Source organism: Mesorhizobium sp. M0659 (assembly GCF_040320605.1).
GTDB lineage: Bacteria > Pseudomonadota > Alphaproteobacteria > Rhizobiales > Rhizobiaceae > Mesorhizobium.
Genome location: NZ_JAMYPY010000001.1, coordinates 112080 through 335721, shown reverse-complemented (window position 1 = coordinate 335721; position 223642 = coordinate 112080). Strand labels below are relative to the sequence as shown.

Annotated in this window: 233 protein-coding genes, 3 tRNA genes and 5 pseudogenes (2 of these 241 only partly in view); 130 read left to right on the top strand and 111 right to left on the bottom strand. The window is 62.2% G+C overall.

Features of this window, described 5'->3' with window-relative positions; translation table 11 throughout:
• From NKI31_RS01755 to NKI31_RS01730, 6 genes are all read left to right on the top strand, one after another.
• Window positions 1-680, top strand: the 3' portion of a protein-coding gene (locus NKI31_RS01755) for an MFS transporter (RefSeq protein WP_023669356.1). Its footprint begins 538 nt before the window's first position; 680 of the gene's 1218 nt are visible here — the last part of the coding sequence; the start codon falls outside the window, past its left edge; the stop codon is at window positions 678-680.
• Between the two features lie 177 nt (window positions 681-857).
• Window positions 858-1769 carry a glycine betaine ABC transporter substrate-binding protein OsmF gene (gene osmF, locus NKI31_RS01750; RefSeq protein ID WP_023689505.1) on the top strand — a complete coding sequence of 304 codons (912 nt, stop codon included), beginning with the start codon at window positions 858-860 and terminating at the stop codon, window positions 1767-1769.
• 316 nt (window positions 1770-2085) lie between these two features.
• Window positions 2086-3249 carry an ABC transporter permease gene (locus NKI31_RS01745; protein ID WP_352597462.1) on the top strand — a complete coding sequence of 388 codons (1164 nt, stop codon included), beginning with the start codon at window positions 2086-2088 and terminating at the stop codon, window positions 3247-3249.
• Complete coding sequence (locus NKI31_RS01740; protein WP_023697448.1) at window positions 3246-4184, top strand: ABC transporter ATP-binding protein; 939 nt, start codon at window positions 3246-3248, stop codon at window positions 4182-4184. Before NKI31_RS01745 ends, NKI31_RS01740 begins: the two co-directional genes overlap by 4 nt.
• The gene (locus NKI31_RS01735) at window positions 4181-4948 is read left to right on the top strand and encodes an ABC transporter permease (protein ID WP_023693265.1); all 768 of its coding nucleotides are present in this window, start codon (window positions 4181-4183) and stop codon (window positions 4946-4948) included. The genes NKI31_RS01740 and NKI31_RS01735 overlap by 4 nt, the downstream gene beginning before the upstream one ends.
• Window positions 4949-5208: 260 nt before the next feature.
• The gene (locus NKI31_RS01730) at window positions 5209-7350 is read left to right on the top strand and encodes a sodium-translocating pyrophosphatase (RefSeq protein ID WP_023689501.1); all 2142 of its coding nucleotides are present in this window, start codon (window positions 5209-5211) and stop codon (window positions 7348-7350) included.
• A 77-nt stretch (window positions 7351-7427) separates the two neighbouring features.
• Here the strand turns inward: NKI31_RS01730 and NKI31_RS01725 are convergent, their stop codons facing one another.
• Together NKI31_RS01725 and NKI31_RS01720 are read right to left on the bottom strand one after the other, a co-directional pair.
• On the bottom strand, window positions 7428-8498 hold the full coding sequence (locus NKI31_RS01725) for a glycosyltransferase family 2 protein (protein WP_352650170.1): 1071 nt from the start codon (window positions 8496-8498) through the stop codon (window positions 7428-7430).
• Window positions 8428-8973: a dTDP-4-dehydrorhamnose 3,5-epimerase family protein gene (locus NKI31_RS01720; RefSeq protein ID WP_245263480.1), complete on the bottom strand. Its 546-nt coding sequence runs from the start codon at window positions 8971-8973 to the stop codon at window positions 8428-8430. The genes NKI31_RS01725 and NKI31_RS01720 overlap by 71 nt, the downstream gene beginning before the upstream one ends.
• Before the next feature lie 296 nt (window positions 8974-9269).
• On the opposite strand from NKI31_RS01720, the gene NKI31_RS01715 reads away from it, so the two are divergent.
• Both NKI31_RS01715 and NKI31_RS01710 read left to right on the top strand, forming a co-directional pair.
• Window positions 9270-9731, top strand: a complete 462-nt coding sequence (locus tag NKI31_RS01715) for an anthrone oxygenase family protein (protein ID WP_023727523.1) — start codon at window positions 9270-9272, stop codon at window positions 9729-9731.
• A 75-nt stretch (window positions 9732-9806) separates the two neighbouring features.
• The gene (locus tag NKI31_RS01710) at window positions 9807-10364 is read left to right on the top strand and encodes a hypothetical protein (protein ID WP_023705063.1); all 558 of its coding nucleotides are present in this window, start codon (window positions 9807-9809) and stop codon (window positions 10362-10364) included.
• A 58-nt stretch (window positions 10365-10422) separates the two neighbouring features.
• Here the strand turns inward: NKI31_RS01710 and NKI31_RS01705 are convergent, their stop codons facing one another.
• Window positions 10423-11337 (bottom strand): LysR substrate-binding domain-containing protein, encoded by a 915-nt coding sequence (locus NKI31_RS01705; RefSeq protein ID WP_023669366.1) that lies wholly within the window; start codon window positions 11335-11337, stop codon window positions 10423-10425.
• 318 nt (window positions 11338-11655) lie between these two features.
• Between NKI31_RS01705 and NKI31_RS01700 the strand changes: the two genes are divergently transcribed.
• Window positions 11656-12585 carry a helix-turn-helix domain-containing protein gene (locus NKI31_RS01700; protein ID WP_196813872.1) on the top strand — a complete coding sequence of 310 codons (930 nt, stop codon included), beginning with the start codon at window positions 11656-11658 and terminating at the stop codon, window positions 12583-12585.
• 100 nt (window positions 12586-12685) lie between these two features.
• Here the strand turns inward: NKI31_RS01700 and NKI31_RS01695 are convergent, their stop codons facing one another.
• Window positions 12686-13198, bottom strand: coding sequence for an outer membrane protein assembly factor BamE (locus tag NKI31_RS01695; protein WP_502896511.1), 513 nt, complete (start codon window positions 13196-13198; stop codon window positions 12686-12688).
• Between the two features lie 115 nt (window positions 13199-13313).
• Here NKI31_RS01695 and NKI31_RS01690 point away from each other — a divergent pair, with 115 nt between their 5' ends.
• From NKI31_RS01690 to NKI31_RS01660, 7 genes are all read left to right on the top strand, one after another.
• Window positions 13314-13856, top strand: a complete 543-nt coding sequence (locus NKI31_RS01690) for a ubiquinol-cytochrome C chaperone family protein (RefSeq protein WP_023669369.1) — start codon at window positions 13314-13316, stop codon at window positions 13854-13856.
• Between the two features lie 15 nt (window positions 13857-13871).
• Window positions 13872-14420 (top strand): YceD family protein, encoded by a 549-nt coding sequence (locus tag NKI31_RS01685; RefSeq protein ID WP_352650166.1) that lies wholly within the window; start codon window positions 13872-13874, stop codon window positions 14418-14420.
• Window positions 14421-14567: 147 nt separating this feature from the next.
• On the top strand, window positions 14568-15638 hold the full coding sequence (gene plsX, locus NKI31_RS01680) for a phosphate acyltransferase PlsX (RefSeq protein ID WP_023700539.1): 1071 nt from the start codon (window positions 14568-14570) through the stop codon (window positions 15636-15638).
• A gap of 9 nt (window positions 15639-15647) precedes the next feature.
• Window positions 15648-16619 carry a beta-ketoacyl-ACP synthase III gene (locus NKI31_RS01675; RefSeq protein ID WP_023689495.1) on the top strand — a complete coding sequence of 324 codons (972 nt, stop codon included), beginning with the start codon at window positions 15648-15650 and terminating at the stop codon, window positions 16617-16619.
• A gap of 104 nt (window positions 16620-16723) precedes the next feature.
• A complete protein-coding gene (locus tag NKI31_RS01670; protein WP_006201891.1) occupies window positions 16724-17047 on the top strand; it encodes an integration host factor subunit alpha in 324 nt (107 codons plus the stop codon).
• A gap of 134 nt (window positions 17048-17181) precedes the next feature.
• Complete coding sequence (locus tag NKI31_RS01665) at window positions 17182-17724, top strand: MerR family transcriptional regulator (RefSeq protein ID WP_023669374.1); 543 nt, start codon at window positions 17182-17184, stop codon at window positions 17722-17724.
• Window positions 17725-17808: 84 nt separating this feature from the next.
• Window positions 17809-18111, top strand: a complete 303-nt coding sequence (locus NKI31_RS01660) for a hypothetical protein (protein WP_023669375.1) — start codon at window positions 17809-17811, stop codon at window positions 18109-18111.
• 73 nt (window positions 18112-18184) lie between these two features.
• Here the strand turns inward: NKI31_RS01660 and NKI31_RS01655 are convergent, their stop codons facing one another.
• Entirely contained in the window at window positions 18185-18454 is a 270-nt protein-coding gene (locus tag NKI31_RS01655) for a hypothetical protein (protein ID WP_023700538.1), read from the bottom strand.
• A gap of 412 nt (window positions 18455-18866) precedes the next feature.
• Between NKI31_RS01655 and NKI31_RS01650 the strand changes: the two genes are divergently transcribed.
• Window positions 18867-19070: a hypothetical protein gene (locus NKI31_RS01650; protein WP_023697438.1), complete on the top strand. Its 204-nt coding sequence runs from the start codon at window positions 18867-18869 to the stop codon at window positions 19068-19070.
• Between the two features lie 233 nt (window positions 19071-19303).
• On the opposite strand, the gene NKI31_RS01645 is transcribed toward NKI31_RS01650, so the two are convergent.
• Both NKI31_RS01645 and NKI31_RS01640 read right to left on the bottom strand, forming a co-directional pair.
• Window positions 19304-19498 (bottom strand): hypothetical protein, encoded by a 195-nt coding sequence (locus tag NKI31_RS01645; RefSeq protein WP_032996888.1) that lies wholly within the window; start codon window positions 19496-19498, stop codon window positions 19304-19306.
• A 161-nt stretch (window positions 19499-19659) separates the two neighbouring features.
• Window positions 19660-20274 carry a hypothetical protein gene (locus tag NKI31_RS01640; RefSeq protein WP_023669379.1) on the bottom strand — a complete coding sequence of 205 codons (615 nt, stop codon included), beginning with the start codon at window positions 20272-20274 and terminating at the stop codon, window positions 19660-19662.
• 296 nt (window positions 20275-20570) lie between these two features.
• On the opposite strand from NKI31_RS01640, the gene NKI31_RS01635 reads away from it, so the two are divergent.
• Window positions 20571-20864, top strand: a complete 294-nt coding sequence (locus NKI31_RS01635) for a helix-turn-helix domain-containing protein (protein WP_352650163.1) — start codon at window positions 20571-20573, stop codon at window positions 20862-20864.
• 77 nt (window positions 20865-20941) lie between these two features.
• Here the strand turns inward: NKI31_RS01635 and NKI31_RS01630 are convergent, their stop codons facing one another.
• Window positions 20942-21394: a cupin domain-containing protein gene (locus NKI31_RS01630; RefSeq protein ID WP_023727528.1), complete on the bottom strand. Its 453-nt coding sequence runs from the start codon at window positions 21392-21394 to the stop codon at window positions 20942-20944.
• 246 nt (window positions 21395-21640) lie between these two features.
• Between NKI31_RS01630 and NKI31_RS01625 the strand changes: the two genes are divergently transcribed.
• The gene (locus NKI31_RS01625; RefSeq protein WP_352650364.1) at window positions 21641-22102 is read left to right on the top strand and encodes a YbaK/EbsC family protein; all 462 of its coding nucleotides are present in this window, start codon (window positions 21641-21643) and stop codon (window positions 22100-22102) included.
• Between the two features lie 51 nt (window positions 22103-22153).
• Here NKI31_RS01625 and NKI31_RS01620 read toward each other — a convergent pair.
• Window positions 22154-22230, bottom strand: a tRNA-Pro gene (locus NKI31_RS01620).
• A gap of 143 nt (window positions 22231-22373) precedes the next feature.
• Here NKI31_RS01620 and NKI31_RS01615 point away from each other — a divergent pair.
• Window positions 22374-23342 (top strand): glycosyltransferase family 8 protein, encoded by a 969-nt coding sequence (locus NKI31_RS01615; protein ID WP_352521823.1) that lies wholly within the window; start codon window positions 22374-22376, stop codon window positions 23340-23342.
• A gap of 23 nt (window positions 23343-23365) precedes the next feature.
• Entirely contained in the window at window positions 23366-24373 is a 1008-nt protein-coding gene (locus tag NKI31_RS01610; protein WP_352650160.1) for a glycosyltransferase family 8 protein, read from the top strand.
• A gap of 108 nt (window positions 24374-24481) precedes the next feature.
• Here the strand turns inward: NKI31_RS01610 and NKI31_RS01605 are convergent, their stop codons facing one another.
• From NKI31_RS01605 to NKI31_RS01585, 5 genes are all read right to left on the bottom strand, one after another.
• Complete coding sequence (locus tag NKI31_RS01605) at window positions 24482-25171, bottom strand: FkbM family methyltransferase (RefSeq protein ID WP_245260854.1); 690 nt, start codon at window positions 25169-25171, stop codon at window positions 24482-24484.
• A gap of 217 nt (window positions 25172-25388) precedes the next feature.
• Entirely contained in the window at window positions 25389-26633 is a 1245-nt protein-coding gene (locus NKI31_RS01600) for an O-antigen ligase family protein (RefSeq protein WP_352650158.1), read from the bottom strand.
• Complete coding sequence (locus NKI31_RS01595) at window positions 26630-28165, bottom strand: undecaprenyl-phosphate glucose phosphotransferase (RefSeq protein ID WP_023689486.1); 1536 nt, start codon at window positions 28163-28165, stop codon at window positions 26630-26632. The genes NKI31_RS01600 and NKI31_RS01595 overlap by 4 nt, the downstream gene beginning before the upstream one ends.
• Window positions 28166-28250: 85 nt before the next feature.
• Entirely contained in the window at window positions 28251-29381 is a 1131-nt protein-coding gene (locus NKI31_RS01590; protein WP_352650156.1) for a glycosyltransferase, read from the bottom strand.
• Window positions 29382-29388: 7 nt separating this feature from the next.
• The gene (locus NKI31_RS01585) at window positions 29389-29952 is read right to left on the bottom strand and encodes a polysaccharide biosynthesis/export family protein (protein ID WP_023669390.1); all 564 of its coding nucleotides are present in this window, start codon (window positions 29950-29952) and stop codon (window positions 29389-29391) included.
• Window positions 29953-30216: 264 nt separating this feature from the next.
• Between NKI31_RS01585 and NKI31_RS01580 the strand changes: the two genes are divergently transcribed.
• Entirely contained in the window at window positions 30217-32442 is a 2226-nt protein-coding gene (locus tag NKI31_RS01580) for a GumC family protein (protein ID WP_352650154.1), read from the top strand.
• Window positions 32443-32540: 98 nt separating this feature from the next.
• Here NKI31_RS01580 and NKI31_RS01575 read toward each other — a convergent pair whose 3' ends face one another.
• The 6 genes from NKI31_RS01575 to NKI31_RS01550 form a co-directional block, all read right to left on the bottom strand.
• On the bottom strand, window positions 32541-33377 hold the full coding sequence (locus NKI31_RS01575) for a GNAT family N-acetyltransferase (protein ID WP_023700527.1): 837 nt from the start codon (window positions 33375-33377) through the stop codon (window positions 32541-32543).
• A 5-nt stretch (window positions 33378-33382) separates the two neighbouring features.
• Window positions 33383-34129 carry an aspartate/glutamate racemase family protein gene (locus tag NKI31_RS01570; protein ID WP_023700526.1) on the bottom strand — a complete coding sequence of 249 codons (747 nt, stop codon included), beginning with the start codon at window positions 34127-34129 and terminating at the stop codon, window positions 33383-33385.
• A 2-nt stretch (window positions 34130-34131) separates the two neighbouring features.
• A complete protein-coding gene (locus NKI31_RS01565) occupies window positions 34132-34950 on the bottom strand; it encodes an ABC transporter permease (RefSeq protein WP_352460127.1) in 819 nt (272 codons plus the stop codon).
• A gap of 1 nt (window position 34951) precedes the next feature.
• A complete protein-coding gene (locus tag NKI31_RS01560; RefSeq protein ID WP_352515014.1) occupies window positions 34952-35863 on the bottom strand; it encodes an ABC transporter permease in 912 nt (303 codons plus the stop codon).
• A 246-nt stretch (window positions 35864-36109) separates the two neighbouring features.
• Entirely contained in the window at window positions 36110-37399 is a 1290-nt protein-coding gene (locus NKI31_RS01555) for an ABC transporter substrate-binding protein (RefSeq protein ID WP_352650152.1), read from the bottom strand.
• Window positions 37400-37433: 34 nt separating this feature from the next.
• Complete coding sequence (locus tag NKI31_RS01550) at window positions 37434-38534, bottom strand: ABC transporter ATP-binding protein (protein WP_023689478.1); 1101 nt, start codon at window positions 38532-38534, stop codon at window positions 37434-37436.
• A 264-nt stretch (window positions 38535-38798) separates the two neighbouring features.
• Here NKI31_RS01550 and NKI31_RS01545 point away from each other — a divergent pair, with 264 nt between their 5' ends.
• Window positions 38799-39509 carry a GntR family transcriptional regulator gene (locus tag NKI31_RS01545; protein ID WP_023669398.1) on the top strand — a complete coding sequence of 237 codons (711 nt, stop codon included), beginning with the start codon at window positions 38799-38801 and terminating at the stop codon, window positions 39507-39509.
• Window positions 39510-39512: 3 nt separating this feature from the next.
• Here the strand turns inward: NKI31_RS01545 and NKI31_RS01540 are convergent, their stop codons facing one another.
• Window positions 39513-40742 carry a GNAT family N-acetyltransferase gene (locus NKI31_RS01540; protein WP_023689477.1) on the bottom strand — a complete coding sequence of 410 codons (1230 nt, stop codon included), beginning with the start codon at window positions 40740-40742 and terminating at the stop codon, window positions 39513-39515.
• A 91-nt stretch (window positions 40743-40833) separates the two neighbouring features.
• Between NKI31_RS01540 and NKI31_RS01535 the strand changes: the two genes are divergently transcribed.
• The gene (locus NKI31_RS01535) at window positions 40834-41892 is read left to right on the top strand and encodes a polysaccharide deacetylase family protein (RefSeq protein WP_023834213.1); all 1059 of its coding nucleotides are present in this window, start codon (window positions 40834-40836) and stop codon (window positions 41890-41892) included.
• Window positions 41893-41907: 15 nt separating this feature from the next.
• Here NKI31_RS01535 and NKI31_RS01530 read toward each other — a convergent pair whose 3' ends face one another.
• Window positions 41908-42123 carry a DUF2842 domain-containing protein gene (locus NKI31_RS01530; protein ID WP_023669401.1) on the bottom strand — a complete coding sequence of 72 codons (216 nt, stop codon included), beginning with the start codon at window positions 42121-42123 and terminating at the stop codon, window positions 41908-41910.
• A gap of 150 nt (window positions 42124-42273) precedes the next feature.
• On the opposite strand from NKI31_RS01530, the gene NKI31_RS01525 reads away from it, so the two are divergent.
• Window positions 42274-43398: a COX15/CtaA family protein gene (locus NKI31_RS01525; RefSeq protein ID WP_023669402.1), complete on the top strand. Its 1125-nt coding sequence runs from the start codon at window positions 42274-42276 to the stop codon at window positions 43396-43398.
• A gap of 53 nt (window positions 43399-43451) precedes the next feature.
• On the opposite strand, the gene NKI31_RS01520 is transcribed toward NKI31_RS01525, so the two are convergent.
• The 3 genes from NKI31_RS01520 to speB form a co-directional block, all read right to left on the bottom strand.
• Window positions 43452-44291, bottom strand: a complete 840-nt coding sequence (locus NKI31_RS01520) for an aminoglycoside phosphotransferase family protein (protein ID WP_023669403.1) — start codon at window positions 44289-44291, stop codon at window positions 43452-43454.
• 61 nt (window positions 44292-44352) lie between these two features.
• Entirely contained in the window at window positions 44353-45279 is a 927-nt protein-coding gene (argC, locus tag NKI31_RS01515) for an N-acetyl-gamma-glutamyl-phosphate reductase (RefSeq protein WP_352650148.1), read from the bottom strand.
• A gap of 29 nt (window positions 45280-45308) precedes the next feature.
• Window positions 45309-46310: an agmatinase gene (speB, locus tag NKI31_RS01510; RefSeq protein WP_023669405.1), complete on the bottom strand. Its 1002-nt coding sequence runs from the start codon at window positions 46308-46310 to the stop codon at window positions 45309-45311.
• A gap of 98 nt (window positions 46311-46408) precedes the next feature.
• Here speB and NKI31_RS01505 point away from each other — a divergent pair.
• Window positions 46409-46628 (top strand): annotated as a pseudogene (locus NKI31_RS01505) (glycerophosphodiester phosphodiesterase family protein); the annotation flags it as partial.
• A gap of 200 nt (window positions 46629-46828) precedes the next feature.
• Here the strand turns inward: NKI31_RS01505 and NKI31_RS01500 are convergent.
• Window positions 46829-47701: an aldo/keto reductase family oxidoreductase gene (locus NKI31_RS01500; protein ID WP_023689475.1), complete on the bottom strand. Its 873-nt coding sequence runs from the start codon at window positions 47699-47701 to the stop codon at window positions 46829-46831.
• Between the two features lie 91 nt (window positions 47702-47792).
• Here NKI31_RS01500 and NKI31_RS01495 point away from each other — a divergent pair, with 91 nt between their 5' ends.
• The gene (locus NKI31_RS01495) at window positions 47793-48692 is read left to right on the top strand and encodes a LysR family transcriptional regulator (RefSeq protein WP_023693291.1); all 900 of its coding nucleotides are present in this window, start codon (window positions 47793-47795) and stop codon (window positions 48690-48692) included.
• 267 nt (window positions 48693-48959) lie between these two features.
• On the opposite strand, the gene rpsI is transcribed toward NKI31_RS01495, so the two are convergent.
• The 3 genes from rpsI to NKI31_RS01480 form a co-directional block, all read right to left on the bottom strand.
• A complete protein-coding gene (gene rpsI, locus NKI31_RS01490; RefSeq protein WP_023669408.1) occupies window positions 48960-49442 on the bottom strand; it encodes a 30S ribosomal protein S9 in 483 nt (160 codons plus the stop codon).
• A 1-nt stretch (window position 49443) separates the two neighbouring features.
• Entirely contained in the window at window positions 49444-49908 is a 465-nt protein-coding gene (rplM, locus tag NKI31_RS01485) for a 50S ribosomal protein L13 (RefSeq protein WP_023669409.1), read from the bottom strand.
• A gap of 216 nt (window positions 49909-50124) precedes the next feature.
• A complete protein-coding gene (locus NKI31_RS01480; protein ID WP_023693292.1) occupies window positions 50125-50589 on the bottom strand; it encodes a PaaI family thioesterase in 465 nt (154 codons plus the stop codon).
• Between the two features lie 146 nt (window positions 50590-50735).
• On the opposite strand from NKI31_RS01480, the gene NKI31_RS01475 reads away from it, so the two are divergent.
• The 6 genes from NKI31_RS01475 (at window position 50736) to NKI31_RS01450 (ending at window position 55271) form a co-directional block, all read left to right on the top strand.
• Window positions 50736-51557: an enoyl-CoA hydratase gene (locus NKI31_RS01475; protein ID WP_023689473.1), complete on the top strand. Its 822-nt coding sequence runs from the start codon at window positions 50736-50738 to the stop codon at window positions 51555-51557.
• 11 nt (window positions 51558-51568) lie between these two features.
• The gene (locus NKI31_RS01470) at window positions 51569-51991 is read left to right on the top strand and encodes a VOC family protein (protein ID WP_023689472.1); all 423 of its coding nucleotides are present in this window, start codon (window positions 51569-51571) and stop codon (window positions 51989-51991) included.
• 8 nt (window positions 51992-51999) lie between these two features.
• Window positions 52000-52776, top strand: a complete 777-nt coding sequence (locus tag NKI31_RS01465; RefSeq protein ID WP_023693294.1) for an AAA family ATPase — start codon at window positions 52000-52002, stop codon at window positions 52774-52776.
• Window positions 52773-53294 carry a CoA-binding protein gene (locus NKI31_RS01460; protein WP_352650145.1) on the top strand — a complete coding sequence of 174 codons (522 nt, stop codon included), beginning with the start codon at window positions 52773-52775 and terminating at the stop codon, window positions 53292-53294. Before NKI31_RS01465 ends, NKI31_RS01460 begins: the two co-directional genes overlap by 4 nt.
• A 167-nt stretch (window positions 53295-53461) precedes the next feature.
• The gene (locus tag NKI31_RS01455; protein ID WP_352650143.1) at window positions 53462-54742 is read left to right on the top strand and encodes an O-acetylhomoserine aminocarboxypropyltransferase; all 1281 of its coding nucleotides are present in this window, start codon (window positions 53462-53464) and stop codon (window positions 54740-54742) included.
• Window positions 54743-54923: 181 nt separating this feature from the next.
• On the top strand, window positions 54924-55271 hold the full coding sequence (locus NKI31_RS01450) for a cupin domain-containing protein (protein WP_023730883.1): 348 nt from the start codon (window positions 54924-54926) through the stop codon (window positions 55269-55271).
• On the opposite strand, the gene NKI31_RS01445 is transcribed toward NKI31_RS01450, so the two are convergent.
• The 3 genes from NKI31_RS01445 to NKI31_RS01435 form a co-directional block, all read right to left on the bottom strand.
• Window positions 55272-56000, bottom strand: a complete 729-nt coding sequence (locus tag NKI31_RS01445; RefSeq protein WP_352650142.1) for a transporter substrate-binding domain-containing protein — start codon at window positions 55998-56000, stop codon at window positions 55272-55274.
• 18 nt (window positions 56001-56018) lie between these two features.
• The gene (locus tag NKI31_RS01440) at window positions 56019-57266 is read right to left on the bottom strand and encodes a cytochrome P450 (protein ID WP_352650140.1); all 1248 of its coding nucleotides are present in this window, start codon (window positions 57264-57266) and stop codon (window positions 56019-56021) included.
• A gap of 107 nt (window positions 57267-57373) precedes the next feature.
• The gene (locus NKI31_RS01435) at window positions 57374-57964 is read right to left on the bottom strand and encodes a hypothetical protein (protein ID WP_352650138.1); all 591 of its coding nucleotides are present in this window, start codon (window positions 57962-57964) and stop codon (window positions 57374-57376) included.
• A 310-nt stretch (window positions 57965-58274) separates the two neighbouring features.
• Between NKI31_RS01435 and clpP the strand changes: the two genes are divergently transcribed.
• From clpP to NKI31_RS01415, 4 genes are all read left to right on the top strand, one after another.
• Entirely contained in the window at window positions 58275-58904 is a 630-nt protein-coding gene (gene clpP / locus NKI31_RS01430; protein ID WP_023682306.1) for an ATP-dependent Clp endopeptidase proteolytic subunit ClpP, read from the top strand.
• Between the two features lie 295 nt (window positions 58905-59199).
• Window positions 59200-60474: an ATP-dependent Clp protease ATP-binding subunit ClpX gene (gene clpX, locus NKI31_RS01425; protein ID WP_023682305.1), complete on the top strand. Its 1275-nt coding sequence runs from the start codon at window positions 59200-59202 to the stop codon at window positions 60472-60474.
• Window positions 60475-60748: 274 nt separating this feature from the next.
• A complete protein-coding gene (gene lon / locus NKI31_RS01420; protein ID WP_023682304.1) occupies window positions 60749-63160 on the top strand; it encodes an endopeptidase La in 2412 nt (803 codons plus the stop codon).
• 196 nt (window positions 63161-63356) lie between these two features.
• A complete protein-coding gene (locus NKI31_RS01415) occupies window positions 63357-63629 on the top strand; it encodes an HU family DNA-binding protein (RefSeq protein WP_023669423.1) in 273 nt (90 codons plus the stop codon).
• A 91-nt stretch (window positions 63630-63720) separates the two neighbouring features.
• Here NKI31_RS01415 and NKI31_RS01410 read toward each other — a convergent pair whose 3' ends face one another.
• Entirely contained in the window at window positions 63721-64743 is a 1023-nt protein-coding gene (locus NKI31_RS01410) for an aldo/keto reductase (RefSeq protein ID WP_023705034.1), read from the bottom strand.
• Between the two features lie 184 nt (window positions 64744-64927).
• Between NKI31_RS01410 and NKI31_RS01405 the strand changes: the two genes are divergently transcribed.
• Together NKI31_RS01405 and NKI31_RS01400 are read left to right on the top strand one after the other, a co-directional pair.
• Entirely contained in the window at window positions 64928-65494 is a 567-nt protein-coding gene (locus NKI31_RS01405; protein ID WP_023669425.1) for an SIS domain-containing protein, read from the top strand.
• Window positions 65495-65497: 3 nt separating this feature from the next.
• Window positions 65498-66241, top strand: coding sequence for a creatininase family protein (locus tag NKI31_RS01400; protein WP_023739335.1), 744 nt, complete (start codon window positions 65498-65500; stop codon window positions 66239-66241).
• A gap of 227 nt (window positions 66242-66468) precedes the next feature.
• Here NKI31_RS01400 and NKI31_RS01395 read toward each other — a convergent pair whose 3' ends face one another.
• The 3 genes from NKI31_RS01395 to NKI31_RS01385 all read right to left on the bottom strand — a co-directional run bounded on the left by NKI31_RS01395 (window position 66469) and on the right by NKI31_RS01385 (window position 70274).
• Entirely contained in the window at window positions 66469-67386 is a 918-nt protein-coding gene (locus tag NKI31_RS01395; protein ID WP_023669427.1) for a carbohydrate ABC transporter permease, read from the bottom strand.
• A gap of 9 nt (window positions 67387-67395) precedes the next feature.
• Complete coding sequence (locus tag NKI31_RS01390) at window positions 67396-68511, bottom strand: carbohydrate ABC transporter permease (protein WP_352650135.1); 1116 nt, start codon at window positions 68509-68511, stop codon at window positions 67396-67398.
• Window positions 68512-68609: 98 nt separating this feature from the next.
• A complete protein-coding gene (locus tag NKI31_RS01385) occupies window positions 68610-70274 on the bottom strand; it encodes an ABC transporter substrate-binding protein (RefSeq protein WP_352650133.1) in 1665 nt (554 codons plus the stop codon).
• A gap of 273 nt (window positions 70275-70547) precedes the next feature.
• Here NKI31_RS01385 and NKI31_RS01380 point away from each other — a divergent pair, with 273 nt between their 5' ends.
• The 6 genes and pseudogenes from NKI31_RS01380 to NKI31_RS01355 all read left to right on the top strand — a co-directional run bounded on the left by NKI31_RS01380 (window position 70548) and on the right by NKI31_RS01355 (window position 74872).
• Window positions 70548-71603 carry an ABC transporter ATP-binding protein gene (locus NKI31_RS01380; RefSeq protein ID WP_023689461.1) on the top strand — a complete coding sequence of 352 codons (1056 nt, stop codon included), beginning with the start codon at window positions 70548-70550 and terminating at the stop codon, window positions 71601-71603.
• Between the two features lie 41 nt (window positions 71604-71644).
• A complete protein-coding gene (locus tag NKI31_RS01375; RefSeq protein WP_023669431.1) occupies window positions 71645-72097 on the top strand; it encodes an RbsD/FucU family protein in 453 nt (150 codons plus the stop codon).
• A 4-nt stretch (window positions 72098-72101) separates the two neighbouring features.
• Window positions 72102-73031, top strand: a complete 930-nt coding sequence (rbsK, locus tag NKI31_RS01370) for a ribokinase (protein ID WP_352625283.1) — start codon at window positions 72102-72104, stop codon at window positions 73029-73031.
• A 230-nt stretch (window positions 73032-73261) separates the two neighbouring features.
• Window positions 73262-73672: pseudogene (locus tag NKI31_RS01365) on the top strand (alpha/beta fold hydrolase); the annotation flags it as partial.
• Between the two features lie 278 nt (window positions 73673-73950).
• Window positions 73951-74106: an alpha/beta fold hydrolase family protein gene (locus tag NKI31_RS01360; RefSeq protein WP_023742813.1), complete on the top strand. Its 156-nt coding sequence runs from the start codon at window positions 73951-73953 to the stop codon at window positions 74104-74106.
• Window position 74107: 1 nt separating this feature from the next.
• A complete protein-coding gene (locus NKI31_RS01355) occupies window positions 74108-74872 on the top strand; it encodes an SGNH/GDSL hydrolase family protein (protein ID WP_352650131.1) in 765 nt (254 codons plus the stop codon).
• A gap of 61 nt (window positions 74873-74933) precedes the next feature.
• Here the strand turns inward: NKI31_RS01355 and NKI31_RS01350 are convergent, their stop codons facing one another.
• Window positions 74934-75947 carry an NADP-dependent oxidoreductase gene (locus tag NKI31_RS01350; protein ID WP_023700514.1) on the bottom strand — a complete coding sequence of 338 codons (1014 nt, stop codon included), beginning with the start codon at window positions 75945-75947 and terminating at the stop codon, window positions 74934-74936.
• Between the two features lie 92 nt (window positions 75948-76039).
• Here NKI31_RS01350 and NKI31_RS01345 point away from each other — a divergent pair, with 92 nt between their 5' ends.
• The 5 genes from NKI31_RS01345 (at window position 76040) to NKI31_RS01325 (ending at window position 81045) form a co-directional block, all read left to right on the top strand.
• Window positions 76040-76972, top strand: a complete 933-nt coding sequence (locus tag NKI31_RS01345; protein ID WP_023742812.1) for a LysR family transcriptional regulator — start codon at window positions 76040-76042, stop codon at window positions 76970-76972.
• A 194-nt stretch (window positions 76973-77166) separates the two neighbouring features.
• Window positions 77167-77571, top strand: a complete 405-nt coding sequence (locus tag NKI31_RS01340) for an MAPEG family protein (RefSeq protein WP_023682292.1) — start codon at window positions 77167-77169, stop codon at window positions 77569-77571.
• A gap of 645 nt (window positions 77572-78216) precedes the next feature.
• Window positions 78217-79122, top strand: a complete 906-nt coding sequence (locus NKI31_RS01335) for an SMP-30/gluconolactonase/LRE family protein (protein WP_023693321.1) — start codon at window positions 78217-78219, stop codon at window positions 79120-79122.
• 68 nt (window positions 79123-79190) lie between these two features.
• Window positions 79191-80363 carry an alpha-hydroxy acid oxidase gene (locus NKI31_RS01330; protein WP_023724766.1) on the top strand — a complete coding sequence of 391 codons (1173 nt, stop codon included), beginning with the start codon at window positions 79191-79193 and terminating at the stop codon, window positions 80361-80363.
• Entirely contained in the window at window positions 80356-81045 is a 690-nt protein-coding gene (locus NKI31_RS01325) for an RraA family protein (RefSeq protein ID WP_023715423.1), read from the top strand. The genes NKI31_RS01330 and NKI31_RS01325 overlap by 8 nt, the downstream gene beginning before the upstream one ends.
• A gap of 13 nt (window positions 81046-81058) precedes the next feature.
• On the opposite strand, the gene NKI31_RS01320 is transcribed toward NKI31_RS01325, so the two are convergent.
• The 8 genes from NKI31_RS01320 to NKI31_RS01285 form a co-directional block, all read right to left on the bottom strand.
• Window positions 81059-82012: a response regulator gene (locus tag NKI31_RS01320; protein WP_023669440.1), complete on the bottom strand. Its 954-nt coding sequence runs from the start codon at window positions 82010-82012 to the stop codon at window positions 81059-81061.
• A 64-nt stretch (window positions 82013-82076) separates the two neighbouring features.
• Complete coding sequence (locus NKI31_RS01315) at window positions 82077-83096, bottom strand: chemotaxis response regulator protein-glutamate methylesterase (protein WP_023682287.1); 1020 nt, start codon at window positions 83094-83096, stop codon at window positions 82077-82079.
• A gap of 22 nt (window positions 83097-83118) precedes the next feature.
• Window positions 83119-85389, bottom strand: a complete 2271-nt coding sequence (locus tag NKI31_RS01310; RefSeq protein WP_352650129.1) for a hybrid sensor histidine kinase/response regulator — start codon at window positions 85387-85389, stop codon at window positions 83119-83121.
• On the bottom strand, window positions 85386-86090 hold the full coding sequence (locus NKI31_RS01305; RefSeq protein ID WP_023819373.1) for a chemotaxis protein CheW: 705 nt from the start codon (window positions 86088-86090) through the stop codon (window positions 85386-85388). Before NKI31_RS01305 ends, NKI31_RS01310 begins: the two co-directional genes overlap by 4 nt.
• A complete protein-coding gene (locus NKI31_RS01300) occupies window positions 86090-87331 on the bottom strand; it encodes a CheR family methyltransferase (protein WP_352650127.1) in 1242 nt (413 codons plus the stop codon). Before NKI31_RS01300 ends, NKI31_RS01305 begins: the two co-directional genes overlap by 1 nt.
• The gene (locus NKI31_RS01295; protein ID WP_023669446.1) at window positions 87328-87795 is read right to left on the bottom strand and encodes a chemotaxis protein CheW; all 468 of its coding nucleotides are present in this window, start codon (window positions 87793-87795) and stop codon (window positions 87328-87330) included. The genes NKI31_RS01300 and NKI31_RS01295 overlap by 4 nt, the downstream gene beginning before the upstream one ends.
• A gap of 23 nt (window positions 87796-87818) precedes the next feature.
• A complete protein-coding gene (locus tag NKI31_RS01290; protein ID WP_352650125.1) occupies window positions 87819-89456 on the bottom strand; it encodes a methyl-accepting chemotaxis protein in 1638 nt (545 codons plus the stop codon).
• A gap of 353 nt (window positions 89457-89809) precedes the next feature.
• Window positions 89810-89992, bottom strand: a complete 183-nt coding sequence (locus NKI31_RS01285) for a hypothetical protein (RefSeq protein WP_155923174.1) — start codon at window positions 89990-89992, stop codon at window positions 89810-89812.
• Between the two features lie 569 nt (window positions 89993-90561).
• Between NKI31_RS01285 and nanR the strand changes: the two genes are divergently transcribed.
• The 13 genes and pseudogenes from nanR (at window position 90562) to ligD (ending at window position 102638) form a co-directional block, all read left to right on the top strand.
• A complete protein-coding gene (gene nanR / locus NKI31_RS01280; RefSeq protein WP_023823228.1) occupies window positions 90562-91269 on the top strand; it encodes a transcriptional regulator NanR in 708 nt (235 codons plus the stop codon).
• On the top strand, window positions 91269-91574 hold the full coding sequence (locus NKI31_RS01275) for a putative quinol monooxygenase (RefSeq protein ID WP_023669450.1): 306 nt from the start codon (window positions 91269-91271) through the stop codon (window positions 91572-91574). Before nanR ends, NKI31_RS01275 begins: the two co-directional genes overlap by 1 nt.
• 47 nt (window positions 91575-91621) lie before the next feature.
• A complete protein-coding gene (locus NKI31_RS01270) occupies window positions 91622-92398 on the top strand; it encodes an HpcH/HpaI aldolase family protein (protein WP_023726880.1) in 777 nt (258 codons plus the stop codon).
• A 14-nt stretch (window positions 92399-92412) separates the two neighbouring features.
• Window positions 92413-93465: an NAD(P)-dependent oxidoreductase gene (locus NKI31_RS01265; RefSeq protein ID WP_352650123.1), complete on the top strand. Its 1053-nt coding sequence runs from the start codon at window positions 92413-92415 to the stop codon at window positions 93463-93465.
• A gap of 120 nt (window positions 93466-93585) precedes the next feature.
• A complete protein-coding gene (locus NKI31_RS01260; protein ID WP_352650121.1) occupies window positions 93586-95241 on the top strand; it encodes an extracellular solute-binding protein in 1656 nt (551 codons plus the stop codon).
• A 30-nt stretch (window positions 95242-95271) separates the two neighbouring features.
• Window positions 95272-96267: a carbohydrate ABC transporter permease gene (locus tag NKI31_RS01255; protein ID WP_245264565.1), complete on the top strand. Its 996-nt coding sequence runs from the start codon at window positions 95272-95274 to the stop codon at window positions 96265-96267.
• Window positions 96267-97115, top strand: a complete 849-nt coding sequence (locus NKI31_RS01250; protein ID WP_352650118.1) for a carbohydrate ABC transporter permease — start codon at window positions 96267-96269, stop codon at window positions 97113-97115. The genes NKI31_RS01255 and NKI31_RS01250 overlap by 1 nt, the downstream gene beginning before the upstream one ends.
• A 12-nt stretch (window positions 97116-97127) precedes the next feature.
• Window positions 97128-98222 (top strand): ABC transporter ATP-binding protein, encoded by a 1095-nt coding sequence (locus NKI31_RS01245; RefSeq protein WP_352650116.1) that lies wholly within the window; start codon window positions 97128-97130, stop codon window positions 98220-98222.
• Window positions 98219-100192: a D-apionate lactonase family protein gene (locus NKI31_RS01240; RefSeq protein WP_352650114.1), complete on the top strand. Its 1974-nt coding sequence runs from the start codon at window positions 98219-98221 to the stop codon at window positions 100190-100192. Before NKI31_RS01245 ends, NKI31_RS01240 begins: the two co-directional genes overlap by 4 nt.
• A 155-nt stretch (window positions 100193-100347) precedes the next feature.
• Window positions 100348-100569 (top strand): annotated as a pseudogene (locus tag NKI31_RS31810) (hypothetical protein); the annotation flags it as partial.
• A 62-nt stretch (window positions 100570-100631) separates the two neighbouring features.
• Window positions 100632-101126 (top strand): YidB family protein, encoded by a 495-nt coding sequence (locus NKI31_RS01235; RefSeq protein WP_023682271.1) that lies wholly within the window; start codon window positions 100632-100634, stop codon window positions 101124-101126.
• A 55-nt stretch (window positions 101127-101181) separates the two neighbouring features.
• Entirely contained in the window at window positions 101182-101541 is a 360-nt protein-coding gene (locus NKI31_RS01230) for a DUF4112 domain-containing protein (RefSeq protein WP_032998960.1), read from the top strand.
• Between the two features lie 107 nt (window positions 101542-101648).
• A complete protein-coding gene (gene ligD / locus NKI31_RS01225; protein WP_352650362.1) occupies window positions 101649-102638 on the top strand; it encodes a non-homologous end-joining DNA ligase in 990 nt (329 codons plus the stop codon).
• Here the strand turns inward: ligD and NKI31_RS01220 are convergent.
• From NKI31_RS01220 to NKI31_RS01200, 5 genes are all read right to left on the bottom strand, one after another.
• Window positions 102567-102761, bottom strand: a complete 195-nt coding sequence (locus NKI31_RS01220; RefSeq protein ID WP_352650360.1) for a DUF3606 domain-containing protein — start codon at window positions 102759-102761, stop codon at window positions 102567-102569. The genes ligD and NKI31_RS01220 overlap by 72 nt on opposite strands.
• Before the next feature lie 576 nt (window positions 102762-103337).
• Window positions 103338-104375 (bottom strand): sensor histidine kinase, encoded by a 1038-nt coding sequence (locus tag NKI31_RS01215; RefSeq protein WP_023746308.1) that lies wholly within the window; start codon window positions 104373-104375, stop codon window positions 103338-103340.
• Window positions 104375-105862, bottom strand: coding sequence for an ATPase domain-containing protein (locus tag NKI31_RS01210; RefSeq protein ID WP_352650112.1), 1488 nt, complete (start codon window positions 105860-105862; stop codon window positions 104375-104377). Before NKI31_RS01210 ends, NKI31_RS01215 begins: the two co-directional genes overlap by 1 nt.
• 170 nt (window positions 105863-106032) lie before the next feature.
• Window positions 106033-106236: a CsbD family protein gene (locus tag NKI31_RS01205; protein ID WP_023682266.1), complete on the bottom strand. Its 204-nt coding sequence runs from the start codon at window positions 106234-106236 to the stop codon at window positions 106033-106035.
• Between the two features lie 273 nt (window positions 106237-106509).
• Window positions 106510-107124: a CGNR zinc finger domain-containing protein gene (locus NKI31_RS01200; RefSeq protein WP_352650110.1), complete on the bottom strand. Its 615-nt coding sequence runs from the start codon at window positions 107122-107124 to the stop codon at window positions 106510-106512.
• A gap of 137 nt (window positions 107125-107261) precedes the next feature.
• Between NKI31_RS01200 and NKI31_RS01195 the strand changes: the two genes are divergently transcribed.
• Window positions 107262-108233, top strand: coding sequence for a DMT family transporter (locus tag NKI31_RS01195; protein WP_352650108.1), 972 nt, complete (start codon window positions 107262-107264; stop codon window positions 108231-108233).
• A 276-nt stretch (window positions 108234-108509) separates the two neighbouring features.
• Here the strand turns inward: NKI31_RS01195 and NKI31_RS01190 are convergent, their stop codons facing one another.
• The 3 genes from NKI31_RS01190 to NKI31_RS01180 all read right to left on the bottom strand — a co-directional run bounded on the left by NKI31_RS01190 (window position 108510) and on the right by NKI31_RS01180 (window position 112143).
• Window positions 108510-108770 (bottom strand): hypothetical protein, encoded by a 261-nt coding sequence (locus NKI31_RS01190; protein WP_023689435.1) that lies wholly within the window; start codon window positions 108768-108770, stop codon window positions 108510-108512.
• 1031 nt (window positions 108771-109801) lie between these two features.
• Window positions 109802-110692, bottom strand: coding sequence for an adenylate/guanylate cyclase domain-containing protein (locus NKI31_RS01185; protein WP_352650106.1), 891 nt, complete (start codon window positions 110690-110692; stop codon window positions 109802-109804).
• A 422-nt stretch (window positions 110693-111114) separates the two neighbouring features.
• A complete protein-coding gene (locus NKI31_RS01180) occupies window positions 111115-112143 on the bottom strand; it encodes a LacI family DNA-binding transcriptional regulator (protein ID WP_023669472.1) in 1029 nt (342 codons plus the stop codon).
• A 355-nt stretch (window positions 112144-112498) separates the two neighbouring features.
• Here NKI31_RS01180 and NKI31_RS01175 point away from each other — a divergent pair, with 355 nt between their 5' ends.
• From NKI31_RS01175 to NKI31_RS01110, 14 genes and pseudogenes are all read left to right on the top strand, one after another.
• Window positions 112499-114112 (top strand): extracellular solute-binding protein, encoded by a 1614-nt coding sequence (locus NKI31_RS01175; RefSeq protein ID WP_352650104.1) that lies wholly within the window; start codon window positions 112499-112501, stop codon window positions 114110-114112.
• Window positions 114113-114193: 81 nt separating this feature from the next.
• Window positions 114194-115054: a carbohydrate ABC transporter permease gene (locus NKI31_RS01170; protein ID WP_023669474.1), complete on the top strand. Its 861-nt coding sequence runs from the start codon at window positions 114194-114196 to the stop codon at window positions 115052-115054.
• Window positions 115051-116007: a carbohydrate ABC transporter permease gene (locus NKI31_RS01165; RefSeq protein ID WP_352650102.1), complete on the top strand. Its 957-nt coding sequence runs from the start codon at window positions 115051-115053 to the stop codon at window positions 116005-116007. The genes NKI31_RS01170 and NKI31_RS01165 overlap by 4 nt, the downstream gene beginning before the upstream one ends.
• Window positions 116004-117095: an ABC transporter ATP-binding protein gene (locus NKI31_RS01160; protein ID WP_352650100.1), complete on the top strand. Its 1092-nt coding sequence runs from the start codon at window positions 116004-116006 to the stop codon at window positions 117093-117095. The genes NKI31_RS01165 and NKI31_RS01160 overlap by 4 nt, the downstream gene beginning before the upstream one ends.
• Window position 117096: 1 nt before the next feature.
• Window positions 117097-118158: an ABC transporter ATP-binding protein gene (locus NKI31_RS01155; RefSeq protein ID WP_352650098.1), complete on the top strand. Its 1062-nt coding sequence runs from the start codon at window positions 117097-117099 to the stop codon at window positions 118156-118158.
• Window positions 118159-118193: 35 nt separating this feature from the next.
• Entirely contained in the window at window positions 118194-119291 is a 1098-nt protein-coding gene (locus NKI31_RS01150) for a Gfo/Idh/MocA family protein (protein WP_352650096.1), read from the top strand.
• Between the two features lie 26 nt (window positions 119292-119317).
• Window positions 119318-120232, top strand: a complete 915-nt coding sequence (locus NKI31_RS01145; protein ID WP_352650094.1) for a sugar phosphate isomerase/epimerase family protein — start codon at window positions 119318-119320, stop codon at window positions 120230-120232.
• Window positions 120233-120287: 55 nt separating this feature from the next.
• Window positions 120288-121229, top strand: coding sequence for a sugar ABC transporter substrate-binding protein (locus NKI31_RS01140; RefSeq protein WP_352650092.1), 942 nt, complete (start codon window positions 120288-120290; stop codon window positions 121227-121229).
• A gap of 61 nt (window positions 121230-121290) precedes the next feature.
• Window positions 121291-122295, top strand: a complete 1005-nt coding sequence (locus NKI31_RS01135) for an ABC transporter permease (RefSeq protein WP_050586906.1) — start codon at window positions 121291-121293, stop codon at window positions 122293-122295.
• Entirely contained in the window at window positions 122292-123074 is a 783-nt protein-coding gene (locus NKI31_RS01130; protein ID WP_196814833.1) for an ATP-binding cassette domain-containing protein, read from the top strand. The genes NKI31_RS01135 and NKI31_RS01130 overlap by 4 nt, the downstream gene beginning before the upstream one ends.
• Before the next feature lie 10 nt (window positions 123075-123084).
• Window positions 123085-124260: an aldose 1-epimerase family protein gene (locus tag NKI31_RS01125; RefSeq protein WP_352518862.1), complete on the top strand. Its 1176-nt coding sequence runs from the start codon at window positions 123085-123087 to the stop codon at window positions 124258-124260.
• A 124-nt stretch (window positions 124261-124384) separates the two neighbouring features.
• Window positions 124385-125473, top strand: coding sequence for a fatty acid desaturase family protein (locus tag NKI31_RS01120; RefSeq protein WP_502899089.1), 1089 nt, complete (start codon window positions 124385-124387; stop codon window positions 125471-125473).
• Between the two features lie 27 nt (window positions 125474-125500).
• Window positions 125501-125811 (top strand): annotated as a pseudogene (locus NKI31_RS01115) (Rieske 2Fe-2S domain-containing protein).
• 406 nt (window positions 125812-126217) lie between these two features.
• A complete protein-coding gene (locus NKI31_RS01110) occupies window positions 126218-126418 on the top strand; it encodes a hypothetical protein (protein ID WP_156929821.1) in 201 nt (66 codons plus the stop codon).
• A gap of 254 nt (window positions 126419-126672) precedes the next feature.
• Here NKI31_RS01110 and NKI31_RS01105 read toward each other — a convergent pair whose 3' ends face one another.
• From NKI31_RS01105 to NKI31_RS01085, 5 genes are all read right to left on the bottom strand, one after another.
• A complete protein-coding gene (locus NKI31_RS01105) occupies window positions 126673-126888 on the bottom strand; it encodes a DUF3606 domain-containing protein (protein WP_352518861.1) in 216 nt (71 codons plus the stop codon).
• 324 nt (window positions 126889-127212) lie between these two features.
• Window positions 127213-127419 (bottom strand): hypothetical protein, encoded by a 207-nt coding sequence (locus NKI31_RS01100; protein ID WP_352518860.1) that lies wholly within the window; start codon window positions 127417-127419, stop codon window positions 127213-127215.
• A 195-nt stretch (window positions 127420-127614) separates the two neighbouring features.
• Window positions 127615-128055 (bottom strand): hypothetical protein, encoded by a 441-nt coding sequence (locus NKI31_RS01095; protein ID WP_023749387.1) that lies wholly within the window; start codon window positions 128053-128055, stop codon window positions 127615-127617.
• 38 nt (window positions 128056-128093) lie between these two features.
• Window positions 128094-128450, bottom strand: a complete 357-nt coding sequence (locus NKI31_RS01090) for a hypothetical protein (RefSeq protein WP_023743177.1) — start codon at window positions 128448-128450, stop codon at window positions 128094-128096.
• A gap of 188 nt (window positions 128451-128638) precedes the next feature.
• Window positions 128639-129151, bottom strand: a complete 513-nt coding sequence (locus tag NKI31_RS01085; RefSeq protein ID WP_352518859.1) for a DUF4142 domain-containing protein — start codon at window positions 129149-129151, stop codon at window positions 128639-128641.
• Window positions 129152-129466: 315 nt separating this feature from the next.
• Here NKI31_RS01085 and NKI31_RS01080 point away from each other — a divergent pair, with 315 nt between their 5' ends.
• The 4 genes from NKI31_RS01080 to NKI31_RS01065 all read left to right on the top strand — a co-directional run bounded on the left by NKI31_RS01080 (window position 129467) and on the right by NKI31_RS01065 (window position 131014).
• Window positions 129467-129964, top strand: coding sequence for a hypothetical protein (locus NKI31_RS01080; RefSeq protein WP_352650088.1), 498 nt, complete (start codon window positions 129467-129469; stop codon window positions 129962-129964).
• A 36-nt stretch (window positions 129965-130000) separates the two neighbouring features.
• Window positions 130001-130393: a hypothetical protein gene (locus tag NKI31_RS01075; RefSeq protein WP_352518857.1), complete on the top strand. Its 393-nt coding sequence runs from the start codon at window positions 130001-130003 to the stop codon at window positions 130391-130393.
• Window positions 130394-130554: 161 nt separating this feature from the next.
• On the top strand, window positions 130555-130704 hold the full coding sequence (locus NKI31_RS01070) for a hypothetical protein (RefSeq protein ID WP_023834193.1): 150 nt from the start codon (window positions 130555-130557) through the stop codon (window positions 130702-130704).
• 100 nt (window positions 130705-130804) lie between these two features.
• The gene (locus NKI31_RS01065) at window positions 130805-131014 is read left to right on the top strand and encodes a hypothetical protein (RefSeq protein ID WP_023708908.1); all 210 of its coding nucleotides are present in this window, start codon (window positions 130805-130807) and stop codon (window positions 131012-131014) included.
• Here the strand turns inward: NKI31_RS01065 and NKI31_RS01060 are convergent.
• From NKI31_RS01060 to NKI31_RS01050, 3 genes are all read right to left on the bottom strand, one after another.
• A complete protein-coding gene (locus tag NKI31_RS01060) occupies window positions 131011-131361 on the bottom strand; it encodes a hypothetical protein (RefSeq protein WP_156934016.1) in 351 nt (116 codons plus the stop codon). The two genes, NKI31_RS01065 and NKI31_RS01060, sit on opposite strands and share 4 nt — an antisense overlap.
• Window positions 131362-131778: 417 nt before the next feature.
• Window positions 131779-132060: a hypothetical protein gene (locus NKI31_RS01055; RefSeq protein ID WP_352518856.1), complete on the bottom strand. Its 282-nt coding sequence runs from the start codon at window positions 132058-132060 to the stop codon at window positions 131779-131781.
• Between the two features lie 421 nt (window positions 132061-132481).
• Complete coding sequence (locus NKI31_RS01050; protein ID WP_352518855.1) at window positions 132482-132943, bottom strand: Ros/MucR family transcriptional regulator; 462 nt, start codon at window positions 132941-132943, stop codon at window positions 132482-132484.
• Between the two features lie 270 nt (window positions 132944-133213).
• Between NKI31_RS01050 and NKI31_RS01045 the strand changes: the two genes are divergently transcribed.
• Both NKI31_RS01045 and NKI31_RS01040 read left to right on the top strand, forming a co-directional pair.
• Entirely contained in the window at window positions 133214-133963 is a 750-nt protein-coding gene (locus NKI31_RS01045; protein ID WP_023708903.1) for a Crp/Fnr family transcriptional regulator, read from the top strand.
• Window positions 133964-134766: 803 nt separating this feature from the next.
• Entirely contained in the window at window positions 134767-135147 is a 381-nt protein-coding gene (locus NKI31_RS01040; protein WP_352518854.1) for an ATP-binding protein, read from the top strand.
• A 144-nt stretch (window positions 135148-135291) separates the two neighbouring features.
• Here NKI31_RS01040 and NKI31_RS01035 read toward each other — a convergent pair whose 3' ends face one another.
• From NKI31_RS01035 to NKI31_RS01020, 4 genes are all read right to left on the bottom strand, one after another.
• Window positions 135292-135585 (bottom strand): helix-turn-helix domain-containing protein, encoded by a 294-nt coding sequence (locus NKI31_RS01035; protein ID WP_084566257.1) that lies wholly within the window; start codon window positions 135583-135585, stop codon window positions 135292-135294.
• Between the two features lie 324 nt (window positions 135586-135909).
• Window positions 135910-136209 (bottom strand): DUF1236 domain-containing protein, encoded by a 300-nt coding sequence (locus NKI31_RS01030; RefSeq protein ID WP_023669226.1) that lies wholly within the window; start codon window positions 136207-136209, stop codon window positions 135910-135912.
• A gap of 1242 nt (window positions 136210-137451) precedes the next feature.
• On the bottom strand, window positions 137452-137736 hold the full coding sequence (locus NKI31_RS01025; RefSeq protein ID WP_352650083.1) for a hypothetical protein: 285 nt from the start codon (window positions 137734-137736) through the stop codon (window positions 137452-137454).
• 321 nt (window positions 137737-138057) lie between these two features.
• Window positions 138058-138318: a hypothetical protein gene (locus NKI31_RS01020; RefSeq protein ID WP_023745949.1), complete on the bottom strand. Its 261-nt coding sequence runs from the start codon at window positions 138316-138318 to the stop codon at window positions 138058-138060.
• Between the two features lie 1303 nt (window positions 138319-139621).
• Here NKI31_RS01020 and NKI31_RS01015 point away from each other — a divergent pair.
• Window positions 139622-140482, top strand: a complete 861-nt coding sequence (locus NKI31_RS01015) for a site-specific integrase (RefSeq protein ID WP_352650081.1) — start codon at window positions 139622-139624, stop codon at window positions 140480-140482.
• 62 nt (window positions 140483-140544) lie between these two features.
• Here NKI31_RS01015 and NKI31_RS01010 read toward each other — a convergent pair.
• Window positions 140545-140621: transfer RNA gene (locus tag NKI31_RS01010), tRNA-Asp, on the bottom strand.
• A 218-nt stretch (window positions 140622-140839) separates the two neighbouring features.
• Here NKI31_RS01010 and NKI31_RS01005 point away from each other — a divergent pair.
• Window positions 140840-140915, top strand: a tRNA-Val gene (locus NKI31_RS01005).
• A gap of 76 nt (window positions 140916-140991) precedes the next feature.
• On the opposite strand, the gene NKI31_RS01000 is transcribed toward NKI31_RS01005, so the two are convergent.
• Window positions 140992-141555, bottom strand: coding sequence for a hypothetical protein (locus NKI31_RS01000; RefSeq protein WP_031203220.1), 564 nt, complete (start codon window positions 141553-141555; stop codon window positions 140992-140994).
• An 87-nt stretch (window positions 141556-141642) separates the two neighbouring features.
• Between NKI31_RS01000 and NKI31_RS00995 the strand changes: the two genes are divergently transcribed.
• On the top strand, window positions 141643-142464 hold the full coding sequence (locus tag NKI31_RS00995) for a M15 family metallopeptidase (protein WP_352650079.1): 822 nt from the start codon (window positions 141643-141645) through the stop codon (window positions 142462-142464).
• Here NKI31_RS00995 and NKI31_RS00990 read toward each other — a convergent pair whose 3' ends face one another.
• The 5 genes from NKI31_RS00990 to NKI31_RS00970 form a co-directional block, all read right to left on the bottom strand.
• A complete protein-coding gene (locus NKI31_RS00990; RefSeq protein ID WP_023834189.1) occupies window positions 142465-143235 on the bottom strand; it encodes an SDR family oxidoreductase in 771 nt (256 codons plus the stop codon).
• A 12-nt stretch (window positions 143236-143247) separates the two neighbouring features.
• A complete protein-coding gene (locus NKI31_RS00985; RefSeq protein WP_352650077.1) occupies window positions 143248-144243 on the bottom strand; it encodes an ABC transporter permease in 996 nt (331 codons plus the stop codon).
• 160 nt (window positions 144244-144403) lie between these two features.
• Complete coding sequence (locus NKI31_RS00980) at window positions 144404-145444, bottom strand: sugar ABC transporter substrate-binding protein (RefSeq protein ID WP_023684845.1); 1041 nt, start codon at window positions 145442-145444, stop codon at window positions 144404-144406.
• Window positions 145445-145485: 41 nt separating this feature from the next.
• Window positions 145486-146250, bottom strand: a complete 765-nt coding sequence (locus NKI31_RS00975) for an ATP-binding cassette domain-containing protein (RefSeq protein ID WP_023669142.1) — start codon at window positions 146248-146250, stop codon at window positions 145486-145488.
• Window positions 146247-147413: an ROK family transcriptional regulator gene (locus tag NKI31_RS00970; RefSeq protein ID WP_352650074.1), complete on the bottom strand. Its 1167-nt coding sequence runs from the start codon at window positions 147411-147413 to the stop codon at window positions 146247-146249. The genes NKI31_RS00975 and NKI31_RS00970 overlap by 4 nt, the downstream gene beginning before the upstream one ends.
• Before the next feature lie 212 nt (window positions 147414-147625).
• On the opposite strand from NKI31_RS00970, the gene NKI31_RS00965 reads away from it, so the two are divergent.
• On the top strand, window positions 147626-148807 hold the full coding sequence (locus tag NKI31_RS00965; RefSeq protein WP_352650072.1) for a M24 family metallopeptidase: 1182 nt from the start codon (window positions 147626-147628) through the stop codon (window positions 148805-148807).
• A 47-nt stretch (window positions 148808-148854) separates the two neighbouring features.
• Here the strand turns inward: NKI31_RS00965 and NKI31_RS00960 are convergent.
• The 3 genes and pseudogenes from NKI31_RS00960 to NKI31_RS00950 form a co-directional block, all read right to left on the bottom strand.
• Window positions 148855-149112, bottom strand: a pseudogene (locus NKI31_RS00960) (ABC transporter permease); the annotation flags it as partial.
• Between the two features lie 93 nt (window positions 149113-149205).
• Entirely contained in the window at window positions 149206-150489 is a 1284-nt protein-coding gene (locus tag NKI31_RS00955; protein ID WP_023708648.1) for a M23 family metallopeptidase, read from the bottom strand.
• 164 nt (window positions 150490-150653) lie between these two features.
• Complete coding sequence (locus tag NKI31_RS00950; RefSeq protein WP_023819420.1) at window positions 150654-151121, bottom strand: peroxiredoxin; 468 nt, start codon at window positions 151119-151121, stop codon at window positions 150654-150656.
• A 184-nt stretch (window positions 151122-151305) separates the two neighbouring features.
• Between NKI31_RS00950 and NKI31_RS00945 the strand changes: the two genes are divergently transcribed.
• Window positions 151306-154692, top strand: a complete 3387-nt coding sequence (locus NKI31_RS00945; RefSeq protein ID WP_352650070.1) for a hypothetical protein — start codon at window positions 151306-151308, stop codon at window positions 154690-154692.
• 17 nt (window positions 154693-154709) lie between these two features.
• Here the strand turns inward: NKI31_RS00945 and tyrS are convergent, their stop codons facing one another.
• Entirely contained in the window at window positions 154710-155963 is a 1254-nt protein-coding gene (gene tyrS, locus NKI31_RS00940) for a tyrosine--tRNA ligase (RefSeq protein ID WP_023694103.1), read from the bottom strand.
• Between the two features lie 254 nt (window positions 155964-156217).
• Here tyrS and NKI31_RS00935 point away from each other — a divergent pair, with 254 nt between their 5' ends.
• Genes NKI31_RS00935 through NKI31_RS00920 form a run of 4 tightly spaced genes read left to right on the top strand, consistent with a single transcriptional unit; the run spans window position 156218 to window position 159889 of the window.
• The gene (locus tag NKI31_RS00935; protein WP_352650067.1) at window positions 156218-156952 is read left to right on the top strand and encodes a glycosyltransferase family 2 protein; all 735 of its coding nucleotides are present in this window, start codon (window positions 156218-156220) and stop codon (window positions 156950-156952) included.
• Window positions 156945-157277, top strand: a complete 333-nt coding sequence (locus tag NKI31_RS00930; RefSeq protein ID WP_023822407.1) for a lipid-A-disaccharide synthase N-terminal domain-containing protein — start codon at window positions 156945-156947, stop codon at window positions 157275-157277. The genes NKI31_RS00935 and NKI31_RS00930 overlap by 8 nt, the downstream gene beginning before the upstream one ends.
• A gap of 41 nt (window positions 157278-157318) precedes the next feature.
• Window positions 157319-158962, top strand: coding sequence for an ArnT family glycosyltransferase (locus NKI31_RS00925; RefSeq protein ID WP_352650065.1), 1644 nt, complete (start codon window positions 157319-157321; stop codon window positions 158960-158962).
• Window positions 158963-158992: 30 nt separating this feature from the next.
• Window positions 158993-159889: a phosphatase PAP2 family protein gene (locus NKI31_RS00920; protein WP_352650063.1), complete on the top strand. Its 897-nt coding sequence runs from the start codon at window positions 158993-158995 to the stop codon at window positions 159887-159889.
• 38 nt (window positions 159890-159927) lie between these two features.
• Here NKI31_RS00920 and NKI31_RS00915 read toward each other — a convergent pair whose 3' ends face one another.
• On the bottom strand, window positions 159928-160575 hold the full coding sequence (locus NKI31_RS00915) for an FMN-binding negative transcriptional regulator (protein ID WP_023697554.1): 648 nt from the start codon (window positions 160573-160575) through the stop codon (window positions 159928-159930).
• 212 nt (window positions 160576-160787) lie between these two features.
• Entirely contained in the window at window positions 160788-161462 is a 675-nt protein-coding gene (locus NKI31_RS00910; protein WP_023669128.1) for an alpha/beta hydrolase, read from the bottom strand.
• A gap of 256 nt (window positions 161463-161718) precedes the next feature.
• Between NKI31_RS00910 and NKI31_RS00905 the strand changes: the two genes are divergently transcribed.
• From NKI31_RS00905 to sufA, 7 genes are all read left to right on the top strand, one after another.
• Window positions 161719-162882, top strand: a complete 1164-nt coding sequence (locus tag NKI31_RS00905; protein WP_023711505.1) for a cysteine desulfurase family protein — start codon at window positions 161719-161721, stop codon at window positions 162880-162882.
• A gap of 187 nt (window positions 162883-163069) precedes the next feature.
• A complete protein-coding gene (sufB, locus tag NKI31_RS00900) occupies window positions 163070-164587 on the top strand; it encodes a Fe-S cluster assembly protein SufB (protein ID WP_352650060.1) in 1518 nt (505 codons plus the stop codon).
• Window positions 164588-164614: 27 nt separating this feature from the next.
• On the top strand, window positions 164615-165370 hold the full coding sequence (gene sufC / locus NKI31_RS00895) for a Fe-S cluster assembly ATPase SufC (RefSeq protein WP_023711504.1): 756 nt from the start codon (window positions 164615-164617) through the stop codon (window positions 165368-165370).
• Between the two features lie 43 nt (window positions 165371-165413).
• Window positions 165414-166682 carry a Fe-S cluster assembly protein SufD gene (gene sufD, locus NKI31_RS00890; RefSeq protein ID WP_023825123.1) on the top strand — a complete coding sequence of 423 codons (1269 nt, stop codon included), beginning with the start codon at window positions 165414-165416 and terminating at the stop codon, window positions 166680-166682.
• Between the two features lie 137 nt (window positions 166683-166819).
• Complete coding sequence (locus NKI31_RS00885; RefSeq protein WP_023697558.1) at window positions 166820-168061, top strand: cysteine desulfurase; 1242 nt, start codon at window positions 166820-166822, stop codon at window positions 168059-168061.
• 21 nt (window positions 168062-168082) lie between these two features.
• Complete coding sequence (locus tag NKI31_RS00880) at window positions 168083-168469, top strand: SUF system Fe-S cluster assembly protein (protein WP_023684865.1); 387 nt, start codon at window positions 168083-168085, stop codon at window positions 168467-168469.
• Window positions 168470-168574: 105 nt separating this feature from the next.
• Complete coding sequence (sufA, locus tag NKI31_RS00875; protein ID WP_013532156.1) at window positions 168575-168955, top strand: Fe-S cluster assembly scaffold SufA; 381 nt, start codon at window positions 168575-168577, stop codon at window positions 168953-168955.
• A 149-nt stretch (window positions 168956-169104) separates the two neighbouring features.
• Here sufA and NKI31_RS00870 read toward each other — a convergent pair whose 3' ends face one another.
• Window positions 169105-169602, bottom strand: a complete 498-nt coding sequence (locus NKI31_RS00870) for a GFA family protein (protein WP_023690208.1) — start codon at window positions 169600-169602, stop codon at window positions 169105-169107.
• A gap of 83 nt (window positions 169603-169685) precedes the next feature.
• On the opposite strand from NKI31_RS00870, the gene NKI31_RS00865 reads away from it, so the two are divergent.
• Window positions 169686-170009, top strand: coding sequence for a TfoX/Sxy family protein (locus NKI31_RS00865; RefSeq protein WP_023669120.1), 324 nt, complete (start codon window positions 169686-169688; stop codon window positions 170007-170009).
• A 201-nt stretch (window positions 170010-170210) separates the two neighbouring features.
• Here the strand turns inward: NKI31_RS00865 and NKI31_RS00860 are convergent, their stop codons facing one another.
• Window positions 170211-171128, bottom strand: a complete 918-nt coding sequence (locus tag NKI31_RS00860; RefSeq protein WP_023690206.1) for a pseudouridine-5'-phosphate glycosidase — start codon at window positions 171126-171128, stop codon at window positions 170211-170213.
• 70 nt (window positions 171129-171198) lie between these two features.
• A complete protein-coding gene (locus tag NKI31_RS00855) occupies window positions 171199-172143 on the bottom strand; it encodes a carbohydrate kinase family protein (RefSeq protein WP_023690205.1) in 945 nt (314 codons plus the stop codon).
• Between the two features lie 282 nt (window positions 172144-172425).
• Between NKI31_RS00855 and recA the strand changes: the two genes are divergently transcribed.
• The gene (gene recA / locus NKI31_RS00850) at window positions 172426-173529 is read left to right on the top strand and encodes a recombinase RecA (protein ID WP_023669117.1); all 1104 of its coding nucleotides are present in this window, start codon (window positions 172426-172428) and stop codon (window positions 173527-173529) included.
• 271 nt (window positions 173530-173800) lie between these two features.
• Window positions 173801-176467 carry an alanine--tRNA ligase gene (gene alaS, locus NKI31_RS00845; protein WP_352511283.1) on the top strand — a complete coding sequence of 889 codons (2667 nt, stop codon included), beginning with the start codon at window positions 173801-173803 and terminating at the stop codon, window positions 176465-176467.
• A 113-nt stretch (window positions 176468-176580) separates the two neighbouring features.
• Here the strand turns inward: alaS and NKI31_RS00840 are convergent, their stop codons facing one another.
• Genes NKI31_RS00840 through NKI31_RS00830 form a run of 3 tightly spaced genes read right to left on the bottom strand, consistent with a single transcriptional unit; the run spans window position 176581 to window position 179017 of the window.
• Window positions 176581-177123: a demethoxyubiquinone hydroxylase family protein gene (locus NKI31_RS00840; protein WP_502899088.1), complete on the bottom strand. Its 543-nt coding sequence runs from the start codon at window positions 177121-177123 to the stop codon at window positions 176581-176583.
• A gap of 57 nt (window positions 177124-177180) precedes the next feature.
• Entirely contained in the window at window positions 177181-177795 is a 615-nt protein-coding gene (locus NKI31_RS00835; protein WP_023690203.1) for a glutathione S-transferase family protein, read from the bottom strand.
• Window positions 177796-177805: 10 nt separating this feature from the next.
• Window positions 177806-179017 (bottom strand): NADP-dependent isocitrate dehydrogenase, encoded by a 1212-nt coding sequence (locus tag NKI31_RS00830; protein ID WP_023669114.1) that lies wholly within the window; start codon window positions 179015-179017, stop codon window positions 177806-177808.
• Window positions 179018-179227: 210 nt separating this feature from the next.
• Between NKI31_RS00830 and NKI31_RS00825 the strand changes: the two genes are divergently transcribed.
• The 3 genes from NKI31_RS00825 to murI all read left to right on the top strand — a co-directional run bounded on the left by NKI31_RS00825 (window position 179228) and on the right by murI (window position 181701).
• Window positions 179228-180076 carry an RNA methyltransferase gene (locus NKI31_RS00825; RefSeq protein ID WP_352650353.1) on the top strand — a complete coding sequence of 283 codons (849 nt, stop codon included), beginning with the start codon at window positions 179228-179230 and terminating at the stop codon, window positions 180074-180076.
• 81 nt (window positions 180077-180157) lie between these two features.
• On the top strand, window positions 180158-180766 hold the full coding sequence (locus tag NKI31_RS00820) for a hypothetical protein (protein ID WP_352650056.1): 609 nt from the start codon (window positions 180158-180160) through the stop codon (window positions 180764-180766).
• Window positions 180767-180912: 146 nt separating this feature from the next.
• Window positions 180913-181701, top strand: coding sequence for a glutamate racemase (gene murI, locus NKI31_RS00815; protein WP_352650054.1), 789 nt, complete (start codon window positions 180913-180915; stop codon window positions 181699-181701).
• 82 nt (window positions 181702-181783) lie between these two features.
• Here murI and NKI31_RS00810 read toward each other — a convergent pair whose 3' ends face one another.
• The gene (locus NKI31_RS00810; RefSeq protein ID WP_352650052.1) at window positions 181784-183166 is read right to left on the bottom strand and encodes an RNB domain-containing ribonuclease; all 1383 of its coding nucleotides are present in this window, start codon (window positions 183164-183166) and stop codon (window positions 181784-181786) included.
• A gap of 162 nt (window positions 183167-183328) precedes the next feature.
• On the opposite strand from NKI31_RS00810, the gene NKI31_RS00805 reads away from it, so the two are divergent.
• A complete protein-coding gene (locus NKI31_RS00805) occupies window positions 183329-183517 on the top strand; it encodes a DUF3008 family protein (protein ID WP_023684876.1) in 189 nt (62 codons plus the stop codon).
• A gap of 83 nt (window positions 183518-183600) precedes the next feature.
• Here NKI31_RS00805 and NKI31_RS00800 read toward each other — a convergent pair whose 3' ends face one another.
• Complete coding sequence (locus tag NKI31_RS00800) at window positions 183601-183801, bottom strand: hypothetical protein (protein WP_023684877.1); 201 nt, start codon at window positions 183799-183801, stop codon at window positions 183601-183603.
• A 387-nt stretch (window positions 183802-184188) separates the two neighbouring features.
• Here NKI31_RS00800 and rpsD point away from each other — a divergent pair, with 387 nt between their 5' ends.
• The 4 genes from rpsD to NKI31_RS00780 all read left to right on the top strand — a co-directional run bounded on the left by rpsD (window position 184189) and on the right by NKI31_RS00780 (window position 187111).
• Window positions 184189-184806 carry a 30S ribosomal protein S4 gene (rpsD, locus tag NKI31_RS00795; RefSeq protein WP_023669107.1) on the top strand — a complete coding sequence of 206 codons (618 nt, stop codon included), beginning with the start codon at window positions 184189-184191 and terminating at the stop codon, window positions 184804-184806.
• A gap of 107 nt (window positions 184807-184913) precedes the next feature.
• Entirely contained in the window at window positions 184914-185801 is an 888-nt protein-coding gene (gene ttcA / locus NKI31_RS00790; protein ID WP_023697566.1) for a tRNA 2-thiocytidine(32) synthetase TtcA, read from the top strand.
• Window positions 185791-186618, top strand: coding sequence for an inositol monophosphatase family protein (locus NKI31_RS00785; RefSeq protein WP_023684879.1), 828 nt, complete (start codon window positions 185791-185793; stop codon window positions 186616-186618). The genes ttcA and NKI31_RS00785 overlap by 11 nt, the downstream gene beginning before the upstream one ends.
• An 85-nt stretch (window positions 186619-186703) precedes the next feature.
• Entirely contained in the window at window positions 186704-187111 is a 408-nt protein-coding gene (locus NKI31_RS00780; protein WP_023706454.1) for a UCP034077 family protein, read from the top strand.
• Window positions 187112-187168: 57 nt separating this feature from the next.
• Here the strand turns inward: NKI31_RS00780 and NKI31_RS00775 are convergent, their stop codons facing one another.
• Together NKI31_RS00775 and grxD are read right to left on the bottom strand one after the other, a co-directional pair.
• Complete coding sequence (locus NKI31_RS00775; protein ID WP_023684881.1) at window positions 187169-188437, bottom strand: multidrug effflux MFS transporter; 1269 nt, start codon at window positions 188435-188437, stop codon at window positions 187169-187171.
• A 118-nt stretch (window positions 188438-188555) separates the two neighbouring features.
• Entirely contained in the window at window positions 188556-188891 is a 336-nt protein-coding gene (gene grxD / locus NKI31_RS00770) for a Grx4 family monothiol glutaredoxin (protein WP_023669102.1), read from the bottom strand.
• A gap of 160 nt (window positions 188892-189051) precedes the next feature.
• On the opposite strand from grxD, the gene NKI31_RS00765 reads away from it, so the two are divergent.
• The gene (locus NKI31_RS00765) at window positions 189052-189885 is read left to right on the top strand and encodes a phosphodiester glycosidase family protein (protein WP_352650049.1); all 834 of its coding nucleotides are present in this window, start codon (window positions 189052-189054) and stop codon (window positions 189883-189885) included.
• Window positions 189886-189897: 12 nt separating this feature from the next.
• Here the strand turns inward: NKI31_RS00765 and NKI31_RS00760 are convergent, their stop codons facing one another.
• From NKI31_RS00760 to purL, 3 genes are all read right to left on the bottom strand, one after another.
• Window positions 189898-190131: a BolA/IbaG family iron-sulfur metabolism protein gene (locus NKI31_RS00760; protein ID WP_010909092.1), complete on the bottom strand. Its 234-nt coding sequence runs from the start codon at window positions 190129-190131 to the stop codon at window positions 189898-189900.
• Between the two features lie 99 nt (window positions 190132-190230).
• On the bottom strand, window positions 190231-190755 hold the full coding sequence (locus NKI31_RS00755) for a hypothetical protein (protein WP_023706458.1): 525 nt from the start codon (window positions 190753-190755) through the stop codon (window positions 190231-190233).
• On the bottom strand, window positions 190752-192983 hold the full coding sequence (purL, locus tag NKI31_RS00750) for a phosphoribosylformylglycinamidine synthase subunit PurL (protein ID WP_023706459.1): 2232 nt from the start codon (window positions 192981-192983) through the stop codon (window positions 190752-190754). Before purL ends, NKI31_RS00755 begins: the two co-directional genes overlap by 4 nt.
• Before the next feature lie 186 nt (window positions 192984-193169).
• Here purL and NKI31_RS00745 point away from each other — a divergent pair, with 186 nt between their 5' ends.
• On the top strand, window positions 193170-193334 hold the full coding sequence (locus tag NKI31_RS00745) for a hypothetical protein (protein WP_023669098.1): 165 nt from the start codon (window positions 193170-193172) through the stop codon (window positions 193332-193334).
• Between the two features lie 30 nt (window positions 193335-193364).
• On the opposite strand, the gene NKI31_RS00740 is transcribed toward NKI31_RS00745, so the two are convergent.
• Entirely contained in the window at window positions 193365-194777 is a 1413-nt protein-coding gene (locus NKI31_RS00740) for an aminotransferase-like domain-containing protein (RefSeq protein WP_023684885.1), read from the bottom strand.
• 93 nt (window positions 194778-194870) lie between these two features.
• Between NKI31_RS00740 and NKI31_RS00735 the strand changes: the two genes are divergently transcribed.
• Window positions 194871-195110 carry a DUF1127 domain-containing protein gene (locus NKI31_RS00735; protein WP_023684886.1) on the top strand — a complete coding sequence of 80 codons (240 nt, stop codon included), beginning with the start codon at window positions 194871-194873 and terminating at the stop codon, window positions 195108-195110.
• 12 nt (window positions 195111-195122) lie between these two features.
• Here NKI31_RS00735 and NKI31_RS00730 read toward each other — a convergent pair whose 3' ends face one another.
• From NKI31_RS00730 to NKI31_RS00705, 6 genes are all read right to left on the bottom strand, one after another.
• Entirely contained in the window at window positions 195123-195767 is a 645-nt protein-coding gene (locus tag NKI31_RS00730) for a Pr6Pr family membrane protein (protein WP_023684887.1), read from the bottom strand.
• A 4-nt stretch (window positions 195768-195771) separates the two neighbouring features.
• Entirely contained in the window at window positions 195772-196182 is a 411-nt protein-coding gene (locus NKI31_RS00725) for a hypothetical protein (protein WP_023669094.1), read from the bottom strand.
• A 41-nt stretch (window positions 196183-196223) separates the two neighbouring features.
• Window positions 196224-196892 carry a phosphoribosylformylglycinamidine synthase subunit PurQ gene (gene purQ, locus NKI31_RS00720; protein ID WP_023684888.1) on the bottom strand — a complete coding sequence of 223 codons (669 nt, stop codon included), beginning with the start codon at window positions 196890-196892 and terminating at the stop codon, window positions 196224-196226.
• Window position 196893: 1 nt separating this feature from the next.
• The gene (purS, locus tag NKI31_RS00715; protein WP_023669092.1) at window positions 196894-197136 is read right to left on the bottom strand and encodes a phosphoribosylformylglycinamidine synthase subunit PurS; all 243 of its coding nucleotides are present in this window, start codon (window positions 197134-197136) and stop codon (window positions 196894-196896) included.
• 88 nt (window positions 197137-197224) lie between these two features.
• Window positions 197225-198019, bottom strand: a complete 795-nt coding sequence (gene purC / locus NKI31_RS00710; RefSeq protein WP_013532127.1) for a phosphoribosylaminoimidazolesuccinocarboxamide synthase — start codon at window positions 198017-198019, stop codon at window positions 197225-197227.
• A gap of 105 nt (window positions 198020-198124) precedes the next feature.
• The gene (locus NKI31_RS00705) at window positions 198125-198247 is read right to left on the bottom strand and encodes a hypothetical protein (protein WP_280790911.1); all 123 of its coding nucleotides are present in this window, start codon (window positions 198245-198247) and stop codon (window positions 198125-198127) included.
• A 47-nt stretch (window positions 198248-198294) separates the two neighbouring features.
• Between NKI31_RS00705 and NKI31_RS00700 the strand changes: the two genes are divergently transcribed.
• Together NKI31_RS00700 and NKI31_RS00695 are read left to right on the top strand one after the other, a co-directional pair.
• Window positions 198295-198615, top strand: a complete 321-nt coding sequence (locus NKI31_RS00700) for a DUF1476 domain-containing protein (RefSeq protein WP_023669091.1) — start codon at window positions 198295-198297, stop codon at window positions 198613-198615.
• Between the two features lie 185 nt (window positions 198616-198800).
• Window positions 198801-199574 carry an HpcH/HpaI aldolase family protein gene (locus NKI31_RS00695; RefSeq protein ID WP_352650044.1) on the top strand — a complete coding sequence of 258 codons (774 nt, stop codon included), beginning with the start codon at window positions 198801-198803 and terminating at the stop codon, window positions 199572-199574.
• 19 nt (window positions 199575-199593) lie between these two features.
• On the opposite strand, the gene NKI31_RS00690 is transcribed toward NKI31_RS00695, so the two are convergent.
• Complete coding sequence (locus tag NKI31_RS00690; protein WP_023684890.1) at window positions 199594-200148, bottom strand: RBBP9/YdeN family alpha/beta hydrolase; 555 nt, start codon at window positions 200146-200148, stop codon at window positions 199594-199596.
• Window positions 200149-200342: 194 nt separating this feature from the next.
• Between NKI31_RS00690 and NKI31_RS00685 the strand changes: the two genes are divergently transcribed.
• A complete protein-coding gene (locus tag NKI31_RS00685) occupies window positions 200343-201158 on the top strand; it encodes a VOC family protein (RefSeq protein WP_023684891.1) in 816 nt (271 codons plus the stop codon).
• Window positions 201159-201173: 15 nt separating this feature from the next.
• Here NKI31_RS00685 and NKI31_RS00680 read toward each other — a convergent pair whose 3' ends face one another.
• The 4 genes from NKI31_RS00680 to NKI31_RS00665 all read right to left on the bottom strand — a co-directional run bounded on the left by NKI31_RS00680 (window position 201174) and on the right by NKI31_RS00665 (window position 204518).
• Window positions 201174-201902 carry a metallophosphoesterase family protein gene (locus tag NKI31_RS00680; RefSeq protein ID WP_352650042.1) on the bottom strand — a complete coding sequence of 243 codons (729 nt, stop codon included), beginning with the start codon at window positions 201900-201902 and terminating at the stop codon, window positions 201174-201176.
• An 8-nt stretch (window positions 201903-201910) separates the two neighbouring features.
• Complete coding sequence (purB, locus tag NKI31_RS00675) at window positions 201911-203212, bottom strand: adenylosuccinate lyase (protein ID WP_023684893.1); 1302 nt, start codon at window positions 203210-203212, stop codon at window positions 201911-201913.
• 59 nt (window positions 203213-203271) lie between these two features.
• Complete coding sequence (locus NKI31_RS00670; RefSeq protein WP_245261990.1) at window positions 203272-203691, bottom strand: hypothetical protein; 420 nt, start codon at window positions 203689-203691, stop codon at window positions 203272-203274.
• Between the two features lie 101 nt (window positions 203692-203792).
• The gene (locus NKI31_RS00665) at window positions 203793-204518 is read right to left on the bottom strand and encodes a DUF2259 domain-containing protein (RefSeq protein WP_352650040.1); all 726 of its coding nucleotides are present in this window, start codon (window positions 204516-204518) and stop codon (window positions 203793-203795) included.
• A 137-nt stretch (window positions 204519-204655) separates the two neighbouring features.
• Between NKI31_RS00665 and NKI31_RS00660 the strand changes: the two genes are divergently transcribed.
• Window positions 204656-204910, top strand: a complete 255-nt coding sequence (locus NKI31_RS00660) for a DUF2171 domain-containing protein (RefSeq protein WP_023669083.1) — start codon at window positions 204656-204658, stop codon at window positions 204908-204910.
• 7 nt (window positions 204911-204917) lie between these two features.
• Here the strand turns inward: NKI31_RS00660 and NKI31_RS00655 are convergent, their stop codons facing one another.
• Both NKI31_RS00655 and NKI31_RS00650 read right to left on the bottom strand, forming a co-directional pair.
• The gene (locus NKI31_RS00655; protein ID WP_352650038.1) at window positions 204918-205937 is read right to left on the bottom strand and encodes a P1 family peptidase; all 1020 of its coding nucleotides are present in this window, start codon (window positions 205935-205937) and stop codon (window positions 204918-204920) included.
• Window positions 205937-207013 carry a branched-chain amino acid ABC transporter substrate-binding protein gene (locus NKI31_RS00650; RefSeq protein WP_352650036.1) on the bottom strand — a complete coding sequence of 359 codons (1077 nt, stop codon included), beginning with the start codon at window positions 207011-207013 and terminating at the stop codon, window positions 205937-205939. The genes NKI31_RS00655 and NKI31_RS00650 overlap by 1 nt, the downstream gene beginning before the upstream one ends.
• Before the next feature lie 180 nt (window positions 207014-207193).
• Between NKI31_RS00650 and NKI31_RS00645 the strand changes: the two genes are divergently transcribed.
• From NKI31_RS00645 to NKI31_RS00610, 8 genes are all read left to right on the top strand, one after another.
• Window positions 207194-207721 (top strand): flavin reductase, encoded by a 528-nt coding sequence (locus NKI31_RS00645; RefSeq protein WP_352650034.1) that lies wholly within the window; start codon window positions 207194-207196, stop codon window positions 207719-207721.
• Window positions 207718-208647 (top strand): AAA family ATPase, encoded by a 930-nt coding sequence (locus NKI31_RS00640; protein WP_023700847.1) that lies wholly within the window; start codon window positions 207718-207720, stop codon window positions 208645-208647. The genes NKI31_RS00645 and NKI31_RS00640 overlap by 4 nt, the downstream gene beginning before the upstream one ends.
• A gap of 4 nt (window positions 208648-208651) precedes the next feature.
• Entirely contained in the window at window positions 208652-209917 is a 1266-nt protein-coding gene (locus NKI31_RS00635; RefSeq protein WP_286441947.1) for a vWA domain-containing protein, read from the top strand.
• A gap of 59 nt (window positions 209918-209976) precedes the next feature.
• Window positions 209977-210315, top strand: coding sequence for an XdhC family protein (locus tag NKI31_RS00630; protein ID WP_023669077.1), 339 nt, complete (start codon window positions 209977-209979; stop codon window positions 210313-210315).
• 2 nt (window positions 210316-210317) lie between these two features.
• Window positions 210318-211022 (top strand): XdhC family protein, encoded by a 705-nt coding sequence (locus NKI31_RS00625; protein WP_352650031.1) that lies wholly within the window; start codon window positions 210318-210320, stop codon window positions 211020-211022.
• Window positions 211019-212629, top strand: a complete 1611-nt coding sequence (locus NKI31_RS00620; protein ID WP_352650029.1) for an NTP transferase domain-containing protein — start codon at window positions 211019-211021, stop codon at window positions 212627-212629. Before NKI31_RS00625 ends, NKI31_RS00620 begins: the two co-directional genes overlap by 4 nt.
• A gap of 185 nt (window positions 212630-212814) precedes the next feature.
• Window positions 212815-213726 carry an alpha/beta hydrolase family protein gene (locus NKI31_RS00615; protein ID WP_352462366.1) on the top strand — a complete coding sequence of 304 codons (912 nt, stop codon included), beginning with the start codon at window positions 212815-212817 and terminating at the stop codon, window positions 213724-213726.
• 74 nt (window positions 213727-213800) lie between these two features.
• The gene (locus tag NKI31_RS00610; RefSeq protein ID WP_352462365.1) at window positions 213801-215006 is read left to right on the top strand and encodes an epoxide hydrolase family protein; all 1206 of its coding nucleotides are present in this window, start codon (window positions 213801-213803) and stop codon (window positions 215004-215006) included.
• Between the two features lie 36 nt (window positions 215007-215042).
• Here NKI31_RS00610 and NKI31_RS00605 read toward each other — a convergent pair whose 3' ends face one another.
• Window positions 215043-216101, bottom strand: a complete 1059-nt coding sequence (locus NKI31_RS00605) for a DUF1176 domain-containing protein (protein ID WP_352650027.1) — start codon at window positions 216099-216101, stop codon at window positions 215043-215045.
• A gap of 124 nt (window positions 216102-216225) precedes the next feature.
• Between NKI31_RS00605 and NKI31_RS00600 the strand changes: the two genes are divergently transcribed.
• On the top strand, window positions 216226-216732 hold the full coding sequence (locus NKI31_RS00600) for a DUF1993 domain-containing protein (RefSeq protein ID WP_023690171.1): 507 nt from the start codon (window positions 216226-216228) through the stop codon (window positions 216730-216732).
• Window positions 216733-216807: 75 nt separating this feature from the next.
• Here NKI31_RS00600 and NKI31_RS00595 read toward each other — a convergent pair whose 3' ends face one another.
• Complete coding sequence (locus NKI31_RS00595) at window positions 216808-216972, bottom strand: hypothetical protein (RefSeq protein WP_023690170.1); 165 nt, start codon at window positions 216970-216972, stop codon at window positions 216808-216810.
• Between the two features lie 330 nt (window positions 216973-217302).
• On the opposite strand from NKI31_RS00595, the gene NKI31_RS00590 reads away from it, so the two are divergent.
• The 3 genes from NKI31_RS00590 (at window position 217303) to NKI31_RS00580 (ending at window position 220346) form a co-directional block, all read left to right on the top strand.
• Window positions 217303-217845, top strand: a complete 543-nt coding sequence (locus tag NKI31_RS00590; RefSeq protein WP_023706484.1) for a hypothetical protein — start codon at window positions 217303-217305, stop codon at window positions 217843-217845.
• A gap of 119 nt (window positions 217846-217964) precedes the next feature.
• The gene (locus tag NKI31_RS00585; protein ID WP_352650024.1) at window positions 217965-219032 is read left to right on the top strand and encodes an aldo/keto reductase; all 1068 of its coding nucleotides are present in this window, start codon (window positions 217965-217967) and stop codon (window positions 219030-219032) included.
• Window positions 219033-219083: 51 nt separating this feature from the next.
• The gene (locus NKI31_RS00580; RefSeq protein ID WP_352650022.1) at window positions 219084-220346 is read left to right on the top strand and encodes a cysteine desulfurase-like protein; all 1263 of its coding nucleotides are present in this window, start codon (window positions 219084-219086) and stop codon (window positions 220344-220346) included.
• A 4-nt stretch (window positions 220347-220350) separates the two neighbouring features.
• Here the strand turns inward: NKI31_RS00580 and NKI31_RS00575 are convergent, their stop codons facing one another.
• The 4 genes from NKI31_RS00575 to NKI31_RS00560 form a co-directional block, all read right to left on the bottom strand.
• Window positions 220351-221379: a histone deacetylase family protein gene (locus NKI31_RS00575; RefSeq protein ID WP_023743114.1), complete on the bottom strand. Its 1029-nt coding sequence runs from the start codon at window positions 221377-221379 to the stop codon at window positions 220351-220353.
• The gene (locus tag NKI31_RS00570; RefSeq protein ID WP_031193711.1) at window positions 221376-221879 is read right to left on the bottom strand and encodes a GNAT family N-acetyltransferase; all 504 of its coding nucleotides are present in this window, start codon (window positions 221877-221879) and stop codon (window positions 221376-221378) included. Before NKI31_RS00570 ends, NKI31_RS00575 begins: the two co-directional genes overlap by 4 nt.
• A gap of 209 nt (window positions 221880-222088) precedes the next feature.
• The gene (gene kce, locus NKI31_RS00565) at window positions 222089-223018 is read right to left on the bottom strand and encodes a 3,5-dioxohexanoate:acetyl-CoA acetone transferase (protein ID WP_023743112.1); all 930 of its coding nucleotides are present in this window, start codon (window positions 223016-223018) and stop codon (window positions 222089-222091) included.
• 10 nt (window positions 223019-223028) lie between these two features.
• Window positions 223029-223642 carry the 3' end of an aminotransferase family protein gene (locus tag NKI31_RS00560; protein WP_023743111.1) on the bottom strand. 760 nt of this gene lie beyond the right edge of the window, so 614 of the gene's 1374 nt are visible here — the last part of the coding sequence; its start codon lies off the right edge, out of view; its stop codon occupies window positions 223029-223031.

Below are 223642 nucleotides of genomic sequence, written 5' to 3'. Positions count from 1 at the left end.
TTCCGGTTCTGGCGGCGGCCGGCGCCATCATCCTGTCATTCCTGCGCATCCCGGCCAGGGCTCCCGGCCACGCGCAAGTCGCGTCAAGCGACGCCCGGCCGCTGTCCGAGATCGTCACCCGGCCGCGTTTCGTCGCGGCACTGTTTTGCGCCGTCGGCAGCTATGCGCTGATGAGTTTCGTCATGACCGGCGCGCCGCTGGCCATGGTCGGCTGCGGCCTGTCGACGGACGACGCCACGCTCGGCATTTCCTGGCATGTGATGGCGATGTTTGCGCCGAGCTTCTTCACCGGATCGCTGATCCATCGCTTCGGCGCCGAACGCATCGTCGCCACCGGCCTGGTCCTGCTCATCGGCTGCGCCGCGGTGGCATTGTCCGGCCTGCATTTGTGGCAGTTCTGGACGGCGCTGATCCTGCTTGGCCTCGGCTGGAATTTTGCCTTCATCGGCGCCACCTCCATGGTCGCCGACAGCTACCATCCGTCCGAAAAGAGCAAGGTGCAGGGCTTCCACGACTTCGTCCTGTTCGGCTCCGTCGCCTTCGCCTCGCTAATGTCGGGCGCCATCTACAATGCGTGGGGCTGGGAGATGCTGAACTGGCTGGTTTTCCCGGTCGTCGCCCTCTGCTTCGTCGCCCTTGGCGCGCTCAAACTGACCGGATCGCGCAAAGCGCGCGCCTGATCCGGTTCTATCTTTGGCTTGGCACGACGTGTCAGCATGGCGCCGACCGAATCGCGGCGACCGCACAAAATTATTGCGTCTGTACCCATTGTTATGAAACCGTGTGCCCCGACGGGGCGTTGAAGCCATGCTCATATGCGGCCACCGCATTTCGGTCCAAAGCAAGGGGTTTTCACAATGTTTTCAGTCAAGATTCTGGCCGGCGCGGCGTTGGCGCTCGGCATCACGGCCGCCTCCGCCAATGCCCAGGTGGTCGTCTCCTCGAAGATCGACACCGAGGGCGGCGTGCTCGGCAACATCATCCAGCTTGTGCTCAACGCCAACAACATCAAGACCACCGACCGCATCCAGCTCGGCGGCACGCCGGTGGTACGCAAGGCGATCACTGCCGGCGAGATCGACATCTATCCCGAGTACACCGGCAATGCCGCTTTCTTCTTCGAGAAGGCCGACGATCCGGTCTGGAAGGATGCCGCCAAGGCCTATGAGACCGCCAAGAAGCTCGACTATGATGCCAACAAGATCGTCTGGCTGTCGCCGTCACCGGCCAACAACACCTGGGCGATCGCGCTGCGCAAGGAGGTTGCCGAGACCAACAAGCTGGCGACCCTGACCGACTTCGGCAAATATGTCGCCGGTGGCGGCACGGTGGTTTTGGCGGCCTCAGCCGAGTTCGTCAATTCGGCGGCAGCCCTGCCGGCGTTCCAGACCACTTACGGCTTCACGCTGAAGCCCGAGCAGTTGATCACGCTTTCGGGCGGCGACACCGCCGCGACGATCGGTGCTGCCGCCAACCAGACCAACGGCGCCAACGCCGCCATGGTCTACGGCACCGACGGCGGCATCGCGCCGTCCGGCCTGGTCGTGCTCGCCGACGACAAGGGCGTGCAGCCGGTCTACCAGCCGGCGCCGATCATCCGCGAAGCGGTGCTGAAAGAGCATCCGGAGATCGAGACGCTGTTGAAGCCGGTGTTCGCCAAGCTCGACCTCGTCACGCTGCAGGAACTCAACGGCCGCGTCCAGGTCGGCGGCGAGCCGGTCAAGGGTGTCGCCGAGGACTTTTTGAAGAAGAACGGGTTTTTGAAGTAGTCAGCGCATAGCTGATCGTGACGCTGGTGCGAGACACCCCTCTCTGGAAGCTGCTGATCTCCCCCCTTGCGGGGGAGATGTCCGGCAGGACAGAGGGGGGTGCTGTCCCGCCGACCTCACAACCGGTAGCAGGTGCGTGCCTCGACAGGGTTGCTTCTGAACAAGCCGACGCTCGAAAGCTGGCGATCCTTCACACCCCCCTCTGGCCTGCCGGCCATCTCCCCCGCAAGGGGGGAGATCGGATTTCGCGTCGGCTTTCGCCGATCACCGGCGTAGTCTGCGCAACGTGGAAAATCGCTCCTCATGAGGGGCATCCATGACCCTGCGTTTCGACAAGCTCGGCATGGTTATCGCGGCGATCGTTGCCTATGCGGCGTTTCTGGCCCCGTTCGCCACCTTCCGCGCCAATCGTATCGTTCCCGGTCAGGCGCGCTCGATCCTCGAGGCGCTGCCGGCCACAGTCGGGCCGCTGCTGCTGGCGGTCGTCGTCGTGGCCGCAATTGTTGCGTTGCTGAAAACCCCGCTTGTCCTGCGCCTGGCTGCAAGCGTCGTGGCGCTCGCCGCCCTTGCCATCCTGATCGGTGTCGCCGGCACCTTCCTGACGCCGGCCGGCAACACCTTCGCCCGCATCTCGCCGGCTTCCGGCTTCTGGCTGTTGATCTTTGCCTTCACATTGTTGCTCGCCGACGTGCTGACCAGGCTCAACCTGTCGCCACCGGCCCGCATCGGCGTGCTCGTCCTCGCGGCGCTGGCCATCGGCTTGTTGCTGATATCGGGGCAGTGGGACAGCCTGTCGATCCTCAAGGAATATGCAAACCGCGCCGATAGTTTCTGGGCCGAAGGCTCCAAGCACATCACACTGGCGCTGGGGTCGCTGGCGGCGGCGGTGATCGTCGGCCTGCCGCTCGGCATCCTGTGCCACCGCGTCGAACGGTTGCGGGCCGGCGTGCTCAATGTGCTCAACATCGTCCAGACCATACCCTCGATCGCGCTGTTCGGCCTGCTGATCGCGCCGCTCGGCTGGGTTGCCGCGCATGTTCCGGGTGCCGCAGCGCTCGGTATCAGAGGCATCGGCACCGCGCCCGCCTTCGTTGCCTTGTTCCTCTATTCGCTGCTGCCGGTGGTGGCCAACACCGTGGTCGGGCTTGCCGGCGTACCCCGCGCGGCCAATGATGCAGCGCGCGGCATGGGCATGACCGATGGCCAGCGCCTGTTCGGCGTCGAGTTTCCGTTGGCCTTTCCGGTGATCCTCACCGGCATCCGCATCGTGCTGGTGCAGAACATCGGCCTGGCCACCATCGCAGCACTCATCGGCGGCGGCGGCTTCGGTGTGTTTGTGTTTCAGGGCGTTGGCCAGACGGCGATGGACCTGGTGCTGCTGGGCGCCGTGCCGACGGTGGCGCTGGCTTTTGCCGCGGCCATCATCCTCGACGCAGTAATCGAGATGACCGCCACCAGGCGCAGGGTTGAAACGGCATGATCGAGATCGAAGGCATTACCAAGCGCTATGACGCGACGACCGTGGTCAACGACGTGTCCATGGTCGTCGAGCCGCGCACGGTTTGCGTCATTGTCGGTACCTCCGGTTCCGGCAAGACGACGCTGCTGCGAATGATCAACCGGCTGGTCGAGCCGACCGCCGGCGTCATCAAGCTCGACGGCAACGACAACCGCTCGCTGCCCGGCTACGAACTGCGCCGCAGCATCGGCTACGCCATCCAGGGCCACGGCCTGTTCCCGCACCGCACCGTTGCGCAGAACATCGCCACCGTGCCGGTCCTGCTGGGCTGGGACAAGGACCGCATCAAGGCCCGCGTCGATGAGTTGATGACACTCTACCAGCTCGACCCCGAGGCTTATGGCCCGCGCTACCCGCACGAACTGTCCGGCGGGCAACAGCAGCGTGTCGGCGTCGCCCGCGCGCTCGCCGCCGAGCCCAATGTGCTTCTGATGGACGAGCCGTTCGGCGCACTCGACCCGATCATCCGCACCAAGGCGCAGGAGGACCTGCTGGCAATCCAGAAGCGCTTCGGTACCACCATCATCCTCGTCACCCACGACATGGAGGAGGCGGTCCACATGGGCGACAAGATCGCCGTCATGGATGCCGGAAAGCTGGTGCAATACGCCAAGCCGGAAGAGATCCTGGCGCGGCCGGCGAACGCCTTCGTCGAAACCCTGGTCGGCGCCAGCGAAAAGCCGTTCCGGCTCTTGTCGCTCGGCCGCGTGCGCGAGGCCGTGGAAAAGGGGTCTGCCGAAGGCGAGGCGATCCCAGGCGACGCCAGCCAGCGCGACGCGCTGGCCGAGCTTCTGTGGTCGGGCCGGCCCGCGCTGCCGGTCAAGGGCGAAGACGGCAAGCCGCTCGGCCGCGTCACCGTCGACGGGCTGGTGAAGCGCGCGGCGAGGCCGGCATGAAAGGGGCCGGTCTAAAAGCCTGGCTGCCTTCGCTGCTCAGGCTTGCACTGGTGGTGCTTCTCATAGCCTTCGTCACCAATCCCGGCTGGTTCGAGCCGCTGTTGAAGCCGCTGACCGAAAACAATGCGCCGGCGATCTACAATCAGGGCAGCCTGCTGACGCTGACCCTGCTGCATCTCAGGACCGTGCTGATCGCTACCGTCGCCGCAACCATCGTTGCCGTGGCGCTTGCCATCCTGGTGACCAGGCCGGCGGGCGCCGAATTCCTGCCGCTGTCGCGCAGTCTGGTGAACATCGGCCAGACCTTTCCGCCGGTGGCGGTGCTGGCGCTGGCGGTGCCCGCCGTCGGTTTCGGCGAGAAGCCGACGCTGATTGCGCTGTTTCTCTACGGCCTGCTGCCGATCTTCGAGAACGCGCTGACCGGCCTCACGACGCTGCCGGGCAACATCATGGAGGCCGCGCGCGGCGCCGGCATGACCGGCTGGCAAAGGCTGATCAAGGTCGAATTGCCGCTGAGCGCGCCGATCATTCTGGGCGGCATAAGGCTGTCGGTGGTGATCAGCCTGGCCACGGCGACGATCGGTTCGACGGTTGCCGCCAAGACGCTGGGCGAGGTGATCATCGCCGGCCTGCTGTCCAACAATCTCGCCTTCGTCCTGCAAGGCGGCCTGATCGTCGCGGCGCTGGCGGTGCTGATCTATGACGGACTGTCCGCCATCGAGCGCTACACCGCGCGCAAGATGGGGCAGGAGACTGGCGACTGACCGTCGCTGGACTGCGGGCAAAGCATTGACTGACGCGGCGTCATTTCAATCGATCTAATAGCAGGGCATCGGCAATGGGAATGTTGTGGCCTAAACCTTTTGGCTGAAAGCGGGGCAAAAACCGAACAATATCTTGACGTTCCGAGCCCTGTTTCGCATACACCGCTGCGAAGGACGGATTCCGCCTAGGCTTATCCGCTCCCCGCACCAACGGCCCAGGGAGGGGTTCTTTTGGGCCATCAATCGAGGAAAATTCGGCAATGACCATCATTTCTGCCGTCATCGCCTGCGGCTTGCTTTCAATCCTTTACGCCATCTGGGCGACACGATCGGTTCTTGCAGCCGATCAGGGCAATGCACGCATGCAGGAAATCTCCGCCGCCATCCGCGAAGGCGCGCAGGCCTATCTGGCGCGCCAGTACACCACCATCGCCATCGTCGGCGTGGTCGTGCTCGTGCTCGCCTGGTGGCTGCTCTCGATCACCGCCGCGGTCGGCTTCCTGATCGGCGCCGTGCTTTCGGGCGCCGCCGGTTTCATCGGCATGCACGTCTCGGTGCGCGCCAATGTGCGCACCGCGCAGGCGGCGTCCAACAGCCTCGCCGCCGGTCTCGACATCGCCTTCAAGTCGGGCGCCATCACCGGTATGCTGGTGGCTGGCCTGGCGCTGCTCGGCGTGTCGATTTACTACTATATTCTGACCGGCCCGATGGGCCTGCAGCCCAATGACCGCATCGTCATCGATGCGCTGGTTTCGCTCGGCTTCGGCGCTTCGCTGATCTCGATCTTCGCCCGTCTGGGCGGCGGCATCTTCACCAAGGGCGCCGACGTCGGCGGCGATCTCGTGGGCAAGGTCGAAGCCGGTATTCCCGAAGACGATCCGCGCAACCCGGCCACCATCGCCGACAATGTCGGCGATAATGTCGGTGATTGCGCCGGCATGGCCGCCGACCTCTTCGAGACCTATGCGGTGACCGTCGTTGCCACCATGGTGCTGGCTGCCATCTTCTTCGGCGGAACCGCCGCTCTGGGTGCGGCGATGCTCTATCCGCTCGCCATCTGCGGCGCCTGTATCCTGACCTCGATCGTCGGCACCTTCTTCGTCAAGCTCGGTTCCAACGGCTCGATCATGGGCGCCCTCTACAAAGGCCTGATCGTCACCGGCCTGCTGTCGATCGTCGGTCTCGGTGTCGCTACCTCGGCAACCGTCGGCTGGGGCGAGGTCGGCACCGTCGCCGGCATGACCATCATCGGCAAGAACCTGTTCATCTGCGGCCTGATCGGTCTCGTTGTGACCGGTCTTATCGTGGTGATCACCGAATACTATACCGGCACCAACAAGCGCCCGGTGAACTCCATCGCTCAGGCCTCGGTGACCGGTCACGGCACCAACGTCATCCAGGGACTTGCGGTGTCGCTCGAATCGACCGCACTGCCGGCAATCGTCATCGTCGGCGGCATCATCTCGACCTACCAGCTCGCCGGCCTGTTCGGCACGGCGATCGCGGTCACCACCATGCTCGGCCTTGCCGGCATGATCGTCGCCCTCGACGCCTTCGGCCCGGTCACCGACAATGCCGGCGGCATTGCCGAAATGGCCGGCCTGCCCAAGGAAGTGCGCCACTCCACCGACGCGCTCGACGCGGTCGGCAACACCACCAAGGCGGTGACCAAGGGCTATGCCATCGGTTCGGCCGGCCTCGGCGCGCTGGTGCTGTTTGCGGCCTATTCGAACGATTTGAAGTTCTTTGCCGCCAATGGCGACAAATATCCGTACTTCCAGGGCATGGGCGATGTCTCCTTCGACCTCTCCAATCCCTACGTCGTAGCCGGCCTGATCTTCGGCGGTCTGATCCCGTATCTGTTCGGCGGCATCGCCATGACGGCGGTCGGCCGTGCGGCCGGCGCCATCGTCGAGGAAGTGCGCAAGCAGTTCCGCGAGGATCCGGGCATCATGGCCGGCACCTCCAAGCCGAACTATGCCCGGGCCGTCGACCTTTTGACCAAGGCGGCGATCCGGGAAATGATCATCCCCTCGCTGCTGCCGGTGCTGGCGCCGCTCGTCGTCTATTTCGGCGTGCAGCTGATCTCGGGCTCCAAGGCGTCCGCCTTTGCGGCACTCGGCGCCTCGTTGCTCGGCGTCATCGTCAACGGCCTGTTCGTCGCCATCTCGATGACTTCGGGCGGCGGCGCCTGGGACAATGCCAAGAAGTCGTTCGAGGACGGTTTTGTCGACAAGGACGGCGTCAAGCACCTCAAGGGCTCCGAAGCGCACAAGGCTTCGGTCACCGGCGACACGGTTGGCGATCCCTACAAGGACACCGCCGGCCCGGCGGTCAACCCGGCAATCAAGATCACCAACATCGTGGCGCTTCTGCTGCTGGCCGTGCTCGCGCACGGCTAAGGCAACGCCACTGCTTCAGGAACAAACCCGCGGGAGCGATCCCGCGGGTTTTTGTTTGAGATTTACGCTGGTGGCAGTCAACCCTCATCCGGCTCGGTGCCGGCATCGCCGCGCTTGCTGTAGCGATCGAGCAATTCGCTCACGCCGGGCTCGCGCTCAGGCATCGGCGCCAGGCCACGCAGGCGCCGCAGCTTGGCAAGGAAGGCGCCTCGCTTATACTTGCGGCGGAAGGCGCGGGCGCGGGGATGGATGCCAAGAGCCGCCATCAGCCTGCGCCTGAGATAACTCGATGCCGCCAGGCGAATGGGTTCGCCCGCGCAGCCAAGGATTTTCACGCGCAAGGCGTCCGGCGTCTGCATGGCGTCCAGAAGATCCTTCTGTTCCTGCGCATTGTCGCCGAGATAGGAACCCTTGCGTATGCCGGAATGCAGCTTGATCACCGTGAGGTGCGGCATCGTCGCGATCACCGCGCCTTTTCGCCATGCCCGAAACAGCCAGTCCTGCGAGCTTTCGCAAAAGCACTGGCTGGCGGGTCGCCAAGGTCCGAGCAGGCTGAACGAAGCGCGGCGAAACATGTGTGCCGAGCCAAATCCTTCCGTCGTTACCGGATCGTAAAAACCGTCCTTGCCCGACCCGAAGATCGAATTGACGAGATCGCCTGCCGCCGATGGCGGCCCAATGACGGCGCCGCGCGCCAGCACCACGTCGGCGCCTGTGGCGTCGATCCAGCCGGTCGTCGCCGCCAAATGGTCGGGAAACCACAGATCGTCGTGGTTGAGCAAGGCGACGAAGCGGCCACGCGCCCTGGCAAAGCCGATATTGTTGGGACCGGACTGTTCGCCGAAATTGACGGGAAGATCGATGTAGACGATGCGGGCATCGTCAAATTCAGCGACAACGGCCGCCGTATCCGGCCTGCAATCGTCGCCGATGACCAAGGCTTCCCAGTCTTGCAACGTCTGGCGCATGACGCTGGTCAATGCCTGCCGCAGCGCTGCCGGCCGGTTGTGCGTCGCGATCACGATCGAGACCAGCGGTTCGCCGCCGGCCTGGTCGCGCTGCGCCGATGCTTCCACGCTACACCAGTCTGTAGGGAATGTGGTCGGTGTCTGGCGGCAGGCGCCAATGGTCGGGCTGATCGTAGGCATAGGCCTTGTCGACGAGATTGAGCAGCACCGCCGTCTCCGCTCCGAGCGAGACAACACCATGCCATATGCCGGGCGGAATGATGACGACCGCCGGGCGCAGCGGGCCGATAATCTTGTGCCAGACGGCGCCGAAGGTCGGCGAGGCCTTGCGTCCGTCAAACAGCGAAATGCGAACGCTGCCGACGCAGCAGAACAGCCGGTCGGTCGTCACCGCATGGGCATGCCAGCCCGTCACCGCGCCGGGATACAAGGTGCGTTGGAAGACCTGGCCGACCGGCTCCGAATCGAGCTCCCACTCCTCGCGAAAGATCTCGGTCAGATAGCCGGTGGAGGTTGCGACCGGCCTTATCTCCTTGACCCTCACGCCATCGATCGCCACCGGCTCGATGGGCATCCAGTCAGGCGTGACCACCTGGCCGTCAGCCGTTCCGGTCGCCATCCAGCCTGTCGGTTTTGTCCGGGTTTTTTCCGGCACGGATGCTCCTCCCAATTCAGCGTGATGCGCCATTGGCCAGCACGGTCTGATACGAATTTGACCGGTCGCTGGCAAGTACGCGTCAAGGTTTGCTGATGGGTTTCGATCTCACGGCACTTGATGTTTTGATGCAATCGGAGGGCCGCATTGCCCAAAACATCGTTCCGTTCTGCCCAAGCCCGGACCGTTCGCCTGCTTTAATACCCCGGCCATGGCCAGGACATTGCGATCGACGCGGTGTCTGCTCGCCCTCGCGGCGATTTCGGGCAGGGAAAGGCATTTCGGCAGGAAAAGACATGGACATGTTTTTGATGACGGCTTCGCTTGCGCTGGCTGGAATTATTGCCGGCATCTACGTCTCGGGCGTAATCCACGATTTTCGCATCGATGATCTTACCGCCGGCCAGTACATGGCCATGCATCAGATGCGCGACCGGACGTTTACCCGGGTGATGCCGGTCGTCAGGCTGACGACGCTGGTGCTGATCGCGGCGACGGCGATGTTTGCGGTCGATGCCGGCCTGCCGCGCATCCTGACGATCGTCGCCGCGGCGCTGGTGGTGATCGACATTGGCTTCACCGTCAGCCGTCAGGTGCCGCTCAACAAACAGGTGCAGAGCTGGACGCCGGTGACCATCCCCGATGATTGGGCGCAGACGCGCGACAGCTGGGCGGCCAACCACAATCTGCGCCTTGTGCTTGGACTGGCCGAATACGCCTGCCTGTTTGCCGCGGTCATCCTGACGCTCAGCCGGTGATTCAGTTTTCGCGGAACGCCGCGGCATGGGTCGGCACTTCTGCCGGCCGCCGCCGTTGAAAACAGGAGTATTGCCATGCTGCACCACGCTTCATTCAACGCCCGCGATCCGCAGGCCGTCGCCAGCGTCCTTGCCGAAATGCTTGTCGCCACCGCGGTTCGTGCGCCGTCGCCGCCATTTCCTGAGGGAGCATGGTTCGTCTGCCTCGGCGACGATTTCGGCTCGCTGATCGAAATCCTGCCGTGCGGCACGGTTCTGGACCAGCAAGCGCCGCTCGGCATCGGCTTCGACCCGAACATGCGCCTGCGCTCCGGCTCGCATGTGCTGCTCAGCACGCCCAATTCGACCGAAACCATCCAGGGCATTGCCGCCCGCATGGGCTGGCATAGCGAGCTGATCGATGCGCGCCTGTTCAAGGTGCTCAAGGTCTGGGTCGAGGACGAAACCCTCGTCGAATTCCTGACGCCCGAGATCGCACCGCTGTACCGCGCGACATTCGGCTGGGGCGGCATGGCGACACTCGACGCCAAGCTGCGCGAGCTGGAGAGCCAGATGGCGGCAGCGCTTGCCGCCAAGGCCGCGAACCAGTCGGGCCGCAAGGATGACCAACCGGCCGGTGCAATGAGTCCGTGAGCACCGGGGGGCGCCTTCTGCTGACCTCCCGAGGAGAGTTCCCAAACGGCCGCCGAGGTCAACCGGCGCCGGCGCTGTCGCCGGCTTCCGCCTTCAGCCAGTTGATGAACGATCTGGCAGGCTCCCAGGCGGAGATGGACGGGTGGACGACGACGTAGTGGTTCCAGTTCGTCGGTATGTCCGTTGTCAGGAGGCGGACGAGCCTGCCGGTGCGCAAATCGCTCTCGACCAGCGACTTCCTCGCGATGGCGACGCCCAGACCGCTCGCCGCCGCTTCGACCGCCAGCAAGGTGCCGTTCAGATTCATGCCGTCGCCAACCGTATCCAGCGGCAGATTGTTTCTCTCGAACCAGTGGCGCCAATTGGCGCCGCTCTCGTCATTTTCGGCCGTCGTGTCGAGGATGCGAAACAGTCGCAGCACATCGTGCTGGTCTCTGACCGGGCCGTTGGCGGCGAGATAGTCGGGACTGACGACAGGAAAGATCGCATCTGCCATCAGCCATTCGGTCTCGACGGCCGGATAGTGTCCGCCGCCGAAGCGCAATGCGATGTCGACTGTTCGCTGCGAAAGGTCGACGACTGCAAGATCCGCATTGATGTCGATCTCTGTTTCGGGATGCTTTTTGCGAAACCTGTGCAGGCGCGGGGCCAGCCAGCGTACGGCATGCGAAGGAATGGCGGTGACCCTCAGCCTCGTGCGCTCGTTGCGCGCGACACTCGCGATCGTGCTCTGGATTTCCAGCAATGCGCGTCGCACGCCTGCGGACAATCTTTCGCCTTCAAGCGTGAGTTCGACGCGGCGGACATGGCGGGTGAACAGAAGCACGCCGAGATCGGCTTCGAGATCGGCGATGCGGTGGCTGAGCGCGCTTGGCGTAACATTCAGCTCATCGCCGGCGCGCTTGAAGCTGCCCAGCCGGGCAATGACCTCGAAAGCCCGAATGGATTCCAGTTGTGGAAGCCGTCTTGTCATTTGCCGTTACCCTATCCTGCCCCTGGGTTCCTTAGCATGAATGAACTAAGCTCATCCATAGCTTCGTAAATAGTCTTTTGTCCAAGTGCGCAAATCATTGTAGCCATCCACTGCCCCCCGATTGCCGCCGTCGGAATGAGAGGCCGTTCATGGAACGAGCCTCGACTACGAACGACAGTGAAATGAAGACAATCGCTTGGGAGTACCCCATGACTATTCGACCCCCCGAGTTTGCGCATGCGCGCTTTTCGACCGCCATGTGGCCCCGAGCCGAATGGAGAAACGTCTATTGCGACCTTGCGCCGGATGGTGACCGACATGGATTTTAACGTCACGGAGGAAAAGCTCTCCGTCGACGCGACCATCCTGCGGCTGCCGGGCGTCGGCATTGCCGATTCGAGGACCACCGCCTTCCGCACCATCCGTTCCCGCGCCATGGCCAAGGGGACCGATGATTACATTTTCTTCATGTGTCTGGAGGGCGCTGCCACCTTCTCGCATCTCGGCCGCGAGGCCAGCATCGAGGCCGGCCAGGCAATCCTTCTGTCCTCCTCTGATCCGCATGTGATCGAGCGGGCGATGTCGCATCATCTCTTCATCACCATCCCCAAGGCAGCGCTCGGGCCCATGGCTGCGAATGCGGACGCCGCCCTGATGACGCCGATGTCATGCGTGGGCGAAAAGTTCTTGCTGCTGACCAGCTATGTCCGTCTGCTGATGCAGGAGCCGAACCTGGCCGCGTCCGAATTGCGCTGGCTTGCCGCCAAGCACATACAGGACCTTGTCGCGGTCGTGGTCGGGGCAACGCAGGACGCCACCGAGGTCGCCGCAGGCCGCGGCATACGCGCCGCGCGGCTGCGCGCCATCAAAGCCGATATCGAAAGCAATCTGGCTTCCGGCGATGTCGGGTCGGACGCCCTGGCCGGGCGCCACCGCGTCAGCGCGCGCTATATCAGAAAGCTGTTCGAGGGTGAGGGTACCTCGCTGTCGCAGTTCGTGCTTGGCCGGCGGCTGGCGCTGGTTTGCAGCAAGCTATCCGACCTGCGCCTGGCACACCGCACCATCGGCGCCATCGCCTTCGACGCCGGCTTCGGCGATCTCTCGACCTTCAACCACGCCTTCCGCCGGCATTTCGGCATGACGCCTTCGGAAGCGCGGCAGAGTGCGGCTGTGCACCGCGCCTCGCTGGAGCCCGGCGGCCGAACAGGCCACGCGCGGCAAAGCGCGACGGGTGTTGCGGCCGCATGACCTCAAAACAAAAGCCCGCAGGATCGCTCCCGCGGGCTTTTGGTCGCCTGAGATGGTGTCGCTTCGGGGGAAGCAAAAATCTAAGGAAGGCGGTCGCTTCTTAGGCGCCGCCGCCAGGAATGGGGGGCGCCAGCTTGCTGGCGCCTTTGATGATCTGGCTGAGGAAGTTCTGGTCCTTGCCGCCGGTCGGCGTGGTGCGCGAGATGAAGTCGAAAATCTTGCCGTCCTTCAGACCGTAATTGGCAATCTGGGTGACGCGCCCGTCCTCGCCAAAATAGACCGCGAGCACTTTCTGGTCGACCAGGCGCGGCTTGTCGAAAGCGACATAGCGCTTGCGCGTCTGCGAAATGTAATAGAACGCCTCATTGTCGAAGGTGGCTTTCGTCGACGGCGTGCCGAGCGCCAGAAGCACCTGTTCGCGGCTGGAGCCCACCGGCACTGAATCGACCGCCTGCTGGTCGATAACATAGCCCTGCGTCAGCGTCTCGCTAGGGTTAAGGTCGCCGAACATCTTGGACGAATTGCAGCCCGACAGCGCGGAAGCCACCAGCACCAGCGAAACCGCGGCGGTGGCCCCGGGCAGAAAAGTCGAATTGAATTTCAGCGCGCGCAACAACAACTCCATTAGCTGACCGCAACTTGCGCTGGGCGGCAAAACCGGTAAACCAGCTTGCTTGCCGATGCAACAAGGCCCATTCAAACAATCGGTCCCCAGGAGACCACCCTCAATGTTCCAGCGCCTTTTTGGCCGCGAACGCAACGCCAACCGCGCTATCACCGAGGCGCTTTACGCACAAATCGTGGCGGCGGCGCGGCAGACCGTGTTTTATTCCCACTGGAATGTGCCGGATACGCCGCTCGGCCGTTTCGAGATGCTGTCGCTGCACATGTTCCTGTTTCAGCACCGGCTCCGCGGCGAAGAGGGCGTCGCGCATGAGGTCGCGCAGGTGCTGATCGACGAGTTCTTTCTCGATGTGGAGCATTCGCTGCGGGAACTGGGCGTTGGCGATGTCGGCGTGCCCAAGCGCATGAAGAGGCTGGCCAAAATGTTCTACGGCCGTACCGCCGCCTATGACGACGCGCTGGAACGCAGCGATCGCGACGCGCTTGCTGCCGCCCTGGCGCGCAATGTCAGACCCGATGCCGGCGCCTGGCCGCAAGCCTTGCCGCTGGCGTCCTATGTAATCGATGCCGCAAGGCAGCTTGAAGCACAGCCGTCCGAATCGATCGTTTCCGGTGCCGTGGCGTTTCCCGTCGCGAAAGCGGAGTGAGGAGGGGAGACCAAGATGAAACATGTGGACACGCCTAGCCCGGTCTCATTCGCGGCCAATGTCGGCCGCCTGCCCCACAAAGGTTTGCAGGTGGTGATCGACGCCGACGCCGCGCAGCGCGCAATGCTTGCGCGCGAGCACGAGCTGCTTTCTGTCGAAAACTACCGTGCTGAGCTTTTGGTGGCGCCGTGGAAGCGCAATGGCGTCAAGGTCAGCGGCCGCGTCGAGGCTGATATCACCCAGGCCTGCATCGTCACCCTTGAGCCGGTCGCGGCCCATATCGACGAAGAGGTCGAGGCGCTGTTCCTGCCGGAGCAATCCAAGCTCGGACGGCAAGGGTTCGAAGGCGGCGGCGAGATCCTGCTCGACGCCGACGGGCCAGACGGCCCGGAAACATTCTCCGGCGACACGATCGACGTCGGCGCGCTCGCCGAACAGTTCTTCGGGCTGGCGATCGATCCTTATCCGCGCAAGGCAGGCGCCTCGCTCGATGCCGCCGGCCCGAACGAGCCCGTCGAGAATGAATTCCAGCAAAAGCTGCGATCCTTGCTTGGAAAATCCTAAAACACGAAGCGATCGGAGAAAAGCCGGTTGTGCGGCAGCCCAAAACCGCTATTTTCGCCGAACCTTCGCGAGCCCCCGAATTTCGCGAGTTTAGTATTTCTTTCGCGGGCCATGTGCCCTGGCCCAAGCTAGTGAGATAAAGACCGCGTGATCAGGATTTCCATCGATGCCATGGGTGGCGATCACGGGCCAAACGTGGTCATCCCGGCACTCATGACGGTCGCCGTCAGGCGTCCCGACATCCGCTTCGTCATATATGGGCGCGAGGAATTGGTGCGCCCCGAACTCGCCAAATTCCCCAAACTGGCCGAGGTCAGCGAGTTCCACCATTGCGAAGTCGCGGTCAGGATGGACGACAAGCCGAGCCAGGCGCTGCGCCACGGCCGCTGGAAGTCGTCGATGTGGAAGGCTGTCGAAGCAGTCAAGAGTGGCAGCGCGCAGGCCTGCATTTCGGCCGGCAATACCGGCGCGCTGATGGCGATGTCGAAATTCTGCCTGCGCACGATGGCGACCATCGACCGTCCGGCGATCGCGGCGATCTGGCCCACGATGCGCGGCGAGAGCGTGGTGCTGGATGTCGGCGCCACCATCGGCGCCGATGCGCACCAGCTGATCGACTTTGCCATTCTCGGCACCGGCATGGCGCGCTCGGTGTTCGGCATCGACCGGCCGAAAGTCGGCCTGCTCAATGTCGGCGTCGAGGAGATCAAGGGACAGGAAGAGGTCAAGGAAGCCGGGCGCATGCTGCGCGAGGCCAACATGGCCTCGATGAATTATCATGGCTTCGTCGAGGGTGACGACATCGGCAAGGGCACGGTCGACGTGGTCGTCACCGAAGGATTTGCCGGCAACATCGCGCTCAAGACGGCAGAAGGCACTGTGCGCCAGATCTCAGGCTATCTGCGCGCCGCGATGAACCGCACGCTGATGGCCAGGATCGGCTATGTCTTCGCCAAGGGCGCTTTTGACCGCCTGCGCGAAAAGCTCGATCCGGGCCGCTCCAATGGCGGCGTTTTCCTGGGTCTGAACGGCATCGTGGTAAAGAGCCATGGCGGCGCCGATTCGGACGGTTTCGCGGCAGCGATCGAGCTTGGCTACGATATGGTGCGCAACAATCTGATCGACCGCATCGAGGCCGATCTCGACCTGTTCCATGCGCGCAACCCGCATGCCCAGGCAAGCAGAAAATCCGACGCCACCGTCGACGAAAAGGAATAGGAAAGAGCTTTGATCAGATCAGTCGTGCGCGGCACCGGTGCTGCGCTGCCCCGCCGCATCATGAAGAATGCCGATTTCGAAGGCATGGTCGAGACCTCGGACGAGTGGATCGCCCAGCGCACCGGCATCCGCCAGCGCCATATCGCCGCCGATGACGAGACGACGGCATCCCTGGGCGAGGCGGCGGCGCGCGCAGCACTCGACAATGCTGGTCTTACGCCTGCCGACATCGACCTGATCGTGCTGGCGACCTCGACGCCCAACAACACCTTTCCGGCGACCGCCGTCGAGATCCAGAACCGGCTCGGCATGCATCACGGCTTTGCCTTCGACCTGCAGGCGGTGTGCTCGGGCTTCGTCTATGCGGTGACCACCGCCGACCTCTACATCAGAGGCGGCCTCGCCAAGCGCGTGCTGGTGATCGGCGCGGAGACCTTTTCGCGCATCCTCGACTGGAGCGACCGCTCGACCTGCGTGTTGTTCGGCGACGGCGCCGGCGCGCTGGTGCTGGAAGCGGATGAGGGCACCGGCGGCATTGCCGACCGTGGCGTGCTGGCGATGAGCCTGCGCTCCGACGGCGCCCACAAGGACAAGCTTTTCGTCGATGGCGGTCCCTCGACCACCGGCACGGTCGGCCATCTCAGGATGGAAGGCCGCGAGGTGTTCAAGCACGCCGTCGGCATGATCACCGACGTTATCGAGGCGACGTTTTCGCAGGCCGGCATAACCGCCGACGACCTCGACTGGTTCGTGCCGCATCAGGCCAATAAACGCATTATTGACGCTTCGGCCAAGAAGCTCGGGATTGCTGAGCAAAAGGTGGTGGTCACCGTCGATTTGCACGGTAACACCTCGGCTGCTTCCGTGCCGCTGGCGCTTTCGGTGGCTGTCGCCGACGGTCGCATCAAGAAGGGTGATCTCGTGCTCCTGGAAGCGATGGGCGGCGGCTTCACCTGGGGCGCGGTTCTCGTTCGCTGGTAAGTGCCGAACGGTCCGGTTTCGGTCCTTGACCTTGCCGGATCAATTACTTAGGCTCTGCCTTTACCTGTATCGATTTATGGTTTTTGAACTGATGGGACGGTCGCATGGGGGGAAAGACACTTACGCGCGCCGACCTTGCCGAAGCTGTTTACCGTAAGGTCGGCTTGTCACGCACTGAATCGGCAGAACTCGTCGAAGCGGTGCTGGACGAAATCTGTGAAGCCATCGTACGCGGCGAGACGGTGAAGCTGTCGTCCTTCGCCACCTTCCACGTCCGTTCCAAGAACGAACGCATCGGCCGCAATCCCAAGACCGGCGAGGAAGTGCCGATCCTGCCGCGCCGGGTGATGACCTTCAAGTCGTCGAACGTGCTGAAAAGCCGTATCCTGCGCTCGCACCAGAACAGCAAGGCCAAGGGCGGCAAATAGGTTCTGCCGCAGGCTTCGGTTGAAAACGCCGGGTCGTTTTGACGCCGGGCTTGAATATTGTTTCATAAACCGCTGAAATGATACCCGATTCGGCAGACTGGGCCGGATCGCCGTCCAGCGTGAGGATTTCGCCCATGGACAAGAGCCCCGACGCTTTCCGCACCATCAGCGAGGTCGCGGAGGATCTCGATCTGCCGCAGCACGTGCTGCGCTTCTGGGAAACCCGTTTCAACCAGATCAAGCCGATGAAGCGCGGCGGCGGCCGCCGCTACTACCGGCCGCAGGATGTCGAACTGATCAAGGGCATCCGCCACATGCTCTACGACCAGGGTTACACGATCAAGGGCGTGCAGAAACTGCTGCGCGAGAACGGCAACCATTTCCTGGTCGCCATCGGCAATGGCGACATGGCTGCCGTCGAAGCGATCTCGCAGCGCAGGCAGGCCGATCAGGTGCCGCTGACGCCAGCCGCCCAGCCGCGCGGCATGGATGACGAGATGCTGGTCGGTCAGCCCAAGGTAAAACCCAGCCGCCGCTTTTTCGGCCTGGGCAAGACCGAGGAGGAAGGTCCGGTCCAGCCCGGCGCATCGAAACTGTCGCGCGACAACCGGGCCTTGCTGCAGGAGGCGCTGTTTGACCTCCTGGAGTGCAAGCGCCTGCTCGACCAGGTGCGCTAACCTTTCCGCTGTCTCGGGCAAGCAGACCGGAACCGGTTCTGCGGCCATGCGTTTGGCCTTCTCTCAAAAAGAAGGAAAACAATCATGGTATCGCTTTCGACCCTCTCCGATCTCGATCTCGAAAAGCAGGTCGCGACCCTTTCCAAAGAGCTCGCCGCGTTGCGCAAAGTCGTGGCCAAACGCGGCGGTGCTTACTACGAGGACGGGCGCGATGCCGCTTCGGACTATTATGGGCAGCTTGCCGACCTTGTCAGCGATGCGTTGCCGGCGATCAGGAAGCAGGGCAGGGCGATCGAAAAGACGGCGCGCGATCGTCCGGCAACAGCCGCTGCTGTTGGGTTGGTCGTGGTCGGCCTTCTCGCCAGCCTGTTGCTCAGCCGGCGCTAAAACAATTCACGAAAACAAAAAGAAAATGGCGGCCGTCCCGCGGACGACCGCCATTTCCCTGATCTGCGGCCGATTACTTGGCGAGCTTGATCTTGGCCTGCGGCGAAACCTGCGCGGTCTGGCTGCACTTGCCATAGACAGTGCCATTCTTGTCCGTGGCGTCGGTATAGGTGCCTTTGCACTCGATCGAGAGCACCAGGCAATGACCGGAGCCCTTGCAAACCGCGCCGCCGTCGCCCGTGGGATGCGTGCCGTTGGCGAAAGCCGAGGTCGGAACGGAAGCCGAACCGAAGGCCGAGACCATGAGGGCCGCGGCGAGCGTGATGCGCTTGAAGTTGGTCATTTGAGCATTTCCTTCTCTGGATCGAGGATCGCCACCATGGCGTCCTTCTGTGTTGGGATCGCCTTCTCGGCGTCCATGCCGGTTAGTGCGGCCTCCAAAGCAAAGGTTCATGCGTGGTTCGAATTTTCTTCGCCTTTTTTTGCGACGTCGATTTTTAGCCTTCGCCAACGGACGGCGCCTGGCGGGGCGGGCATCGATCATGCATTTCGCGTGAAGGGCGCTGACGTAGCAGCGCGGCATCCCATGCGAAGGTCACACGGTGGCGTGCCCAAATGGCCAGCCAAGACCGAGTCCGCCCCCGGCTCTTGTCAGGTGGCGGCAGCAGTCATTGCCGCCACTTGGCACCGCGCTTTCTGCCACTCCCGGCTGCGACTATAACGCCAGTCCAAAGGTACCGGCGGAGGAGACGGGCGTGGTCGCAAATTACATCGACGAGTTCATCATGTTCTGCGCTGGGTTGTGGATGACAGGCGTTGGTTTTGGGCTGCTCCAAAGTCCTTTTCAGGCCCAGCAAGGTCAGCAGCCATGGTGGCTGCAGGTCGCGAAGCATTTCAAATGGATGGGGCCGCTTTTGATTTTGATCGCAATAGTGCTCGCGTTCGCGGCGCCGTCCTAGCGGGTTCCGACGGCATTGAGAGACCCGGGGTGTCCTGCAGCTGGCTACCGCTGTGTTGTCGGCCTTGCGCCTGATACGTTCGTTGGGTGCGCTGTGGTTGCTCGCATTCTGGCGCATGGGCGCCATCGAATCCTGCCTTCAGCTTTTCCACGTGTCGCCTGGCAAAAACCAACGGGAAGGCGGCCTTGACGAGGACTCCAGGGCCAGCCTTCCCGTTGGGCAAGTCGGCCGTGTCAGGCCTTCTTGGCCTCCACCTTGTGGTGGTGGCGGTGGTGATGGTGATGGCGGTGATGCTTGTTGTGATGATGATGATGGTGGTGATGCTTCTTGTGCAGCGGTGCTGCGTCGGCGCTGCTGGCGCCGATGAGGGGCAGAGAGACAGCCAGGGCAAAAGCCAGCCCTAGAGCCGACAGGAGGGACTTCTTCATGACTTCGTTTCCTTTTCTGCGCGGGCTGAATTTGGCCGTCACCGAGCAAGATCGGTGCCGGTGAACCCCGCAGTCATGACTATCGCCTCCGAACTTTTCGACAGTTTTTCCGGACTGTAGAATTTTGTTTCTGGATTGTGTCTGGCGGCTTCGTCGGCAACCTACATCGGCGGAATGACGCCGTTGGTGCCGACAACGACCCGGCCCGCGGTCAGCTTGCCGTCGCTGCCGCGCTCGGCGTTGACGAACACCACAGCGCCAGGCTTGAGGTCGGCGGGCGTCGCCGGCGCGAAGGTCACCACCGGCGTCGTCTGCGGGATCGCGATCTGCTTTTTCTGGCCATTGTCGTAGGTCAGCGTCACCGTGCGACCTGCAATCTCGGTGACATCGGCGACCGTGCCGTTGGTCATCCGGCTGTTGGGCTCGAGATCCCACGGGCGGTCGCCTTCGCCGGCGCCCTTCAGCGCGGCCGGGAAGATCACCACCTCAAGCGCGCCGCTGCCGCCATCGGCCTTCGAAACAGAGGCAATGCCGAGGAAATCGCCTTGCTTGATATCCCCGGCATCCGCCTTGGCGACGCCGGAAATCTTCCACCCTTCAGCCAGCGCGATGGCGTCGGTAGCGCCTTCGCGGGTCTTCACCGTCAGCGTCGCTCCGGCAAAGGCGGTCACCGTGCCGCGAATGCGCACGGCCTCGGCGGCTTGCGCCGCGACCATGCTCGCGCCAGCGAGGCCTGAAATCGTGGCGAGCACGATGGCCGATGTCTTGAATGTCATGGATCTGATCCTCTTGGGAAAATCTGGCCCGATGCGGCTGCCAGCAACATCAGGCTAACGCGCGAGCGGCGCAAAACCGCTGAACACTTCGGCGTGCGGCCCTTCAAAAGAACTTGATTGGGAGATCGGGGCGGAGATCCTATATGTGCCCTGGCGCCTGCGGTTTTGACGCCGGTTCACGATGCTGTGACGGTCGGTTTGGGCCTTGGCAAATCGCCGTCAAGCGGGCATTGTCCCGGCTCTCAGGCAACACCCTATCATTTGATCCAAAACTCTTTAGCCCCATGGAGTTGCCAATGCCCGAAACTGCAAAACACGAACCCTTCTCCAGGCTGGCGGCCGACGTTGCGGCCGACGTTGCGCTCGAGCACCCCGGCCTCAAAGCCATCCGGGAGACAAAGGGATACAGTATTGAAGAGCTTTCCCTGACCTGCGGTCTGTCGACCAGCGAGATTGCCGACATAGAGAGCGGCAAGGACACCGATCCGACGAAACTTCGCCGGATCGCCGCAGCATTGCAATTGCCGGAAACGGCCCTGATCGATGCCCCGGCGCCCACGGCGCCTGTGGAAAACCGGTCCGTTTCATAAACAACGGCCAAGCGTCGTTCAACAAGCCCGCCATGGTTTGCCCTGGCGGGCTTGTTGCATTCGCCCAACGGCGAATGTCACTTCTTGCTCGGATCGTCCGCCGGGTTGACGTAGGTGATCGCGAACGGCCCCTCGCCATGAACCTGGACGATCGTAGCGCTTGTCGTCCAGGCGTAATGGTTCATTCCCTGTGGGGCTACGCCGAAGCCGCCGGCGGTCAGTTCGATGCCCTTGGTCTCGTCGAGCTTGTCGCCCATGCCGATATGAAAATTGCCGGAAATCACCGTCACATATTCCGAGGTGGGATGGTTGTGCGCGGCAATCCTGTAGCCGGCCGGCAGCTTCAACCGCAGCACGTAGATGCCATCCTTCGAGGGGTCCCCGGCGATGACAGTCATGTCCGCGCCGGCGGGCAGGACAGCAGGAGCAGGGCCCCATTTGATGGCGTCCGCGTTTATCGGCATGTCGTCGGCAAGCAGCGGCGCCGTCCCGATAAGCAGCAGCGCCAGAGCCGAGGCGAGCTTGAGCATGATGATCTCTCCGGTTGGTCGTGGGAGCACAGCATCAGCGCCGGCCCTGGTCCATTGCGACCTACCAAGGCAGTAGCCCGAACACATCTCCCGCACGGGGGATGCGCCTTGCGTTGCTGACATGCGGCGCGACCCGGCTGGCTTGGCATCGCTGCGGCCGTCGAGGGGGCGGGGAGTTGCCGGCGATCGAGCGTGAAGCTATCCAGTGTGACCACTAACCGCATTTTCGAATGGGACTATGCCGAGATGAGCCTTGAATCCGTGCGCGCCTTCCTGGCTGCCCATGCGCCCGATGTCGAAGTGCTCGTCACCGAAGCGAGTTCCGCGACGGTGGCGTTGGCGGCTGAGGCGCATGGCGTGGAGCCGGCGCAGATCGCCAAGACCATCTGCCTGCGCGTCGGCGGTGAGACCATGCTGATCGTTGCCGGCGGCATGTCGAGGCTCGACAACCGCAAATTCAAGGACCGTTTCCGCGGCAAGCCGCGCATGCTTGACGCCGACGAGGTTGTCGCGATTACCAGCCATCCCGTCGGCGGCGTCTGCCCATTCGGCCTGCCGGCGCCGCTGCCGGTCTATTGCGACGTCTCGCTGCGCGCCTTCGATGAAGTCGTGCCCGCGGCCGGCGCCACCAACGCCGCTGTAAGGCTCAGCCCGCAGCGCATGGCCGACATCGTCGGCGCCGAATGGGTCGACGTCTGCCAAGGATGAATGTTGGTGATTTGAGAAGCAGGACCTTTGGGGGCAAGTCCTGTCTAAAAATGGTCGGAGTGGCCGGATTCGAACCGACGACCCCTTGACCCCCAGTCAAGTGCGCTACCGGGCTGCGCTACACTCCGGACCGCGCAAAGCCATATATTTTCAAGGGGTATGGTGCAAGCGCTAAAACGGCGCGCCGGGCCTGAAAGTCGCCAGCATTCGGCCTTGTCGCCGCAACGCCAAGGCGATATGGCTCGCGCAGTATCGATACGAAGGATTGCGCGTGGCAAATTCCTGTTTTTTTCTGGCGGCCGACGCCAATTATTTTCCGTATGCATGCTTGGCGGCGCGCAGAATTCTGGAGGTTTCGGGAGACGCAACGCCAGGCTTCATCCTGCATGTCGGCGCACGTGATGCCGATATGCGTGTTGCTGAACGCCTGCTGAAGAACCGTCTTCGCATAATGGACGTTTCGGGGCTGTTTGCGGAGGCTGGCCATACTTTCCGGCCAAGCAATGTCGGCACTTTTGTTCGGCTTTTCGCCGACCAACTGCCTCAGTTCGCGGACTATGACCGCATCGCCCATGTCGATTGCGATGTTCTGTTCAATCGAGATATCGCGGATCTCGTGGGCCAGACACTTCATGCTCCGTTGTTGGCCGCTCACGACGATTACATGTATTTCCGCCCGGGCTATCGGAACAAACTGTCGATGCAGCCGGGGGCGCCTTATTTCAACGCCGGCATCATCGTCTTCAACATGCCGCCGGTGCGTCAACAGGGACTTTTGCACCGCGCCAGAGATGTTGCCGTTGCCGGGCAAATGAACGATCAGAACGCGCTGAACATCGTCTTCGAGGGCAAGTGGCAGACGATGCACCCGAACTGGAATTTGATGTCCAACGATACGAAGGAGTTTCGGTTCGCCCAAGCCTATGCGCGGCATTTCGCCGGCGGCAAGCCATGGGGGAGCCAGGTCGATGTGGAGCCTGAGGCGCTTGCCGTCTGGCGCGATCTGGCAAGGGATACGCCGTGGCTTGAGCCCTTCCGGCAGCGTATTCCCTTCGAGCGGGGCGTCATGAGGCGGTTCGCCCGCAGGTTCGACGGTATCATGGGGATGTTGCCGAACAAGGACCGGTATCGGCGGCGCGCACGGTACGACGGCAGCAAGGTGCATAAGATATATGCCGAGCATGCTGACGCCGGGGCGATGGCTGTGCAGTTTCCGGAAGTACTCGGTGGTTTCGCCTGAGACCCGCAACGGAGCTCTCGCGAATGGGTCAGGCAACAGGTTGTAGCATGCCGCAAAAATCTTGTTTCTTTTTCGCCACCGACCAGAGGTATTTCCCGTATGCCTGCCTGGCGGCGCGCCGCGTGCTGGATGTGTCGGACCACCTCGACGGCTTTATTTTGCACACCGGTGTCATCTCCAACGAAGACCGAGCTATCGGAGAGCGTCTGCTCGGTGGGAAGATCCGCATCCTGGATGTCACGAAATTCATGGAAGCGACAAACTTCAACCGCGGAACGCACCCAACCCTTGCGACCTACATCAGGCTGTTTGCCGATCAATTGCCGGAGTTCGAACCATATGACCGCATCGCCTATTCCGACGCCGATGTGCTTTTCAACAGATCGATAGAAGACCTCTGCAACGTCCCGCTCAACGCTCCGCTGCTGGCCGCACACGATGAGCAGACCTATTTCGACGTAAAGTATCGACAGCATTTACCGATGCAGCCAGGCGCGCCGAAGTTCAATGCCGGCGTGCTGGTGTTCAACATGCCACTGGTCAGGCAGGAGGGGCTTCTGGAGCGTACCCGGCAGTTGGCCTCCGAGCAGGTTTACGGGATGGATCAAGGTGCATTGAACGTGGCTTTCGAGGGCAGGTGGCAGACGATGCACCCGTTCTGGAACGTGATGACCAACTACACCAGCCAGATTTCTTTCAGCCGCTGCCACGCCCGCCACTTCGCCTGGGGCAAGCCCTGGGACCGTCCGCCGATCGGTGTCGAGGTCGGCGCCATGGCGATCTATCGTGATCTGGCGAAAGGCACGCCCTGGGCCGGCCGTTTCAACAGCAACTGGCCGATCAAGAGAGGCATATTGAAAAACCTCGGCCGCAAGTTCGACGCCATCAGCGGGATTTTGCTGAACGACGAGAAGCGCAAGCGACGGGCGCGGTTCGACGCCGAAAAGGTCAGCGCCATCTTTGCCAGCCATGCGGACACTTCGATGTTGGCCGTGCAATACCCCGAACGGGTAGCTGGCATAGCCAGATAGAACTTGACGCTCCGCCGGACGCGGTTCCTCCCGCCAATCTTCCTCGATAAGTCTATTGCCTCGCTGGTTGATGCCCTCCGGCTAGCACGCTCAAGGCCGAGCCGATACTTAGCTCCAATCCAGATTGATGTTGCGGATGCCTTCCTGCGCGATCCGGCCCCGCAGCTTGCCGATCCGGTCGGCCAGGTCTGGCGAGAACCGTTCATGTGTCTCGACCAGGATTTGTCCAATCGAACGGTGAATGCTGGCGTCCAGCATGGCTTCGATGCATTCCGCTTCGGCCCCTTCTATGTCCATCTTGACGATGGCGATCGGCTCATGGAGACCTTGCAGGAACTGCACCAGGTCAACCACCTCAACTTCAAAGCTTTTCCCGTTCGTGTGTTCGTGTGTCTGGATCAGGGACGACGATTCGGTCCTGCGGAGATCGCTGACGTCCGGCCTCTGATGGAATGTGGCCGCTCGCGCTGATCCACCAACAGCCTTCGGAATGATCGTCACCCGGTCGTTGTTGCCAAACCTTTTCGTCAAAATCTGGCGAGCAACAGGGTCAGGCTCGAAAGCAATCACCCGCATCCCATAGGCTAGTACATGTCCCGTGACGTCGCCAATATTGGCGCCGAGATCGATGAACAGACTATCGGCGGGAAGCTTTTTCATAAGCTGATGGAAGTCGTATTCGGCCTGCCGCACACGCCGCGGGGGCCTGTGCCATCGGCGATACGCGTACCAGCGCAGCATGAATTCGAAATAGCTTTCCCTCAGCATAACCACGCCCGTCAGATTAGTGGCGCCCACCAACCCGGAATATTATCCAGCCCGGCAAGCACGCCAACTCAATTGGAATTTTGTCAGTCGCGTTTAGCGACGTTTTCCCACCATCACAACATAAATGCGCCGCCGGCAACCGTGCTCAATTCGACCAGGGTTGGAGCAAGCAGATCAAAGCCTGCGAGGGCCTGCACAACCCCGGTATTGGCGTGCGCGGCTGTTCCTGTCCTTTAGGATTACTCGGCTACCTCGGTTGCGCCACCGCCCGCAACCCGCTCTGATGCCTGTATTCCAGCGCGATCGCGCCCCAGATCAGGCCGAGCAGCAGGTAGACATGGCGCCAGTGGTCGATGTCGATGAAGGTGCCGAGCCCGATATTGCCAATGAAAGCGACGTAGGCGCAGAGCAGATAGGGCTGCCACGGCCGGTCGCGCAAAAGGATGCGGAAGCCGGCCGCGATCGTCCACAGCGTCAGCGACAGGAACGAGACGAAGCCGAGCCAGCCATAATCCATCAGCGTCTTCAGCCAGATGTCGTGCGTGTCTTCGCCGAAAATGGTGCCGAACACCAGCGGGCCGATGCCGAGCGGATGTTCGAGCGCCATCTCGAAGCCGATCGTGTAGCGGGCAAAGCGGCCAAGGCGCGCCGTGTCGTAGCTCTGTTCGAGCTGGGCGCGGCTGGAAAACATCTCGCCGACGCCGGGCAGCTGCAGGATGACGATCATGGCGACCACCAGCAGGGTGACGGCGGCAATGCTCATGATGATGACGCGCAGCCGGAACTTGCCGCTGTTGCTTTGCAGGAACAGGGCGCCGGTGAGCAGGATGGCCGAGACGGCGAACATGCCCCAGGCGCCGCGCGAGAAGGAGAAGAAAATGCCAGCGGTGATGATCAGCAGCGGCACCGCCAGAAGCGGCATGCGCGCGATCGAGCCGGTCAACAGGAGATAGAGCAGATAGATGCCGGGCAGCACCAGGAATGGTCCGAACACGTTCGGATCCTGGAAGGCGCCCTGGGCGCGGTCGTATCTGGTGAAGATTTCAGCGCCCGGGAAAGCGTGGAAATAGCCGGCAATGCCGAGCAGCGAGGTCACCACCGCGGAGACGACATAGGCGATGAAGATCAGCCGGTAGAGGCCGGGCTGCACCGCCGTCACCGACGAGAAGAACACCGCGGTGAACGCGAGAAACAGCGAGACGGCGAGATAGAGCGGTGTGTTGGCGAGAACGGCCATCTGCGTCATGGCAATCATGCCGCCGATGTTCATCGTGATCAGCAGCACGAGCAGCGGCACGGCCGCGCGCGATATGCGCAGGCCAAACAGCACCCACACCCCGATCAGCCCGAGCATGAAAAGATCGTAGGGCGCCGGTTCGTCGATGACGAAGCCCGACAGGAAGACGCCAAAAAACACCGCCCCCGACGATATCAGCGCGATCAGCTTGGCATTGACCGCAGCCTGCGGCAAATCATGGGAAATCGCGCTCAATAGGCGTTTTCCGTATTGAGCAGCCGCAGCGGCGTCATGAGCAGGATGCGCAGATCGAACAGCATCGACCAGTTCTCGATGTAATAGAGGTCATATTCCGTGCGCATGCGGATCTTCTCATTGGTGTCCATCTCGCCGCGCCAGCCATTGATCTGCGCCCAGCCGGTAACGCCGGGCTTGACCTTGTGGCGGGCGAAATAGCCGTCGACCACCTCATTGTAGAGAAGGTTGTGCGACTGCGCGGCAATCGCATGCGGGCGCGGGCCAACCAGTGACAGCGTGCCGAACAGCGAGTTGAAGAACTGCGGCAGCTCGTCGATCGAGCTCTTGCGGATGAAGCGGCCGACGCGGGTGACGCGCGGATCGTTCTTGGTCACCGTCTGCTTGGCGGTCGGGTCCGAGCGGTCGGTGTACATGGAGCGGAATTTGTAGACTTCGACGATCTCGTTGTTGAAGCCGTGCCGCTTCTGCTTGAATAGCACCGGCCCCTTGCTGTCGAGCTTGATGGCGATGGCAGTCGCCAGCATCACCGGTGAGAACAGGATGATGCCGATCAGCGAGAAGACGATGTCGAAGGCGCGCTTGGCGACCGAATCCCAGTCGTTGATCGGCCTGTCGAAGATATCGAGCATCGGCACCGAGCCGATGTAGGAATAGGCGCGCGGGCGAAACTGCAAAGCGTTCGAATGCGCCGAGAGCCGGATGTCGACCGGCAGCACCCAGAGCTTCTTCAGCAGCTGCAGCACGCGCGTTTCGGCAGTCAGCGGCAGCGACACGATCAGCATGTCGATGCGCGCGATGCGAGCGAATTCCATCAGCTCCGAAATGGTGCCGAGCTTGGGATAGCCGGCCACGATCGGCGGCGAGCGCTTGTCGCCGCGGTCATCGAAGATGCCGCAGATGCGGATGTCGTTGTCTGGCTGCTTCTCGACCGAGCGGATCAGCATCTCGGCCGCCTTGCCGCCGCCGACGATGACGGCGCGGCGTTCCATGCGGCCGTTGCGCGCCCAGCGCCGGATCAGCTTCGACATCACCAGCCTGAGGCCGAACAGCAGAAGCAGGCCGACGACAAACCAGGTGCCGAACAGCAGACGCGAATAATCCTCCGACATTTTCATGATGAAGGCCGTCAGCGCCATCAGCGCGAAGGTGCCGGCCCAGACCATCAGCACGCGGCCGAGATTGGAGATCGGTCGCATCAAGGCGGAGATCTGGTAGCAATCGCTGACGTCGAGCAGCACCACGGCCACGAATGACGCCGCGGCAATGGTCAGCGGATATTGCCAGGCGAGATAGTTGAAGAAGCCGACAAAGTGGAAGTAGAGCGCGAGCCCCGACAGGAACAGCAAGCCGAATTCGACGATGCGCAATACGCCGCTGACCATGACCGGCGACATCGTATCGCGCCGGTATTGCGAGGCGACCTGGCGGGCAACACTGTTCATGCCGCCGGGCGTGGGGCTCTCGGCAGGACTGTCGAATTTGCGCACCGCATCGGCCGAAAAGCGGCGCGTGGGGTCGGTCTCGTTCATCGGGTTTCCCACAAGCTTCCGCGATGACGATAGCAGAAAGAGAGCTAAAAAAACCTTGAGACAACTTGTGGTTTTGGAGGGTCGTCTATCTGTTGAGCGCGGCGAAATAGGCCTTTTCGATTTCGGCGGCCATCACATCGGCGCCGAATCGCGCCCTGAGGCTGGCCGTATCGGGCATGGCGCGCCGGTAGGCGTCGAGATCGCGCAGCGCCTCACCCATCTTGTCGCCGAGTTGGCGCGGATCGGGACGGATCAGGGCAGGGGATCCCTCCCCGAAGATTTCGGGAATGCCGCCGACGGCCGTGGCGATCATCGGCCTGCCGGCCGCCAGCGTCTCCAGCACGATATAGGGCATGGCTTCCGCGCGCGACGGCACAACCACGAGGTCGGCCAGTGCAAAGGCCTCCCTGGCTGGCATAGGCGGCAAGAAGCGGACCTGTTTTTCGAGGCCCAGCCGTTTCACCTGCGCATGGTAGCGCGGCAGGTCGTCGCCATCGCCGACCATGACCGCGGTCAAGCGGCGCTCAAGCTGGGACCCGGCCAGCACCAGCGCGTCGATGAAAATGTCAGGTCCTTTGAGGTCGCGCATCATGCCGATGTAGAGCAGGTCGGCTGCGTCGGGCTGTGCGACCACCGGTTCGAACTCGGCGGCGCGCAGGCCGTTATAGACCAGCGTGTTCGGGATAGGCGGTTCGCCGACCTTCCTGCGATAGGTGCGCCGCTCATAGTCGGAGACGAACAGCAGGCAGTCGGTGAAGCGCGCCATGAAGCGCTCGAGCGCGAAGAACAGCTTTCCGGTGGTCGTCGTTTCGTCGTAATGGAGGGAGCCGCCATGCGGCGAATAAAGGCGGGCTACGCGAGACCTTGATACCCGCAACAATGAGCCGAACAGACGGGCATAGGCGCCACCTTTGGCGCCGTGCCCGTGCAACACGTCCGGCCGCAATTCCTTGATGATTCGATAGGTACGCCAAGCGGAGGCGAGGTCGCCCGGTCCGACATGGCGCTGCATCGGCGTGCGATGGATACCGAGCGCCAGGCTGTCCTTCATCTGGTCGAACAGGCGTTCCTCGTATTGGCCGCCGGTGGTCGAATCGCAGACGATGCCGACAGCATGTCCGGCGGCGAGCTGGGCCTCGGTCAGGTCGCGCACATGCCGGAAGATCCCGCCGACGGGTGAGCGAAAGCAGTGGACGATCCTGAGCTGGTCCGCCACGTTGATGTCAGAACAGGCGTTCGCGAACGTAGACCGTGTCGCCCGGCAGCAGCGGATCGGAGGTAACCACCCGGCCTGTCATCACCTTGCCGTTGATGTCGCGGGTGATGTCGACGCTTTCCTGGTTGGCGCGCGGCGAGAAACCGCCAGCAATCGCGATGGCCTTCTGCACGGTGAGGCCCGGCACGTAGGAATACTGGCCGGCGGCGCCCACTTCGCCCATGACGAAGATCGGCCGGTAGCGATCGATCTCGACCGACACGTCGGGGTCGCGCAGATAGCCTTGGCGCAGTTTGTCGGCGAGCGCTTTTTCCAGCTGCTGGGCCGTGTGGCCGCGCGCCGGCACCGCGCCGACCAGCGGGAAGGACATGTAGCCGGACTGATCGACACTGTAGGTGTTGGTCAGACCGTCCTGTTCGAACACCGTGACGCGGACACGGTCGCCGGCGCCGAGCCGATACGGCTGGTCGAGTACCTCGTGGAAGGCCGCCGGCGTCGGCCGGTAGCTGGAGCAACCGGCGAGCATCGACACGGCCAGCAGAGCGCGAAACAGACCAGCAGCGCTTTTCATGATCGGACACACACCTTCGTCGCTATGGCCGCCAGGACACGGCGGCAAACCTTAAGGATCTGGGTTCGTTATCATCCTGTTAGGGTTAATGGCCGGTAAAGGGACGCGGCCGATTTGGCGGCAATCGACAAAAAGCCGTATAGTTTTGCTGGCTTTGTTTACCGGATGTCAGCAAACCCTAACAGCTGCTTACCGCGATCTTAACGGCTGAGTTACCATAGTTGTTTACGCTACCATCTAGCCTCATGTCCGGAGCAGGAATGCATGTCCGACCAGTCCGCGGCCGCAGATGTCGATGTCGACCTGAGACAGCTCTTCGCCAGCCTGGCGCGGAACTGGCTGCGCATTCTTGTGATCACGCTTCTCGTCACTGGTCTCGCCTTCGCGTTCGCGTGGCTTGCCACGCCGCATTATAAGGCCACGACGCAGCTGAAAATCCAGTTGAGCGAATCGGCCTATACGCGGCCTGCCGGCACCAATGAAGACGATAAACCTGTGCTCGATGCGGAAGGTGTAGCAACCGAGGTTCAGGTCATTTCCTCGTCCGACATTCTCAATAAGGTGGCTGGCAATCTGAACCTGGGCGACAAGCCCGAGTTCAACGATGCGCTCGGCATGTCGCCGGTAGCCCGACTTCTTGTCATTGCCGGACTGAAAAGTGATCCGGCAGAGATTCCGCTCGAAGAGCGCGTGCTGACTAAAATGCGCGACAAGCTAAACGTCTATGGAGTGGAGAAGACGCGTGCCATCGCCGTCGAATTTTCCTCGGAAGACCGCCAGCTTGCCGCCGATATTCCGAATGCCATCGCCAAGGCCTACATGGCCTATCAGGCGGATGCCAAGACCACGTCGAACGCGGCCGCGACAGCCTTCCTCGGGCCGGAGATCGACGAGCTGCAGAAGCAGGTCAGGGATGCAGAGGCCAAGGTCGCGGCCTTCCGTTCCGCCCAGTCGGACCTGTTGATGGGCGGCAACAATTCGGTGCTGGCGACACAGCAATTGTCCGAGCTATCGACCGAACTGTCGCGTGTGCGCGCCAGCCGCGCTTCGGCCGAGGCGACGGCCGAAAGGGTGCGCCAGGCTTTGCAGAATGGCGGCTCGCTGGACGCTGTACCCGAAGTGCTGTCTTCCGATCTGATCCAGCGGCTGCGTGAGCGTCAGATCGAGCTCAGAACCAACATCGCCGATCTTTCCACCACCTTGCTCGACAACCATCCCCGCCTGCGGGCGATGAGGTCGCAGCTTGCCGATCTCGACGGCCAGATCCGCAACGAAGCGCAAAAAATCATGCGCGCGTTGCTGACGCAGGCGCAGACCGCCCAGGCGCGCGAAAACCAGCTGATATCGGACGTCAACAAGCTGAAAGCGGCGTCGTCGCGCGCCGGCGAGGAGCAGGTCCAGCTGGATGCGCTGCAGCGTGAGGCGAACGTCCGGCGCCAGCAGCTCGAATCCTACATGGCGAGCTTTCGCGAAGTGTCCTCGCGCAAAAACTATCTGCCGGTCGATGCCAGCGTGTTTTCCGAGGCGCGCGTGCCATCGGAGCCCTATTTCCCCAAACTCGTCCCGATCGTCGGCGCTGCCTTCGTCGGCTCGCTGCTGCTGATGTCGGTCATCACGCTTCTGCAGGAGCTGTTTTCCGGCCGCGCCATGCGCCCGGCGCCCGGCGCCCGCTTGGACCGCATCGAACAGGTTGCGATGCCGGCAATGTCGGCGCCGGTCGTCGACCCGGAACCGGCCGCAGTCGTGGCCGAGGAGGTGGTCGATCAGCGGACGGCCATGGAGTCTGAACTGGCGCCCGAGCCGGAGCAGGAGCCGGCTCCTTCAGTGCTGGAAGGAGCAGCGGCTGCCGATCCAGAACCGCAATCCGAACCCGAGCGGGTACGCTCCAGCCTTGGCGAGATCGATGTCGAGAAGGCGGCGGAAAAGCTGATCGCCAGCGGTGCTGCGCGCGCCATCTTCGTGTCGCCCGAAGGCGATGAGGCGGCTGCATCGGCAGTGCTGGTAGCGCGCGAAGTCTCCGACGCTGGCCTGCGTGTGCTGCTGCTCGATCTCACGGCGTCAGGTGCCGCCTCGCGGCCGATGCTGGACAGCGGACTTTTCCCCGGCATCACCAATCTGCTGGCTTCGGAAGCGCAGTTCAGCGACGTCATTCACGCTGACCTCTATTCCGACTGCCATGTCGTTCCCGTCGGCACCGCCGATCCGGTTCGCGCCATGCGCGCCGCCGACCGGCTGCCGATCATCATGCAGTCGCTGACCACCGCCTATGATCTGGTCATTGTCGAATGCGGACCGGCCGATGCGCAAGGCATCAGCCGACTGGTCGGCGACAGCACTGAGGTCTTCATGTCCATGCTGCAGGCGGACGATGAGGTGGCGCAGGCCGCCGTCGAGCTGATCGAAAGCGGCTATCCCGACCTCACTCTGGTGACGCCGATCGGCCACGAGACGCCGGGTAACCCCGTGCCGGGACGACGTAGCGCCGCCTGAGACATCAGACAATTCGACTTAGGCGGCGCTACTACGGATCGGCTCGTCCATCGCCCGCCGGCTCCCGAAAAACCAAGCCTGTCAGTCGGCGCCGGGATCTACCCCAACTCCAGGGTCGTCACGCCAAATATTCGGCGCGAGTCGACCTTCGGAGGCGGGCCCTTGTACATGCGCGTGGTGGTGAAGGTCGGCCTGAAACCAATTGCTGAAAGCGCCGTGGTGAAATCGAAATTTTCGGCAGGAACGTCGATATGCAGGTCGCCACCTTCGCATGCGGCAGCCAGACTGCCCATGAGCTGCATCGCCGTCTCGGTGTCGTCGGCAAACAGCGGGCCGATCTTGTAACCCGAACGGCAGGGACGAGCCACGGCGTAGCCTATGGTGCCGAGTGAACTGATCGCGGCGAACCCGCAATGCGGCGGCTGCGCCCAGCGGTGCAGGAAGGCTCGTCGAGGCGCGGGGAAACAGCGGGCGTCATAGGCGATGATGTCGGGCACGAGTTGCGTGGTTATCATGCGCACCCCTTCGCTTCGGACGGGCGGGGTCGCGATACGGCCGCTGAAGCGGATGGTTTCGTACGCCGAGCTGAATCCCGTGCGGCGATAATTCGCCAGCTGCGCGGCGACCCCGTCGAGGCCGACCGTTCGGCCGGCCAGCCTGGCCATGCCCGCATTCCAGACTGCTTTGCCATGGCCTTTGCCGCGCATGTCTGGTCGGCAGATGTAGAGACCGATGAAACCGAAGTTGCCGCCATAGGCGACAGCCGAGATGGCGGCGGTCATCTCGTTGTCGACAAAAGCGCCGATGAACCCTTCAGGATCGGTTGGCCGGAACGCGGCGGCATCATCAAGGCCAGGGTTCCAGCCTTCAGCCGCCGCCCAGTCGATGAGAACGGTCAGTTCCGGCGGAGACAATGCGCGGACGGTAGGCTTCATAGCGTTCACTCCGCGGCGACCACCCCCGGCGAGAAGGATTTCAGCACGCCGCGATAGGGCTTGGCCAGCGGACTGGCATAGGAGCCGCGCTTCGAGGTCGACAGGCCCAATGCGATCAGCGCCTCGGCCTGTTTGAGGGCGGCGCCGACGCCGTCGATGACGGGCAGGTCGAACTCTTGCTGCAACCGGTGTGCCAGGTCGGCCATGCCGGCGCAGCCGAGCACGATGGCCTCGGCGCGGTCTTCCGCTATGGCGCGGGCGATCTCGGCGCGCAGTTTCTCGACAGCGCCGGAAGCAGCGTCTTCAAGCGAGAGTACGGGAATGTCGGCGGCGCGCACGCGGGCACGCCCGGCCATGCCATAGCGCTGCACCAGCCCCTCGACAGGGACACGCGAGCGTTCGGTGGTCGTCACCACTGTGAATCGCTGGGCAATGTAGGAGGCGACACCGAGTGCGGCCTCGCAGATGCCGATGACCGGAATGGAGGCCATGGCGCGTGCCGCATCTAGGCCGGTATCGTCGAAGCAGGCGATGATGGCGGCCTGAGCCCCGGCACGTTCGCCGGCGGCGATCTCCATCAAAAGGCCGGGCACGGCCAATGCCTCGTCATAATAGCCCTCGATCGAGGCCGGGCCCATCGAGGAGGTGACCGCGATCACCTCGGTCCCGGCGCCGGCAACGCCGCGCGCCGCCGCCGCGATCGTCTCGGTCATGCTCGCCGTCGTGTTGGGGTTCACCACCAGTATCTGCACAATCAAACCCTGGCCCGCCTGCGGCCGACATAGAGGATGGCGCCCAGTGTGGCCAGGATCACCAGGAAGGAGAACACGGTGGTCACCGTGCCCAGCGCGTAGAGCACCGGCGTCGTGACATTGGTGGTCATGCCGTAGATCTCGAGCGGCAGCGTGTTGAAGGTGCCCGACGTCATCAGCGTGCGGGCGAACTCGTCATAGGACAGCGTGAAGCCGAACAGGCCGACGCCGATCAGGCTCGGCGCGATCATCGGCAGCACGACATGGGCGAAGGTCTGCCAGGAGTTGGCGCCCAGGTCACGCGCGGCTTCCTCATAGGCGGGCGAGAAGCGGTTGAAGACGGCGAACATGATGAGCACGCCGAAGGGCAAGGTCCAGGTTAGGTGCGCGCCGAAGGCCGATGTGTACCAGGCCGGGCGGAAGCCGACCTGCTGGAAGACGACGCCGATGCCGAGCGAAATGATGATCGAGGGTACGACGAGGCTGGCGACCGCCAGGTAGAACAAAGCGGTGGCGCCGCGAAATTTTTGCCGGAAAGCGAGCCCTGCCAGCAGCGACACGACGACGGTGACGATCATCACCATGAGGCCGAGCACGAGCGAGCGCTTGAAGCTGCCGCCGAAATCGCCGACCGCCTGGCGCTCGAACAGATTGGCGAACCAGTGCAGCGACACGCCATTGAGCGGGAAGGTGAGGCCGCCGGTCTCGCCTTGGAAAGAAAGGATCAGGATCGCCGATAGCGGGCCGTAGAGGAACAGCACGAACAGAGTGAAGAAGGCCGCAAGCACATAGAATTCGAGGGTGCGTTTTTCGTGGCTCACCTCAAAGCTCCTTGCGGATGTCGACGATGCGCAGGATGCCGGCGACCATCAAGAGCACCAACACCAGCAACACCACGGCATTCGCGGCGGCTGCGGGATACTGCAGCAGCGACATCTGGTTCTTCATCATCAGTGCGACCGACGCGCTCTGGCCGCCCGACATCACCTGCACGGTGGAGAAATCGGCCATCACCAGCGTGACGACGAAGATGGTGCCGATCGCCATGCCGGGCTTGGCCAGCGGGATGACGACGTTCCACAAGACCTGCCAGCCGGACGCGCCGGCATCGCGCGCGGCCTCGACCAGCGAGCGGTCGATGCGCATCAGCGTGTTGAAGATCGGCGTTACCATGAACAGCGTGTAGAGATGCACCATGGCCAGCACCACGGCGAATTCCGAATAGAGAAGCCATTCGATGGGTTTTGGCACCAGCCCCAATTGCACCAGCGTCGAGTTGATCAACCCGTTGCGGCCAAGCACCGGGATCCACGAGATCATGCGGATGATGTTGGAGGTCAGGAACGGCACCGTGCAGACAAGGAACAGCACCATCTGCATGGCGCTGGTGCGGATATGGAAGGCGAGGAAATAGGCGACCCAGAAGCCGATGAACAAGGTCAGCGCCCAGACGATAGCAGCGAATTTGATGGTGTTGAGATAGGTCTTCCAGGTGACCCATGATCCCAGCACGTCGGAATAGTTCGTCGTCAGGAAATCCGGATACATGGCGGCGAAGTCATAATCCCAGAAGGAGACGACGACGATCATGATGATTGGCAAGAGCAGGAACGCACCGAGGATGAGCGCCAGCGGCGCCGATTGGAGGTAGGGCGTGACGGCACTGATGGAGAAGCGCCGGCGTCTCATCGGGCTGGCGGCGGTGATTGCGGGTCGTTCGAGAACCACGGTCATGCGGAACACCTTCGCACCGGGATGAGAAGATTTCCTTGGCTGTGATCCTTCGCGCCCCCCTCTGTCCTACCGGACATCTCCCCCTCAAGGGGGGAGATCGGCAGCTTCTGCCTCGACGCCTCTTTCCATGAAGTTGGAGATTGGCGAAAACCAAAGCGATATCCAATCTCCCCCCTTGAGGGGGAGATGTCCGGCAGGACAGAGGGGGGCGCGAAGGAATGAGGCATGTCCCGTTGACCCGCTAGCTTACGCCGCGATGAACTCGTTCCAGCGCTTCACCATGTAGCGGTCCTCGTCCATGACCGAGTTCCAGCAGGCGACTTTGCCCATACGCTCTTCGAACGAGCCGCCGTCGCGCACGGCGCCGGCCTTTTCCATGACGGTGCCGTCCGGCGCCTTGATCTCGCCCTTGGCCGGCTTGCCTTCGATCCAGTAGCCCCATTCGTCCTCGGACATGAACTTCTTGGCCGAGACCATATTGGCGGAATAGTAGCCCTGGCGGTTGAGATAGCCGCCGACCCAGCCCGACGTATACCAGTTGATGTATTCGTAGGCCGCGTCGAGCTCGGCGCCTTTGAGATGGGCGGCAAGTCCAAGGCCGCCGCCCCATGAGCGGTAACCTTCCTTGAGCGGCTGGAAGCGGCAGGCGATGCCTTTGGAGCGGACGGCGGCGACGGCCGGCGACCACATCGACTGGATGACCACTTCGCCCGATGCCATCAGGTTGACGCTCTCGTCGAACGACTTCCAGAAGGCGCGGAACTGGCCGGCCTGCTTGGCCTTGATGAGGAAGTCGATCGTCTTGTCGATCTCTTCCTTGGTCATGTTGCCCTTGTCGGCATATTTGATGCTGCCTGTGGCCTCCATGATCATGGCCGCATCCATGATACCGATGGACGGGATGTTAAGGATCGCGGTCTTGCCCTTGAAGGCCGGGTCCATGATGTCGGCCCAGGTGGTGATGTCGCGGCCGACGAGGTCGGGCCGGATGCCTAGCGTATCGGCGTTGTAGATCGTCGGCACCATGGTGAACCAGTTGGTCGGCGCCTTGGCGAAGGTCTTTGAGTCCTGCGCTTCGACATAGCCGACCGTGTGCGGCGCGGTGCCTTGGGCAATGACGCTGTCGGGGGTCAGCTTGCCGGTTTTGAACAATGGCACCAGCTCGTCGTAATATTTCAGCTTGCTGACATCCATCGGCTGCAGCACGCCGCTCGGGAACACCTTCTTGCAGATCCAGTATTCGATGTCGGCGATGTCATAGCTGTCGGGCTGGGTCACGGCGCGCTGGGCGGCCGCGTCGGAATCGGTCGCCGTCATTTCCAGCGTGATGCCGAGGTCGGCCTTGCACTTGTCGGCGATGGCGTTCAGGTTCGACACGCCGGTGCCGAACTGGCGCAGCGTGATGTTGGACTGCGCCCAGATGGTTGGGAAGCCGGTGATGACGCCCGAGCCGGCGGCGAGGCCGACGGCGGCGGCACCCGTCTTGAGCAACGAACGGCGCGATATGCCAGTCTTTGTTTTTATAGTGTTTGTCATGCCTATTCCCCTGTTTTGTTTTGCTTCGTTGAACTCATGAATGAAGGCGGCCGAGGACGATGGCGTCCTCGGAATCCCAGGCGAGCGGTACGGCGTCGCCAAGGGCGACGGGTTTGGCGAAGAAGTCGGAATCGTCGATGATAACGGTGAAATCGTCGATGCCGCCGCCGGTGACCGACAGCTTCACCGTGGCGCCGCGATATTCGATGTTGGAGACGATGCCGGTGAAGCCGAGGCCGGGAGAGGGTGCTTCGCCGATGCGCACATGGTCGGTGCGGATGGCGATGTCGATCGGCGTGCCCACCTCCTGGCCCGCCTCCCGGCCTTGCCCGCGGGCGGCGAGCGAGGCGCCACCATTGACGTCGAAGACGACCATGCCGTCGCGCGCGCCGGTGACCCGGCCGGAGATGACATTGTGGTCGCCCATGAAGCGCGCGACGAAGGCGGTGGCCGGCCTTTCGAACACATCTCGTGGCGGCGCAGCCTGTTCGATGCGGCCGTCATTCATCACCACGATCAGGTCCGCCAATGCCATGGCCTCCTCCTGACTGTGGGTGACGTGGACAAAGGTGATGCCGAGCGAGGTCTGCAATTTCTTCAGCTCGGCGCGCATGCGTATCTTCAGGAACGGGTCGAGTGCCGACAGCGGCTCGTCGAGCAGCAGCGCCTCGGGATCGGTGATCAGAGCGCGGGCGAGTGCAACACGCTGCTGCTGGCCGCCGGAAAGCTGCGCCGGCCGGCGCGTCGCATAGGCCTCCATCTGCATCAGCTTGAGCATGTCGAGCGCCTTGGCACGGCGCTGCTCCTTGTCGACGCCCTTCATCTTCAGGCTGAAGGCGACATTGTCGACAAGGTCGAGATGCGGAAACAGCGCATAGGACTGGAACATCATCGCCGTGCCACGCTTTGCCGGCGGCAGGTCGGTGACGACAATGTTGCCGAGGCGGACATCGCCCGACGAAATGCTTTCGTGGCCGGCGATCATGCGCAGCGTCGAGGTCTTGCCGCAGCCGGAGGGGCCAAGCAGGCAGCAATAGGTGCCTGCCGGTATTTTCAGGCTGATGGCCTCGACGGCAGTCGTCGTTCCGTACACTTTCGAAACGGAGACGATGTCGATCTCGGCGGCTTTGGACATTCAGGCTTCCCCGTTTGGTCGCATTAACCAATGCATTATGCGTGCCAATCGGCGGCAATCGGCCCAAGCGTTTGAATCGACAGAAAAATCGGGGTTCTTGCCCACTGCCTAGCCGGTAGGCTATCTTGTGCATTGCACAAATTATGGGCGATTGTGCGCGATCTGCACAAGAATCGTATGCAATCTTTTTTGGCTTCGTGTCCACTTTGCCTCTCGTGCGCAGGCGACGAGTTGCGCTAGAAGAGGCTGGGAACCATCATCGCCATGAACATTGCCGATCAGATCCATTCCGCCGACAGCGCCAACCAGGATCGCGCCCAGGCGATTCGCGACAATCTGCGGGACGCCATCGTCGACCGTCGGCTGACGCCCGGCACCAAGCTGTCGGAAGGCGAGGTCGGCACGCTGTTCGACGTCTCGCGCACCGTCGCGCGCGCGGCGCTGCAGATGCTGTCCTTCGAGGGGCTGGTGCGTACCGAGCGCAACCGTGGCGCCTTCGTCGCCAACCCTTCGCCCGAGGAAGCGCGCCAGGTGTTCGCATCGCGCCGGCTGATCGAGCCGGGCATCGCCATTGCCGCCTGTGGGCGGGTCACAGCCACCGATATCGCTGCGTTCCGCGCGCAGCTCGACGAGGAAGGCCGCTTCATCGCCGAGCGCGGCCCAACCGCGCGGCGCTCCGAAATCAAGGCGTCGGGCGATTTCCATCTGCTGCTCGCCTCCGTCGCCGGCAATGCCATCCTGCAGCGCTTCATGGAGGAGCTGGTGGCGCGTTCGTCGCTGGTGATCGCCCTTTACGGACGATCCGGCGTGTCGGCCTGCGGGCACAGTGAGCACACGGAAATGGTCGGCGCGCTGGAGAGCGGCGATTGCGGGTTGGTGAGCCGGCTGATGCTGCACCATATCGACCACATCGAGGCGGATCTCGACCTGCGGGTCAGGGCCGGCCCGGCGCTCCGCGAAGCGCTGAATTTCTGAACGCTAGTTTTCGTCGTCCGTGGGAGCGGGCGCTGCCTGTCCGGCGGCCTTGCGGCGCAGCATCTTGGTCAGTTTCCAGACCGTCGGGTTGTTCTTGATGAAGGCTTTCGCCCGTGCGCCCTGCCGCAGCGCCGACGCCAGGGCGCGTCCCTTCAGCGTCAGGGGCGCCAGCACCTCGAAATGCTGGGTCTCGATATCGCACCAGAGCCGCTTGTAGGGCTCGTCGCCGACCGAGAAATCATAGACATCGAAGCCTGTTTGGCAGGCTTCCTCGATGATGTCGAAGAAAAGGAAATCGCCGGGGCTGGTGTGGCCGAGATCGTCCTCGGCGATGGCGCCGAATTCGCAGATCAGGCGTTTGCCCGAGCGGCTCGAGCCGGTGATTGCGCGCAGCTTGCCGGCCACTTCGAGCCCATGCAGCACAAAGGCCGGTTTCTCCTCGGCCAGCGCGCCGGCGAAGAGGGCACGGAAGAAAGCCCGCACCTCCGGCTCGCCGAAGACATTGGCGATGCCCATCTTGGCGAAGCGGAACTCCTTCATCTCGAAGAAAGCGTCGAGCAGCCGGTTCACGTCTTCCGGTGTCTGCGCCTCGATGCGGCGATGAACGCCGACCGCCTCGAACTTGCGTGTCTGCGAACGGTGCTTCTTGCGCTTGCGCTTGCCGCCCACACGCGACAGCAGCACATCGAAACCACCGTCGAGATTGACGGCGAGCGACAGGTTTGGGCTCGGAAAGTTGGAGAACGCCGCCAGCGGATTGGCAACGCCATCGAGGTCGGGGAGCAGCCTTTCCAAGGCAACGAGATCGATGTCGGGGCGCGCCTTGCCGATCGCCGTCACCAGCCTGCGGATCCCCCCGGCATCGGCCTTTGCCAGCCATGCCGGATCGGCGGCGGCGAAATTGCCGTTGGCATGGCGCCCGCCCATGAAGCGGGCGACGCGGAATGGACCAGTTCGCGTGATTTGCAGTGCCAGTGCAAAGACCGGCCTATCCTCGATTGTCAGCGTGGCGACGACCGCATCGGGATTGGCCTGCGCCGTCCAGGCATGAACCCAGGCCGCGCTTTGCGCCGGCGCAAACAGCGCCGAACGGCAGAATTCGCCGTAAGAGGCGAGCGCGGCAGCATCTGCGATCGACACCGACAGACTGGTCTGGTCGGCAGCCGGCGCACGCGCAGACGCCTTGCTTGCGGCGAGCCGATTGCCGTCAAATGACGCGGTGGCGTCAACCATACCTCAATCCTTAAGGCGTATTCGTCGCGATCAGGAGTTCGCGTCGGCGCGTTCCGTGCTTGGATCGAGCCTAGGCGCAAAAGGTGAATGAATGATCGACGGTGGTGAGGCAGTTCGGAAACTGGCGCTTAATATCGCCCGCTTTACCGGCCTTGCACCGCTGGCCAAGCCGTTCGTCGGCGGCATTGGCGCAATCCTCATGTTGCATCGGGTCACCGCCACGCCGGAGAAGCCGGACGGCGTCAACCGCCACCTCAACATCGCCCCGCGATTCCTCGACGCTCTCGTCGCCGACATGAAGGCGAGGGGCTATGCCTTCGTCACCCTCGACGAGGCGATCGAGCGCATCAAGGCCGGCGGCAAGGACGGCCAGTTCGCCACCATCACCGCCGACGACGCCTATCGCGACAACATGACCGAAGCGCTGCCAGTGCTGGAAAAGCACGACGCGCCGATCACCATCTATGTCGCGCCGGGTCTGATCGACGGCAGCGCCGATTTATGGTGGGACGTGGTCGAGGATATCGTCAACGCGCGGGAGCGTTTGACGCTGGCGACGCCGAAGGGGCCGGTGACCATCGACTGCTCGACCCACGGCAAGAAACTCCACGCCAATGCGCGTCTGCATGCCTATCTGACGCTCGAGGTGCGCGAGGAGGATCAGCGCGCTGTGCTGCGCGATCTGGCGCGCTCGAACGGCATCGACCTCGATGGCTTGCGCCCAAGCACGCTGATGACTTGGGACGATATCCGCGCCGTGGCCGGGCACAGGCTGGTGACGATCGGCGCGCATACGGTCAACCACCGCAATCTGAAGCGGCTCGACGAAGGCGATGCGCGCCATGAGATCGTCGACGTCAGGCGCCAACTGCAGGCGCAGCTCGGCGAAGACCCCCGTCATCTCGCTTACCCCTATGGTTACGCCAGCGCTGTCGGCTGCCGCGAAGTGGGCTTTGCCCGCGACGCCGGCTTCGCCTCGGCGGTGACCACTCGCCACGGCGTGCTGCACGCCGAGCACGCCGGCTTCCTGCACGCGCTGCCGCGCATTTCGATCAACGGCCGCTACCAGAGCGTCGCCCATATCCGCACCATGTTGTCGGGCTTAACGACGCCGCTGGCCAATGCCGGCAAAATGGTGGTCACCATCTAACCTGGGGCGGGCTCTTCAGCCTTTCGGCGGCGGCTCCAGGATCAGCCATTTGATGATGCCCATCGCAGGCAGCACCCAGAACAGGCCGCTGAACAGGAAGAACAGGAAGTGCACCAGCGGGCTGGATTGCGACAGCTGCGCGACCGCTATGATCGACGCGACCAGCGCATAGATGATGACCAGCGCCACCAGCAGGAAAGTTCCGATCAGCTTTTTCAGGCGGATGGGCATGAGCGTTCTCGTTGATCGCCTCCGCTTAGGCCCAACCGCGCGCCTGTGCAACCCGGGAGATGCGGCGCGACGGCGTGCCGCGCCGTCCGGTCTTGTCAGCCGGGTTGCGATGGTTCACCAATCCGCCACGTCAACCTGCCGGGACCAACCATGGCCGCCATATCAGCCGCCGCGCCTTACATTGACCGCGATCGCGACTTGAAAAATCGGGCGCTGGTGCGCGGCTGGCTGTATGTCGTGCTTCTGGTGCTGTTTGCGCTGGTGCTGGTCGGCGGCGCCACCAGGCTCACCAATTCCGGCCTGTCGATCACCGAGTGGAAGCCGATCCACGGTGTGATACCGCCGCTCAATGACGCGGAGTGGCAGGAGGAATTCCAGCTTTATCAAAAGATTCCGCAATATGCCGAGCTCAACAAGGGCATGAGCCTGGACGCCTTCAAATCGATCTTCTGGTGGGAATGGGCGCACCGCATCCTGGCGCGCAGTGTCGGCCTGGTCTTCGGCCTGCCGTTGCTGGTCTTGTGGGCGACGCGCCGCATCGAGCGCGGCCTTGGGCCAAAGCTGGTCGGTATTCTGCTGCTTGGTGGCCTGCAAGGCGCCATCGGCTGGTGGATGGTGGCCTCCGGCCTGGTCGACCGCGTCTCCGTCAGCCAGTACCGGCTGGCGACGCATTTGACGCTTGCCGCCCTGATCTTCACTGCCACCATGGTGGTCGCGCGCGGGCTGGCGCCGCATTCGGAGCCTGCCGCCGGCCGGTCGACGCAAAGACTGGCCGGTTTCATCGTGCTGCTGGCGCTGGTCCAGATCTATCTCGGCGGGCTGGTCGCAGGGCTCGACGCCGGCCTGAGCTACAACACCTGGCCGCTGATGGACGGCAAGATCATCCCCGGCGAGCTGCTGCTGCTCGAACCGGCCTGGCGCAATTTCTTCGAGAACCCGAAGACGGTGCAGTTCGTCCACCGGCTCGGCGCCTATACGGTCTTTGCCATCGCGCTCTGGCATATGATTGCGACGCGCCGGCGGCTGCCGGGCACGACACACGCACGCCGCGCAACGCTGCTGTTTCTGCTGGTGCTGGTGCAGGCCTCGATCGGCATCGGCACGCTGCTGATGCAGGTGCCGCTGCACATGGCGCTGACCCATCAGGCCTTCGCGCTGGTCCTGCTGGGATTTGCCGCCGCCCACTGGCGCGGCAACAAGGGCGCCTATCCACTGCCAACGCGGCCGCCCATGAACGCAGGTACATCGTCTACGGTGTCTTGGCCGTCGCAATAATCTATTTCGCGAACGAACTGCCTCGCTACGTCTAAAGCGCGAGGCTGCGCCGGTCAGAAGCTGAGCCGCACCTTTCGGATCACTCCCGCAACCGACAGCTCGCGGTTCTCGTCGACCGCATTCTCGTCCTCATGATGCCATGCGGCCGACAGGCAGCCATAGGCGATGGCATGGTCGAGAATGGCAGCCGGCGTCTGGCCGAGTGTCCTGGCGAAGATCTCAGCCATATGCGCGATGCGCTCGGGATCGAGGCAGAGGTCGTCGCGCCCCAGTGGGTTGTAGAACAGATTGGCGGCGTCGAAGCCGGGATCGCCGAGCACGCCCTTCGGGTCGATCGCCAGCCAGCCGCGCGCACCGTGCAAAATGTTGTCGTGATGCAGGTCGCCATGCAGCGGCTTGACCGCATGCGGGGCATCGAGCAGCCGGTCCGCGATTTCGGCGGCCTCGATATAGAGGCTGTGCTCTCCGGCGTCGCGATCGGCTCCGGCCTTTTTGAACAGGCTGGCAAACCGTGTCCGCAGCGGCTGCAGGTCCGGCGGGGCAGGGTGTCTTGAGGGCGAGAACAGTCTCCCCATCAACTCGGCCGCGATTGCGGTCGCGGCGTTGTCGCCTTCTTTGGCCAGAACGTCGGAAAGCAGGGTGTCGCCGGCATATTCGAGCAGCATGCGGTGGCCGTCCCGGCCAAGCAGCCGCACCGCGCCTTCGCCGCGCCGCCATGCGAGATAGTGCTCGCCGCGCAACTCGTCCTCGACATCGTCGAATGGTTTGAGCGCCTTGACGATGGCCGGCGAGCCGTCCTCACGCCGCACCTTCCAGATGCGGCTCGAAAACGTCTCCGCAATGAGCTCGGGCGCGCTGATCTTCCAGCGCTTTGGAAATGCAGGCGCGTCCATTCAGAGCGTGATGCCGAAAAGTGTTAAGCGGTTTTCGGGCAACATGCTCTCTCCAACTGAATTAAAGGCCGAGCATCAGATCCATGTTCTGAACGGCAGCACCCGAGGCGCCCTTTCCGAGATTGTCATAGACCGCAATCAGCAGCGCCTGCGCCCTGTCGTCATTGGCAAAGACATAGACCTTCATGCGGTTGGTGCCGTTATGGACCTCGGGATTGATCTCGGGCAGGCGCTCCACGTGCTCGTAAGGAGCTACCTCGACCACGCCGCCCTTGATGGCGGCAAAATGGTCGGCGATTGCCGCGTGCAGTTCGGCGCCGACCGGCACATGGTCGAGCCCGCCGAGCTGCAGCGGCACCACTGTGATCATGCCTTGGGCGAAATTGCCGACCGCCGGCTGCATGATCGGATCGTGCGACAGCTTCGCATAGGTGCGCAGCTCCGGCACATGCTTGTGCTGCAGGGTCAGCCCATAGACCTGGAATTCAGAGGCATCCTCGCCCTTGGCGACATAGTCCTCGATCATCGGCCGGCCGCCGCCCGAATAGCCCGAAATGCCATTGACGGTGATCGGGAAATCCGCCGGCAGCAGGCCGGCGGCGACCAGCGGCCGCAGTGTCGCGATCGGTCCTTGCGGCCAGCAGCCGGGATTGGCGACGCGTTTTGCATTGGCGATGATCTTGGCCTGGCCCTTTTCCATCTCGGCAAAGCCATATTCCCAGCCCTCGGCTACGCGATGCGCCGTGGAGGCGTCGATCACCTTGGTGGTGTCGTTGGCAATCAGCGATACGCTTTCCTTGGCAGCCGCATCCGGCAGGCACAGGATGGCGACATCGGCTGCATTGAGGAACTCGGCGCGCGCCGCCGTTTCCTTGCGGCGCTCGGCCGGGATCGAGATGATCTCGAGGTCGCCGCGCTCGGCCAGCAGCGCCCGGATCTGCAGGCCGGTGGTGCCGTGTTCGCCATCGATGAAGATTTTCGGTTTCATGTGCCGGTCAATTCCCTGCTAATTCAGGCCTATATGCCCTGGCCATGGTTTGCCGCGCCATGGTTGCCGCTGTTCAGCTCTTCCGCCCGCGCTTTTCGCTCGGCCACCAGGCCGAGATAGTGCATGGCCACCATCGAGCCGGCGATCGCCGTTATATCGGCGTGATCATAGGCCGGCGCAACCTCGACGACGTCGGCGCCGACAATATCGACTTGGCCGAGCTGGCGCAGCGTCGACAGGATTTTCGCCGAGGACGGTCCGCCGGCAACCGGCGTGCCGGTGCCGGGCGCAAAGGCCGGGTCGAGGCAGTCGATGTCGAAGGTGAGATAGGTCTTCCTGCCGCCGGTGCGGTCGACGATCGCATAGGCGATGTCGGAAGCCCGCATCTCCTCGATCTCGTGACCGTAAAGGATCTTGATGCCGAACGTATCGGGGGCATGCGTGCGGATGCCGATCTGGATCGAACGATCAGGATCGATGATGCCCTCATTGACGGCGCGCCCGACGAACGAACCGTGGTCGATGCGCTTGCCATCGTCAGGCCAGGTGTCCTGATGCGCGTCGAACTGCACCAGCGCCAGCGGCCCATGGATGGCGGCATGCGCCTTGAGCAGCGGCCAGGTGACGAAATGGTCGCCGCCGAGCGACAACAGGAAGGCACCCGATTTCAGGATCTTCGCCGCCTCGCGCTCGATCGTGCCTGGTGTCTTCTGGTGATTGCCCGAATCGAGCAGGCAATCGCCATAGTCGATGACGGCGAGATGCTCGAACAGGTCGCGCGAGAACGGATATTGCGGGTCGTTGTCGAGGATCGCCGAGGCGCGGCGGATCGCCTGCGGCCCGAAGCGCGCGCCCGGCCGGTTGGTGACGGCGGCATCGAACGGAATGCCCCACACGACGGCGTCCGCGCCCTTTGCATCCTTGGTGTATTTGCGCCGCATGAACGAGAGCGCGCCGGCATAGGTCGGCTCGAAGGAAGGCCCCGTCTTGGAGCGGGCGGTGAACGCGTTGTCGATGGTCTGGTTCGCCATTACGGGTCCTTCTTTGTTCATCGGGCTGCCACAACTACAGAACCGGCACGCAAGATGCCAGTCACAGCTTGGCGAAGGACTTGTATCGCCAAGGTGCAAGGCCCGGCGGCTTCCTCTCCGGCGGCTGCGGCGATGAACTGGCGGTGCAGGCCGGCATGCCGGCCGAGACCACGGTTTCTGGGCCGAACGCGGCGCCACCATCATCCAGACCGACGAACCGAAGGCTGCCATTGGCTGGCTGGGGGCCAACGGGTTTAGGGTGCCTTATGTGGATGAGGCGAAGCCGGCCGAGCCGCGAATACGGCGAGTATCAATTAGTAATCGTACGTCGGCGCCATCACCCCACCCGGCGCTGCGCGCCGACCTCCCCATCGAGGGGAGGTAGGGCGTTGGCGCTTTAGATTCCGACAGTCGTAGCGATTGCGAGGCATGCAAGGCTGCCGCGACCTCCTACCTCCCCTCGATGGGGAGGTCGCGCCGAAGGCGCGGGTGGGGTGACAGCGCCGCCCGCAAAATCTTCACGCCGCTTTCGCCACCCCATCCAATTCCCTTAGCACATCGGCCGACAGCTCCAGTTCCGCCGCCGCCAGGTTCTCTCTCAAATGCCCGATCGACGACGTCCCCGGGATCAGCAGGATGTTCGGCGAGCGGCGCAGCAGCCAGGCGAGCGCAACCTGCAAGGGTGTGGCGCCGAGCCGCGCGGCCACATCCGACAAGGTCGACGACTGCAGCGGGCTGAAACCGCCGAGCGGGAAGAACGGCGTGTAGGCGATACCGGCGCGCGCCAGTTCATCGATCAACCCGTCGTCGTCGCGATGCGCCAGATTGTACTGGTTCTGCACGCAGACGATCTCGGCGATCCCACGGCCTTCCTCGACCTGCGCTGGGGTGACGTTGCTCAGGCCGATATGGCGCACCAGACCCTTGCGCTGCAGTTCGGCAAGCGCGGTCAACTGCGGCTCGATCGAGCCCTCGGCGGGACCCATCACCCCGAACATGATGCGCAGATTGACGACATCCAGCACCTCAAGACCGAGATTCCTGAGATTATCGTGCACGGCCTGCTCAAGTTCCTTGGCGGAATAGGCAGGCAGCCATGAGCCGTCGCTGCCGCGCCGCGCCCCGATCTTTGTGACGATGACGAGGTCTTGCGGATAGGGCGCCAGCGCTTCGCGGATCAGCTGGTTGGTGACATGCGGGCCATAATAGTCGCTGGTGTCGATGTGGTTGACCCCGGAGGCCACCGCTTCGCGCAGCACTGCAATGGCCGCGTCATGATTCTTCGGCGGACCGAAAACGTGCGGGCCGGCAAGTTGCATGGCGCCGTAGCCGAGCCGTTTCACGGTGTGGCTGCCGAGGGTGAATGTGCCGGATTTTTGGATGGTGGACATGGTCGGTCTCCTTTGAGGAGGCGAAGATAGACGCTGCTCAACCTCGGGATAATAAGGTACAATCCGTACAGCTTGTGCGGAATGGCGAACAATGATGGACCTTGGCGATCTGAACGCTTTCGTGACGGTGGCGCGTGCCGGCGGCTTTCGCGAAGGGGCTCGCGCCGGCGGCGGCAGCGCGTCGGGCCTGAGCGAAGCGGTGCGCCGCCTGGAGACGCAGCTCGGCGTCAGGCTGTTCAACCGCACGACACGCAGCGTCGTTCCGACCGACGCAGGTCTCAGCCTGCTCGGACGGCTTGGCCCGGCGCTGTCGGAGGTGGAGGCGGCCCTCGACGTGGTCAATGGCTTTCGCGACAGGCCGGCTGGTTCGCTGCGCCTCAACGTCCCGGTCAGCGCCGCGCGGCTGATATTGCCCGACATCGTTCCGGGCTTCCTCGCCGCCTATCCCGGCATTCGGCTGGAGGTCATCGCCGATGAGAACTTCGTCGACGTGCTGGCGGCGGGCTGCGACGCCGGCATCCGCTATGACGAGCGACTGGAGCAGGACATGATCGCGGTGCCGATCGGACCGCGCGTCCAGCGCTTCGCCACTGGCGCCAGCCCCGCCTATCTCGAGCGCCATGGGCGGCCGCAGCACCCGAGCGACCTGCTTGGCCATGCTTGTCTGCGCGGTCGTTTTGCCAGCGGTGCGATGCTGCCGTGGGAATTCGAGCGCGACGGCGAGGTGGTGCGTGTCGACACGACGGGGCCGTTGATCGTGCGGATCGGCGGGGCGAGCGATCTTGCCGTCCATGCGGCCATTGCCGGCAGCGGCATCGTCGCTCTCTTCGAGGGCTGGCTTCGCCCTCACTTCGAAAGCGGCGCCCTGGAGCCCGTGCTCGAACCGTGGTGGCAGAGTTTTCCCGGACCATTTCTGTACTATCCCGGACGGCGTCTGGTTCCAGCGCCGCTACGGGCGTTTATCGATTACATCAAGGCCGGCAAGTTCTGAGACTTGAACCGAGGCCGGCGCCATCACCCCACCCGGCGCTTCGCGCCGACCTCCCCATCGAGGGGAGGTAGGGTGCCGCGTTTTTATGGTCGAACTGGTTTGCTAGCCGCTGGACCATCGTGGATTGTCCGGGCGGCAAAACTGCCGCGACCTCCTACCTCCCCTCGATGGGGAGGTCGGCGCGAGGCGGCGGGGGGGGGGTCTGCCGAGGCCCAAAACAAAAGGCCGCCCGGGGGCGGCCTTTCGATGTCTGGAACGTCGCAGCGCTTAGCGCTTCGAGAACTGGAAGGAACGACGGGCCTTCGCCTTGCCGTACTTCTTGCGCTCGACGACGCGGCTGTCGCGGGTCAGGAAGCCGCCCTTCTTGAGCACGGCGCGCAGTGCCGGCTCATAGTAGGTCAGCGCCTTGGAGATGCCGTGACGAACGGCACCGGCCTGGCCGGACAGGCCGCCGCCGATGACGGTGGCGACGATGTCGTACTGGCCGGCGCGGTTGGAAGCGATGATCGGCTGGTTGAGGATCATCTGCAGGACCGGACGCGCGAAATAGGTCGCGAATTCCTTGTCGTTGACGACGATCTTGCCCGAACCCGGCTTCACCCAGACGCGGGCGATGGCGTTCTTGCGCTTGCCGGTGGCATAGGCGCGGCCCGACTTGTCGAGCTTCTGGACATGGACGGGTGCTGCCGGCTGGGTGTTGGTGTTGCCGGTGGCGGCGCCCAATTCTGCGAGCGAGGAAAGCTCAGCCATCTTATGCAACCTTCTTGTTCTTGGCGTTCAGCGCGCCGACGTCGAGGGTGACGGGCTGCTGGGCGACATGCGGATGTTCCGTGCCTGCATAGACGCGGAGGTTCTTCATCTGACGACGGCCGAGCGGCCCGCGCGGGATCATGCGTTCGACGGCCTTCTCGACGACACGCTCGGGGAAACGGCCCTCGAGCAGCTGGCGCGCGGTGCGCTCCTTGATGCCGCCGGGGTGACCGGTGTGCCAGTAATAGACCTTGTCGGTGAACTTCTTGCCGGTGAACACCACCTTGTCGGCATTGATGACGATGACGTTATCGCCGTCGTCGACATGCGGGGTGAAGGTGGGCTTGTGCTTGCCGCGAAGATGATTGGCGATGACAGTGGCGAGACGGCCGACGACGAGACCCTCGGCGTCGATCAGCACCCACTTCTTCACCACATCCGCAGGCTTCTGCGAAAAGGTTGCCATGGATTTTCTGCTTTCGATTTTGACCTTCCGAAGAAGGCGTTTCTTGTTGCTTGGATTGGCGACAAGGCACTTGCCCGCCGCCAATAACAAAACGGCGGCCTTTGCGGGCCGCTGCTTCGTGACGGCTTATAGGCGAGGGGGTGGTGCACGTCAAGGCGCGGGAAAAGCACGTCTGCTCGTAAAGTGTAATAAAAACAAAGGTTTGATCAAAAGGTATTATTTTACCACATCGGCGGCGCGCTTCGGCGGGATCGAATAGGTGCCGGTCGCATGCGCTACCGTGTGTCCCTTCGGTCCGGCGACGATGTCGATATCGAACACCATCAGGCTCTTGCCCAGCTTCAGGATGCGGCAATGGCCGTCGATCGGCCCGGCTTCGGCCTTGCGGACAAAATTGATGTTGAGGTTGACGGTAACCGAAAGCGCATCCGGCCCGGCATGGCTGAGCACGCAGACATAGCCGCCAATGTCGGCCAGCGTGAACAGCGAGGGCCCGGACACCGTGCCGCCGGGACGCAAATGCCGTTCGCTGGCGTTGAGCCGCACCGTGCAGCCGCCGGGAAACACATCGAGCGCCTCATACGACGTGAACTCGTCGTTGAGCTGGGGGTAGACGCTGGCCATCAGCGCATTGACTTCAGCCGCCGTCAGCACCGGCTTGAGATTGTCCTGGGCGGGCATGTCGGTCTCTCGTTCTATGCCGGGCCTGTATGAACGCAATGATGCGCTTCTGGCAACACCTCTGGCGCAAGCGATGGGTGTTGATGAAACTCGATCCGATATTAGATAGTCTGGCGGCGCCCGGCGGAATCGCGGAGACCCTTGTCATGGCCGAAATCCTTTCGATCAAACCTGTTGCCATAGACGGGCCGGTCATCGCCGGGCTGGACAAGGGCGTGCTGCGCCTGACGCTCGCCAATCCGCCCGCCAATGCCTTGTCGCTTTCCGTCATGGCGGCATTGAGCGCCGAGCTCGACCGTGCCAAGGCCAACAAATCGGTCCGCGTCATCGTCTTGGCGGCCGCCGGGAAAGTCTTCTGCGCCGGTCACGATCTCAAGGAAATGACCGCGCGCCGCGCCGACGCCGACAAGGGCAAGGGGTTTTTCGAGCAGACATTTTCGGCTTGCGCGGCGTTGATGCAGCAGATCGTGCGCCATCCGCTCCCGATCATCGCCGAAGTCGATGGCCTAGCCACCGCTGCGGGGCTGCAACTGGTTTGCAGTTGCGACCTCGCCATTGCCTCGCATGAAGCGACCTTCTGCACGCCGGGCGTCAATATCGGCCTGTTTTGTTCGACGCCGATGGTGGCGCTGTCACGCAACGTGTCTCACAAGCACGCCATGGAAATGCTGCTCACCGGCGAGACCATCGATGCCGCAACCGCCAAGGAATTCGGCCTGGTCAACCGCGTCGTGCCGCGCGAATACCTGAATCAGATCGTCACCAAATACGCGCAAACCATTGCCTCCAAATCATCTCTGGTGGTCAAGACCGGCAAGGAAGCCTTTTACGCGCAGGCCGAGATGGGATTGGCGGACGCGTATGCCTATACCGGCCGCGTCATGGTCGAGAACATGCTGGCCCGCGACGCCGAGGAAGGCATCGGCGCCTTCATCGGCAAGCGCAAACCGGAATGGACGGACGAATAGGTTTTCGATCCATGGAACCGCGCATCTCCATCATCACCATCGCCACCGACGATCTCGAGCGCGCCGTGCGCTTTTACGAAGGCATGGGCTTGAAGCGCCACGCCGGCATCACCGATGGCGTCGCCTTCTTCCAGATGGGCGGCGCCATCCTCGGCCTGTTCCCGAGGCCAAGCGCCGAGGAGGATTCAGGCATTGCCTTCGCCGCAGCACCGTCGGCGGTCTACCTCGCCTACAACACCCGCTCCGATGCCGAAGTCGACGACGTGCTGGCGGCCGCCGAGAAGGCCGGCGGCAGGATCGTCAAGCCGGCAGGCCGCGCCTTCTGGGGCGGCTGGTATGGATATTTCGCCGATGCCGACGGCCATGTCTGGGAAGTCGCACACAATCCGGCCTTCCCGATCGCGGATGACGGCACCATCTCGCTGCCGGACTGAGCGTCCGCATGGGCTATCGCAAGCAACTGACCCGGCTTAAGGCGCCTTATCTCAAACGCATCCTGATTGACCCCGAGCGCGTGGAAGATTGGGACAAGTATCCCTGGAACCTGCCTCTGTTCCGCGGCCGCGAATTCGAGCTCGAATTCACCACGCCGATCACCATCATTGTCGGCGAAAACGGCACCGGCAAATCGACGCTGCTGGAAGCGATCGGCGCGCTGGCCGGTTACGACGAAGCCGGCGGCGGCAAGGGCTACATGCCCGTCGACCACTCCGGCGCCATCGACGAGAGTGGTGCAGCGCTTGCCGACACGTTGCGCGGCCACTGGCTGCCGAAGGTCACAGCGGGTTGGTTCTTCCGCGCCGAATCTTTTTACTCGGTTGCCCGCTATCTCGATCAGGCGGCGCTGGAATCTGGCGGGGCGCCGCCGGATTTCCTGTCCTGGTCGCATGGTGAAGGGTTCATCCGCTTCTTCGAGGAGCGCTGCCGCCGGCAAGGTATCTACATCCTCGACGAGCCCGAAAGCGCGCTGTCGCCATCGCGGCAGATCGAGCTGCTGAAGATGCTGCGGCGCATGGACCGGTCCGGCACGGCTCAAGTGATCATGGCGACGCACTCGCCGCTGCTGATGGCCTGTCCGGGCGCGCGGCTGTTCCGCATCAGCCGCTTCGGCCTCGACCCCACAGATTTCACCGATACCGATCATTTTCGCATGATGCGCGACTTCTGCACGGACCCGCAGTCCTTTATGGAGGAAGCACTGAGGGAGACCGACGAGTGAATCACGATAGCTACGACAATGCCTATATCGGCGGCATCCTCAATTCTGTGAAGACCATCGCCATGGTCGGCGCGTCGGCCAACGATGTCAGGCCGAGCTTTTTCGTGCTGAAATACCTGCTGGCCAAGGGCTTTTCGGTGTTTCCGATCAATCCGGGGCAGGCCGGCAAGGAAATCCTCGGCCGCATGACCTATGCCAGCCTTGCCGATCTGCCTGAACCGGTCGACATGGTCGACATCTTTCGCGCCTCCGCAGCGGTGCCCGGCATTGTCGATGAGGTGCTGAAGCTCGACCGCTTGCCGAAAGTCGTCTGGATGCAGCTTGGCGTGCGCGATGACGAGGCGGCCGCGCGTGCCGAGGCGGCCGGTATCAAGGTGGTGATGAACCGCTGCCCGAAGATCGAATATGGCAAGCTGTCGGGCGAGATCGGCTGGACCGGCGTCAACTCCGGTGTGCTTTCGTCGAAGAAGCCGCTGATGCGGTCGGGATTCCAGAGTTTCGGTGTGCGCCAGAAGTAAGGCAGTGAATGGTGAATGGTGAATAGAAGGATTTTCCTGGAAGCCGGGTAAAGCCGCATATGAGCGGCTTGCAATCAAGGTGGGACTGGCCGACTTTGCGACCACCATTCATCGCTCACCATTGACCATTTCATCATTCACACGTTTACCGCTCAGGGAGGTTTTCGATGACCCGCACGCCCGGTTTCAACACGCTCGCCGTCCATGCCGGCGCCAAGCCCGACCCGGCGACGGGCGCACGCGCCACGCCGATCTACCAGACGACCTCCTTTGTGTTCGACGATGCCGACCATGCCGCCTCGCTGTTCGGGCTGAAGGCCTTCGGCAACATCTACACCCGCATCATGAACCCGACCCAGGCGGTGCTGGAAGAGCGGATCGCGGCGCTTGAAGGTGGCACAGCGGCGCTTGCCGTTGCTTCCGGCCATGCCGCACAGGTGATCGTGTTCCACAATCTCATGCGGCCTGGCGATAATTTCGTCGCCGCCACAAGGCTTTACGGTGGTTCGATCAATCAGTTCGGCCATGCCTTCAAGAATTTCGGCTGGGCGGTGCGTTGGGCCGACACCAACGACGTCTCCACCTTCGAAAGCCAGATAGACGACAAGACCAAGGCGATCTTCATCGAGAGCCTGGCCAATCCCGGCGGCACTTTCGTCGACATAGAGAAAATCGGCGACATCGCCCGCAAGCACGGCTTGCCGCTCATCGTCGACAACACGCTGGCCTCGCCCTATCTGGTGCGACCGATCGAGCATGGCGCCGACATCGTCGTCCATTCGCTGACCAAGTTCATCGGCGGCCACGGCAATTCGATCGGCGGCGCCATCGTCGATGGCGGCACGTTCGACTGGTCGAAATCCGGCAAATATCCGATGCTGTCGGAGCCGCGCCCCGAATATGGCGGGCTTGTCCTGCACGAAACCTTCGGCAATTTCGCTTTCGCCATCGCCGCGCGCGTGCTCGGCCTGCGCGACATCGGCCCGGCAATTTCGCCGTTCAATGCCTTCCTGATCCTGACCGGGCTGGAGACCTTGCCGCTCAGGATGCAGCGCCATTGCGACAATGCGATCACCGTAGCCGGCTGGCTGTCCAACCACCCCAAGGTCGCCTGGGTCAACTATCCCGGCCTGCCCAGCGACAAGAACAACGCGCTGCAGAAGAAATACTCGCCGCAAGGCGCCGGTGCTGTCTTCACCTTCGGCCTGAAGGGCGGCTACGAGGCCGGCATCAAGTTCGTCGAGGCGCTCGAACTGTTCTCGCACCTCGCCAATGTCGGCGACACCAAGTCGCTGGTCATCCATCCGGCATCGACCACGCATCGCCAGCTTTCCGACGAGCAGAAGGTCAAGGCGGGTGCGGGACCGGACACGGTCCGGCTGTCGGTTGGCATCGAGGATGTCAACGACATCGTCGCCGATCTGGAACAGGCTTTGGCCAAGGTTTGATTTTTTGAGTGAGTAGTGAGTAGTGAGTAGTAGCCGGTATTTGTTAGTAGCAGTGATTAGTGATTAGCCACCCGCTCGAGGGAGCGCTTTCCACTCACTACTCACTACTCACTACTCACTACTCACTACTCACTACTCACTACTCACTACTCACTACTCACTAACCTGTTGGAGGCAAACCCTGTCCGCGCATTACCTGACAATATCGACCGACAGCGTCGACGCCGAACATGACGCCCCGGCGCCGGATCGTCTGATTGCGGGCGATCCGAAGTTCCGCACCTGGAATGTCGAGGAGCGCGATGGCCGCCTCTATGCCGGCATCTGGGAAGCGACGCCGGGCAAATGGCGCATCGAATATGACGAATGGGAGTTCTGCCACATCCTTTCCGGCGTCTCGGTGGTTGCCGAGGACGGCGGCGAGGCCCGCACGGTGCGCGCCGGCGACAGTTTCGTGCTCAGGCCAGGCTTCAGGGGCAGCTGGGAAGTGCTTGAAACGACCCGCAAGGAGTATGTGATCAAGCTCTGATCACGCGGCGCGCTTGGACTTCACAAAAGCCGATCGTTCGGAAAAGCCGTATCCGCTCATCATCTCCCTGTGCCAGGGACTGCCAAGCAAATCACTGAGACATAAGTCGACGCGCTGGAGCAGGGTGGCACTGCCTTTGGCGAGAGCGAAAGCGCCGGGCGCTGGCTGTTTTTCGACTGCCGGGACGTCGACGACATCGAGAGGCGCGTCGGGTCGCCGGCTCAGATAGCCGCGATGCGCGAGCGCTACACTCGCATAGGCATGCACCACGCCGGCCGCGACGGCGTTAGCTGCTTCGGCCTGGGTGGCAAATATCCTTAGCCGTTCGGGCTGAATAGCGTTTTGCAGGGCCGTCCGGTGCTGGATCTGGCCCGATATGACGCCGATCAGCGCCGTCCGATCATTGGCGATGGACCGATAGCCATCAAAGGCGCGGGGATTGTCTTTCGCGACCAGCAATCCATCCGCCAGCATCCAGATCGGCCTTGTGAAGTCGACCAGCTTCCGGCGGTCGTCGGAAATGAACAGGCCGGTGGTTATGTCCCACCGATCTTCGGCAAGCCCAGGCAGCAGCTCGGCAAACTCGGTCTCGATGGGCAAAAGTTCCAGCCCGAGCGTCAGGCAGACCCTCTTGGCCAGGCAGGCATCGCTGCCGCCCAGACGTCCCGATCCGTCGATAAAGCAGAAGGGTGGTTCCTGTAGAAAGGCGAATCTCATTTTCTTGGGCATGCGTCGGCTCCGCCGTCCTCACAAGCTCACAATGAGCTTTTCCAGCCCATGGAAATGATAGGTGTCGCGGAAGCGCGGCTGCTCCGCAAGATGGAGTTGCGGCTGCCGCTCGAACAGGGTTTTCAGCGACACCTGCAATTCCAGTCGCGCCAGCGGCGCACCGATGCAGAAATGGATACCGGCGCCGAACGAGACATTCTTCTGGTCCAGTCGGCCGGGCCGGAAGGCGCCAGGTTCGGCAAAGGCAAGCGGATCATGATTGGCCATGCCGAGCAGCAGGCCGATCGTCTCGCCCGGCTGTACGACAACCCCGGATGTCACCTCGACCTCCTGGTAGGCGTAGCGGGTGAACATGTGCAGCGGCGCGTCGAAGCGCAGGCACTCCTCGACCGTCGCAGCGGTTGCTTCCGGCGAGGTGAAGAAACGGCCGGGGTCGCCGCCTTGCGCCAGCAACGTGCGCACGGCGTTGCCGGTTTGATGGACGGTCGCCTCGTGGCCGGCATTGAGCAACAGGATGGCGGACGAGACCAACTCGTCTTCCGACAGCTTCTGGCCATCCTCCTGCGCCGCGATCAGCAGCGACAGCAGGTCGTCGCCAGGCTTCTTGCGCCGCTCGGTGACATAGCCGCGCAAAAAGTCGGAAAAATCGCGCGCGGCGCGATTGGCCGCTTCCTCGGTCTCGCGCGTCCGGCCATGCATGTACATGGCCACCATCCGGTGCGACCAGTCGAGCAGTTGCGGCCCCATTTCGACCGGCACACCGAGCATTTCGGCAATGATGGTGATCGGCAAAGGTGCGGCGAAGCTGGGCAATAGATCGACCTGGCGCGGTTCGAAACGGTCGATCAGCTCATTGGCCAGCGCCTCCACGCGCGGCCGCAGCCGCTCGACCTGGCGCGAGACGAAGGCGCGGTTGACCAGGGTTCTGAGCCTGGTGTGCACCGGCGGCTCCAGCTCCAGCATCGAATTGCTCTCGATGCCGTCGAAAGCGGCCAAATGCGAGCGATCCTCGCCGATGCCGCGGCTGTCGGGAATGCCGGCCGGGTTCTGGCGGCCGAAGCGGCGGTCGCGCAACAGCCGGTTGACGTCGTCGAAGCCGCCAAAGCACCAAAAGCCGAATTCCTCCCAGAAGAAGGCATTCGATGCGCCATGCAGGACGGCATAGGCGTCGTAGGGGTTCTGGAAAAACGCCGGTTCGTGCGGATCGAGCCGCAGGCGGCGCGTGGCTGGATCAAAGGCGAGGTAGGGCGGCATGGATGTGGTCATGCCAGACCATTAGCGCGGCTTGCCGGCTTGGTGCCAGACCGTATGTTGGCCCCCGACGGGCCTATGAATTGAGCCAACCGAGACGGACCTCGGCGAAGTACCGAAGTCTAATCCTGGCAATGCCTGGCAATATGCACGCGGCGCCAGCTGGTCGAGCCTTCCTGCACCACCACCCGGCGCGCCATCCTCTGGTATGACGGCGCTATCTGGGTGACGTGCCGCCGCTCGGGCCGCACCAGCACTTCATGGGCGACGCTCTCATATTCGGCCGGCAGCACAACCCGGCGGGTGCGCTCCGGTTCAACCACCACCGTTTCGGCCACACGCGCGTAGCGGGCCTTGCGCCACACCTTGCACAGCACCTTGCGGCCGTGGATGACGCGCCATTCCCAGGCATAGCCGCCATCGTCGACCTGGACCGTGCGGTAAACGGTGCGGGTTCTCGCCGGTACGATGTCATAGGTGACTCGGGGCGGCGCGATCTGCTCGACGCGCTCCATGGTGCCATAGATCGGCGGATCATAGTCGACCAACTGCCCGCCGGGACTGACCATGACGTCTTCATAGACGGTGTCATAGAGCGCCGGCCTGTGCACCGGCTCATAGCATTCGGCGGCCCGGCCGCCGGCAACCGCATCGGACACCATGCCGAGACCGGCAAGGCCGGAGATGGCGAGGCAAGCAGTTTTCCTGATCATGGCACTCCCCCTGTTTGAACCCGAAACGTGAGGTTCAATGTTGAATTGTAGGGGAAGGTTCTCCGGGGGAAAGCGGTTTCGCCGCATTTCGTTAAGCGACGCGGTTAAGGAATTGCAACACCGCAAAAACGCCGCTGGCCGCGTTCGGACGTTCCCTTGCGCGGAAACCTTGATTCGACTTAACCAGATGGCTAGGAGGAGGCGGCCTTGCGCTAGGGTGAGCCGGCATCCTATTTACATTCTAACCGTCAAGAACCGATTCTGCCCGATGTTCCGGCGCCGGAATCCCCATCTCCAAAAAGGGTAGTCCATGAAGAACCCCGTCGAAACCTACATGAACCTCGTTCCGATGGTGGTCGAGCAGACCAATCGCGGCGAGCGGGCCTACGACATTTTCTCGCGCCTGCTGAAAGAGCGCATCATTTTCATCACCGGCCCGGTCGAAGACGGTATGGCGACGCTGGTTTGTGCACAGCTTTTGTTCCTCGAGGCCGAGAACCCGAAGAAAGAGATCAATCTCTACATCAACTCGCCGGGCGGCGTGGTGACCTCGGGCATGGCGATCTACGACACCATGCAGTTCATCAAGCCGGCAGTGTCGACGCTGTGCATCGGCCAGGCGGCGTCGATGGGCTCGCTGCTTCTGACCGCCGGCCACAAGGACATGCGTTTTGCCACGCCGAACGCCCGTATCATGGTTCACCAGCCTTCCGGCGGTTTCCAGGGCCAGGCCTCCGACATCGAGCGGCACGCGCAGGACATCATCAAGCTGAAGCGCCGCCTCAACGAGGTCTACGTCAAACACACCGGCAAGAGCTACGAAGACATTGAAAAGACGCTTGACCGCGACCATTTCATGACCGCCGACGAAGCCAAGGATTTCGGCCTCATCGACAAGGTCATTTCGTCGCGCGAGCCGGTCGAAGGCGCTGCGGCATAAGCGCTGCATGGCAGTTGGATGGCGGGATAACGCGCTTTTGCTGGGATTTGCGGCATTTCGGCCACAATTGGCTGTTCCCTCGGTGGATGGGATTGCCTACGTTAAGGCTATGTTGATTTTCGACGGCTTAGCTTTGTGCAGGGTTGGCGCGAATCATTGCGACGTTTTCTGATTTGTGTTTCGTACGGAATGCGTTGCGGGAGCCGGGACACTGGCGGCGGCGAATTCCCGCGATAGATAGAATATGCGCCCTTTCAGCCAGACCATCGGCGGGCGGCCATGAAAGGACAGGAAAATGAGCAAAGTCGGCAACAACAGCGGTGATTCGAAGAACACGCTTTATTGCTCGTTTTGCGGCAAAAGCCAGCATGAGGTGCGCAAGCTGATCGCCGGCCCAACGGTGTTCATCTGCGACGAGTGCGTCGAGTTGTGCATGGACATCATCCGCGAGGAGAACAAGACCTCGATGGTGAAGTCGCGCGAGGGCGTGCCGACCCCGCAGGAGATCCTGAAGGTTCTCGACGACTATGTCATCGGCCAGCCCTACGCCAAGCGCGTGCTGTCGGTGGCTGTCCACAACCACTACAAGCGCCTCGCGCATGCCGGCAAGAACAACGACGTCGAATTGGCGAAGTCCAACATCCTGCTGATCGGCCCGACCGGCTGCGGCAAGACGCTGCTTGCCCAGACGCTGGCCCGCATCATCGACGTGCCCTTCACCATGGCCGACGCGACGACGCTGACCGAAGCCGGTTACGTCGGCGAGGACGTCGAAAACATCATCCTGAAGTTGCTGCAGTCGGCCGACTACAATGTCGAGCGCGCCCAGCGCGGCATCGTCTACATCGATGAAATCGACAAGATCTCGCGCAAGTCCGACAACCCATCGATCACCCGCGACGTGTCGGGCGAGGGCGTGCAGCAGGCGCTTCTGAAGATCATGGAAGGCACCGTTGCCTCCGTGCCGCCGCAGGGCGGCCGCAAGCATCCGCAGCAGGAGTTCCTGCAGGTCGACACCGCCAACATCCTGTTCATCTGCGGCGGCGCCTTCGCCGGGCTGGACAAGATCATCTCGGATCGCGGCAGGAAGACTTCCATCGGCTTCGGCGCCATCGTCGCTTCGCCCGAGGATCGCCGCACCGGTGACGTGTTCCGCCTGGTCGAGCCCGAGGATCTCTTGAAGTTCGGCCTCATCCCCGAGTTTGTCGGCCGTCTGCCGGTCCTGGCGACGCTGGAAGACCTCGACGAGCCAGCGCTGATCCAGATCCTGACCGAGCCGAAAAACGCGCTGGTCAAGCAGTATCAGCGGCTGTTCGAGATGGAGAGTGTCGACCTGACCTTCCATGAGAATGCGCTGTCGGCGATCGCCAAGCGCGCCATCGAGCGGAAGACCGGCGCCCGTGGCCTCCGCTCGATCATGGAAGCGATCCTGCTCGACACCATGTTCGAACTGCCCGCCCTGGAAGGCGTGCGCGAAGTGGTGATTTCGGAAGAAGTGGTGACCGGCAGCGCCCGGCCGCTCTACATCTATTCCGAGCAGAAGGAAAAGAAGGGCAACGTCAGCGCCTGATCTGGCATCTGGCCTAACCTTTTTATGGAACGGCGCCCGCGGGGCGCCGTTTTGCTGTGGTGAGGTACCGATCCTTGTAACGGAGTGGATGAACGGACCGTGTTGACCCTTGATCTTTGCCCACCGTGCATCCAACTAACACTGGAAGGCCGAGGTGCCGAATTCTGTGCTGTAAAACTCCCGTCACAAACGGTGGTAGGCGGAACGATCCCCGGTCGTTAATATGAGATTCGCGGTTGGCTCGATTAGCGGCCGCGACATGAAAGGTTGGACAATGGCCAAAATATCCAAGGCTCCCAGCGACGGCGTCTTCGCAGTCCTCCCACTGCGCGACATCGTGGTGTTCCCGCACATGATCGTTCCGCTCTTTGTCGGGCGTGAAAAGTCGATCAAGGCGCTGGAAGAGGTTATGGGTCAGGAAAAGCAGATCCTGCTTGCCACCCAGATGAATGCCGCCGATGACGATCCCGAGCCCGATGCGATCTTCGACATCGGCACGCTCGCCAATGTGCTGCAATTGCTGAAGCTGCCCGACGGCACCGTCAAGGTGCTGGTCGAAGGCGCTTCGCGTGCCAAGATCGTCTCGTTCACCGACCGTCCGGACTTCCACGAAGCTACCGCCACGGCGCTGGTCGAGCCGGAGGAGGAAGAGGTCGAGGTCGAGGCGCTCGCCCGTTCGGTCGTCACCGACTTCGAAAACTACGTCAAGCTGAACAAGAAGATCTCGCCTGAAGTGGTGGGCGCCGCCAGCCAGATCGACGACTATTCCAAGCTCGCCGATACGGTTGCTTCGCACCTCGCCATCAAGATCCCCGAGAAGCAGGAGATGCTTGCCACGCTGTCCGTCAAGGAACGGCTGGAAAAGGCGATGGGCTTCATGGAGGCCGAAATCTCCGTCCTGCAGGTGGAGAAGCGCATCCGCTCGCGCGTCAAGCGCCAGATGGAGAAGACGCAGCGCGAATACTACCTCAACGAGCAGATGAAGGCGATCCAGAAGGAGCTCGGCGAAGGCGAGGACGGCCGCGACGAGGCCGCCGAGATCGAGGCGCGCATCAAGAAGACCAAGCTCTCCAAGGAGGCCCGCGAAAAGGCGGAAGCCGAGTTGAAGAAGCTGCGGACGATGTCGCCGATGTCGGCGGAATCGACCGTGGTGCGCAACTACCTCGACTGGATCCTGTCGATCCCGTGGGGCAAGAACTCCAAGGTCAAGCAGGACCTGGCGTTTGCGCAGAACGTGCTCGACACCGATCATTTCGGCCTCGACAAGGTCAAGGACCGCATCGTCGAGTATCTCGCCGTGCAAAGCCGCCAGAAGAAGCTGAAGGGGCCGATCCTGTGCCTCGTCGGCCCTCCCGGCGTCGGCAAGACCTCGCTCGGCAAATCGATCGCCAAGGCGACCGGCCGCGAATTCATCCGCATGGCGCTTGGCGGCGTGCGTGACGAGGCCGAGATCCGTGGCCACCGCCGCACCTATATCGGTTCGATGCCCGGCAAGGTCATCCAGTCGATGAAGAAGGCCAAGAAGTCCAACCCGCTCTTCCTGCTCGACGAGATCGACAAGATGGGCCAGGACTTCCGCGGCGATCCGTCATCGGCCTTGCTCGAGGTGCTCGATCCCGAGCAGAACTCGACGTTCATGGACCATTACCTCGAGGTCGAATACGACCTGTCGAGCGTGATGTTCGTGACGACGGCGAACACGCTGAACATCCCTGCGCCCCTGATGGACCGCATGGAGATCATCCGCATCGCCGGCTACACCGAGGACGAGAAGATCGAGATCGCCAAGCGTCACCTGATGCCCAAGGTGATCCGCGACCATGCCCTGCAGCCGAAGGAATTCTCCGTCGGCGAAGACGCGATCCGCGGCATCATCCAGACCTACACCCGTGAAGCGGGCGTCAGAAGCCTGGAGCGCGAGCTGATGAAGCTCGGGCGCAAGGCGGTGACCGAGATCCTGAAGACGAAGAAGAAGACGGTGAGCATCACGGCGGCGAACCTCGCCGATTACCTCGGTGTTCCGCGCTTCCGCTTCGGCCAGGTCGAGGCTGACGATCAGGTCGGTGTCGTCACCGGTCTTGCCTGGACGGAAGTCGGCGGCGAGCTGCTGACGGTCGAAGGCGTCATGATGCCCGGCAAGGGCCGCATGACGGTGACCGGCAATCTGCGCGACGTGATGAAGGAATCGATCTCGGCGGCGGCCTCTTATGTCCGCTCGCGGGCCATCGATTTCGGCATCGAGCCGCCGCTGTTCGACAAGCGTGACATCCACGTCCACTTGCCCGAAGGCGCCACGCCGAAGGACGGTCCGTCTGCAGGTGCTGCCATGGCGACAGCCATCGTGTCTGTCATGACGGGGATTCCGGTCCGGGCCGATGTGGCGATGACTGGCGAGATAACGCTTCGCGGCCGCATCTTGCCGATCGGCGGCCTCAAGGAGAAGCTGCTCGCCGCATTGCGCGGCGGCATCAAGAAGGTGCTGATCCCGGAAGACAATGCCAAGGATCTGGCGGAGATTCCGGACAATGTGAAGAACGGTATGGAGATCATTCCGGTCTCACGTGTCGGCGAGGTTCTGAGGCACGCGCTGGTGCGCATGCCGGAGCCGATCGAGTGGGTCGAGCCGGTCAATCCGCCGGCTTCCACCGATACCGTTGACGATGCTGGAAAGTCGCTTGCACATTAGAAACTACTAAAGTTGCAGTGCACAAAGAGAGAGCCGGGCCTTGAGCCCGGCTTTTTCATGTGAAAAACCCACCTTTTCCGGGCTTTTTTCAACTTATTTCCGGCTTTTTGACTTGGGTTTGCGAGCGCTTCTTTCTAAAGTCCCTCTCCTGCCGGATGAGTCGAAAGTTCCGGTTTTCTCATGGAAGGGAATTTTTATGAACAAGAACGAACTGGTTTCGGCTGTCGCTGAATCCGCGAGCATTTCGAAGGGTGACGCACAGTCGGCGGTTGAGGCGGTGTTCTCCGTCATCACTGGCGAACTGAAGAAGGGCGGCGATGTACGGCTCGTCGGCTTCGGAAATTTCACCGTCTCCAAGCGTGCGGCATCGACTGGCCGCAACCCGCAGACTGGCGCGGAAGTGAAGATTCCGGCGCGTACCGTGCCGAAGTTCTCGGCCGGCAAAGGCCTCAAGGACGCGGTCAACTAAAAATTTTTTCAGAGAATGTTGGAAAGCCGGGTTCGCCCGGCTTTTCTTTTGCCTCGATCGCGGCAAGCCGTCAGCCCGCTGAGGCGCGCCTTCAGCCCACCGGCGCATCCGCGCGCATCAGGCCTTCCTGCTTGAGGTCCGCCCACAGCGCCGCGGGCAGCTTGGCATCGAGCAGGGCGCGGTTGCTTTCGACTTCGCTCGGCCGCTGGCCGCCGGGGATGACCGACACCACGGAAGGGTGCAGCAGCGGAAACTGCAGCGCCGCCTCGATCAGCCTGACGCCATGGCGCTCGCAGACGGCCTCGATGCGCCCGACGCGATCCATGATGTCCCTTGGCGCCTCGGAGTAATTGTAATAGGCGCCTGGCTTCGGCCCGGTCGCCAGGATGCCGGAATTGTAAGGACCGCCGAGAACGATGCCGATGCCGCGTTGCTCACAGAGCGGCAGGAAGGTGGCAAGCGCTTCCTGTTCCAGCAGCGTGTAGCGCCCGGCCAGCAGGAACAGGTCGAAGTCGCCACGCTCCGCCAGCGTCTGGCAAACCTCCCATTCGTTGATGCCGCCGCCGAAGGCCTTGATCACGCCCTGGTCGCGCAGCGCAACCAGTCCGTTGTAGCCCGAGGCCATGAATTCCTCGATGCGCTGGTCTGACGCCTCCTTGCTGCCATGGGTGAAGATGTCGAGGTCATGGACGAAAAGGATGTCGATGCGGTCGACGCCAAGCCGTTCCAGCGACGCCTCGAACGAGCGCATGACGCCGTCATAGCTGTAGTCGTAGACCTCCTTGCGCGTCGGTGTGTCGAAGAACTTGCCGATGCCGGTTCGCTCCTCCGGCGGGCAGGCGCGCAGCAGCCGGCCGACCTTGCTCGACAGCACGTAGTCGTCCCGGCTTTTGCCGCGCAGGAAAGCATTGAGCCGCGTTTCGGCGAGACCCAGGCCATAGAGCGGCGCGGTGTCGTAGTAACGGCAGCCGGTCGCCCACGCCGCCTCCAGCGTTGCGTTGGCATCCGCGTCAGGGACGGCGCGGTAAAGGTTGCCGAGCGGCGCGCTGCCGAAGCCAAGCTCGGTGAAGTCGAGGCCGCCATTGCCGATGCGGTCGAAATGCCGTGTCTTCATGTCGTGCTGATTTCCTGGATTGATTTGTCTGACATGACACTATCACGCCGCTGGCTCAGCAAAAGCCGCCATGGCCGTTGGACAGGCATTTTCGCGGTGATAGCATGAACAAAAACAAGCCTTTCTCCGAAAGCGCGCAACCGAAATCACCGGCCACAAACCCAGCCGGACAGATGGGACTCTCATGACGAATGCCGGCTCGGATATGTTTTCGACCGCCCTGCAAGAGCTGGGCGCCGTACTGGCGCGCGTCGACGAAGCCGGCATCGACACCGCCTGCGAAACCCTGGCCCGCGCGCAAAAGATCGTCGTCTATGGCTGCGGCCGCGAGGCCTTGCAGCTCAAGGGTTTCGCCATGCGCCTCTATCACCTCGGGCTTGAGGTGTCGGTGGTCGGCGACATGAACACGCCACCGCTTGGCGCAGCCGATGTCTTCCTGGTCAGTTCCGGCCCGGGCGAGACGACGACGGTGCTCACCTTGATGCAAGTCGCCCGCAAGGCCGGCGCCACCGTGCTTTTGCTCACCGCCGAGGCAGGCAGCAGTGCGGTCGCGCTTGCCGACTTCACCTTGCTTATCCCGGCGCAGACCATGGCGCGCGACCAGGGGCCGCAAAAGACATCGCTGCTGCCGATGGGCTCGGTCTTCGAAGGGGCGCTGTTCCTGCTGTTCGAGGTCATGGTGCTGAAGCTCAAGGCGCTGACCGGCCAGTCGTCCGAGGCCATGCGCGCCCGCCACACCAACATGGAATAGATCATGCGCTACGAACTGATGCTGCCGCACCAGATCCGCAAGGCGATCGCCGAGAACTGGCCGGTCGCTCTCCCGCTCGGCGTGCTCGAATATCACGGCGAGCACATGGCTGTCGGCATGGACACGCTGGCCGTCATCAAGACGCTGGAGCTCTACGAGAAGGAGGCCGACATCGTCATCCTGCCGGCTTTCTACTACGGTGCGGCGAGCTATGTGGTGGCAGCACCCGAAGGCAACGGCTCGGTGCAGGTCGGCGGCAACCAGCTGGCGCCGTTCGCCGAAGAATTGTTCTACAGCCTGCTGCGCATCGGCTTTCGTAACATCAACGCCATCATCCACCACCAGACCGAGAACTTTGCCGCCGGCATGCCGACCGATCTCGCCTTCAAGGCCGCCGGCCGCCAGGCGATCTTCCGCTTCCTCGAGAAGCAGCGCGGCGAGGGCTGGTGGGGCTCAGACGGGATGGCCGATTATTATGCCGGGCACGCCGCCGGCGAGAATTTCTTCAACTGGGTGCAGGTGCACCCGCTGATGTCGGCTGCCATGAACGGGAAGTATCCGTTCGATCACGCCGGTGTTGGCGAGACATCATTGATGCTGGCACTGTGTCCGGAAGCGGTCGATGCCGGGCGTTTTGGCGAGAATACCGCGTGGTATACGGCGAGTGCGCCGGAGGCCTCGGCGGAGCTGGGGCGAAAGGGTGTGGCGATGATCATGGATCACCTGAGGGCGATATTGGGGCGCTAGCAGACAAAGTCGCTCTGTAGCTTCACACCCCCCTCTGTCCTGCCGGACATCTCCCCCGCAAGGGGGGAGATCAGATGTCATTTCCGCTTTCGCCAATCACCTACGTCGCAAGAAAAGCGATGCAGCCAAAGCTGCCGATCTCCCTCCTTGCGGGGGAGATGGCCGGCAGGCCAGAGGGGGGTGCTGTCCCGCCGAGGTCAACAGTAGAGGGGCACGCCGCCTCTCGCCTACTTCACCGCCCCAGCCGTCATGCCCATGATCAGATACCGCTCAAGCGCAATCCCGATGACCGCCAGCGGTGCGATCGCGGCGGTGGCAAGAGCCGCCATCGACCACCAGTTGATGCCTTGCGAGCCGGTCTGGCTCGCCACCATGACCGGGATGGTCTTGGCGTCGGTCGAGGTCAGCAGCGCGGCGAAAAAATACTCGTTCCAGCACAGCACCATCGCCAGGATGAAAGCGGCGACCATGCCCGGCAGCGCAATCGGCATGACGATGCGGAAAAAAGCGCCCCAGATCGACAGGCCGTCGACCAGCGCTGCCTCCTCGAGCTCGACCGGGATCGAGTTGAACTGGTCGCGCATGATCCAGATGACGATCGGCAGCACCATCAGCGTGTAGAGCAGGATCAGGCCGATGCGTGTGTCGAGCAGGCCGACCTCGCGGTAGAGCACCAGGAAGGGCAGGGCCAGCACCACCGGCGGTAGGATCAGCTGCGACAGGAAGAAGAAGGAGATGTCCTCGTTCTTGAACCAGGCGAACTGATAGCGGTAGCGGGTCAGCCCATAGGCGGCGAGGCTGCCAATGACGATGGCGAGGCTCGACGCACCGACCGAGGTGATGACCGAATTCATGAAGCGCTTGAAAAACTCCTCCCGCACCGTCGAGGTCTGGAAGATCGAATCCGGCGACAGGCCGAGCGAGCGCCAGCCCTTCCAGTCCGGCTGGAAGTCGACGAACGGGATGAGGTGTCCTTGCGTGACGTCGACCGCGGTCTTGAACGAGGTGGTGATGGTCCAGTAGATCGGGAACAGGCAGATGAAGGCCCAGAACGCCAGCGCGCCATAGATGAAGATGCGATTGGCCAGAAAACCCAGCGGTGAGCGGATTTCCGAGGCAGCATAGTCGGTGGTCTGGACGCTCATTGTGCCTCGTCAGTTCACGTTGCGCACGAAGCGATTGGCGAATTTCAACAGCCAGGTCACGAACACGACGATGATGACGAGATAGGCCATCGCCAGCATGGTGCCGTAGCCGACATTCGAACGGTCGCGGTATTCGCGGTAGATGAAGCTCGACACCGAATCCGTGGCGCCGCCAGGCCCGCCGGAGGTGACGGTAATGATGATGTCGGCGAGCTTCAGCTTGAAGATGATGCGCAGGATCACCGCCGTGACCGACACCGGCAGCATCAGCGGGAAGGTGACCTGCCAGAAAGTCTGGCAGGGCGTAGCGCCATCGACGCGCGCCGCTTCCAGCACGTCGCGCGACATCGCCTGCAGGCCGGCAAGCAGCATGATCATCATGAACGGGATGAAGGTCCAGGCGTCGAGCACCATGATCGAGATGCGGGCGGTGATCGGGTTGGAGAAGAAGGCGGGGTTTTCCCAGCCGAGATGGCGCGCCAGCGTCGCCGCCGGCCCGAAACGGTACTCCATCAGCGATTTGCCGATCATCCACGACACCGCGACCGGCGACAGCATCAGCGGCATCAGGAAGACGACTCGGAAGAATTTGCGCGCCCGGATCTGCGCGTTGAGCAGCAGCGCCAGGCCGAAGGCAATCACATACTCAACCAGCACGGCGAGCACATAAAGCACCATGTTGAACAGCGCGTTGCGGTAGTAGGGATCGGCCAGCATCTGCCAGAAATTGTCGAGCCCGTTGAACTTGCGGCCGGAAAAGGACGACAGGTTCCAGTCGGTCAGCGCGATATAGAAGCCGAACAGCGTCGGGAAGATCACCATGGCGATGGTGAACAGCAGCGCCGGCAGCAGGAACAGCGCGCGCTGGCCGTCCTCGCCGCGCGTCAGCACCTGGCCGATGCCAAGCGTCACGCCCCACAGAACATAGGCGTAGACGATCGGACGCCAGGTCTCGAAGCCGAGCGTGGTGATCTCGTTCTTGTAGAGGATCTCAAACGCGATCACCGCCAGCAGGCCAAGCGTGGCGGCCGCCATCAGGGCAAAACCCGCCCGCTTGCGGGCCGGCGAGATCAGATCGGCTGGGCCGGCGTTGGCCGGCCATACATTGGTGGTCTGGTCAGCCACGCGTCCCCGTCCGTTTAAAAAATCAAGCCTGCGACCGGCCCGAGCCGGTCAGGTCCGGCGGCTTGCACCGCCGGACCTGTTGTCACGATAGGATCAGCCTACACGCCGAGCGAGGCCTTGTAGAGCTTGATCTGGTTTTCGCGGCCGATCTGGTCGGTCAGCTTCTCCCAGGCCGCGGCAATGGCGTCGGCGCCTTCCTGCGCCTTCATCTTGCCGGCGAATGTGTTGGCCAGAATGTCCTCGGCAGCCGAATAGTACTGGAAGATGCCGGGGATGCGCGGTTCGATCGCCGCGTTCGGATGGTTGTAGCTGTCGGCTTCCGACTTCAGATACGAGGTGATGAACGCCTCGTCGTAGCCTGCCGCCACCCATTCGGGAATGTCGAAATGCGAGTTGCGGTAGGGCTGGAACCCGGACGGATACATCGCCGTCCAGATTGACAGGTCCTTGCCGCCGAGATGAGCGGCGGCCGACCATGCCGCTTTTTTCTTCTTTTCGTCCGTATCGACGCGGGCCATGACATAGACGCCCCAGCCGAGATAGGCACAGTTTGGCGCATAGTTCGGGCCGCTGGCGAGTTTGTCCCAGGCGCCGGTCTTGGCATTGTAGACGTCGTCGGACCCCGGCAGGATCGAGAAGCCGGTGACGTCGCCGATAACCGAGCTATCGTTGGTCTTGACGTTGGAGCCGACGTCGCCCCACCAGGTGACCATCGAGCCGGTGCCGGCCAGGAACTGCTGGAAGGCTGTCGTATTCGGGTCGGCGTTGATCTGGTCGGCTGGCTCCGACGGCAGCGCGTCGATGACGTCCTGGATGGCGCGCACCCAGGCCGGATTGTTGATGCGCGGCTTCATCGTGTCGGCATCGAACAGCCAGGCCTTGTCGTCGGGATGCTTGGCATAGGCGGTGGCGCGGCTGCCGAGGAAGTAGAAGCCGAAACCGCCCCAGGCCTTGGGCGCATCGAGATACCCGAAGACGTCCTGGTCCTTGAACTTCTTGCCCTTGAGGAATTTTGTGACCGCCTGGACTTCCTGCCAGGTCTTCGGCACACTCCATTCGGTGGTCGCGCCGCCGTCCTTCCACGCCTTGGCGAGGTCGGCATCGGCAAAAACGTCGGTGCGGTAATTGAAGTTGTGCGCATCGCCATCGACGGTGATCCGGTACTGCTTGCCGTCCCAGGTGCCGACCGGCGGCTGCAGATAGGCCACGACATCCTTCATGTCGATCTGCTCTTTGACCCAGTCGGGCATCTCGGACGTCAGGCCCTTGCCGCAGACATCGCCTTCGAAGGGCGCGCCCATCTCGATGATATCGAAGTCGACGGTGCCGGTGGCGATCGACTGCTGCAGGCGGGCATTGTAGTCGGCCTGCGCCAGGTCGATCCAGCTGATCTTGGCGCCGGTATAGGCCTCCCACGGCTTCAGGAAGCCGCGGAACAGCACATTGTGCAGGTTCTGGTTGTTGAGGCCCATGAAGGTGAGCTCGACGCCGGCGAATTCGCCTTCCTTGACGTTGGCCTTGGTGGCTTCCAGGCAGAGTTCGCCGACCTTCTGGAAATCGGCATCCGTCGGCTGACCCTTGCCGACGCCGGGGATCTGCAGAATTTTGGAGCGTAGCTCGCTGGCGGCTTCAGCCGGGCGGGTGAAAGCGCCGAGCCCAGCGCCCGATGCGGCGGCGATCGCGGCCATCGAGGCCGCGCCTTTGAGTATGTCACGCCGGGTGGCACCCGCGCGGACGAGTTTTTCGTACAGACCGACTCTCATCTATTCCTCCCAGAACAACAGTCGTGAATTAAAATGCCAATCCCTCCGACGCCGAAACGTCGGCGGTTCTCCTTTATCATACGGGGACGTGGGACCCCACCCTGCGTCGCCTGGAGCTCCGATTTTCGGATAAAAATCCGACTGCCGGATTGGCAACAGCTAATATTTGCGTAATCGATTACCTTGTCAACACGAATGGCTTTTTATCGATAACATACCGACTTGCCCTTGCCGTTGGCAATGGCTAGCTTCACCGCGAGAAAAGGGGGGACGATGGCTCAAGTCGCGATCAGCAATGTGGCCAAGGCGTTCGGAACCGTCAAGGTCCTGCACGAGGTCAGCGTCGATATCGCCGATGGCCAGTTCGTGGTGTTGGTCGGCCCGTCGGGCTGCGGCAAGTCCACGCTGCTCAGGATGGTGGCCGGGCTGGAGACCGTCTCCGGCGGCACGATCGCCATTGGCGAGCGCATCGTCAACAATCTGCCGCCGGCCAAGCGCGACATCGCCATGGTGTTCCAGAACTACGCGCTCTATCCGCACAAGACGGTGGAGCAGAACATGGCGTTTGCGCTGAAGCTGCGCAAGACCGATCCAGCCGTGGTCGCCGAGCGGGTCAAGCGCGCCGCCGACATTCTCGACCTCAATCCGTACCTGAAACGTTATCCGCGCCAGCTATCCGGCGGCCAGCGCCAGCGCGTCGCCATGGGCCGCGCCATCGTGCGCAATCCGCAAGTCTTCCTGTTCGACGAGCCGCTCTCCAATCTCGACGCCAAGCTGCGCGTGCAAATGCGCACCGAGATCAAGGAACTCCACCAGCGGCTGAAGACCACCACCATCTACGTCACCCACGACCAGATCGAGGCCATGACCATGGCCGACAAGATCGTCGTCATGCGCGATGGCCGTATCGAGCAGGTCGGCGCGCCATTGGAATTGTTCGACCGGCCGGCCAATCTGTTTGTCGCCGGCTTCATCGGCTCGCCGTCGATGAACCTGCTCAAAGGCGTGGTGCGCAAGGGCGACAAGGTCGAGATAGCAGGCACGCTGTTCCCGGTCGCGGCCGGCAGCGCCGCCAAGGAGGGCCAGGCCGTGGTCTATGGCGTGCGGCCCGAGCATCTCGAAATCCATCCCGACGGCGTGCCGGCAAAGATCTCGGTGGTCGAACCCACGGGTTCCGAAACGCTGGTCTTCGTGCGCTTCGGCGACAGCGGCGAGATGGTGGCGCTGTTTCGCGAGCGCCACGACTTCAAGCCCGGCGACACGCTCAATCTCAAGCCGCGCCTCGACCAGGTCCATCTCTTCGACGCCGAGACCGGCAACCGGCTCTGATTTCCAATCGACTTTGACCAAACTGTTTGACGAGGACTGCCATGCTCAAAGGGATCAACCCATTGCTCAATGCCGATGTGCTCCAAGCGCTCAGGGCAATGGGACACGGCGACGATCTGATCATCGCCGACACCAATTTCCCCGCCGATTCGGTGGCAAAGCAGACCGTGCTCGGCAAGCTTCTGCACATCGACGCCTCGGCGGCCGATGTGGTCAAGGCGGTGCTGTCGCTCTATCCGCTGGACACTTTCGTCGACGATGCGGCCGCGCGCATGGAGATCGTCGGCAAGCCGGACGAGATCCCGCCGGTGCAAAAAGAGGTGCAAAAGGAGATCGACAAGGCCGAGGGCAAGGCCTGGCCGATGATCTCGGTCGAGCGCTACGCCTTCTACGAGCGCGCCAAGAAAGCCTATTGCGTCATCCAGACCGGCGAGCGCCGCTTCTATGGCTGCTTCGCCTTTCGCAAGGGCGTCGTGCCGCCGGACGCCGAGTAGGGCCATGGCGTCGGGCAAGCCTGTCGTCATTCTGGGCGTTTTCGTCGCCGACACCGCTTACCGGGCCGATCGACAGCCGCGCATGGGCGAGACCATTCTTGGTAATTCCTTCAAGCTGGGACCTGGCGGCAAGGGCTCGAACCAGGCGGTGGCGGCAGGCAAGCTCGGCGCCGACATCACTTTCCTGACCCGGCTTGGCGTCGATGCTTTCGCCGACATGGCCAAGGCGACCTGGGCAGAGGCGGGCGTGAAATCCGCCGTCATCGACACGCCGCAAAGCTATACCGGCGCGGCCTACATCTTCATCGAGGAGACGACCGGCAACAACGCCATCATCGTCAGCCCGGGTGCGGCGATGCTGATCTCGTCTGAAGACATCGAGGCCAATGCCGGCCTGATCCGTGGAGCCGGCGTCTTCGTCACCCAGCTCGAACAGCCGATCGACGCGGCACTGCGCGCACTCGAGATCGCGCGCGGGGCAGGGGTGACCACCATTCTCAATCCGGCGCCGGCGGCCAAGCTGCCGGACCGCATCTACACGCTGTGCGACTATGTGACCCCCAACGAAACCGAGGCGGAGGAACTGACCGGCATCAAGGTTTCTTCGATCGACGACGCTCGCCGCGCCGCCGACAGCCTGCTCAAAAAAGGCGTCGGCTCGGTCATCATCACGCTCGGCGAAAAAGGCGCGCTGCTGCACACGGCCGCTCGGTCCGACCATGTCCCGGTGGTCAATGCCGGCGCAGTGGTCGAAACTACCGGTGCGGGCGATGCCTTCAATGGCGGCCTGGCCGCCGCACTCGCCAAAGGCGTGGAGCCGCTGCAAGCCGTCCGCTTCGCCTGCGCCGTCGCCGGCATTTCGGTGACAAGGCCGGGTACGGCGCCCTCCATGCCGACGCTGCAGGAGGTCGAGGCGCTGCTGGCCAAGGGGTGACGTCGTTGCGGGAGAGACCGAATTCAGATCCGACCGGATCTGAATTTCCACATGAAAGACCATGTTCTAGACGATTATGTCACATTTCTCCTGAGGAGAAATGGCGCGAGTGACGGGGCTCGAACCCGCGACCTCCGGCGTGACAGGCCGGCGAAAACGCCTGATTAATCAACGAATGGTTTCAATTCCTCACGCTCTCGAATTTGCGGGAAAAAGCGCGAAATTGAAACTTGCTTATCAGAACTCCTCGTCAACTCCGCGAGATATTAACTTTGATCGACGCATCCGCTGCTGCCAGCCTAGCGGCTGGACCGGGACAGACTGCTCCCGGCGACTTCTGGATCGGCTGGAGACGGCAGATCGATGCGCTCGCTTCCGCCGGATTCCGGGTCATCGTTCCCGACCAGAGGGGCTACAACACCAGTGACAAGCCGAAAGCCATCCGTGAATACACGCTCCCGAAGCTCGTCGGCGATGTCGTTGCCATCGCCGACGCGCTCGGCATCGGAAGGTTTCACCTCCTCGGTCATGACTGGGGCGGTATCGTCGCCTGGGCGGCAGGCGCAAAGCTGCCGCACCGCCTGGAAAGGCTCGTCATCCTGAACGCGCCCCATCCCGAGGTGCTGCTTGCCCATTCCTTGCGATCTCCGACCCAGTTCCTGCGGAGCAGCTATGCGGCCTTTCTTCCAGTTCCCCTTGCTGCCGGAGGCTTTTCTGGGGGCGGGGCGCTCGGCTCTGCTGGCACGGGCGCTCATCAAATCCAGCCGAACAGATGCCTTCACGGCGGAGGAAATCGCAGAGTATCGGCAGGCCTGGGAACGGCCGGGGGCGCTGACAGGCATGCTCAACTGGTATCGGGCGCTGCGCTTCCGCCCAAGCCTGAAGGAGGATCACGACGCCGACCCTTGTACTGTGGGGGATGCAGGACCAAGCTCTGGAATATGGCCTGGCCGAGCGCAGTCTGGCCCTTTGCAACGATCGGGGCCTGCAGACGTTCGAGAAGGCGACGCATTGGGTACAGCGCGAAGAGGCCAGCGCGGTGAATGCCGCGCTTCTGGCGTTCCTGGACGGCTGAGATGCCGTTCCGTTCTGCAGGTGGCCTGACTCGCCGTGATCTCCTGACCGTGCTCGCTGCCGCGGTCACAACCCACCACCTTACCTCCTCTGCTGATGCAGCATTGGCAGAGGCCTCAACGGAGCATCCGATGCCACACGTCGTCCTTCTCGGGGATTCGATCTTTGACAACGCTGCCTATGTCGCGCGCGGGCCCGACGTAGTGCGGCAGCTGCGGGAGCGCTTGCCGGAGGGGTGGCGTGCAACGCTAAACGCCGTCGACGGCGCCGTCACAAGCGGCGTCGAGCGGCAGCTTGAACGGCTCCCCCAGGATGCTAGCCATCTTGTCGTCAGCGTCGGTGGCAATGATGCTCTTCGTCATGCAGGGATTCTGGAGCAGGGGGCCTGTTCGGTGGCCGAGGTTCTGGACAGGATCAGCGATATCCGGGAGGAATTCGAGCACGACTACTGTACGATGCTCGAGGGGGCGCTGGGCCAAAACCTACCCACCGCTGTCTGCACGATCTACGAGGCGCGCTTTCCCGACCCACAGCGTCGTAGACTTGCCGCAACTGCCCTGACGGTCCTCAACGACGTCATCACCCGGGCGGCGTTCTCGCGCGGTTTGCCGCTCGTCGACCTGCGCTTGGTATCGAATGAGGACGCGGACTTCGCCAATCCTATCGAACCGTCAGTGCAAGGCGGCGCGAAGATCGCGGCAGCCATCGCGGCACTTGTAGTCGAGCACGATTCAGCCGGACGTCGGTCGGTGGTCTTCGTCGGCTAAACGGCGTAATCGCGCCCGATCGTCTGCACTCCCGATGGTCGGTCGGACTGAAAGCAACAATTCAGACGGCCAGCACGATCTTGCCTTGAATACTGCCGTCGGCGGCGCGCTCATGTGCGCGCGATGCCTCGGCCAGCGGGAATGTGCTGTCGATGACGACACGCACAAGGCCGTCGTCGAGCAGGCGGGCGGCTTTTGCCAACTGCGCGCCATTGGATCGAACCTGTGTGGATGAGACCGTGATCCCCAGCCTCTCTGTCTCTTCGTGACCAGCGAAGCCCAGTGGGTTGACCAGGAACAGCGCGCCGCCCGGCTTCAGAACATGGAAGAAGCGCTCCATGTCCGCGCCGCCCACCGCGTCGAGGACAAGGTCGACGTCTCGAACGACATCTTCCGCCGCGGTTGTCTTGTAGTCGATGAATTGATCCACGCCGAGATCGCGCATCAGCGCCTCGTTCTTGGCCGATGTCACCGCGATGACGCGCGCGCCCCGCCATTTCGCCAACTGGACGGCCAGATGCCCGACACCGCCTCCGGCACCATTGATGAGCACCGTCTTGCCGTCGAGGGGCACCGGCTCATGCGGTAAGGGCTGGAACGGATTCGGCTCGTCGTGGCCAAGTTCGATCAAGAACTGCCATGCCGTCAGAAGCGACATCGGCGCACCAGCCGCATGAATATGGTCGATGCCGGCTGGTTTCAATGCAACATGCGATGCCGGCACACTGACATAATGCGCGTAGGCATTGCTACCCGTCATCAAGTTATCGGGGAAGCGAACCATTGCGTAGACCTCGTCACCGATGCTGAACTCAGCGACGTCAGCGCCAACCGCTTCAATGACGCCCGACACGTCCGTGCCGAGAATCAGTGGGAAGGACGCGTTGGGTCGCCATTCTGGCGGCAGTGCGCGATAGCCATCCCGCAGATACCAGTCGGGCGGATTAAGCCCGGCCGCCTGGACTCGGACAAGCACCTCGCCGGGCTTCACACCCGGCCTAGGCGCGTCTTCGTACACCAGCATCTCGGGACCACCGAATGCGTGCAGACGGACTGCCTTCATCTTATCGCTCATTGGTGAAATCTCCGCTCATCCATGTCATTGGAGCGAATCTAGCGGCATGACCGCCGGTTGATAATCGGTGCCGATGGCGGTTAAGTAATGCCATGGCGGAACATATCACTTTGGATCGGCTCACTGGCATCATCGCCTTCGCGCGTGCGGGATCGCTGGGCAGCTACACGGCAGCGGCGCGCGCGCTGTCGATTTCCCCTTCGGCGGTCAGCAAGAGCGTCCAGCGGCTCGAGCGGCATTTAGGAGTGTCGCTGTTTACCCGTACAACGCGCTCGCTCACCTTCACGCCCGAAGGGCGCGACCTGCATGAGCGCGCGCTGCGTCTGCTACGCGAGGCGGAGGAAATAGAGCAGGCGGCAATGACCGCGCGCTCCGAACCATCGGGCACGTTGCGCGTGGCCGCGTCGCTGCCGATCGGACTGCATCTGATCGCTCCGGCTTTACCGGCTTTCCGTCGGCTCCATCCGAACCTGATCGTCGATCTCAGGCTGGGTGACCAGATGGTGGACATGATCGAGGAAGGGATCGATGTCGCCATACGCATCGGTGATCTGGCTGATACCCGGCTACTATCACGCAAGATCGCACCCCATCGGCTTTGCTGCTTCGCCTCGCCAGCCTATCTCGAGGAACGCGGCACACCGACCCATCCCGATCACCTGGAAGGGCACGACACCGTCAACCTTCGATATCAGAGCACAGGCCAGGCCTTTCGCTGGCCCTTCCGGATTGGCGACCGTGAAATCGAGATCGTGCCCAATTCCGGTGTGGTCGCCGATGCCAGCGATGCCGTGCTCATCATGCTGGCAGCCGGCGGTGGGATAGGCATAGGCGCCTCCTTCATGGCGGCTCCCTATGTGAAGCGCGGCGAACTGGTCCCAGTGCTGTCCACGTTCGCGGTCGAGCGAAACAATGTCACCGTGCTCTGGCCGGCAAGCCGACGCGCCAACCCCGCCGTGCGCGCCTTTCTGACCATGCTCGACGCCGCTTTCACTCTGCGAATGGCAGCTTCAAGCATCGACTGATCTGGCGCGGAAGGGTCGCTAAAGGGCGAAAGCGGTCAATCCTGCTGATTGGCTGAACGGCAGCTATTCCGGGCACAACGTCCAAAAGCTGCTATTCCGTTTCGGCCCCACTACAGGCCGCCCCTCCTCGTCGAATAGCATTAGACTAGTTGATCGGCTACAACGACCTAGATTGCTAGCAACGGGGAGGGCACATGTCGGCGAGTGCTTACGCATTGACTGGCTTCATCTCGTGGGCGCTGGCCCTGCTGATCGTGATGGAAGTTATCCGGAGCTACCTGGTGATCTCTGGGCAAGTCCCGGCAAACGGCTTTACGCCAGATAACGGAGCCCTCTCCCCGTTTATGCGGAGGTTAGCCCGTGCCCACGCCAACTGCATTGAAGGGCTTCCAATCTTCGGAGGTCTGCTCGGAGTCGCGATCATCATTTCAAAGACAGATGTCACGGATCCCTTGGCCTCCACGATGTTAGGCGCACGTATAGTGCAGTCGGTGATCCACCTCGTCTCAACCAGCCAACTCGCGGTCAGTCTCAGGTTCACCGCGTTCGCTGTGCAAATGGTGATTGGTGCGTATTGGTGCTGGTTGCTGTTGATCTGAAGAGTGGCGGAGCCCCGACGCAAAAGTGGGCCACCTCGATTCCGGGAGCCTTGGCAAACCCACTCCGGATCGTGACCCGAAAGACTGTCCCTTTTGACAGGCGAGCGAACCGCAAAACTGGCAGTGGCAAAACCGCCGTTGAGGCATGATATTGGTGTTGGATTTTGGGGCTACTCCCCAGCTTCGGAGAAGGATCGGCGTTCAGAGAGCAATTTGCACGCCTGGGCGCTGCGGCGCTCCCCAGCTTTTGGCCACACGCACGCCCTGCAAACGCTCGGCTCAAGAGCGCCTGGCAGCGGAGCAGAGAATTGTTGGACTTTGTGAGTGTTAGAGGGAGAGGAACTGAGATTCAACCTTCTCCACCTGCACTTGTTCCTTGCACGCTGGCCTCAGCAGCACCTAATCCTGCCACCCAACCTGGAGGAGCAAGCCAGTGCTACCGAGCTATGTAGACACCGATCGGCTCGCGCTGTAGCCATAGGCCTCCGCCCGTCGGGGTTCACCGGCGCCGGGGTGGGGGGGCGGCCTAGGGGGGCCAGCAACGCGCACGTCAGCCAAGCTATCTTTGAGTCGCCGGGTCCGGAGACCGCCAGGCTGGATTATACCCGACAAATCTTGTTAGGCTGCCGTTCTGGGGGTCGCACGATGAACGAGGTTGAAAAGCTGGCCGTCGAGGTTGTCGCGACCGGCCTTGGCTGGCCCGAGGGCCCGACGGTGCTGCCCGATGGCCGAATTGTCATCGTCGAAAGCTATCGCAGCCAGCTGACGGCCATAGATCGCGACGGAAGTGCTCGCCAGTTCGCGTATGTTGCCGGAGCGCCCAACGCCTGCGTTCTCGGATCGGATGACCTGCTCTATGTCTGCCAGAACGGCGGCACGACCGGACCTTGGCGGGCCGCGGACATGACGACGCCATCGATCCAGCGGGTTGCCGAAGGCGGAAAGCCGGAAATCCTGCTGAGCGAAGTCGCGGGCATTCGGCTCAATGGGCCAAACGATCTTGTATTTGCTGCTGACGGCCGGCTCATCTTCAGCGATCCCGGCACATACAACCCGGGGAATCCGGACCCAAGCTACATTTTTGCCGTCAACCCCGATGGCAGTGCTTACCTTGCTCTCGGTTTCGACAAGCCGACCTTCCCCAATGGTGTGGCGATCGAAGCCGACGGCTCGATCATTTGGGGGGAGTCCTATACGGGGCGCGTCAAGCGGCAGCGTCCGGATGGTTCCGTCGAAGACCTGGGCCGCTTGCCTGGGGCCAATCCGATCCCGGACGGGCTGAAGGTCGGAGCCGATGGCCGCCTTTATGTCACGGATATTGCCGCCAACGGCATTCACGTTCTGAAGCCCAACGGCACAGCGGAGGGTTTCTTCGTCTGCGGCAAGGCAACGACCAACTGCGTCTTCTCGGGCGAGATGCTTTGGGTGACAAATGCCGGCGTGCTGGCGACCGGCAGCGATCCCTCCTTTGAGGGAACACTCTCCTGCGTGCGTGTTCCGGGAGGCGGTGGACCGACGCATCATGGTCGCATCGGCGGAAAGCAACCGTGAGTAGCTCCTCGTCCGCCTCAAACACAGGCGATGACCGCGGTGCGGGCGGTGCGGCATCGTCTGCTTCGATGGCGGCGTTGAAGTGCCTGTACAGCGTGGCCGCGGTCCGCGTCGCCGCGCGGCGGACTTTGCCACGCCCGGTGTTCGACTTCGCCGATGGCGGTGCCGAGGATGAGCGAACGCTGCGCCGGAACGAGCAAGCTTTTAACGAGGTTGCCATTCTGCCGCGACCACTCAACGGTGCAACGACGCGAGACCTTTCCCTTGACCTCTTCGGCGCGAAACTTGCCATCCCGCTGGGCATCGCGCCAACCGGCCTGGCTGGGCTGTTCTGGCCCGACGGCGAGCGCGCAGCCGCCCGAGCCGCAGCGGCCGCAGGGACATTCTACTGCGCCAGCCACGGATCGGTCTGCACGCTGGAGGATATAGCAGCCACCGGAAGTAGCCCACGGTGGATGCAGGTGTTCGTCTATACCGATCGCGGCTTCACCCGAGAAATGGTGGATCGGGCGCGTGCCTCAAGCTACGACGCGCTGGTGCTCACCATTGATAACCAGATGCTTGGCAACCGTGAACGCGACATCCGCAACGGTTTTGCCATCCCGCCGCGCTTCGGTGTGGCCGGAACCCTCGCGGCCGCCACCAAGGCGGCGTGGCTTCTTCGTATGCGCACCCGACTCCCGAAACTGACTTTCGGCAACTACGCGCGCCCCGGAGATACGGCGACGGTCGGTGCATTGGCGGGCCGAATGGCCGCAATGCTCGATCCCGGACTCTCCTGGGCCGATGTCGACTGGCTGCGCACTGTCTGGTCCGGACCGTTGTTGCTGAAAGGCGTCCTGCATCCCAGCGAAGCCGCCGAGGCTGTAGCCCGAGGAATCGACGGCATCATCGTATCCAATCATGGGGGACGTCAGCTTGACGGCGCCGCCGCATCCCTGGACGCGTTGACGGCGGTTGTCGCGGCTGTCGCCGGCCGCGTACCAGTGCTTATCGACGGCGGCATCAGGCGAGGCTCTGACGTCGTCAAGGCCCTGGCGCTCGGCGCCTCGTGCTGTCTGATCGGGCGGCCGCAGTTGTGGGGGCTCGCGGTCGCCGGCGAGGAGGGGGTACGCCACGTGCTCGAACTCTACCGCAAGGAGATCGACCGCGTCATGGGACTGATGGGCGCGCGGAGCCTGCGCGACCTCGGGCCGGACTGTATTTCGTTCGTTCAGGGAATGGGGCCGCTACATGATTGAAGACCCACCACTGCTCACCATCAAGCGCCGTTTCGAACGGCCCGCAGCAGAAATCATCAGTGCTTTTGCGGGCGTGCCGGTTAGCCAGGTCGTAGACGCGATGGGGGGACGCGGCGCCTTGCATTATGCGATCAAGCCACTGTCGCCAGCTACTGCGACGATGGTCGGCGTCGCCGTGACCTGTCACTGCGGCCCCGCCGACAACCTCGCCCTGTTTGGAGCACTGGATGCCGCAGCAAGTGGCGACGTCATCGTCGCTTCCACCGACAGCTTTGCCGGTACGGCGGTAACTGGCGATCTCGTGCTCGGCATGGCGCGCAACAAGGGCGTCGCCGGCTTCATCACTGATGGCCTCGTGCGCGACGTTGTCGGGATCGAGGCTGTCGGGTTGCCGGTCTACTGTGCCGGGGTCATTGCGAATTCGCCTGCGCGCAATGGTCCAGGCACGGTCGGATTCCCGGTGGTGCTTGGAGGAGTGACTATCTCGCCGGGAGACATACTGGTCGGCGACCGGGACGGTATCGCCGTGGTCCCCCGCCTGGAGGCTGAGACTGTGCTGGCGCGGCTCGCCGCCATCAGGGCGTCCGAGCAGGCACTTGATGCGCTCGTGCGCCAAGGTCTTGAAGTGCCCGACTTTGCCAAGGTCGTCCTCAAATCGAACAGGGCGCGCTTCGTTGACTGAGATGTGAGCTTCTCTAGCTGCGGGACATATGAAGCGCAACACGATTTCGTCCTTCCGATTTGGCACGAAACAGAGCCAAATCGGCGGCATTGACGAAATCGTTTGGCGTCTCGTTCTCGGTGGGCACCGCTGTTGCGACGCCGACGCTGATGGTCACGCGATCCGGGCCGTGGGGTATGTTCAACTCCCGCACGCTCTGGACGAGCCGCTCGGCGATCGCACTGGATTGTTCCAGTATAGTGTCGACCAACACGATGACGAACTCTTCGCCTCCGTACCGCGCAGCGAGATCGGTGGAGCGGCCGGAACCGCTCTGGATGACGCGGGCGATTTGCTTGAGCACATCGTCGCCGGCCATATGGCCATAGGTATCGTTGTATCGTTTGAAGTTGTCGGCATCGATCATCAACAGCGACAGTGGGGACTGTGCGCGAAAAGCGCGTTTCCATTCAGCCGCCAGATATTCGTCAAAATAGCGCCTGTTGCCGAGACCCGTCAGGCCATCGATCCGCGTCAGACGTTCAAGCTCTAGATTTGCACTGATCAGCTGTCGCTGGCTTTCCCTCAGCGCTCGGTGTGCCGAGTCTCGCTGGACGTGATCCAGATAGGCCCGCGTGTGATATCGAATGCGTGCAATCAACTCGATACGATCCGGCAGTTTGACGAGATAGTCGTTCGCGCCCGCAGCGAAGGCTTCGCCCTTGGTGGCTGGATCTTCCTTGCTCGACAGCACAATGACTGGAACCGCGCGTGTCGACGCATGCTTCCTGTATTCTCGCACCAGATGTAGCCCATCCACCCCGGGCATGACGAGATCCTGCAGGATGACGGTTGGCTTTACCTCATCCGCGACCGTCATCGCTCTCAACGGGTCGGTGCAGAAGTGTAAGGAAATATCGGGCTCGTTGGCTAGGGCGCGCCTGACCGCCTCGCAAACCATGATCTGATCATCGATGAGCAGAACCATGGATGAATAGTTATCTGCGAGTGGCGGGACCAACTCTGGTTCTTGCGTCATCGGAAGGGGCCTTTCACGTGGAGCGCTCGCAGGCTTCGATTATACGTGAGCCGATCGCACCCAAAGGAAGAATATCAACAGCCGCGCCGATGTCGGCGGCGGCCTTCGGCATGCCATAGACGGCACTGGTTGCTCTATCCTGCGCGATTGTGAGATGTCCCTTGTCACGGAGCTGTCTCAGCCCGCGCGCACCATCCCTGCCCATGCCTGTGAGCAGAACACCAATCACCGAGCCAGGCCACCATTGCGCCGCACTTTCGAAGAACACATCTACCGACGGCCGATAAACATTGTCCTTGGGGCTGGGCGTATAGCCAAGTTGCTGAGCTGACTTGAAAACCAGATGATCCGCAGAACTGGCAACGAGAACGGTGCCCGCTTGTGGACTATCCCTTTCCCCCGCCGGACGGATCGGGAGACGCGTATGCTGCCCTAGCCAATCAACAAGGCCTGGAACGAACTGAGCATCGAGATGCTGGACGAGCACAATCGCGCCGCGAAAATCAACGGGAAACGCGCTCAGGACTGCGGCAACGGCAGCCGGCCCGCCCGCAGAGGCGCCGATTGCTATCACGTGTCGAGTTGACGGCTCAGCCGCACGTGACATCCGCCTTTTTGCCTGGGTAGGCGCATCGCCGATCAACTTGCCTATCGTTCGTATCTTGTTCGTCAAAAGCCGGGCGGATTGCGAGGACGCGTTGCCTTCGATGCCCACTGACGGAATATCGACTGCGTCAAGCGCGCCATGACCCATTGCTTCGTAGACGCCGGCGAGGTTGGCTTCGATACTGGCGGTCACCAGCAAGATTGAGCACGGGGTTTCCGCCATGATTCTGCGGGTCGCTTCCACGCCGTCCATCTCTGGCATCGCTAGATCCATGAGTATCAGATCCGGCAGATCACGTCTGCAGACCTCGACCGCCTCACGCCCATTAGTCGCGATCCACGCGACCTGATGTTCGCCGGTCAACAGAACCAGTCGACGCAGAAGTTCAACCGCCATCGGCATGTCGTTAACTACGCCGATTCTCATTCGCTGGCTTCCAATCTCGATCTCATTCAGCCGCCTCGCCAATCATGTCCACGACGGCATGGATCAGCGCCTCGTCCTGAAAACTACTCTTGGTCAGATAATAGTCCGCACCTGCGTCGAGCCCGCGCGCGCGATCTTCTTCCCGATCCTTGTATGAAACGATCATAATGGGTGTGTTCTTGAGATCAGCGTCCTTTCTGATCAAACTCACCAGCTCGATGCCATCCATGCGAGGCATGTCGATGTCGGTGACGACGAGATCGAAAGGACCAGACCGGACGGCATTCCACCCGTCCATGCCGTCTACCGCCACTTCGACCTCATAACCGTAATTGCCGAGCATCTTGCGCTGGAGTTCGCGAACCGTCAGTGAATCGTCAATCACGAGCACGCGCTTGCGCCTGCTCGCTTCGGGACCGCCCGCGGCGCGCCGAAGAGCTCGAAATCCGCTGGACGATGCAAGCTTGTCCACCGATCGGATCAGATCGTCGACGTCGAAGATCAGAACAGGCGAACCGTCTTCCATCAGGGCCGCTGCGCTGATGTCCTTGATCTTGGCAAACCGTGGATCGAGAGGTCTGATCACTAACTCGCGTTCCCCGAGAAAACGGTCAACGATCAGGCCGTACGCATCGCCCCGACCCGCATCCACGACGACGACCGATAGTTCGTTCGGTTCCGATCCGGGCTCACCTCGATCGAGCACCTCGCGAGCGGTGACCAGCCCGATCTGTCGATCGTTCAATCGAAAATGCGGCCGGCCCTGCAGGACGTTGATCTCCGTCCGCTGCAGTTTCAAAGTCTTGGAAATGGCAGCGAGTGGGAAAGCATAGGGCTCTCCATCGACATCGACGAGCAGCGTGCGCAGGACCGACAATGTCAGCGGCAATTGCAGTTGAAATCGGGTTCCGTGGCCAAATTCTGAGGAGACGCTTGCGACTCCCCGGACTTCCTTCGTCATGGCTTGCACTGCATCGAGCCCCACACCGCGACCTGAGACGTCGGTAAGGCCCGCTTTCATGGAAAAGCCTGGCAGAAACAGAAATGCGAGCAATTCGCTTTCGCTGAGTGTTTCAGCACTTTCCCTGGTTGCAAGTTGCCGGGCGACGACGGTCTCGCGCAGCTTCGAGAGCTCTATCCCCCTGCCGTCGTCCACCACGGCTATCTGCAGCAGCCCGGCATTGTGCCTCGCTTCGAGCCTGATGAGCCCCTCTTCGGGTTTGCCCATCGCGAGGCGCTCCTCAGGCGGTTCAAGCCCATGGTCTACAGCGTTGCGCAGAAGGTGCCCCAAAGGGGCATCGAGCTGCTCGAGGATATCGCGGTCGATGCCGGTCGAGCCGCCTACGATCTCCAGTCGCACCCGCTTGCCAAGGGTACGACCGAGGTCGCGGATCATTCTCGCATAGTGTCGCACGCCGTCCTCAAAAGGCCGCATCCGGCTCGCCAACGTTTCGTCGTACAATCTGTTGGCAAGATCGGTCGCTTTCCGATCCACTGAATCCAACTCATCGAAACGCTGCGCCAGGAACGCTTGGCTCAACCGAAGCTTTCGCTGCGCTTCAGCCAGCGCCTCCACCACCGCCGCATCGTTTGAAACCGGCGGCAGCACTGCATGAAGATTGTCGAATGCACTTGCGAGGTCCGATTGAAGTCGCTTCAGCCGTAGCAGCCCGTCAGCGAATGGCCTGAGCCGCCGAGCTTCCATCAGCGACTCGCCAGCCAGCCCGAGCAATCGGTTCAGGCTGTCTGCCGTCACCCGAACCATTCTATCAGAGCCGATGCTGCCGTGGGCTTGCGGTACCGCCCCAACGAGGAGGTTCGCTGAAGAGGTCGTCGCCAGTTGCTCCTGGGCATGATGAGTTGCGAAATCAGCTGCAGAATCTTGGGGCCCGGGCTTTGCCTGGGGGAGGGACAACCCCTCGAACTTCGCGAGAAAGGTTTCGACTTCTGAGTTGGCGCTCTCGCTCGATGATCCCGATGCGATCAATTTCAAAAGGTCAGAACCTTGCAGAAGCGCATCTATATGCTCCCGTCGCACCCTCAGATGCCCGCGTTGCGCTGCGACCAGGCAGTCTTCCATCGCATTTGCAACTTTGACTGCGGGCATCAGGTCGATGATGCGGGCAGCTCCTTTCAGAGAATGCGCGGCACGCATGCATGCTTCCAGGGCGTCGGCGGCGATAGGATCGCGTTCGAGTGCCAGAAGTCCAGAGGTTAGAGCCCGTGACTGCGTCTCCAGTTCGGCCTGGAAGAGGCTGAGCATCGAAACCTGGCTGAAGTCTTCATCTGTCATGCGATGCTCCGATCCAGCATCGTGAGCAGTTGTCGTGGATCGAGACAGCCAACGGCTCGTCCTTGCCATGGCAGCACGGCAACCGTAGCGGCCGACAGTGCCTTGCCAATCATGGCCGGAACAGCGAGAGTGTCGCGTTCCTGGTACCGATGTAAGCCGTGGATCTCATCAACCATAAAAGCAACCCGCTTGTCGCGCTCGCCTACCACGACAAGGCGGCGAAATACCTTGGTTCGTGTGCCTTGTTCCCCTTCCTTGCGCTCGTCTATCCCGAGCAATTCGGCCAGGGACAGGCAAATGAGCAATTCACCACGGACATTCGCAATGCCGAGCAGTGCACTGTTCCTGCGATGTGGAAGTGAATGAACGCGACGAGATTCAGCCACTTCATGAAAAATACCGACCGGAAGTGCCAGCCATTCCTCCCCCAAACGGAAGAGAACGGCCGTCTGCAGCGCGTCGCTGTCTGCCGAATCGATCCCTGCACGACCAGCGTTGTCAGGCCATTCGTCGCGAGATGCCGAGGGAGCTGCACGGTCGAGGAGGCGTCGTGCGATCTTCTTGTAGGTCGGGCAATTGCGGCAGTGGAGATGCTGCTCTAGTAGCGGACATGACTTGTCACCCCGTACGCCTATTTGCCGCCAGCAGTCGTTGATTTCGATCTCCTCCACCGGCTGAGCGATCCTTGTCGAAGCCGCCATCAACTGCCGCTCCTTTTCTGGACCCGACCCAGCCGGCCGGCCAGCGCCTCGGCGCCGTTATGGTCGCCTTGCTTGCTAAGCAGCAAGGCCAGATGGACAAGAGCTTCTCGATGATTTGGCGCGAGATAGAGCGCCTTGCGATAACTTTGCGCGGCTTCGGGTGCAGAACCATCCGCATCCTGGACGAGGCCCAGCAGGTAGAAGATTTCTGCGGAAGGACCGAACTCCCTGAGATGCGCCAGGGCGACCTCCTGTGCCTCCTTTACGCGTCCTGCATTGGCGATCCGTTCAACCGCGATGAGGCTTTCCGAGGCGCGTGCAAGCGGCTTGGCCTGAGCCTGCCCGCGGCCTTCATTGCCAATTGTCGGTCGGAACGGACGAAGAGGCTCGCTCTTTTTGACCTTAGGGCTTGGCGTCCGCACCGGGACGGCGGCCGAAACCTTCGGCGCCGTGGTCTTGACGGGCTCCGATTTCAGAAAGGCGAAGGCCAATGGCCATTCAGCGGAAAGAAAGCCATGCACCCTTGGAAGAGCTGCTTCCGCCGGACCGACCAGAAGAAGTCCATCTTTGGCCAGCAGGTCCTTCAGGCAGATCAATGCGCGATCCTGCAGCTCTCGATTGAAATAGATCAGCAAATTGCGGCAAAGCAGGATGTCATAGACCTCTTGCCCGAAAGGCGCGTGAGAACCGAACAAGTTTCCTACCATGAACCGAACCTGTTTCAGCACCCCAGCAACAGGCCGCAACCCGCCCTCGGCCGCTTCGAAATAGCGATCCTTGAATTCTAAATGGCTGCCGCGAAACGAATTGCGGCCATAGATGGCGTGTTCAGCCGTCGCGATATTGCGGCTGCTGACGTCCACGCCATCGATCTTGAACTCATGCGCCTCAAAGCCGGCATCGAACATGGCCATGGCGACCGAGTAAGCCTCTTCGCCGGTTGAACATGGCAGGCTCAGGATTCTTATCGGCTGAGCAGGCTTGTGCGCGCGCGCATGCCGCGCCAGCATCGTGAACGCTTCTCGGTCGCGAAAGAACCAGGTCTCTGGGATCACCACCGCATTGATCAGCTCCTGCAGCTCCTGCGAGGAACCGGCCAAGTGTTGCCTATAGGCCTGAGGGTTGGTTATCCGGCATGCTTCCATCCGTTCTCTGACCGCCTGACGAACCACTGTCGGACCAACGCTGGCACTGTCCAGTCCAATGGTTTCCGTCAGGAGCTTTTCTATTGCTCCGGTCATTGATCACCTATTGCCGCCTGGCGGAGCAATGCGGTACGAATCTCTTCCGAAAGCAGCGCTTCCACTTTGACCCACTGAATGATCTCCGAACCATCGGAAGCCACCGGCCCAAGATAGGGCGGGGTTCCTGGTTCCAGTCCGAACGGCGCGAAATCGGCCGGGTCTCGCTCGATCGTATCCGTCACCCGTTCCGCGATCAGCCCCAGCAGGCGTCGCTCGCCATCATCCGCCGGATAGCGCGTCACAACGATCCGGGTGCTCAACAGGCGCTCCGATGGTCGGCCAAGCGCAAGAAGGGTGACATCGATCAGGGGGATGGGTATTCCGTTATAGCTGACCAAACCCACCACACCAGTTGGCGCACCCGGAAGAACTTTCACGTCGATATAGGGCAGCACCTCTTCAATTTTGTGGACATCGATCAAGTAGCGATCCGGACCCATGCTGAAGGCGAGGAATAGCATTGTCACATCCTACTGCCGGCTCGCTATGCTCGTAGCTTGAACCTCGATATGCTACTTCGCATGCCGCCTGAGACTTGATTGAGCTCCTCGATCGCGAGCGTCGATTGCTGAAGGGACTCGACTGTTTGCTGAGCTGCCTCGCTTAGCTGGGTTAGCGTGTCGCTGATCTGCCCCGCGCCGGTCGCCTGTGCTTGCATGCCTTCATTGGCGACTTCGAAACGTGGCACCAGCCCCTGAACCTGCTGAATGATCTCGAAGAGTTGCCCGCCGACCTGCTGGATGTCCTGCATACCCCGACGGACCTGCTCGGAAAACTTGTCCATGCCCATCACCCCGGCCGCGACTGCCGACTGGATGTCCTTGACCATTTGCTCGATATCGTAGGTGGAGACAGCTGTCTGGTCCGCGAGCCTTCGGATTTCCGTCGCCACCACTGCAAAACCCCGGCCATATTGGCCTGCCTTCTCCGCCTCGATGGAAGCGTTGAGCGACAACAGGTTCGTCTGATCGGCCACTTTGGTGATGGTCGTCACCACCTGATTGATGCTGCCGGCTTTCTCGCTCAGGATCGCCAGTTTGGAATTGATCGCGCCAGCCGCTTCCATGACCTGCTGCATGGTTTCTTCCATACGGGTCAGCCCCGCTTGCCCCCCGCCAGCCACGGCAGCGGTTTGTTCGGCAACTGTGGAGACCTCGTTCATCGTGCGGACCAGTTCGTTTGATGTGGCGGAGATTTCCTTGGCTGTCGCTCGGATTTCTGTTGTGGTCGCTGCGATTTCAGTCGCAGTTGCCTGCTGTTGCTTGGAGGTGGCGGCGATCTCAGTTATCGACGTGCCGACCTGTATGCTGGACCTTTGAACCTGACCAATGAGGGTTGTGAGATCGTCCGCCATTGCGTTGAAGCCGTCGGCAAGCACGCTGAATTCGTCTCGGCGCCTCAGATGGAGCCGTTCGCTGAAGTCGCCTTGCCGCATCAATTGAACCGCGTCGACCAAACGGGTGAGCGGACCTGTAATGGCGCGAAACAGCTGGTAACCCAAAAGAAGGGCTAGCCCGAGGGCTATCAACAAGCCAACGCTCAAACCGACTTCGGCCGTTCTGACGATAGAGCTGATCCGCTGCGTCGCGCTGTTTGCCTCGCCTCTGTGATCCTCAACCATGGCCTGCAGAGCGGACTGCAATTTTACAAAGATCGGCTCTACTTCGTTCTTGATAGCTGGGCTTTCATTGGGAGTTTCACCTTTCGACAAGGCAGCCCGGCTTGTTTCCAGCACAGCAGTTTCAGCCAGACGGAATTGGTTGGCGAGTTGTTTGACGGCTGCATAATTCTGCTTGTCGATATCGGAGACGATCGTTGCCTCATAGTCGTCCATCGACCGCTGCACCTGGTTGCGATTGGTCGTGATCGCGTTTTCAACCGTGCTTCTGTCTGACGGGTTGTCCTGAAGGGCATATTCCTGAAGCAGACTATGGGCCGCCATCTGGCCCGTCATGATCTCGGTACTGTGATAAAGGTCCGGAAGGATGCCCTTCTCGACCTCAGTCGCCTCCTCCCCCGCCTGAAGAAACCAGGCGTACGCGATGAGGGCTATCACGGACATGACCACCAGAACGGCTGCGAAACTGACGAGGATGCGGTGGCGTATTGTCAGACTCTTCATGGAACCGGTTCACCAATGGGGGGCATCGTGGGCTGCGCGACAAGCGCTCGTTCCGACATATTCGAAAAGGTGCGTCGAAAAGCGGTAGTCTGATGCTGAATGGTTTCTTTTCCGTTCCATAGCTAATGATGGCGAGGCGGCTCGCCAATCGGCGCCGCCAGAAGCGGTGGTCAAAGGACGACTGCCGTCCACGCACATCAGCCCGAGATCGGCTGGATGGCACGCCGCGTCAGGAGGAGCGTGGATGAGCTGCTTGAGGCCACGAATTGAATGACTGCTTAGGCCAGGTCGAGGCAAGAAAGCCGACGTCCTGCTTGCTGCCCCTAAGCTGCCAGGCGGGAACGCGCCTCATATCAGCCGTCCAGCATGATCGTCGCTACTGAAAGCGGAATCGCCGAAACCAGATGTCGCAAACTGGCCAGCGCGTAGATTGGCGTCGAGTGCGGGTTCGGCATTTGCAGGTGACGATAACTAAATGGCAAGCGCCCCCGCCTGAGGCCCTCAGGACTAAAAGATCTTGAGAAAACCAGTTTCAAATGCGCATCCTCAAGCGGCGGCCGCCCACCGCACGAGGATGGGCACAACGTGACGAGCGCTCTGGAGCCTAGAGAGAACTGACCCGACACCACCTTCCTTTGCGGCATTGCGGCGGCGCAAAAAGATTACGAGATGGAGCAGGCGTATTGCCAAATGGGTCCACCAGCGAGAGTTCGCGTTTTCCGCCTCGGCTGTGAACCCCACTTCCATTCGCGGGTCTTGCTCAGGTCGAGGTCTACTTTGCCATCGAGGGCTCATGTTGCAGCTCATAAGCAGGCGGTTGGGTAGGTCTCGGCCAGCACACGGTCCGGTGGCACTCACTGCGGTCCACACCGCAGTTGAAACTGACCACCCGACCCAGGGTTCGAAGACGGTCCCCGATCGGAACACCGAGCAGAGTGTGCTCGCGCTCCTCAAGTCACCGATATCCTTGGTGAAGACGTTGAAGGCGTGTGCAAAGGACGCCTCGGCGGAGTGATTAAACGGCTCGGCTACCGGATGCTTAGACATCGTTGACAAGGGTGCTATGGGATCATAACGTACCTGGTTGGTATAACAGGTATGCCACATGATCGGAGTTCTGATCAAGCAGCGGAAGCTTTCGGACGAGGTGGCAGCGCACCTCGAACGGATGATCCGAGAGGGAGAGTTGGCCGAAGCCGACCGTCTCCCATCTGAACGGGAACTCATGCGGCAGTTCGGGGTAGGGCGGCCTTCCATCCGTGAGGCGCTGCTGCATCTGAGCAAAATGGGCCTTGTCGAGGTAAAATCGGGGGAGCGTGCCCGCGTCACTCGACCCACTCCTCAATTCGTGATTGACGCCCTTTCAGGGCCGGCTCGGCACATGATTTCGGCACCGGGAGGGGTTCACGACTTCCAGAGCGCGCGCTTGTTTTTCGAGGTCGGTCTTGCCCGCAACGCCGCTGTGCATGCTACCCCGGAAGACATTGAGAGCCTCAAGGAGGCGCTCGAACTCAACCGGCAGTCGATCGGCGATCTGGCGCGCTTCGAGCGCACGGACGTAGACTTCCATTACGTGCTGGCGGTAATCACCCGCAATCGGATCTTTACAGCTATTCACGCGGCCTTGGCTGAATGGTTGCTCGAACAGCGTCGCACCACATTGGCCAATGGTGAAGACCGCAAGGCTTACCAGGCTCATCGCGAAATCTTCGAGGCCGTCGCCGCGCGCGATCCAGACGCGTCAGAGACGGCCATGCGCAGCCATCTCGAATATGTGGCCAAGCGGTATCTGCAACTTGCGAGGCCCAAGTGATGACCGGATTTGTCGTCTGGGTCGATTTCCGCCTGAGGCCTGGTGCCCGGGACAGATTCCGAGAACTTGTCGACGCCAATGCGACCGCCTCGATGCGCACCGAGGCCGGCTGTCGCCGCTTTGACGTGACGGAGGCGCGCGGCGAACTGGATCGGGTCCTGCTCTATGAGATTTACGATAGCGAGGCCGCATTCGAGGACCACTGCCGCACCGCTCATTTCGACGAATTCAATACGCAGAGCGCGCCGCTCGTCGTGACCAAGTTGGTGACGACCTGCGACCTCGTTCTTGAAGCCACGCATTGAAGCGAACATAGGCGGATTGGCCCATTGGGGCGAACGGGAGGAAGTGCATGTCGGAGCCAAGTCTCAGGGCGTTAGCTTCTCACAGGCGGGTCAAGCTCGGTACGCTCGTCGCCGAGTTCGCCACGCCGGGAATCGGTCACATCCTGAAGTCCGCTGGCTGCGATTTCGTCTTTTTCGACATGGAGCATTCGGGATTTAGCTTGGAAACGCTGAAGAGTGCGATCCGTTATTTCGAGGCGGCCGATCTGCCGGTCATGGTGCGTGTGCCGTCGCAGGACTACCATTTCCTCGCCCGCGCCATGGACATGGGCGCCGAAGGCCTGATCGCGCCGATGGTGAGCAGCGTCGAACAGGCGCAGCACATCATCAACTCCATGAAATACCACCCTGCCGGCGCCCGCGGCGTGGCGCTGCAGATCGCTCATGACCGTTACCGTCCGGGCTCGGTCGCTGACAAATTCGAGGCCGCCAACAAGCGCTCGACGTTCATCTGCCTGATCGAGACCGCCGACGGCGTCAAGAACATTGACGGCATCGCGGGACTGGACGGGGTCGATTGTCTGTGGGTCGGACATTTCGATCTGTCCGTCTCGCTCGGCATTCCTGGCGACTTCGCCCACCCCACTTTCACTGCTGCAATGGCCAAAATCGTTGCCGCCGCCAAGAAGCACAACAAATCGCTTGGACGCTTGGTGCCCAACGTCGCCCAGGGACACGAGTTCTACGCACAGGGCTTCGATTTCATTTGTTATTCAGGCGACGTTTGGGTCCTGCACGACGCGATCGCCGACGCGGTTTCCAAGATCCGGGCCGGGTGCCAATAGGAGCGGAGGAGACGATGGACAGCGTGAAATTCAGGGTGGCGCTTTCCGGTGATTTCCGCAGGCCGGACGGCTCGCCGACCTACCCAGATTTCGATCTGGAGCCGCTGCGCAATGCGACAGCTGTCGAGATGGTGTTCCTGGAGTCAGACAGTCCGCTTCGCGCCGACCAACTTGAGGATTTCGATGCGCTGATCCTCCTCGCCCATCGTTTCGATGCCACGAGTGTCCCCAGGAGCGGCCGCCTGGCCGTCGTTGCCCGCTTCGGGGTCGGCTACGACACTGTCGACGTTGAGGCATGCACCGCAGCCGGTATTGCCTTGGTCATCACGCCCGATGGCGTGCGACGGCCCGTCGCCGTATCCGTCATCACCTTCATGCTGGCGCTGACCGGCAAGCTGCTGACAAAGGACGCGCTCACCCGCAAAGGGTCTGTTGGTTTTGAGAAGCGCTCCGAACATATGGGGGTCGGCCTCGTCGGGCGTACGCTTGGGTCGCTGGGCATCGGCAACATCGGTGCCGAGGTCTTCCGCTTGGCGAAGCCCTTTGACATGCAATTCATCGCCCATGACCCGTTTGCCGACAAGGGGGTCGCTGCCGACCTGGGCGTCGAGCTGGTAGGGCTGGAGGATCTGTTTCGCCGCGCCGACGTGCTGTCGGTGAGTTGCCCACTGTCGCCCCAGACCCACCACATCGTCAATGCCGAGCGGATCGCCCTGATGAAGCCGACAGCTTACCTGATCAACACCGCGCGCGGCCCGATCGTCGACCAGAAAGCGCTGACGCAAGCACTGCAGGAGCGCCGCATCGCCGGCGCCGGTCTCGACGTGCTGGAACAAGAGCCTCCCGACGCAGACGATGCGATCCTCAAACTCGACAATGTCATCCTGGCGCCGCACGCGCTTTGCTGGACCGACCAGTGCTTTGCCGGCAACGGTGCCGCGGACGTCAAAGCGGTAATGGAGGTGCAGCGCGGTCGCGAGCCGCGCGGCGTGGTCAATCGCGAGGTGCTTTCGAGCGAGCTGTGGAAGACCAGGCTGTCTGGGCTCGCCGCCCGCTTTGGAACCTAGGAGGACACTGATTTTCGGCGCGCCGCCGCGGCCTGTTTGCGGCGACCTTACGGGAGGAAATGCTTGACCGCTGCGCCGGCGGACGAGTGAAGCAAAAGGAAAATGGGAGGACCAAGCACTATGAACGATCGTGAAAAACGTGACTTTCAGGCAGGTCTCGAAGCAGAGGTCGACGCCTTCATGCGCGGCGAAACCACCCGCCGAACTTTCATCACCCGCTTCGGTCAGATGACCGGCATGTTGGCCGTGTCCGGCCCGCTGCTGGGGATGATGACCGATTGGGCGCTGGCGCAGCAAACATTGGAATTGGCGGACGCCACGTCGCCGCTCGGCCAGGCGCAGGCCGCAGCCCTGAAAGCATCGAAGGAAGGGCCTGCGGACGGTTCCGCCTTTCGCGCGGCGGAGGCGGCCAAGGCGCATTCGGGCGTCACCCTCAACATGACCTACGAGGCTGGCCTGCAGGCACTCGACCCGCGCAATTTCAGTGGGCCGATGTGGGAGCAGCTTACCGGGATGAAGTCGAATGTCGTCGAGCTGTCGAACCCGGACCAGTACTCCAAGGCGGTCGCCGAGCACATCGCCGGCTCGGGTGCCTATGACGTCCTCGACATCTCGCCGGCCTGGACGCCGTCGCTTGCCGATGGCGGCGTCATCGCCCCGCTAGACGACTACATCGCCAAATACATGAACCCGGCAGACCTCGAGGACTATCATCCCCTGTACAAGGCGCTGCCGACCTACAAGGGCAAGATCTGGGGGTTCTTCGACGACGGCGACATGTTCGCTCTCTACTACCGCAAGGACATCTTCGAGGATCCGAAAATGGTGGAGGCTTACCAGGCGAAGTTCAACGCCAAGCTTGGACCGCCCAAGACATGGGAAGAATATGCCCAGATCGCCCAGTTCATCACCGACCAGATGGCGCCAAAGGTCTATGGCGCGGGACATTTCCGCAAGGCGGGCAGCCCCGGCAATCAGTTCGACTTTCTGCAGCAGTACCGGGCCAACGGCGGAAAACTCTTCGGCGACGACATGAAGGCAGGTTTGGTTTCGGATGCCGGCGTCAAGACGCTGACAAACATGCTCGCCGCAAACAAGGCCTCGATCCCCGGCAACAACGAGCTCGACGCCGTCTCCTTGTGGGCGGCTTTCCTGACCGGCAAAGTCGCGATGATCTATTCCTGGCCTCCTAGCGGCCGTATGGCGGCGAACTATTCGCAGTCGGCCACGGCAATCAACTTCATTCCGCAGTCTCAGATCGCCGGCAAGGTCGGCTATGCCGTGGTTCCGGGAAATCCGGAACATGCCACCGGCTACAACAAGGCACTGTCGGCCGACTCGCCCAACCCCGAGGCGGCATATCTGTTCATGCAATGGGTATGCTCGCCACCCGTCTCGCTGGCACGTTGCATGCTGCCCTACGCGCTACGCGACCCGTACCGCATCTCGCACTTCAAGTCCGAGCTCTACGGCGCGCTCTTCCCGAGTGCCAAGGAGTACCTTGCCAACCTCAACAACTCGGCAAATGTCGGTCTGCTCGACCCGATCATGCCAGGCGCGCAGGACTACTTCTTGAGCATCGATCGCATGTGCACGGCGGTGTGGGCTGGTGCGGATCCGAAGGCGTCGCTTGAAACGGCGGCCGCCGAGTGGAACGAGACGACCGACCGACTGGGTGTGGATTCGCAGAAGGGCTTCTACACCGAGTTCTTGAAACTGCCTGGCGCCACCGCCGACAACACGGTGGAAAAACTTGGCATGGCGGTCACCCTCTGAAGGGAGGCGGACTCTCTGGAGCAATTGGTGTTGCGGGCGCTTGGCTCGCAACACCTCCCCGCTAAGCGGCGATTGGATACGCCTATGCAGCCCACAGCCACGATCCGCCATTTGAAGGCCGCCGGCGCACCGCCCCGGCTGTCTGCCTTTGCCCAATGGGCTGACCGTCATTTCAAGTGGCTGCTGGTCGCCCCCGCTGTGCTGCTGATATTGGCACTGTCGATCTATCCGCTTCTGTTCTCGCTGGTGGTATCCTTCATCAACTACGACTTCCAGGTGCCGGGCCACGCCTTTGTCGGATTGAAGAACTTCGAGCGGGTCGTGTTCGATCCCGTAGCACGTTGGTCGCTGTTGCTGACAGCATCGCTGTCGGGCATCAGCGTCGCTATAGAGTTCGTTCTCGGCCTCCTGGTGGCGCTGACAATGGTGCGCAGCTTTCCGGGCCGCGGTGTGATCATGTCGATCCTGATCGTGCCGCTGTTCATCAGCCCGGTCATCGTTGGCCAAGCCTGGACGCTGCTCTTACAGCGGCCTTTTGGACCGACCAACTATGTCCTGACGCAACTATTGGGGCAGGAGGTTACGATCGGCTGGATGACGGAGCGCCCGTGGCTCTACGTCTCGCTGATCATCGCCGATGTCTGGCAGTGGACGCCGTTCATGTTCGTCATCCTGCTCGCCGGGCTGACCGCAATCCCACCCAATCTCTATGAGGCGGCAGAACTCGACGGCGTCAACGCCTGGCAGGTTTTTTGGGCGATCACGCTCCCGCATCTCGGGTCGATGATGCTGCTGGCGCTGACCTTCCGTCTGCTCGACGCAATCCGTATGTTCGATACCATTTTCATCATGACAGGGGGTGGCCCAGGAACACAAACCTACACGGCCTCCTATTATCTTTATACCATAGGCTTCACGCAGTTTCATCTGTCGCAGGCAACAGCAGGAAGTTGGCTGTTCCTGATCTTTACGGCGCTCATCGTGACGTTGCTGGTGCGTCGGCTCTTGAAGGTGGAACCGGTCTGATGGCCGCCGTCGCGCCCGCCCGCCGCAGGAAACGCCGGTCGTTGCCGATCGGCCGAATTCTGCTGCTGGGGTTCTTCCTGGTGTTCGTGCTGTGGCCGCTCTACTGGATGTTCAACACCTCCATCAAGCCCAGCGACGACTACCTCACCGTACCGCCTGTCTGGTTCCCCGCCGCTCCGACGGTTGTCCACTACAAAGCTGCGCTGTTCGCCTATCGTGGTCTCGACGGGCTCATTAACAGCCTGATTATTTCGCTTTCGGCCACGGTGCTTTCGGCGCTGCTCGGCACGCTGATGGCCTATAGCCTGGCGCGCTACGACACCGGCGGCAAGCATCTGTCTTTCTGGGTGCTGTCGCAGCGCTTTTTGCCGCCGATCGGGATCGTGCTGCCGGTGTTCCTGATCTATCGCCAGGTCGGGCTCTACGACACTCATGTCGGCCTGATCATCGCCTATACGGTCTTCACGCTGCCGGTCTCGGTGTGGATGATGTTCGCCTATTTCCGCGGCATGCCGAAGTCGATGGAGGAGGCGGCCCTCGTCGATGGCTGCACGAGATGGGAGGCGTTCTGGCGCGTTGCCGTGCCGCTCGCAGCACCGGGCATCGTCGCGGCGGCTGTCTTCGCCTTCATTGCATGCTGGACGGAGTTCTTCTTCGCTCTGATCTTGACCAGCCGAACTGCCTTTACACTGCCAACGGTCTTCCGCGCCTTCATCGGCTTCCAGGGCGCGCAATATGGCGAAGCCGCGGCCCTTGCCATCGTCTCCCTTGTGCCATCGATCGCCCTTGGGGTCCTTGCTCAACGTCATCTGGTGCGCGGGCTGACGCTCGGCGCCGTTCGCGGTTAGGAAAGCTCCCGCATGGCCGAAGTCAGAATTACCGGCTTGCACAAGCGCTACGGCGCGTTCCATGCCGTGCGCGGCATCGACCTGGACATTCGCGACGGCCAGTTCACCGTTCTGGTTGGACCGTCCGGCTGCGGCAAGTCCACGCTGCTCCGGACCATCGCCGGCCTGGAGGAGATATCGGAAGGCACGATCGAGATCGGCGGCGAGGTGGTCAATGATTTCCGGCCGCGCGATCGCGACGTGGCAATGGTGTTTCAAGATTATGCGCTCTATCCGCATATGAGCGTGGCCAAGAACATTGGCTTCGGCCTCAAGGCTCGCAAGATGCCGAAGCCAGAGGTCGAGGTGCGCGTGGCCGAGGCGGCACGCATGCTTGGGATCACTCCGTTGCTGGGGCGTTTTCCGCGCCAATTGTCCGGCGGCCAGCGCCAGCGCGTCGCCATCGGCCGCGCCATAGTCCGCAACCCCCGCATCTTTTTGTTCGACGAGCCGCTGTCCAACCTCGACGCACAGCTTCGCGACGAAATGCGCGGCGAAATCAAACGCCTTCACCAGGACATTGCGACAACGATGATCTACGTCACCCATGACCAGATCGAAGCGATGACGTTGGCTGACCGCATCGTGCTGATGCGCGACGGGTTGATAGAGCAGCAGGGCGCGCCACTCGAGTTGTTCGAGCACCCGGCCTCAACGTTCGTCGCTGGGTTCCTGGGTTCGCCGCGGATGAGCTTCCTGCCAGGTACCCTTGCCTTGGACGCAGGCGCCGCTGCCATCCGGCTCGCGGATGCACTGCTGCCTTTAGCGCGCGGCAGGGGGCTGAAGGGCGTCGCGGACGGACAGCAGGTGCTGCTCGGGTTGAGGCCAGAACACCTCACTCGTGCGCACACTGCAACGCCGGAGCAGGGCACGTTTCGCTATGAGGCAACGATCGACCTGCTGCAGCCGACCGGCTCGCGCAGTTACGCGACATTCCGACTGGCCGGCGCGCCGGTGATGGCTGAGCTGCAGGCGCACGATGTCAGCCGTCCGGGCGAGAAGCTTGCGATCGACATCAACATGAACCGGGCCTCGATCTTCGACGCCACGACGGAGCGCGCAATTTGACCTCGGCAGCTTCCCTGGCAGTCCGCTTGTGTGGCACCGAACAGCTCGAGGCACCGCTGCGCACACTGCGCGCCGGATCCTTGTCGGTCGCGTTCGACAATGGCGCCTTGCGTTACATCCGCATCGGGACGATCGAGGTCTTGCGCGGAATCTCGTTTCTTGTACGGGACGAAAACTGGGGAACATGTACCACCGTTCTCGATGATCTGCGGATCGACGAGAGGCCGGATGCGTTCGCCATTGAATACCGTGCAACATGTGCCGCAACATCCGGCCGCCTGATTTACCGGGCGCGCGTCTCAGGCAGTGGCGATGGTGCGCTGTCGTTTGTGGCGGAGGCAGAGCCCGAGACTGACCTTTTGACGAATCGGACCGGCTTCGTGGTCCTTCATCCGATCGAGGGCTTAGCCGGCAAGCCGATAAAGGTGCTGCATGAGGATGGTCACGACGAGCTATCGTTCTTTCCGGACCACATCGATCCAAAATGTCCGTTCACCGACATCCGGGCGTTGTCGCACGAGATCGCGCCTGGGATCTGGGCGACATGCACCATGGAGGGTGATGCCTTTGAGATGGAGGACCAACGCAATTGGTCTGACGCCTCCTATAAAACATATGTCCGCCCTCTGCGTCGCCCGTGGCCTTACAGACTGCCCAGGGGCCAGAAATTCACGCAGGCCGTCCGGCTTCACGTGTCAGGAACGCTCCCTGCCGGGACGTCTGAAAATCGAAATCCACTCATCAACCTGACGATCGGCGGACCGGTCGGCCGAGTGCCCCGCACTGGCGTCGGCGTCGCCGCCGACGAGGCAAAGCACGCGCTCGAAACCCCCGAGCTCCTACGACGAATGGCTCCGCAGTGGATGGTCTGCCAGGTCGATCTCCGGATCGCACACGGCCAGGACGAACTAGAAAGCTACGCCGCGCTCGCACGGCTGACCGGCGCTGGAGTGGTCCTCGAGGTTATCACCAAGGGCACGCGCGATCCATTCGGCGAATTGGCGCCGGTCGCGGATGCTGTCGACTCACTCGGCCTCAAACTAGAAGCTGTCTCCGTCTTTCCGGCGCAGGACATGACATCCGTACAGCCGGGAGCACCGTGGCCGACTATGCCCAGCTTCCACGAAAGCTACTCCGCCGCTCGCCGGGCTTTCCCGGGCATCGCGCTGGGCGGCGGCATGGCCGCTTACTTCACCGAACTCAACCGCAAGCGTCCGCCAGCCGAAGCGCTCGACTACGTGACCTTCACCACCTGTCCAAGCGTGCACGCCGCAGATGATGTCTCGGTGATGGAGACACTTCAGGCAATCCCCCATCTAATCCGCTCCGCGCATGCTTTCATGGGGGAACGCTTGCCACTGCGTATCGGTCCCATCCAGCTCGGCTGCCGTGAGAACCCATACGGAAAATCCACTGCGCCGAATGAAGCGAACGCTCGCGTCTGTCTATCGCGCATTGATCCTCGTCAGCGCGGGCTGTTCAACGCGGCTTGGACTGTCGGATATTTCGCGGCCTGCGCTCGCGAAGGAATCGATGCCGTCGCGTTCGGTGACTTCGCCGGCCCCTTTGGCCAAATCCATAGGAAGGCTGATTTCGTGCAGCCATGGTATGACCAGCAGGATGGCCCAACGGTCTATCCCGCTTTCCATGTCTTGGCTGGTCTCTCAAAGCTCGGCGGAGCCACCTTGCTGTCCGTAGGAACTTCCGGCTGTGACGGCGTCGTGACGATCGCGGCTGAAAAAGATCGCCGCGTGACCCTGTGGGTCGCTAACCTTACCGCCAAGACGCAATCTGTGCGGCTTTCTGATTCGCCGAGCAGCGCCCGCATTGCTCTTCTCGGCGCCGAGCAGTTCGAGCGGGCGGCAACCGATCCCGACTTCATGGAAAGTTCCGCAAGACCGCTGGATGATCAAAGCATCTCGCTTGGCGCCTACGCCGTCGCGCGAGTCGACCTCGATCGATCGTCTTAGGCCTAGCCGATGTTCGCTGTTTGGCCAAACCCCCGTCAAAGATGAGGGTGGTAGTTCCATACTCTAAGGCAGCGCGTGGGATCCATCTCGCTTATACGTTGTACTATCGCGACGGCGACCAGGCTCGCTAGGTTCCGCCTGCCGAGACGCCAAGTTTTGAGGCCGCTCGCGCCGAAGCGATCCGTTGCGGAATCGGCCTGTTGGCTGATCTGGGCGATGACGATATGACCGGATGGTTAGTGCGCATGCGCGATCAGGCAGGCAACGAGCTTTGCACGATCAACGTCTGCGAGGCCGAAGCCGCACCGCAAACGGAAACAAGCCGGTTAGGCAGCACCGCTCACGTAGTGTCGATACGCCAGCCCTTATTCAATTAGATCGTCGCCGGTCGGAACTTTTGTGATGTTGAGCCCTTGTCCATTGAACAGTGGAGGTACCAATGGCTAACCTGGGAAAATTGGCGATCGCGATGCTCGGCGTCTTGGCATACCAAAATCGCGACAAGATCGGCGACATGATCCGTGGAGCGGGTGATCGCAACCCAAATGATCCGCAAGGCGGGATTCTGGATCAGCTTTCAAAAGGCGTTTCGGGGACCGCGCTTGGCGATATTCTCGACCGGTTCAGAGGGGCAGGCGCCGGATCGAAGGTCGATTCGTGGGTAGGCACCGGGCCGAACGAGCCGATCCAGCCAAGCGAGGTGGAAGCAGCCATAGACGAAGACACCCTGACTTCCCTCTCGATGCAGACCGGCCTTTCGCGCGAGGAGCTCATAAGCCGGATCACGCGAGATTTGCCTGAGGCCGTCAGCAAGATGACGCCTACTGGTGAATTGCCCGTTGAGGCGCCGAAAAGCTCCGGTGAGACGACCTTGCTCGACGACGTGCCATCGCACAGGACGCAAGCGAATTCAGGCGGTCAAAGCGATATCTAAGGTGACGGCTATCCATCAGGGAAAGATACCAAATCGTACTGGCGCGCGAGTTGGCATGATCGGGCAGGGCGGTCACGGTGGTCATACAGCAAACGTACTTGCCGAGTTGGATCTATTGGCCGCGCTACTCGATTCCCGCTGGCGCATTCCAGGCACATCAATTCGTTTTGGACTGGATGCGCTCGTAGGTCTGGTCCCCGTACTCGGAGATGCGGCGACGGGCATTGTCTCGGCCTACATCGTCTTGCGAGCTCGAAACGTCGGTGCCGGAAATGGGTTGGTCGCCCGCATGCTAGGCAACGTGCTGCTGGATACGCTCGTAGGAAGTGTCCCAATTCTCGGCTCGATCTTCGACGTCTATTTTAAGGCGAACAATCGCAACATCACTCTGCTGCGCCGCCACATCAACAAGTGAGGCGGATAACCAATCGTCGCCATGCAATTCTTCTAAAAGGCTCGGAACCGACAGGGGCGCTGGGGCTTGACTCGCGATTCCTGGAGTCGCGAGCATAGGACAGTGCCATTGACCGGCTTTCGTTCATCGAGTTCCAATCGCCCACACTGGTCGAGAAAGCTCCCGAAGGCAGAGATTGGCTTCACGAGATCAAATATAACGGCTATAGGACGCAGCTGGTCGTTGAAGGCGGAAAGGCGCGAGCATTCACGCGTCGCGGCTACGATTGGTTACACCGTTACAAGAGGATTGTTCAGGCCGCGGCAAGCTTGCCGGTCAAATCCGCTATCATCGATGGTGAAGCTGTCGTCCTGGGCGACACCGGCCTGCCGGACTATCAAGCCCTGGAACGTGAGCTGGGCAACCCAAGTTCGCTGCGGATGACTCTCTACGCTTTCGACCTCCTGTACCTCGATGGCCGTGATCTACGTGAACAACCGTTAGTGAAGCGCAAGGCTGCGCTGAAGAAGCTGCTGACCGAAACCGAGCCAACCCTGACTTATGCCGAGCATCTGGAGGTGAACGGCAAGGATATGTTCGACCATGCCTGCCGGATGGGCATAGAGGGAATCGTATCGAAGCGAGCGGATGCTCACTACCGCTCGGGCGTCCAGACCAGTTGGGTCAAGGTCAAATGTGTCAAGAGCGACACTTTTCCAATCGTGGCTTTCGTCGAGAAACTTGGCGCGCAGCCGCGCCGCATCGCATCGTTGTACATCGGCAGGCGAGAGGGCGACCGGCTGCTTTATGCCGGGAAGGCCCAGACCGGCTATACGCTGGACGCAGCCCGGCGCGTTAGGGAGCGGCTTAATCCGCTTGTTGTCGCCAAGTCACCGCTGTCGGAGCCGATCAAGAAGCCCAAGGCGACATGGGTCAAACCAGACGTTCTTGCCGAGGTACAATTCAGTGGCGTGTCGGACCGGGGCATCTTGCGGGAGGCGGTCTTCAAGGGACTACGCGAGGAGCCGCGTGATGCGTCGCGACCATCAGCCGATATCAGCCCGTTTTCTTGCCTCGCGTTCGAGCCTCTTCCGGTCGTTGCCGTGTTCTCTGATTAGCTCGCGGACCTGTTCTGGCGTGATACGATGCTGTTTGGCGAAATAGCGAACCTCATAATCTTCATCGACTGATACACGGTTGCGATCTCGAAAATCACGCTTGCTCTTGTCGTCTGCCGTTATCTTTTCTCCTGATCAGAGAAACAACGACCGACGTTGTATGTTCCCGGCGCCTCACTTCGGCCGCCAGAGGCGCGGGCTGTCCGACCGTACTGGGGCCGCAGCCATTGCGAAGGTGATCTGGCGAAAGTTGGTTGGCCAAAGGCGAGGGTGATTTCGTTTGCTGTTCGGAATAGCTGACCGTCGATCGAGCCTGCCTGCGGGCCTCTTGTTTTTTTACGACGCCAGTCGGAACCCCGACGGGTCGCAAATGATTCAGATGCGCATCCGGGCTATCAACGAGGATCGTGAGCAAAATGGCGGGGGTGACCACGAAGGCGACAAAACTGCGCTCCGGGAGCCCAAAGTTTCGTCTAGGACGCATGACCCGGGTCACAGCGCCGCGGCACGAGTTCGACTTCATCACCAAGGTCGGCCGCATAGACCACGCCGGAGCTCTCGCAATGTTGCAGAGGCATATGGGAGATAAAGAGGCGGTCTTTTTCGGAACTGATGTTTTGGCTAAAGCGCTAGACCAGCCTGCCGAGTGACGCTCAGTTAATCCCTATCGCGGCGCCCAGCCTGCCTTTCCGTTGCCGCTCAGTAAGCCGGCACAAGGCGCGTGTTTCGCAACGGCAAGGCCATGGTGAACTGCAAGCCGTCACGATGGTAGTTCAATTCGATCTTGGCGTTGCATTGCACGGTCACGACTTTTTCCAGAAGTGTCGTGCCAAACCCGCGGCGACTGGGCTGCTCGACTTTCGGCCCATCTCGTTCCCGCCAGTCAAGATTGACGATCTGTGTATCGCCGGACCCGCCTAACGACCAGCGGACATCAAGGCGGCCGCCCGTTTGCGAAAGCGCGCCAAACTTCGACGAATTGGAGGCCAGTTCGTGGAAAGCCATCCCGACAGGGACCGCAATGTCGGCGACTAGCGCTACGTTCGGGCCTTCCATAACGATACGCGGCCTGTCGCGCGTCTCATAGTGGTCAAGCTCGCTTTCGAGCAGCTTGTGCAGGGAGGCAGTCTGCCAATAATCGTCGGTAAGCATCGAATGGGTCTGGGCCAGGGAAACGAGCCTGGCTGAAAAATCGCGTACGAAATCATCGACGTTGCCGCTCGACTTGGCCGTCGCGCCCATCATGGCGCGAACGTTGGCCAGCGTGTTCTTGACGCGGTGATGCAGCTCGCGGATGAGCAATTTCTGCCGATCGGCGACCTCCCGCTTCTGTTCGATGTAGGACTGGACCTCGCGCTGGCGGGCGCGGGCACGCAAGGCGGAGCGCACCGAGTTGGCGAGGCTCGAAGCCAGAAATGGCCGTTCAAGCACGATCAGATAGCGGTCCAGAAATGCCATCCGCGTGTCGACTTCGTTCCCCCGCATCGTCAGAAGCACGATCGGAAAATCCGACCATGCGGGTTGGGCTTCAAGCCAGGCCGCAAACTGCGTTCGATCGGAACTGAGCAGGGCCTCCTCGGCCACGACAAGGCACTGAGCCTCGTCGAGAAGCGGCACTGCCTCTTCCAAGCTGCCGCACACACGCGAGGCAATCTGGTTTGTAGCCAGGATGGAGGCCGCGATCCTCGCGTCACGGCCAAGCGGCGCCAGCACGAGAACGGCGGGGCTGGACGACATCACAGCGCCTTATCCCTCAGAAGGTCTGTCGGCTTGCCTTCAAATTCCGGAGATCCCATCAGGATGCCGCGGAATTGTTCCAGTGGCTCACCTACGGCCACGCCGTTACCGCCGATTTTAAACTCACGAATCGTCTCTTCGTGGGGGCCGACACGTTTCTTGACAACGGAAATCGCGCGTCTCAACTGACCTGCGTTCTCGAAGAAGCGCAGAAGCATGATGGAATCGCAGAGATAGGTCATGTCGACCGGCGCTGCCGTTTGACCAAACAGCCCGTGATTGGCCAACAGCAGGATCGTCGCCACTGCCTTCTGATTGAGATAGGTGAGGATCTCGTGCATCTGAAGCACCAGATGTTGTTCTTCGGACATGGCATTGAGATAGCCAGTTAGGCTGTCGATCACGACGATCCGCACATTGGATTCTTCGACGGCCGCTTGGATGCGCGAAGACAATTCGCCGGGTGAAAGCTCAGCCGGATTGACAGATTCAAGCGTCAGCGTGCCGTCCTCGGCAAACGGCTCCAGGTGCATGCCGAGCCCGGCGGCGCGCGCCAAGAAAATGCGCCTTGTCTCGTCAAACAACAGCACCAGCACACGCTCGCCACGCTCGAGTGCGGCATAGCAATAGGTGCAGGCAATGGTAGACTTGCCAACGCCAGACGGCCCCATCAGCATCGTGCTGGTACCACGGGCCAGCCCGCCGCCAAGCAGGGTGTCGATCCGGTTGTTGCTCATGGCCGGCGTATCATGCTCGGCCACCTCATGCTCGGCTGCAACGAGCCTCGGATAGGCGATAACGCCGCCTGGGCGAATTACGAAATCGTGAAAGCCGCCCCGGATCTGCACGCCACGCATTTTGATCACGCGTAGCCGCCGGCGCTCTCCACCATAGACGGGCGACAGCTGCTCCATCCGTATGACGCCGTGACTGATCGAATGCAAATTGAGGTCATCCTGCTCAGCGGTCAGGTCGTCGAGCATAAGCACCGTCACATTGTTGAGCATGAAGAAGCTCTTCAATGCCAACACCTGGCGCCGATACCGCAATGACCCTTGCGATAAAAGTCGAATTTCAGAGAGCGAATCGAACACCACGCGATCGGGTCTGACGCGTCCGATCTCGGCCATGGCAGACTGCACGGTTTCGCCGAGTTCCAATTCCGAGGAATGGATCAATGTCTGTAGCTGCGCCGGATCGAAACTGAGCTCTGGCGGCACAAGTTCAAGAATTTGCACCCCCTTCAGGTCCCAGCCGTGACGGCCAGCAACCGAGAGCAGTTCGCGCTTGCTTTCTGACAAAGTGATGTAAAGGCATGTCTCGCCTTTCTTGGCGCCCTCGATCAAAAACTGGAGGCCAAGAGTGGTTTTTCCAGAACCTGGTTTCCCTTCGATAAGATGGGAGCGGTTCCTGGCGTAGCCGCCACGAAGAATGTAGTCGAGCCCACTAACTCCAGTTGCGATCGCTGAGGCGTCGTCTCTGTCCAACTAATCCCCCAATGTAATTTCGAGAACCAGATAACGACGGGCACCTTTGGCGGTTCCACGTCTCTCGGTGAGCGCTATTGTCGTGAGACGAAAAGGCGACAGGAAGCGCGGCAAAAAAGGGCGCCGTACCTCTCGGAGCCCTTTTTCAAGTTCAGTTTGGAACCGGCGACCTACCAGCCTTGCCGGCCATACCAGTCATCGATGTCGCGCTGAGCGCGGTCCTTCTCAATGCCGTAGCGCTCCTGAATCTTGCCTTCCAACTGATCGCGGTTACCGGCAATACGGTCCAGATCATCGTCTGTGAGTTTGCCCCACTGTTCCTTGACCTTGCCCTTTACCTGCTTCCAATTGCCTTCGACACGGTTCCAGTCCATGGCACCTATCCTTGTTTGTTTCGGACTGAGAAAAACGCCGTAACGCTACCGGAGTTCCCGTCAAGTTTGAGCAGATCGACCGATCGAAGCGTGGCGAGGTAGGCGGCCCCGAAGCAACCCGCTCTGGAACGCGATGATGGCTTGCCGCGCCGGCTGTGTTCTCCACAGTCTTGGCCACAGTCGCTCGCGAGACCAGCTTCGTTGGACAAACAGCGACAGGGATAGCGTGAAGCCAACTATGCTGCGTTGGTCATCCAAGCCTGGCGTCAGATACTAATTCTTGCTGTTGGGAGCCATGTTCCCTGCGGTTTTTGCCCTGAAGCGCCTTACCCGGCTGCGTGTGCCGCAGCTCTCATCCGAGCACCACCGCCTGCGCCCGCCACGCGAGGTGTCGATGAAAAGCCAACCGCAGTTCGGCCCGGTGCACTCGCGCACGCGGCGGCGGTCATTCCTGGACACCAAAAACTCGGCTGTCTCAAAGGCCACGCGGTGGCCGATCGTGTTCAGACTGGCTGCGTCGGTCCACTGCCAAGCGAGGCGGTCGCCGGACGGGAAAAGCGAGCGCTTCGGCAGGGCTAGGGCGACTGCATCGCGCACGATTTGCAAGGCATCGTCCGGCACCCGGGCGCCTGCCGCCTCGGCCTGGAGAGCCGCGTAAACGGCCTCGCGCAAAATCTTGGCCTTTTCCAATGCCGCCTCCGCAAGGAGCGGGCGGGCGGAAGCCTCCGCGAGCAGTGCTCGCGCCTCATCGACGTCGATCAAATCGGCACGTCCAGCCCAGACGACCAGGTCGGCATAGGTCTGCAAGAGGTCTGGCCCCCATACATCGCGTCGCGCGTCGACCGTGTTGACGAAGTCCAGGCAGGCGTGACCGCCAACCATGCGCATGTCGACGATAGTCTTCGCACAATCCATCCCCGGAAACATCGGTTGGCGGAACCGTATTGGCAAGAGGCCGTTGTAACGAAATAAACGTCTTTTGGCCGTTACGACGAACCAACAACGCCCAGCGAAGGCTGCTTCCGATGAACCGCAACACAGCGACATTTTTGGTTTTATGTGTGATCTGGGGCACCACGTGGATCGGTATCAAGGCAGGGATCGCCACCGTGCCGCCTCTGATGTTCGCAGGCACGCGTTTTACAGTAGCCGGCTTGCTGATCCTCAGTGCGACGCGCCTAAGGGGCGCTGCTCTACCACGGGTGGCGAAAAGGAGTTGGCCGCGCCTTTTCGTTGTTACGTTGTTCATGATTCCGCTTTGCTATGGCCCACTCTTTTGGGGCATGCTCTACATCGATACGGGCACCGCGGCTGTTCTTGAGCTTTCGCTGACCCCCGTCACGCTGCTTGGGTTTGCGTTGCTTCTGGGGGACGAACGCTATGACGGCCGCAGGCTCTTTGCGATTTTGCTCGGTGCGGCCGGTCTGTGCGTCCTGTTCGGGCCCGAAGCCTATGCTAGTTGGACACACGCAGACCAGCAGGGCAGGGGGCTCCGGCTGCTGGCGATGACAGCGGTGGCGTCGGCAGCTGTAATCTATGCATGGGGTTCGGTGCTCGCGCGGCCGCTTCTTGAGGTATATTCATCGGACTTCATCGCCGGCTTCACCACCCTTTTCGGGGGCGCATTCCTAATTCTCATCTCACTCGTTGTGGAGCCAGGCGCGGCCGCGGCTCTAAAAGGCGATTGGGGCTGGCCGGCCTGGGTCGGGTGGCTGTTCCTCGTGCTGTTTGGTTCGTTCATAGGCTACACACTCTTTATCCAGCTCCTGCACGAAATCGGCGCCTCGCGCGCCGGAGCATTTGCCTTCGTCTCACCCGTGATTGCCGTCGTGCTTGGCATCATCACCTACGGCGAGGAGGTTAGCCTGATCGACATCATCGGCATGGCTATCATGCTCTTCGCAGCGTTTCTTGCGCTACGCGAGCGCAAACAGGAAACATCATCCGCTTCCCCGCCGTTGATTCCACGCTCCGCGCGGGCCGATGGCAGAACATGAAAGACGGCGCGCGCATCCAGCCGCCAATCAGCCTTGAGATGGAAAAGCACAAGGTTCTCGTCTATGCGAAAAGAGGGCTCTCCCGGCAGCGTATCCCGCCTACCACCGGCGGCGAGGAAAGCTCCAGCCCATACGACAACACTAGTCGGCGAGGGATTTTGCCGAGTTGCTGCCAAGATTGCAGGCGGGATTTGATGGAAAAATCGCGAGGCTGCAATCAGCGACTTATTCGTTCCGATGGCGATGCAGGCTATCCGCCAACGCGTCGACAAAGTGTCAGCCGCATCGCTTCAGTTCCGCCACCTGAACGCCGAGACGGAATGCCTGACCATCGGCATAAGAACGTGCATAGCTTTCTGCTTCGAACGGAAACGTCAGGGTGCTGCCGTAGGCGGTGACGCGGACCGTCCACTTCTTGTCGCGAACGAGTTCGACCGAATTGTCGGGCGACGTCATGATTTCCTCCGGCACCAGCAAGGCGAAGGCACGGATAACGTCGCAAAGGTCGTTTGAATGCAAACAATCCGACACGCTCATGTCGCTTGTTCTATACGCCCAGACTTTCTCTCGATTAGAGCAGCGCCCGGCTGCAATGTCGGTGGCGTTAAGTCCCCTAGCTGCCAAGACCTTTCCCATTGGGTCGGTCCCCTTGCGGCCTCACGCAGCGACCTTTCTGAACCCAATCGCCGAGATCGTCAGCCCGCAGTGTCTTCGAGAGAATAGCCGGCAAGCCGCACGGTGCGAATGGCAACTCTGCGACGACTGCTTCAACAACTTTCGCGACTGGCTCGTGTGAACGTCGACCACCTGGGCGCTCACAGTGGCTTTCTGCGACCAGCCAGCTGCGATGAATTCATCACGGCTGATCACCTTTCAGGATCCTCGAGCATGTGGCGCACCAACTTGAACTCGATCGGCCCAAGAGGAATCTCCCCCCGGTGCTGCAAACACGGTCGTATCGAGCTCCATCTCGACGTCGCGATATGTCAGTGGTCTGCGCTTCTGCGCCAATTTCGTGACGGTAGCCCAATCGCGAGCCTTCGCAGGTGGTCGAGGAGCTATTGCGGCGCAAATGGTCTGATGAAGCGTTCATCGACCCCGGGCTGCAACAGCCTGTGCTGACCTTCAGCGCCTGGGGATATCAAGGCGACACAGGGCAGGGAATTGGTCCGGGCATCCCGCTTCAGCCGGCCGCTCCCGTCGCCAGCTCATTGTCTGGCCGACAGTCCAGCACAATTCCCACGCACCGGCCTTTTCGCGGCAAGACCTAGCGCGTCATCGATCGAGCGGGCCAGCTTGCTGCCGAAGCCATCCACCTGCAGAAGGTGGGCTAGGAGCAGGTAGAACTCCGCATCCTGCGAGGGAGATGCACCGGCCGCGGCTCCGTCGAACTCCGCGAGGGAAACGGAAGTCAGCTCTTCGCAGTCCAACTTCGAGAGCAGACGTTCCTGGATTGGCCTTGGCACATTTATGAACGGTCGATTCCAATGGCTGTCAAAGAATACGGCGCGACATTGAGGGCGCCAGCGAACCAGCTCGAAACCGGTCGAGCTAGTAGCCGGGCCGGGTCAATCCGAGACAATTTCGTAGTGAAGAAGCTGGGCTTCGTCGAGTGCCAACTTCACTCCAGGCGAGATGACGCCGGAGCCGAAGAGGATAATATCTTCACGGCGTACGAATACTTCATGGCCGAGTCCCATGGACACGAATGTGCCCGAAGAGCTTCGTTCGAGAAGCCGAGCTCTGCCATTCAAAATGGTGAAGGCGGCGTGGCGCCTCGATACCCAGGGCCGCTCGACGATGATATCGCATTCCGCCGATCTGCCGATTGTCACGGATTCGCCGTTTCGACAGGATCGCAGCTGATCTCTGTAGCGGATGACCAGATGAATCTGCCGCGGCAGGACCGAGCGTCTATCTGTAGTGGCGCCATGGCTGGTGATCTGCGTACCGGGGGCCCCATCGTCGCTCCACAGGGTATAGACATCGAAGAACTCTTGCTTGCCCTTCAAGGCCATTTTGTCGAGGAGCCGCAGGCCCTTGCGGCTTCTCGGGGAAAGGGCTTCGCAGAAGCTCTGGCTGATCAGCACCTCTCCGGGGTTCGCCGTGGTGGACAACCTTGCGGTGACATTGACAACGTCACCGAATATCGCGCCCCGCGCGCGAATGACCGCCCCGAAATGCAATCCGATACGGGCGCTTAACGGACCTTTAGTCAGTTGGTGGCTGATTTGGCAGACGGCCCTCAGCGCCATTTCCGGGCTCTCGAAGAGGCTGAGTATGTCATCGCCCTTCGAGTAAATGAAATCACCACCGTGCTTGGCGACGATCTCGCGCATCGTGTCCAGGCAATCCGAGACCTGCTGTAGAGCGGCATCGTCTCCGATCCGCTCATAGAGTGGCGTGCTGCCCACGACATCAGCTAAGAGGACTGCGGCAAGAAGCGTTTCCTGGTCCATCGATCTCGTGTCCGACCCAAAAAGTCAGCGTGCGTGTATAACACACGAGGTTGCCTGCGACATATCTGCTCGTGCGCCTGGGGCCGGGGCGATGCCTCAGGTGATCGTCGCGGACGGACGGGCGTATGCCATTCGTCGGCTTCGTGCCGGGCGACATCCAGAACCCTCTTCGCCCCAATCGTTCGCGACCTCGGTGCTATGAGTGGACTTGGTCTTTTAGGTTCGGAAAGGATGACCGAGTGCAAAGATTGGGCAACGGCCTTCTCATACACCATCAACCACGACCCGATCTCGTCCCTCCGACTTCGCGCGGAATAGTGCCAGATCGGCGGCTTTGACGAGATCATTCGGGCTCTCGTTCGTATTTGGGACCGGTGGCGACGCCAACGCTGTGCTTTGCGATAACATCACGGATCCATTGATCAGATTTCAGGTATATTCTCTTTGAAGATCACCTGAAGTCGTGGTTGATGCGGTTCATAGTTCAGGTGCCTGACAGAGTGGCTTAAAATGTTGAGCGCTTCCCGCGCCTCGACGCGCGGATTTTGATCTATGACCGCATCGAGCGTCCCATCCAACAAAAGTTCCTTGGTGCCGTCTGTCACCTCGTGGCCGAGAAAGAGAATGTCTTTGGCGCGTCCACGCTCCTTGAGCGCCCGAGCGATGCCGGTGTTGCCGGCGCCGACATTGTAGATCGCGGCAAGATCGGGGTGCCGGTCCAGAAGCGCTGATGCTTCCGAATAAGCCTTCTCTCGGTCATCCAGCATTTCGCGCATCTCGACGATCTTGAGATTGGGCGACTCCTCAGTCAAGATGTGCCGGAATCCCATCTCGCGTTCCTCATGGCCGCGATAGGACAGCGAGCCGGCGAACAGCGCCACCTTGCTTGGGCGTTCCGATCCCATGAAGCGGTTGAGCAGATAGCCGGCCAGCCGCCCCGCGGCGCGGTTGTCGATGCCGATATAGGCCACTCTCGGAACATGCAGGATGTCGGAGGCGATGGTCACCACCTTGACGTCATTGGCCGACAGCGAGCGGATCGCCTCGCGCACCGTTGGATGATCGAGCGCGATCACGCCGACGCCTTGTGTCTGTCCACGCAATTCTTGCAGCAGGCGGGCGAGCCGGTCGGGGTTGAAGCCCTCTATGGTGGCGATGTGGACGTCGAGATCGGGGCGCGCTAGGGCCTGCGCCTCGATGTGTCGATGCAGCATCTTGATGAAGGAATTGGTACCGGCCGGCAGAGCGAAGTCGAGACGGATGACCTCTCCAGGTGAGGGCCTGGGCGGCGCTCCGTTCGGGCCCTCCGCGATGTAGCCGAGGCGCTGCGCCATTTCGAGCACTATCTCACGCGTGCGCGCCCGCACACCGGGCCTGTTGTTCAGCACGCGGTCGACGGTGGCGGCGGAAACGCCGGCTTCCCGGGCTATGTCAGTCAAGGTGGAACGCACCGTCTTCATCTCCTCAATGCATAAGATCGCACAATGCCGCTAGCCCGTCCGACGGCCACAGCTGCCAGCCATCAGCGATTCTGATGGGAAATGATGTATCCAGCCTAAGCCGATGCGCAAGGAGGTTGGGCTAAATCGCGTCGCCCGGCGTGATAGTCGAGTGCCAGAAAGGCAGATTTCCCATCAAATCGAGGCATTGAGCCGGTGTGTCGACCTTTGCATGACGTCTTTTCTCCACAGTTGCGGTGTTACGATGTATTTTGAATATTTATGATGTTGACAGCCTTCCGGTGCTGCCGTCAATATCCCTCAATGGGCTCGTGGAGGAAACATCGGGCCTGAGGGAGGAATTCCAATGTCTGATTTGATCCGCATATCGCGACGCGGCTTGTTGGCGTCCGGAGGAAAGGCGGCGGCGTTCGTGGCTGCGGCCGGTATCGCACCGCAATTCATCCGTCCCGGCCGTGCCGTTGCGGCCGACGCGCTGGCGCCAGGCATGGTAGGCGGCCCCACCGGTTTCGAGGGCGCCGAGCGCTATCAATATGGCGCCGACACGCCGGAAGGCCGTGCCGTTGAGGCGGCCAAGGCCTTGAAGGGAGCAGGCAAGGCGCCGGCCAAGATCGTGCTTGGCCTGTCGGATGGCTCGATTGGTCAACTCACACAGCCTTTCCCGGCGGGTGCGCCGTCGATCAAGGAGCTGTGGGAAAAGGAAACCGGCATCCAGATTGAGATCGTCGGCCTGCCGAACGGCCAGGAATTCACGAAGACGATGCAGGACATCTCCACCAAGGGTGGGGCCTATGACATCTACTCGACGGAATGGAACCGCCTCGGCGACCTTGCCGAGACCGGCGGCATCGCCAAGCTCGACGACTTCGTCGCCCAGTACAAGCCCGAATGGGACGATCCCAAGACCGGCTATGTCGACGGCGCCAAAGGCGTGTCGCTGCTCAACAGATATCGCGGGTCCAACTATGGCGTGTCGCTGGACGGCGACTTCCAGACCTGGGTCTACCGCACCGACCTGTTCGGCGACGCCGCCGAGCAGAAGGCGTTCAAGGACAAATTCGGCTACGATCTGGCGCCGCCGAAGACCTGGAAGCAGCACAGTGACATCGCGGGCTTCTTCCAGCGGCCCGACAAGGGCCTGTTCGGCTCCACCGACCTGCGCAACCAGGGCTGGGGCTACACCAACTGGTATCAGCGCTATGTCTCGATGGCATCGCCCAACCAGTTCCTGTTCGGCGACGACGGCAAGCCGCTGATCAATTCCGAGCACGGCATTGCCGCCACCAACGAATATGTCGGCTCGCTCGTTCATCACTCGCCGGACGCGATCTCCTGGGGCTGGCCGGAGCAGTATGGAAATTTCGCCAAGGGCGGCGCGGCGATGACCTGCGCCTTCTCGAACCTGCCGAAATTCCTCGACAATGCCGGCAACAAGGATTCAGCCGTCACCGGCAAGATCGGCTCGATGCTGCCGCCCGGCCGCGAAGTCGGCGGCAAGCTGATCAGCCGTTCCGTGCTGTGGTTCTCGCTGACCGGCATGGTCTCGTCTCAGTCGAAAAACCAGGAGGTCGCCTACCTTTTGCTGCAGTGGCTGGGCTCCGCCCGCATATATGCCTGGATGAGCGCCAATCCGGGCGGCTATCTCGATCCGTTCCGGCTCTCGGATTTCTCCGATCCGCTGGTGCGCCAGACCTACCACGCCTACCACATCGACGTGGTGCGCGAGACCGTCGCCCGCACGGTGCCGACGATCAACTATCCCGGCGCCACCGCCTTCCACAACGCATTGGACGAAAATCTGATGGCGTCGCTGACCAAGGCCAAGACAGCGGAACAGGCGATGGCCGACACGGAAGCGGAGTGGAAGAAGATCGCCCGCCGCATCGGCGAGGACAAATTGCTCGAAGCCATCAGGACGAACAAGGAGGCCTGGCCGACGGTTCTCGACCCGATCAGCTGATCCGTCTCCCTGGATCAGCGCTGGAGGGGAGGAGCATCTGTTCCTCCCCGCCGCAGTCAACGCCACCAGCAAAGCAGCCAGATGAAGCGTTCCGTCCCCTTCGAGATATTCCGCTACGCCGCGATCTTCGCGGCGATGGCGGTGACGCTGGTACCGATCCTGTGGATGGTGTCGATGGCCTTCAAGCCGATCGCCGAATGGTCGGCGACCGGCGCCGACCTGACATGGTGGCCGAAGAACCCGACGCTCGGCAATTTCCAGTTCGTCTTCGGCGAGTCCAACAACAATCTGATCGTGGCGCTCGACCGCACCGCGCTGAAGCCGATCCTGTCGTCGCTGCTGTCTTCGGTGTTCGGCACGGCGATCGCAATGTCGGCGGGCACGGCTGCGGCCTACGGGCTGTCGCGTTTCGGCTCCGGCCAGAACCTGCCGCTGGCGCTGATCCAGCTCAGGCTGTTTCCGCCAATGGCGGTGATGATCCCGGTCATGATCATGTGGGCCTTCCTGAACTTCACCGACAGCTGGTTTGGCCTGGCCCTGATCTACGGCATCGTCACCCTGCCGTTCGCTTTCTGGCTCATGAAGACCTTCTTCGACGACATGCCGCGCGAGATCGAGGAAGCGGCACTTGTCGAAGGTTGTTCGCGGCTGCGCGTCTTCACGCGCATCACGCTGCCGATGATGCGCGCACCGCTGGCCAGCGCCGCCCTCTTCGTCTTCATCCTCAACTGGTCGGACTATCTGATCGCGCTGCTGCTGACGACGCGTGAATGGGTGACGATCCCCGTCTACATGGCCTCGCTGTCCTCCTCGATGACCGGGCAGCTCTATGGCGCCAAGGCCGCGCTCGGTCTTATCGCCGCGGTGCCGCCGGTCATCATGGGCATTGCCATCCAGCGCCATCTGGTGCGCGGACTGACCTTCGGCGCGCTCAAGCAATGAGCGCGGTGACCGTGACTGTCTCAAAGGACGCAAAGGCCGCGCTTGGCAAGCCCGCGCTGCGGGACGAAGGCGCGCGGCTGGGATTCCGGCTGACGCTGCCGGCGCAGATCCTGGTGCTCTTCATCTCCGTCTTCCCGCTGCTGATGCAGCTCTACATCAGCGTCACCGACTGGTCGCCCCTCTCCGGCCTGGGCTGGTGGAACGCATGGGAGATGTGGAACAACTTCGCCAACTACACCGACCTTGCCGCCGATGCGCGCTTCTGGAGCGCGCTGAGGCGCACGGCCGTCGTCATGGTCGTGTGCGTGCCTGTCGAATTCCTGCTTGGCCTGGCATTGGCGACGCTGTTCGCGGACGATTTTCCGGGCAAGCGGATCTTCTATTCGATCCTGCTGATGCCGATGATGGTGGTTCCGGCGGTGGCCGGCTACATGTTCTTCATGCTGTTCCAGTCGGGCGGGCCGCTGAACGACATCCTGTCGGCACTAAGCGGTTCACGCGTCACCATCGCCTGGCTGTCGGACCCCACGCTGGCGCTGATCGCGGTGATCATCGCCGATATCTGGCAGTGGACGCCGCTGATGTTCCTGATCCTGCTTGCAGGCCTGGTCGGCGTGCCGCAGGACCAGATCAAGGCGGCGACCCTGCTCGGCGCCAATCCGTGGCAGCGCTTCGTCACCATCGTGCTGCCGAAGATGAAGACGATCATCATCATCGCGCTGGCGATCCGCGTCATCGAGAACTTCAAGATCTTCGACACGCTCTACATCATGACCGGCGGCGGCCCCGGCGTCGCCACGGAGACGATCTCCGTCTACATCTACAAGGTCACGACGCAGGACCTGATCTGGGGCTATGTGGCGGCGATCGCGCTGGCCATCCTGGTCGTGCTTTCGATCGTTGCCGTATTCGCCATGAAGCGCATGGCGCGGGCGAGGCTGGTGCCGGCATGAGCGCGATCCAGCTGCGCAACCTGGTCAAGACCTTTGGCGAGTTCACGGCGCTGAAGACCATGGACCTCGACATCGCCGATGGCGAGTTCATGGCGCTGCTCGGGCCTTCGGGCTGCGGCAAGTCGACGACGATGAACATGATCGCCGGCATGGAAGAGCCGACCAGCGGCAAGATCCTGTTCGGCGAGCGCGACATGGCCGGCGTGCCCATGGGCCGCCGCGACGTCGGCTTCGTTTTCCAGAACTATGCCATCTTCACCCATATGACGGTGCGCCAGAACCTTGCCTATGGGCCGCGGATGCGTGGTGCCGCGAAAGCTGAGATCGACCGCCGCGTCGGCGCCACCGCCGAGCTGCTGCAGTTGGTGCCGCTGCTCGACCGCAAGGCCGACCGGCTCTCGGTCAACATCCTGCAGCGGGTAGCAATCGGACGCTCGGCGATCATGGAGCCGGCCATCTTCCTGCTCGACGAGCCGCTGTCCAATGTCGACGCCGCCTTCCGGGCGGTAATGCGGACCGAGCTCAAGCAGCTGCAGCGCCAGTTCAGGCAGACGATGGTCTACGTCACCCATGACCAGCTCGAGGCCATGACCATGGCCGACCGCATTGCCGTCATGGATCACGGCGTGCTGCAGCAGGTGGGAACGCCGCTGGAAGTCTACAACAATCCAGCCAATGTCTTCGTCGCCCGCTTCATCGGCGCTCCGGGCATGAACCTGCTGAAGGGAAGGCCGGCGGAGAGCGACCGGGGCCTGGTGGTCGATCTCGGGCAGCTGGGGGTCACGCCGACGCTGCCGGATGCGCTGGCCGCCACCTTGCGTGGATCGCGCTCTGAGGTGCTTTACGGCTTCCGGCCCGAACAGGTGTCGCTGGTGCAGAGCGGGCAGGGCCTCGCCATGCCGGTGAGCTTCGTCGAGCGGATCGGCGCGAGGACCATCGTCCATCTCGGCGATGGCGAGACCGCCGTGAAGGCGGTGTTCGACAATAATGTCGGACTGTCGATCGGCGAGCTTGCCGTCGTCGCCCCCGTGGCATCGTCCGTGCGTGTCTTCGATGCCCGCAGCGGCATTGCGATGAAGGCAGGTTGACATGGCCGATATCGTCTTTCGCAATGTCAGCAAGCGTTACGGCACGACGCTCGCCGTCGACGACGCCTCGTTCACCGTCAATGACAACGAATTCTTCTGCTTCTTCGGGCCGCCGCTGGCGGGCAAATCGACAATCCTGCGCCTCGTGCTCGGGCTGGAGACGCCTGACGCCGGAGAGATCCTGATCGGCGGCAAACCGGTCAACACCGTCTCGCCGGCCGAGCGCAATGTCGCCATGGTGTTCCAGAACCTGGCGCTGTTCCCCCATATGAGCGCGCGCGAAAATGTGCGTTTCCCGCTGGTCGAGCGCAAGGTCGCCGAGGCCCAGATCGAAACGCGTGTCGCCGACGTCGCCGCCAAGCTGCATATCGGCCACATCCTTCACAAGCCGCCGGCGCAGCTTTCCGGTGGCGAGCGGCAACGCGTGGCGATAGCCCGCGCCCTGGTGCGCGACCCGAACGCCTATCTGATGGACGACCCGATCTCTGCGCTCGATGCGCGGCTGCGCGAGGAAACGCGCGTCGAGCTCAAGCGCATCCAGCGCGAACTCGGCAAGACGCTGATCTACGTCACCCATGACCAGGAAGAGGCGATGTCGATCGCCGACCGCATCGCGATTCTGGAGAATGGCAGGATCCGACAGATCGGCGCCCCGTCCGAGATCTACGACCGCCCGGCGAACACCTATGTGGCGCGACTGCTTGGTTCGCCGATGATGAACATCCTCAAATCCGTTCGCGGCGAAGATGGCCTCGAGGCCGCCGAAGGCACGGTCAGCATCGACGATCGCGCTGCTCCGGCCGACGCGATCGAAATCGGGCTCAGGCCGGAGGACATCAAGGTCCGGCCCTGGGTCGAAGGGGGCGCTGGCCGCCCGGCGCGCGTATTCGAGGTCGAGCCGCTTGGCGGCTACACGGTGGTAACGCTCGCCGCCGGAGAGGCGCGGCTGAAGGCGCTGCTGCGCGGCCAGCCCGACATCAGGCCGGATGCGGTGGTAGCGATATCCTGCGAGCCGGCCCGGGTGCATTATTTCGGGCAGGACGGAGGCGCGTTGGCGAGATGATCGCGGCTGCGAAAACAGAATTTCGGGAGGAAGACATGGCGAGCGAAGGCATCGAGCCGGACGTGAAGGTCCGCACGAAAGAATACCGTATCGGCTGCATCGGCGCTGGCATGATCATGGCCGAGTGCCATCTGGCAGCCTATCGCGAAGCGGAGTTCAACGTGGTGGCGATCGCCTCGCGCACCCGTTCCAATGCGCAGAAGGTCGCCACGCGTTGGGACATCCCGACCGTGCACGACACGCCGGAACAGCTGATCGAGGATTCTGAGGTCGAGATCGTCGACCTTGCCTTTCCGCCCGACCAGCAGCCGGCGCTGATCCGCCATGCGCTGAAGCAGCCTCACATCAAGGCGATCCTGGCGCAGAAGCCACTGGCGCTGTCGGTCGATGAAGCCGTGAAGCTGCGCGACGAGGCAGCCAAGTCCGGCAAGATCCTCTCGGTCAACCAGAACATGCGCTACGACCAGTCGATGCGCGTTCTGAAGCAGATCATCGACAGCGGCGCGCTGGGCGACATCGTCTTCGCGCAGATCGACATGCATGCGATCCCGCACTGGCAGACTTTCCTTCAGGACTACGACCGGCTGACGCTCGCCAATATGAGCGTGCATCATCTCGACGTGCTGCGCTTTCTGTTCGGCGATCCCTCGGAAATCACCACGCTGACACGCAAGGACCCGCGCACGACATTCGAGCATAGCGACGGCATCACCGTCTCGACGCTGCGCTTTCCCTCCGGCGTGCTCGCCGTGTCGCTGGAGGATGTCTGGTCCGGACCGCGCCAGGAGGGCTATCTGGACGACCAGCACATCAACTGGCGCGTCGACGGCACCAAGGGTGTCGCCAAAGGCACGATCGGCTGGCCGAAAGGCGCTGCCTCGACGCTGACCTATGCCTCGACCGAGACGACCGGCGGCGAATGGGTCAGCCCGAGCTGGGACACGATGTGGTTCCCGCATGCCTTCATCGGCGTGATGGAGCAATTGCAGCATGCGGTGAAGACAGGCGCGCCGCCGGCGCTCTCCGTCGCCGACAACGTCAAGACAATGGCACTGGTCGAGGCCGGCTATCGCTCGATCCACGAGGGCCGCACCGTCAAGCTTTCCGAAATCTCGATAAAATCAGCCAACTGAATCGCTTACAGGGAGGAATTCACATCATGATGCAGGCAGGTATTTTCACGGGCTATTTCCCGTACGGCCTCGAAGAGACGGCAAAGAAGATCCGCGGGCTCGGTTTCAACACGGTGCAGCTCGACCTGCATTTTAGGGATATCGATCTGTCGGCCGGGCAGATCACTGAGGAAAAGGCCAAGCAGGTGCGCGACGTCTTCCGCGACAACAACCTGCCGATCTGCTGCGTGTCGGGCTACACCAACATCATCCATCCCGACAAATCCGAGCGCGACAAGCGCGTCGGCTATCTCAAGGAGATCATCCGCAACGCCCGCAGCTTCGGCTCGCCCTACGTGATCTCCGAGACCGGTACCTACAACACCGAATCCGACTGGGTGCATCACCCGAAGAACAAGACCGAGGAAGGATTCGAGGAATGCCGCAAGGTGATCGCCGAGCTTGCCCAGACCGCCTATGACCATGGCGCGGTCTTCCTCCTCGAGACCTACGTCAACAACGTCGTTGGCTCGGTCGAGGAGACGGTGAAGATGTTCGTCCACGTCGACCATCCCGGCCTCGGCCTGCTGATGGATCCGACCAACTATTTCGAAACCCACAACATCGACAGGATGGACCAGATCCTGAACCAGGTGTTCGATACGCTGACCGACAAGATCAAGATCGCGCATGCCAAGGACGTCAAGCGTTCGGGCAGCGACAAGTCGGAAAAGCATGCCGACATCGGCGACGAGGATGCGATGGAGAGCCACACCTTCCGCGGCGTCGGCGAGATCGAGCTGCCGGCGCCCGGGCTGGGATCGCTGAATTACGATCTCTATCTGCAGCGGCTGGCGGAAAAGCACCCAAACATCCCGGTCATCATCGAGCATCTCTCGGAAGACGACGTGCCGCGCGCGAAGAGATTCCTCGACGGGAAGTTCCGCGCCAACGGCCTGTGAGCGCCGGTTGCGCCGCCGGCGCATGGCGGCGCAACTCCAACCAAGGGAGGAATGAATGTTGAAATTCGCATTGAAAGTGGCTGCCGCGGCAACGCTGGTGGCCGGGGTCTCCTTGAGCCTGCCGGCATTCGCGCAGGACGGCCAGAAGACCTTCTATCTGCTGTCGCATGGTGGCCCTTCGGACGCGTTCTGGATCGACTGGAATGCCGGCGCGACCAAGGCCTGCGACCAGCTCAAGGTGACCTGCAAGATCTCGTTCAGCGGCGGCGACATGGCGGCGCAGAAGGAGGCTTTCAACTCGGCGCTCGCCGCCAAGCCGGACGGCATCGCTACCACCTCGGCTCAGCCCGGCCTGTGGACGGAGGAGGTGAAGGCCGCCAAGGCCGCCGGCATACCGATCGTGTTCTTCAACACCGATGATCCGGCGACCGGGCGGCAGGCCTATGTCGGGGCCGACCTCAGGGAAGCGGGCGTCGTCTGGGCCAAGTATCTCGTCGACCACAAGATGGTGAAGCAGGGCGACAAGGTGTTCCTGCCGGTCGAAGTGCCGGGCGCCAGCTACCAGCAGCTCGAGACCGAGGGCATCGCCAGCGTCTTCGATCCGCTCGGCATCAAGTACGACGTGGTCGATTGCGGCACCGACCCGGCCGGCATCATCGCCAAGATGACCGACTACATGGTCGCCAACAATCCGCCGGCAATCATTGCACTCGGCGATTCCGTGGCAGCAAGCATCAAACGCGTCTTCGACGGGGCCGGTGTGTCGGCCGGCAAGGTCCCGGTCGTCGGCTGGGGCAACTCAAAGGAGACGGCCGAGGCGGTCAAGTCCGGCTTAGTCAATGCTGCGGCCTGGCAGTACCCGTCGGCGCAGGGCTTCATGCCGGTGGCGCTGCTCGGGCTTGCGGCCTCTGGCGAGCCGATCGGCTACGACATTCACACATTCAGCCTCTACGACGCCTCGAGCGTCGAGCCGATCCTGAAACTCTACAACAAGTGACGACAATCAGCGCCCGCCCCGAAATGGCGGGCGCCGGACGAAACGCATGGTCCTGACAGATATGGCAATCACAGCAGACGACGACACGCAGCGAGCGAAGGGCAGGTCTGCGCTGCTGCGTTCGCCGCAATTCTCCTCGCTCATCATCCTCATCGTGCTGCTCGTGGTATTCGCCATCGCCGACGGCAACTTCCTGTCGCCGCTCAACATATCCAACATGATGGCGTTCCTGCCCGAGCTCGGCATCATCGCTCTCGGCATGACGCTGCTGCTGACGGCGGGCGAGTTCGATCTGTCGGTCGGCGCCGTGTTCGGCCTTGCGCCCGTCGTGGTGATGCTGCTGGTGCAGAATGGCGGTATCGACATCGGCGTCGCCCTCCTGGCCGGGCTTGTGCTGTGCATCGCGATCGGCGCCATCAACGGGCTGATCGTCACCAAGATCGGCATTTCCTCCTTCCTGGTCACGCTGTCGATGCTGCTCGTCGTGCGCGGCGCGGCGCTCTACATCACGCAGGGATTCCCCCTGAAGTCGTGGGACCAGCCCGGCTTCTTCGTCACGCTGCTTGCCGGCAGCTTCAATGTAGGCTCGTTCCGGTTCTACACCTCGCTCTGGTGGTTCATCGGCCTGTCGCTGCTGGCGATTTACATCCTGCGCTACGCCAAGCTCGGCAACTGGATCAGCGCCATCGGCAGCAACCGCAACGCAGCGGTGGCGCGCGGCGTGCCGGCCGACGCGGTCAAGATCTGGCTGTTCATCCTGACCTCGGTGGTGGCCGGGCTGGCCGGCATGATCAGCGCGTTCCGGATTTCGGCCGCCTCGCCGGTGGCCGGCACCGGCTACGAACTCGAAGTGATCGCCATGGTGGTGGTCGGCGGCACGGCGCTCACCGGCGGGCGCGGCACCATCCTCGGCACCATCGTCGGCGCCCTGATGCTGCGCGCCATCCGCAACGGCATCGTGCTGATCGGTGTGCCGGGCTTGGCATACAACATCTTCGTCGGCGTCATCATCCTCGCCATGCTCATCCTGCACGCTTTGCTGCAGAAGAACGCCGCAAGGAGCTGAGGATGGAAGTGCTGCGTCTGCAAGACCTGCAAAAGTCCTTCGGCAACGTGCGTGCGCTGAAGAACGCCTCGTTCACCCTCAACGAAGGCGAGGTGGTTGCCCTGCTTGGCGACAATGGCGCCGGCAAGTCGACGCTGATCAAAGCGATCTCCGGCGTCTTCCCGGCCGACCACGGCGACATCTTCGTGCGCGGCGAGAAGGCGTCGATCCGCTCGACGCGCGACGCGATGGACCTCGGCATCGAGACTATCCATCAGGACACATCGCTCGCGCCGGACCTCAGCATCGCGCGCAATCTTTTCTTGGGTCGGGAGCCGGTCAATTTCGGCTGGCTCGGCGTGTTCGCGCCCCTCGACCTCGCCAAGCTTCGCAACGCCGCCTCGGCGCTGCTGAAGCGGGTCGGCATTTCGAAAAAGCTCGATGCCGATGCACTGGTTAGCACGCTCTCGGGCGGTGAGCGGCAATCGATCGCGATCTCGCGCGCCATGCAGTTCGCCGCCAAGGTGATCATACTCGACGAGCCGACCAACAATCTTGGAGTCGAGGAAACCCACGGCGTGCTGCGCTTCGTCAAGGAGGTGCGCGACGCCGGCCACTCGGTGCTGCTCATCACCCACAACATCCACCACGTGTTCCAGGTCGCCGACCGCATCATCGTCATGCGCCGCGGCGAAATCGTCGCGGAACAGACGGTCGCCGACACCGACCTGTTGACGGTGGAAAGCATCATCACCGGCGCCGACATGTCGGCCTTGCTCAAGGAGGCGAGGGCAAAGTGAAGGACGTCGCATGGTAGAGCTTTACGGCAAGACGCTGTCGCGAAGGCAGGTGGCCGAGCGGTCCGGCATGCTGTCGCAGTTTGCCGGCGTGCGGCTGATGACGCTCGGCGACGGCGTGGAGCGCGGCATCCGGATGCTCGAGTTCCGCACCGGCTCCGGCCTGCGCTTCACGGCGCTGGTCGACCGGGCGCTCGATATCGCCGATTGCGACTTCCGGGGCCAGGCGATCGGCTGGCATTCGCCGAGTGGCTTTCGCCACCCCGGACTGCACGAGCATGAAGGGGAGGACGGTTTCGCCTTTGGCCGGTCGTTCTCGGGGCTGCTCGTCACCTGCGGCCTCGATCATATACTGGGCCGGCAAGACGTGCCGGCCCAAAGCTACAATTATCCCGGGCGCAAGCGGGTGTTGCACTCGCTGCATGGCCGCATCGGCACCGTGCCGGCGCGGCTGACCGGCTACGGCGAGGCCTGGGACGGCGACCGTTGCGTGCTGTGGGCGGAAGGCATCGTCCAGCAGGCAACCGTGTTCGGCGAGGATCTCCATTTGCTGCGCCGCATCGAGGCCGATGTCGGCGGAAGCGAGATCCGGCTGTCGGACCGCGTCGTCAATCATGGTTTCAGCCGCACGCCGCACATGTATTTCTATCACGTCAATGTCAGCCATCCCTTGCTCGACGAGGGTTCGCGCTACCTGGCGCCAATCCGGGATGTCGTCTGGGCGGCGCACGCCGGCGATCGTTACGAGGCGCAGAAGGTCGGCTACCGAACCGTGCCGGCGCCGCAGCTGGGATTCAGCGAGCAGGTCTGGGAGCACGAGCTTGGCGCCGATGCGGCGGGCGAGGTGCCGGTGGCCGTCGTCAATGACCACCTGGGCCTCGGCTTCGAGGTCGTTACCCGCAAGGATCAGCTGCCCTGCACGTATCAGTGGCAGAACTTCCAGGCCGGCCTATATGCGTTGGGAATCGAACCCTCGACGCATCATGTTCTGGGCAATCTCGCCGCGCGGGAACGGGGCGAGATGATCTGGCTGGACCATGGCGAAAGCCGCTCCTATGACGCCGTGTTCCGGGTGCTCGACGGTGCCGGCCAGATCGCCCAAGCGGAAGCGAGGATAGCTTCGATCGCCCGGCAGCCGCAACAGGATTACCCTGTGCCGTCGGGCGCTTTTGCGAGACTGCAGGTGTGACCGGCTTGAAACACACCATCGTATGCCGCGGCGGGCGGGAAGTGCGCCGGAATACGGAAGCAGGCGCGGCCCGGCCGGCCCCAGGCGGCCCTCGCGGAGCGCAGGCAGGAAAGCGGAGATGATGATGACGGCAAGCAGGAAGCGTGACTACAGCCTGGTCGGTGAAAGCACCAAGCGCGCCATCGAGACCGGATTGGCTTCGGCCGAATGGTATCACACCGATGTCCCGCGCAAGGCGATCAAGGAGTTGATGCAACGCTCCGACGGGCCGGCGATCCGCGACACGATCATCTGGGTCGCGGCGATCCTGGTGTCGGCCGCCGGCATCGTATGGTTCTGGGGCACGTGGTGGGTGGTGCCGTTCCTGTTAGTCTATGGCGTGCTTTACGGCTCGTCGAGCGACTCGCGCTGGCACGAATGCGGCCACGGCACCGCGTTCCGGACGCGCTGGATGAACGATGTCGTCTACCAGATCTCAAGCTTCATGCTGATGCGCAACCCCGTGCAATGGCGCTGGAGCCATGCCCGCCATCACACCGATACCATCATCGTCGGCCGCGATGCCGAAATCGCGGTAATGCGGCCGCCAAATCTGATCAAGGCGGCGCTGGCCTTCACCGGTATTCTCGATTTCCGCTATTCGCTGCCGACGCTGGTGCGCCAGGCGTTCGGCAAGCTGTCCGATGAAGAGAAGAGCTATATCCCCGAGATGGAGCAGCACAAGGCGGTGATCGCTGCGCGCTGGCATGTCGCCATCTATGCGGCGACAGTCGGGCTGGCGTTGTTCACGTGGTCACTGCTGCCGCTGGTGCTGATCGGCCTGCCGCGCCTCTATGGCAGCTGGCACATGGTGCTGACAGGGTTGCTGCAGCATATCGGCCTGGCCGACAATGTCGTCGACCACCGGCTGAACACGCGCACCGTCTACATGAACCCGGTCAGCCGCTTCATCTACTGGAACATGAATTACCATGTCGAACACCATATGTTCCCGATGGTGCCCTATCATGCGCTGCCAAGACTGCACGAGCTGATCAAGCGCGACCTGCCGGTGCCGAACCCGTCCATGTGGCATGCCTATCGCGAGGTCTGGCCGGTGCTGCTTCGACAGCTGAAATATGAGGATTTTTATCTCGAGCGGAAATTGCCGCCGACAGCCAGACCCTATCGCAGCGAATTTCACCAGGTGGATATGTCGGCGGCCGCTGAATAGCGATAGCGAATTTTGCCGGAGCCGGAGATGGCTGACTGGATGAAGCGTGCGCGGTGGACGACATCTCGAAAGAGGATGTCATCTGCTTCGATCCTCGCGGCCGCAGCTTCGCGGTTTGCCGCTCGCCCAATGACGAGTTCTTCGCCACCGACGGATATTGTACGCATGAGAAGGCGCATCCGGCCGAAGGGCTGGTGATCGACGACGTCATCGAATGCCTTGAAGCATATTGGCCGCTTCAATTGCGGCCGGCCAAGGCCAAGGCGCGCCGGGTCTGCGTCAATCTCGCGATCTATCCGGTGAGAATCGAGGCCGGCAAGGTGATGCTCCAGATCTGACGCTTGGTAACCGGTCCAGCACCGCGTTTAGCAAAGCAGAGTGACGTTTTCATAGCCGAAAGAGACGGACCGTGGCCGATCTGCGCCATGAAGGCTAAGCCAGCTGACCATGCTGCGCGTGCTGGTCATTGACGTGGCCGAGGGGCGCCGAGCGGGCAGGGGTCGATCGTCTCGGTACCGCTGGAGCTGTGCTGAACCCTATATCGCGATGCGGCCCCCAGCCTGTTCACCGTGCGGGCTAGAATTTCTTCGAGATCGGCACCGCCGGCGGTTTTCTTAGTTGGGCTTTCCGCCTCTGATCGACGAGGTCCTGATTCACTGCTGCTTCTGCTGATCAGCTTTGAGGTGCTGATTGTGCGGTTTGATCTGGCAGCGTTGATACTGGGCGCCACCGCGATCGAAGCGGATGGACAGCGCCTACCGCAGCGGCAAAACGACCGCTGAGCAAGATCAGTGTGAGGGAAGGAGATGGAATTTATTGGTGCGCAGCAAGCGCGGCAAAGCTGCGCAGCTGATCGTGGCTGGAAAGCGTCGCTACAAAGGCGGTGCGTTTGTCAGTTTGGAAGCCGACACGCGTCCGGCAGGCGACGGCGATCTCGCTGGCTGACTGCGGCGCGGGATTATTGTTGAACGACGGCAGGAAGTAGGCTCGGTCCGCCGTGCGTCCAGGACTCGCGTTCGAGTGGATTATGGTTCGGGGTGACGATAGCCGATCTGCGCAGCCCCGAACCTCCAGCGCTTTCCGCATGTTGGGCAGGGGTAGAATTGTCACTTTCACGCTCGATCTGCTCCGCGTGTGCGTCAGGATGATGCTACACTCAAACTCTCGAAGGTTCATGATCCTCTTCGGTAGCGACGGATTCATGCCGTAAGCGAGCCGCCCCGGGAAACTGATTTCAATTCCTTCGCAGCCGCGGTCAACGAGGCGCGGTCATTCCCGGCGGCTTTGATGAGCTCCATCACCTGCTCAGGCGTGATGCCGTTCTGCTGGGCAAAATGCTCGACTTCGTTGCGTTCGTTGGACGAGACCCGGTTCTTGTGGCGAAAATCACGCTCGGTTTTATTGTCCGTCATCATCTTCTCCTTTCAACCTCAATTCGCCGGCCCCAACCGCCCGCTGGAGCAAAAGTTCCGAAACCGCCGTACGCGAAGGCCCATCGAGCCTCGCTAGGGCTGCTGTGAGTAGAAGTAAGCTCCAGCTGGCGAAAGCTGGGGAGCTTGTCCAATGCCGGGGTGGGCTCGGCGCACGCCGTGGCATCGCTCCGGCGACTTTCACCACCCGCCCAGAACACGGGTGGGAGCAGCCTCGGAATGTTTGCCCGACCGCCAGGCAATGAAGATGGAACTACGCGACACCGAGTTCCTCGTCCTGTGGCATCAGCAGACGCTCTCGTGGATGTCTTACCCGGCATTCTCGCCCGAATGATCGAAGTGGATGGCGAGGCCAAAGGCGAGCGCTCGCTCGGCGATCATATTGACAAGATGGCTTTCGCCGATCGACAGCGCCGGAAGGGCCTCTTTCAACGCCTCGAGAGCATGCCGTGTCGACAAAAGACCCCGCCGCTTGCGGCTGCTCACATATTGATCGATCAGGGAATCCAGTGGCATCTGCCTGCCTCCGCTTCGGACAGGATCTCGTAGCGTGGCTGCGGAGCGACAGCATTCACATTGGTTAAGAGACGGCGGCGAACGCCATCATGCATGCCGCCAACAGACGGCGGTGGGGCTGATTTACGCCGGGTTGGAGCGCTATCCTAGGGTAAGCATGGCGCGACCGTCGCGCCGGGTTCGGACATTTCGATGCTACTGCTCCGGTACCGCGGAGGTTTGTGGATGGTTGCGTGCCGCCTCGGCGATTTCCGGAATGAACTTCGTCGCGGTGCAGCTTCGGTTTACATTGGCGCGGGCGGTAAATACCTCTTGCCCGCAGACTTGCGAAGCGAGCGCGATCGGCACATGCACCGCCAGTGGCAACTCGGTCTCAGCCACTCCTAGATGTCTTGCAACCTGTTGCTTCACCTCCGGCCGGCCGAGCGAGACGTCAACGCCGACATCATCCTTGGCGGTCGGCGACGATCCTTGCGCCGGCAGACGATCGTGCTTGCCTGTTTGCGATGAGTCGCCGGATTGTTGAGCCGGCTGACTTGTCTGCGCAGATGCCTGGGCGCCCAAAATCAGCGAGGCCCCCAGCCCCAAAAAAGCCCGGAGCCCCAAAGACACAATCCGAAGTCCGAATGTGCTCATTGTCATGTTCCTCACCGTGGGTTCAAACTTGGCGCCGCTCAGAGGTCGGTGTTGCTTCGGCCTCTTTCGAAGACAGGGATGTCTTCCTCGTCCTCATCATTGTCACCGGTTGGTATGTCCTCGGCGTAGCTGCGGGTCAGTTCCTCGGTTTCGCTTAAGCCGTCCATCGTCTCATTGGCGCCTGCCCCTTCATCATGACGACCGGTAATTTCGCTGCGGGGCCTTGCGCCGAGCGGCTGGTCGACATCGTCGGCTCCCACGAAACCTGGCTCCGCGCCGTGCCTGTCTTCGTGGCCCACGGGGCTGTCCAACACGGCGGCATCCTCCGGGCGAATGGGTTCATCATTGGCGAAGTCACTTCGTCTCGAATGCGAGGTCTCGTTTTGCTTTGGCATGTCAGGTCTCCTGTTCGTTTGGCAACTTCGACGACGCTGGTGCTTGCACGCCGGACTACCTGAGCGACGCACCTTTAGAGTTCCTGCATCGACCACCGCTTAAAGGTTGCAGCGTCCCTGAGCGCGGAGGCAGTGTTGGCCACAGACTCCACAGCGCCGCGAAGAACCAACGTCGTGGCCAGATCCACTCAGCCCTGAGAACCGCTCTTGCTCAGTTGCTGGGCATGTTTGAAATGCTGCCGGATCACCGGCGCGGTCTTTTTCGCATGGGCCGCCAGATGTTTTGCCTGACCGTTTTCTGCATAGGAGGTCATCAGCGTCAGGGCTTCCTGGTGCGCTGCCACCTGGGTGTCGATATAGGCGTTATCGAACGCCCCGCTGCTGTCGTTGCTCAACGCTTCCAATTGGGCAGCATGCTTGCTTGTCATCTCCGGCGCCACTGCGACGTCGTCCTTCTTTGCCGCCGCAATGAGCCGCTTGGAAGAGGTCGTGTGGTCCTTGATCATCATGCGAGCGAATTCCTTCACTCGTGATGTCTTCGATTTCCGCAGTGCCAATTCACTCGACTGGATCTCGAACATATCTGAGCTCGCAGCTGCTTTGACAAATTCCTGCGGGGACGTCATCGCGGTCTGAGCCATTGCCCCCGGGCTGATGAGACCGATGGCGATCGCAGCTAAAAGCGCTTTGACGAAATGCATGTGGTGCTCCTGCAATATTGCTTAACTGGCCCAACACGGCCGAGCTGCCGTTGTTCCCCTTTTGGTGACAATAAATACGGGGCGGCAGGCGTGGACCCCGGATGGCTCCGGCTCAGGGCTTTGATCATAGATCCGGCCGTAGCCAAGACCGGTGACTGCGCGGAGCTCAGCGCGGCCGTCGGCTTGGTGGGCAGCACGTTGTGCGACATTCAAATCTCCTAAAGAAATCGTCGGCCATCGTCGCGATGCGTCACTATCGGGTCCGTAAATGCCCAAAAATGTCCCATCCTTTGAAGGGCAACAAGGAGGCGTACTATGGCAAGAATTTTTGAAATTCTTATGGGCAGTCTGACTGCCGGATCTGTTCTCGCAATTCTTTGCATGCCAGCGACAGCAGCTGGAATTAAATGTCGGAGGCGTCGGCGGGTATCCGTCGGCAGCGGAGGCGCCAGCGCTAATGTGGGCGGCAACAGCGGCGCTACGGCTAGCGTGTCCCTAGGCGGTTCTGGGGCAAATGCCGCAGCCTCCGTCGGCGACACTGGCGGAGCGACTGCTTCCATCGGAACCGGCAGCGCCAATGTCGGTGTCGTCACCGGGGTTGGTACCGACGTAAATGTCGGCGTTGGAACCAATCCAGCCGCCAACCCCAGCAACCCGACCGCTTCGAGCAACCCGAATCTGGCTAGCGTTGTCGGCGATATGTCGAACGCCCAGGTCACTCGGATGAAGAAGCGCTGCGTCGAAGTGCTTAGCAACGAAGACACCTATGATCGTGACCTGCGCCGGCTCTGCCTGCTGATCTCGCGCCGCTAACCAGCGACCCCTTTCCGACCTGTCGGGGCTGTCGACATGACACTCTCCAGTTCCGACAGTGGAAGCCCGCCCGCCGAAAGGTTGGGCGGGCTTTTACAGTCAGCGTCCTTCCATCCGCAGCAGACAATCGCGCTTGGCATCAGCGACCTGGCCGAGCAAGCGATGGAAGACCGCGCGGACAAGCTGGGCATATCCTGCGCAGAGGAAGTCGGCAGCGTGTACGCGGCGATTCTCGGTGCTATCGTGCACCGCGATGCCGCTTGGCTGACTGACCGAGGCCGCGCTATATCGCGCCCGGCGGGCGTATTCAGTTCAGCGAGCCTCTGCCGGGGGGAAGCCAAGACCATCTTTCACTTGCTCGACAAGGCCGGACTTGAAGGCAAGGTGTCGAAGCGCAAGGACAGCAAATACCGTCGACCAACTGGCTGAAGGCCAAGTGCTTTGCGAACGACGAGTTCGATCTGCTCGGCGTCGAGCGTGAAGCGGGCAAGCCGGCGTTCGCTGAGGATGACACAAATCGCCGTGCCTAAGAAAGATCAGGAGCGCGCCACCTACGCCTGGATGTACGGCGCCCAAGGATGGCAAGGAGCGTGAGGTGCCATTATTGGCAGGAACATGCCGACGGGTGGCTGCAGGGTTTTGACGGTGTGCCGATGGCTGGTTTTGGAAAGACCAAGACCGTCAACGACGAGATGGAAGCCGAGGTCGACGAAGCCGCCGTCGAGCGCCCCGACGAATAGCCATTTGGCGTATGAATCTGTACGGTCGTTTTTGATTGGAGAAGGCTTTCGTTGGGCCTATAAAGATTGCGTTTACCATTGCCTTTTTAGGGAGAATGCGATGGTTGCAACGCCCATAGATATCGCTCAAGCGGCCACTGCGACTACGGCCACCTTGCTGAAGTGGCAGAAGTCCATGGAGGAACGCGCCACGTTTCGCCAGAACATGGATCAATCGCGCAGGGCGATCCAAGCCTCACGCGATCTGCTGAAGCGCCTTCGTCAACGTCATCGCGACGACGATAGCGGCGCGGATGCGCTAAAGGATTAGCCGCCAGGGCAGATGTGAGACGGAGGTCCGGGAACGGATTGGGGCCACGTGCGGCACCTAATGTCGCGATGGTGATGGCCGATGATGTGCTTGAACAGGAGATTGCCCATCTCCTGCATTGCCGTCATATCCGGGTAAGCCGCTAAAACGGAGCCTTCACCACCGACGCTGCCGAGCAGCGGGATCAACACGAAGCTGTCATCCCGAAACTTGCTTATGGTGGTGATCGTGAAATCGTAGTCGGGATAGGCCTCATCAAGCAGGGCGCTGATCTCGGCGAGGAATTCAGGCGTCTCGAACTGTGCGCCGATCGGCGGCACCACAATCATGTCTTTGCATACTTGCATCTCGCGCCTTCCCAAGCCGTCTCATCGTGAGCGGCTGTTCCGCCAAGGTCAAATCACGTCTTCCCTGCCGATGATCTGGAGTCAGCAAAGTTATTCACACGTCGACAAGATGGTTAGAATTGTCGCGGTTCGGTTAAGACCTCGATCATGAGGCGTGGCGCATCGTGTTGTTGGGTCTACATATTGCCTTCCTGACCCTACCCGGTAGCTCAAGCCCGTTGCCGTAATTGGCAACGGGTTTTTTTACGTCTTCATCTGGCACAGTTGATCTAATTGTATGGAACCGCGACGACAACCAAGCAATTCTGCCTTAAGCGGTCGATTCCTCGGATGTAGCCGTGCCTACGAAAACCCGCTGTTGCGCGCGCGGCGGGGTTTCTTGGCATCAAGACGCTACCCCGCCCTCAGGCCCGTTGCTTAATTGCGGCGGCCTTTACAGGTCCGGCGCCGCTGCTGAATAGGTGGAGTCACGAGACCCGGAAAGGGCAACACGTTGCCGCCCGTCCCCCGCCGGCGGCGCAGTTCAATCTCGCGATAGACGAGGATGCCCATCACCATTTCCGCGCTGGCGATTTCCGATCTCGATGGCAACGACTTGAGCAATTGGTGCAGTTGTCGCGTTTCCATGGTCGCAATGTGGGCGGCAATGGCTTCGATGCTATCGCCCAAATTCGCCAGTAACCCTGCGGACATCTGCATCGCGCTACTCTACAGCCGGGAAAACGTGTTGAGATGCAGACGCGTCCTTTGGCCTTCTGCAAAGGCCAAAGCATAGGATTCGAGCTTGAATGATCGGGTGAGTTCCTGGTCTTCCTCGACCACGCGAACAAACCACTCGCCACAGGCTTCGCCAACTTCGACACAAGGGCGTGCTTTGCGAATTGGAATGATGTCAGCCAGGGCGTTGCCTCCCAGCAATCAGGCCAAACGGGATTGTAACGTCGTAAGCGGTCTTCAACAAGAAGAGTTTGGGCAGCAATACGAAACTGAGGTGTGGGCCACAAATGGCCGGCGCCATGGGTTGGGGAACCTGGGTGGGCACCGGCCAAGAGCGGACAGGTCCGCCGCGATGCATACATCGTCGATTGGTGCCGCGGTGGTAATGGTGTGATCGCGGAAGCTACGCTTTAGCCTTAGCCGCCGGCCTTGCCTTGCCCGTTACAGTTGCCGTGGGCTGCGGTGCCTTCCTACCCAGACCGATCGACTTCGCCATGGCAGACCGTGAGGCCGCATAGTTGGGAGCGACCATCGGATAAGTGGATGGCAAGTTCCACTTTGTTCGATACGCGTCAGGAGTGAGACCGAAATCCACGCGCAGATGTCGCCGAAGGGTTTTGAACCGCTTACCATCTTCAAGACAGATGATGTAATCGGGAAATACTGACTTCTTTGGATTTACCGCAGGCACTAGTTCTTCGGTCGCGGCAGCCACGCGATGGCCAATCCCAGACAGCGACGCGTGCACTGAGGCTATCAGGTCCGCCAAACCCGCGACCGGCACGGGATTGTTGCTGACGTACGCCGATACCACATCCCCCGTGAGTTCTACCAGTTCAGGGGCGTGGTCGGGGGCGTCGGTCATGGTGTGAGTCCTCGAATTTGAGAACGATCTATTATAGCTGCTGCCGCAGCTGCGCAACTCGAGGCCCGATGATGGGCCGCTTCCCTCGTAAGCACCAATCCTGTTGAGCCTGTGTTTGCCGATGGAGGAAAGCACCATCCGAAGCAGTGCCAGACTTATCACAGGTTAAGTCGGTCCGGTGTTTATGATATAAGGTCGGGCATCATTCGCGTTCTGCTGGCCGCGGATGACTGAGAGACCATAGCGCTCCCGCCCAAACGGAGAGCCGACATGCTTTATCAAAGCCCATTAACCGCCAAGTTCCATCGTGCCTTCACCCTCACGTCAGGTGAGCGTCAAGCTCTCGACGCGGTAAGAATAAGGATCGTTGCGATTGGCGCAAACCAGAACTTGGTTCGGGAAGGCGACCAGCCGTCCCGGTGCATAATGGTCCTGGCTGGCTTAGCCAGCACCTCGAAGGTAACAGGAGACGGGAAGCGTCAGGTCACTGCTTATCATGTGCCTGGCGACATGCCCGATCTGTTGAGCCTGCACCTCGATCTGTTGGATAGCGACGTTCGAACGGTGAGCGCTTGCAGTGTTGGCTTCATAGATCACTCGGCTATCCGGCTGCTCTGCGAACGCCACCCCAGGCTGGCGGCAAATCTTTGGCGAACGACACTGGTTGATGCATCGATTTTCCGCGAATGGGTGGTCAATGTCGGGAAGCGCCAAGCGCTTGGCCGAGTGGCCCACCTTCTCTGTGAAATCATGCTACGTATGGAAGACGCCGGACTCGCGTCTGATCAAACCTGCGCTTTTGCTGTGACTCAAGCTGACCTTGGCGAGGCGACAGGGCTGTCGGCAGTCCACATCAACCGCACGCTCAAGTCTCTTCGGGAGAAGCGCCTTACATCACTTGTGAATGGCCAATTGACCATCCATGATTGGGAAGGACTGGCCTTTCTTGCTGAGTTCCGGCACGATTACCTGCACTCAGCAAGGACCAATAAAACGGCCGAGTTCATGTCAATGCACTGATTGCTCCAGGGGAAAATCGCCAGAAATGCGGATTGGCTCCAAGGGTAGCCGGACCACTTGTTGGCCTTCGCTGACCATCAGCGGTGCGATCGCCCCCCAAACATGTTTTGCCATGGTGGCGCGGCGGAAATGATCAGCAGGTTGGTACCAAGCCTGTCTGGCTTGCTTCTTCTTGATGCGGCAGGCGGGGGCGCCTTGCCCCAGGCCAAACGCAGGCCCCAAGCGAACCCGGCCTCACTTGGTGCAACGCTCCTTTTACCGCGCGGTCAATGCTTTGATGGCGCGTCGAAGCGTTAGCGCAAGGGGTTCACTTGCGCGCAGAGTGCATTCGAATGCTTACCGGCCCACACGGGCGTTGACTATCCGTATAGCCGTCTGGGTCGTGGAGGTTAACTGGGACGGGACACCTGCTCTCCTTGCCAGCCTTCGGGACGTTTCCTCGCAGCGTGCGCAGGAGGAACGTCGACGTCAATCCCAGAAGCTCGAAGCAATTGGCCGCCTCGCAGCCGGCATAGTTCACGATATCAACAATCTGATAGCAGCGTTCGACTCGGGCCTGCGGCTCCTGCAAAAGCAACTCGCCGAAAATCCCGGCGATCCGAAATCAGCCATCCTGATCGAAGAACTGCTCAGGCGAACACAGAACGGCGGGGCACTTACGCAGGAATTGCTTGCGTTCTCTCGGCGCCAGTCGCTTACGCCCGAAAGCACTGATCTGAACGGACGGATCGAACAGCTTTCGATGCTGCTGGGACGAACGCTCGGGATTGGAATCAGAATTGAACGCAACTTGGACGCGGCGCTTGGCCCTGTTCTGGTGGTCGACCCAGCTCGATGTCGCCATGCTCAATCTGGCGGTGAACGCCAAGGACGCCATGGCCGGCGTGGGAACGCTCACAATCGAGACTAGCGATGTCCCGGACGACATCGACGATGTGCATTCACTGTCGGGTTCGTGCGTTCGTATGACCGTGCGCGATACCGGTTGCGGCATGAACAAGGAGATTCTGGCGCAGTTCTTCGAGCCGTTCTTCACCACCAAACCCGATGGACGCGGGACCGGACTTGGACTTAGCCAGGTTTATGGCTTCGTCAAACAATCCGGTGGGCACATTCGGATCGAGAGCGAAGCTGGTGAAGGGACAAGCGTCCATCTTTTTCTGCCGCGTGTGCAGAAGCAGTAACCAGGCTCTGCCGGTATCGTCTTTGCATTGGGTATCGCGGAAGTGACGTGGCCAGTCCGCCAAAGCAATCCCGTAGAGCGACATAATGGGTGGTTAGCGGCCGCTTTAGAGATAGGGTGCAGAGGGTACACGGGCTTTTCCCCTTTATCCTTTTTTCTCCCGGCCGCGCCACCGTCTATTATCGGCGGCTAGGCCGCTATCACCTTCTGAGCGGGTTAGCGATGGAGTGCCTTGGACGGTGAAAACGATTCCGGCATCCTCAAACGCTTTGCGGATGGCGGCGATGTTGTGGGGACGCGGTTTCCTGTATCCGTTCTCAAAAGCGCTGATCACCATCTCGCTAAGATTGGCCTTGGCGGCAAGTCGCACACGCGGCCAGTTCAATAGGGCTCGTGCTGCTCTGACTTGATCTGCTGAGAGTACGGTTCGGCTGTCCATAGCCAGTCGAACATTTAGTATCGCTAAACTGTTCCTCTTGACCTTCTGCGATTTCTAACGGTGTGAGGCCGGCCTGTCGCAAGCCGTCATCGATTGTAGCTGCAACCTTTCGGACGGTTGTTACCTCGGCTCCAACAAGACGTGCTGCCTGCATTCTTGCTTGGAGATCAGCCAAGCGGGCAACCAGGGCTTGCGTCCTCTCGAGTTCAGGGTTCGTCATGTTCATTGTCCAGCTGAGTGGCAATTTGAATTTGTCCGGCTGAGTAGCGTTTGAATGCACACACTCGCCACCCAAGGGTGGCGAGCGTGGGTTCGTTCGAAATCTCAGTCGTAAACTTTCACGATCTTGCGGGTGCCCGGATCGACCAGGACCGTGCGGTTGTCGACCACCACGTAACGGTATTTGACGTTCGGGACCTCGTGGATCTCCACAGTTTCCGGCAGAGCTGTCCCGACGTTCAATTCCACGCCGGGAAGGTTCACCGAAGCTAAGGGCTGCTTCTTGACATACTCACGGATGACCGTGTCCTGTTCCGGCTGGATGATAATGTCGTCAGCGGCGGCGGAGCCGATCCCCGCCAAGAGCAACATGGCTGCGGCGGTGTTCACAAAGTGCATCTTCATATCTTCTCTCCTGCAAGGACCGGCACACGACGATCATCGTCCCGCACTGCCCGGCAACCAACTTTGAACCGGGGTAAACGTTCCCGCCTACGCACCTTTGTCTAATCCGATTGGTCTAAAGTCCGACCGTACAACGCAATGGTCTTACCTTTGGACTAGGCGGAACGGATTAGGGCTTCAGGTTGTTGGTTCTCCACAACGGGAGAGAACAAATGGATCAAAGTGTTGGCCAGGCGCGATGGTTGCTCGCACCGATTTTTGCAACAGCCGTTACCTTTCTGGTAATGGCGGTCGTCCTTAGCTGACATGTCTTGGATCGGCGCAGCCAGGTCCCTTCCTGCGCTGATAGGATTCGCGAGTTGCTTGAGCGGCTGGCGAATCCTCTATTTTACCGTGCGCTGGGCCTGCTCCTTCAGCAGGCGGGGCGCTTCGTTCAGCTCATGTAAGTTGGGAGGTTTACTATGCATCGGCGATCCTTTTTGACAGCGATGTTTGGCGTTGCAGGGGCAGCAGCCTTTGCAAGCGCGGTCCGGCCTATCAACGCATTGGCCGGTGTTCCAGCGGCCAAAAGCGGCATTCTCGAAGAACTCGACGCGCCAGACGCCTTCGACAACGAAGGTACTCACGCGGAAGTGGAGCCGGTCAACCATCGGCGCTACTACGACCAAGATTACGACCCAGACTACGACCCAGATTACTACCACCGGCGCCGCCGCCGCCGGCGGGGCTGGAGAAGAGTCTGCCGTAGTTACTGGCGACACGGGCGCCGTCGGGTCCGGTGCTATCGCCGACGGGGTCCTTCGGTCGTCTTGCGATTTTAGCTAGTCGGCTGCTTCTGCCCATGGCCCGTTCCGGCTGACGTGCTGAGAACGGGCCGGTACGATTCCTTTTTCGTGGCAAACGCAATCCATCTGAGGGCACTCATCAGCAGGGCCGATGGACCTGACTTACAGCTTGGTGGTGCCGCTGTGTGTGGTGCGCCAGGAGCGGTCTGACGATCCCTCTGTGCAGCGCTTCGGCTGCCGCCAGCCTGGGAAAGCTTTTCGGAACGTTTGGTTCTGGCCGTTAGGCCACGGGGCCAAGCTCAGCCATCAGGACACCCCGCAAGCGATGAGCAGCGGGGCCTGGTAAGGCCCGGCGACCTCCTTTTGACATACGGGGAGAAACCAAGAAGGGCGCCGAGCCTTACCGGCGCTGCTTTGAGGGAGACGACGCCGGACGAGATGAGAGTAGGCGATCATGCTAATTTCTGCGAACCATGCGAATGAGGGAAAGCCGTGTGCGATTCTTCGCTATCCAGCCACGAACCTCTGCCTTTCGGACATGGCGGTCCGTCGCTCGATCGATGATGAAGAACGCCTGATGTAGCTGCTCGACTTCGTAGAGCCCGACCCGGATCTCGAACCCTGTCTGGCGGGTGGCATCGAAGTCACCGGGACCGATGACAGGGAAGGCGACGACGATGGCGAAGCGGACGACGAGCGCGAAGCCAACGATGCCGATTATGGCTTCATAGAGGGAGGGCAAGGCCTATAATTGTCCGGTCGAGAATGAATAGCCCGCTGCCTCACGGTGGCTGGCTTCAGTTTTTGTGTGGCACGATGTAGCGACTGCTCACCGCACCCGCCCCTGTGCCCCGCGTGACGACAATCGTGCTATACCCGGCTGGAACGGAACCTGTAGCGGAGGGGTCGATCGAACTGCATCGCCCGACGATCTCCCCGTTGGGAGCGCCCTCGAGCCTCACGGCTAACGCCAACTGGCATGTGTCAAGGGATCCGAACATGGCCGGTGATGTATCGAGTGGCTTGCAGACTCCCTGGGCGGGACTGCAAGAAAGCAAAATCATCACAGCTGCAGTTGCCGGATCCATTCGTGAAGCTCCGTTGTTCGACGAGCCTCAACGCGGAATAGCGAGCTTTGTTTCGCAGGGGCTAAAATATGAGTTTTCTGGTCTGGCACGGTGGCGGGCTTTTCATTGTCACAGCTTTCGCCTCTCAATTGTCCGGATCCCGAACGGTAAAACAGCCATCCGACGAGACACACCGAGAGGATCGCGATGGCCAGAAGGATGCCGCCGGCAATGTTCACCATCAACATGAAATCCATCGGACCTCTCCCTCTTATATGCCGACAGTCGGAAACTCGTGAAATCAACATGGGTGAACAGGTTGCGAACATGCTGCTACGGTTTTTGCAGAGCACGAGATGAGACGAGACGGACCAGCACGACAGGGACTAGCTCTCGTCGCAACAAATTGACACACAAGGACTCGACGGAGTCGAACGGCAAGGGCAGGGACGCCATCAAGCGAATTCAAAACCGGTGCCTTGGCCGACGGGCAATCGCTGATAACATCAAGGTATGCCCTGAGGCGACGTTACAAGGCAGTGTACTTGGGTGCAGCCGGCAGCAGGCGGCCGAACTCTCGCCTTCCAGAGGTTCTGGAGTGCGCCGACCGACCCCGTCGTGCTCGTCAATGTGTAGGTTTGCAGTGTGGTGTTCCTTCAAGGTCAATCAGCAGCTTATGCATGGAGGACCACGGCAAGCGGCGTTTTATTCCCGGACAGCGCAAATTCTGTCTCGACAATGTGATTGGTCCGGGCGCCTCGTTTTTAACGCTCTTTGCCCCGCAACATCGGCCGTCCAGTTCGGGAATATCGGGACCTTTCAAGAATTCGGATATTGTGAGAGCAGCGACGCGTCGTGCGACGAAGGGGAAACAACTTCGCAGTCTCGTGCGACAGCGGCAAAGCTGCCTTCCTCAGCAGCGTCGAGTAAGTGGCGAAGCAGGCTTGTGTCCGTCACTGCAGTCAATTTCCACCCGAGCCGAGATGAGGCGCCTGGCTCAGCGTCTGCTTGCCGGCATCCTGTGTGGGGCGGGAGCGCGGGGGGCAGTCCAGGCGACCGGCAGGCAACGCTCGCGTCTGTCCATCGCGGTGATGGGAGCCTCGTCGAGTTCAGCAGCGTCGATGATCGTCGCATTGAGTTCCGGATTGGCATTCACCTGGGTGACGTCGTGCAGGAGCGCGATGACGACCTGATGGGTAATGGCGTCAACATCGCCGAGGGTATCCGGGTTGCCCGGGCGTAGCGGCTTCGAAGCCGCCGATTATAAGTATTCTCGCCCTGTGGCGGCCGATTCTGCGATTAAGAATTGGACGAATAGGCATGGGGGAGAAAGGCCGTTATTCTAAGCCTCATCCACCCTCGATGCGGGAAATAACGAGATCATGGAGTAGGAAAATCTCATGCTATGCGGCGGAGGTGCTTACAAGGGCGAGATTCACACCCGCCCAACGACAAGGCGCCCATCCCCTGCCCGATGGACGGTGGATAGAGTTTTGGTGCCATAGCCAAACCCACACATTACAACCGTCATCTATCCGCTTCCCGGTACAACCACGGCTGGTGCCGGCGATCAAGGCGGCGTACTTCGCCGACCTGCCGCCAGCCGACATCACCCTCGAGCTGCTCGACGACTGGTATGGCCGTCTGCTCCGGGTCAAAGGTGTCGACATCGCCTACCGTGCCGTAAAGACGTGGCGTTCGCTGTACAATGTCATGGCCGGCATGAAGCTATGCCCGCCCGGCTCCGACCCATCGCAGGCGATCCGCCGCCAGACGCCACCACCGCGCCACCAGACCTGGACGGCAGGCGAGGCGGTGCGCATGGTCAAGGGCGCCTGGCGCGCCGGCTACCGCGGACTGGCCTGCATCATCGCCGTTGCGTGGGACACGAGCTTCTCACCCGTCGACGTGCGCACGCTCACGCCGGCGCAGGCAATGCAGACAGCACAGGAATGGGGTTTTCCGATTGCACGCAGCAAGAGTGGCGAGGCGGCTTTCGGCACGCTGTCGTCACGCACGCAGCGCCTGGTGCTGGCCTATGTCGAATCACTAGGCGTCACCCTGCTTGACGATGCGCCGATCTTTCGCTCGCGCGGTTTCGCGCCGGGCCCGAAGGGCGGCCGGCCGCGCGCCGGCGTGCCTTACACGAAGGATTCTCTGGTCGACGACTTTGCCGATCTGCGCACGCTGGTGTTCGGGACATCGGAGAAGCGGCGGCTGATGGACATGCGGCGTTCCGGCGCGGTAGAGGCGAATGCCGGAGGCGCGTCGGTCGAGGCAATCTCGGCCAAGATGGGCAATTCGATCGACGGGAACAAGGCGCTGCAGAAGACCTATATGCCCGTCAATCTGGCCGTCCGCTCAGCCGATGCAAGGGCAGAAAGCTGCTTCGCCTGGAACGGAACGAATACAGAAAGTTGAAACTCTCCGCAGAATGAGAGTTGAAACTTTTCAAGGGGCGGTAGCTAACCCCTTGAAATTAATGGCGCGAGTGACGGGGCTCGAACCCGCGACCTCCGGCGTGACAGGCCGGCACTCTAACCAACTGAGCTACACCCGCGCATTGGACGAGCACGTGTCAGCCGTGTTCGTCGTTGGGGCGGTGGATAAGGGGTTCGCCACCGGGTGTCAAGCGCAGCTGGACAGCATAAACGCAAACAGGAGAAGGTTTTTTGACGGGCGGCACTTTGCCCGCGAAAACCACTGTGCGGCTAAGCTCGCAGCTGTTCATTTGGCCTTGCGAAGCCGGTTGCGACCGCTTAAAGGTCCGGCCGGAGCGGGCGATTAGCTCAGTTGGTAGAGCGCTTCGTTTACACCGAAGATGTCGGCGGTTCGAGCCCGTCATCGCCCACCATATCCGGCCCGCATATCCCGAATGCCGGGCGCGGCCGCAATGAGCCGCACCCGCCGTTCTTTCCTGGCGCGCTAGTCTATCGCTTGACGTAGCAGTTCTTCTTCACGCGGCGGATGGGATCCTCGCCAAAGGCGTCGACGCTGCATGTGACGCCGTTCCTGAATACGCCCTGGACGTACTGGCCACGCGCCCCGTATCTCACCACTTTGCGGCCACGGAACTCGCAGAACCGCCCCTCCGAGGCGCAGGCCACCCATCTGCCGCGGCCCTGGCCGTAATCATTATCGCCGTAATTGTCATCATTGCCGTAATTGTCGTCGTCGTTGTCACCATAATCATTACCGCTATCGCGCCTCGCAATATAGCAGGCCTTGTCGCGGCCGGGCGCCGGGTCGCCGAAGACGCGATTCGAGCAAGGCACGGAACGACGATCGAAGAAGCGGGAGGTGGTCTGGCCGCGCGCGCCGTAGACCACTTCCGAGGGGTAGGGCAGGCGGCACGTGCCGCCTTCATCGGCGCATTTCTGCATGCGCTGGGCCGACGCGGTGGCGGGGAAAAGGATAGAAACTGACGAGGCCAGGCCGACCAGGCAAATGAATGTAAACGTCATCCGGATCAAAGCAGTGAAGGTTTTTGACATGATTTTGTCTCCCGTTCGATTCGACCAGCATGGTACAGCTGCCTTGTTAAATGCACGATGAATGAAAGCCCTCGCGGAGGCAGCACAATGATCGACCATCCACGGCGGCTGATGTTACAGCTGCTATTGGCATTGGCAATCTCTGGTATTGGGCGCTTCGCCTATGCGGGGAATGTGGGCGACGGCGTCGACCAGCCCGCCGCCAAGGCAGCCTTGCTCAAGGCCTATCCCGGCCTTTTCACCATTTCGGGCAATGTCCTGACCTGGACCGACGGCACCACCATGGTGTGGAACGACGGCAAGGCGCGCGACGCCGACGCGCTGCTTGAGAGCCCCGACATCGAAGACATGTTTCGCTACGTCTATCCCAGAGCAGCCGAGGGCGCGCTGGTCCCGGCGGAGGATTTCGATCCCGGCCGTATCCGCAATGAACCTTTCTTCGAGAAGCTCTACGGGGCAAGTGCCGCCGAGGTGGGCAAGCACATCGCCAACGTCAAATGGTTGCCGAAGCTCGGCAAGAAGACCGTGCAGGTCACCAGGATTTTCGGCATCAACGACCGGCTGGGCAAGGTCTCCGCTGCGCTTGAGGCGATGCCCGCGGAGCTGAGCCGTTACGGGCTCAAGCCCGGCGGCGGCTTTGTCTGGCGGCCGATCGCCGGCACCGACCGGTTGAGCGTTCACTCGTTCGGAGCGGCCTTCGATATCAATGTCGGCTTCTCCGACTATTGGTACAACAACAGGAACAAAACCAACCCGAAGGCCCACATTCCCTTCAAGAACCGGATTCCGCTGGAAATCGTGAAATTGTTCGAGAAAAACGGCTTCATCTGGGGCGGGCGCTGGTATCACTACGACACCATGCACTTCGAGTACCGGCCTGAGTTGCTGCTGTACAAGAAATCCGGCTGATCACGGCGGCAGCAGCCGGAAATCCTTGCCTTCGGGCAGCAACTGGCCGCCGTCGACGACGATGGTGGTGCCGGTGATGTAACTGGCATCGTCCGAGGCCAGGAACAGGAAGGCATTGGCGACGTCGCGCGGACTGCCGAGGCGTCCCAACGGGATCGAATCCTCCATGTTCTTGATGTAGGCGGCGCCCCGATGCAGCTCGATCGCTTCGGTCAGGATGTTGCCGGGCTCGACGCCGTTGACGGTGATGCCGTAGCCCGAAAATTCCAGCGCCGCCGAGCGGATGAAGCCGTTGATGCCGGCCTTGCTGGCGGCATAGTGGCCGTGGCCGGGGCTGGTGACGTGCGGACCGGTGATCGACGAGGTGTAGAGCATGCGCCCGTAACCTTGCGCCTTCATCGGCGCCAGCGCCGCCAGCGTGGCGTTGAACGTGCCGCGCAGATTGACCGCCATCACCCGGTCCCAGTCGTCCGGGCTGGTGTTTTCGATCAGCTGCCAGGGATAGATGCCGGCATTCTGCACGACGATGTCGAGGCGGCCATGGCGGCTCAGCGCCAGCGCCACCGCAGCTTCTGCATCGGCCATTTGCGAGATGTCGGCGCGAATGAAATCCGCGCCGAGCTCGTCCGCGGTCGCCTGGCCGGCTTCGGCCTCGCTGTCGGCCAGGACCAGCCTTGCGCCTTCTTCGGCAAAGCGCTGGGCGATGCCCTTGCCGATGCCGCGCGCGCTGCCGACGATCAGCGCGACCTTGCTTTCGAGCCGTCCTGTCATGCCAGCCGTCTCCTATGCGAGTCTTTGGCGAATGGTTTGCTTGAAGGCGTCGAGCAGCACGGCGGCGAGCACCAGCAGGCCATGGATCACCTGGGTGAAATTGGCCGGCAGGCCCATCAGGTTGATTGCCGTGTTGATGGAGGAGAGCAGCAGCACGCCGGCATAGACGCCGGGCAAGGTGCCGACACCGCCTTTCAGGCTGACGCCGCCGATGACGACGGCGGCAAAGGCGTTGAACAACAGCCCGGTGCCGAGATTGGCGGTGGCGCCCGAGGTGCGGATGGCGAGCAGCCAGCCGGCGAGGCCGGCAATGGCGCCGGCAAGTACGAAGGCGATGATCAGATTGCGGTTGACGCGGATGCCGGCGCGGAAGGTCGCGGTCTCGTTGCCGCCGATCATCACGAGGTGGCGGCCGAACGGCGTTTTGGCCATGATCAGCGAGAACAGGACGAAACAGGCGACCGCGATCCAGGCGGTCAGCGGCAGGCCGGCCAGTCGCTGGATGCCGAACCGGCGGATGGCCGGCGCCAGATCCTGTGCCGAGCGGCCGCCGGAAATCACCAGCACCAGGCCGCGCACCCAGATGTAGGACGCCAGCGTAATGATAAAGGCGCTCATCTTCACCTTGACCACGAGATAGCCGTTGAAGGCGCCGATGAGGCCGCCGACGGCCAGCGCAACCAGCAGCGAAACCGGAACCATCAGCCATTGCGGATTGAGCTGTATGCCCATGCCGATGCCCGATGAGCAGAACAGGATGCCGACCGCCATGGCGCTGAGTGCGGCCACCGATTCCACCGACAGGTCCATATGGCCGGCAATGATGACCAGCGACAGGCCGATCGACATCACGCCGAGAACGCTCGAGGCCTCGATGATGTTGGCGAAGATGCCGAGCTGGAAATAGTTGGGGACGAAGACGGAAAAGACAACCAGCACAAAGATCAGCATGAACCAGACGAGGTTGTCGAGGACGAACTCCAGGGCTTTGCGGCTGCGCGGGTTCATGGGCTGATCCGGTTGGCGCCCCCGAGAAAATCAGGCTGAGAAATCAACTCGATTTCATCGGGTTCAGGCGCGGGTTTAGGTTCGCCACGGTGTCCTGGGACGCGGCGTCGTGAATGGGCAGGCTCCGGGCCGCAATGGCCCGGAGCGCTTCGCTAGGCGACTATTCGACAGACTTGATCGTGTCCGTCGGCGGCTTCTGGTTGCCCCAGAAGGCCGGATTGTCGACGTTTTCCTTGGTGATGGCGGCGCCCGGGATCTTGATGTTGGGGCCCCAGCTCTCCTTGGTCACGGTCGACTTCAAGCCGAGCACGTCATACTCGCCAGGCTTGATTTCCTGCTTGCCGGCGATCTTGTCCATGAACATCGCCACGGCCGCGGCCTGCGCGTAGAGCGGCTGCTCGACTTCGACATTGAGCCAGCCCTTGCGGATCAGGTCGAGACCGACCGGAGCGCCGTTCGAGCTCATCAGCATGACGTCGCCCGGCTTCTTGCCGGCGGCCTCGAGCGAGGCGACGGCTGCGACCGACAGGTGCGCGGCATGGCTGAAGATCAGGTCGATGTCGGGGTTGGCGAGCATCTGGTCGGCAACGATCGTGCCGGCGTTGCTGGCTTCCCATTGCATGGCCGGCAGCGAGATGATCTTGACGTCAGGAAACGCCTTCAACTTCTCCTCGAAACCCTTCTGGATGTCGAGCGTGTAGGGATCGCCGGGATCGCCGAGCACCTGCAGGATCTTGCCCTTCACAGAACCGTTCTTGGCGGTCAGAAGCTTTTGCGCCTGCTCGGCGGCGACGTAGCCGATCTCGACCGTGCCCGCCACCGAGGTGAAATCGGACGGGGTCGAGGTGATCTGGCGGTCGAACTCGACCACCGGGATGCCGGCCGCACGCGCCGCTTCGATGGACGGCTTCAGCGCGTTGAAATCGACGGCGGCCAGGATGATCGCCGCCGGCTTCAGCGCAATGACGTCGTTCATCTGCGATTGCTGCGCGTCGGTCTTGTTGTCGGCGTTGAGTGTTTTCACCTCATAGCCGACCTGCTTGAGGAACAGCTCCAGCGCGCTCACCGAGCCGGTCTGGAATTCATCGAGCAGGGTCGGGACCATATAATAGACGGTGCCCTTGGTCTGGGACATTGCCGGCGTGAGCGAGGCAAGAGCCAGTGCCAGGATACCGAAGACAAGAACCAGTATTCGCTTCATGTCGTTCGCTCCTCTTTTATACCGGACCCCTCTTTTGTCCCTCAACCTGCCGGTCCGGCACCGGCAAGCGTCTCACCGGTGATCATGTTGATCACCGCATCGGGACTTGTTTTGTTGCGTGCGACATCGCCGGCCACGACGCCTTGCCGGATCACCACGATCCGGTCGGCGACCTGGAAAGCCTGTTGCATGATGTGGGTGATGATGACGACGCCGATGCCCTGGTTGGCCACCTGGCGGATCATCTCGAGACCGCGCCTGGTCTGCTCGACGCCGAGTGCCGCGAACGGCTCGTCAAGCAGCACCAGCTTGCCGCCCCAGTGCACGAAGCGGTTGAGCTCGATGGCCTGGCGTTGGCCGCCCGAGAGATGCTCGACATTGGTGCGCAGCGACGGGATGCGGGTGCCGGCACTTGCCAGCGCCTTGCCGACCACGGCCTCCATGGCGCGCTCGTCGAGGATGGGGACACCGAGAACCTTGCGGGTGATTTCGCGGCCCATGAAGAAATTGGCGACGACGTCGACATTGGTGCAGAGCGACAGGTCCTGGTAGACGGTCTCGATGCCGGCAGCCTTGGCCTCGGCTGGCGTTTTCGCCAGGAATTCCTTGCCCTCGAACAGCATGCGGCCGGAGCTCGGCTCGAGGCCGCCGGCGATGATCTTGACCAGTGTCGACTTGCCGGCGCCGTTGTCGCCGAGCAGCGCCACGACTTCGCCCTTGCCGATCGAGAAGCTGATGCCCCTCAGCGCATGAATGGCGCCGTAATTCTTGGTGACGTTTTCGAGTACCAGCAGCGGTTCGGTCATGCCGCCACTCCCTTGCTGTGCATGAGGTCGGACCGGCGCTCGCGCTCGGCAATGAACATCTGGCCGAAGCGCGGCGACAGCACGCCCGAAACGGCCAATGCGGCAGCGCCGCGCAGCACCGAATGCTTGCCGCCGGTCGCCACCGTCACGCGCGGTGTCTTGCGGTCGCGCCGCGCCGAGACCGAATTGGGAAGCTGTCCCGCCGCGCCGACCAGCTTTTCGAGCAGGTCGGTGGGCGCAAGCCCGCCGAGGATGACGGTTTCCGGGTCGAACACATTCTCGATGGTGACGATGGCGTTGCGGAAGATCGGCGCGATCTCGGCCACCCAGGCGGCGTCGCTGATGTTGCGGCGGCGACGTGCTTCGAGCGAGAGATACCGTTCGAGGCAGCCGCTGTTACCGCATGGGCAAGGCTCGCCACCGGGAACGGCAGGGATGTGTCCGATTTCGCCGGCATTGCCCCAGGCGCCGCGCATCACCGCGCCGTCATGCACGATGACGCCGCCGAGGCCGACGCCGAAATAGAGGTAGTAGTATTCGGAATAACCGGAGCCGAGACCGTAAAGCCGTTCGCCCATGGCCGCCGCCGCCATGTCGGTTTCGAAGAAGGCCGGCAGCCCGGTCGGCGCCGCCAGCCGTTCCGGCAGCGCGACATCCTTCCAGCCGGCCATGGTCGTCGGGCCGACGAAGCTCATCGACTCCACGCCGAAGGGTCCAGGCAGCGCCATGCCGATGCCGAGCACGCGTCCGCCGGGGCGCAGCGCGGTCAGCTCGGGCACCATCGCGCCGATCAGCTCGAAGGCATGGTCGGGCGTCGCATGCGGCGCCTCGCGATGCATGCTCTCGATGACATCGCCGCTGAGATTGATGAGCGCCGCGTCGATCCCCAGCGGGGTGAGGTGGACGCCGACGGCATAGCCGCCCTCGGGGTTGATCCTGAGCGTCGCCGGCGGCAACCCGCGTCCGCGCGGCTCTTCGCGCAGCGACAGCACATAGCCATGCTCTTCGAGTTCGCGAACGATGGTCGATACGGTCTGGACGGTGAGGCCAACGCGGCCGGCAATGTCGCCGCGAGCTATGGGACCGTGAAGGCGGATGGACTCCAGCACGATGCGCCGGTTGTAAGGCCGCCCGAACTCCTGATTGGTTCCCCGCAGTGCCATGTCCCGCGCCCTTTAGGAAGGCTAAGACTTGCACAGGCAATTTATTCAGTCAAATGGAATTCAAAAATAATTCGGAATGGTTCCCAGACGCGGTGCAGGACCTGTCCCATGCGCCGCGCTGGCCGATTGCAGCCGGGCTGAAACCACCGCAATGGTGAATGACGTCAGGCGGGCGCGGGGCTCGCCCGACCAGTGATCCAGCAGGAAAACCGATGATCGAATTGCCTTTTGCGCGCGATGAGTACCAGCGGCGGCTCAAGAAGATCCGCACCGAGATGGCGGCGCGTGGGCTGGAACTGCTGGCCGTCAACGATGTCGCCAACCAGCATTACATCACCGGCTATGACGGCTGGTCGTTCTACACGCCGCAGGTCGTGCTTGTCCCGATCGAAAACGAGGCCGAGCCGGTCTGGATCGGCCGCGCCATGGATGCGGCAGGCGGCTTGCTGACGGCCTGGATGAAGCCGGAGAATGTGGTCGGCTTCCCCGAGGACCACGTGCAGCGCGCCGATCGCCATCCGATGGACTGGATAGCGGCCTGCATCGTCGCCAAGGGCTGGGGCGCGAGACATATCGGCATCGAGCTCGAAGCCTATTATTTCTCGCCGAAGGCGCATGCCCGGCTCGTCGCCGGCCTGCCCAATGCGAAATGGCACGACGCCGATCTGCTGGTGAACTGGATCCGCGCCGTCAAATCCGCGCCCGAAATTGCTTATCTGCGCAAGGCGTCGACACTTGCCGAATCGGCGGTTTCGCGGGCCTTCGAAGTCATCGCGCCAGGCGTGCGCGAATGCGATGCGATTGCCGCGATCCAGGCGGCGCAGATTGCCGGCAGTCCAGACTTCGCCGGCGACATCACGGCACTGCCGCCGACCATCCTCGGCGGCGAGAATGCATCGGCTCCGCACATCATGTGGAGCGATCGGCGCTTCGGCAAGGACGAAACGATTGCGCTCGAACTTGCCGGTGTCTGCCGCCGCTATGCCGCAGGCCTCGCCCGAACGATGCAGCTCGGCAACACGCCGGCTTGTGTCGCCGACACCGCAAAGGCGGTGATCGAAGGCATGGATGCGGTGCTCGACGCGGTCAGGCCGGGGACCACAGCCGAAGCGGTCGAGGCCGCATGGCGCAAGGTTATCCAGCGCTACGGGCTGAAGAAGGAATCGCGCATCGGCTACTCCATCGGCGTCGCTTATCCCCCGGATTGGGGCGAGCACACGATCAGTCTGCGGCCCGGCGACAAGACCGCGCTGCAACCCGGCAACGTCCTGCACTCCATTCTTGGCATGTGGATGGATGGCTGGGGCATCGAGATCAGCGAGACCATTCTGGTGACCGAGACCGGCCATGAGACGCTGACCAAATTCCCGCGAGACATCCATGTCAAATCCTGACCGGTCAGCCACGACGGACGCCACCGCGACCCGCCTGACGCATCTGCTCAATATTGGATCGTCCGGCGCTCGATCAGCACCACAAGACAAAACAGGACGATCGACAGGCCCGATGACAGCACGATCGCCGCGTAGAGGCGGTCCGACTGGTAGTTGAAGGACGCCTGGATGATCAGCGCGCCAAGTCCTTGGTCGGAGCCGATCCATTCGCCGACAATGGCGCCGATCACGGCGGTGGCCGAGGCAATCCTCAGCGATGAGAACAGCATCGGCAAAGCGCGCGGCAGCCGCAGGCTCCAGAACGTGACGCCGGAGCACGCGATGTCGGATTGCCAAACAACAGGATGGTACAACGGGTGAAGGAGGCGGGGGCGTGCAACCAGCCGCCTGGCTTGACCCTACAGATACTGCTCGACCTTCTTGCCGACGGTCAGGAAGCGCAGCGGGTCGATGGCCTCGCCATTGTGGCGGACTTCGTAGTGCAGGTGCGGGCCGGTCGAACGGCCGCTGCTGCCGGTTTTGCCAATGATGTCGCCGGCTGCGAGTTTTTGGCCGACGGCAACGTCGATCTCGCTCAGATGGCCGTAGCGCGTGGCAAAGCCGTTGCCGTGATCGACCTCGACCATGCGGCCATAGCCGCCGTTCCAGCCGGCCTTGGTAACGATTCCGGCCGCCGTGACCTTGGCTGCCATGCCGACCGGCGCGCGGAAATCCATGCCCGAGTGCAGGGCAGCGGTGCCGAGGATGGGGTCAGTGCGCACGCCGAACGGGCTGGTGACGGAGTGGCCCGGCGCCGGGTTGGCGAGCGGCAGCCGCCGCGCCTCTTTCTTCAACTGGTCGAGCGTATCCAGCGCCTCGTCCAGTTCCTTGACCTTGCTGTCGAACATCATCGAGCTGTCAAGCGGGATCAGCGGTCCGCCGACATCGCTTTCGTTTTTGCCGAAATCACTGTCGACCGGCAGACCAGCCGCTTCCAGCGCCTGGGTGATGGCATCGGCGTTCTTGTAGGCGTTGTCGGCCAGGGTTTCGATGCGGGTGAGTTGCTGGCTCTCGATAGCCTTCAGTGAATCATTGATCGAGACGAACAATTTGTCGGCGCGGTCCGCAGCCGTTTCGCTGGGCAGCGGATCGGAACGTGTCGACCACAGCGAGAATGGCCTGGTGTCGCCCGAACCAAGGCTGGCGACCGAATAGGCGAGTGGCTCGCCGCCAGTCAGTTCGGCATGTTCGTCGGGTTTTGTTGTCGCTGCGGCATCAGCGGTTGGCAGCGTCCCGACTTCGTTTTCGGCCCGCTCGAGAATCGGGCCGAGGCGGCCATGGCGCTGGCTGAGCTGGCTCTGCCGCTCGATCAATTCGCTGACCTTGGTTTCCATCAGTTTCTGGTCGAGAAGCTGGCGGCTGGTGATGCGGTCGACCTGCGCGCGCAATGCGGAAATGCGATCTTCATAGGCCTGCTGCATGCGCGCCTGCCGGGCCGTGGTGGCGCCGATCAGATCGTCGCGCAGTACGAGATAGGAGGTCGCCAAGAGATAGCCGATGGCGATCGCCGCCAGTGCCGAGCCGAGAAAGGCGACGAGCCACGGCCGGATGGTGAAATGCCGTATTTCATTGCCCCGCGCAATGATGACCGTATGCGGCTCCTTGCGCCTGCCGAAGACCGCTGACTGACCGGTTAGGTTCACGGGACCAAGCTTTCGTTACGACACCAACGAAGCCCGATTACACATTATTAGGGTTAACAAAGTTTTGCCGTCGCGGGCGCGCTAGTGACCAACGGTGTCAGCCAACCGCATATATGTCTTATGCCCCTAATGCACTGCGCGGCGTTGGCCAGATCGGTGGCGCCTCAGAGCGCGCGGACCGCCTCCAGCACTGCTTCGGCATGGCCTTTCACCCGGACCTTGCGCCAGATCCCGGCGATCCGCCCGTCCTTGCCGATCAGGAACGTCGCCCGCTCGACGCCCATATAGTTCCGGCCATACATCGTCTTCTCGACCCACAGATTGTAGGCCTCGATCACCTTGCGCGCCTCGTCGGCAACCAAGTCGACGGTGAGATCGTATTTGGTTTTGAACTTGTCGTGCTTCTTCACGCTGTCCGGCGACAGGCCGATCACCACGGCGCCGGCCTTTTCGAACTCCGGCTTCAGCTGCGAAAAGCTGATCGCCTCATTGGTACAACTTGTGGTGTCGTCCTGCGGATAGAAATAAAGTACAACGGGCTTCCCCCGCATCGAGGCAAGGCTGAGTGAGCCGCCGCCGTCGCGCGGAAGATCGAATTGCGGCGCAACGTCGCCAACGTCGAGATCAGCCATATCGATGCCCTTGTTTGAGGTTACGCGGCCCTAAATCAAAGAGATAGAGCATGATGCCTGGACAAACGGAAACCGTTTGTCCGAGAAAACCGCCTCACACTTTTCGGCATCATGCTCTAGCCTGCGTCGTTATAGTGTCGGGCGGGGATTCGTCCACGATCGAATTCGCACAACGGAAAATTGCGTGGATCAGGAAGAACCGCAGCACGAGAAAATCCGGTTCAGGCGTGACGAGATCACCGACCTGGGGGCTTTCCCGTCCGCTTGCCGCGTGCCGCCGCTCGGCAAGGCACGGATCGGCCGCGGCTTTCGCATCCTTGCCCGGCTGTTTGCCGGCATTGGAGCCCTTGTGCTGCTGGCAGCGGCCGCCGTCTACGTCATCGGCGCCACCGGCATCGGCAACGAACGGCTGCGGTTGGAAGCCGAAACGGCGATCGAGAAACTGGCCGGTTTCGACGTCAAAGTCGCCGTCGGTCCTGCCAGCCTGACACTTGACGGATCGAGCTTCATTGCGCTGCAGGTCAAGGATGTCAGCGTCGAGACGGCCGACGGCAAGCCGATGGCCGATGCCGGGCGCGTCCGCTTCGGCATCCGGCTGATCCCGCTGCTTTCGGGCGAGGTTCGGCTGACCAGCGCCAGGATTTCCGACGCCCATATCGTCACCGCGGCAATGCCGTCGGGTGGTGACTGGACAGCGCGCCTGCGCAATCAAGACGGTCTCATCGATCCGGAAAAACTGGCCGCCGCCGTCTTCAGTGACGTCAATCGTGCACTCGATGCCGTGCGCGAGGATTCGATGCGCCGCATCGATCTCAAAAATGTCGCATTCGAGCTGCCCGAGGCCGGATCGGTCAAGCTGGTCATGATCGCCAACGCGACGGTGCTGCAGTCGGGCCCCGGCAGCGTGGAGTTCTCGTCCGAGGCGGATGTCGATGGCCGCGCGCTCACCGTCACCGCCACCGCCACCCGCGATACGAGCTCGATGCGCGTCACCGCCTTGAACGCCGCCATCGACATGGCGGATGTCGCGGAGACCACGCCGGCGGCCGGCGGGCGAACCGGCGCGATTGCTTTGAAGCTCACCGGATCCGAAGGCTCGGGCGAGACCGATTCGCGGCTGACGGGCTCGCTGTCGCTAACCGGCTCGGTGCTCGACCTCGGCACACGCGGGCTGTTGCCGGCCGATGTCGATGTCGACGCCGCCCTCGTCTCCGGCTCCAACAAGATCGATGTCGGCAGGCTGGTTCTAAAGACCGGGCGCTCGGCGTTCAATTTCGCCGGCTCGATCGGGCCAAAGCCGTCGACCGGCGCGGCCGGCGAGGAGCCTTCCTATCGTTACGACCTGACCAGCGACGGCTCGACGCTGGCGCCTTCGGAATCGCCCGAGCCGGCGCTGAATTTCTTCGCCCGCATCGCCGGCGTCTATCAGGTCAAGAGCCGCAAGCTTGTCGCCGACCAGATCGGTATCAGGTCGGGATCGGGGAGCGAAGTGCTGGGAACCGCTGCGGTTTCCTTCATCGACAACGGACCGCCGGGTATCTCGGTGTCGCTCAACGTCCACGACATGGCGGTCTCGCACGTAAAGCAATTGTGGCCCTGGTTCTCCGCCAAGAACGCGCGGCTGTGGGTGCTGCAGAACCTGTTTGGCGGCCGCGTCGTCGATGCCAGCCTGCAGTTCCAGGTCGTGCCGGGGCGTCTCGGCAACGGCGTGCCGCTTTCGGCCGACGAGGTGTTCGGCCGCTTCCAGGTCGAGGGCTCGCGTTTCGACACCGCCGGCCGCATTCCGCCGATACGCGATGCCGTCGGCGTCGTTTCCTTCCACGGCAACGATGTCGACGTCGCGCTGTCCTCCGGCAGCGTCTACATGCCGAGCGGCCGCACCGTGGCGGCAAGCAATGGCACACTGTCGGTAAAGGCGGCAAACCACCCGCCGGTGATCGGCGCGCTCGACATCGACGTAGCCGGCGAGGCGCCGGCCATCGCCGAACTTGCCTCCTACGAACCGATCAACGCCATGCGCCATGTCGGCATCTTGCCGGACGACCTGTCGGGCACGGTGACCGGCCACGTCAAGGCCGACATTCCGTTGCAATCCGGCGTCGACACGTCGAAGCTCGATTGGCTGGTATCGCTCGACTACAAGGACCTGTCGCTCGCCAAGCCGTTCGAAGGCCAGATGGTGACCGATGCTGACGGTTCGATCGAAGTCGGGCCCGGCAAGGCGGTGATCTCTGCCAAGGCGCGGCTGAACGGCATTCCAGCCGAGCTCGATCTGGTTGAGCCGCTCAGGGATGGCGGGCCGCCGCGCAGCCGCAAGGTGGCGCTTGTGCTCGACGACAAGACGCGCGCCATCGCCATGCCTGGCCTGTCGCCGCTGATTTCCGGCACCATCAAGGTGGCAATCGACAAGAGCGGCGAAGGCGGCAGCCAGAACGTCGACGTTGACCTGACGAGCGCCAGGCTGGACATTCCCTGGGCAGGCTGGAGCAAGGGGCCGGGCATTCCCGCCAATGCCACTTTTACCATGAGCAAGTCCGGCGATACCACGACGCTGTCCGACTTCGACCTCGACGGAAAGAGCTTTTCGGTCGAAGGCGATGTCGTCCTGGTCAAGGGCGCGCTGTCTTCGGCCCGCTTCAGCAAGGTCGCCTTGAACCGTGGCGACGATGTCGCCGTGACGGTGAAGCGGTCGGGCAAGGGCTTTGCCGTCGATGTCAGCGGCAACGCGCTCGATGCCCGCTCGCTGATCAAGCAGTTCACCTCCGATGTCGATACCGCCACCAAAACCACCGGCACGGACGCGGTTTCGGTCAGCGCCGACGTCAATTCGCTAACCGGGTTCCATGACGAGGTCCTGTCCAATTTGAAGCTCGACTACAGTGCCGCCGGCTCCAGGGTGAACAGGCTCAAGGTCAGCGCCGCGGCAAGTTCCGGCGCCGCCATCACCATCAGCAATACGGCAGGCAATGGTGCTCGCGCGCTCACCATGAAGTCGGCCGACGCAGGCGCCATATTGCGCTTCCTCAACATCTACGAGCACATGGAAGGCGGATCGATCACGCTGGCGCTGAGCGGCACAGCCGACGGCCCGATGCGGGGACAGGTCGATTCGAGCAACTTCTTCATCGTCAATGAACCCAAGCTCGCCTCCATCGTCTCGACCACGCCAACCGGCGACAGCCGCAGCTTGAACGAAGCGGTCAAGGGCAAGATCGACACTTCGCGGGTAAAATTCGAGCGCGGCTTTACCGAGATCGACAAGGGGTCGGGCTATTTGAAATTGGCGAATGGCGTGCTGCGCGGCCCGCGCATCGGCACCACCTTCCAAGGCACGCTCTACGACCAGAACAACAATATGGACATGACCGGAACCTTCATGCCGGCCTATGGCCTCAACCGCATCTTCGGCGAGTTGCCGCTGGTCGGCGCTCTGCTCGGCAATGGCCGCGACCGCGGGCTGATCGGCGTCACCTACCGGCTTAAGGGCAACGCCAACAAGCCGGTGCTGGACATCAACCCGCTATCGGTAATCGCGCCGGGCATTTTCCGGTCGATCTTCGAGTATCGCTGAGGATCCCAGAAGACGGCTCAGGCAGGCCGCACAAGCACGTGCTTTTTCTTGCCCACTGAAAGCTTTGCGACGTTTTCCGGACTCAAATCCTGAGGCGTCACCATCCGCCGGTCGTCCGCCACCGGCTGGTCGTTGAGGCGCACGGCGCCACCCTGTATGTGACGCCTTGCCTCGCCGTTGGACCCGGCAAGGCCCCCGCTGACCAGCAGCGACAGGATGCCGATGCCGGCTTCCAGCGCGGCGCCGTCCACTTCCACGGTCGGCAGCGTTTCGGCCGTCACGCCTTCCTCGAAGGTCTTGCGCGCGGTCTCCTCGGCTTGTTGCGCCGCCTCGCGGCCGTGCACGATGGCCGTGGTTTCGGTGGCCAGCACCTTCTTGGCCTCGTTGATCTCCGAGCCGCCAAGGGCGGCCAACCGCGCGATCTCCGAAAGCGGCAGCCGGGTGAAGATCTTCAGGAAGCGCTCGACGTCGGCATCCTCGGTGTTGCGCCAGTATTGCCAGAAATCATAGGGCGAGAAGAGGTCGCCGTTCAGCCACACCGCGCCCTTGGCCGATTTGCCCATCTTGGCGCCCGACGATGTCGTCAGCAGCGGCGTGGTCAGCGCATAAAGCTGCGGCGTGCCCATGCGGTGGCCGAGATCGACGCCGTTGATGATGTTGCCCCACTGGTCCGAACCGCCCATCTGCAGCCGGCAGTCGTGGCGGCGGCTGAGCTCGACGAAATCATAGCCTTGCAAGATCATGTAGTTGAATTCGAGGAAGGACAGCGACTGTTCGCGCTCGAGCCGCAGCCTGACGCTGTCGAAGGTCAGCATCCGGTTGACCGAAAAGTGGCGGCCGACATCGCGCAGGAACTCGACATAGTTGAGCTTCATCAGCCAGTCGGCATTGTTGACCATGATGGCGTCATTGCCAGTGTCGCCGAAGCGCAGGATGCGGCCAAAAATTCGCTTGATGCCTTCGATGTTGGTGGCGATCGCCTCGGGCGTCAAAAGGCTGCGCTGGTCGTCACGGAAGGAAGGGTCGCCGATCATCGAGGTGCCGCCGCCCATCAGTGCGATCGGCCGGTGGCCGGTCTCCTGCATCCAGTAGAGCATGGTCGCCGATATCAGATTGCCGATGTGCAGGCTGGTCGCCGTGGCGTCGTAGCCGACATAGGCGGTCACGGTTTCCTTCGCGAAAAGTTGATCCAGCCCGGTCTCATCCGAAATCTGGTGGATGAAGCCGCGCTCGCTCATAACGCGCAGGAAATCGGACTTGAAGGCGGGCATTGTTTCTTCCTGAAAGCGCCGGGTCTAAACGGCCCGGCATGGCCTGAACGCGGGCGTTTAGCATCCAAGCGCGTCAAGCAAAAGTGGTTTCCGATTTTGCGCCGGCATGGACAGCCTATTCTGCACTGCCGCGCATGCTTGCTTCATCCTGTCGGCTGGCGTAATGAGGCGCCGCGCCAACGGGTTCGATCCGCTGGAACGGCACCGCACGGCATCCACCGAATGCCATATCTTGTGACAGAGCCCGACGCGATATGCCGGACGCATTGATATCAATCGTCATTCCCTGCCGCAACGAGGCGGCGAACCTGCCGCTGCTGATCGACGAGATCGAGGCGGCGATGACCGGGCGCGACTTCGAAATCATCGTCGTCAATGACGGTTCGACTGACGACACCGCTTCGGTGCTTGCCGCTGAAGCCGCCAAACGTCCGTTTCCGCTTCGCCAGCTTCGGCACGAAAAATCCGCCGGCCAGTCGCTTTCGGTGCGCTCGGGCGGTTGGGCGGCGCGCGGCTCGATCGTCGCCACCATCGACGGCGACGGCCAGAACGACCCGCAATATATCCCCGTGCTGGTCGATGCGCTGCGTCGGGCAGGGCCCGATTTCGGCGCCGCGCAGGGGCAGCGGTTGAAGCGCCGCGACAGCAAGATCAAGCAATTGGCATCGCGTTTCGCCAACTGGCTGCGCGGCGCGATCCTGCATGACGACACCCGCGACACCGGCTGCGGCCTGAAGGCGATCCACACCGATATCCTGCGCAAACTGCCCTTCTTCGACGGCACGCATCGTTTCGTTCCGGCCCTGGTCATCCAGGAAGGCTACCGCGTCGTCCATTGCGACGTCGTCGACCGCTCGCGCCGCCACGGCAAGTCGAATTACGGCATCTTCGATCGCGGCCTGCAGGGCGCGCTCGATCTCGCCGGCGTCTGGTGGCTTCGGCGCCGGCGCCGCAGAATGCCAAAGGTAGAGGAAATCACGCATGGCTAACGTGTTTCAGGAATTGGCGGCCTGGCTGCACCAGGTTTTCGTCAAGCAGTTCGACGCCTGGGTTCTGCTCGGCTTCGTTGCCCAGTTCTTCTTCACCATGCGCTTCCTGGTGCAGTGGATCGCTTCGGAAAAGGCCAAGCGCAGCGTCGTGCCGATCGCTTTCTGGTTCTTCTCGCTGTTCGGCGGCGGGCTGCTGCTGGTCTACGCCATCCAGCGTGAGGATCCGGTGTTCATCGCCGGCCAGGCCATGGGCATGGTGATCTACGTCAGAAATTTATGGCTCATCGCCAATGAGCGCAAGGCGGCGATGACCAAGGTCGACTGAGCCACCAGTCCCGCCAAATTCAGTCTGTCCGGTGTGTCGAAATGAGCAGGAACTACATCTTTCTCTTCCTGTTCAGCCTGATGATGACGGCGTCGGGACTGGCCTCTATGCCGCCGCTCGACCGCGACGAGCCGCGCTTCGTCCAGGCGACCAAGCAGATGACGGAGACCGGCGACTATGTCGACATCCGCTTCCAGGACGCGTCGCGCTACCAGAAGCCGATCGGCATCTACTGGCTGCAATCGGCCGCGGTGACGCTGAGCGGCGAGGGGGCACAGGCGCCGATCTGGATCTACCGGCTGGTCTCGGCGCTGGGCATCGCCATCGCCGTCGTCGCAATCGCCTGGACCGGGGCCAATCTGTTCGGCGCCAATGCCGGTCTTGCCGCCGGCCTCGTCATGGCGGCGATTTTCGCCACCGCCTTCGAAGGCCGTGACGCCAAGACCGACGCGATGCTGCTTGCCTGCTGCGTTCTGGCGCAAGGCGCGCTGGCGCAGATTTATCTGGCATCGCGCCGCAACGAGCCTGTCGCCGGCCATCTGCCGTGGATTTTCTGGGCTGCGCAGGGCGCAGCTATCCTCATCAAGGGGCCGATTGCACCGCTGCTGTCGGCGCTGACGGTGCTCACGCTGGTTGCTTTCGAGCGCGACTGCCGCTGGCTGGCGAGGCTGAAAGCCGGGCGTGGGCTGATTCTGGTGCTGTTGATCGTGCTGCCTTGGCTCGCCCTCATCACCTGGAAGAGCAACGGCGCCTTCCTGCAGCAGGCCGTCGGCAAGGATATGCTCGGCAAGGTCGCGCAAGGCGAGGAGTCGCACGGCGTTCCGCCGGGCTTCTACGTGCTGACCTATTGCCTGTTCATGTGGCCGTTCGGCCTTGTGGCGCTCGGCGCCGGACTGCAGGCGCTCAACCGATTGCGCGACGATCCGCGCCTGCGTTTCTGCCTCGCCTGGTACGTTCCGTTCTGGCTCGTCTTCGAATTGATCCCGACGAAACTGCCGCATTATGTGCTGCCGGCCTATCCCGGCATGGCCCTGCTCATCGGCTGGCTTTTGACGCTGACACCGCAAGAGGCAAATGCGCCGCTCAGGCGCTGGCAGACATGGCTGTGGTGGGCGACCGCATTCGGCACCGTTCTGGTGACAGTCGGTCTCGCCGTGCTTTGCGTTGGTGCGCCGATCTATCTCATGAAGACATTGTTATGGTGGAGCGTTCCGGCCGCCGCGGCAGCATTGGGCGCCGGCTACCTCGCTGTTTCGCGCCAGGCGCTGGTGCCGCTGGTCCGCATCGGCGGGGCTGCGGTTTGCGCCGGTATAACCTACGCCCTGCTGTTCGGTGTCATCGTGCCGTCACTGAAACCGATTTGGATGAGCCGGGAAATCGAGGCTGCGGTTCGCGCCGATCGTCCCTGTGAGATGAGCGTGCTCGCCTCCGCGCAATATCACGAACCGAGCCTGGTATTTCTGGTGGGCACAAAGACGGTACTGACCGATGTCGACGGGGTTGCGCAACATCTGCTTGGCGATCCGGCCTGCGCGCTGGGCCTGGCGCCGGTCGGCGATGAAAAACGGCTGGATGACCTGCTGGCGGGGCAAGGCAAGAAGGCCAGCCGCGTCGCTGAAATCGACGGCATCAACTATTCGTCAGGTGATAAACTGTCGCTCGGCCTGTACCGTGTGGCGAACTGATACCTCTTCAATGATGGCGCCGAGCTCCGCATGTTGATGAAGTCGCCAAAGCCGGCGCGTGCCGCTTTGCCTGCCATGCTCCGGCAGTCTGTCGCTAATTTCCGCGATACTTTCGGGATTGTACGGCATCGCCTGGCGACGCGCCCGGCGCGCTACCCGAAAATCCTGTGGTCGGTCTGGGTCGTGGCCTGGCTTTTGCTGACGATCGCGGTGTCGCTCCGTTTCGACCATCTTGCAGGGACCATGGCGAGGCAGTGGGCTTCAGGCTCGACCAATGTCTTTCGCATCGCCGAGTTTTTTACCTTCTTCGGCCTCGGCGGCTGGTATCTTGTCCCGTCGGTACTGGTGCTGATTGCGGCGAATCTGGCGGATTGGCGCAGCCTTTCCCGGCGCGCGCGGATGACCTTCTACAACTGGACCTGCTTTGCTTTCATGGTGCTGGGTTCGATCGCACTCTCGGCCATGGTCGTCAACGTGCTGAAATATGGCGTGGGCAGAGCCAGGCCGATGAATTTCGACAAGCTCGGCGATCTATCGCTGCATCCTTTTTCCTTGGAGGCGCGCTTTGCCAGCTTCCCGTCCGGCCATGCCACGACCATGGGCGTCATTTTCGGCATTGCACTGCTGTTGTTGCCCCAGCGCAGATGGGTGCTGCTGGCTGCAACCTTGTCGGTCGCATCGACCCGGATCTTTATCGGCGCGCACTATCCGAGCGACACTGTCGCCGGCTTCGGCCTTGGCTGTGCTGTTGCCATCGTTTGCGCGATGGTGCTTGGCCGGCTGGGATGTATCTTCCGCTACACGGCGTCGGGGTTGCCGGTGGCAAAAACTACGTTCCGCCTATTCCGTCGGGCTCGCAAACCAAACCAAAACGATGCGCCGAGACAGACGAATTTCCGCATTGGAGCAGCGCCGGCAAGCAACTGAATTGCTGACGCCTTTGGAACCATCTAAGACCACCCCAGCTAGCTGTCGATGCCACCCCAGCTCCGCACCAGCCGAGCCATGTCAGGCGCGCCGGCGGCTTCCTTCTCCAGCCCTTCGGCGACACCGACGCGGTCGGCGACGGGCCGGTTCTGGCTGACTTTCCACTTGCCGCTGATTTCGGCGATCTCGATCTCAAGCCCGATGATGCCCTTGATCTGCGACTGGATGAAGGTCGGCGGCGCATCGGTCACCGCCCAGGGTGCCTCGCGGGCGCCTTCCTGTGACAGCGTCAGCTCGGTGATCTGCTGTGCGATCCAGGCGGAATCCTCGATCACTCTGACCGTTCCTCGCACCTGGACAATGGCGTAGTTCCAGGTCGGCACGACCTTGCCGGTCTCGCGCTTGGTCTCGTACCAGGACGGCGTCACGTAGGCGTCGGCGCCCTGGAAGACGACCAGCACCGGCGATGTCGGATTGTCGGCCAGCTGACGCCATTGCGGGTTGGCCCTGGCCAGATGGGCGCGCAGCCGGCCATTCGGCCCAACCTCGGCATCAAGCAGGAAGGGAATGGCATTGGCGACCGGGCCATCGGCGCCGTTGGAGATCAGCAACCCCAGCGGATGCGTCCGGATCAGCCCGTGCAGGACGTCCGGCCGCGTTTCCTGGAAATGGGGAGGCTGGTACATGATCGGTCATGCCTTCTTGCGCTGGCTGAACCGGCATTGTGCACCGTTCAGCCGAGCCGCGCCACATGTCAGGCTGGCTTCACCGTTTGGATCAGCCGAAATGGCATTGTCGCGCCCATGATGGGCACGACTGTGACGGCATCGGACCGGGAGTTTTTGTTTTGACGCAATTCCGGACGGAAAACCCGTTTACACTTTTCCTGGAATTGCTCTTAGCGCAGCCGCTTCGGCCGCGGATCGGACAATTCGCCGGCCAGCCGTCGGTCGAGATAGTCGGCGCATTCCTCGAGCAGCAGATCGGCGTCGTTGGCGAAGAAGTGGTTGGCGCCTGGCAAGGTCTTCTGCGTGATGGTGATGCCCTTTTGCGTGTGCAGCTTGTCGACCAGGCCCTGCACATCCTTGGGCGGCGCCACCTTGTCGGCATCGCCATGGATGATCAGACCCGATGACGGGCAGGGCGCCAGGAACGAGAAATCATAGGTGTTGGGCTGCGGCGCGATCGAGATGAAGCCCTCGATCTCGGGCCGGCGCATCAGAAGCTGCATGCCGATCCAGGAGCCGAAGGAATAACCGGCCACCCAGCAGCTCTTGGAATCCGGATGCAGCGACTGCACCCAGTCGAGCGCTGCGGCGGCATCCGACAATTCGCCGGTGCCGTGGTCGAATTCGCCCTGGCTGCGGCCGATGCCGCGGAAGTTGAAGCGAAGCGTGGTGAAATCGCGCTTCTGGAACATGTAGAAGAGGTCATAGACGATCTTGTTGTTCATCGTGCCGCCGAATTGCGGATGCGGATGCAACACGATGGCAATCGGCGCGCTCTTCTCCTTGGAAGGCTGGTAGCGGCCCTCCAAGCGGCCGGCCGGACCGGTGAAAATGACCTCAGGCATGAACTACTCCAAATGGCATACGAATGCGCGGCGCCCGGAACAACTCTTTACTCTAGCCCCAGCCCTTCCGGGCCTTGACGCAGGGCAAGCGTCTTCTTAGAAGCTAGTTTAGAATTGTTCAAAACTGGATAGCCAGCCGTGACGGCCCGGCCATCCTCGCCGCAAGCCGCGTAAATAGGACGTCTTGCCTTGCAATTTCAAGGAAATAACGCGCTATCCTTGCGGAAAGGGTCTTGACGGGATCGATTGGGTGAAAATGGCCGCAGCACGCGCCTATCTCGACTACAATGCCAGCGCGCCGCTCATTGCCGAGGCGCGCGAGGCGATGATTGCCGCGCTCGATCTCGTCGCCAATCCGTCGTCGGTGCATGCCGAGGGGCGCGCGGCGCGGCGCCTGATCGACACTGCCCGGCGCGATGTGGCAGCACTTGTCGGCGCCAAGGCCGAGCATGTCGTCTTCACCTCCGGCGCGACGGAAGCCGCATCGACGCTGCTGACACCGGATTGGCGGATGGGCCGTGGCACGGTGCGCATGAGCCGGCTCTATGTCTGCGAGGCCGACCACCCTTGCCTGTTGAACGGCGGCCGCTTCCCGGCAACACAGGTTTCGCGGATCGGCGTCGACGCCGATGGCATCGCTGACCTCGCTCAGCTGACAGCCGCTCTGGCCGCGCATGACAAGGCCGAAGGCCTGCCGTTGGTCGCGATCCATGCGGCCAACAACGAGACCGGCGTCATCCAGCCGATTGATCGCATCGCCGCGATCGTCAATGCGGCGGGCGGCATTCTGGTGGTCGACGCGGTGCAGGCTGCGGGCCGTGTTCCCATCGATATGTCAGCGGCTTACGCCGACTATTTGATTCTGTCTTCGCACAAGATCGGCGGCCCCAAGGGTGTCGGCGCCGTCGTTGCGGCAGCCGATCTGATGATGCCGAAGCCGCTGATCAATGGCGGCGGCCAGGAAAAGGGCCATCGCGGCGGCACCGAAAACCTGGCGGCCATCGCCGGCTTTGGCGCCGCGGCGCGGCAGGCTTTGGCTGGACTGAAAGACGTCGAAGCGATCGCGCAACGCCGCGGCGAGGTCGAGAAAACACTCAAAACGCTGGTGCCGGACGCAGAAATCTTCGGAACCGGCGCGCCAAGGCTTGCCAATACGACATTCTTCGCTATTCCCGGCATCAAGGCCGAGACGGCGCAGATCGCGTTCGATCTGGCTGGCGTTGCGCTGTCGGCGGGATCGGCCTGTTCGTCGGGCAAGGTCGGGCCGAGCCATGTGCTGAAAGCCATGGGTCATGGCGACAGCCTGGGCGCTTTGCGCGTGTCCATCGGCCACGCAACGAGTGCCGGGGATATCGAACTGTTCCGTGCTGCGCTGGCCGGTATTGCCCAGCGCCGGGCGGGCAGGGAACAAGCCGCCTGAGGCGGCGACAAAGAATTCAGGCCTCGCGGCCTGGTAGAGCCGTGCGTTTGCAAGTGGCCGGGTGAATTCCCGGCCGAGACGCACTATATGAAACTTACGCCGCCTTCGGCGCCTCATGGGCAGCCCTCGGCGATGCCATAGTTTGAAAACTGTCGGGCCTTGACCCCGGCGTGGATGGAGAACGCTTATGCCTGCTGTGCAGGACACGATCGATCGGGTCCGAAAGATCGACGTCGACCAGTACAAATACGGATTCCAGACAGAGATCGCGATGGACAAGGCCCCCAAGGGCCTGAGCGAAGACATTATTCGCTTCATCTCGGCCAAGAAGGATGAACCGTCCTGGATGCTGGAATGGCGTCTGGAAGCCTATCGGCGCTGGTTGACCCTGGAAGAGCCGACCTGGGCGCGCGTCCGTTATCCGAAGATCGACTTTCAGGACCTCTATTACTACGCGGCGCCCAAGAGCACGCCCGGCCCGACCTCGCTGAGCGACGTCGATCCCGAGCTGTTGAAGGTCTACGAGAAGCTCGGCATTCCGCTGCGGGAACAAGAAATCCTCGCCGGCGTGCAGAAAACCGACGTCTCCGATCTCGAGGAGCCCAGCGACAACGTCTACAAATCGGGCCGTGTCGCCGTCGACGCGGTGTTTGATTCCGTTTCCGTCGTCACCACGTTCAAGAAGGAACTGGCGCAGGCCGGCGTCATCTTCTGCTCGATCTCGGAAGCCATCCGCGAGCATCCGGAGCTGGTGCAGAAATATCTCGGCTCGGTCGTGCCGACATCCGACAATTTCTACGCCACGCTGAATTCGGCTGTCTTCACCGACGGCTCGTTCGTCTTCGTGCCCAAGGGCGTGCGCTGCCCGATGGAGCTGTCGACCTATTTCCGCATGAACGAGAAGAACACCGGCCAGTTCGAGCGCACGCTGATCATCGCCGAGGAGGGGGCTTACGTCTCCTATCTCGAAGGCTGCACGGCGCCGCAGCGCGACGAGAACCAGCTGCATGCCGCCGTCGTCGAACTGGTGGCGCTCGACGATGCCGAGATCAAATATTCGACGGTGCAGAACTGGTACCCCGGCGATGCCGAGGGCAAGGGCGGCATCTACAATTTCGTCACCAAGCGCGGCGACTGCCGCGGCCACCGTTCGAAGATCTCGTGGACGCAGGTCGAGACCGGTTCGGCGATCACCTGGAAATATCCCAGCTGCATCCTGCGCGGCGACGATTCCTCCGGCGAGTTCTATTCGATCGCTGTGTCGAACGGCTACCAGCAGGTCGATAGCGGCACCAAGATGATCCATCTCGGCAAGAACACGTCGAGCCGCATCATCTCCAAGGGCATTGCCGCCGGCTTCTCGCAGAACACCTATCGCGGCCAGGTCTCGGCGCACCGCAAGGCGACCAACGCCCGCAACTTCACCAATTGCGATAGTCTCCTGATCGGCGACCAGTGCGGCGCGCACACCGTGCCCTACATGGAAGCCAAGAACTCGACGGCGCAGTTCGAGCATGAGGCGACGACGTCAAAGATTTCCGAGGACCAGAAGTTCTACGTCATGCAGCGCGGCATCCCGGAAGAGGAGGCGATCGCGCTGATCGTCAACGGCTTCGTCAAGGATGTCATCCAGCAGCTGCCGATGGAGTTCGCGGTCGAAGCGCAGAAGCTTATCGGCATCAGCCTCGAGGGCTCGGTCGGCTGACCGGACAATATATCCAGGAAAGAAAAAATGCTTGAGATCAAGAACCTGCATGCCCGCATCGTCGATGACGGCACCGAGATCATCCGCGGCCTGAACCTGACGGTGAAAAACGGCGAGGTCGCTGCCATCATGGGTCCGAACGGCTCGGGCAAATCGACGCTGTCCTACATCCTCGCCGGCCGTGAGGACTATGAGGTCACCGAAGGCGACATCCTCTATAACGGCCAGTCGATCCTCGAAATGGATCCGGCCGAGCGCGCCACCGCGGGCATCTTCCTCGCCTTCCAGTATCCGATGGAGATACCTGGCGTCGCGACCATGGAATTCCTGAAAGTGGCGATGAACGAGCAGCGCAAGGCGCGCGGCGAGGAGCCGCTGAAGATCCCGGAATTTTTGAAGCGGGTGAAAGAGGCGGCAGCCTCGCTCTCGATGGAGATGGCGATGCTCAAGCGGCCGCTCAATGTCGGCTTTTCCGGCGGCGAGAAGAAGCGGGCCGAGATCCTGCAGATGAAGCTGCTGGAGCCAAAGCTCTGCGTGCTCGACGAGACCGATTCCGGCCTCGACATCGATGCGCTGAAGATCGTCTCGGACGGCGTCAACGCGCTGCGTTCGGCCGACCGTGCCATCATCGTCATCACCCACTACCAGCGCCTGCTCGAGCACATCGTGCCCGATAGCGTGCACGTCCTATACAAGGGCCAGGTGATCAAGTCCGGCGACAAGTCGCTGGCGCTCGATCTCGAAGCCAATGGCTATGCCGGCGTGATCGGCGAAGCCGCGTGAGACGCCAGAAGGCCATTTTATGCTGAAAGGCGGGGCAAAACTGATGAATATGCATACACAACCCCAGCGCACGCAGGCCGAAACGGCGCTGATCGACGCCTTTGGCGAGCGTCTGTCGTTGCTGCCGGGTGACGGCGCGGTGATGCTGAAGCGCGACGACGCCATTGAGGCAATCAAGCACGGGCTGCCGACGCGGCGCATCGAATCCTGGCATTACACTGACCTGCGCCGGCTGTTGACTGCGGTGCCGGCGTTCGATCCGACGGCCGCCGCCAAGGGGCTGGCGCCCATCGTCGAAGGCTCCGCCGTGCTGGCGGTTCTGAACGGCGTCTCCGGCGCGAAATTCCCCGCGATCGAAGGCGTGACCATCCAGCGCCTGTCGGAAAAGCTGACTGACGGCTCGATCGCACCGGGCCTCGATCCCTATGGCAGCGATGACGCCATCGGTGCGCTGAACACCGCCTTTGTCGCTGACGGCTATTTCGTCGACATTGCCGATGGCACAGCACTGGAAAAGCCGATCGAATTGCAGAATTTGCAGGCCGGTGGCCAGGTGCATGTGCGCTTTCCCGTGCGTGTCGGCGCCGGCGCCAAAGCTGCTCTCGTCGAGCGTCAGGCCGGCGAGGGCGCGGCACTGGGCAGCTCGGTCAGCCAGCTCGTTCTGGGCGAGGGTGCGGACGTTACCTGGCTGATCGTGCAGGAGCAGCCGGAAACGGCCACGCATCTTGCCCAGTTCAAGGCGCATCTCGGCAAGAATTCGAAGCTGACGCTGTTTTTCATGAATGCCGGCGGCAAGCTTGTGCGCCAGGAGATCGTGGTGAAGACCACGGGCGAAGGCTCCGACTTCAAACTGCGCGGCATCAACCTGCTCGCCGGCGACACCCACACCGACGTGACCATGGTGCTCGACCATGCCGTGCCGCATACGACGTCGACGGAAGTGATCCGCAATGTCGTGACCGGCAAGGCGCGCGGCGTCTTCCAGGGCCGCATCAACGTCCACCAATACGCGCAAAAAACCAACGCCAAGATGGCCTGCAACACGCTGCTTTTGTCGGACGATGGCGAGTTCTCGACCAAGCCTGAGCTGGAGATCTTCGCCGACGACGTCATCTGCGGCCATGGCGCGACCGTTACCGAGATCGACCACAACCATCTGTTCTACCTGATGGCGCGCGGCATCGACGAGAAGAGCGCCCGCGGCTTGCTGGTGAAGGCGTTCGTGGCCGAAGTAATCGAGGAACTGGACGACGAAACCATCGTCGAGGCCCTGGAAACAAGGCTGGACGACTGGTTCGTGGCGCACGGGTAAGCGCCTCTTTCCCTTCTCCCCTTGTGGGGTCCGAAGGACGGGCGAGGCAAGTGACTCGCCCCGGGCGGTGGCCGAGCGAAGCTCGGTCGGATGAGGGGTGCGTGACGAAGTGAGGCGGTGCCTCAAGAGAGCTTGTAATGGACCAGAAGATCGAAACAACCCCATACGACGTCGAGGCGATCCGCCGCGACTTCCCGATCCTGTCGCGCGAAGTCTACGGCAAACCGCTGGTCTATCTCGACAATGGCGCCTCGGCGCAGAAGCCGCAGGTGGTGCTGGATACGATCCAGCACGCCTATTCCCAGGAATACGCCAACGTCCATCGCGGCCTGCATTTCCTGTCCAATGCCGCAACCGACGCCTATGAGAAGGCGCGCGAGACGGTGCGCCGTTTCCTCAATGCGCCAAGCACCGACAACATCGTCTTCACCTCCAACACGACAGCCGCCATCAACACCGTGGCTTACGGCTATGGCATGCCCAATATCGGCGCGGGCGACGAGATCGTGCTGTCGATCATGGAGCACCACTCCAACATCGTGCCGTGGCATTTCATCCGGGAACGGCAGGGCGCCAAGCTGGTCTGGGTGCCGGTCGACGATCTCGGCATCTTCCACATCGAGGAATTCGAAAAGCGCCTGACCGACAAGACCAGGCTCGTCGCCATCACGCATATGTCGAACGCGCTGGGCACGGTGACGCCGATCAAGGAAATCGTGCGCATCGCGCATTCGCGTGGCATTCCCGTACTTGTCGATGGCAGCCAGAGCGCCGTGCACATGCCGATCGACGTCCAGGACCTCGACTGCGATTTCTTCGTCTTCACCGGTCACAAGGTTTACGGGCCGTCCGGCATCGGCGTGCTTTACGGCAAGAAGGATATTCTCTCGGCCATGCGCCCTTTCATGGGCGGCGGCGAGATGATCGAGGAAGTGACGGAAGACGTCGTCACCTACAACGAGCCGCCGCACCGCTTCGAGGCCGGCACGCCGCCGATCGTCCAGGCGATCGGGCTGGGTACAGCATTGGAATACATGGAAAAGATCGGCCGCGAGCGCATCGCCGCGCACGAGGCCGACCTCAAGACCTACGCGCACGAGCGGCTGCGCGCCATCAACTCGCTGCGCATCTTCGGCGACGCGCCGGACAAGGGCGCCATCATTTCCTTCGAATTGCAGGGCATTCATGCCCATGACGTGTCGATGGTGATAGACAGGCAAGGTGTTGCCGTCCGCGCGGGCACCCATTGCGCCCAGCCGCTGTTGAAACGCTTTGGCGTAACCTCCACATGCAGGGCATCGTTCGGCATGTATAATACCAGGGCCGAAGTCGACGCTTTGGCCGATGCGCTGGAAAAAGCGCGCAAGTTCTTCGGGTGACAGGTTCTTTGGATGACGACCATGGATGATGCGAGCCACACCACCGCGCCGGAAGCGGCCGTCAATCCGGTGGTTTCCGCCTCGGCAATTCCCGCCGACGAGCTGGCGCGGCTGACCGACGACATCGTCTCGGCGCTGAAGACGGTCTATGACCCGGAAATACCGGCCGACATCTATGAGCTCGGCCTCATCTACAAGATCGACATCGAGGACAACCGCGCGGTCAAGATCGACATGACGCTGACCGCGCCCGGCTGTCCGGTGGCCGGCGAAATGCCCGGCTGGGTGGAAAACGCCGTCGGCGCCGTCGAAGGCGTCTCCGGCGTCGAGGTCAACATGACCTTCGACCCGCCCTGGTCGCCCGACCGCATGTCGGAAGAGGCGCAGGTGGCGGTGGGCTGGTACTAGGTTGACTGAGGTTGGTGCACTTGCACCAGTGGTAAAACTTCACCATTTTAGGTGAGGAATCATTCGGCAGGCCTTGAACCTGCATGGAATGGAAGAGGAAAAAGAATGGGACGCTTCGCCGTCATCACGATGACCGAAAAGGCCGCCGACCGGGTGCGCGAGATCGTCGCCACGCGCGACAATGCGCATGGCATTCGCCTCGGCATCAAGAAGGGCGGCTGCGCCGGCATGGAATACACGGTCGACCTGGTGACCGAGCCCAATACCAAGGACGACCATATCGAACGCGACGGCGCGCATGTCTATGTCGCGCCCGAGGCTGCCCTTTTCCTGTTCGGCACCGAGATGGATTTCGAGCAGACGACGCTGCGCACCGGCTTCACCTTCCACAACCCGAACCAGAGTTCGGCCTGCGGCTGCGGCGAATCCGTCGAACTGAAGCCCGCCGACCTGAAGGCGCTGGCTGAGGCGCGCGCTTCGGCCTGATCTTCCTTCTCCCCGTTCACGGGGAGGTGAGGAATGGTCCACGCAGCGGGCGAAAAGCCAATTGCTTGGTTTTTCGAATGACGAACGGCCCGAAGGGCCGGATGAGGGGCAGCGCTGACCATCGGAAGTCGCGCTCCGCGCCTCCCTGCTTACTTCACCCACATCTTCGTCCGCTTGTGCCAGTCGGCGATCGATTCCTCGGGATAGACGTCGAAGACCTTGTCCTTCTTGCCGATCACCGGCTCGACCCAACTCGCCTTGTATTTCAACATCAGATGCACCTTCTCCGACGGCTTCGGCAACTCGCTGTCGATTGCCGAGGCGAAGGGGTGGACCAGGTCCGGCCATGTCGGATCGTAGAGCCAGAGCGCCGAACCGCACTTCTTGCAGAAATTGCGCTCGCCCGTCGAAATCTCACACTTTGGATGCTCGTCGTCCGCGATCTCGGCCTGGTAGACGCCGAGATTGCGCTTGCCCTTGATTTTCAGCGTCTTGTAATCGGCGCCGAGATTGATGGCGAAGCCGCCGCCGCCCTGCTGCTTGCGGCAGATCGAGCAGTAGCACAGCATGAACGGCACCGGCGTGTTGCTCTCCACCTCGAAATGGACGGCATCGCAGCGGCAGGATCCCTTGAGCAGCAGCGGCATGACAGAACTCCGACGGATGGCTCTCAACTTGCCAGCATGGTTTTTGGTTGCAGCCATGGCAAGCCCGGTGACATGATTGCGGCATGGACAATGAACGCATCGAAGAGCTGTTCGAAGGCCTCGGCCCGGTCAGTATCCGAAAACTGTTCGGCGGCAAGGGTATCTATTTCGACGGCGTCATCGTCGCTATCGTGCTGCGCGGCGAATTGCTGCTCAAGGCTGACGAGCAAAGCGCGCCCGACTTCGAAGCCGCCGGCTGCAAGCAATGGACCTATACCGGCACCCGCCACGGCAAGCTGGTCGCGATGCCGTACTGGAGCATTCCCGACGACGCGTTTGATGATCCTGACGAGATGAGGGTGTGGGCGCGCCGGGCGTATGAGGCGGGACGAAGGGCGGGGAAGTGAACCGGGACCGCCGCGTTTCTTCCCACCCCCCTCTGTCCTGCCGGACATCTCCCCCGCAAGGGGGAGATCAGTTGTCACATTGGCCTTCGCCAATCACCAACGTTGAAAATGGAGCCTGCGGCTAAGCTGTTAATCTCCCTCCTTGCGGGGGAGATGGCCGGCAGGCCAGAGGGGGGTGCTGTCCCGCCGACGTAGGCGATCCTACAGCGCCGTCGCAATCCTCGCCGCCAAACGCGCATTGTTCTCGACCAGCGCGATGTTGGTCTTCAAGCTCCGGCCGCCGGTCAGTTCGAGGATTTTGCCCAACAGGAACGGCGTCACCGCCTTTCCGGTCACATTCTGCACTTCCGCCGCCTTCTGCGCGGCCTCGATATAGCCGGCCATCTCGTCGGCCGGAATTTCATCGTCCTGCGGCACCGGGTTGGCGATCAGCATGCCGCCGACCAGGCCAAGTGCCGCCCTGGTCTTGTAGAAATGCGCGATCTCTTCCGGTCTGTGCAGGGTCAGCGGCGCGCGGAACGGCGAATGCCGCGACCAGAAGGCCGGCATCGTCTCGCAGCCATGGCCAATCACCGGCACGCCGCGCGTCTCCAGCACTTCAAGCGTCTTTTCGATGTCGAGGATCGCCTTGGCGCCGGCCGAGACGACGATGACCGGCGTGCGCGCCAACTCGTCGAGATCGGCCGAGATGTCGAAGCTCTTTTCCGCGCCCTTGTGGACGCCGCCAATGCCGCCGGTGGCGAACACCTTTATCCCGACCATGTCAGCGGCGATCATGGTGGCGGCGACCGTGGTGCCGCCGGTGCGGCCTTGCGAGACCGCAAAGCCGAGGTCGGCGCGCGACAGCTTCATGGCATCGCCGGTCATGGCCAGCGACTCGCGCTCGCCGTCGGACAGTCCGATCTTGATGCGGCCGGCGACCACGGCGATCGTCGCTGGCACCGCGCCATTGTCCAGGATTATCTTTTCGACATTGGCGGCCATGGCGCCATTGTCGGGGTAAGGCATGCCATGGGTGATGATGGTGCTTTCCAGCGCCACGACGGGGCGGCCAGCGGCGAGCGCCTCGGCCACGGGCGCGTGGAGGTCGATGAAGGGGCGGGCGCTTTGCGGTGTCATGATGGTCTCCGATCCGGAGATCCGCGCGTCCGCTTGGACGCCGCGCTCCGGCAATGGCAATTGGCCGCCCTCATGCCATTTCCTGCGCGTCGGGCACAAGAGCCAGTGCCTCGGTGAAGGTCGTGGCGGTGAAGGCCGGCACGGCATCCGAACTTTCGATGGCGAGCGTCGCCGCGGCAACGCCTTCGCGGAGGGCCTGGCGCAATGCCAGGCCGCGCAGCAGGGCAGCGATGGTGGCGCCGGCCAGCGCGTCGCCGGCGCCGGTGACGTCGGCGACTTTTCTCGGCGCCGGCGGCAGGATAGAGAAGGCGCCGGCTTCGTCGAATCCCAGCACCGGGCCGTCGCCCGCCGTCACCACGCCACTGGTGAGGCCGCTGCAGCGCAGTCCGTCGACGGTCTCGCGCTCGGTGGCATTGGCATCGACGCCGGCGAGCACCATGGCCTCGCGCCGGTTCATGAAGACCTGCGCGAGTTCCTTCAGCACCGGTATCAGCCGCACCACCTTGGCCGGCGAAATGGCAATGGCGAACACCGGCTTGCCGGCGGCGACCCCCACCAGCCGCTCCAGCGCCGTTGATGGCAGATTGGCGTCGCAGAGCACCGCATCGGCCTCGGCGACCACCTCGCGCACCTTGGAGCGGCGGATCTGCTTGGGGAACGCCAAATCGTAGAGCGCCATGTCGGCAAAGCCGGTGATCAGCTCGCCATCCCTGTCGATCAGCGCGGTGTAGCTCGGCGTCGTACGGTCGAGGAAAACCGCCGACAGATCGGCAATGCCGGCCTCGGCGATGGCGCGCGCAACCGTCTCGGCCGAGGCATCGCCGCCGCGCACCGACAAAAGCGAGGCCGAGACGCCGCGCCGCACCAGGCTGCGCAGCGCGTTGAAGACGCCGCCGCCGACATCCTCGCGCATCGTGCCGGGGTTGGACGCCGCCGGCACGTAAGCACCGGACACCTGACCGCGCCGGTCGATATGGGCGCCGCCCACCGCCAGTATCTTTGCTGATTTCACCATGCCGGCGATATGACCTTTGTTTTTCGAACCGGACAAGCGCTAGGCTGTGCGACGGAGCTTCGCAGGCGAGCCGGCGATTCGGCCGATCGAAACAGCCGGAGCGTCAGGCCCAATGGTGGATACATCCGGAAACGAAACCATGAGACAAAAAAAGAACAAATCCGGATAAAGATTGCTTTTCAGATATTTGACCCCTCTTGCCAAACGAGAACAAAAGTAGTACAAAATGGGCAGGGATTACGGATTGTCCGGCCTTCATTGACGACCAAGGGGTGATGTATCATGGCTCAGAATTCTTTGCGGCTTGTAGAGGACAAAGCGGTGGACAAATCAAAGGCTCTGGACGCGGCGCTGTCGCAAATCGAGCGCGCCTTCGGCAAGGGCTCGATCATGCGGCTTGGCGCCAACGAGCAGGTCGTCGAGATCGAAACCGTGCCGACCGGATCGCTGGGCCTCGATATCGCGCTTGGCGTCGGCGGCCTGCCGCGCGGCCGCATCGTCGAGATCTACGGGCCGGAAAGCTCGGGCAAGACGACACTGGCGCTGCACACGGTGGCGGAAGCCCAGAAGAAAGGCGGTATCTGCGCCTTTGTCGATGCCGAGCACGCACTCGATCCGGTCTATGCCCGCAAGCTCGGCGTCGATCTGGAAAACCTCTTGATCTCGCAGCCGGACACCGGCGAGCAGGCGCTGGAAATCTGCGACACGCTGGTGCGTTCAGGCGCCATCGACGTGCTGGTCGTCGATTCGGTGGCCGCCCTGACGCCGCGCGCCGAAATCGAGGGCGAGATGGGCGATTCGCTGCCCGGTCTCCAGGCTCGTCTGATGAGCCAGGCGCTGCGCAAGCTGACCGCCTCGATCTCGCGCTCCAACACCATGGTCATCTTCATCAACCAGATCCGCATGAAGATCGGCGTCATGTTCGGTTCGCCGGAAACCACGACCGGCGGCAACGCGCTGAAATTCTACGCTTCGGTGCGCCTCGACATCCGCCGCATCGGCTCGGTCAAGGACCGCGACGAGGTCGTCGGCAACCAGACCCGCGTCAAGGTGGTCAAGAACAAGCTGGCGCCGCCCTTCAAGGTGGTCGAGTTCGACATCATGTATGGCGAGGGCGTCTCCAAGACCGGCGAACTGGTCGATCTCGGCGTCAAGGCCGGCGTGGTCGAGAAGTCGGGCGCCTGGTTCTCCTACAATTCGCAGCGTCTCGGCCAGGGTCGCGAAAACGCCAAACTGTTCCTGCGCGACAATCCCGACACGGCGCGCGAGATCGAACTGGCACTGCGGCAGAATGCCGGGCTGATTGCCGAGAAGTTTCTCGAAAATGGCGGCCCCGAGCGCGGCGAAAGCGACGACGGCTTCGAGGAAGAATCCGGCGCCATGTAGGGCACGGCCAGAGTTCGGCCATAAATCCAGTCTATTATCCGATGCTTAAGTAACCGAGTTCTTTAGTATTGCGTTTCAAACCGCTGGCCTTCGCGCCGGCGGTTTTCGTTTTTGGGCAGCGTGAAGCCGGCTTGGCAGTTGCCGGATTGGCCCAATTCCGTGTTTCTGGACAGGGTGGGGCGTGCCCGCTAAAAGGCCAAGTCGATCTTCTAAAAAGCAGAGACCAGTGTCCGCCGGCCGCGCCGGCGGTTTTCGCGAAAAGGCAGCAGTCATGAGTGGCGTGAACGAGATCCGGTCGACATTCCTCGACTATTTCCGCAAGGAGGGTCACGAGGTCGTGGCTTCGAGCCCGCTGGTGCCGCGCAACGACCCGACGCTGATGTTCACCAATGCCGGCATGGTGCAGTTCAAGAACGTCTTCACCGGCCTGGAGAAGCGGTCCTATTCGCGCGCCACGACCGCTCAGAAGAGCGTGCGCGCCGGCGGCAAGCACAACGACCTCGACAATGTCGGCTACACCGCGCGCCACCTGACTTTTTTCGAAATGCTCGGCAATTTCTCCTTCGGCGACTATTTCAAGGAGCGCGCCATCGAACTGGCCTGGAACCTGATTACCAAGGAGTTCGGGCTGAACAAGGACAAGCTGCTGGTCACCGTCTATCACACCGATGACGAGGCGGCCGGCTTCTGGAAGAAGATCGCCGGTTTCTCCGATGACCGCATCATCCGCATCCCGACCTCCGACAATTTCTGGGCGATGGGCGACACCGGACCGTGCGGGCCATGCTCGGAAATCTTCATCGACCGTGGCGAGCACATCTGGGGCGGCCCTCCCGGCAGCCCGGAGGAGGACGGCGACCGCTTCCTTGAATTCTGGAACCTGGTGTTCATGCAATATGAGCAGGTCACCAAGGATGAGCGCATCGACCTGCCGCGGCCGTCGATCGACACCGGCATGGGCCTGGAGCGCATGGCGTCCATCCTGCAAGGGGTGGAGAGCGTCTTCGAGACCGACCTGTTCCGCCACTTAATCGATGCGGCGTCATCGGCGCTCGGGCAGGGCCCGGACAAGGAGACGGTCGCCTCCTTCCGCGTCATTGCCGACCATCTGCGCTCGTCCTCCTTCCTGGTTGCCGACGGCGTGCTGCCGTCGAACGAAGGCCGCGGCTATGTGCTGCGCCGCATCATGCGCCGCGCCATGCGCCATGCGCAGTTGCTCGGCGCCAAGGAGCCGTTGATGTGGAAACTGGTGCCGGCGCTGGTGCGCGAGATGGGCCAGGCCTATCCCGAACTGCTGCGCGGCGAACAGTTGATCACGGAAACGCTGAAGCTCGAGGAGACACGCTTCCGCAAGACGCTGGTGCGTGGCCTCGGCCTGCTCTCGGAGGCGACGGATACGCTGCACGCCGGTGACATGCTGGACGGCGAGACGGCGTTCAAGCTCTATGACACGTACGGCTTCCCGCTCGATCTGACGCAGGACGCACTGCGCCAGCGCAACATCTCGGTCGACCTTGCCGGATTCACCCATGCGATGGAGCAGCAGAAGGCCGAAGCGCGCAAGCATTGGGCCGGCTCCGGCGACGCGGCCACCGAGACCATCTGGTTTTCTGTACGCGAGAAGGCCGGCGCCACCGAATTCCTCGGCTACGAGACCGAACAGGCGGAAGGCCTCATCCAGGCGCTGGTCAAGGACGGCAAGACCGTCGATAGCGCCGGCAAGGGCGACGTGGTGGCGGTGGTCGTCAACCAGACGCCGTTCTATGGCGAGTCGGGCGGCCAGATGGGCGACACCGGCATCATCTCCGGTGAAGGTTTCTCGATCGAGGTTTCCGACACGCAGAAAAAGGCCGACGGCCTGTTCGTGCATCTGGGCAAGGTGACGAACGGCACGGTCAAGCCAGGTGCAGCCGTCGAGCTGAAAGTTGACCATGCGCGCCGCACCCGGCTGCGTGCCAACCATTCGGCAACGCATCTGATCCATGAGGCGCTGCGCGAGGTGCTGGGCACCCATGTCGCGCAGAAAGGTTCGCTGGTCGCGCCCGAGCGCCTGCGCTTCGACATCTCGCACAACAAGCCGATCTCGGCCGAAGATCTCGAAGAGGTCGAGCGCATGGCCAACGAAATCGTCGTCCAGAACAGCCCGGTGACGACGCGGCTGATGTCGGTCGACGACGCCATCGCCGAAGGCGCCATGGCGCTGTTCGGCGAAAAATACGGCGACGAGGTGCGTGTCGTCTCGATGGGCACCGGCGTGCATGGCGCCAAGGCCAATAGACCCTATTCCGTAGAACTTTGTGGCGGCACCCATGTCCGGGCGACCGGCGATATCGGCCTGGTGCGTGTCGTCTCCGACAGCGCAGTCGCCGCCGGCGTGCGCCGCATCGAGGCGCTGACCGGCGAAGCCGCACGAAAATATCTCGACGAGCAGGACAGACGTCTGAAGGCGACGGCCGCTGTGCTGAAGATCTCGCCGGCCGACGTGCCGGCGCGTGTCGAGACGCTGCTCGAGGAGCGCAAGAAGCTCGAGAAGGAGCTGAGCGAAGCGCGCAAGAAACTGGCGCTGGGCGGTGGTGCCGCGGCCGATGCTCCGGCCACCACCGAAACCGTCGCCGGTATCGGCTTCCTCGGCAAAGCGGTTTCCGGCGTGTCGCCGAAGGATTTGAAGCCGCTGGCCGATGCCGGCAAGACTTCGCTCGGCTCAGGCGTCGTCGTCTTCGTCGGTGCGGGCGAAGACAACAAGGCAAGCGTCGTGGTCGCCGTGACGGACGATCTCGTCGGCCGCTTCAGCGCTGTCGATCTTGTGCGCGTTGCCTCGGCCGCATTGGGCGGGCAGGGCGGTGGCGGACGGCCCGACATGGCGCAAGCCGGCGGCCCGGACGCCTCGAAGGCCAATGATGCGATCGCCGCGGTGAGGGCGGCGCTGGAGGCAGCCTGAAAGCCACCCTATGCCTGATCTGGTTTTGTGTGCGGCTTTCCGGCCTTCGCCGCCGTGCTTGCCATTCTGTGGCTGATAGTGGCAAGCCGGCAATCAGCTCTTAGACGGTCCGTCTAGCTAGTTCTTTTCGCCGCCTTCAGGGCGCGCGTCATTCTGCTGGAATCGCCCCAGGTGGACAGCCAGATCAGCACGTCCGTGGCGATCGAAATCAGCGACCGTAAAAAGTTCAGCGCCGGGCCGGGCGATTTCAGCTGCTCTTCGGCGTGATGGAGATGGGCGAGCTCTTCCTCGCGGATCGCCAGGATGATGCCGTGCAAGTCGTGGTCGCGATTGGCGAGGAAAAACAGCTGATCGTCCAGATGGCGATGCACCGCCGCTTCAACCGCCGCCGTGCAGGCCCAGATGCCTTGCGGACCAATCAGGGCGGTCACAAAACCCAGCAGCCAGCCACCCCAGCTCCAGAATTGCATCACCCGGCACGGTCGCGCCTTCCGCGCCGGCATGGCGGCACGGAAGGCGGCGCAATGAGTGCGCTCGTGCCCGAGCATCTCCGACAAGGATGGCACGCAATCCGGCCAGAAGCGCCTGGCGACAAGAATCTGCGCCGAATAGATCCTGATCGCACCGAACTCACCGGCGTGGTTGACCCTGACAATTCTTGGCGATGGTGAGCGCGTCCTGGCGAGATGGGTCAGCCATGGCCCGAACCCATATCAGCCCGCCGCCAGGCTCGGACGTTTTGCGATGCCGTCCCACCAGGCCTGGATGTCGGCGAACGCCGCAAGCAGCTTTTGCCCGTCGGCGACCTTGACGAAATAGGCGATGATGGATGCCGCATGCAGGTCGACCAGCGTCAGCTGGTCGCCGAGCAGCCACGGCCCGGGAGGCTTGAGTGCGGTGAGCACCCGCAGCACCGTTTCCGCCTGGCGCAGCCCGTTGGCGACCAGTGCCTCGTCTGGCGCTTCCTTCTCAAGCCGCTCGACGGCGACGTCCCAGACCATCGATCTGTAGGCATAGGCGTCGAGCATGCCGATGATCTGGTTCATCGTTGCGCGGGTGCGGGCGTCTTTTGGCTGCAGTGCCGGGCCGTCGAACGCCTCGTCGACATAGCGGGCGATTGCGCTGGTTTCGAACAGGCGAAACCCGTCATGCTCGACGGCCGGAATGCGGCCGAAAGGGTGATGCTCGAAGTACCAGGCGGGAGTGCCCTCGGCGGCAAAGACATCGACCGGCACAAGGTCGTAGTCGATGCCTTTTTCCGCCAGCACGAGGCGGACGATGCGCACATAGACGCTGTAGTCCGCCCCGTAGACGACCGGCTTGGCCATGGCTGCCGGCTTACGCCATCGCCTTCTGCAAATTCTCGTCGATCTTGTCGAGGAAGCCGGTGGTCGACAGCCATGGTTGGTCGGGACCGATCAAGAGCGACAGGTCCTTGGTCATGAAGCCGCTCTCAACCGTCTGGATGCAGACCTTCTCCAGCGTGTCGGCAAATCGCTTCAACTCGGCATTATCGTCGAGCTTGGCGCGGTGGGCGAGGCCGCGCGTCCAGGCGAAGATCGAGGCGATCGAATTGGTCGAGGTTTCCTCGCCCTTCTGGTGCTGGCGATAGTGGCGCGTCACTGTGCCGTGCGCGGCCTCCGCCTCCACCGTCTTGCCGTCCGGCGTCATCAGCACGGAGGTCATCAGGCCGAGCGAGCCAAAACCTTGCGCCACCGTGTCGGACTGGACGTCGCCGTCATAATTCTTGCAGGCCCAGACATAGCCGCCAGACCATTTCAGGGCGGAGGCCACCATGTCGTCGATCAGCCGGTGCTCGTACCACAGCTTCTTCGCCTTGAACTCGGCCTCGAATTCAGCCTCGTAGACCTCCTGGAAAATGTCCTTGAAGCGGCCGTCATAGGCTTTGAGGATGGTGTTCTTGGTCGAGAGATAAACCGGATAATTGCGCAGCAGGCCGTAATTCAGCGAGGCGCGGGCGAATTCGCGGATGGAGTCGTCGAGATTGTACATCGCCATGGCAACACCGGCGCCGGGTGCGTCGTACACGTCGTGCTCGATCACCTTGCCGTCCTCGCCGACGAACTTGATGGTCAGCTTGCCCTTGCCGGGGAAGCGGAAGTCGGTGGCGCGATACTGGTCGCCGAAGGCATGACGGCCGACGATGATCGGCTTGGTCCATCCCGGCACGAGACGCGGCACGTTCTTCATGATGATCGGTTCGCGGAAAATGGTACCGCCGAGAATGTTACGGATGGTGCCGTTGGGCGACTTCCACATCTTCTTCAGCTTGAATTCCTCGACGCGCTGCTCGTCGGGCGTGATCGTCGCGCATTTCACGCCGACGCCCCATTTCTTGATGGCATTGGCCGAATCGATGGTCACCTGGTCGTTGGTGGCGTCGCGGTGCTCGACGCCGAGGTCGTAATATTCGAGCTTCAGGTCGAGATAAGGGTGGATCAGCTTGTCCTTGATGAACTGCCAGATGATGCGGGTCATCTCGTCGCCGTCGAGCTCGACGACCGGGTTCGCCACCTTGATCTTCGCCATGAAAAGAATGCCTCGCTTTTGGGGAACAAAACGGCCTCGCCCGCATGGCTTCGGCCGGGTATGCGGAGCGTATATCAAAGCCTATTTGGCCGCGCAAACGACGATCCGTGCAGAATGGGTCGTCCGACCGGTGTTTTGCAAAAGCTTCATTTTGCCAAGCGGATGTGGCAGGGAACGCTGAAATGCCGCAAACCGCAGTTCATTGAGATCATGTCCGCCGTCAATCATCCTGAAAACGAATCCGCCGCCGGGCCGGCGATCATCCTGGTCGAGCCGCAGCTCGGCGAGAATATCGGCATGGTCGCGCGCGCCATGGCTAATTTCGGCCTTGCCGAACTGAGACTGGTCAACCCGCGTGACGGCTGGCCGAGCGAGAAGGCGCGCGCCGCCGCCAGCCGCGCCGACCATGTCATCGATGCCGTAACAGTGTTCGGCGATCTGGCGTCCGCCGTCGCCGACCTCAACTTCGTCTTCGCCACCACGGCGCGGGAGCGCGACGGCTTCAAACCCGTGCGTGGTCCGGTCGAGGCGGGCAGGGCGCTGAGGGCACGTCAGATAGCCGGCCTGCGCACCGGCATCTTGTTCGGCCGCGAGCGTTTTGGGCTCTACAATGACGAGGTCGGGCTGGCCGACGAGATCGTCACCTTCCCGGTCGATCCCGGTTTTTCGTCGCTCAACATCGCCCAGGCCGTGCTGTTGATGTCCTATGAATGGATGAAATCCGGCCTGGAGGATGAGACGGCGACCAATTTCTCCAGCCCTGAAATGAAGCCGGCAAGCAAGGAAGAGTTGCACGGGCTGTTTGCCTATCTCGAAGGCGCGCTCGAAGCGCGCGGTTATTTCCGCCCGGCGCCCAAGAAACCCAAGATGGTCGACAATCTGCGCGCCGTCTTGACGCGCGCCGGTTTCGCCGAGCCGGAACTGAAAGTGCTGCGTGGCATCATCTCGTCGCTCGATCGGTTTTCGCCGGCCATGCCGCGCGGTGACGGCTCGCCGGGAGACGATCCAAGGCGTTTGCCGGCCGCTGCGCGAAAACGCCAGGCAGACAAAGAAGATTAGAAATCGCTAAGCTTCGAACGGCTGAAGTAACCGAATTTTATTTGCCTCTCGTCCATTGTTGTCAAAACGGTGGGGTGGCAAATGTTCACGTCCAAAATCGGCCGTATGCGCTTCTTCTTCTATTCGCTCGGCGTAGCCCTGCTCGAGGCCGTTCTTGCTGTGCTGTGCATCGTTGGCACGATCGGCTTTGAGGGGCTGGTCAACTCGGCGCCCGGTCCATCGCGGCAAGGCATGGCAGGCGCGGTTCTGATCGTTTCCCTCCTGGCTGTGGTCATGCGTGCCAACATCGCCTGGCGACGCAGCCGCGACGCCAACGGCAAAGCCTGGATCCTGTGGTCCTACATCGTGTTCTGCGCCATCTACGCCTTTCTGCAGGCAGGCACGCTGCTGGTCATCGATTTCAACAATCCGGAAAGCACGTCCAGCGGTTTGAACCTGCTTGCGCTGTCGATCTTTGGCCTTTGGTGCACGATTCTGATGGTTAAGCCGGTGGCGGGCATCAATATCGACGAACTGACATCGGTTTTCGATTTCGATGGCGATACGCCCATGCCTGCGGCATCCGGCCGGACGGCCAGCAGCACGGCACAGTCTTCTATGCGCAACGCCACACCGGCCACGCGCTCGGTGGCGTCCGCCCAGCCTCTGGGCCGTCCGCGGCCCGCCGGCTTCGGCAAGCGCGGGCTCTAGAGCAACCGAGGCAAGGTCGTCTTCGCCGGCTTTGCATGGAAGTTGCTAACATTCGCCACTTCAAGGCCATGATGGTTGCAGATAGAACGGCATTGGCCAATGACCGCCAAGCCTTCTGATCCAGCCTCTTTCATGGTCCGATATCAATGAGCCACCGTCCGATCCTGATGTTTGATTCCGGCGTTGGCGGATTGACCGTGCTGCGCGAAGCGCGCGTGCTGATGCCCGACCGGCGCTTCGTCTACGTCGCCGATGACAAGGCCTTTCCCTACGGCGCCTGGGAAGAGCCGGCGCTGCAGGCCCATATAGTCGAGCTCTTCGCCAAGCTGCTCGACCGTTTTGATCCGGAAATTTCGGTCGTCGCCTGCAATACCGCTTCGACGCTGGTGATCGATGCGTTGCGGGAAAAATTTTCTGGCCATCCCTTTGTCGGCACGGTGCCGGCAATCAAGCCGGCTGCCGAGCGCACCCGGTCCGGGCTGGTCTCGGTGCTGGCGACGCCGGGCACGGTGAAGCGCCAGTACACGCGCGACCTGATCGGCAAATGGGCGCAGAAATGCCATGTCCGGCTGGTCGGCAGCAACAATCTCGCCGGACTGGCCGAGGCCTACATGCGCGAGGGCTTTGTCGACGAGGAGGCCGTGCGTGCCGAGATCGCACCGTGTTTCGTCCAGCATGACGATTTGCGCACGGACATCGTCGTGCTCGCCTGCACGCACTATCCGTTCCTGGCCAATCGCATGCGCAAGACCGCGCCCTGGCCGGTCGACTGGATCGACCCGGCCGAAGCGATTGCGCGGCGTGCTCTGTCGCTGCTTCCGGCTGTCGACGGACCATTGCCGCAAAGCGAGCCCGACATCGCCGTCTTTACCTCGGGAAAGGCGGATTTCGCCATCAGCCGGCTGATGCAGGGTTTTGGATTGAGCGCGCGCTAATGCATGTCGCCCAAAAGTGCGCAGCGGTTTTGGGACAACGACATGCATAAAACGAAAAACTAAAGCGCGTCGCCGACGCGCTTTAGGCAGGCTCGAAGACAATGACGCGTCGATCCGGATCGGCCGAAACAAGCCTTAGCGTCAGGCCATCGCCCTGCCTGAACCCTGAGGCCTTCACATTCGCAACGACAGGCATGTCCGAGAGCTGAACGCGCACACGCCGATCACCGACGTCGGTGACGACGGCCTTGAATGTTTCACCCATGCGCCCCCTCAGCATCACCGCCTCGGCAAGGTCGATGGCCGCGTGGTTGATCTGCGAGGCGCGGGCGCCTGCGCGGCCCATCACCTTCGGCAGTCTGGAAAACGCCTCGGTAACGGCTTGCGGCACCGGCTGGCCGTTGACGATGGCCAGCACGCATCGCACGACATAGCGATCGGCCAGCCGCCTCAGGGGTGCGGTGGCGTGGGCATAGGTCGCGGCCATCGCCTCGTGCCAGGGGACAACGCCTTCCTCATAGGGCTGGTAGGACGCACCGGAGCCGGCGCGGCGGATTTCCAGCATCAGCGCTGCCTGTTGCATGTTGGCAGGATCGAGGGTTCGCTGATAGTCGGGCAGGCTGGTCGAAGGAGGCCAGGACAGGCCTAAGGCCCGTGCCGCGCTGCGCAGTCTTTGCACTTTGGAAGCATCGGGCGGCGCCATCACCCGAAACAAGCCGGTCCGGTGTGCCAGCATGGCGTCGGCAATCGCCATGTTGGCGGCCAGCGAAAGTGCTGCGTTGTCTTGCTCGGATTGCAGCAGCGGTCTGAACGCAAGCTGGAATGTGCCATCGGCAAGCTGTTCCACCTCCTGCTCGGGCGGGTCGACGCGCGAAGCGCCGCGACGGTCTTCGGCCGCCGCCATGCGCCGCGCGATTTCGGCGAAGCCGACTGGGACGTCGGCGGCCTGCACGCTGTCATAGGCGAGCTTGGCGCGGCTTTGAATGATTGCCCGCTCCGCGCCATCCAGCCTTACCGCTCCGTCGTCGACGATCCGGACCGTGAAGATGACAGCCGGACGCGGACCGCTGGGCAGCAAGCTCGCGGCGCCCTCGGCAAGCACCCGGGGATAGAGCCCGGCCTTGCCGTCCGGCAAATACAGGGTTTCGCCTCGCGCCCAGGCTTCGCGATCCACCGCGTCGCCGTCCGCGACGAACCAGGCTACGTCGGCAATCGCATAGTGCAACAGAAGGTCGCTACCGCTCGCTTCGATCGAAAACGCTTGGTCAAGATCGGTGGAAGCCGCGGGATCGAGCGTCACGAAAGGCATCGCCGTGCGGTCGGCATGCTGGTCGGGCACGCGCCTGGCCGCCGTCTGTGCCATGGCCATTACATCAGGGGGAAATCCCTCCGGCACATGGAACTCGGTGCGGATTTTCGCGAGGCCGGTAGCGAGTGCCTGCGAGGGATCGTTCAACGATTTCATGGCGCCGTCCTACACCGGCGTTGCGGGCACGGGAAGGTGGTTTTGCCGGCAGTGCCGGCCGACCATGGGCAGGCATGAGCGCGGAACGGAAGTTGACCGCCAGCGCTGGAACCGTCGCCGGAGCGCAACGTTTCTTCCTCTGGCAGCAAAGGAGGAGCCGATATGCCTGCAACCTCAAAAGCACAGCAAAAGGCCGCTGGCGCAGCCCTGTCGGCCAAGCGCGGCGAGACCAGGAAGAGCGAACTTCAAGGCGCGTCGAAGTCGATGTACAATTCGATGAGCGAAAAACAGCTCGAGGAATTCGCAGAGACCAAGCGCAAAGGCCTGCCGGAGAAGAAATCGGCAGACTGAAACATTGAACCGAGTCGATAAACAAAGCCCGTGGCCGAAACCACGGGCTTCTTCGATTCAGGCCAAGCCCGAAACTCCTGACGTCACCAGCAGCGCTTCACCTTGTAGCGGATGACCTTCTTGTGGCCATGCCGCCAGATGACCTTCTTCTTCACCACGACATGGCAGGTCTGACGATGCTTGTGGCCCTGCCAGTGCTTGGCCATCGCTGGCTCGGGCACGGCGATCGACATCGTCCCGGCCATGACGGCTGCACCGACCAACGAGAGGAAAAACTTCTTCATGCGACTTCGGGCTCCTTTGGCTCCAGTCCCTTCCTGAATGCCGTCGGCGCAACAACCTCCCGCCGCATCCGGCACGGCACTCAACGCCAAAAGACGTGATATGGTTGCCGGGCCCAGCGCCAGCGACGCGCTTGACTCTGCTCAAATCTCCGTTTATCGAGCGCACCAACACCGGGCCGCAATGCCCGGTTGTTTCTTTTGCATGGCAAGCCCGGGAAAGCAGGTTTATTGTTTCCTGGGTTTTGTCTAGACTGACGTGTCCCGTGGGTTTTCCGCCGCGTTGCGTGGGAAAACCCTGTCAGGCCTCGAAAACGGAGGCCAGAGGAGGGCGCGTTTCCTTCACCCGGACCATGAGGTTCCGGGTGGTTTGTTTTGAAAGGGAATGCGATGAGCAAGCGCGAATCCGCGAAGTACAAGATCGACCGCCGTCTCGGCGAAAACATCTGGGGCCGCCCGAAGTCCCCGGTCAACAAGCGTGAATACGGCCCCGGCCAGCACGGCCAGCGCCGCAAGGGCAAGCTTTCCGATTTCGGCCTGCAGCTGCGCGCCAAGCAGAAGCTGAAGGGTCACTATGGTGATGTCTCCGAAAAGCAGTTCCGCAAAGTCTATGAAGAGGCTGATCGCCGCAAGGGCGACACCTCCGAGAACCTGATCGGCCTGCTCGAGTCGCGTCTCGACGCGGTCGTCTACCGCTCCAAGTTCGTGCCCACCATTTTCGCGGCTCGCCAGTTCGTCAACCACGGCCACGTCAACGTCAACGGCAAGCGCGTCAACATCGGCTCGTACCGTTGCAAGCCGGGCGACGTCGTCGAAGTGCGCGAAAAGTCGAAGCAGCTGGTCATCGTGCTGGAAGCGGTCGGCCTCGCCGAGCGCGACGTGCCGGACTATATCGAAGTCGATCACAACAAGATGGTCGCGACCTTCTCGCGCATCCCCGGCCTGGCCGACGTACCGTTCGCCGTGCAGATGGAGCCGAACCTGGTCGTCGAATTCTATTCGCGCTGATCGATCGCTTTTCTGCGATACCGGAAAGGGCCGCCCGTCGAGGCGGCCTTTTCTTTGTCGGCCATGTCCGCTAATCCGGCACTCTCGGCTATGGAAAGCGACAAGCCATGAACATGCTGGCAGACATCGAAACAGTTGAACCGATTGCTGAAGGCGGCTTCCATCCGCTGTTTGCCGACGTGCCGTCTTCCGTCGAGTTCAACAAACTGCGCAAGCGGCTGTTGCGGTTGACCCGTCAGGCGGTCGATGATTTCGCCATGGCGAGGCCCGGCGACCGCTGGCTGGTGGCCTTGTCCGGCGGCAAGGATTCCTACGGGCTGCTGGCCGTGCTGCTCGATCTCAAATGGCGCGGGCTGCTGCCGGTCGAGCTGCTGGCCTGCAATCTCGACCAGGGCCAGCCGAATTTTCCGAAGCACATTTTGCCCGACTACCTCGATGCGCATGGCATTGCCCATCGCATCGAGTATCAGGACACCTATTCGGTGGTCACCGACAAGCTGCCTCAGGGCAGCACCTATTGTTCGCTGTGCTCGCGGCTGCGGCGCGGCCATCTCTATCGCATCGCGCGCGAGGAGGGCTGTTCGGCGCTGGTGCTCGGCCACCACCGCGAGGACATTCTCGAAACCTTCTTCATGAATCTGTTCCATGGCGGCCGCCTTGCCGCCATGCCGCCAAAGCTGCTCAACGACGACGGCGACGTCATGGTGCTGCGGCCGCTGAGCTACTGCGCCGAGGTCGATCTGGAAAAATTCGCCGCCGCTATGAAATTCCCGATCATTCCCTGCGATCTCTGCGGCAGCCAGGAAGGCCTGCAGCGCAACGCCATGAAGGCGATGCTGGACGATATGGAAAAGCGCATGCCGGGCCGCAAGGATACGATGCTGCGCGCGCTGTCCAACACCAGGCCGTCGCATCTGCTCGACAGAAAGCTGTTCGACTTTGCCGCCCTCAATGGCAGCCTCAGCACAGGACAAGACATTTCCGATGATATTTGACGACCAAGCGATCGACTGGCTGGCCGAGCTTCTCGCCGATGCAGCCAGGGCCGAAATCATGCCACGCTTTCGCCGGCTGGGCGAGGGCGACATCAGACAGAAGACCTCGGCTGCCGACCTGGTGACCGAGGCCGACATCAACGCCGAGCGGCTGATCACGGCCAGGCTGCGCGAGCGCTATCCCACGGCGATGATCGTCGGCGAGGAAGCCTGTTCCGACAATCCGGCGCTGCTTCAGGGGCTCGGCGATGCCGACCTCGCCTTCGTCGTCGACCCGGTCGACGGCACCTTCAACTTCGCCTCCGGCGTGCCGCTCTTCGGCGTCATGCTGAGCGTCGTCGTCAAGGGCGAAACCGTCGCCGGTATCATCCATGACCCCGTAGGCCGGGACTGGCTGATCGGCGCCAAGGGCGCCGGCAGCCATATCCGCCATGCGCATGGCGCGCTGGAGACGGTGCACGTCGCCGATGCCGTGCCGATCTCGCAGATGACCGGCTCCGTCTCCTGGCAATATCTGGCGGAACCGCAACGCTCGCTCCTGGCGCGCAACCAGACCAAGACCCTGTCGCAGTTCGGCTATCGCTGCGCGGCACATGAATACCGTCTTCTGGCCAGCGGCCATGCCCATTTCGTCGTCTACAACAAACTGATGCCGTGGGACCATCTGGTCGGTGTGCTGATCCACGCCGAGGCCGGCGGCTACACCGCGCGGATCGACGGTAGCGCCTATCTGCCCTCGCATATCGACGGCGGCATTCTTGTCGCCCCGGACAAGGAAAGCTGGCAGGAGTTGCGCAGGGAACTCTGGGCGCAATAGTCGGTCCAACTGCCGGTAGACGCTTTCGTCAAGTATATTGGCTCTGTTATAGTGGTCCAATCTCTCGCGAAGCCGGAGCCGCGAAATGAAACATCGGTCCGCAATTGTCGCAACGGCACTTGCACTTGCCCTGGTCGCCTGCGCCACTGAGGCACGATCGCAGGAGCGCGCGTGTCGTAGCCCCGATCCCATCGACACCATCGACGAAATGTTCGACGCGATCTTTGCCTGTTGGCAGCCGCCGCCTGGAAGTGCTGGCCTGACCCTGACGCTGAGTTTTTCAATTCGCAAAAACGGCACGCTGATGGGCAAGCCGCGCGCCACTTTCTCCCATATGGGAGATGATGCCTCGCTCAACCGGGTCTTTGTGTCATCCGTGCTCGAAGCGCTCGACAAGGCTCTGCCGATGCCGCTGTCGGACAGCATGGGTGGCGCCATCGCAGGGCGCCCGCTGTTCCCTCGTTTCACGGCAGTGATTGGCGGCGCATCCTGAAACGCGTCGCATAAAGGTGGATGCGGTTTTGAGACCAACAATCTCAAGGCGCGTCGCTCAATGCAGGTCGGTGACGTGCCCTGAAATGGGTGGGTTGTGCGGCTGGAACATCTTGCCGCGCTCGGCGATCAGGATCATCAGCAGGGCCGCGACCGAGACGCTGCAGAAGCCGGCGGCAAGCGGCGTCACCGTGCCGTTGAAGGCCTGGCCGATCAGCGTGCCGAGGATGCCGCCGAGAAAAGTCTGCATGAAGCCCAGGATGGACGACGCGGTGCCCGCCAGTTGGCCGAGCGGTTCCATCGCGAGCGCGTTGAAATTGGCGCCGAGCGCGCCGAACGGGAGCATCGCACTGGCGAAGAAGGTGATGAACAGCCAGAGTGGCATCTTCATTTGAAGCGAAACGGTGAGCCAGGCAAGGCTGATCACCAGGAACAACAGCAGTGCGCTCTGCGACAGGCGGCGCATGCCGATGCGGCCGACCAGGCGCGAGTTGAGGTAGTTCGAAAAAGCGAGAACGCCGGCGACACCCGCGAAGATGACAGGAAACAATTCGCCGACATGAAAAATGTCGACATAGATCTGCTGTGCGGAGGCGATGAAGCCGAACATGGCGGCGAAAATGAAGGTGCTGGCAAAGGCGTAGCAAAGCGCCATGCGGTTGGTGAGCACGATGCGGAAACCACCGACGACGGATGAGACTGTCAGCGGCCGGCGGTACTCCGGATGCAGCGTCTCCGGCAGCCGCAGCAGCGACCACGCCGACACGATCAGCGCTCCGACGGCCATGGTGACGAAGATCCAGTGCCATGTTGCGAACAGCATGATGAACTGGCCGATCCCAGGCGCGATCACCGGGATGGCCATGAACACCATGAAGATCAGAGACATCACCTCGGCCATGCGCCGACCGTCGAACGTGTCGCGCACGATCGAGACGGCGATGACGCGGGTCGCCGCCGCACCGATGCCTTGCACCAGCCGGCACAGCAGCAGGACGGCGAATGACGGGGCGATGGCGGCAGCTGCCGCCGCCACGACATAAATCGCCAGCCCGGCAACGAGTGGCGCGCGGCGCCCGAACCGGTCCGAGATCGGTCCGAAGAAAAGCTGTCCGCCACCGAAGCCCAATATATAGGCGGTGATCACATACTGGCGGTGGTTTTCATTCTCAACGCCAAGCGTGGCGCCGATTTGCTGCAGTGCCGGCAGCATGATGTCGATGGCCAGCGAGTTCAACGCCATCAGTGCCGCGCAAAGCGCGATGAATTCCCAGCGCGGAATAGGCAATTTGCGTGCCTGTTGCGGCGCTTTTGCTGGCTGGTCCACGGCGGGTCCGATCTTCAAAACGAATATGCGCCGGCATGCCGGCGCATAAGTTCGTCCTCACTCCGATAGGGGGAGGTAACATTTTGCCGGGGCGGGGCTGCCCCGTCTCAACTCAGAATCAGGCTGTCGCTTTGACGCTGACGCCCTTGTCGACGAGCAACGTCTGCAGCTCGCCCGCCTGGAACATTTCGCGGATGATGTCGCAGCCGCCGACGAATTCGCCCTTGACGTAAAGCTGCGGGATCGTCGGCCAGTTCGAATATTCCTTGATGCCTTGGCGCAGTTCGGCCGAGGTCAGCACGTCGACGCCCTTGTAGTCGGCGCCGATGTAATCGAGGATCTGGACGACCTGGCCGGAAAAGCCGCACTGCGGAAAACCGGGCGTGCCCTTCATGAAAAGGACGACGTCGTTGCCCTTCACTTCGCTGTCGATGTAGTCGTTGATGCCGCTCATGAGATATCCTTTCACGCCTGTGGGAGTCAGGCTCGAAGCATAGCCATCAAATAAACCCATAGATGGGCCGAAACAAGATGTTTGCGCCGCCGTCGCGGAAATGGCGCAAAGGATCGCCTGTCTTGGGCCAAGCATCCCTGCCGATTGCAGCCTCCGGGACATGATGAAAAGACGATATGGCGCCGCCCTTCTGATCGCCATCCTGCTGGCCGCGATTGCCGTTGTCTGGTGGCCGAGACGCCCGGAGCCGCCGCCGCTGGTCATTGGCGGTGACCTGCCCGCGCCTTGCCGGAATGTCGCCTTCGAGGCGGTGACCTATGTCGTCTGCACGGTCGACCTGCGGACCTACAACCTCGCTGTCTTTCACGTCGGTGCCGACGGCAAGCCCTTCGGCTCGCTGGAGGCCTTCGGCAAGGCGGTTGCGGGCGAGGGGAGGCCGGTGCTGCTCGCCATGAATGGCGGCATGTATCACGAGGATTTGTCGCCGGTCGGCCTGCTGGTCGAGAACGGCAGCGAAAAGTCGCCGCTCAACCTTGCCGATAGCGAAGGTAATTTCTTCCTGAAGCCGAACGGCGTCTTTCTGGTCGGCAAGGACGGCAAGGCGGCTGTCATGGAAAGCAACGCCTATGCCGCCGCCAAACCCGATGTCGCCTTCGCCACGCAGTCGGGCCCGATGCTGGTGATCGATGGCCAGATTCATCCACGCTTCGAGCCGAACGGAACCTCGCGCTACGTCCGCAACGGCGTCGGCGTGCGCGATGAAAACACCGTTTTGCTGGCGATCTCGCGGTCTGAGGTAAGTTTCGGCAGCTTTGCGCGGCTGTTTCGCGACGCGCTACAATGCCGCAACGCGCTGTTCCTCGACGGCGCGGTTTCCGCGCTGTCGGATGGGAAAAGAATGATCGTCGGCGGAAAATACCCGGCGGGCCCGATCATCTCAGTGTCGGCGAAGCCGATCACGTCAGTGTCGGCGAAGCAGCCGCAGAAACAGTAGGCCAGTCTGGCTTCAGTCCGGCACGCTGGTCTGCAGGGCCAGCGCGTGCAGCACGCCGCCCATATTGCCCTTCAGCGCATCATAGACCATCTGGTGCTGCTGGACGCGGCTCTTTCCGCGGAAGCTTTCGGCCACCACTTCGGCTGCATAGTGATCGCCGTCACCGGCGAGGTCGCGGATCGTCACCTTGGCGTCCGGAATGCCGTCCTTGATCAGTTTTTCGATGTCGTGGGCATCCATTGCCATGGCAAAATCCTGTTCTGGGCGGCTAGGCACGAGTGACTCGGACGGCAGCCTAAAGCCTTTCTGGTCCGGGTTGAAGCCGTTCTGTCGGCGACGCAGTGTCTAAGGGCCATCCTGCCGCGGGTGAACCACACCATCTTCTGTAATGTCGTCGCGGGTCGAGAACCCCCGGCCAAGGCTGAACACCAGGACATAGAGCGGGATGTTGAGCGCCAGGGTGATAATCGGGAGATAGCTGGTCATCTGCCACAAGGGCGAAAAGAATGGTTGGCCATAGCCGTCGCAGATCAGCGATGACCCGTATTCCCACAGCGCGCCGGTAATGACCGCAATGGCAAATAGCTTGATGCAGGTGGCGACATGCCTTGCGCGCGCCGGGTTCGGCAAAAGGCGGCTCCACAGCACCAGGCAGACGATGGGGATCGCATAGATCAGACTTTGCAAGGCCAGCATCTGCAGTGTGCCATTGGCCGCCTCAAGGAACTGGTCACGCCTTTCCAGCAGCGGACAGACCTCGCTCGAGGTCGTCGACAGCAGGAAAAAGACGAACGGCCCGAGGAACCAGAAGAAGAACAGCGACGGCCAGAAGACGACTGCGATCAGCGTCCGGGCTGCCAGGCTGGTCAACTGGACTTGTCCATGAAGTTCGGGAACCAGCCTTCGTGGGCAGCGGTCAATTCGCTGACCGGGATCGCCCTGGCATCGCCGAGCTTCACTTCGTTTCCACCGGTCGAGCCGATCCATGGCGCAAAGATGCCGAGCCTGCTCTGTTCGTCGCGGATGGCGTCCCATTCCTTGCTCTGCGGATCGACGGACAGCGTCAGGAGGTAGCGGCCCTGGTCCTCGCCGAACCAGACCGGGATCGGGTCGGTGCCGGCGAGCCCCGGAATGGTGGCGCCGATGCCGGACGCCATCGCCATTTCGGCCAGGGCTATCGCCAGGCCGCCATCGGAAAGGTCATGCGCCGCGGTCACGACGCCCGACGCGATCAGCGCGCGCACGTGGTCGCCGACGCGCTTTTCATGGGCGAGGTCGACGGGTGGCGGCGGCCCGTCGGTCCGACCGTGAATGTCTCTGAAATAGGCGGACTGGCCGAGATGGCTGCCCCAGCTTGGGGGCGCGCCGACCAGCAGGATCATCTGGCCCTCGGCGGCAAAGCCGATACGGGTCATCTTCGACCAGTCGGCAATCAGCCCCACGCCGCCGATGGTCGGCGTCGGCAGGATACCTTGGCCATTGGTTTCGTTGTAGAGCGAGACATTGCCCGACACGATCGGGAAGCCGAGCGCCCGGCAGGCATCGCCAATGCCTTTCACCGCGCCGACCAGTTGGCCCATGATCTCAGGCCGTTCCGGATTGCCGAAATTGAGGTTGTCGGTGGCCGCCAGCGGCAGCGCGCCGGTGGCGGTGAGGTTGCGCCAGCATTCGGCCACCGCCTGCTTGCCGCCTTCGTACGGGTCGGCCTCGCAATAGCGCGGCGTGACGTCGGAGGAGAAGGCGAGCGCCTTGGTCGGATGGCCTTCGACGCGCACCACGCCGGCGTCGCCGCCGGGAAGCTGCAGCGAATTGCCCTGGATCAGCGTGTCGTACTGCTCCCACACCCAGCGGCGCGACGACAGGTTCGGCCCGCCGAGCAGTTTCAACAGCGCATCGGCAACGTCGGCCTTCGGCGCATCGCCGGCTGCGAGCGCCGCCGGCTTCTTCGGCTCGACCCAGGGGCGGTCATATTCCGGCGCCTTGTCGCCAAGGTCCTTGATCGGCAGATTGGCGACCTCGTCGCCCTGATGGATGACGCGGAAACGCAGATCGTCGGTGGTCTTGCCGACGATAGCGAAGTCGAGGCCCCATTTGTGGAAGATCGCCTCGGCTTCCTTTTCCTTCTCGGGGCGCAGCACCATCAGCATGCGCTCCTGACTCTCCGACAGCATCATCTCATAGGCGCTCATGCGCTCTTCGCGCACCGGCACCTGGTCGAGGTGAAGCTCGATGCCGAGGTCGCCCTTGGCGCCCATCTCGACCGCCGAACAGGTGAGGCCGGCCGCACCCATGTCCTGGATGGCGATGACGGCGCCGGACGCCATCAGCTCAAGGCAGGCTTCGAGCAGGCATTTTTCGGTGAAGGGATCGCCGACCTGCACGGTCGGGCGCTTCTCGTCGATCTTGTCGTCGAACTCGGCCGAGGCCATCGTGGCGCCGCCGACGCCGTCGCGCCCGGTCTTGGCGCCGAGATAGACGACCGGCAGGCCGACGCCCTTGGCTTCCGACAGGAAGATCGCATCGGTCTTGGCGAGGCCCGCGGCAAAGGCGTTGACCAGGATGTTGCCGTTGTAGCGGGCGTCGAAATTGACCTCGCCGCCGACGGTCGGCACGCCAAAGGCGTTGCCGTATCCTCCGACGCCGGAAACCACGCCGCTGACCAGGTGCCTGGTCTTGGGATGGTCCGGTGCGCCGAAGCGCAAAGCGTTCATCGCCGCAATCGGCCGCGCGCCCATGGTGAAGACGTCGCGCAATATGCCGCCGACGCCGGTCGCCGCACCCTGGTAGGGCTCGATGTAGGAGGGATGGTTGTGGCTCTCCATCTTGAAGACGACGCAGTCGCCGTCGCCGATATCGACCACGCCGGCGTTCTCGCCCGGACCCTGGATGACCTGCGGCCCGGTGGTCGGCAGCGTGCGCAGCCATTTCTTCGAGGATTTGTAGGAGCAGTGCTCATTCCACATCGCCGAGAAGATGCCGAGTTCGGTAAAGCTCGGTTCGCGCCCGACCAGATCGAGGATGCGCTGGTATTCGTCGGGCTTCAGCCCATGCGCGGCTATGAGTTCCGGGGTGATCGGCACGGAATTGGAAATGGTCATGGGCGGCGATTGGTGTCCATGGGAGAGGGAATTTGAGTCCCCTCATATCGCAAGCTTTGGCGTGATACACCCCATCGGATGACGAAAAACGCCGGAAAACACAAGGCGACGATGGTAGCGGGGCGCCGTTGGGGAACGCTATGGCATCCCGGCCGTTAGGCCTCAAACCAATCAGGAGATTTCGACATGGCCACCAAGCAAGGCAAGAAAGACAATCGCCTCTCCGACAAGGAGGCCATGCATATTGCCGAGACGACCGACGTTTCGCCCAAGCAGGCCAAGGACCTGGCCGAGAAGCACGGCAAGGACAAGGGCGCGAAGGAAGCCAAAAACTTCAAGGCAGAGGGCTGAACCTGAAGATCGGGATACAGGAGGACCGAGTCAGGACGAACTGTCGTAGCCGGCGCGGCCTTCCTCCAGCAGTCGCCGGATCACCGCGACGCCGCCGGTGATGTCCTCGCGCCGCCTTGGCTGCGAGACGCCGAAACGCACGCCGTGAAAAACCTGCTCGGAACGCCCCGCCTTGAACTCGTCCTCGTCGTCGAGGAGCACGCCATTTTCGAGGCATGCGCTCCTGAAAGTGCCGGACAGCCAGGGATCGGGCAGCGTCAGCCAGACGAAGGGCACGCTGCCGTGTGACTTGAAGGCGAAACCGGCCAGTGTCTCGCGCACGATGGCGATCCGGGCGGCAATTTCGGCAATGCTGCGTTTGCGGATATCGCCAGCCTGCCCTGACAGCACCAGCCGCGCATTCACCTCCGCCAGCAGGAACGGCATTCCGCCGGTCATCATCTTGTGGGCGACGCGGATGCGATGGCGATAGGCGGGCGGGCAGGAGAGCCAGCCGCCGCGAACACCTGCCGCGACCGATTTCGACAGACCGCCGGCGACAATGGTGCGCTCGGGCGCATATTCGGCGATGAGCGGCGTCGGATCTTCGGTCAGGCCGCCATAGAGATCGTCCTCGATGACGATGACATTGTACGCGCGCGCGACGCGGGCGATCGCCTCGCGGCGCGAAACCGACAGGATCGCCAGCGTCGGGTTCTGCACCGTCGGCATCAGGAAGATCATCTTCGGGTGCTTCTGCGCGCAGACGCGTTCGAAATCCTCGGGATCGAGGCCTTCTTCGTCCGATGCCACCAGTGCTATGCGCCGCCCGATCAGCCCGGCGCTGCGGGCGATCTGCGAATAGGTGAGGTGCTCGAAGGCGACATAGTCGCCCGGTGTGGTCAGTGCCGCAATCGCCGCCATCACCGCGGCATGTGTGCCAAGCGTGGGAACGATGGTGTCGGCCGCCGGACGGAACGAATTGCGCGACAGCCAGCGGGCGCCGGCCTCGAACCAGCGCTCCGGAAAATCCCTGGTGTAGCTCGAAATCTCGTGCGGGTGATCCTGCACCGTGCGCGAGAGCATGTCAGCGACAATGGCGCCCTGGCCGATGTCGGGCGCGGCAGTGCTGTCGAAACGCAGCTTGCCGGGCGGTGCATCGACATAGCGCGTGCCTTGCACGGCCGGCTCGGCGAATTCGGGTGACGCCGCTTCCGATTGCTGCGCCAGCACATAGGTCCCGCGACCGACTTCGCCGCTCACCAGGCCGCGCTCGCGCAGCAGCTGATAGGCTCGGCCGATCGTGCCGACCGTCGTGCCGATATCATAGGCGAGATCGCGCTGCGGCGGCAATTTTGCCCCGGCATCGATGACGCCCTTGTCGATGTCCGACTCGATGCTGTCGGCAAGGCGCTGGTAAAGCGGGCCGGAACCGATGGTGAGGTCAGGGAGCCAATTTGTCATGGTGACAATTCTGTATATTGCACCAGATCGGGTGTCAATGCATATCAGAACCGTACCAAGATGGGTACAATTTGCAAGGTTGGCAGAAAGACAATGGATACAATCGAGACAATCCGCTGCGCGGGCATTAAATTGGTCGGGCCGGCCAGCCGGCGAGGCTTTGTCGGCCGGATCGTGCACGTGGTCAGATCGCTGGCGCGATGGATCGACGTGCTGATCGAGCGCCGTCGCGGCCGCCTGGCTTTGCTCGAAATGACCGACGAGCAGCTCAGGGACATCGGTGTGTCGCGTGACGACGCTCACCGCGAAGGCATCAGGCGATTCTGGGACTAACTTGTAGTCTGGTCAGCGGCGTGTGCCCGGAGCCCTGAGGCGTGAGACGCCCTTGTCGGCAAGCACGGCGAGGATGCACAGCACCAGGAAAACACCGGTGACGGCCAGCGCCGCAAGGGCGACGTTGGCCGCGCCGTTTTTCGCAACGTCGAGGAACGGGTAGGGCACTTCGCCTGCGATCGGTGCGCGCGCCAGCGCATAGGCGAGATAGGCGATCGGATAGGCCATCCACCACGAAATGTCGCTCCAGCGTGTCCTGCCGTCAGCGCCTGCAACAAGCCACCACAGCACGAACAGCACCGGCGTCACATAGTGCAGCAGCACGTCACAGAGCAGGAACAGCCCCTGCGGCTGCCAGAGCTGCGCCAGAACTGTCGCGTAGACGATGAAGACCAGGGCGATGGAAGCCGCCACGCCCGCCCGCATCCGCGGCCCGGCAAAGGCCGGCAGCCAGGCGTAGCCCGAAGGCGACAGCAGCGAGACATGGACCAGCACTGCACCGATGTTGGTCAGGATGGTGAAGAAGCTGAACAGAAAGACGATGGAGCCGAGAAAACTGCGGCCGGCTTCCATCGATGCCGGGATGGTGATGCACGCTTGCAGGACAAGCCCGGCCAGACCGATGATCAATCCCGCAAACTGCAGGAAGCGGCCCATGGCGTCAGGCGGCCGCGTTGCAGGAGGGGTTGCCCGTTTGCCAGCGCGCAATGTCGGATCCGATGCGCGCGCCGAGCGGATCGTCCATCAGCGGACCGAACACGTCGACGCGGCTGGAATTGCCTTGCGCCTGGACGACCAGCAGCGGCTTGCCGCCATAATGCTTGGCCGGCACCAGCAGGAAGCGGGGCGTGCCGCTGAACGAATTCAGCTCATTGGCCATCTGATAGGATTTGAAGGCGGGATCCTTGCTGGCGATCCAGCATTTGTGGGCCGATATCGCTACCTGTTCCATGGCCAGCAGCGAAGCGCTCTTGCCCGTGGGGACCGGCGCGCTCTTCGGGCTGGACTGGCAGGACGCCAACGCCAAGCCGGCAGCAGCCAGGGGACCTAGGCGAACAATCGTCAGTCTCATGGTCAACCGCCCCCGCGTTTTGAAAGGAATTCGAAGAGATATCAGGCGGCGATGCCGAGTGCGCCTTCGAACAGCGCCCGGCCGTCACTGCCGCCATGCGCGGCCTCGATCAGGTTTTCCGGATGCGGCATCAGGCCGAGCACATTGCCCTTCTCGCTGATGATGCCGGCAATGTCGTTGATCGAGCCATTGGGATTGGTGCCTTCGGCATAGCGGAACACAACCTGTCCTTCGCCCTCGAGGCGCGCAAGCGTGTCGGCATCGGCGAAATAATTGCCGTCATGATGCGCAACCGGCGTGCGGATGATTTGGCCCGGCTGATAGCGGCGGGTGAACATGGTGTTGGCGTTGGCGATCTGCAGCTTCACCTCACGGCAAACGAATTTCAGCGAAGCATTGCGCATCAGCGCGCCGGGCAGCAGGCCGGCCTCGACCAGAATCTGGAACCCGTTGCAGACGCCAATGACCATGACGCCCTTGGCGGCCTTTTCAGCGACTGCCCGCATTACCGGCATCCGCGCGGCAATCGCGCCGCAGCGCAGATAATCGCCGAAGGAGAAGCCGCCGGGAATGGCGATCAGGTCGACATCGGGGATTTCGGTGTCGGTCTGCCAGACGGTCGCCGGCGCCTGCCCGGAAATCTTGGTCAGCGCCGCAATCATGTCGCGGTCGCGGTTGAGGCCGGGGAGAAGAACGACAGCTGATTTCATATCAAGCGATCTCCACCGCGTAATTCTCGATCACTGTGTTCGCCAGCAGCTTGTCGCACATGGCTTTCAGATCGGCTTCGGCCTTGGCCTTGTCGGTCTCTGAGAGCTCGAGGTCGAAGACCTTGCCCTGCCGCACCTGGCCGACGCCGCCGAACCCCAGTCCGGACAGAGCGTGCTCTATGGCTTTTCCCTGCGGGTCGAGCACGCCGTTCTTGAGGGTGACGGTGATGCGGGCCTTGATCATGCTGGACAGGTTCCTGTTCGAAGACTTAGCAATTCCAGGAAAAGTCTGAAGCGGTTTTTCGTCCGGAATCGCGTCAAGAAGTGAAGACTTAGTGCGGCTTGCCTTTGAGGCCATCGGTCGAGGCGACGAGCACCGGGCCGGTCGGGCGCGGCGGCTCGTTCTCGTTCATGATGCCGAGGCGGCGGGCAACTTCCTGATAGGCTTCGACGAGGCCGCCCATATCGCGGCGGAAACGGTCCTTGTCGAGCTTGTCCTGCGTTGCCACGTCCCACAGCCGGCACGAATCCGGCGAGATCTCGTCGGCAACGACGATGCGCATCATGTCGCCCTCGAACAGGCGGCCGCATTCGATCTTGAAATCGACGAGTTGGATGCCGACACCCATGAACAGGCCGGAGAGGAAGTCGTTGACGCGGATGGCCAGCGCCATGACGTCGTCGATCTCCTGCGGGCTTGCCCAGCCGAAAGCGGTGATGTGCTCTTCCGACACCATCGGATCGTCGAGCGCATCGGCCTTATAATAGAATTCGATGATCGAGCGCGGCAGAACGGTGCCTTCCTCGATGCCGAGGCGCTTGGACAGCGAGCCGGCGGCGACATTGCGCACCACCACTTCGAGCGGAATGATCTCGACTTCCTTGATCAACTGCTCGCGCATGTTGAGCCGGCGGATGAAGTGGGTCGGAATGCCCATGCGGTTCAGATGGTTGAAGATGTACTCGGAAATGCGGTTGTTGAGCACACCCTTGCCGTCGATGACCTCATGTTTCTTCTTGTTGAATGCGGTCGCATCATCCTTGAAGAACTGGATAAGTGTGCCCGGTTCCGGTCCCTCATAGAGGATCTTGGCCTTGCCTTCATAAATGCGGCGGCGATTTTTCATCTGATTTTTCTCTGGATTTGCGGGCAGGCGGCAAGCGACCAGTTCCTGTCCGTCTGCCTAAATTGGTGCGGCGACGGGTGGGGTTCAATGCCGGGTCTATCCCAATCACAGCGTTTGCTCAATCGGCAAATCCTTTCCATCGACTGCTTTCAGGAATGAAATGCCGCAGCGCAGCAAGTGATGTAGCATATTGACCGGCCCGCGCCCTTTTGGTTTGTGCTGCGGCAACACACATATCCATCGCCAACGCGAATCGATTTCATCGGAGGGAAGCCATGAGCAGCATGAAAGACCGCGAAGAGGGTTTTGAGCGCAAATTTGCCTTCGACGAAGAACTTCGCTTTAAGGCTTCGGCACGCCGCAACAAGGCGCTTGGCCTGTGGGCCGCCGAAAAGCTGGGCAAGTCCGGCACTGACGCCGACGCCTATGCCAAGGAAGTTGTGGTTTCCGACATCGAGGAAGCCGGCGATCACGACGTATTCCGCAAGATCCGCAAGGATTTCGACGCCGCCGGCGTCGACCAGTCGGATCACCAGATCCGCCGCACCATGGACGAACTGATGGCGCAGGCGATCGAGCAGATCAAGAACACCTGATCGGACCGAAACAGGTTCCGCAAAAGCGTTCTGCGATTTGTGACAAAACCTGCGACAAACCTGGAATGACTGGACCAATCGACCGCTCGGCTCAGCCGGGCGGTTTTTCTTTGCCTTTTCAGCCTTTTCCGGCTGAAACTGTGCGTAGGCCTGTTACAAGGCTCTACCCAACGAGGAAAGCACCCATGTCCCTGAAGTCACGCCTGGCGGCGGATGAAACGCTGTTCACCGCCTGGTCCGGCGTTCCGGACGCTTTGACGGTCGAAATCATCGCCAAGCAGGGTTTTGACGCCGTCACCCTCGATATGCAGCATGGCGGACACCACGAAGACTCGGTCTTGCGCGGCCTGGTGCCGGTGCTGGCCGCCGACAAGCCGGCGCTGGTGCGCATTCCGGTCGGCCGCTTCGACATGGCCAGCCGCGCCCTCGATTTCGGTGCCGAGGCGGTGATTGCACCGATGGTGAATTCGGTGGCCGATGCAAAACTCTTTGCCGCGGCGATGAAATATCCGCCGATGGGCGAGCGCTCCTGGGGCCCGACCTATGCTTTTCCGCGCCATGGCAAAGGCGACCACGCCGAATGGCTGCGCGACACCAATCAACGCACCATGGCCTTTGCCATGATCGAAACGCGCGCCGCACTCGATGCGCTGGACGGCATCCTCGACACGCCGGGCATTGACGGCATCTTCCTCGGCCCATCGGATTTCTCCATCGCCTGGTCGAATGGCACCACCGTCAATTCGACGCTGGAAAGCATGATGGAAACCGTCGCCTCCATCGCCGAGCGGACGCGCAAGGCGGGCAAGCATGCGGCGATCTACGTCGTTGAGCCGGCGATTGCCGGCCGCGTCGTGGCGATGGGCTACCGGCTGCTGGCGATGGGCTCGGACCATGCGCTGATTTCGCTCGGCGCAAAGATACTCATCAAAAGCATGAACGATTCGATAAAGGGCTGAGGCGTGGTGCCTTGCCCGGTCAGGCCTTGAGGTCGGTCAGGAACTTGGCGAAGGTCATCGACCCTTCCGGCCAAGGGCCGAAGCCGGCATCCTCATTGAGGTGACCGGTTTCGCCGGCATCGATGAACAGCGAACCCCAGGCGCCGGCAATGTCCTCGGCAACCTCGAAGGCGCAGAACGGATCGTTGCGGCTGGCGATGACGATGGACGGGAAGGGCAGCGGTTCGCGCGCATAGGGACCAAAGGTCATCAGGTGACGCGGCCTTATCTCCGGGTTGGCGACGTCGGGCGGCGCGACAAAAAACGCGCCGGCGACCGGCTTCCTGAACTGCGGAATGGCCTGCACCGCGGCCGCCACACCGAGGGAATGGGCAACGATCACCACCGGTCGCTCGGCCTCGTTGACAGCGTTCGCCACGCTCGTCGTCCAGTCCTCGCGCACCGGCTTCGACCACTCCGCCTGCTCGACCCGGCGCGCCGTCGACAGTTTCGACTGCCAGCGTGTCTGCCAGTGTTCGGGGCCGGAATTGGTGTAGCCCGGCACGATCAGAATATCTGCGTCTTTGACTTTCATGGCGCTGAGATAGCGAGCGGCCGTGTCTCGTGCAACCCGCGCTGACGCATGCGGTGCATCACAATCGTGAACAACCTGTTCGATTCTTTCCATCTTGTGTGAACGATCAGGATCGACGATTTGAGGCAGGAAGAGATCGACAACAGAATAGACTGGTGGCGCGGCCTGGGATAATGCGCTGAACGGAGAGTTTTATGAGCGAACTGCCTTTTGCCGCGACGACCCCCGTCAGCGTTTCACGCGTGGGCCTGAAGGCGCGCGACGCCGAAGGACTTGCCGATTACTACCGGGCTGTTGTCGGCCTGCAGGAATTGAGCCGCGCCGATGGCGCCATCACGCTGGGCGCTGCAGAGCGCCCGCTGCTGGTCATCGAGCCTGACGCAGCGGCCAAGCCCGACGATCCGCGCAGCGCCGGCCTTTTCCACACCGCTTTCCTTCTGCCCAGCCGCGCCGATCTCGGCCGTTGGATAAACCATGCCGCCGCCAACAAGATCCGCATCGAGGGCGCCTCCGACCATCTGGTCAGCGAGGCTTTGTACCTGACCGACCCCGAAGGCAACGGCATTGAAATCTATAGGGACCGTCTGCCGCAGGAGTGGAAGTGGAACGGCGACAAGATCGCCATGGCGACCGAGCGGCTGAATCTGGCCGCCGTGGTTGGCAGCGTGCCGGCCGGTGACGCCGGCTGGCAGGGCGCGCCGCAAAACAGCATTATCGGCCATGTCCATCTGCGCGTCGGCCGGCCGGAAGATGCCGAGGCCTGGTGGCACGACGAATTTGGCTTCGACACGGTCGCTAAGTATGGAGGGCAGGCGGTGTTCCTGTCGTCGGGAGGCTACCACCATCATATCGGTGGCAATTCGTGGCACAGCGCCGGCGCCGGCCGCCGCGATCCGTCCCGCTCGGGGCTGGCCTGGGTCGAGATGCGCTCGGACAAGGCAACCGAGGAAACGAGCCGTGAAGATCTGTGGGGCACGGTTATCCGCACCGTGCCGGGCACCGCAGGCTGAGCGGCGGTTCGGGTCCTACACCGAGCCGGCGGCGTAGCCCGTCAGCAGCCCGTGCGCCCAGTTGTCGAATCCGGTCGCCGTGGCGCGGCCGGATGCTTCGGTCCAGTCATAATTGACCACGTGATGGCTGAACGACCATTGTCCGTCCTTGCGCGTCGCGATGGCGTAGCGGGCATGCGGACTGCCGGTCACGGTCAGGCCGGGGAATGCCTGGACGCCGACGCTGCCGGGATTGAGGATTGTCCGGTTGTCCGACAAGCGCACAACGCGCGGCGTATGTGTATGGCCGCACAAGGTCAGCCCGGCGCCGGCGCTGCCCAGCTTGTGCCTGATCTGCTTTTCATTGGAGGGGTAGAAGTGGCTGCCTCCGTCTTCCTCGAGCAGGAACACGTCGTCGTCACTGGGGCTGCCATGGCAAAGCAGGATGTCCGGGGCAGGCGACAGGGTGACCGGCAAGGCCGAGAGCCAGGTCAGGGATGTTTCAGAGAGGCGTTGGTGGGTGAAAGCATCGACGTCTTCCAACCCGGAAGCAGGCGGCTCGACCAGCACACGGTCGTGATTGCCGCGCACGGTCGGCCAATTCTGCGCCATCAGATATTGCGCGGTTTCTTCAGGCCGTAGCGGCCCGGAAAGACAATCGCCCAGATTGACGATTATGTCGGGAGAAGCGTCTTTGATCTGCGCATGAACCGTCTCAAGCGCGCGCAGATTCCCATGGATGTCGGAAAGGACGGCCAGCCGCATCGAAAAACCTATCCGAAAACCCGCTTGAAGATCGTGTCGACATGCTTGGTGTGATAGCCAAGGTCGAATTTCTCGCGGATCTGGGCTTCTGGCAGCGCTGCGGTAACTTCCTTGTCGGCCAACAATTCCTCAAGGAAATCAGCGCCATGTTCCCATACCTTCATGGCGTTGCGCTGCACCAGGCGGTAGGCATCCTCGCGGCTGACGCCGGCTTGCGTCAGCGCCAAAAGCACGCGCTGCGAATGCACCAGGCCACGGAACTTGTTCATGTTCTTCAGCATGTTGTCGGGATAGACCAGCAATTTGTCGACGACGCCGGTCAACCGCGACAGCGCGAAATCGAGTGTTACCGTGGCGTCCGGGCCGATCATACGCTCGACCGAGGAATGCGAAATGTCGCGCTCGTGCCAGAGCGCCACATTCTCCATTGCCGGCAAGGCCATGGACCGCACCATGCGGGCAAGGCCGGTGAGGTTTTCGGTCAGCACCGGGTTGCGCTTGTGCGGCATTGCCGACGAGCCCTTCTGGCCCGGCGAAAAATACTCTTCCGCTTCCAGCACCTCAGTGCGCTGCAGATGGCGGATCTCGGTCGCCAGCCGCTCGACCGACGAGGCGATGACCCCGAGCGTGGCAAAGAACATGGCGTGGCGGTCGCGCGGGATGACCTGCGTCGACACCGGCTCCGGCTTCAGCCCAAGCTTTTTCGCCACATGCTCTTCGACATAAGGGTCGATGTTGGCGAAGGTGCCGATCGCGCCCGAGATAGCGCAGGTGGCAATATCCTCTCGCGCGTGCACCAGCCGCTCGCGGCAGCGTGAGAACTCGGCATAGGCCTGCGCCAGCTTGACGCCGAACGTGGTCGGCTCGGCGTGGATGCCGTGGCTGCGGCCGATGGTGACGGTGTCCTTGTGCTCGAAGGCCCGGCGCTTCAGCGCGGCGAGCAGGCCGTCGAGGTCGGCCAGCAGGATATCGCTGGCGCGGCCGAGCTGCACCGCAAGGCAGGTGTCGAGAACATCTGACGAGGTCATGCCCTGGTGGATGAAACGCGCATGCGGCCCGACGAATTCGGCGAGATGGGTGAGGAAGGCGATGACGTCGTGCTTGGTGACGGCCTCGATCTCGTCGATCTTGCCGACGTCGAATTGGGCGGCGCCGCCTTTTTCCCAGATGGTCTTGGCGGCTTCTCTGGGGATGACGCCGAGCTCGGCCAGCGCATCGCAGGCATGGGCCTCGATCTCGAACCAGATGCGGAAGCGGGTTTCCGGCGACCAGATGGCGACCATTTCCGGCCGGGAATAGCGAGGGATCATCCGTCAGTCCTGATGTGTCGGTGGTTAAGTGCGCCTCCTATCAGAGGCGGACCGAATGCTCAACGCTGCCGGCGTGCAAACCACACGCTGGCGGCGGCAAGCGCGATGAATCCGAGCGGAAAATAGAGCCTGATACCCAGCACCACGAACTGGTAGAGCGCCGTCAGCGAGGTGAAGACCAGTTCGAACGCCCACCGGGCGGTGAAGGCCTCCGCGTGCCATTCGGCGTAATAGGAGCGGTATTGCAGCGCAAACAACCCGCCGGTGAAGGCGAGCGTCGTGGCAAGCAGACAGACGAAGGCGGCGGCGAACGCCACCTCCCAGTGCCGGTCCAGCGAGACCAGCCGCGCCGCGAACAACCCGACGGGAAAGGCCAATGCCGCGCCGGTCGCAAACAGCAGGGCGACGAAGCGGATCTTTTCCGGGGTCTCCCAATTGTCGAGCCAAAGGCCGGTCAGCGCGCTGGCGCCCATGGCCATCGCCCACAGCAAGGCGCCGACAAGCGCCGTGCCCGTCGCTGGTACGGCGCGGCTGACGCGATTTCCGGCGCGCTTGCGCCAACTGGATTGATCGAGCGATGTCACAGGCGTCCGGTCACGGCGATCCAGCGAAAATCCGGTCCTTCGAAGCCGTATTGGCGCACTGCGATCAGCACCGCATAGGCGCTGATGCTGTCCATCGAGAACGTCTGCACCGCGCCGATCCTGTAGCCGTTCGGGCAGCCACGGCTTTTCGGGATCGATTTATCCTCATGCAGCAGATGGGTCCGGCCGCCATCCCTGGCCTCGATCCGCAGCAGGCGAAAACCGTTGACCTCGCCCTGGCTCTGGCAGCTTTCGGTGTCATTCATGCCGATCTCGTCCAGCCGGAATTCCAGCGGCGGGTCGACCGGCGAAAAGATCGGCCGTGGGTTCACCACCATGCGGAACGGGTCGGCCGACAATTCGGTCACCGGGTTGAAGCCGACGGTGATGCCGCGGTTTGCGGTGAGTTCGGCCTGCACAACGACGGCTTCGCCCTTCTGCCTGGCCTGCTGACGGGCCGTATCGAGCGAGGCGGTCTCATCCTCCAGCCGGACCCGGATTGGCGTGCCCTTCAGGAACGTGTCGTCGGCGGTGTTGATGTAGTAGCGATTGGCATAGGGAAAGCCCGAACCGTCTGCCACACCATATTCCTCGAAGGCGAAGACGCTGCCATCCTTGCTGAAGCCGAGGATTTCAAGCTCGGCGACATCGCCCGCTCGGGCGGCCATGGCGGATGCCAGATGGACCAGCAGGCAAACGCCAATCAGGACGAGATTTCGCATCGGGGTTCCGCTCCGCCTGCCGTGGTTCGATCGTTCCCTATCACGAGACGGTCAAAACATCGTGCTATTCAAAAGGCGATGCATCCAATTTCGCCTCTGTTTGTTATCGTCGATCGTTTTCAAAAGGAGAACACCCCATGACTGAGGCCAGCAAGATTCGCGAGCATATGGAAGTGGTCGGCGCCGACGGCGTTCACATCGGCACCGTCGACAGGGTCGATGGCGAGCGGATCAAGTTGACCAAGGCCGACAGCGGCGAGGGCGCCCATCAGGGGCATCACCACTACATTCCCTTGAGCCTGCTTGCCGAGGTCGAGGGCCAGAAAGTGTGGCTGTCGGCGAATTCGGATGTCGCGGTCAGCTTCGAGGAAGAGGAGTCCGACCCGACCTGACTGAAAGTCAGCGCGACGACCACACCGGAAACAGATCGCCTTCGGCCGGCGTCGCGGCATGGATGCCGCGGCTGATTGCGCGCGCCATGGTGGCGTCGGCGGCGGCAAAGAAATCGACGGCATCGTCGGCGCTGAGTTCTATGCCGCTCTTGCCCGTCGCCAGCGCGAACACCAGATCGCCGTCAGCCGGCGTGTGCACGGGCCAGATGGCGCGCACGAAGCCGTCATGCGCTGAAATGGCCAGCCGCTTGGCTGCCGCCTTGGTCAGCACGGCGTCGGTGGCGATGACGGCGATGGTGGTGTTGCCTCCGGCCTCGGCTTGTCCACCGACACGCTTGTCGCGGTATTTCAACAGGATCCGCCTGGCGTCGTCCGGCATCGGCGAGGGATAGCCAAGCCCGCCGAACTCATCCCCGATCTCGAATGGCGCCGCCCAGAAATAGCGGGTCCGCGCGATCGTTACCGAGCCGGTCGGGTTGGCGGCGGCGAGCGCGCCGATGGTGACGCCCCTGTCGAGCACAGTCGAGGCAGAGCCAAGGCCGCCCTTCAGCCCGGAACTCAGCGCCCCGGTGCCGGCGCCGATTGTGCCGAGCGGAAAGTCGACTGTTGCCGCCTGGGCGGCTTCGTAGCCGAGGTCGCGGTAGGGAGGATAACGGCCCCAATCCTTGTCGCCGCCATTGCGCAGGTCGAACAGGATCGCCGCCGGCACGATCGGCACGCGAAAGCCGCCAACATCGACGCCAATGCCTTTTTCGCGCAGCGCTGCCTGAACGCCGGAGGCGGCGTCGAGGCCGAAGGCCGAGCCGCCCGACAGCACGACGGCATGAACCGCCTCGATGGAATTGTGCGGTTCGAGCAGGTCGGTCTCGCGCGTACCCGGCGCGCCGCCGAGGATCTGCACGCCACCGACCGCCGGTTCGTCGCACAATACGGTGGTGACGCCCGATTTCAGCTTGGCGTCCGACGCGTTGCCGACGCGCAGGCCGGCGACATCGGTGATCAGATTGCGCGGCCCGGTGCGAAACATCAATTCGTCTCCGCCGGCACGAAACGCGTCCCGTCGAAGCGGAAGGCGCGATAGAGGTTTTGGCTCAGATCGCCTTTGTCGTCGAACCGCAGCGGGCCGATCGCGGTGGTGAAATCATGCCCGGTTAGCGCGTCGGCCAGCCCCTTGCCCGAGGTCTCGGGCGCGGCCGAGGCCGAGGCCGCCTTGGCAATCTCCACCGCCGCATAGGCCGGCAAGGCATAGCCATCCGGCGCGATGTTTTTGGCCGTAAACGCCGCCAGCACCTTGGGATCGGCGACATCGGCCCATTCCGGCGGCGCGATCATCAGCGTGCCGACGGCGTAAGGCACATCGCCGGGTGGCGTGCGCAAATTCTCGCCGCCGGCAAAGACGATGCCGGCCTCGAGCTGGCCGGCGTCGCGGCCCATAATGGCGATGTCGTCGCCGTCGCCACCGGCAAAGACATGCGTAGCGCCCGCCTTCTTCAGCCGGCCGATCAGCCCGATCTGGTTGTCGAGCTGGGGCCGGAAGGTGTCTGTGAAGACCGGCTTCAGCGCCGCCTGTTCGGCCGCTGCGCGCAGCGTCTCGGCGATTTCGCGGCCATAGATGGTGCCGTCATCGACGATGGCGAACAATTCGCTCTGCCACAGCCGGGTCAGGATGGCGGCCACCGCATTGCGCTCGTCATCGCCGCGCGGGCCCAGCCGGTAGACCGGCCAGCCGGTTTTGGCGCGGCGGTCGGTCAGGCTTTCGGTGCGCACGCCAACGGTGATGACCGGTATGTTGGCGTCCTTCAGGATCGGCAGCGCCGCCTGGATCGCCTCGGTGCAGAGGAAGCCGACGACGATATCGACCTTCGCAGCGGCGAATTCCCTGGCGGCGGCAGCCCCGCCATCGGCGGTGCAGGCATCGTCGACCGTCCTGATCTCGGCGCCGTTGGCTTCTGCTGCCAGGGCAGCACCCGCCTCGATCTGCTTGCCAAGTATCGCCGACGGACCGGACAGGGGTGCGGCGACGCCGACAAGCAAAGTCTGCGCGCCGGCGCTTGCCGGCAGCAGCCAGAGCAGTGCCGCTATTACAGCTGTTGGGGGTTGCATTCTGACGACGAATTCCTCCGTGCCGGTCGCATGCTTCCAGCGTCTCTTCCGCCAAGACCTAAAGGCTGCCCGCCCCAGGCGCAACACGGGAATTTGCGGATTGGCGTCAACCACTTCGCTTGTGGCCTATTGTGTGCCGCCATATATAACGCTTGGATTCCCGCTTATGGAAAATCATCGGTGTTGAAGTTGAACGACATAGGGCCTCAGGCCTATCGCGACGCGATGGCGCATTTTGCCGGCCACGTCCATGTGGTGGCTACCGACGGGCCCGCCGGCAAACGCGGCACGACGGTGATTGCGGCCTGTTCGGTGTCGGACACGCCGCCGACGGTTCTCGTCTGTCTCAACCGCGAGAATGCCAAGAACGAGCTGTTCGTGCAAAACGGCCGGTTTGCGCTGAACACCCTGGCTTCGCACCAGCAGCCGCTATCGGTGGCGTTTTCAGGCCTGACCGGCCTGTCGGCCGATGAGCGTTTCGGGCTCGGCGAGTGGGACGTCATATCGACGGGCGCGCCTACCCTGAAGGGCGCTCTCGCCGTGTTCGACTGCGAATTGATCGACACCAAGGATCTGGCCACCCATCGTGTGCTTTTTGGCAAGGTGACAGGCCTGCGCATGGGCGATAATTTGCGGCCGCTGATCTACCACGCCCGCGACTACCACGTGCTGGAAAGCGGGGCAGAGGCGGCAACGGAGAAAGAATGACCGAGCTGAAACCGCGCCCCGCGCCGCGGACGATCGACGAAACGCTCGATCTCCTGACCGGCGCGGACTATGTCGCGGACCGCTCGCTGGCCACCGTGCTGTTCCTGTCGCTGCGCATGCAGCGGCCGCTCTTCCTCGAGGGCGAGGCCGGCGTCGGCAAGACCGAGATCGCCAAGGTGCTGGCGCAGGCGCTCGGCCGCCGGCTGATCCGCCTGCAATGCTATGAAGGGCTCGACGTCTCCTCCGCCGTCTACGAGTGGAACTACGCTGCGCAGATGATCGAAATCCGCATGGAGGAGGCGGCAGGCTCGGTCGACCGCTCCGACATGGAGCGCAATGTCTTTTCCGAAAAATACCTGATCCGCCGGCCGGTGCTCGATGCGCTGACCGGCAAGGCGGGTGCGGCCCCGGTGTTCCTGATCGACGAGCTCGACCGCACCGACGAAGCCTTCGAGGCGTTCCTGCTCGAAATCCTGTCCGATTTCCAGGTGACGGTGCCCGAGCTTGGCACGATCAAGGCGGAGGAGCCGCCGATCGTCATCATCACCACCAACCGCACCCGCGAAATCCACGACGCGCTGAAGCGGCGCTGCCTCTATCACTGGGTCGACTATCCCAATGCCGAGCGCGAGCTGGAGATCGTGCGCCGCAAGGTGCCGCAGGCCAACAGCCGACTTTCCGCGGAAGTGGTGTCGTTCATCCAGAAGCTGCGCCGGGTCGAGCTGTTCAAGGCGCCGGGTGTCGCCGAAACCATCGACTGGGCCGGCGCGCTGACCGAACTCGACAAGGTGGCGCTCGATCCCGAAACCGTCTCCGACACGATCGGCGTTTTGTTGAAATACCAGGACGACATTGCCCGCATCGGCGCGGGCGAGGGCCGGCGCATCCTCGATGAGGTCAAGGCCGAACTGGCGGCGGCGGAGTAGGGCAGTGAAGGCGCCGGGTGCTTACCCCAAAGAGACCGAACCCAGAGAGGCGACGGAAGACGGGCGCATCGCCGACAACATCGTCTATTTCGCCCGCACCTTGCGCAAAGCGGGCATGCGCGTCGGGCCGGCTTCGGTCAAGGATGCGATCGAGGCGGTGCTGGCCGCCGGCATCGGTTCGCGCGACGATTTCTACTGGACGCTGCATGCCGTGCTTGTGTCGCGGCACGAGGATCACCCTGTTTTCGACGAAGCCTTCCGGCTGTTCTGGAAATCGCGCGAGCTGATCGAGAAACTTCTGGCGATGTTCTCGCCTGTGGCGCCCGACACCAGGGAGAAGCAAAAGCCGCGCGCGGCAGAAAACCGCGTCAGCCAGGCCATGTTCGAAGGCCACGAGAAGAATCGGCCGGTCAGGGAAATCCCGGAGATCGAAGTCGACGCCCGGCTAACCTTCTCCGGGAATGAAGTGCTGCGCGGCAAGGACTTTGCCCAGATGAATGCCGACGAGATGGCAGACGCCAAGAAGGCGATTGCCCGGCTGCGGCTGCCGTTCGACATGGTCCGTACCCGACGCTTCAAGGCAGACCTGCATGGCCGCCGTATCGATCCACGCGCCATGATGCGGTCGGTCGCCCGAACCGGCGGCGAACTGATCCTGCCGAAATTCCGTTCCGCCCGCAAGGTCCATCCGCCGCTGGTCGTGCTTGCCGACATCTCCGGCTCGATGAGCCAGTACACGCGCATCTTTCTGCATTTCCTGCATGCGCTGACCGAAAAACGGCGGCGCGTGCACACCTTCGTCTTCGGCACGCGACTGACCAATCTCACGCGGCAGATGCGCCATCGCGACCCCGATGCCGCCCTTGCCGACTGCTCGGCGGCGGTGAAGGACTGGTCGGGCGGCACCCGCATCGGCGATACGCTGGCGGAGTTCAACAAGCACTGGTCACGCCGCGTGCTCGGGCAGGGCGCGGTGGTGCTGCTGATCACCGACGGGCTGGAGCGCGACGATGTCGCCGGCCTGTCGGAGGAGATGGATCGCCTGCACAAATCCTGCCGGCGGCTGATCTGGCTGAATCCCCTATTGCGCTTCGACGGTTTCGAGGCCCGCGCCCGCGGCGTCAGAGCGATGCTGCCTCATGTCGACGAGTTCCGCTCGGTGCACAATCTCGATGCGCTGGCCGACCTCTGCGCCTCGCTGGACAAGAAATCGGCCGCTTCGGTCGATCCGCGTCGCTGGCTGGACGCTGGTGTCAGGCGCGCCGCATAGCCATATTGGATTCCGAAAAACAGGCTCCCAGAGAAAAACAGACTTTGAGGCAAGCGATCATGGACAACAGCATCTATCTCGATGAGGCCCGCGACCCCTTGATCATCGCGGAAGGCTGGATGAAGGACGGCAAGGATGTCGCCATCGCCACTGTGGTCGAGACCTGGGGTTCGGCGCCGAGGCCGGCCGGCAGTCATCTGGTCATTGACGCCGAAGGCAATTTTCACGGCTCGGTCTCGGGCGGCTGCGTTGAGGGTACCGTGGTGAGCGAGGCGATGGACGTCATCGACTCGGGGAAAGCGAAGATGCTGGAGTTCGGCGTTGCCGACGAAACCGCCTGGCAGGTCGGCCTGTCCTGCGGCGGCCGCATCAAAGTCTATGTGGAGCGGCTCGGTTAGGCATGGATCCCTACGCTCTCAAAGCCCTCAATGCCGAACGCCGTGCCCGCCGTGCGGCGATCCTGGTGACCGATCTCGGCGACGGCCGCGACCGCATCGTGCGTGAAGGCGATCCCGTCGCCGGCGATCTTGGAGCAGCGATCGCCAAGGCGTTTCGCACTGGCAATTCGGGTTCGGTCGAGGCGGAAGGGCGAACCTTCTTCCTCAACGCGCATTTGCCGCAGCCGCGCCTGGTGGTAGTCGGCGCCGTCCATATCAGTCAGGCGCTGGCGCCGATGGCCAGGATCGCCGGCTATCCCTTGGAGATCGTCGATCCGCGCACCGCCTTCGCCACCCCGGACCGTTTTCCCGATGTAGCCCTGCATGCCGAATGGCCGGAGGATGTGGTGAAGCGCCAGCCGCTCGACAGCTACACGGCGCTGGCCGCCGTCACCCATGATCCGAAGATCGACGATTTCGCGCTGAAGGCCGCACTCGACGCCAATTGTTTCTATGTCGGCGCGCTCGGTAGCCGCAAAACCCACGCCAAGCGCGTCGAGCGCTTGCTGGCGCTGGGCGCGACCGCCGACCAGATCTCTCGCATCCACGCCCCGATCGGCCTCGACATTGGCGCGGCGAGCCCGGCCGAGATCGCCGTCGCCGTCCTGGCGCAGACGATCCACGCCTTCCGCTCGCGCGGGCTGGAATCGAAAGGCGCTGCGGCGTGAGATTCGGTCCGGTTCCAATCGACCAGGCGCAAGGCGCGGTGCTGGCGCATGCCACGACGGCCGGCGAGCGGCGTTTCCGCAAGGCGCACAGGCTGAGCACGCAGGACGTGGCGGTGCTGAAGGCGGCCGGCATTACCGAGATCGTCGTGGCGGTGCTTGCCGCCGATGACCTCAGCGAGGATGCGGCGGCCGAAAAGATTGCTGCCAGCATGGCCCACCGCAACATAGAGGCAAAACCGGCCGCGACCGGCCGCGTCAACCTCCATGCCAAGGCCGCCGGTCTCTTCACCGTCGATGCCGCCATGATCGACGCCATCAATGCGGTCGACCCGACCATCACCATCGCCACGCTGGCGCAGCACGCGCCGGTTGAGCAGGGCCAGATGGTGGCGACGGTCAAGATCATCCCGTTCGCCGTTGCCTCGGCCCTTGTCGATGCGGTGACAAAGATCTGCGCCGGCGGCGAGATCTTCGCCGTCAACGCCTACCATCCGGTGCGCATCGGCGTCATCCAGACGGTGCTGCCCGGCATCAAGGCGAGCGTGCTCGACAAGACGCTACGCGTCACCGAAGCGCGGCTGGCACGCTCCGGCGGCCGGCTGACGACGGAGCGCCGCACGCCGCACGAAATTGCGCCCGTCGCCGAGGCCGCCGCCGCGCTGGCGCGCGACAACGACATGGTGGTGATCTTCGGCGCCTCGGCGATGAGCGATTTCAACGATGTCGTTCCGGCGGCGATCGAGGCAGCAGGTGGCACGGTGATCCGCGCGGGCATGCCCGTCGATCCCGGCAATCTGCTGGTGCTGGGCACGCTCGACGGCAAGCGCGTCATCGGCGCGCCCGGTTGCGCCCGCAGCCCCAAGGAGAACGGTTTCGATTGGGTGCTCGACAGGCTGATCGCCGGTCTCGACGTCACCGCCAAGGACATCGCCGGCATGGGCGTTGGCGGCCTCTTGATGGAAATCCCGACCCGGCCGCAGCCGCGCGAGCCGCTGCCGGCGGGAGCCGGGCTGAAGATCGAGATCGTGCTTCTGGCCGCCGGTCGCTCCAGCCGCATGGGCGGGCCGAACAAGCTTCTGGCGCTGTTCGACGGCAAACCGCTGGTGCGCCGGACAGTCGAGCGCGCACTGGCCTCGAAGGCAACCAGCACCGTTGTCGTCACCGGCCACCAGCGTGAGCGGGTGCACCAAGCCTTGACCGGCCTCGACGTGATCTTCGCCGACAATCCGGATTTTGCCGACGGCCTGTCCTCGTCTCTAAAAGCCGGCATTGCCCGCGTTGGAGCCGAGGCGGCCGGCGCCATGATCGTCCTCGGCGACATGCCGGGTATCTCATCGGCCGATCTCGACCGGTTGATCGAGGCCTTCCGTAGGGACGGCGGCCGCTCAGTGGTGCGTGCCGCCCATGACGGCCGCCGCGGCAATCCGGTGCTGCTGCCACGCGCGCTGTTTGGAGGCATCGCTCACCTCGAGGGCGACACCGGCGCCCGCCATCTGGTCGAGGCCGAGGGACTGGATGTCATCGACGTCGAGATCGGCGACGGCGCGTCGATCGATGTCGACACCCGCGAGGCGCTGGAAGACGCCGGCGGCGTGCTGCAGGATTGACAAAGCGAAGCCGAAAAACGCATGCCTTTAGCATGGCTCTCTCTTTACTTGCCTCAGCGCTTCTACCCCCCTCTGGCCTGCCGGCCATCTCCCCCTCAAGGGGGGAGATCAGCAGCCTCGATGGCGGCGTCTATCCTGCAGCTTTGAAGATTGGCGGAAGGCGACGTGATATCCAATCTCCCCCCTTGAGGGGGAGATGGCCGGCAGGCCAGAGGGGGGCGGCCGCGCTCCATAGCCTTCTGATTTCGCTCTTTTTCCTGTTCTCTGCCGCCCACGCCGACGCGCTCGAACTAAAACCCTACAAGGATGACCTCTTCGCCTATCCAGCGACGCTCTCGTCCACGGACAAAGGCGCCTACACCGTCATCGACTATCGCGAGATGCGCGACATCAACGACCGCGACGAAGTGCCGGAAAAGCGCGTGCATGCGCAGTATACCGACACCGGCGTGCGCAAGGTGCAGCAGGATTTGATGCTGAAAACCGATGCCGGCGATGTCAGGCATGTCGCTGTCGGCAAGACCGATGGCGCCGGCATCATCGTGCTTTACCTGCACGGGCAGGGCGGCAGCCGCAAGCAGGGTGTCGACGACTTCACCTTCGGCGGCAATTTCAACCGCATCAAGAACCTGATGGCCGGCAATGGCGGCCTTTATCTCTCACCCGATTTCACCGATTTCGGCGACAAGGGCGCGGCGCAGATCGCAGCCCTGATCGGCCACTATGCCGAGGCCTCGCCGGACGCGAAGATTTTCGTCGCCTGCGGCTCGATGGGTGGTGCGCTGTGCTGGAAACTTGCCGGCCGCGACGATACCGGACGGCGCATCAGCGGGCTGCTGCTGCTCGGCTCGCTATGGGATGACAGCTTCCTTTCGAGCCCGGCTTACAGGCGTCACGTGCCGGTGTTTTTCGGCCAGGGCAGCAAGGACCCGGTCTTTCCCGTGGAGAAACAGGAAGCCTTCTTCCGCTCCATCATTGCGAACTCGAAAGCCTATCCGACCCGGTTCGTCCGTTTTGAAACGGGCACCCACGGCACGCCGATCCGCATGGTGGACTGGCGCCAAACGTTGAACTGGATGCTGTCAAAAGCGCCCTGAGGCATATGGCCCAGAGGTGCCCGTTGGTTTTGGCGATCATGGTTCGGCCGATATCCTTACTGGGGTAGGCTGATATGATCCAACAGATCGGAAGCACAGCGATGGACGCTCACCCCTTCAAGATCCAAATTCCGAACGAACAACTTGAAGATCTCCAGCGCCGGCTTAGCGCAACACGATGGCCAATTCCGCTAAGCGAAGCGGGCTGGAGTGATGGGGCCGACCTGCCGTTCATCAAGCGCCTTGCGGATTACTGGCGAGACCGCTTCGACTGGAGAGTGCAAGAGGCGCGGCTGAACCGGCTGCCGCAATATCTGACGAGGCTGAACAACCTAGATGTCCACTTTGTCCACCAGCCAGGCAACGGACCGGCGCCGCTGCCGCTGATCATAACGCATGGCTGGCCCGGCTCGTTCATCGAAATGGAACACGTCATTCCATTGCTGGCAGACCCAGCTGCCCATGGTGGTGACCCGGCCGACGCTTTCCACGTGGTAGTTCCCTCCTTGCCCGGATACGGCTTTTCCCAGGCGCCGACGGAACCAGGCTTCCATTCCGGCCGCATCGCGGAGTTATGGGTACAGTTGATGCGGGGGCTCGGCTACGACCGCTTCGCTTCCCAAGGAGGCGACATCGGGGCGGGCGTTTCCGCCTGGATGGCACGGCTCCATTCCGAAAGCGTGCTTGGCGTCCACGTCAATTACATTCCCGGGAGCTATCGGCCACCCTTGGGTGCAGGTCTGCCACCCGTCACCGTTGAGGAGCAGGCCTTTCTGGACAACGCCGCGGCCTGGACGGCAACGGAGGGCGCCTATGCCCATCTGCAGGGCACGAAGCCTCAGACGCTTGCTTATGCTCTGACAGACTCGCCGATCGGTCTCGCAGCCTGGATGATCGAGAAGTTCCGTAGCTGGAGCGATTGCGACGGTGACGTGGAGCGCACCTTCGGCATGGACACGCTCCTTACGGATGTTTCGCTCTATTGGTTCAGCAACGCGCTCACCTCGTCCTTGCGGCTCTACAAGGAGAATCGACTGTTCCCTCTTGCGTTCGAGACGCTGGAACGCGTTTCGCCGCCATTTGGGGTAGCGCTTTTCCCTCGCGAGTTGCCGATGCCGCCTCGATCCTGGGTGGCGCGGGTCTTTGACGTTCAGCGATGGACATCGATGCCGCGAGGCGGCCATTTCGCTGCGCTGGAGGAACCGAGTCTTCTGGTCGAAGACATTCGCGCCTTCTTCCGGCCGATGCGTTCCCGGCCTGAAACGAGAAGGCGAATGTGAAGGACTGCTTGAGCGCGGCGGTTCCTGCTAAGACCCCTACGGCGCGGTGTTGTAGTCGACCACCGTCTGCGGGTTCTCCTCGCCATCGTAAGACGCGTCCACATCATATTGGACGAGGGAGAAATCGCCGTTACGGAACAGGTATATCCCCTTGTCCGAGGCGTCGCCGATGCCGCGCCATTTGTTGAACGTGGTCAGCGTCTTGGCTTCTTCGTCATATTCGGAATTGGCCGCCCAGCCGGTTGTGCGGAAGCCGATGATATCCATGCCCAGCAGTTTGCCGTCGCTGTCATTGTTCTCGTAACGGATATCCATTTCGGGCTCGGTGAACTGCAACTGCCGCACGCCCGATACTTCGTCGGTCATGTAGTAGACCGAACTTGCGTTATAGGCTGCCGCTTGGCAGTAGAACTCGAAAAGCCGCGTTTCCTTGTCGGGATCGCTGGCAGCCGCGTCCTTTGCCTTGTATTTGATCGAAAAGATGTTCGGCTCCTCGCCGAGAAATTGCTTGTCACACTGATCGCCAAAATCAGCGGCGAACAGTTTCTTCACGTGCTCGAGTGCGGTGTCCTTCTTCGGCGGCGGCGGCCCGTCACCACAGCTTGGCGGCAGCGCCCCCTCGAAATCGGCCTTGGATGGCTTCAGCGCGCCCTTGTCGATAAAGATCGGTCGGAACGGCGGGGCCTGGATCTGAGCGCTGACCTGGCGCAGCGTGTAGCAGCCGGCGAAAACTGCTTCCTTGCCGTCCTTGTCGGTGGCGCGGATGGCGACCGGAACGCTGTAATAGATGCTGCCGGCTGCGCCCTCGTCGGAAACAGCACCGGTTTCGACGTCGACCCTGCCGGTCCCGTCATAGCCCTTGACGAAGGTATCGAAATCCTTTGCCGGCTTGGTATCGCCGTAGTAAGCCCAGGCGCGGGCGAATTCGTGCCGGTTGATGGCGCTGTAGAGCGAGCGGATGACGGCTGCGGCATCCGACCTGTCATCGACGTAAGGGGCTTGGTCATCGGCTGCCGGTTCATCGTCGGCGAACACAGCCTGGCCGGATGCGGCAAGGGAGCAAAAGGCGGCCGCTGCCAGAAAGACGCGTCTCATCGGAGAATCTCCACCACGAAAGGAGCCTATCATAGAGATTGCGGCGACGTGGTGACGCTTGAAGAATCGCCCGGGAAGGCGCTACGTCCCGCGGTCGGCGCTTCAGCCGCAATGGAGATTTGACGTGACACTATCGATGTATGAAGCCTCGGTGCCGGTGTTTTCGGCCAGGCTGAAGGCGCTGTCCGGCGTGCTGTCGGCCGCCGAACAGAATGCAACTGAACGCAAGATCGACCCGCAGGTGTTTTTGACCGCGAGGTTGGCGCCCGACATGTACGCACTGGTCAGGCAGGTGCAGGTTGCCACCGACCACGCCAAGGGCGCGCCATCACGGCTGGCCCGTCGCGAAGTGCCGAAATACGAAGACAATGAAGCGACCTTCGCCGAGTTGCAGGCGCGCCTGACCAAGACGCTCGATCTGCTGGCGTCATTCTCAGCCGCCGAATTCGAGGGTTCGGATGAAAGGGTGGTCGAACTGAAGTTTGGCCAGCGCGAAGCCTCGATGCCAGGCATGCAGTATCTGCTGCATGTCGCCATGCCCAACTTCTATTTCCACGTGACCACCGCCTACGACATCCTGCGCCACAATGGCGTGCCGCTGACCAAGGGCGCCTATCTCGGTAATCGTTGACGAATTGCGCGTTGCGAGGTTTCCCGGCCGCTGCCGGGAAACCTCGTATGACGCTGGTTCAGCGCCAAGGCTTACTCAACGCAGTGACATTTCGCGCGCGATGCGTGGGAAATCGGCCGGCTTGACGCCGATGTCGGCGCGGTCGGCATTGCTCATCGAGTGCAGCAGTGCCAGGGCGGAACGATAACGCTGATGCTCCTGCGGACGCGGACGGGCAAACATTTCAGTGAAGAACCCCATGATTCGGCCCCTTGTTGATCCTCCACGGCGCCGAGTATAGGAAAATTGTGAAGATTGTGCAGTGCAGCATTTGCATGGCAGCCATGCCAAGCGATTTTTTTTCGGCACAATTGCCGCGTGCGCTGAAACTTGTGGCGCATCCCCACCGTATGCATAGACGCTGGCACATGGCCGGCTTTTCCTCGCCACTCCTGGCGAATTTCCGGACTGCATGCAAATGCAGTCCGGCTTTTTGTTGGGTCTTGCGCATCGCCAACCGGGCCCGCCCAAACCTCGCAAACGCCTAAACTGGTTAAGATCAGCGGCATTCATTTTTAACGAGCCGGTTCTATGCTGCGACCGGCTCTGTTCGCACGCTTAAACGAGGGGGAGGCTGACATCGGCGCCAAGCGGGATTTCGCTTCCTTGCTCGACGATCTGTTCGTTGCCTCCGACAAGGATGAGGCGGCGGAAGAGACGAGCGCCCGGCCGTCGATCCCGTTCGACTATCTCTCCGTGGCCGACGAGCTTCATTCCGGCCGCATCAAGGTCTCGGGCGAAACATTCGCCGCCGAATACCGCGAGGCGGGAGCCGATCTGGCCGCAGAATTCGCGGCCCTTCTCGATCATGCCAAGCTGGCGCTGGCCGGCGAGGAGGCAAAGCCCGAGGAAAAGCTGCCGCCGATCGACCCTGACGCGATCGCCGTCGAGCTCGGCCTCGATCATCCCGTCAAGAACGCCGATCTCGGCCGCATGCGCCGCAGCTTCGCCTTCGCCAACCACCCCGACCGCGTCGCGCCGCATTTGCGCCAGCGCGCCATGATCCGCATGCAGGTGGCCAATATGCTGATCGATGAGGCCAAGCGGCGCGCGCTGGCCGGCGTCCGGCGCTGACTTTTCCAGGGTTCACGCAAAAGTCGGGTTCCCTGAGGGTTGGAGAGCGGCGCCGCTTTCCCTATACATGCGGCTTCCTTCCCGCGCTGTCCGCGCAAACCTCCCGCCGGAGAAACCCCATGCACAAACGCCGTCTCGGTCGGACCGATCTTCTTGTTACCCAGATCTGCCTGGGGTCGATGACCTGGGGCGAGCAGAACACCGAGGCCGAAGGCCATGCGCAGATGGATCTGGCCTTTGAGCGCGGTGTGAATTTCATCGACACCGCCGAGCTCTACCCGATCCCGCCCAAAGAGGAGACTCAAGGACGGACGGAGAAGTTCATCGGCAGCTGGATGAAGGCCAACGGCAACCGCGACAAGGTCATCCTGGCCTCGAAAGTGGTCGGCCGCACCGCCAACAGCTGGTTCCGCGGCGGCCGTCCGTCGAAGCTGGTGCGCGCCGACATCTTTGACGCCATCGACAAATCGCTGGCCAAGCTCGGCACCGACTATCTTGATCTCTATCAGATCCATTGGCCGGAACGTGACATTCCCTGGGGCGCCAATCCGACCCGCGTGGGTGCTGTGCCGCGCCGTGCCGACGCCGTTGGCGCGCCGGCCGGCGAGACGCCGATCGCCGAGACACTCGCCGTCTTCGAGGAGCTGGTGAAGGCGGGAAAGATCCGCCATCTCGGCCTGTCGAACGAGAACTCCTGGGGCGTCATGCGCTTCATTGCCGAGGCCGACAAGGGCGTCGGCCCGCGCATCGTTTCGCTGCAGAACGCCTACAATCTGGTCAACCGCACCTTTGAGGTGAACCTCGCCGAAGTCTGCGACCGCGAAGAGGTTGGCTTTCTCGCCTATTCGCCGCTGGCGCAAGGCTATCTCACCGGCAAATACGACCATGGCGCGCGACCGCAAGGCTCGCGCTCGCAGCTGTTCAACCGCGGCCAGCGCTACGAGACGCCAAATGCGGCGGAGGCGCAGCTCGCATACAATAAACTGGCGCGTTCCTTCGGCCTTGAACCGGCGCTGTTTGCCAACGCCTATGTCGCCAGCCGGCCTTTCGTCACTTCCAGCATCATCGGCGCGACGACGATTGCCCAGCTTGAGATGGCGCTGTCGTCAGCCGACGTGACCTGGACCGACGAGATGCAGAAGGGCGTGGATGCGATCCACCAGCGCGTCGGCAATCCGTGCCCATAAGCAGACCATTTGGCCGGAATTGCCGAGCAAAGACAAGGGGAAGGGACAGCCATGGATTTTCCGATCGAGACCGTCAGGGGAAAATTTCCGGCGCTGGACCTGACCGATAACGGCCGCCGTCGCATCTATCTCGACAATCCGGCCGGCACCCAGGTGCCGCAAGCGGTTGCCGACGCGGTGGCGCGCTGCCTCCTCACCACCAACGCCAATCTCGGCGGCTATTTCGAAACCACGCTTGCCGCGCAAAAGGTGTTCGACGACGCCCATGCGGCGATGGCCGATTTCCTGGGTGCAGCGAGCGCGGAGGAAATAATCATCGGCGCCAACATGACGACGCTGACCTATCACATGTCGCGCACGCTCGGCCGCGGCTTCAAGCCGGGCGACGAGATCATCGTCACCCGCATGGATCATGAGGGCAACGTCTCGCCCTGGCTGCAGCTGGCCGAAGATCTTGGCCTCGTCGTGCGCTTCCTGCCCTTCGACGAAAAGAGCTGGCAGGTCGAGGAGGCGGCGCTCAGCGCTCTGCTCACCGACAAGACTCGGCTCGTGGCGCTGAACTATGCCTCGAACCTCACCGGCTCGATCAACCGGGTCAAGGCGCTGACGCGAATTGCCAAACAGGCCGGGGCGCTGGTCTATGTCGATGCCGTCCAGTTCGCGCCGCACGGGCTGGTCGACGTGCAGGATCTCGGCTGCGACTTCCTGATCTGCTCGGCCTACAAATTTTTCGGCCCGCATATGGGCATATTGTGGGGACGCCGCGACATCATCGATGCGCTGCAACCCTACAAATGCCGTTGCTCTTCCAATGGCCTGCCGGAGCGCTTCGAACTCGGCACGCCGCAGATCGAACTGATGGCCGGGCTTACCGCAGCGGTCGATTACTTCGCCGAACTCGGTGCTGCGGCCGGCGAGGGCGGTTCGCGAAGGCAAAAGATCGCAAAGGCATACGAAGTGTCGATCGCCTACGAAAACCCGCTGGCGCTGAGGCTGATCGATGGGCTGTCCGCCATTGAGGGCCTGACCATCCGCGGCATCACCGATCAGAAGCGTGTCATTGAGCGCGTGCCGACCGTGTCCTTCACCGTCGACGGCATCGTGCCAGAGACGATCGTGCGGCAGATGAATGCCGAGAACATTTTTCTATGGTCGGGTCACAACTACGCCTGGGAGATCGTCCACCATCTCGGCATTCCGGCCGAGCAGGGCGTCGTGCGCATCGGTATTGCGCACTACAACACGGCGGCAGAGATCGACGAGACGTTGGAAAGCGTGCACCGGGTGATCGCCATGCTGAGGCAGCAGCGCTAGTCAGCTATCGCTGTTTGCCGCCGAAACCGGTGAGGAACGCCGTGAGATTGTCGCCGAGCGCGTCGCAAAGATAGCCGCCTTCCTGGACGATAACCGTCGGCAGGCCGAGCTTGGCAATTGCCTCGCCGATCCGCGAGAAACCGGGCGTGGTCACCGAAAGCCCGCCGAACGGATCGCCCTCGAACGCATCGAGACCGAGCGCCACGACCAGCGCGTCCGGCGAAAAGGCGCGGATACGCTGGAACGCCACTTCGAGGGCTTCCAGAAACGCCGCGTCGGCTGATTTGCGCGGCAAGGGCAGGTTGAAATTATAGCCGAGGCCCGGACCTTCGCCGCGCTCGTCGGCATGACCCCAGAAGAACGGGTAGAAGCGCACCGGATCGGCATGCAGCGACACTGTCAGCACATCGGCCCGGGCATAGAAGATGCCTTGCGTGCCGTTGCCGTGATGCAGGTCGACATCGAGGATCACCACCCGCCCCACTTGCTTGCGCAACACCTGGGCTGCGACCGCCGAATTGTTGATGAAGCAAAAGCCGCCAGCGACATCGGCAAAGGCGTGGTGGCCGGGCGGCCGGCAGAGCGCATAAGCGGCAGGCGCGCCCGATATCACCGCTTCGGCTGCCTCGACTGCACTCCAGGCGCTCCACAGCGCGCTGTGCCAGGTTTCGGCGGAGATCGGGCAAGCGGTGTCGGCCATGTGGTAGCCGGCCTGGCCGACCGCCGAGGCCGGATAGGACCCTGTGCGGGCCAGTGGATGGATGTTGGGGATGACTTCCGCGGATGCGCCCTCGATGCGCTGCCAGCGCGCAAAAATGTGTTCGAGGAAGGCGAGATACTCCGGCGTATGCACGGCCGCCACCGGGCCTAGGCCATGTTCCCTGGGCCGCTCGATCATCAATCCGGCGGATTTTGCGCCGGCTAACAATCGCTCTACCCGCTCCGGCTGTTCGGGATTGGGCTGCGGCGCACCGCTGGACAGAAAGGCCTTCGGGTCGTGGCGTTTCTGCTCCTCGGCAAAGAAGGCTTTCATTCCGCGTCCCCATCCTGCGCTGCATCGGCAAAGGCGAAAAAGGCATCGCCAACAATCTTCTGCGTCTGCTCGTAGCTCGACCAGGCGATGCCCAGCCGCTCATAAAAAGCCTTGGCGCCGTCATTGTCGGTGTCGACGGACAGCCTGAGATAGGCGCCGCCATCCCGGCGGCAGTCGAGCGCGACCCGGCGCAGCAGTCTTTCGCCGATCTTGCGGCCGCGAAACCGGTCCTCGACATAGAGGTCCTGGATATAGACGCCGGGCCGCCCCATCCATGTCGAGAAGATCGGGAAATGCAGGCAGAGCCCCGCAAAATCGCCGCCGATCTCGGCGATCAGGGTGGAGAAGGCGGGTTTGTCGCCAAAGCCGTAGCGGCGGAGATCGTCGGCAGTGGACGTGATCTCCTGATGCGCGCCGATATGGGTGCCGAGCTTGAGCAGCGCGGCATGGATGGTGTCGACGTCGTCGATGGTGCCGGGGCGGAGGGTGACTGTACTCACGATAGGCAAGGCGCCCAGGCACCCCCCTCTGTCCTGCCGGACATCTCCCCCTCAAGGGGGGAGATTGGCAGCTTTGGCGCTGCCATCCATTTTGCAACGATTGAGATTGGCGAAGGCCGCAGTGACATCCGATCTCCCCCCTTGAGGGGGAAATGGCCGGCAGGCCAGAGGGGGGTGTGCCAGAAGGCCATCATCGCAGATCAATCATCTCAAAACGCCACCCTATCACCGCCCTTCAGCGCCAGCATCTCGCGCGCCTCGGTCGGCGTTGCGACCTCCAGCGACAGGCCATCGAGAATGGCGCGTATCCTGCGCACCTGATCGGCATTGGATTTCGCCAATTGCCTTCCATCGTAGAGACTGTCCTCCAGCCCGACGCGGACATTGCCGCCCATCGCCGCCGCGATCGAGATCAGCGGCATCTGGTGGCGGCCGGCGGCGAGCACCGAGAACTGGTAGCTGTCGCCGAACAGCTTGTCGGCGATGCGCTTCATATGGATGAGATTGTCGGGATCGGCGCCGATGCCGCCGAGAATGCCGAGCACGAACTGGATGAACAGCGGCCCCGACACCAGCCCGCGGTCGCGAAAATGCGCCAGCGAATAGAGATGGCCGACATCGTAGCATTCGAACTCAAAGCGCGTGCCGCAGCCCTTGCCGAGCTTTTCGAGCACGCCTTCCATATCGGCAAAGGTGTTCTTGAAGATGGTGTCGCGCGTGGCTTCGAGCAGCTTTGGTTCCCACTCGTGCTGCCACTCCCTTGGCTTGTCGAGCATCGGGAACAGCGCGAAATTCATCGAGCCCATGTTCAGCGAGCACATTTCCGGCTCGGCCCGCAGTGGTGCCGCCAGCCGCTGGTCGAGCGTCATCAGCGACGAACCGCCGGTGGTGATGTTGATCACCGCATCGGTCGCTTGCTTGATGCGCGGCAGGAATTGCATGAACACCTCAGGATCGGCGGTCGGCCGGCCGTCTTTGGGATCGCGGGCGTGGAGATGCAGGATTGAGGCGCCGGCCTCGGCCGCCGCGATGGCGTCAGCCGCGATCTGGTCCGGCGTCACCGGCAGATAGCGCGACATGGACGGGGTGTGCACCGAGCCAGTGACCGCGCAGGTGATGATGACTTTCCTCGGCGCCATTCTTTAGCCCTCAGCCTTCGACCGGCAGGTCGAGTTCGGCGGCCAGAACTTCCAGCGAATCGCCGATGATGGAAATGATCTCGCCGACCTCTTCAGCCGTGACGATCATCGGCGGCGCCACCATGAAATTGTCGCCGTCGACACCGCCCTTGACCCTGCGGCCGTAGATGATCAGCCCGCGCTCGTAGGCGAGGTCGAGCAGGCGCTGCGTGGTTTTCTTGCCTTGCTCGATCGGCCGCAGCGTGTCGGGATCGGCAACCATCTCGGCGCCGGTGAGCAGGCCTTTGCCTCGGACATCGGCGATGAACGGAAAACGCTTCGCCAGCCCTTTCAGCCCGTCCATCAGCACGTCGCCCATCGCGGCGGCATTGGCGATCAGGTCGAGGCGGTCCATCTCGCCGAGCACGGCGAGCCCGGCCGCGCAGGCGAGCGGATTGCCAGCATAGGTGTGGCCATGCTGGAAGCCGCCCGACGCCAGCAGCGGCTCGACCAGCCGCATCGGGGCGGCCAGCGCGCCGAGCGGCGCATAGCCGGAGCCAAGCCCCTTCGACAGCGCGACGATGTCGGGCTTGCAGTTCCAATGGTCGCCGCCAAGGAATTTTCCGGTGCGGCCGGCGCCGCTCA

Bases quoted from the DNA above. Each gene is read 5' to 3' on its own strand.
- NKI31_RS01745 (WP_352597462.1), top strand. From the start codon at position 2,086: ATGACCCTGCGTTTCGACAAGCTCGGCATGGTTATCGCGGCGATCGTT.
- NKI31_RS00905 (WP_023711505.1), top strand. From the start codon at position 161,719: ATGGCCGCAGCACGCGCCTATCTCGACTACAATGCCAGCGCGCCGCTC.
- NKI31_RS00985 (WP_352650077.1), bottom strand. From the start codon at position 144,243: ATGAACCCGCGCAGCCGCAAAGCCCTGGAGTTCGTCCTCGACAACCTC.
- argC (WP_352650148.1), bottom strand. From the start codon at position 45,279: ATGAAACCGAAAATCTTCATCGATGGCGAACACGGCACCACCGGCCTG.
- NKI31_RS01415 (WP_023669423.1), top strand. From the start codon at position 63,357: ATGAACAAGAACGAACTGGTTTCGGCTGTCGCTGAATCCGCGAGCATT.
- lon (WP_023682304.1), top strand. From the start codon at position 60,749: ATGGCCAAAATATCCAAGGCTCCCAGCGACGGCGTCTTCGCAGTCCTC.
- NKI31_RS01000 (WP_031203220.1), bottom strand. From the start codon at position 141,555: ATGTCAAAAACCTTCACTGCTTTGATCCGGATGACGTTTACATTCATT.
- NKI31_RS01125 (WP_352518862.1), top strand. From the start codon at position 123,085: ATGGTAGAGCTTTACGGCAAGACGCTGTCGCGAAGGCAGGTGGCCGAG.
- NKI31_RS01350 (WP_023700514.1), bottom strand. From the start codon at position 75,947: ATGAGCGATAAGATGAAGGCAGTCCGTCTGCACGCATTCGGTGGTCCC.
- NKI31_RS01030 (WP_023669226.1), bottom strand. From the start codon at position 136,209: ATGAAGATGCACTTTGTGAACACCGCCGCAGCCATGTTGCTCTTGGCG.
- NKI31_RS01110 (WP_156929821.1), top strand. From the start codon at position 126,218: ATGGACAGCGCCTACCGCAGCGGCAAAACGACCGCTGAGCAAGATCAG.
- NKI31_RS01175 (WP_352650104.1), top strand. From the start codon at position 112,499: ATGTCTGATTTGATCCGCATATCGCGACGCGGCTTGTTGGCGTCCGGA.
- NKI31_RS01165 (WP_352650102.1), top strand. From the start codon at position 115,051: ATGAGCGCGGTGACCGTGACTGTCTCAAAGGACGCAAAGGCCGCGCTT.
- clpX (WP_023682305.1), top strand. From the start codon at position 59,200: ATGAGCAAAGTCGGCAACAACAGCGGTGATTCGAAGAACACGCTTTAT.
- NKI31_RS01640 (WP_023669379.1), bottom strand. From the start codon at position 20,274: ATGACATTCAAGACATCGGCCATCGTGCTCGCCACGATTTCAGGCCTC.
- NKI31_RS01465 (WP_023693294.1), top strand. From the start codon at position 52,000: ATGGGCTATCGCAAGCAACTGACCCGGCTTAAGGCGCCTTATCTCAAA.
- NKI31_RS01310 (WP_352650129.1), bottom strand. From the start codon at position 85,389: ATGACAGATGAAGACTTCAGCCAGGTTTCGATGCTCAGCCTCTTCCAG.
- NKI31_RS01265 (WP_352650123.1), top strand. From the start codon at position 92,413: ATGGACAGCGTGAAATTCAGGGTGGCGCTTTCCGGTGATTTCCGCAGG.
- NKI31_RS01710 (WP_023705063.1), top strand. From the start codon at position 9,807: ATGCTGCACCACGCTTCATTCAACGCCCGCGATCCGCAGGCCGTCGCC.
- NKI31_RS00765 (WP_352650049.1), top strand. From the start codon at position 189,052: ATGATGAAAAGACGATATGGCGCCGCCCTTCTGATCGCCATCCTGCTG.
- NKI31_RS01065 (WP_023708908.1), top strand. From the start codon at position 130,805: ATGGTTGCAACGCCCATAGATATCGCTCAAGCGGCCACTGCGACTACG.
- NKI31_RS01700 (WP_196813872.1), top strand. From the start codon at position 11,656: ATGGATTTTAACGTCACGGAGGAAAAGCTCTCCGTCGACGCGACCATC.
- NKI31_RS00915 (WP_023697554.1), bottom strand. From the start codon at position 160,575: ATGTACCAGCCTCCCCATTTCCAGGAAACGCGGCCGGACGTCCTGCAC.
- NKI31_RS01305 (WP_023819373.1), bottom strand. From the start codon at position 86,090: ATGGCGGCTTCGACAAGGATCGCTCAGCCGGTGGAGGAGATCGAAATC.
- NKI31_RS01230 (WP_032998960.1), top strand. From the start codon at position 101,182: ATGATCGGGCAGGGCGGTCACGGTGGTCATACAGCAAACGTACTTGCC.
- NKI31_RS00805 (WP_023684876.1), top strand. From the start codon at position 183,329: ATGCCTGCAACCTCAAAAGCACAGCAAAAGGCCGCTGGCGCAGCCCTG.
- NKI31_RS00980 (WP_023684845.1), bottom strand. From the start codon at position 145,444: ATGAAGCGAATACTGGTTCTTGTCTTCGGTATCCTGGCACTGGCTCTT.
- NKI31_RS00910 (WP_023669128.1), bottom strand. From the start codon at position 161,462: ATGCCTGAGGTCATTTTCACCGGTCCGGCCGGCCGCTTGGAGGGCCGC.
- NKI31_RS00580 (WP_352650022.1), top strand. From the start codon at position 219,084: ATGGATTTTCCGATCGAGACCGTCAGGGGAAAATTTCCGGCGCTGGAC.
- NKI31_RS01595 (WP_023689486.1), bottom strand. From the start codon at position 28,165: ATGAACGAGACCGACCCCACGCGCCGCTTTTCGGCCGATGCGGTGCGC.
- recA (WP_023669117.1), top strand. From the start codon at position 172,426: ATGGCTCAGAATTCTTTGCGGCTTGTAGAGGACAAAGCGGTGGACAAA.
- NKI31_RS01535 (WP_023834213.1), top strand. From the start codon at position 40,834: ATGATCGACGGTGGTGAGGCAGTTCGGAAACTGGCGCTTAATATCGCC.
- NKI31_RS01170 (WP_023669474.1), top strand. From the start codon at position 114,194: ATGAAGCGTTCCGTCCCCTTCGAGATATTCCGCTACGCCGCGATCTTC.
- NKI31_RS00685 (WP_023684891.1), top strand. From the start codon at position 200,343: ATGAGCGAACTGCCTTTTGCCGCGACGACCCCCGTCAGCGTTTCACGC.
- NKI31_RS01295 (WP_023669446.1), bottom strand. From the start codon at position 87,795: ATGCTATTCCTCGCCTTCAGCATGGGTCCGGATCGCTACTTGATCGAT.
- NKI31_RS01500 (WP_023689475.1), bottom strand. From the start codon at position 47,701: ATGTCCACCATCCAAAAATCCGGCACATTCACCCTCGGCAGCCACACC.
- NKI31_RS01440 (WP_352650140.1), bottom strand. From the start codon at position 57,266: ATGACCACATCCATGCCGCCCTACCTCGCCTTTGATCCAGCCACGCGC.
- NKI31_RS01495 (WP_023693291.1), top strand. From the start codon at position 47,793: ATGATGGACCTTGGCGATCTGAACGCTTTCGTGACGGTGGCGCGTGCC.
- clpP (WP_023682306.1), top strand. From the start codon at position 58,275: ATGAAGAACCCCGTCGAAACCTACATGAACCTCGTTCCGATGGTGGTC.
- nanR (WP_023823228.1), top strand. From the start codon at position 90,562: ATGATCGGAGTTCTGATCAAGCAGCGGAAGCTTTCGGACGAGGTGGCA.
- NKI31_RS01405 (WP_023669425.1), top strand. From the start codon at position 64,928: ATGACGAATGCCGGCTCGGATATGTTTTCGACCGCCCTGCAAGAGCTG.
- NKI31_RS01320 (WP_023669440.1), bottom strand. From the start codon at position 82,012: ATGGTTCTGCTCATCGATGATCAGATCATGGTTTGCGAGGCGGTCAGG.
- NKI31_RS00995 (WP_352650079.1), top strand. From the start codon at position 141,643: ATGATCGACCATCCACGGCGGCTGATGTTACAGCTGCTATTGGCATTG.
- NKI31_RS00655 (WP_352650038.1), bottom strand. From the start codon at position 205,937: ATGTTTCGCACCGGGCCGCGCAATCTGATCACCGATGTCGCCGGCCTG.
- NKI31_RS00965 (WP_352650072.1), top strand. From the start codon at position 147,626: ATGATCGAATTGCCTTTTGCGCGCGATGAGTACCAGCGGCGGCTCAAG.
- NKI31_RS01105 (WP_352518861.1), bottom strand. From the start codon at position 126,888: ATGATGACGGACAATAAAACCGAGCGTGATTTTCGCCACAAGAACCGG.
- purS (WP_023669092.1), bottom strand. From the start codon at position 197,136: ATGATCAAGGCCCGCATCACCGTCACCCTCAAGAACGGCGTGCTCGAC.
- NKI31_RS00800 (WP_023684877.1), bottom strand. From the start codon at position 183,801: ATGAAGAAGTTTTTCCTCTCGTTGGTCGGTGCAGCCGTCATGGCCGGG.
- NKI31_RS00880 (WP_023684865.1), top strand. From the start codon at position 168,083: ATGGATGATGCGAGCCACACCACCGCGCCGGAAGCGGCCGTCAATCCG.
- NKI31_RS01455 (WP_352650143.1), top strand. From the start codon at position 53,462: ATGACCCGCACGCCCGGTTTCAACACGCTCGCCGTCCATGCCGGCGCC.
- tyrS (WP_023694103.1), bottom strand. From the start codon at position 155,963: ATGCCCGCCTTCAAGTCCGATTTCCTGCGCGTTATGAGCGAGCGCGGC.
- grxD (WP_023669102.1), bottom strand. From the start codon at position 188,891: ATGAGCGGCATCAACGACTACATCGACAGCGAAGTGAAGGGCAACGAC.
- NKI31_RS01655 (WP_023700538.1), bottom strand. From the start codon at position 18,454: ATGACCAACTTCAAGCGCATCACGCTCGCCGCGGCCCTCATGGTCTCG.
- NKI31_RS00670 (WP_245261990.1), bottom strand. From the start codon at position 203,691: ATGGCCATGGGCGCCAGCGCGCTGACCGGCCTTTGGCTCGACAATTGG.
- NKI31_RS01235 (WP_023682271.1), top strand. From the start codon at position 100,632: ATGGCTAACCTGGGAAAATTGGCGATCGCGATGCTCGGCGTCTTGGCA.
- NKI31_RS00855 (WP_023690205.1), bottom strand. From the start codon at position 172,143: ATGGTGAAATCAGCAAAGATACTGGCGGTGGGCGGCGCCCATATCGAC.
- speB (WP_023669405.1), bottom strand. From the start codon at position 46,310: ATGGCGAACCAGACCATCGACAACGCGTTCACCGCCCGCTCCAAGACG.
- NKI31_RS00935 (WP_352650067.1), top strand. From the start codon at position 156,218: ATGCCGGACGCATTGATATCAATCGTCATTCCCTGCCGCAACGAGGCG.
- NKI31_RS01685 (WP_352650166.1), top strand. From the start codon at position 13,872: ATGAAACATGTGGACACGCCTAGCCCGGTCTCATTCGCGGCCAATGTC.
- NKI31_RS01055 (WP_352518856.1), bottom strand. From the start codon at position 132,060: ATGCAGATGTCCGCAGGGTTACTGGCGAATTTGGGCGATAGCATCGAA.
- NKI31_RS00860 (WP_023690206.1), bottom strand. From the start codon at position 171,128: ATGACACCGCAAAGCGCCCGCCCCTTCATCGACCTCCACGCGCCCGTG.
- rpsI (WP_023669408.1), bottom strand. From the start codon at position 49,442: ATGGCTGAGCTTTCCTCGCTCGCAGAATTGGGCGCCGCCACCGGCAAC.
- NKI31_RS01325 (WP_023715423.1), top strand. From the start codon at position 80,356: ATGATTGAAGACCCACCACTGCTCACCATCAAGCGCCGTTTCGAACGG.
- purQ (WP_023684888.1), bottom strand. From the start codon at position 196,892: ATGAAATCAGCTGTCGTTCTTCTCCCCGGCCTCAACCGCGACCGCGAC.
- NKI31_RS00625 (WP_352650031.1), top strand. From the start codon at position 210,318: ATGGATCCCTACGCTCTCAAAGCCCTCAATGCCGAACGCCGTGCCCGC.
- NKI31_RS00700 (WP_023669091.1), top strand. From the start codon at position 198,295: ATGAGCAGCATGAAAGACCGCGAAGAGGGTTTTGAGCGCAAATTTGCC.
- NKI31_RS01630 (WP_023727528.1), bottom strand. From the start codon at position 21,394: ATGCTCAAGCTCGCCTCGGCTCTGGCGCTGCTGCTTATCGGGACGGCG.
- NKI31_RS01560 (WP_352515014.1), bottom strand. From the start codon at position 35,863: ATGACCGTGGTTCTCGAACGACCCGCAATCACCGCCGCCAGCCCGATG.
- NKI31_RS01250 (WP_352650118.1), top strand. From the start codon at position 96,267: ATGGCCGCCGTCGCGCCCGCCCGCCGCAGGAAACGCCGGTCGTTGCCG.
- NKI31_RS01195 (WP_352650108.1), top strand. From the start codon at position 107,262: ATGAACCGCAACACAGCGACATTTTTGGTTTTATGTGTGATCTGGGGC.
- NKI31_RS01355 (WP_352650131.1), top strand. From the start codon at position 74,108: ATGCCGTTCCGTTCTGCAGGTGGCCTGACTCGCCGTGATCTCCTGACC.
- NKI31_RS00990 (WP_023834189.1), bottom strand. From the start codon at position 143,235: ATGACAGGACGGCTCGAAAGCAAGGTCGCGCTGATCGTCGGCAGCGCG.
- NKI31_RS01270 (WP_023726880.1), top strand. From the start codon at position 91,622: ATGTCGGAGCCAAGTCTCAGGGCGTTAGCTTCTCACAGGCGGGTCAAG.
- NKI31_RS01120 (WP_502899089.1), top strand. From the start codon at position 124,385: ATGACGGCAAGCAGGAAGCGTGACTACAGCCTGGTCGGTGAAAGCACC.
- NKI31_RS01580 (WP_352650154.1), top strand. From the start codon at position 30,217: ATGTCCGACCAGTCCGCGGCCGCAGATGTCGATGTCGACCTGAGACAG.
- NKI31_RS01665 (WP_023669374.1), top strand. From the start codon at position 17,182: ATGGACAAGAGCCCCGACGCTTTCCGCACCATCAGCGAGGTCGCGGAG.
- NKI31_RS01380 (WP_023689461.1), top strand. From the start codon at position 70,548: ATGGCTCAAGTCGCGATCAGCAATGTGGCCAAGGCGTTCGGAACCGTC.
- NKI31_RS00760 (WP_010909092.1), bottom strand. From the start codon at position 190,131: ATGGCAATGGATGCCCACGACATCGAAAAACTGATCAAGGACGGCATT.
- murI (WP_352650054.1), top strand. From the start codon at position 180,913: ATGAGCCACCGTCCGATCCTGATGTTTGATTCCGGCGTTGGCGGATTG.
- NKI31_RS01080 (WP_352650088.1), top strand. From the start codon at position 129,467: ATGGCAAGAATTTTTGAAATTCTTATGGGCAGTCTGACTGCCGGATCT.
- NKI31_RS00575 (WP_023743114.1), bottom strand. From the start codon at position 221,379: ATGAAAGCCTTCTTTGCCGAGGAGCAGAAACGCCACGACCCGAAGGCC.
- NKI31_RS01315 (WP_023682287.1), bottom strand. From the start codon at position 83,096: ATGAGAATCGGCGTAGTTAACGACATGCCGATGGCGGTTGAACTTCTG.
- NKI31_RS01530 (WP_023669401.1), bottom strand. From the start codon at position 42,123: ATGCCCATCCGCCTGAAAAAGCTGATCGGAACTTTCCTGCTGGTGGCG.
- NKI31_RS01205 (WP_023682266.1), bottom strand. From the start codon at position 106,236: ATGGACTGGAACCGTGTCGAAGGCAATTGGAAGCAGGTAAAGGGCAAG.
- NKI31_RS00870 (WP_023690208.1), bottom strand. From the start codon at position 169,602: ATGCCGCTGCTGCTCAAGGGATCCTGCCGCTGCGATGCCGTCCATTTC.
- NKI31_RS00605 (WP_352650027.1), bottom strand. From the start codon at position 216,101: ATGAGACGCGTCTTTCTGGCAGCGGCCGCCTTTTGCTCCCTTGCCGCA.
- NKI31_RS00610 (WP_352462365.1), top strand. From the start codon at position 213,801: ATGATCCAACAGATCGGAAGCACAGCGATGGACGCTCACCCCTTCAAG.
- NKI31_RS01645 (WP_032996888.1), bottom strand. From the start codon at position 19,498: ATGAAGAAGTCCCTCCTGTCGGCTCTAGGGCTGGCTTTTGCCCTGGCT.
- NKI31_RS01260 (WP_352650121.1), top strand. From the start codon at position 93,586: ATGAACGATCGTGAAAAACGTGACTTTCAGGCAGGTCTCGAAGCAGAG.
- NKI31_RS01585 (WP_023669390.1), bottom strand. From the start codon at position 29,952: ATGAAAAGCGCTGCTGGTCTGTTTCGCGCTCTGCTGGCCGTGTCGATG.
- NKI31_RS01150 (WP_352650096.1), top strand. From the start codon at position 118,194: ATGGCGAGCGAAGGCATCGAGCCGGACGTGAAGGTCCGCACGAAAGAA.
- NKI31_RS00640 (WP_023700847.1), top strand. From the start codon at position 207,718: ATGACCGAGCTGAAACCGCGCCCCGCGCCGCGGACGATCGACGAAACG.
- NKI31_RS01410 (WP_023705034.1), bottom strand. From the start codon at position 64,743: ATGAAGACACGGCATTTCGACCGCATCGGCAATGGCGGCCTCGACTTC.
- rpsD (WP_023669107.1), top strand. From the start codon at position 184,189: ATGAGCAAGCGCGAATCCGCGAAGTACAAGATCGACCGCCGTCTCGGC.
- NKI31_RS01445 (WP_352650142.1), bottom strand. From the start codon at position 56,000: ATGCCCAAGAAAATGAGATTCGCCTTTCTACAGGAACCACCCTTCTGC.
- NKI31_RS01525 (WP_023669402.1), top strand. From the start codon at position 42,274: ATGGCCGCCATATCAGCCGCCGCGCCTTACATTGACCGCGATCGCGAC.
- NKI31_RS01735 (WP_023693265.1), top strand. From the start codon at position 4,181: ATGAAAGGGGCCGGTCTAAAAGCCTGGCTGCCTTCGCTGCTCAGGCTT.
- NKI31_RS01135 (WP_050586906.1), top strand. From the start codon at position 121,291: ATGGCAATCACAGCAGACGACGACACGCAGCGAGCGAAGGGCAGGTCT.
- NKI31_RS00680 (WP_352650042.1), bottom strand. From the start codon at position 201,902: ATGCGGCTGGCCGTCCTTTCCGACATCCATGGGAATCTGCGCGCGCTT.
- NKI31_RS00665 (WP_352650040.1), bottom strand. From the start codon at position 204,518: ATGCGAAATCTCGTCCTGATTGGCGTTTGCCTGCTGGTCCATCTGGCA.
- NKI31_RS01200 (WP_352650110.1), bottom strand. From the start codon at position 107,124: ATGCGCATGGTTGGCGGTCACGCCTGCCTGGACTTCGTCAACACGGTC.
- NKI31_RS01090 (WP_023743177.1), bottom strand. From the start codon at position 128,450: ATGCCAAAGCAAAACGAGACCTCGCATTCGAGACGAAGTGACTTCGCC.
- NKI31_RS00835 (WP_023690203.1), bottom strand. From the start codon at position 177,795: ATGGCCAAGCCGGTCGTCTACGGGGCGGACTACAGCGTCTATGTGCGC.
- NKI31_RS00970 (WP_352650074.1), bottom strand. From the start codon at position 147,413: ATGGCACTGCGGGGAACCAATCAGGAGTTCGGGCGGCCTTACAACCGG.
- NKI31_RS01290 (WP_352650125.1), bottom strand. From the start codon at position 89,456: ATGAAGAGTCTGACAATACGCCACCGCATCCTCGTCAGTTTCGCAGCC.
- NKI31_RS00695 (WP_352650044.1), top strand. From the start codon at position 198,801: ATGTCCCTGAAGTCACGCCTGGCGGCGGATGAAACGCTGTTCACCGCC.
- NKI31_RS01740 (WP_023697448.1), top strand. From the start codon at position 3,246: ATGATCGAGATCGAAGGCATTACCAAGCGCTATGACGCGACGACCGTG.
- NKI31_RS01330 (WP_023724766.1), top strand. From the start codon at position 79,191: ATGGCGGCGTTGAAGTGCCTGTACAGCGTGGCCGCGGTCCGCGTCGCC.
- NKI31_RS00730 (WP_023684887.1), bottom strand. From the start codon at position 195,767: ATGGGCCGCTTCCTGCAGTTTGCGGGATTGATCATCGGTCTGGCCGGG.
- rbsK (WP_352625283.1), top strand. From the start codon at position 72,102: ATGGCGTCGGGCAAGCCTGTCGTCATTCTGGGCGTTTTCGTCGCCGAC.
- NKI31_RS01725 (WP_352650170.1), bottom strand. From the start codon at position 8,498: ATGCCTACGATCAGCCCGACCATTGGCGCCTGCCGCCAGACACCGACC.
- NKI31_RS01475 (WP_023689473.1), top strand. From the start codon at position 50,736: ATGGCCGAAATCCTTTCGATCAAACCTGTTGCCATAGACGGGCCGGTC.
- NKI31_RS01545 (WP_023669398.1), top strand. From the start codon at position 38,799: ATGAACATTGCCGATCAGATCCATTCCGCCGACAGCGCCAACCAGGAT.
- sufB (WP_352650060.1), top strand. From the start codon at position 163,070: ATGCCTGCTGTGCAGGACACGATCGATCGGGTCCGAAAGATCGACGTC.
- NKI31_RS01335 (WP_023693321.1), top strand. From the start codon at position 78,217: ATGAACGAGGTTGAAAAGCTGGCCGTCGAGGTTGTCGCGACCGGCCTT.
- NKI31_RS01375 (WP_023669431.1), top strand. From the start codon at position 71,645: ATGCTCAAAGGGATCAACCCATTGCTCAATGCCGATGTGCTCCAAGCG.
- NKI31_RS00920 (WP_352650063.1), top strand. From the start codon at position 158,993: ATGTTGATGAAGTCGCCAAAGCCGGCGCGTGCCGCTTTGCCTGCCATG.
- NKI31_RS01400 (WP_023739335.1), top strand. From the start codon at position 65,498: ATGCGCTACGAACTGATGCTGCCGCACCAGATCCGCAAGGCGATCGCC.
- NKI31_RS00745 (WP_023669098.1), top strand. From the start codon at position 193,170: ATGGCCACCAAGCAAGGCAAGAAAGACAATCGCCTCTCCGACAAGGAG.
- NKI31_RS01360 (WP_023742813.1), top strand. From the start codon at position 73,951: ATGCAGGACCAAGCTCTGGAATATGGCCTGGCCGAGCGCAGTCTGGCC.
- NKI31_RS00660 (WP_023669083.1), top strand. From the start codon at position 204,656: ATGACTGAGGCCAGCAAGATTCGCGAGCATATGGAAGTGGTCGGCGCC.
- NKI31_RS01555 (WP_352650152.1), bottom strand. From the start codon at position 37,399: ATGACAAACACTATAAAAACAAAGACTGGCATATCGCGCCGTTCGTTG.
- NKI31_RS01145 (WP_352650094.1), top strand. From the start codon at position 119,318: ATGATGCAGGCAGGTATTTTCACGGGCTATTTCCCGTACGGCCTCGAA.
- NKI31_RS00820 (WP_352650056.1), top strand. From the start codon at position 180,158: ATGTTCACGTCCAAAATCGGCCGTATGCGCTTCTTCTTCTATTCGCTC.
- NKI31_RS01730 (WP_023689501.1), top strand. From the start codon at position 5,209: ATGACCATCATTTCTGCCGTCATCGCCTGCGGCTTGCTTTCAATCCTT.
- NKI31_RS00950 (WP_023819420.1), bottom strand. From the start codon at position 151,121: ATGGCTGATCTCGACGTTGGCGACGTTGCGCCGCAATTCGATCTTCCG.
- NKI31_RS01035 (WP_084566257.1), bottom strand. From the start codon at position 135,585: ATGGACAGCCGAACCGTACTCTCAGCAGATCAAGTCAGAGCAGCACGA.
- NKI31_RS01045 (WP_023708903.1), top strand. From the start codon at position 133,214: ATGCTTTATCAAAGCCCATTAACCGCCAAGTTCCATCGTGCCTTCACC.
- sufD (WP_023825123.1), top strand. From the start codon at position 165,414: ATGAATATGCATACACAACCCCAGCGCACGCAGGCCGAAACGGCGCTG.
- NKI31_RS01075 (WP_352518857.1), top strand. From the start codon at position 130,001: ATGACACTCTCCAGTTCCGACAGTGGAAGCCCGCCCGCCGAAAGGTTG.
- NKI31_RS01245 (WP_352650116.1), top strand. From the start codon at position 97,128: ATGGCCGAAGTCAGAATTACCGGCTTGCACAAGCGCTACGGCGCGTTC.
- NKI31_RS00585 (WP_352650024.1), top strand. From the start codon at position 217,965: ATGCACAAACGCCGTCTCGGTCGGACCGATCTTCTTGTTACCCAGATC.
- osmF (WP_023689505.1), top strand. From the start codon at position 858: ATGTTTTCAGTCAAGATTCTGGCCGGCGCGGCGTTGGCGCTCGGCATC.
- NKI31_RS00780 (WP_023706454.1), top strand. From the start codon at position 186,704: ATGAAACATCGGTCCGCAATTGTCGCAACGGCACTTGCACTTGCCCTG.
- ttcA (WP_023697566.1), top strand. From the start codon at position 184,914: ATGAACATGCTGGCAGACATCGAAACAGTTGAACCGATTGCTGAAGGC.
- NKI31_RS01550 (WP_023689478.1), bottom strand. From the start codon at position 38,534: ATGTCCAAAGCCGCCGAGATCGACATCGTCTCCGTTTCGAAAGTGTAC.
- NKI31_RS00865 (WP_023669120.1), top strand. From the start codon at position 169,686: ATGGACAATGAACGCATCGAAGAGCTGTTCGAAGGCCTCGGCCCGGTC.
- NKI31_RS01155 (WP_352650098.1), top strand. From the start codon at position 117,097: ATGGCCGATATCGTCTTTCGCAATGTCAGCAAGCGTTACGGCACGACG.
- NKI31_RS01160 (WP_352650100.1), top strand. From the start codon at position 116,004: ATGAGCGCGATCCAGCTGCGCAACCTGGTCAAGACCTTTGGCGAGTTC.
- NKI31_RS01715 (WP_023727523.1), top strand. From the start codon at position 9,270: ATGGACATGTTTTTGATGACGGCTTCGCTTGCGCTGGCTGGAATTATT.
- NKI31_RS01100 (WP_352518860.1), bottom strand. From the start codon at position 127,419: ATGCCACTGGATTCCCTGATCGATCAATATGTGAGCAGCCGCAAGCGG.
- NKI31_RS01060 (WP_156934016.1), bottom strand. From the start codon at position 131,361: ATGCAAGTATGCAAAGACATGATTGTGGTGCCGCCGATCGGCGCACAG.
- NKI31_RS01625 (WP_352650364.1), top strand. From the start codon at position 21,641: ATGAGCCTTGAATCCGTGCGCGCCTTCCTGGCTGCCCATGCGCCCGAT.
- NKI31_RS01215 (WP_023746308.1), bottom strand. From the start codon at position 104,375: ATGTCGTCCAGCCCCGCCGTTCTCGTGCTGGCGCCGCTTGGCCGTGAC.
- NKI31_RS01575 (WP_023700527.1), bottom strand. From the start codon at position 33,377: ATGAAGCCTACCGTCCGCGCATTGTCTCCGCCGGAACTGACCGTTCTC.
- NKI31_RS01660 (WP_023669375.1), top strand. From the start codon at position 17,809: ATGGTATCGCTTTCGACCCTCTCCGATCTCGATCTCGAAAAGCAGGTC.
- NKI31_RS00975 (WP_023669142.1), bottom strand. From the start codon at position 146,250: ATGACCGAACCGCTGCTGGTACTCGAAAACGTCACCAAGAATTACGGC.
- NKI31_RS00785 (WP_023684879.1), top strand. From the start codon at position 185,791: ATGATATTTGACGACCAAGCGATCGACTGGCTGGCCGAGCTTCTCGCC.
- NKI31_RS00630 (WP_023669077.1), top strand. From the start codon at position 209,977: ATGGACAACAGCATCTATCTCGATGAGGCCCGCGACCCCTTGATCATC.
- NKI31_RS01050 (WP_352518855.1), bottom strand. From the start codon at position 132,943: ATGACCGACGCCCCCGACCACGCCCCTGAACTGGTAGAACTCACGGGG.
- NKI31_RS00595 (WP_023690170.1), bottom strand. From the start codon at position 216,972: ATGGGGTTCTTCACTGAAATGTTTGCCCGTCCGCGTCCGCAGGAGCAT.
- NKI31_RS00885 (WP_023697558.1), top strand. From the start codon at position 166,820: ATGGACCAGAAGATCGAAACAACCCCATACGACGTCGAGGCGATCCGC.
- purB (WP_023684893.1), bottom strand. From the start codon at position 203,212: ATGATCCCTCGCTATTCCCGGCCGGAAATGGTCGCCATCTGGTCGCCG.
- NKI31_RS00650 (WP_352650036.1), bottom strand. From the start codon at position 207,013: ATGCAACCCCCAACAGCTGTAATAGCGGCACTGCTCTGGCTGCTGCCG.
- NKI31_RS01345 (WP_023742812.1), top strand. From the start codon at position 76,040: ATGGCGGAACATATCACTTTGGATCGGCTCACTGGCATCATCGCCTTC.
- NKI31_RS01340 (WP_023682292.1), top strand. From the start codon at position 77,167: ATGTCGGCGAGTGCTTACGCATTGACTGGCTTCATCTCGTGGGCGCTG.
- NKI31_RS01275 (WP_023669450.1), top strand. From the start codon at position 91,269: ATGACCGGATTTGTCGTCTGGGTCGATTTCCGCCTGAGGCCTGGTGCC.
- NKI31_RS01140 (WP_352650092.1), top strand. From the start codon at position 120,288: ATGTTGAAATTCGCATTGAAAGTGGCTGCCGCGGCAACGCTGGTGGCC.
- NKI31_RS01435 (WP_352650138.1), bottom strand. From the start codon at position 57,964: ATGATCAGGAAAACTGCTTGCCTCGCCATCTCCGGCCTTGCCGGTCTC.
- NKI31_RS01670 (WP_006201891.1), top strand. From the start codon at position 16,724: ATGGGGGGAAAGACACTTACGCGCGCCGACCTTGCCGAAGCTGTTTAC.
- NKI31_RS00725 (WP_023669094.1), bottom strand. From the start codon at position 196,182: ATGAGACTGACGATTGTTCGCCTAGGTCCCCTGGCTGCTGCCGGCTTG.
- NKI31_RS00740 (WP_023684885.1), bottom strand. From the start codon at position 194,777: ATGACAAATTGGCTCCCTGACCTCACCATCGGTTCCGGCCCGCTTTAC.
- NKI31_RS01610 (WP_352650160.1), top strand. From the start codon at position 23,366: ATGGGTCAGGCAACAGGTTGTAGCATGCCGCAAAAATCTTGTTTCTTT.
- NKI31_RS01385 (WP_352650133.1), bottom strand. From the start codon at position 70,274: ATGAGAGTCGGTCTGTACGAAAAACTCGTCCGCGCGGGTGCCACCCGG.
- NKI31_RS01395 (WP_023669427.1), bottom strand. From the start codon at position 67,386: ATGAGCGTCCAGACCACCGACTATGCTGCCTCGGAAATCCGCTCACCG.
- NKI31_RS01190 (WP_023689435.1), bottom strand. From the start codon at position 108,770: ATGAGCGTGTCGGATTGTTTGCATTCAAACGACCTTTGCGACGTTATC.
- sufC (WP_023711504.1), top strand. From the start codon at position 164,615: ATGCTTGAGATCAAGAACCTGCATGCCCGCATCGTCGATGACGGCACC.
- NKI31_RS01635 (WP_352650163.1), top strand. From the start codon at position 20,571: ATGCCCGAAACTGCAAAACACGAACCCTTCTCCAGGCTGGCGGCCGAC.
- NKI31_RS01020 (WP_023745949.1), bottom strand. From the start codon at position 138,318: ATGGATTTCATGTTGATGGTGAACATTGCCGGCGGCATCCTTCTGGCC.
- NKI31_RS01705 (WP_023669366.1), bottom strand. From the start codon at position 11,337: ATGACAAGACGGCTTCCACAACTGGAATCCATTCGGGCTTTCGAGGTC.
- NKI31_RS01690 (WP_023669369.1), top strand. From the start codon at position 13,314: ATGTTCCAGCGCCTTTTTGGCCGCGAACGCAACGCCAACCGCGCTATC.
- purC (WP_013532127.1), bottom strand. From the start codon at position 198,019: ATGAAAAATCGCCGCCGCATTTATGAAGGCAAGGCCAAGATCCTCTAT.
- NKI31_RS00735 (WP_023684886.1), top strand. From the start codon at position 194,871: ATGGATACAATCGAGACAATCCGCTGCGCGGGCATTAAATTGGTCGGG.
- NKI31_RS01520 (WP_023669403.1), bottom strand. From the start codon at position 44,291: ATGGACGCGCCTGCATTTCCAAAGCGCTGGAAGATCAGCGCGCCCGAG.
- NKI31_RS01300 (WP_352650127.1), bottom strand. From the start codon at position 87,331: ATGACCGGAGCAATAGAAAAGCTCCTGACGGAAACCATTGGACTGGAC.
- NKI31_RS01095 (WP_023749387.1), bottom strand. From the start codon at position 128,055: ATGAGCACATTCGGACTTCGGATTGTGTCTTTGGGGCTCCGGGCTTTT.
- alaS (WP_352511283.1), top strand. From the start codon at position 173,801: ATGAGTGGCGTGAACGAGATCCGGTCGACATTCCTCGACTATTTCCGC.
- NKI31_RS00930 (WP_023822407.1), top strand. From the start codon at position 156,945: ATGGCTAACGTGTTTCAGGAATTGGCGGCCTGGCTGCACCAGGTTTTC.
- NKI31_RS01470 (WP_023689472.1), top strand. From the start codon at position 51,569: ATGGAACCGCGCATCTCCATCATCACCATCGCCACCGACGATCTCGAG.
- rplM (WP_023669409.1), bottom strand. From the start codon at position 49,908: ATGGCAACCTTTTCGCAGAAGCCTGCGGATGTGGTGAAGAAGTGGGTG.
- NKI31_RS00830 (WP_023669114.1), bottom strand. From the start codon at position 179,017: ATGGCGAAGATCAAGGTGGCGAACCCGGTCGTCGAGCTCGACGGCGAC.
- kce (WP_023743112.1), bottom strand. From the start codon at position 223,018: ATGGCGCCGAGGAAAGTCATCATCACCTGCGCGGTCACTGGCTCGGTG.
- NKI31_RS01480 (WP_023693292.1), bottom strand. From the start codon at position 50,589: ATGCCCGCCCAGGACAATCTCAAGCCGGTGCTGACGGCGGCTGAAGTC.
- sufA (WP_013532156.1), top strand. From the start codon at position 168,575: ATGGGACGCTTCGCCGTCATCACGATGACCGAAAAGGCCGCCGACCGG.
- NKI31_RS00690 (WP_023684890.1), bottom strand. From the start codon at position 200,148: ATGAAAGTCAAAGACGCAGATATTCTGATCGTGCCGGGCTACACCAAT.
- NKI31_RS01540 (WP_023689477.1), bottom strand. From the start codon at position 40,742: ATGGTTGACGCCACCGCGTCATTTGACGGCAATCGGCTCGCCGCAAGC.
- NKI31_RS01085 (WP_352518859.1), bottom strand. From the start codon at position 129,151: ATGCATTTCGTCAAAGCGCTTTTAGCTGCGATCGCCATCGGTCTCATC.
- NKI31_RS00810 (WP_352650052.1), bottom strand. From the start codon at position 183,166: ATGAAATCGTTGAACGATCCCTCGCAGGCACTCGCTACCGGCCTCGCG.
- NKI31_RS00925 (WP_352650065.1), top strand. From the start codon at position 157,319: ATGAGCAGGAACTACATCTTTCTCTTCCTGTTCAGCCTGATGATGACG.
- NKI31_RS00825 (WP_352650353.1), top strand. From the start codon at position 179,228: ATGTCCGCCGTCAATCATCCTGAAAACGAATCCGCCGCCGGGCCGGCG.
- NKI31_RS01185 (WP_352650106.1), bottom strand. From the start codon at position 110,692: ATGGACCAGGAAACGCTTCTTGCCGCAGTCCTCTTAGCTGATGTCGTG.
- purL (WP_023706459.1), bottom strand. From the start codon at position 192,983: ATGACCATTTCCAATTCCGTGCCGATCACCCCGGAACTCATAGCCGCG.
- NKI31_RS00590 (WP_023706484.1), top strand. From the start codon at position 217,303: ATGCTGCGACCGGCTCTGTTCGCACGCTTAAACGAGGGGGAGGCTGAC.